The 166,111-nt window shown below is 65.2% G+C and carries 162 protein-coding genes, 4 tRNA genes and 2 pseudogenes (1 of these 168 cut by a window edge); 113 read left to right on the top strand and 55 right to left on the bottom strand.

Annotated features, from left to right (window positions below; genetic code table 11):
* A partial coding sequence (locus tag L1965_RS03330; RefSeq protein ID WP_235754967.1) for a transposase occupies positions 1 to 340 on the bottom strand: 340 nt, incomplete at its 3' end.
* 312 nt (positions 341 to 652) lie between these two features.
* Positions 653 to 728, bottom strand: a tRNA-Lys gene (locus L1965_RS03325).
* Positions 729 to 824: 96 nt separating this feature from the next.
* Here L1965_RS03325 and dapF point away from each other — a divergent pair.
* The 6 genes from dapF (at position 825) to dxs (ending at position 6,996) form a co-directional block, all read left to right on the top strand.
* Positions 825 to 1,655 carry a diaminopimelate epimerase gene (dapF, locus tag L1965_RS03320; RefSeq protein WP_235754966.1) on the top strand — a complete coding sequence of 277 codons (831 nt, stop codon included), beginning with the start codon at positions 825 to 827 and terminating at the stop codon, positions 1,653 to 1,655.
* Positions 1,652 to 2,905 carry a tRNA (N(6)-L-threonylcarbamoyladenosine(37)-C(2))-methylthiotransferase MtaB gene (gene mtaB / locus L1965_RS03315; protein WP_235754965.1) on the top strand — a complete coding sequence of 418 codons (1,254 nt, stop codon included), beginning with the start codon at positions 1,652 to 1,654 and terminating at the stop codon, positions 2,903 to 2,905. Before dapF ends, mtaB begins: the two co-directional genes overlap by 4 nt.
* A gap of 132 nt (positions 2,906 to 3,037) precedes the next feature.
* The gene (locus tag L1965_RS03310) at positions 3,038 to 3,958 is read left to right on the top strand and encodes a histone deacetylase family protein (protein ID WP_235754964.1); all 921 of its coding nucleotides are present in this window, start codon (positions 3,038 to 3,040) and stop codon (positions 3,956 to 3,958) included.
* A complete protein-coding gene (locus tag L1965_RS03305; RefSeq protein ID WP_235754963.1) occupies positions 3,955 to 4,191 on the top strand; it encodes an exodeoxyribonuclease VII small subunit in 237 nt (78 codons plus the stop codon). Before L1965_RS03310 ends, L1965_RS03305 begins: the two co-directional genes overlap by 4 nt.
* Positions 4,191 to 5,054 carry a polyprenyl synthetase family protein gene (locus L1965_RS03300; protein WP_235754962.1) on the top strand — a complete coding sequence of 288 codons (864 nt, stop codon included), beginning with the start codon at positions 4,191 to 4,193 and terminating at the stop codon, positions 5,052 to 5,054. The genes L1965_RS03305 and L1965_RS03300 overlap by 1 nt, the downstream gene beginning before the upstream one ends.
* Before the next feature lie 25 nt (positions 5,055 to 5,079).
* Positions 5,080 to 6,996, top strand: a complete 1,917-nt coding sequence (dxs, locus tag L1965_RS03295; protein ID WP_235754961.1) for a 1-deoxy-D-xylulose-5-phosphate synthase — start codon at positions 5,080 to 5,082, stop codon at positions 6,994 to 6,996.
* Between the two features lie 88 nt (positions 6,997 to 7,084).
* Here dxs and fliP read toward each other — a convergent pair whose 3' ends face one another.
* From fliP to fliF, 4 genes are read right to left on the bottom strand one after another with little or no spacing between them, the layout of a single operon-like run.
* A complete protein-coding gene (gene fliP, locus L1965_RS03290; RefSeq protein WP_439332037.1) occupies positions 7,085 to 7,801 on the bottom strand; it encodes a flagellar type III secretion system pore protein FliP in 717 nt (238 codons plus the stop codon).
* Complete coding sequence (locus tag L1965_RS03285; RefSeq protein ID WP_235754960.1) at positions 7,798 to 8,055, bottom strand: FliM/FliN family flagellar motor switch protein; 258 nt, start codon at positions 8,053 to 8,055, stop codon at positions 7,798 to 7,800. Before L1965_RS03285 ends, fliP begins: the two co-directional genes overlap by 4 nt.
* Positions 8,043 to 8,606: a hypothetical protein gene (locus L1965_RS03280; protein WP_235754959.1), complete on the bottom strand. Its 564-nt coding sequence runs from the start codon at positions 8,604 to 8,606 to the stop codon at positions 8,043 to 8,045. The genes L1965_RS03285 and L1965_RS03280 overlap by 13 nt, the downstream gene beginning before the upstream one ends.
* Before the next feature lie 8 nt (positions 8,607 to 8,614).
* The gene (gene fliF / locus L1965_RS03275; protein WP_235754958.1) at positions 8,615 to 10,195 is read right to left on the bottom strand and encodes a flagellar basal-body MS-ring/collar protein FliF; all 1,581 of its coding nucleotides are present in this window, start codon (positions 10,193 to 10,195) and stop codon (positions 8,615 to 8,617) included.
* A 116-nt stretch (positions 10,196 to 10,311) separates the two neighbouring features.
* On the opposite strand from fliF, the gene L1965_RS03270 reads away from it, so the two are divergent.
* The 13 genes from L1965_RS03270 to L1965_RS03210 all read left to right on the top strand — a co-directional run bounded on the left by L1965_RS03270 (position 10,312) and on the right by L1965_RS03210 (position 21,418).
* Positions 10,312 to 10,788, top strand: a complete 477-nt coding sequence (locus L1965_RS03270) for a flagellar basal body-associated FliL family protein (protein WP_235754957.1) — start codon at positions 10,312 to 10,314, stop codon at positions 10,786 to 10,788.
* Positions 10,785 to 11,135 carry a hypothetical protein gene (locus L1965_RS03265; protein WP_235754956.1) on the top strand — a complete coding sequence of 117 codons (351 nt, stop codon included), beginning with the start codon at positions 10,785 to 10,787 and terminating at the stop codon, positions 11,133 to 11,135. The genes L1965_RS03270 and L1965_RS03265 overlap by 4 nt, the downstream gene beginning before the upstream one ends.
* On the top strand, positions 11,128 to 11,670 hold the full coding sequence (locus L1965_RS03260) for a MotE family protein (RefSeq protein ID WP_235754955.1): 543 nt from the start codon (positions 11,128 to 11,130) through the stop codon (positions 11,668 to 11,670). The genes L1965_RS03265 and L1965_RS03260 overlap by 8 nt, the downstream gene beginning before the upstream one ends.
* A gap of 12 nt (positions 11,671 to 11,682) precedes the next feature.
* Positions 11,683 to 12,549 carry a flagellar motor stator protein MotA gene (gene motA / locus L1965_RS03255; protein WP_235754954.1) on the top strand — a complete coding sequence of 289 codons (867 nt, stop codon included), beginning with the start codon at positions 11,683 to 11,685 and terminating at the stop codon, positions 12,547 to 12,549.
* Complete coding sequence (locus L1965_RS03250) at positions 12,549 to 12,827, top strand: hypothetical protein (protein WP_235754953.1); 279 nt, start codon at positions 12,549 to 12,551, stop codon at positions 12,825 to 12,827. The genes motA and L1965_RS03250 overlap by 1 nt, the downstream gene beginning before the upstream one ends.
* Entirely contained in the window at positions 12,824 to 14,923 is a 2,100-nt protein-coding gene (locus L1965_RS03245) for a flagellar biosynthesis protein FlhA (RefSeq protein WP_235754952.1), read from the top strand. The genes L1965_RS03250 and L1965_RS03245 overlap by 4 nt, the downstream gene beginning before the upstream one ends.
* Positions 14,920 to 15,681, top strand: coding sequence for a flagellar biosynthetic protein FliR (locus L1965_RS03240; RefSeq protein WP_235754951.1), 762 nt, complete (start codon positions 14,920 to 14,922; stop codon positions 15,679 to 15,681). Before L1965_RS03245 ends, L1965_RS03240 begins: the two co-directional genes overlap by 4 nt.
* Positions 15,678 to 16,739, top strand: coding sequence for a flagellar type III secretion system protein FlhB (gene flhB, locus L1965_RS03235; protein WP_235754950.1), 1,062 nt, complete (start codon positions 15,678 to 15,680; stop codon positions 16,737 to 16,739). Before L1965_RS03240 ends, flhB begins: the two co-directional genes overlap by 4 nt.
* Positions 16,733 to 17,104 (top strand): hypothetical protein, encoded by a 372-nt coding sequence (locus tag L1965_RS03230; RefSeq protein WP_235754949.1) that lies wholly within the window; start codon positions 16,733 to 16,735, stop codon positions 17,102 to 17,104. The genes flhB and L1965_RS03230 overlap by 7 nt, the downstream gene beginning before the upstream one ends.
* A 159-nt stretch (positions 17,105 to 17,263) precedes the next feature.
* On the top strand, positions 17,264 to 18,283 hold the full coding sequence (gene bioB, locus L1965_RS03225; RefSeq protein WP_235755002.1) for a biotin synthase BioB: 1,020 nt from the start codon (positions 17,264 to 17,266) through the stop codon (positions 18,281 to 18,283).
* 65 nt (positions 18,284 to 18,348) lie between these two features.
* Entirely contained in the window at positions 18,349 to 19,482 is a 1,134-nt protein-coding gene (locus tag L1965_RS03220) for an 8-amino-7-oxononanoate synthase (RefSeq protein ID WP_235754948.1), read from the top strand.
* The gene (bioD, locus tag L1965_RS03215; RefSeq protein WP_235754947.1) at positions 19,467 to 20,183 is read left to right on the top strand and encodes an ATP-dependent dethiobiotin synthetase BioD; all 717 of its coding nucleotides are present in this window, start codon (positions 19,467 to 19,469) and stop codon (positions 20,181 to 20,183) included. Before L1965_RS03220 ends, bioD begins: the two co-directional genes overlap by 16 nt.
* The gene (locus L1965_RS03210) at positions 20,180 to 21,418 is read left to right on the top strand and encodes an adenosylmethionine--8-amino-7-oxononanoate transaminase (RefSeq protein WP_235754946.1); all 1,239 of its coding nucleotides are present in this window, start codon (positions 20,180 to 20,182) and stop codon (positions 21,416 to 21,418) included. Before bioD ends, L1965_RS03210 begins: the two co-directional genes overlap by 4 nt.
* Here the strand turns inward: L1965_RS03210 and L1965_RS03205 are convergent.
* Positions 21,355 to 22,446: an endonuclease/exonuclease/phosphatase family protein gene (locus tag L1965_RS03205; RefSeq protein ID WP_235754945.1), complete on the bottom strand. Its 1,092-nt coding sequence runs from the start codon at positions 22,444 to 22,446 to the stop codon at positions 21,355 to 21,357. The genes L1965_RS03210 and L1965_RS03205 overlap by 64 nt on opposite strands.
* Positions 22,437 to 23,042: a 3-isopropylmalate dehydratase small subunit gene (leuD, locus tag L1965_RS03200; RefSeq protein ID WP_235754944.1), complete on the bottom strand. Its 606-nt coding sequence runs from the start codon at positions 23,040 to 23,042 to the stop codon at positions 22,437 to 22,439. The genes L1965_RS03205 and leuD overlap by 10 nt, the downstream gene beginning before the upstream one ends.
* 82 nt (positions 23,043 to 23,124) lie before the next feature.
* On the opposite strand from leuD, the gene L1965_RS03195 reads away from it, so the two are divergent.
* Positions 23,125 to 23,679, top strand: a complete 555-nt coding sequence (locus L1965_RS03195) for a hypothetical protein (protein WP_235754943.1) — start codon at positions 23,125 to 23,127, stop codon at positions 23,677 to 23,679.
* A 51-nt stretch (positions 23,680 to 23,730) separates the two neighbouring features.
* Here L1965_RS03195 and leuC read toward each other — a convergent pair whose 3' ends face one another.
* Positions 23,731 to 25,161 carry a 3-isopropylmalate dehydratase large subunit gene (gene leuC, locus L1965_RS03190; protein ID WP_235754942.1) on the bottom strand — a complete coding sequence of 477 codons (1,431 nt, stop codon included), beginning with the start codon at positions 25,159 to 25,161 and terminating at the stop codon, positions 23,731 to 23,733.
* 258 nt (positions 25,162 to 25,419) lie between these two features.
* Here leuC and L1965_RS03185 point away from each other — a divergent pair, with 258 nt between their 5' ends.
* From L1965_RS03185 to L1965_RS03155, 7 genes are all read left to right on the top strand, one after another.
* Positions 25,420 to 26,787, top strand: a complete 1,368-nt coding sequence (locus tag L1965_RS03185; RefSeq protein WP_235754941.1) for a mechanosensitive ion channel family protein — start codon at positions 25,420 to 25,422, stop codon at positions 26,785 to 26,787.
* A 160-nt stretch (positions 26,788 to 26,947) separates the two neighbouring features.
* The gene (rsfS, locus tag L1965_RS03180) at positions 26,948 to 27,286 is read left to right on the top strand and encodes a ribosome silencing factor (RefSeq protein ID WP_235755001.1); all 339 of its coding nucleotides are present in this window, start codon (positions 26,948 to 26,950) and stop codon (positions 27,284 to 27,286) included.
* Between the two features lie 4 nt (positions 27,287 to 27,290).
* Positions 27,291 to 27,758, top strand: a complete 468-nt coding sequence (gene rlmH / locus L1965_RS03175) for a 23S rRNA (pseudouridine(1915)-N(3))-methyltransferase RlmH (protein ID WP_235754940.1) — start codon at positions 27,291 to 27,293, stop codon at positions 27,756 to 27,758.
* Between the two features lie 191 nt (positions 27,759 to 27,949).
* Positions 27,950 to 29,467, top strand: a complete 1,518-nt coding sequence (gene gpmI / locus L1965_RS03170; RefSeq protein WP_235754939.1) for a 2,3-bisphosphoglycerate-independent phosphoglycerate mutase — start codon at positions 27,950 to 27,952, stop codon at positions 29,465 to 29,467.
* On the top strand, positions 29,464 to 30,636 hold the full coding sequence (locus tag L1965_RS03165; RefSeq protein WP_235754938.1) for a murein hydrolase activator EnvC family protein: 1,173 nt from the start codon (positions 29,464 to 29,466) through the stop codon (positions 30,634 to 30,636). Before gpmI ends, L1965_RS03165 begins: the two co-directional genes overlap by 4 nt.
* Positions 30,637 to 30,661: 25 nt before the next feature.
* On the top strand, positions 30,662 to 32,092 hold the full coding sequence (locus L1965_RS03160; protein WP_235754937.1) for a S41 family peptidase: 1,431 nt from the start codon (positions 30,662 to 30,664) through the stop codon (positions 32,090 to 32,092).
* Entirely contained in the window at positions 32,085 to 32,573 is a 489-nt protein-coding gene (locus L1965_RS03155; protein ID WP_235754936.1) for an RNA pyrophosphohydrolase, read from the top strand. Before L1965_RS03160 ends, L1965_RS03155 begins: the two co-directional genes overlap by 8 nt.
* A gap of 89 nt (positions 32,574 to 32,662) precedes the next feature.
* On the opposite strand, the gene L1965_RS03150 is transcribed toward L1965_RS03155, so the two are convergent.
* Entirely contained in the window at positions 32,663 to 33,916 is a 1,254-nt protein-coding gene (locus L1965_RS03150; RefSeq protein WP_235754935.1) for a lytic murein transglycosylase, read from the bottom strand.
* Positions 33,917 to 34,030: 114 nt separating this feature from the next.
* Positions 34,031 to 34,360, bottom strand: coding sequence for a DUF8846 family protein (locus tag L1965_RS03145; RefSeq protein WP_235754934.1), 330 nt, complete (start codon positions 34,358 to 34,360; stop codon positions 34,031 to 34,033).
* Between the two features lie 150 nt (positions 34,361 to 34,510).
* Here L1965_RS03145 and L1965_RS03140 point away from each other — a divergent pair, with 150 nt between their 5' ends.
* A complete protein-coding gene (locus L1965_RS03140) occupies positions 34,511 to 34,981 on the top strand; it encodes a YbaK/EbsC family protein (protein WP_235754933.1) in 471 nt (156 codons plus the stop codon).
* Between the two features lie 67 nt (positions 34,982 to 35,048).
* Complete coding sequence (locus L1965_RS03135) at positions 35,049 to 35,873, top strand: aldo/keto reductase (protein ID WP_235754932.1); 825 nt, start codon at positions 35,049 to 35,051, stop codon at positions 35,871 to 35,873.
* Here the strand turns inward: L1965_RS03135 and L1965_RS03130 are convergent.
* Positions 35,863 to 36,654, bottom strand: a complete 792-nt coding sequence (locus L1965_RS03130) for a hormone-sensitive lipase (protein ID WP_235754931.1) — start codon at positions 36,652 to 36,654, stop codon at positions 35,863 to 35,865. The two genes, L1965_RS03135 and L1965_RS03130, sit on opposite strands and share 11 nt — an antisense overlap.
* Before the next feature lie 62 nt (positions 36,655 to 36,716).
* Between L1965_RS03130 and kynU the strand changes: the two genes are divergently transcribed.
* The 4 genes from kynU to L1965_RS03110 are packed head-to-tail and all read left to right on the top strand — an operon-like array spanning position 36,717 to position 43,189.
* Positions 36,717 to 37,904, top strand: coding sequence for a kynureninase (gene kynU / locus L1965_RS03125; protein WP_235754930.1), 1,188 nt, complete (start codon positions 36,717 to 36,719; stop codon positions 37,902 to 37,904).
* Between the two features lie 52 nt (positions 37,905 to 37,956).
* Positions 37,957 to 39,033, top strand: coding sequence for an efflux RND transporter periplasmic adaptor subunit (locus L1965_RS03120; protein ID WP_235754929.1), 1,077 nt, complete (start codon positions 37,957 to 37,959; stop codon positions 39,031 to 39,033).
* Entirely contained in the window at positions 39,030 to 40,142 is a 1,113-nt protein-coding gene (locus L1965_RS03115) for an efflux RND transporter periplasmic adaptor subunit (protein WP_235754928.1), read from the top strand. Before L1965_RS03120 ends, L1965_RS03115 begins: the two co-directional genes overlap by 4 nt.
* The gene (locus tag L1965_RS03110; protein WP_235754927.1) at positions 40,139 to 43,189 is read left to right on the top strand and encodes an efflux RND transporter permease subunit; all 3,051 of its coding nucleotides are present in this window, start codon (positions 40,139 to 40,141) and stop codon (positions 43,187 to 43,189) included. Before L1965_RS03115 ends, L1965_RS03110 begins: the two co-directional genes overlap by 4 nt.
* 211 nt (positions 43,190 to 43,400) lie before the next feature.
* On the opposite strand, the gene msrA is transcribed toward L1965_RS03110, so the two are convergent.
* The 4 genes from msrA to clpB all read right to left on the bottom strand — a co-directional run bounded on the left by msrA (position 43,401) and on the right by clpB (position 48,218).
* The gene (gene msrA / locus L1965_RS03105; protein ID WP_235754926.1) at positions 43,401 to 43,907 is read right to left on the bottom strand and encodes a peptide-methionine (S)-S-oxide reductase MsrA; all 507 of its coding nucleotides are present in this window, start codon (positions 43,905 to 43,907) and stop codon (positions 43,401 to 43,403) included.
* A 1-nt stretch (position 43,908) separates the two neighbouring features.
* Positions 43,909 to 44,349, bottom strand: coding sequence for a peptide-methionine (R)-S-oxide reductase MsrB (msrB, locus tag L1965_RS03100; protein ID WP_235754925.1), 441 nt, complete (start codon positions 44,347 to 44,349; stop codon positions 43,909 to 43,911).
* A 67-nt stretch (positions 44,350 to 44,416) separates the two neighbouring features.
* The gene (locus L1965_RS03095) at positions 44,417 to 45,385 is read right to left on the bottom strand and encodes an NAD(P)H-dependent flavin oxidoreductase (protein ID WP_235754924.1); all 969 of its coding nucleotides are present in this window, start codon (positions 45,383 to 45,385) and stop codon (positions 44,417 to 44,419) included.
* Between the two features lie 190 nt (positions 45,386 to 45,575).
* A complete protein-coding gene (clpB, locus tag L1965_RS03090; RefSeq protein WP_235754923.1) occupies positions 45,576 to 48,218 on the bottom strand; it encodes an ATP-dependent chaperone ClpB in 2,643 nt (880 codons plus the stop codon).
* A 158-nt stretch (positions 48,219 to 48,376) separates the two neighbouring features.
* Here clpB and pyrF point away from each other — a divergent pair, with 158 nt between their 5' ends.
* The gene (gene pyrF, locus L1965_RS03085; protein WP_235754922.1) at positions 48,377 to 49,084 is read left to right on the top strand and encodes an orotidine-5'-phosphate decarboxylase; all 708 of its coding nucleotides are present in this window, start codon (positions 48,377 to 48,379) and stop codon (positions 49,082 to 49,084) included.
* Between the two features lie 73 nt (positions 49,085 to 49,157).
* Entirely contained in the window at positions 49,158 to 49,874 is a 717-nt protein-coding gene (locus L1965_RS03080; protein WP_235754921.1) for a hypothetical protein, read from the top strand.
* On the opposite strand, the gene L1965_RS03075 is transcribed toward L1965_RS03080, so the two are convergent.
* The 4 genes from L1965_RS03075 to L1965_RS03060 are packed head-to-tail and all read right to left on the bottom strand — an operon-like array spanning position 49,871 to position 52,364.
* The gene (locus tag L1965_RS03075) at positions 49,871 to 50,281 is read right to left on the bottom strand and encodes an NUDIX hydrolase (RefSeq protein WP_235754920.1); all 411 of its coding nucleotides are present in this window, start codon (positions 50,279 to 50,281) and stop codon (positions 49,871 to 49,873) included. The two genes, L1965_RS03080 and L1965_RS03075, sit on opposite strands and share 4 nt — an antisense overlap.
* Positions 50,282 to 50,310: 29 nt before the next feature.
* A complete protein-coding gene (locus L1965_RS03070) occupies positions 50,311 to 50,580 on the bottom strand; it encodes an NfeD family protein (RefSeq protein WP_235754919.1) in 270 nt (89 codons plus the stop codon).
* The gene (locus L1965_RS03065; protein ID WP_235754918.1) at positions 50,577 to 51,476 is read right to left on the bottom strand and encodes an SPFH domain-containing protein; all 900 of its coding nucleotides are present in this window, start codon (positions 51,474 to 51,476) and stop codon (positions 50,577 to 50,579) included. Before L1965_RS03065 ends, L1965_RS03070 begins: the two co-directional genes overlap by 4 nt.
* 30 nt (positions 51,477 to 51,506) lie before the next feature.
* Positions 51,507 to 52,364, bottom strand: a complete 858-nt coding sequence (locus L1965_RS03060; protein WP_235754917.1) for an N-formylglutamate amidohydrolase — start codon at positions 52,362 to 52,364, stop codon at positions 51,507 to 51,509.
* Between the two features lie 164 nt (positions 52,365 to 52,528).
* Between L1965_RS03060 and L1965_RS03055 the strand changes: the two genes are divergently transcribed.
* The 6 genes from L1965_RS03055 (at position 52,529) to L1965_RS03030 (ending at position 58,337) form a co-directional block, all read left to right on the top strand.
* A tRNA-Val gene (locus L1965_RS03055) sits at positions 52,529 to 52,603 on the top strand.
* A gap of 83 nt (positions 52,604 to 52,686) precedes the next feature.
* On the top strand, positions 52,687 to 52,812 hold the full coding sequence (gene ykgO, locus L1965_RS03050) for a type B 50S ribosomal protein L36 (protein ID WP_119747228.1): 126 nt from the start codon (positions 52,687 to 52,689) through the stop codon (positions 52,810 to 52,812).
* A gap of 423 nt (positions 52,813 to 53,235) precedes the next feature.
* Complete coding sequence (locus tag L1965_RS03045) at positions 53,236 to 54,339, top strand: calcium-binding protein (RefSeq protein WP_235754916.1); 1,104 nt, start codon at positions 53,236 to 53,238, stop codon at positions 54,337 to 54,339.
* 153 nt (positions 54,340 to 54,492) lie between these two features.
* On the top strand, positions 54,493 to 54,762 hold the full coding sequence (gene rpsO / locus L1965_RS03040; protein ID WP_235754915.1) for a 30S ribosomal protein S15: 270 nt from the start codon (positions 54,493 to 54,495) through the stop codon (positions 54,760 to 54,762).
* A gap of 584 nt (positions 54,763 to 55,346) precedes the next feature.
* Positions 55,347 to 57,488 (top strand): polyribonucleotide nucleotidyltransferase, encoded by a 2,142-nt coding sequence (gene pnp / locus L1965_RS03035; protein ID WP_235754914.1) that lies wholly within the window; start codon positions 55,347 to 55,349, stop codon positions 57,486 to 57,488.
* Between the two features lie 87 nt (positions 57,489 to 57,575).
* Entirely contained in the window at positions 57,576 to 58,337 is a 762-nt protein-coding gene (locus L1965_RS03030; RefSeq protein WP_235754913.1) for a glycosyltransferase family 25 protein, read from the top strand.
* On the opposite strand, the gene L1965_RS03025 is transcribed toward L1965_RS03030, so the two are convergent.
* The 3 genes from L1965_RS03025 to L1965_RS03015 are packed head-to-tail and all read right to left on the bottom strand — an operon-like array spanning position 58,334 to position 60,897.
* Entirely contained in the window at positions 58,334 to 59,359 is a 1,026-nt protein-coding gene (locus L1965_RS03025) for a polysaccharide pyruvyl transferase family protein (RefSeq protein ID WP_235754912.1), read from the bottom strand. The two genes, L1965_RS03030 and L1965_RS03025, sit on opposite strands and share 4 nt — an antisense overlap.
* Entirely contained in the window at positions 59,341 to 60,231 is an 891-nt protein-coding gene (locus L1965_RS03020; protein WP_235754911.1) for a glycosyl transferase, read from the bottom strand. Before L1965_RS03020 ends, L1965_RS03025 begins: the two co-directional genes overlap by 19 nt.
* Before the next feature lie 9 nt (positions 60,232 to 60,240).
* Positions 60,241 to 60,897, bottom strand: coding sequence for a peroxiredoxin (locus L1965_RS03015; protein WP_235754910.1), 657 nt, complete (start codon positions 60,895 to 60,897; stop codon positions 60,241 to 60,243).
* 177 nt (positions 60,898 to 61,074) lie between these two features.
* On the opposite strand from L1965_RS03015, the gene L1965_RS03010 reads away from it, so the two are divergent.
* The 3 genes from L1965_RS03010 to L1965_RS03000 all read left to right on the top strand — a co-directional run bounded on the left by L1965_RS03010 (position 61,075) and on the right by L1965_RS03000 (position 64,789).
* A complete protein-coding gene (locus L1965_RS03010) occupies positions 61,075 to 62,526 on the top strand; it encodes an aldehyde dehydrogenase family protein (protein WP_235754909.1) in 1,452 nt (483 codons plus the stop codon).
* A gap of 178 nt (positions 62,527 to 62,704) precedes the next feature.
* Positions 62,705 to 63,193: a hypothetical protein gene (locus tag L1965_RS03005; protein ID WP_235754908.1), complete on the top strand. Its 489-nt coding sequence runs from the start codon at positions 62,705 to 62,707 to the stop codon at positions 63,191 to 63,193.
* Positions 63,194 to 63,223: 30 nt separating this feature from the next.
* Positions 63,224 to 64,789 carry a polysaccharide pyruvyl transferase family protein gene (locus L1965_RS03000; protein WP_235754907.1) on the top strand — a complete coding sequence of 522 codons (1,566 nt, stop codon included), beginning with the start codon at positions 63,224 to 63,226 and terminating at the stop codon, positions 64,787 to 64,789.
* A 40-nt stretch (positions 64,790 to 64,829) separates the two neighbouring features.
* On the opposite strand, the gene L1965_RS02995 is transcribed toward L1965_RS03000, so the two are convergent.
* The gene (locus tag L1965_RS02995; RefSeq protein WP_235754906.1) at positions 64,830 to 65,531 is read right to left on the bottom strand and encodes a response regulator transcription factor; all 702 of its coding nucleotides are present in this window, start codon (positions 65,529 to 65,531) and stop codon (positions 64,830 to 64,832) included.
* Complete coding sequence (locus tag L1965_RS02990) at positions 65,528 to 67,393, bottom strand: hybrid sensor histidine kinase/response regulator (protein WP_235754905.1); 1,866 nt, start codon at positions 67,391 to 67,393, stop codon at positions 65,528 to 65,530. Before L1965_RS02990 ends, L1965_RS02995 begins: the two co-directional genes overlap by 4 nt.
* Before the next feature lie 226 nt (positions 67,394 to 67,619).
* Between L1965_RS02990 and L1965_RS02985 the strand changes: the two genes are divergently transcribed.
* From L1965_RS02985 to L1965_RS16155, 16 genes are all read left to right on the top strand, one after another.
* On the top strand, positions 67,620 to 69,596 hold the full coding sequence (locus tag L1965_RS02985; RefSeq protein ID WP_235754904.1) for an AMP-binding protein: 1,977 nt from the start codon (positions 67,620 to 67,622) through the stop codon (positions 69,594 to 69,596).
* 152 nt (positions 69,597 to 69,748) lie between these two features.
* Entirely contained in the window at positions 69,749 to 70,552 is an 804-nt protein-coding gene (locus tag L1965_RS02980) for a class I SAM-dependent methyltransferase (RefSeq protein WP_235754903.1), read from the top strand.
* Positions 70,552 to 71,373, top strand: a complete 822-nt coding sequence (locus L1965_RS02975; RefSeq protein ID WP_235754902.1) for an ABC transporter ATP-binding protein — start codon at positions 70,552 to 70,554, stop codon at positions 71,371 to 71,373. The genes L1965_RS02980 and L1965_RS02975 overlap by 1 nt, the downstream gene beginning before the upstream one ends.
* Before the next feature lie 21 nt (positions 71,374 to 71,394).
* Positions 71,395 to 72,378: a branched-chain amino acid ABC transporter permease gene (locus tag L1965_RS02970; RefSeq protein WP_235754901.1), complete on the top strand. Its 984-nt coding sequence runs from the start codon at positions 71,395 to 71,397 to the stop codon at positions 72,376 to 72,378.
* Between the two features lie 148 nt (positions 72,379 to 72,526).
* Positions 72,527 to 73,603: a branched-chain amino acid ABC transporter permease gene (locus L1965_RS02965; protein ID WP_235754900.1), complete on the top strand. Its 1,077-nt coding sequence runs from the start codon at positions 72,527 to 72,529 to the stop codon at positions 73,601 to 73,603.
* Between the two features lie 52 nt (positions 73,604 to 73,655).
* Positions 73,656 to 74,939, top strand: coding sequence for an ABC transporter substrate-binding protein (locus L1965_RS02960; protein ID WP_235754899.1), 1,284 nt, complete (start codon positions 73,656 to 73,658; stop codon positions 74,937 to 74,939).
* Positions 74,940 to 74,995: 56 nt separating this feature from the next.
* The gene (locus L1965_RS02955; protein ID WP_235754898.1) at positions 74,996 to 75,817 is read left to right on the top strand and encodes an ABC transporter ATP-binding protein; all 822 of its coding nucleotides are present in this window, start codon (positions 74,996 to 74,998) and stop codon (positions 75,815 to 75,817) included.
* A 10-nt stretch (positions 75,818 to 75,827) separates the two neighbouring features.
* Positions 75,828 to 77,045 carry a phenylacetate--CoA ligase family protein gene (locus L1965_RS02950; protein WP_235754897.1) on the top strand — a complete coding sequence of 406 codons (1,218 nt, stop codon included), beginning with the start codon at positions 75,828 to 75,830 and terminating at the stop codon, positions 77,043 to 77,045.
* Between the two features lie 84 nt (positions 77,046 to 77,129).
* Entirely contained in the window at positions 77,130 to 77,894 is a 765-nt protein-coding gene (locus L1965_RS02945; RefSeq protein WP_235754896.1) for a flagellar motor protein MotB, read from the top strand.
* Positions 77,895 to 77,981: 87 nt separating this feature from the next.
* Positions 77,982 to 79,298 (top strand): flagellar hook protein FlgE, encoded by a 1,317-nt coding sequence (locus L1965_RS02940; RefSeq protein WP_235754895.1) that lies wholly within the window; start codon positions 77,982 to 77,984, stop codon positions 79,296 to 79,298.
* Positions 79,299 to 79,331: 33 nt separating this feature from the next.
* Positions 79,332 to 80,789, top strand: a complete 1,458-nt coding sequence (gene flgK / locus L1965_RS02935; protein ID WP_235754894.1) for a flagellar hook-associated protein FlgK — start codon at positions 79,332 to 79,334, stop codon at positions 80,787 to 80,789.
* Between the two features lie 2 nt (positions 80,790 to 80,791).
* The gene (locus L1965_RS02930; protein WP_235754893.1) at positions 80,792 to 81,808 is read left to right on the top strand and encodes a flagellin family protein; all 1,017 of its coding nucleotides are present in this window, start codon (positions 80,792 to 80,794) and stop codon (positions 81,806 to 81,808) included.
* Entirely contained in the window at positions 81,805 to 82,905 is a 1,101-nt protein-coding gene (locus L1965_RS02925) for a flagellar basal body P-ring protein FlgI (protein ID WP_439332036.1), read from the top strand. The genes L1965_RS02930 and L1965_RS02925 overlap by 4 nt, the downstream gene beginning before the upstream one ends.
* A 295-nt stretch (positions 82,906 to 83,200) precedes the next feature.
* Positions 83,201 to 83,659 (top strand): hypothetical protein, encoded by a 459-nt coding sequence (locus L1965_RS02920; RefSeq protein WP_235754892.1) that lies wholly within the window; start codon positions 83,201 to 83,203, stop codon positions 83,657 to 83,659.
* Between the two features lie 84 nt (positions 83,660 to 83,743).
* Positions 83,744 to 84,031 (top strand): hypothetical protein, encoded by a 288-nt coding sequence (locus L1965_RS02915; protein ID WP_235754891.1) that lies wholly within the window; start codon positions 83,744 to 83,746, stop codon positions 84,029 to 84,031.
* Between the two features lie 462 nt (positions 84,032 to 84,493).
* Complete coding sequence (locus L1965_RS16155) at positions 84,494 to 84,811, top strand: erythromycin esterase family protein (protein WP_369334676.1); 318 nt, start codon at positions 84,494 to 84,496, stop codon at positions 84,809 to 84,811.
* Positions 84,812 to 85,396: 585 nt separating this feature from the next.
* Here the strand turns inward: L1965_RS16155 and L1965_RS02910 are convergent.
* The 4 genes from L1965_RS02910 to L1965_RS02895 form a co-directional block, all read right to left on the bottom strand.
* Complete coding sequence (locus L1965_RS02910; protein WP_235754890.1) at positions 85,397 to 86,158, bottom strand: DUF6969 family protein; 762 nt, start codon at positions 86,156 to 86,158, stop codon at positions 85,397 to 85,399.
* 83 nt (positions 86,159 to 86,241) lie between these two features.
* Positions 86,242 to 87,006 (bottom strand): protein tyrosine phosphatase family protein, encoded by a 765-nt coding sequence (locus tag L1965_RS02905; RefSeq protein WP_235754889.1) that lies wholly within the window; start codon positions 87,004 to 87,006, stop codon positions 86,242 to 86,244.
* A gap of 45 nt (positions 87,007 to 87,051) precedes the next feature.
* The gene (locus L1965_RS02900) at positions 87,052 to 87,654 is read right to left on the bottom strand and encodes a DUF6691 family protein (RefSeq protein WP_235754888.1); all 603 of its coding nucleotides are present in this window, start codon (positions 87,652 to 87,654) and stop codon (positions 87,052 to 87,054) included.
* Entirely contained in the window at positions 87,651 to 88,166 is a 516-nt protein-coding gene (locus tag L1965_RS02895) for a YeeE/YedE thiosulfate transporter family protein (RefSeq protein WP_235754887.1), read from the bottom strand. Before L1965_RS02895 ends, L1965_RS02900 begins: the two co-directional genes overlap by 4 nt.
* 447 nt (positions 88,167 to 88,613) lie before the next feature.
* On the opposite strand from L1965_RS02895, the gene L1965_RS02890 reads away from it, so the two are divergent.
* Genes L1965_RS02890 through L1965_RS02870 form a run of 5 tightly spaced genes read left to right on the top strand, consistent with a single transcriptional unit; the run spans position 88,614 to position 93,409 of the window.
* Complete coding sequence (locus tag L1965_RS02890) at positions 88,614 to 89,759, top strand: TRAP transporter substrate-binding protein (RefSeq protein WP_235754886.1); 1,146 nt, start codon at positions 88,614 to 88,616, stop codon at positions 89,757 to 89,759.
* Between the two features lie 59 nt (positions 89,760 to 89,818).
* Entirely contained in the window at positions 89,819 to 90,403 is a 585-nt protein-coding gene (locus L1965_RS02885) for a TRAP transporter small permease subunit (RefSeq protein WP_235754885.1), read from the top strand.
* A 48-nt stretch (positions 90,404 to 90,451) separates the two neighbouring features.
* Positions 90,452 to 91,870, top strand: a complete 1,419-nt coding sequence (locus L1965_RS02880; protein ID WP_235754884.1) for a TRAP transporter large permease — start codon at positions 90,452 to 90,454, stop codon at positions 91,868 to 91,870.
* Positions 91,860 to 93,215: an amidase gene (locus L1965_RS02875; protein WP_235754883.1), complete on the top strand. Its 1,356-nt coding sequence runs from the start codon at positions 91,860 to 91,862 to the stop codon at positions 93,213 to 93,215. The genes L1965_RS02880 and L1965_RS02875 overlap by 11 nt, the downstream gene beginning before the upstream one ends.
* Entirely contained in the window at positions 93,212 to 93,409 is a 198-nt protein-coding gene (locus L1965_RS02870) for a hypothetical protein (RefSeq protein WP_235754882.1), read from the top strand. The genes L1965_RS02875 and L1965_RS02870 overlap by 4 nt, the downstream gene beginning before the upstream one ends.
* A 251-nt stretch (positions 93,410 to 93,660) precedes the next feature.
* On the opposite strand, the gene L1965_RS02865 is transcribed toward L1965_RS02870, so the two are convergent.
* The 3 genes from L1965_RS02865 to L1965_RS02855 form a co-directional block, all read right to left on the bottom strand.
* Positions 93,661 to 95,013 carry an ABC1 kinase family protein gene (locus L1965_RS02865; protein WP_439332035.1) on the bottom strand — a complete coding sequence of 451 codons (1,353 nt, stop codon included), beginning with the start codon at positions 95,011 to 95,013 and terminating at the stop codon, positions 93,661 to 93,663.
* Positions 95,013 to 95,405, bottom strand: coding sequence for a thiol-disulfide oxidoreductase DCC family protein (locus L1965_RS02860; protein ID WP_235754998.1), 393 nt, complete (start codon positions 95,403 to 95,405; stop codon positions 95,013 to 95,015). The genes L1965_RS02865 and L1965_RS02860 overlap by 1 nt, the downstream gene beginning before the upstream one ends.
* A gap of 107 nt (positions 95,406 to 95,512) precedes the next feature.
* Positions 95,513 to 96,472, bottom strand: a complete 960-nt coding sequence (locus L1965_RS02855; RefSeq protein WP_235754881.1) for a LysR family transcriptional regulator — start codon at positions 96,470 to 96,472, stop codon at positions 95,513 to 95,515.
* Positions 96,473 to 96,611: 139 nt separating this feature from the next.
* On the opposite strand from L1965_RS02855, the gene L1965_RS02850 reads away from it, so the two are divergent.
* The 10 genes from L1965_RS02850 to L1965_RS02805 all read left to right on the top strand — a co-directional run bounded on the left by L1965_RS02850 (position 96,612) and on the right by L1965_RS02805 (position 105,183).
* Positions 96,612 to 97,400, top strand: a complete 789-nt coding sequence (locus L1965_RS02850) for a transporter substrate-binding domain-containing protein (RefSeq protein ID WP_235754880.1) — start codon at positions 96,612 to 96,614, stop codon at positions 97,398 to 97,400.
* 54 nt (positions 97,401 to 97,454) lie between these two features.
* Positions 97,455 to 98,246, top strand: a complete 792-nt coding sequence (locus tag L1965_RS02845) for a creatininase family protein (protein ID WP_235754879.1) — start codon at positions 97,455 to 97,457, stop codon at positions 98,244 to 98,246.
* A 12-nt stretch (positions 98,247 to 98,258) separates the two neighbouring features.
* Entirely contained in the window at positions 98,259 to 98,906 is a 648-nt protein-coding gene (locus L1965_RS02840; RefSeq protein WP_235754878.1) for an amino acid ABC transporter permease, read from the top strand.
* Between the two features lie 30 nt (positions 98,907 to 98,936).
* A complete protein-coding gene (locus L1965_RS02835; protein WP_235754877.1) occupies positions 98,937 to 99,593 on the top strand; it encodes an amino acid ABC transporter permease in 657 nt (218 codons plus the stop codon).
* 14 nt (positions 99,594 to 99,607) lie between these two features.
* The gene (locus L1965_RS02830) at positions 99,608 to 100,369 is read left to right on the top strand and encodes an amino acid ABC transporter ATP-binding protein (protein ID WP_235754876.1); all 762 of its coding nucleotides are present in this window, start codon (positions 99,608 to 99,610) and stop codon (positions 100,367 to 100,369) included.
* Between the two features lie 13 nt (positions 100,370 to 100,382).
* Positions 100,383 to 101,720: an aminotransferase family protein gene (locus tag L1965_RS02825; protein ID WP_235754875.1), complete on the top strand. Its 1,338-nt coding sequence runs from the start codon at positions 100,383 to 100,385 to the stop codon at positions 101,718 to 101,720.
* Between the two features lie 9 nt (positions 101,721 to 101,729).
* A complete protein-coding gene (gene kce, locus L1965_RS02820; RefSeq protein WP_235754874.1) occupies positions 101,730 to 102,656 on the top strand; it encodes a 3,5-dioxohexanoate:acetyl-CoA acetone transferase in 927 nt (308 codons plus the stop codon).
* 65 nt (positions 102,657 to 102,721) lie between these two features.
* Positions 102,722 to 103,750, top strand: coding sequence for a histone deacetylase family protein (locus L1965_RS02815; protein WP_235754873.1), 1,029 nt, complete (start codon positions 102,722 to 102,724; stop codon positions 103,748 to 103,750).
* A gap of 194 nt (positions 103,751 to 103,944) precedes the next feature.
* Positions 103,945 to 104,577, top strand: a complete 633-nt coding sequence (locus L1965_RS02810; RefSeq protein ID WP_235754872.1) for a hypothetical protein — start codon at positions 103,945 to 103,947, stop codon at positions 104,575 to 104,577.
* A 9-nt stretch (positions 104,578 to 104,586) separates the two neighbouring features.
* Positions 104,587 to 105,183, top strand: a complete 597-nt coding sequence (locus L1965_RS02805) for a hypothetical protein (RefSeq protein ID WP_235754871.1) — start codon at positions 104,587 to 104,589, stop codon at positions 105,181 to 105,183.
* A gap of 12 nt (positions 105,184 to 105,195) precedes the next feature.
* Here the strand turns inward: L1965_RS02805 and L1965_RS02800 are convergent, their stop codons facing one another.
* Complete coding sequence (locus tag L1965_RS02800) at positions 105,196 to 106,275, bottom strand: hypothetical protein (protein WP_235754870.1); 1,080 nt, start codon at positions 106,273 to 106,275, stop codon at positions 105,196 to 105,198.
* Here L1965_RS02800 and L1965_RS02795 point away from each other — a divergent pair.
* From L1965_RS02795 to L1965_RS02780, 4 genes and pseudogenes are all read left to right on the top strand, one after another.
* A complete protein-coding gene (locus tag L1965_RS02795; protein WP_235754869.1) occupies positions 106,274 to 106,984 on the top strand; it encodes a hypothetical protein in 711 nt (236 codons plus the stop codon). The genes L1965_RS02800 and L1965_RS02795 overlap by 2 nt on opposite strands.
* A gap of 25 nt (positions 106,985 to 107,009) precedes the next feature.
* On the top strand, positions 107,010 to 108,014 hold the full coding sequence (locus tag L1965_RS02790) for a hypothetical protein (protein ID WP_235754868.1): 1,005 nt from the start codon (positions 107,010 to 107,012) through the stop codon (positions 108,012 to 108,014).
* A gap of 113 nt (positions 108,015 to 108,127) precedes the next feature.
* Positions 108,128 to 108,367 (top strand): annotated as a pseudogene (locus L1965_RS16230) (transposase); the annotation flags it as partial.
* Positions 108,368 to 108,474: 107 nt separating this feature from the next.
* Positions 108,475 to 108,840 (top strand): hypothetical protein, encoded by a 366-nt coding sequence (locus L1965_RS02780; protein ID WP_235754866.1) that lies wholly within the window; start codon positions 108,475 to 108,477, stop codon positions 108,838 to 108,840.
* 66 nt (positions 108,841 to 108,906) lie between these two features.
* Here L1965_RS02780 and L1965_RS02775 read toward each other — a convergent pair whose 3' ends face one another.
* From L1965_RS02775 to L1965_RS02760, 4 genes are all read right to left on the bottom strand, one after another.
* A complete protein-coding gene (locus L1965_RS02775; RefSeq protein WP_235754865.1) occupies positions 108,907 to 109,308 on the bottom strand; it encodes a TadE/TadG family type IV pilus assembly protein in 402 nt (133 codons plus the stop codon).
* Positions 109,305 to 109,754 carry a TadE/TadG family type IV pilus assembly protein gene (locus L1965_RS02770; RefSeq protein WP_235754864.1) on the bottom strand — a complete coding sequence of 150 codons (450 nt, stop codon included), beginning with the start codon at positions 109,752 to 109,754 and terminating at the stop codon, positions 109,305 to 109,307. Before L1965_RS02770 ends, L1965_RS02775 begins: the two co-directional genes overlap by 4 nt.
* A 639-nt stretch (positions 109,755 to 110,393) precedes the next feature.
* Entirely contained in the window at positions 110,394 to 111,776 is a 1,383-nt protein-coding gene (locus L1965_RS02765) for a type II and III secretion system protein family protein (RefSeq protein ID WP_235754863.1), read from the bottom strand.
* Positions 111,760 to 112,269: a tetratricopeptide repeat protein gene (locus L1965_RS02760; protein ID WP_235754862.1), complete on the bottom strand. Its 510-nt coding sequence runs from the start codon at positions 112,267 to 112,269 to the stop codon at positions 111,760 to 111,762. Before L1965_RS02760 ends, L1965_RS02765 begins: the two co-directional genes overlap by 17 nt.
* A 422-nt stretch (positions 112,270 to 112,691) precedes the next feature.
* Here L1965_RS02760 and L1965_RS02755 point away from each other — a divergent pair, with 422 nt between their 5' ends.
* The 8 genes from L1965_RS02755 (at position 112,692) to L1965_RS02720 (ending at position 120,426) form a co-directional block, all read left to right on the top strand.
* Entirely contained in the window at positions 112,692 to 112,859 is a 168-nt protein-coding gene (locus tag L1965_RS02755; protein ID WP_235754861.1) for a Flp family type IVb pilin, read from the top strand.
* A gap of 73 nt (positions 112,860 to 112,932) precedes the next feature.
* The gene (locus L1965_RS02750) at positions 112,933 to 113,436 is read left to right on the top strand and encodes an A24 family peptidase (RefSeq protein WP_235754860.1); all 504 of its coding nucleotides are present in this window, start codon (positions 112,933 to 112,935) and stop codon (positions 113,434 to 113,436) included.
* 58 nt (positions 113,437 to 113,494) lie between these two features.
* On the top strand, positions 113,495 to 114,286 hold the full coding sequence (cpaB, locus tag L1965_RS02745) for a Flp pilus assembly protein CpaB (protein WP_235754859.1): 792 nt from the start codon (positions 113,495 to 113,497) through the stop codon (positions 114,284 to 114,286).
* Positions 114,283 to 115,602: a CpaE/TadZ family protein gene (locus L1965_RS02740; RefSeq protein WP_235754858.1), complete on the top strand. Its 1,320-nt coding sequence runs from the start codon at positions 114,283 to 114,285 to the stop codon at positions 115,600 to 115,602. The genes cpaB and L1965_RS02740 overlap by 4 nt, the downstream gene beginning before the upstream one ends.
* A 72-nt stretch (positions 115,603 to 115,674) precedes the next feature.
* Entirely contained in the window at positions 115,675 to 117,099 is a 1,425-nt protein-coding gene (locus L1965_RS02735) for a TadA family conjugal transfer-associated ATPase (RefSeq protein ID WP_235754857.1), read from the top strand.
* A gap of 26 nt (positions 117,100 to 117,125) precedes the next feature.
* Positions 117,126 to 118,124, top strand: a complete 999-nt coding sequence (locus tag L1965_RS02730; protein WP_235754856.1) for a type II secretion system F family protein — start codon at positions 117,126 to 117,128, stop codon at positions 118,122 to 118,124.
* 9 nt (positions 118,125 to 118,133) lie between these two features.
* On the top strand, positions 118,134 to 119,099 hold the full coding sequence (locus L1965_RS02725; RefSeq protein ID WP_235754855.1) for a type II secretion system F family protein: 966 nt from the start codon (positions 118,134 to 118,136) through the stop codon (positions 119,097 to 119,099).
* Positions 119,100 to 119,121: 22 nt separating this feature from the next.
* A complete protein-coding gene (locus L1965_RS02720; RefSeq protein WP_235754854.1) occupies positions 119,122 to 120,426 on the top strand; it encodes a pilus assembly protein TadG-related protein in 1,305 nt (434 codons plus the stop codon).
* A 420-nt stretch (positions 120,427 to 120,846) separates the two neighbouring features.
* On the opposite strand, the pseudogene L1965_RS02715 reads toward L1965_RS02720, so the two are convergent.
* A pseudogene (locus L1965_RS02715) lies at positions 120,847 to 121,223 on the bottom strand (transposase); the annotation flags it as partial.
* Positions 121,224 to 121,361: 138 nt separating this feature from the next.
* A tRNA-Gln gene (locus tag L1965_RS02710) sits at positions 121,362 to 121,436 on the bottom strand.
* A 93-nt stretch (positions 121,437 to 121,529) separates the two neighbouring features.
* Between L1965_RS02710 and L1965_RS02705 the strand changes: the two genes are divergently transcribed.
* Positions 121,530 to 122,714, top strand: coding sequence for a BaiN/RdsA family NAD(P)/FAD-dependent oxidoreductase (locus L1965_RS02705; RefSeq protein ID WP_235754853.1), 1,185 nt, complete (start codon positions 121,530 to 121,532; stop codon positions 122,712 to 122,714).
* A 201-nt stretch (positions 122,715 to 122,915) separates the two neighbouring features.
* Here the strand turns inward: L1965_RS02705 and pyrG are convergent, their stop codons facing one another.
* Entirely contained in the window at positions 122,916 to 124,559 is a 1,644-nt protein-coding gene (gene pyrG / locus L1965_RS02700; protein WP_235754852.1) for a CTP synthase, read from the bottom strand.
* Between the two features lie 153 nt (positions 124,560 to 124,712).
* Positions 124,713 to 125,246, bottom strand: coding sequence for a preprotein translocase subunit SecG (secG, locus tag L1965_RS02695; RefSeq protein ID WP_235754851.1), 534 nt, complete (start codon positions 125,244 to 125,246; stop codon positions 124,713 to 124,715).
* 73 nt (positions 125,247 to 125,319) lie between these two features.
* On the opposite strand from secG, the gene L1965_RS02690 reads away from it, so the two are divergent.
* The 6 genes from L1965_RS02690 to L1965_RS02665 all read left to right on the top strand — a co-directional run bounded on the left by L1965_RS02690 (position 125,320) and on the right by L1965_RS02665 (position 130,055).
* Positions 125,320 to 126,750 (top strand): cobyric acid synthase, encoded by a 1,431-nt coding sequence (locus L1965_RS02690; RefSeq protein WP_235754997.1) that lies wholly within the window; start codon positions 125,320 to 125,322, stop codon positions 126,748 to 126,750.
* Between the two features lie 128 nt (positions 126,751 to 126,878).
* A complete protein-coding gene (gene ispH / locus L1965_RS02685) occupies positions 126,879 to 127,835 on the top strand; it encodes a 4-hydroxy-3-methylbut-2-enyl diphosphate reductase (RefSeq protein ID WP_235754850.1) in 957 nt (318 codons plus the stop codon).
* A 74-nt stretch (positions 127,836 to 127,909) separates the two neighbouring features.
* A complete protein-coding gene (locus L1965_RS02680; RefSeq protein ID WP_235754849.1) occupies positions 127,910 to 128,515 on the top strand; it encodes a glutathione S-transferase family protein in 606 nt (201 codons plus the stop codon).
* Between the two features lie 9 nt (positions 128,516 to 128,524).
* Positions 128,525 to 128,971 (top strand): DUF3429 domain-containing protein, encoded by a 447-nt coding sequence (locus tag L1965_RS02675; RefSeq protein ID WP_235754848.1) that lies wholly within the window; start codon positions 128,525 to 128,527, stop codon positions 128,969 to 128,971.
* Positions 128,971 to 129,420, top strand: coding sequence for a ribonuclease HI (gene rnhA / locus L1965_RS02670; protein WP_235754847.1), 450 nt, complete (start codon positions 128,971 to 128,973; stop codon positions 129,418 to 129,420). Before L1965_RS02675 ends, rnhA begins: the two co-directional genes overlap by 1 nt.
* Complete coding sequence (locus L1965_RS02665; protein ID WP_235754846.1) at positions 129,417 to 130,055, top strand: trimeric intracellular cation channel family protein; 639 nt, start codon at positions 129,417 to 129,419, stop codon at positions 130,053 to 130,055. Before rnhA ends, L1965_RS02665 begins: the two co-directional genes overlap by 4 nt.
* Here L1965_RS02665 and L1965_RS02660 read toward each other — a convergent pair.
* Positions 130,052 to 130,462: a group III truncated hemoglobin gene (locus L1965_RS02660; protein WP_235754996.1), complete on the bottom strand. Its 411-nt coding sequence runs from the start codon at positions 130,460 to 130,462 to the stop codon at positions 130,052 to 130,054. The genes L1965_RS02665 and L1965_RS02660 overlap by 4 nt on opposite strands.
* A gap of 238 nt (positions 130,463 to 130,700) precedes the next feature.
* Here L1965_RS02660 and ileS point away from each other — a divergent pair, with 238 nt between their 5' ends.
* Together ileS and mgrA are read left to right on the top strand one after the other, a co-directional pair.
* Entirely contained in the window at positions 130,701 to 133,664 is a 2,964-nt protein-coding gene (gene ileS / locus L1965_RS02655; RefSeq protein WP_235754845.1) for an isoleucine--tRNA ligase, read from the top strand.
* 4 nt (positions 133,665 to 133,668) lie between these two features.
* Positions 133,669 to 134,709: an L-glyceraldehyde 3-phosphate reductase gene (mgrA, locus tag L1965_RS02650; protein ID WP_277882931.1), complete on the top strand. Its 1,041-nt coding sequence runs from the start codon at positions 133,669 to 133,671 to the stop codon at positions 134,707 to 134,709.
* A gap of 3 nt (positions 134,710 to 134,712) precedes the next feature.
* Here the strand turns inward: mgrA and L1965_RS02645 are convergent, their stop codons facing one another.
* Both L1965_RS02645 and L1965_RS02640 read right to left on the bottom strand, forming a co-directional pair.
* Positions 134,713 to 135,753 (bottom strand): GT-B fold glycosyltransferase domain-containing protein, encoded by a 1,041-nt coding sequence (locus L1965_RS02645; RefSeq protein ID WP_235754843.1) that lies wholly within the window; start codon positions 135,751 to 135,753, stop codon positions 134,713 to 134,715.
* A gap of 98 nt (positions 135,754 to 135,851) precedes the next feature.
* A tRNA-Tyr gene (locus L1965_RS02640) sits at positions 135,852 to 135,935 on the bottom strand.
* Between the two features lie 121 nt (positions 135,936 to 136,056).
* Between L1965_RS02640 and L1965_RS02635 the strand changes: the two genes are divergently transcribed.
* From L1965_RS02635 to L1965_RS02625, 3 genes are all read left to right on the top strand, one after another.
* On the top strand, positions 136,057 to 136,860 hold the full coding sequence (locus tag L1965_RS02635; RefSeq protein ID WP_235754842.1) for a TrmH family RNA methyltransferase: 804 nt from the start codon (positions 136,057 to 136,059) through the stop codon (positions 136,858 to 136,860).
* Positions 136,861 to 136,946: 86 nt separating this feature from the next.
* A complete protein-coding gene (locus tag L1965_RS02630) occupies positions 136,947 to 137,357 on the top strand; it encodes a YHS domain-containing (seleno)protein (RefSeq protein ID WP_235754841.1) in 411 nt (136 codons plus the stop codon).
* A gap of 223 nt (positions 137,358 to 137,580) precedes the next feature.
* Complete coding sequence (locus L1965_RS02625; protein ID WP_235754840.1) at positions 137,581 to 138,012, top strand: CoA-binding protein; 432 nt, start codon at positions 137,581 to 137,583, stop codon at positions 138,010 to 138,012.
* A gap of 75 nt (positions 138,013 to 138,087) precedes the next feature.
* Here L1965_RS02625 and L1965_RS02620 read toward each other — a convergent pair whose 3' ends face one another.
* The 6 genes from L1965_RS02620 to L1965_RS02595 form a co-directional block, all read right to left on the bottom strand.
* On the bottom strand, positions 138,088 to 140,208 hold the full coding sequence (locus L1965_RS02620) for an OmpA family protein (protein WP_235754839.1): 2,121 nt from the start codon (positions 140,206 to 140,208) through the stop codon (positions 138,088 to 138,090).
* A gap of 228 nt (positions 140,209 to 140,436) precedes the next feature.
* Positions 140,437 to 141,276, bottom strand: coding sequence for a ferredoxin--NADP reductase (locus L1965_RS02615; RefSeq protein ID WP_235754838.1), 840 nt, complete (start codon positions 141,274 to 141,276; stop codon positions 140,437 to 140,439).
* 40 nt (positions 141,277 to 141,316) lie between these two features.
* Complete coding sequence (locus L1965_RS02610; protein ID WP_235754837.1) at positions 141,317 to 141,715, bottom strand: DUF934 domain-containing protein; 399 nt, start codon at positions 141,713 to 141,715, stop codon at positions 141,317 to 141,319.
* Positions 141,712 to 142,443 carry a phosphoadenylyl-sulfate reductase gene (locus L1965_RS02605; protein WP_235754836.1) on the bottom strand — a complete coding sequence of 244 codons (732 nt, stop codon included), beginning with the start codon at positions 142,441 to 142,443 and terminating at the stop codon, positions 141,712 to 141,714. The genes L1965_RS02610 and L1965_RS02605 overlap by 4 nt, the downstream gene beginning before the upstream one ends.
* Positions 142,436 to 144,094 carry a nitrite/sulfite reductase gene (locus L1965_RS02600; RefSeq protein ID WP_235754835.1) on the bottom strand — a complete coding sequence of 553 codons (1,659 nt, stop codon included), beginning with the start codon at positions 144,092 to 144,094 and terminating at the stop codon, positions 142,436 to 142,438. The genes L1965_RS02605 and L1965_RS02600 overlap by 8 nt, the downstream gene beginning before the upstream one ends.
* The gene (locus L1965_RS02595) at positions 144,087 to 144,416 is read right to left on the bottom strand and encodes a DUF2849 domain-containing protein (protein WP_235754834.1); all 330 of its coding nucleotides are present in this window, start codon (positions 144,414 to 144,416) and stop codon (positions 144,087 to 144,089) included. Before L1965_RS02595 ends, L1965_RS02600 begins: the two co-directional genes overlap by 8 nt.
* Before the next feature lie 99 nt (positions 144,417 to 144,515).
* On the opposite strand from L1965_RS02595, the gene L1965_RS02590 reads away from it, so the two are divergent.
* Positions 144,516 to 145,019, top strand: a complete 504-nt coding sequence (locus tag L1965_RS02590; RefSeq protein ID WP_235754833.1) for an Lrp/AsnC family transcriptional regulator — start codon at positions 144,516 to 144,518, stop codon at positions 145,017 to 145,019.
* Positions 145,020 to 145,053: 34 nt separating this feature from the next.
* Positions 145,054 to 145,275 carry a hypothetical protein gene (locus L1965_RS02585; RefSeq protein WP_235754832.1) on the top strand — a complete coding sequence of 74 codons (222 nt, stop codon included), beginning with the start codon at positions 145,054 to 145,056 and terminating at the stop codon, positions 145,273 to 145,275.
* A 338-nt stretch (positions 145,276 to 145,613) separates the two neighbouring features.
* Here L1965_RS02585 and iscR read toward each other — a convergent pair whose 3' ends face one another.
* Positions 145,614 to 146,072, bottom strand: a complete 459-nt coding sequence (gene iscR, locus L1965_RS02580; RefSeq protein WP_235754831.1) for a Fe-S cluster assembly transcriptional regulator IscR — start codon at positions 146,070 to 146,072, stop codon at positions 145,614 to 145,616.
* Positions 146,073 to 146,238: 166 nt separating this feature from the next.
* Between iscR and L1965_RS02575 the strand changes: the two genes are divergently transcribed.
* The 3 genes from L1965_RS02575 to L1965_RS02565 all read left to right on the top strand — a co-directional run bounded on the left by L1965_RS02575 (position 146,239) and on the right by L1965_RS02565 (position 148,570).
* Positions 146,239 to 146,901, top strand: coding sequence for an alpha/beta hydrolase (locus tag L1965_RS02575; protein ID WP_235754830.1), 663 nt, complete (start codon positions 146,239 to 146,241; stop codon positions 146,899 to 146,901).
* A gap of 3 nt (positions 146,902 to 146,904) precedes the next feature.
* Positions 146,905 to 148,029, top strand: a complete 1,125-nt coding sequence (locus L1965_RS02570) for an HD domain-containing protein (protein WP_235754829.1) — start codon at positions 146,905 to 146,907, stop codon at positions 148,027 to 148,029.
* A gap of 109 nt (positions 148,030 to 148,138) precedes the next feature.
* Positions 148,139 to 148,570, top strand: a complete 432-nt coding sequence (locus tag L1965_RS02565) for a hypothetical protein (RefSeq protein WP_235754828.1) — start codon at positions 148,139 to 148,141, stop codon at positions 148,568 to 148,570.
* A gap of 115 nt (positions 148,571 to 148,685) precedes the next feature.
* Here L1965_RS02565 and L1965_RS02560 read toward each other — a convergent pair whose 3' ends face one another.
* Positions 148,686 to 149,840 carry a Hint domain-containing protein gene (locus L1965_RS02560; protein WP_235754827.1) on the bottom strand — a complete coding sequence of 385 codons (1,155 nt, stop codon included), beginning with the start codon at positions 149,838 to 149,840 and terminating at the stop codon, positions 148,686 to 148,688.
* 224 nt (positions 149,841 to 150,064) lie between these two features.
* On the opposite strand from L1965_RS02560, the gene L1965_RS02555 reads away from it, so the two are divergent.
* The gene (locus L1965_RS02555; protein WP_235754826.1) at positions 150,065 to 151,276 is read left to right on the top strand and encodes an NADP-dependent isocitrate dehydrogenase; all 1,212 of its coding nucleotides are present in this window, start codon (positions 150,065 to 150,067) and stop codon (positions 151,274 to 151,276) included.
* A 61-nt stretch (positions 151,277 to 151,337) separates the two neighbouring features.
* On the opposite strand, the gene L1965_RS02550 is transcribed toward L1965_RS02555, so the two are convergent.
* Positions 151,338 to 152,204 carry a helix-turn-helix domain-containing protein gene (locus L1965_RS02550; RefSeq protein ID WP_235754825.1) on the bottom strand — a complete coding sequence of 289 codons (867 nt, stop codon included), beginning with the start codon at positions 152,202 to 152,204 and terminating at the stop codon, positions 151,338 to 151,340.
* A gap of 112 nt (positions 152,205 to 152,316) precedes the next feature.
* On the opposite strand from L1965_RS02550, the gene L1965_RS02545 reads away from it, so the two are divergent.
* The 4 genes from L1965_RS02545 to L1965_RS02530 all read left to right on the top strand — a co-directional run bounded on the left by L1965_RS02545 (position 152,317) and on the right by L1965_RS02530 (position 156,470).
* Positions 152,317 to 152,523, top strand: coding sequence for a DUF2061 domain-containing protein (locus tag L1965_RS02545; RefSeq protein ID WP_235754824.1), 207 nt, complete (start codon positions 152,317 to 152,319; stop codon positions 152,521 to 152,523).
* Positions 152,524 to 152,585: 62 nt separating this feature from the next.
* Complete coding sequence (gene purQ / locus L1965_RS02540) at positions 152,586 to 153,254, top strand: phosphoribosylformylglycinamidine synthase subunit PurQ (RefSeq protein ID WP_235754823.1); 669 nt, start codon at positions 152,586 to 152,588, stop codon at positions 153,252 to 153,254.
* 63 nt (positions 153,255 to 153,317) lie between these two features.
* Positions 153,318 to 155,123, top strand: coding sequence for a sensor histidine kinase (locus L1965_RS02535; RefSeq protein ID WP_439332034.1), 1,806 nt, complete (start codon positions 153,318 to 153,320; stop codon positions 155,121 to 155,123).
* Between the two features lie 21 nt (positions 155,124 to 155,144).
* A complete protein-coding gene (locus tag L1965_RS02530; protein WP_235754822.1) occupies positions 155,145 to 156,470 on the top strand; it encodes a sigma-54-dependent transcriptional regulator in 1,326 nt (441 codons plus the stop codon).
* A 79-nt stretch (positions 156,471 to 156,549) separates the two neighbouring features.
* On the opposite strand, the gene L1965_RS02525 is transcribed toward L1965_RS02530, so the two are convergent.
* Complete coding sequence (locus tag L1965_RS02525; protein WP_235754821.1) at positions 156,550 to 157,473, bottom strand: hypothetical protein; 924 nt, start codon at positions 157,471 to 157,473, stop codon at positions 156,550 to 156,552.
* Positions 157,474 to 158,310: 837 nt separating this feature from the next.
* Between L1965_RS02525 and metZ the strand changes: the two genes are divergently transcribed.
* The 4 genes from metZ (at position 158,311) to L1965_RS02505 (ending at position 164,167) form a co-directional block, all read left to right on the top strand.
* Positions 158,311 to 159,498: an O-succinylhomoserine sulfhydrylase gene (gene metZ, locus L1965_RS02520; protein WP_235754820.1), complete on the top strand. Its 1,188-nt coding sequence runs from the start codon at positions 158,311 to 158,313 to the stop codon at positions 159,496 to 159,498.
* Positions 159,499 to 159,619: 121 nt separating this feature from the next.
* A complete protein-coding gene (gene folE2 / locus L1965_RS02515; protein WP_235754819.1) occupies positions 159,620 to 160,597 on the top strand; it encodes a GTP cyclohydrolase FolE2 in 978 nt (325 codons plus the stop codon).
* Positions 160,598 to 160,735: 138 nt separating this feature from the next.
* Positions 160,736 to 163,114: an ATP-dependent helicase gene (locus tag L1965_RS02510; RefSeq protein ID WP_235754818.1), complete on the top strand. Its 2,379-nt coding sequence runs from the start codon at positions 160,736 to 160,738 to the stop codon at positions 163,112 to 163,114.
* Between the two features lie 33 nt (positions 163,115 to 163,147).
* Complete coding sequence (locus L1965_RS02505; RefSeq protein WP_235754817.1) at positions 163,148 to 164,167, top strand: SpoIIAA family protein; 1,020 nt, start codon at positions 163,148 to 163,150, stop codon at positions 164,165 to 164,167.
* Here the strand turns inward: L1965_RS02505 and L1965_RS02500 are convergent.
* A protein-coding gene (locus L1965_RS02500) for a hypothetical protein (RefSeq protein WP_235754816.1) crosses the window boundary here: on the bottom strand, positions 164,164 to 166,111 show its 3' portion. Its footprint extends 257 nt past the window's final position; 1,948 of the gene's 2,205 nt are visible here — the last part of the coding sequence; its start codon lies beyond the right edge, outside the window; the stop codon is at positions 164,164 to 164,166. The two genes, L1965_RS02505 and L1965_RS02500, sit on opposite strands and share 4 nt — an antisense overlap.

Here is a 166,111-nt window from a genome sequence, read left to right as displayed (position 1 = left end):
GGCGGGTGGAAACTCCGCTGATCCAGGCTTCCTGGATGACGGCGACGAGCGCCTGCTCCGAGGTCTTCCGGGCTTCGAGGAAGCCGGGAAAGTAGCTGCCCTGCCGCAGCTTCGGCACCCGCAGGTTCAGCGTGCCCAGACGGGTATCGAGCGAGCGATCCCGATACCCGTTGCGCCAGGTCGTGCGGTCGCCGTTGCGTTCATGGCGTCCGGCACCGATCAGGCCGTCAACATCGGCCTCCATGATCAGCTGAAGAACAGCCTCGGCGATGCTGCGAAGTAAATCACCCTGATCGTGCTTTGCCAGAAGCTCGGACAGGTCCATGTTGGTCTTGGTCATCGGGGTCTCCGTGTGGTCCGTGGTTGAAGTCGCCAAACTCCACCTCGACCATACACCTCGATGGCCACCTGAGATTACACCGAACGAGCCGGTGAAATTACACCACGTGCTCGGACATTACCGAACAGCGCCTTCGGTCGCGAAGGGGGGCGATCAGAACCGAATAATCGATTTTTCCGCGACGTCGCAGCGTTATCTTGCGCCGTTTGAAGGTCCTCGGGCTGGCCGCGCGAGAGTGCATAGCCGGCCCGCGCGCAATGCGATGGCGGAAGCCGCCATTCGCCGGGAGGCATTGTTTTCAGGGGATTTCAGTGGTGAGCCCGACAGGATTCGAACCTGTGACCCACTGATTAAAAGTCAGTTGCTCTACCAACTGAGCTACGGGCCCAACACCGGGCGTGTACTAGGTGGGCTGGTCCAGAGCGTCAAGCACAAAAAAGCACGCGACTGGCGGAATTCAAAGAAGCGGTCTATATGCGCCGGCATGAGTGAATTTCCTTTCGCCGGCCTGCGGTTCCTGAAGATGCACGGGCTTGGCAACGACTTCGTGGTGATTGACCTGCGCGCGGGCGGCGAGCCGCCATCCGCGGGCGTGATCGCACGCATCGCGGATCGTCATCGTGGCGTGGGCTTTGATCAGTTGGCAGCGATCCTGCATGACGATCAGGCGGATGTGCGGTTGCTCTTCTGGAACTCGGATGGCTCGACAAGCGCCGCTTGCGGCAACGCGACGCGTTGCATCGCGCGGTTCGTGATGGACGAGACCGGCTTGGACCGGCTGAGCCTGCGCACCGGGCACGGCGTCTTGCTGGCCGAGGATTCGGGTGCCGGATTGACACGCGTCAACATGGGTTGCCCGGTGCTGGACTGGCGTCGGATTCCGCTGGCTGCGGATGTCGACACCGATCACCTGCCGGTTCCCGGCGACCCGGTGGCGACGGGCATGGGCAATCCGCACATGACATTCTTCGTCGATGACGTGGCTGCGGTCGATCTGGCGCGCTTCGGACCAGAACACGAGCATCACGTCCTTTACCCGGAACGCACGAATGTCGAGGTGGTGCAGGTCCTGTCTCGCGACGAGATCGCGCTGAGGATCTGGGAGCGCGGCACCGGGGTCACGCTGGCGTCGGGATCCTGTTCCTGTGCTGCGGCGGTGGCGGCGGTGCGGCGCGGCCTGACCGAACGGCGCGTCACGGTGAACGTGCCGGGCGGAATCCTGCAGGTCGATTGGCGCGATGACGGCGTCTGGCTGGAGGGTCCGACCTCGCATGTCTTTTCGGGTGTCCTGACGCCGCAATGGCTGTTGGAATGAGCGCGCCGGTGTTCTCCACGCTTGGCTGTCGCCTGAACGCCTATGAAACCGAGGCGATGCGCGAGTTGGCCGAATCGGCGGGTCTTTCGGGGGCGGTCGTGGTCAACACATGCGCGGTCACCGCCGAGGCGGTGCGCAAGGCCCGGCAGGAAATCCGTCGTCTCTCGCGCGCGCATCCCGGCGCTCCGCTGATCGTGACGGGTTGCGCGGCGCAGACCGAGCCCGAGACCTTCGCCGCGATGCCCGAGGTCAGCAAGGTCATCGGAAACCATGAAAAGATGCAGCCCGCGACCTGGGCCTCGCTGCGCGCGCCCGACCTGATCGGCCAGACCGAGAAGGTTCGGGTCGATGACATCATGTCGGTCAGGGCTACGGCGGGCCATCTGATCGACGGCTTCGGCCGGCACCGGGCCTATGTGCAGGTACAGAACGGCTGCGATCATCGCTGCACCTTCTGCATCATACCCTTCGGACGGGGCAATTCGCGCAGCGTTCCCGCCGGTGTCGTGGTCGAGCAGATCAAGAGGCTGGTCGATCGCGGCTTCAACGAGGTGGTCCTGACAGGGGTCGATCTGACCTCCTGGGGCGACGACCTGCCGGGAGAGCCGCGGCTTGGCGATCTGGTGATGCGGATCCTGCGGCTGGTGCCCGATCTGCCCCGGCTGCGGATCAGCAGCATCGATTCGATCGAGGCGGACGACAACCTGATGCTGGCCATTGGGACCGAGCCCCGCCTGATGCCGCATCTGCATCTTTCGCTGCAGGCAGGCGACGACATGATCCTGAAACGCATGAAGCGGCGGCATCTTCGCGACGACGCCATCCGTTTCTGCGAAGAGGCGCGCCGGCTGCGCCCCGAGATCGTTTTCGGCGCCGATATCATCGCGGGCTTTCCGACCGAAACCGAGGCGATGTTTGCCAACAGCGTTGCGTTGGTCGCGGATTGCGGGCTGACCTTTCTTCATGTGTTCCCGTTCTCCGCGCGCAAGGGCACGCCTGCGGCGCGCATGCCTTGCGTCAAGGGCCAGGTCATCCGCGAGCGCGCGGCCCGACTGCGTGCCGCGGGCGATGCGGCGCTGGCGCGTCATCTTGATGCTCAGGTCGGACGGACCCACCGGGTGCTGACCGAAGGGCCGCGCGTCGGGCGAACCGAACAGTTCACCGAAGTCCGCTTCGGGGCCGACCAGCCCGAGGGGGCGTTGCTGGAGAGGCGGATCGAAGGTCAGGACGGGCAAAGGCTGCTGGCCTGATGCAGCCCACCGGCACGGGTCTGGCTGGCACATGAGTCGCGGTGCGGACCCTTGAAAACCCAGGTGAAACGGGTCCTTGCGGCCGCGGATTTGCTTGCCTAGCGTGGCGAAAAGCCAAAGGAGGTCGCGGCGATGGCCACGGTACTGTATTCCCATCCCGCCGCAGCGGCGCATCTGATGCCGTCGGGCCACCCGGAACAGGTGGCACGATACGGCGCGGTGATGTCGGCACTGGAGGGGCTGGACCTCGTTCGGCAAGAGGCCCCGCTGGCGGACGACGCCGAAATCCTGCGCTGTCACCCGCAATCCCATCTGGATCGTATCCGCGCCGCCGCGCCGGCCGAGGGGCTCCGGATGCTGGATGGTGACACCTACCTGTCGCCCGGCAGCCTCGAGGCCGCGCTGCGCGCCGTCGGCGGGGCCTGCGCGGCAGTCGACGCGGTCATCGCGGGTCAGGCCGACAGCGCCTTTGTCGCCATGCGACCCCCCGGGCACCATGCCGAGAAGGAAACGCCGATGGGTTTCTGCCTTTTCGGCACCGTGGCCATCGCGGCCATCCGCGCACTGGATCATCACGGTCTGGAACGGGTTGCGGCCCTGGATTTCGATGTCCATCACGGCAACGGCACACAAGACCTGCTGTGGCACGAGAAAAGAGCCTTCTTCGCGTCGAGCCACCAGATGCCGTTGTTTCCGGGCAGCGGAGCCGCCACCGAAACCGGCGCCCACGGCCAGGTCATGAACGTGCCTCTGGCGGCGGGCTCGGGGGGCGACGAGGCTCGTGCGGCCTGGCGGGCGATTCTGGACCGCTGCCGGGAATTCCATCCGCAGCTTGTGCTGATCTCGGCGGGCTTCGACGCGCATCGGGACGATCCCCTGGCGCAGCTTGACTGGCGCGAGGATGATTTTGCCGAGATCACGCGGATGATCCTTGACGCGGCGGGCAGCTGCGGCGCCCCGGTGGTATCCTGTCTTGAAGGTGGCTATGATCTGCCGGCTTTGGGGCGGTCAGTGCGCGCCCATGTCGAGGTGCTGATGGAGACCGGGAAATGAGCGAGATCGAGAGCCTGTCCTTCGAAGACGCAATGCGCGAACTGGAGGCGACGGTTGGCAAGCTGGAAACCGGCGAGGCGACGCTGGAAGAATCCATTGCGCTGTACGAGCGCGGCGCCAGGTTGCGCGCGCATTGTGAAAAGCGCCTGCGCGAAGCCGAGGAGCGGGTCGAGAAGATCACCCTGACGGCCAGTGGTCAGCCTGCGGGCACGGAACCGGCCGAGGGGCTGTGATGCAGGCGCGTCTGGATGATGTGAAGGCACAGCTCCGCATCGCGCTTGACGCCGCGATGGCCGGGTTTCCGAAGGGCGAGCTCGCTGACGCGATGGCTTATGCAACCGTTGGCGGCAAGCGCCTGCGTGCGTTTCTGGTGATGGAATCCGCCCGCCTGCATGGCGTCGCGGATCAGGCAGCGCTGCCCGTCGCGACGGCGGTCGAGGCGCTGCACGCCTATAGTCTCGTCCACGACGATTTGCCGGCGATGGACGACGACGACCTGCGACGCGGCATGCCCACCTGCCACCTGCAATGGTCCGAGGCGACCGCGATCCTCGCCGGCGACGCGCTTCAGACTTTGGCTTTCGGGCTGCTTGCCAGCGACCAGATCGGTGATGCCGAGGCGCGTCTGCGGCTGGTCCGCGCCTTTGCCGATGCGGTCGGCGCAGGCGGGATGGTCTGGGGGCAGGCGCTGGATATCGCCGCCGAAAACGCGGCAGAACCGCTGGACCTGAAAGCCATCAAGCGGTTGCAAGGTGCCAAGACCGGTGCGCTGATCCGCTTTTCGGCCATCTCGGGCCCCCTGATTTCGGGCGACGAGACCGGACCGCTGGAACGCTACGCTGCCGCTCTCGGTCTGGCCTTTCAGATTACGGACGACATCCTGGACGTCACCGGTGACGAGAACGTGACAGGCAAACGGGTCGGCAAGGACGATGCCGCGGGCAAGGCGACTTTCGTGTCGATTCTGGGCCTTGAGGGTGCGCGCGACGAGGCCGGTCGCCTTGCCGACGAGGCGCGATCGGCGCTGGACGGCTATGGTGACGCGGCAGAAAACTTGCGAGAGCTTGCACGTTTCGTTATCGAGCGCGATACTTGAACAAAGCCCGCCCGGAGGGCCAGCCATGACCGATCGCCCCAAGACGCCCGTGCTTGACAGGGTCAACCTGCCCTCGGACCTGAAAGCCCTCTCCGACCGCGAGTTGCGGCAGCTTGCCGACGATCTGCGGGCCGAGACGATCAGCGCGGTCAGCGTCACCGGCGGTCATCTGGGCGCGGGGCTGGGAGTCGTCGAACTGACCGTGGCACTTCACGCCGTTTTCGACACGCCACGCGACAAGATCATCTGGGATGTCGGCCACCAGTGCTATCCCCACAAGATCCTGACCGGACGCCGCGACCGCATCCGCACGCTGAGAACCGGCGGCGGGCTGGCCGGGTTCACCAAGCGTGCGGAAAGCGTGTACGACCCGTTCGGGGCGGGTCACTCGTCCACATCGATTTCGGCCGCGCTGGGGTTTGCGGTCGCGCGCGATCTGGGCGGCGATCCGGGCGATGCGATCGCCGTCATCGGCGATGGTGCCATGAGTGCCGGCATGGCCTACGAGGCGCTGAACAACGCGGGCCACCTCGGCAAGCGGCTCATTGTGATCCTGAACGACAACGAAATGTCGATCGCGCCGCCGGTTGGGGCGATGTCGTCGTATCTGACGCGGCTCTACGCCGGCGGTCCCTTCCAGGAACTCAAGGCGGCTGCCAAAGGCGCGGTCGGCATGCTGCCAGAGGCCCTGCAGGAGGGTGCCCGGCGCGCCAAGGAAATGCTGAAGGGCATGACCGTAGGCGGCACCATGTTCGAGGAGCTGGGTTTTTCCTATATCGGCCCGGTTGACGGGCACGACATCGACCAGTTGCTGCCGCTGTTGCGGACCGTCAAGGCACGGGCCTCGGGGCCGATCCTGATTCATGCGGTCACGCGCAAGGGCAAGGGATACGCCCCGGCCGAGAACGCCCTCGATCGTGGCCACGCCACCGGCAAGTTCGATGTGGTTACCGGCACACAGGCGAAGGCCAAGTCGAACGCGCCCAGCTATACCGCGATCTTCGCCCGGGCGCTGATCGACGAGGCGGAACGTGACGACCGCATCGTCGGGATCACCGCCGCCATGCCGGACGGAACCGGGCTCAAGCAGTTTGCCGAGCGGTTTCCCCGTCGCAGCTTCGATGTGGGGATCGCCGAACAGCATGCGGTGACCTTCGCCGCGGGTCTGGCGGCTGGCGGCATGAAGCCATTCTGCGCCATCTATTCAACGTTCTTGCAGCGCGGCTATGACCAGATCGTGCATGATGTCGCCGTTCAGGGCCTGCCAGTGCGGTTTGCCATCGATCGCGCCGGCCTTGTGGGGCAGGACGGCCCGACCCATGCCGGCGCCTTTGACATTGCGTTCCTCGCGAACCTGCCGGGGATGGTCGTGATGGCTGCCGCGGACGAGGCCGAACTGATGCATATGGTGGCAACTGCGGCCGGCCATGACGCGGGACCGATCGCATTCCGCTTTCCGCGCGGTGAGGGCGTCGGTGTCGAGTTGCCCCAGCGGGGGGAGATGCTCCCCATCGGCCGCGGCCGGATCGTTGCGCCCGGGTCTGGCGTCGCACTGCTGTCTTTCGGGACGCGGCTTGCCTCGGCGCTTGAGGCGCGCGAGGCCCTGGCCGCACGCGGCATCACACCCACCGTCGCGGATGCGCGCTTCGCCAAGCCGCTGGACCGCGAGCTGATCCTGCGCCTGGCGCGTGACCACGATGTGCTGATCACTTTGGAGGAAGGCTCGATCGGCGGCTTCGGCAGCCATGTCGCGCAACTTCTGGCCGAGGAAGGCGTGTTCGACAAGGGCCTGAAATACCGGTCCATGGTCCTGCCGGACCGGTTCGTCGATCATGATGCGCCCTACGCGATGTATGACAGCTCGGCCCTGAACGCCTGCCACATCGAGGCGAAGGTGCTTGACGTTCTCGGGATCGAACGGCTGGCCGACCGACGCGCCTGATCGTTGTCGCGGGATCGGCTTGAAATCTTCGCCTCGCGATCGCCCGGCGGATGGGGCCGGACGATCTAATGTCGGATGCTCACCTGCGCTACTGGTAGCTGCGCACAAGTGCACCGGCGATCATTGACCAGCCATCCACCACCACGAAGAACGCCAGCTTGAAAGGCAGGGATACGACGACTGGCGGCACCATCATCATGCCCATCGACATCAGCACGGCCGAGACCACCAGGTCGATGATCAGGAACGGCAACGCGATCAGGAAGCCGATTTCGAACGCGCGCTGGATCTCGGACAGCATGAACGCGGGCACCAGCACCGACAGCCGGTCCGCCGGACCGCCGGGGCCCGGGGCAATCTCGGCAAGTCCCTGCAGGGTGTCGGGGTCGGTGCGGGCGCTCATGAAACCCTGAAACGGAATGATTCCGCGCTGAAACGCCTCGGCGATTCCGATGGAGCCATCGCGAAGCGGCGCTCCGGCGGTCTGCCACGCCTCGCGCAGCACCGGGTCCATCACGAACCAGGTCAGGAACATGGCTAGGCTGACGATCAGCATGTTGGGCGGTGATTGCTGAAGGCCAATCGCCTGACGCAGGATGGACAGGACCGTCACGATGAACGGAAAGCAGGTCACCATGATCGCGATGCCCGGTGCCAGCGAAAGCGCTGTCAGGGCCAGAACGATCAGGACGGCGTTCTGCCCCAGACCGCCCGCAGCCTGATCCAGCGCGGACATGTCCTGGGCTGTCGCAGCGCCGGAGAAAAGCACCACAGCGATGCCGACGAAGGTCAGAAAACGGATCACACCGCCTCCGTCGCGCCGACGATCCGCACGCAGAGTCGTTCCTCGGTGGACCCGTCACCAGTCAGCTCTCCGCGTGCGATCACCTTGTCTCCCACGCAGATCTCGACGCCATCGTCGATCGTCTGGTCCAGCATCACGACGTCGCCCGCGCGCAAGGACGACAGCTGTGCGACCGTCTGCCGGGTCTTGCCCAGGCGAACAGTCACCTCGACCTGAATATTGTCGGTGTCGATCAGATGTTTCACTGCGTCCATGGTTTATCCTCCTCCTTGAGTTCGGCGATCAGTGCGCGGATGTCCTGTGCGGTCTTGTCGGGTGCGAACTCGATCCGCCCGCCCTGCAGCGACAGGCTGATCTTGTCCGAGTCCGAAATGGTCAGGTCGATGCCCTTGATGCCGCTTTCCGCCAGACAGCGCTCGACCAGCGCCTGCAACCGGTCGCTGCAGGCGATGCTGGCGCGCAGTGGCGTCGCCATTTGCGCAAGGCGTACAAGTTCGCCCCGCAGCGCCTCTTCAAGCCGCTGCGATTCGGCAGCCGGCGCAAGCCCTTCGATGATGGCATCGATGATCGGTGAGAGAGCCGCGACCGCTTCCTGGCGCAAGGCGTCGCGGCGTTGCGCGTCGTCGCTCAGGGCGCTGGCCAGGCGGGTCAGCCCGGCCTTCAGGTTGCGCATCTGCTCGTCCTCGCTACGGGCCTGGCCTTCTGCCACGCCATCGGCATAGGCCTGTTGCAGATCCCCCTCGTAATAGGTGACCTGTGCGCCATGCCTGGCCAGAGCCGATGTGAAGGATTCCAGTTTGAACATCGCCAATGTCACTGCGCGCTCTCCTTGTTGTCGATCCAGCCGGACAGGACTTTCACGCTTTCCTCGTGGCGATCGCGCATCATGCCGCGCAGCCGCGCAACGGGATCACCATGCGGAAGCGAAAGCTGTTCGGGTCGCTGCGGCTCGGCTGCCAGAAGCCGCGCTGCTGTGGCCGCTTCGGAGTCTCCGGTTTCGATCGTACCGGTGACTGCCGGAGCGGGCGGTGTGCTGTCGTCGAGCAGGGCGGGCGAGGCGGCCGACTGACCAGCGCGGGCGCGCAGAATGGGCCGCAGGACCGCAAAGACCACCGCCAGGGCGAAGAGGCCGATCAGAGCGATGCGGATCAGGCCATTAAGCTCCAGCCGGTCCAGCAGGGAAGGTTTCGCCAGGGTGCCATTCTCGACCAGGCTGGCGAATGGCAGGGACTTGACTGTCAGCAGGTCTCCCCGCGACTCGTCGAAACCGACCGCAGAGGCTACCAATTCGCGCAGTGCCTGCAGTTCGGCTTCCGTACGCGGAACAAGCTCGGCCTCGCCCTCGGCATCGGTGCCCGCCACGCCATTGACCAGCACGGCGACCGTCAGCCTTTTGGTCGCACCAGGCTGGCGCGAGACTTCTCGCGTCATTTGGCTGACTTCATAGTTGGCCTGCGATCGGTTCTCGGAGCGTGCGGCCTGCGTGCTGTCGCCTTCCGATTCCGAGGCGTCCGGCAGGTTCGAGGCAGCCGTGACCGCGCCCGAGCCGGTACTGTTGCTTTCGTCCGTCGTTTCCTCGGTGACCTGCGAGATGAGCGCGCGTTGTTCAGGGTCGAAGCGTCGCTCGGTCAAAAGCTCGGTTTCGGTGACAAGATCCAGATTCAACTCGACGATCGCGTTCCCGACGCCGACATGTGGTTCCAGGATGCGTTCGACATTCCGCTTCATGTCGGCGGCACGATCCTGTCCTCCGATGTCTTCGGTCGCAGAGACGACGCCCCGTTGCGAATCGATGACCGTGACGCTGTCGGGCTGCATCCCGGGAACGCCCGACGACACCAGATAGCGCAGTGCGGAGGCTTGTTCGCGACTGATCTGCGCGCCATTCGTGGTCAGCGTCACGGACGCGCTGCCGGTCAGGTCTCGCCTGTAGCCCCGGCCGTTTTCGACCGCCAGGTGCACGCGCGCGGCCTTGACGTTGGGCAGGGCGAGGATCGTGCGCGCCAGCTCGCCCTCTTTGGCGCGCCAGTAAGCCGCGTCGAACATCTGGGATGTGGTGCCAAAGCCGGACATGCCGTCCAGAAGCTCATAGCCAGCGCCTCCTGATGCGGGCAGGCCCTGGGCCGCCAGGTCCATCCGCAGCCGGTCGCGCTGGCCTGCATCGACCCAGATCGCATCGCCGCGTACCTCATAGGCAACACCGGCGCGTTCGATCCCAGAAATCACCTCGCCGGATTGCGCCGGATCAAGCCCGCCATAAAGCATCGACATGCTGGGCCGACTGGCCAGCACCGCGAAACCCGCGACGACCAGAAACGTGGCCATGAATGCCGCCGCGAGAATGATTTTCTGTTGTGAGCTTCGCTCGTTCCAATAGTCCTGCAGTTTTTGCAAAACCGGCCCTTTCGAATCAGCGTCAGTTGTTCGTCAGGCCCTTGATGACATGGGTCATGTTAAGAATTGGTTAGTCGCAAGGTGCTAAATCCGTTTCATCACGACGGAGAATCACCATGTCCGAAGCTGTCGAAGCGCTGCCCGAGGAAACCCCGAGGAAGAAAGGCTTTCTGATCCCGATCGTGGCGACGGCCCTTCTGGGCGGCGCCGGATTCGCATCGACTTATATGGGCGTCTGGTCGCCTGCCGCGCTGATCTCGAAATCAGTTGACGATCACGGCGCCGACTCGGTGCCGACGGCCGTTTTCGTGGACGTACCGAGGTTCCAGATGACCATCCCTGGCGGCCGGGGTCGCAGTCTTGTCCTGTCGGCATCGATCGAGACCGATACGGAGTTCCACGCCGAGGTGGAACATCTCATGCCGCGCGTGTCGGATGCGTTCAACAGCTTCCTTTCAGGTATCGATCCTGCCGCCTACGACAAGCGCGGCGTGCTGGAAATCATCCGCGCCGAACTTGTGACGCGGACCCGCTATGTGCTGGGCGAAAAGCCCGTGAAGGACCTGTTGATCACGGAGTTTCTCATCAAATGACCATTGAAGACATGCTTCAGGCAGCGCTCGTCGTAGCCTCTGTTGGGCTGGCCGCGTTCTGCCTGCTGCTCGCCCGCCGCTTGCGCAGGCTGAACGATCTGGAATCCGGGCTGGGCGGCGCCATCGCCGTCATGGCGGCAGAGGTCGACCGGCTTGAGAAGGCAATTCGTGCGGCCCGGGCCGAGGCGACGGAAGCCAGCGAAAGCCTGGCCGATGAGATTGCTCATGCCCGCAAGGAACGCGCCTTGTGGGACCTGCGTCAGCGCATCGGCGAGGCCGCGATGCCGGAACCTCGCCAGACAACGCCGCGTCGCCTGCGCAAGCGGCCGGAGGCGGCCGATGCGTAGATCGCTTCTTCCGCTTCTGGCCAGCGTATTCGCGATTCCCGCGGCCGCGGCCCTTTGGCAATCGCAGGACGCGACTCGGATATTCGCCGCATTCGCCGAACCCAGCGGATTGCTGCAAGGCTGTGGTGATGTGCCCGAGGCAGTTGCTCTCGCGGAGGAGCTGCGTGACCGCGCCTTGCGGATCGAACGCTACATGGAAAGCGTGGACGCGCGGAAGGCCGCGCTGGTCGAGGCCGAACTGACGCTGCGCCAGCGACTCGCCGAGTTGAAGGCCAGGAAAGGCGGAATGCAATCCCGGCGTGATCTGGCAACCGAAGCAGTGCGCGAAGACATTGATCGCTTGGTTGCCGTCTACGACCAGATGAAGCCGGCCGAGGCCGCGGCCGTCCTGACCAATCTTCCCGCCGATTTTGCGGCCGAAATACTGATGCGCGTCCGTCCCGAGACCGGCGCGCGGATCATCGCCTCGGTCGAGCCCCGTCAGGCGGCGCTTCTGACCGCTCAGATGGGCGCGCGCAGCGTCCGAAAACAGTAAGGATCGATCGCTATGTTCGGCTTTGTAGGGATGTTCGTGACGGTCGCGATGGTGTTCGGCGGCTACACCCTGGCGGGCGGCAAGATGGGTGTGATCACCCATGCGCTGCCTTTTGAGATGATGATGATCATGGGTGCGGCCATCGGGTCGTACCTGCTGTCGAATGACAGCCATGTGCTGAAGGCGACACCCGGCGGCCTGAAGCGCGCCTTCAAGGTGCCCCACTGGACCGCACAGGATCACCAGGACGTCCTGTGCCTGATGTTCCAGTTGCTGAAGGTTTCCCGCGAAAACCCGGTCGCGCTGGAGCAGCATATCGAGAATCCGACGGAATCGGCCATTTTTACCGCCTATCCGCGCCTGCTGGCGGACCACAACGTCGTTTCTCTGATCGCCGACACGCTGCGCTCTGCAAGCCTGAATTATGACGATCCCTATCAGGTAGAGGAAATGCTGTCGCGTCGCATCGCCATCCTGCGCGAAGAGGAGATGCATGTCCCCCATGCGTTGCAAACCGTGGCGGATGCACTGCCTGCGCTTGGCATCGTTGCGGCGGTGCTGGGCGTGATCAAGACCATGAGTTCGATCGACCAGCCGCCCGAGGTCCTTGGAAAGATGATCGGCGGCGCACTGGTCGGAACCTTCCTTGGCGTGTTCCTTGCGTATGGGTTCGTGGCGCCCCTGGCGCACCGTCTTGGAAGCGTCATCAAGCATGATCTGGGCTTTTACGATGTGATCAAGTCGGTTCTGGTCGCGGGGCTGCACCAGCATGCCACCAATCTGTGCGTCGAGGTCGGTCGGCAATCCGTGCCCGAACATGTACGCCCCAGCTTCGACATGCTCGAGACCGCATTGCGCGATCTGAAGAAGGTGGCGTGATGCTGACGCCTGCTTTGTTCGCCCTGGCGGCAGGGGTGGGCGAGGCGGTGACGCCGTTGCCCGCCGACATCGCCGCATATGCCGAAGAGGCTACGGGCTGGCTTCTGGAGGGCGAAACGCTGCCTCGCGACTATCGCATCCGCCTGTTGCGGATGCAGCCCTCGGCACGGCTGCAAGCGATCGTGTTTCTCAGGCGGATCGGACTTCTCACCGCCGATCCCTGGACCCTTGAAGACATCCTGAAGCCCGCGGCAGACACACAGGAGCAGGACAAATGAAAGCTGTTGGCGCCGTCAGTTCCAAGTCCCACCGGCTTCTTGACGCGCCGCTTCTGGTCACCGGCGTACTTGTCCTGATCGTCATTTCGCTGGTCATCCCGCTGCCGCCCGGACTGCTGGATTTCGGTTTCGCGCTGTCGATCGCCACGGCGACGCTGGTCCTGGTGATGGCGTCGCTGGTCGAGAAGCCCACCGACTTTCAGGCTTTCCCTGTGCTGCTGCTGGTCAGCCTCGTCATCCGGCTTTCGCTCAACGTGTCCTCGACACGGTTGATACTGACCGAGGGGCACACCGGCCCTGACGCAGCCGGGCAGGTCATCAACGGCTTTGCGGCCTTCGTCGCCGGTGGCTCGCTGCTGGTCGGGCTGACGGTCTTCGCCGTCATCTCGGTCGTGAACTTCATGGTCATCACCAAGGGGTCAGGCCGTATGGCCGAGGTCGCCGCGCGCTTTGCGCTGGACTCGCTGCCCGGCAAGCAACTGGCCATCGATGGTGACCTGAACGCAGGCGCGATCGATCACCAGGAGGCCAAGCGCCGCCGTATCCAGGAGCAGCGCGAGATCAGCTTCTTTGGCTCGCTGGATGGCGCGGCGAAATTCGTCAAGGGCGACGCTGTCGCTGGCATTGTCATCACGCTGATCAACCTGACCATCGGCCTGACCGTCGGAATCGTCGTCCATGGCATGAGCGCGTCGGCGGCGATCGGGACTTATTCGCACCTGACCATCGGCGACGGGCTGGTAAGCCAGATCCCGGCGCTGATCACCTCGATGGCTGCGGCGTTGTTGCTGTCGCGGGGCGGCGCCACGGACACGACCGCGCAGCTGATCTCGCATCAGTTCGTGAAAAGCTGGCAGCCCGCCGCGGTCGTTGCGGCAACGATGTTGCTGATGTCCTTTGTGCCCGGCATGCCACGGCTGTTGTTCGTCGCGCTGGCGGCGGCGATGGCCGGTGGCGCGCTTTACCTCGGCAGGCGCCAGGCGCGCGAAGCGGATATGCACGAACTGCCGGAGGTGGACGAGGCCGCCGCCCGTCCAGCGAGCCGGATCGGCGACGTCCTGGACACCGACGATATCAACGTCGAGATCGGTTCGGACCTGATCGTGATCGCGCTTGATCAGGCCCGCGGACTTGGCAGCAGGATCACCAATCTGCGCGTTCACATTGCCCGCGGCTATGGGCTGATCCTGCCGGATGTGCGGATCACGGATACCGACGATCTGCAGCCCGGCGACTACCAGATCAGGGTTCATGGCGTCGTACGAGGCAGGGGAAGCCTGCGGCCGGGCGAGGTTCTGGCGCTTGGCCCCGATCGCCTGCTGGAACAGTTGAACGGGTCCAGCGTGAACGAGCCGGTCTATTCAAGCCCGGCGCGCTGGATCTCGCGCGACGATCAGGACGACGCCGCCACGATGGGCGCCACGGTTGTCACCCCTATGGAGGTGCTCTCGACACATCTGATGGAGGTCGTGAAATCAAACCTCTCATCGCTGTTGACCCTTGGGGCGATGCAGCGCCAGATCGAGGAACTCAAGACATTGTCCGATCCCGCGCGCGCGGAACGAAACCGCCGCTACCTGGACAGCATGATCCCCGAGAAGGTCAGCCCCGAGACATTGCTTGCCATCTTGCGTGCCTTGCTGGACGAGCGTCTTTCGATCCGCAACATGCCGCTGATCATCGATGCGATCTTCGAATTCCGATCGGTCGAATCGATCGAGACCATCTACGAGCTTGTTCGCAAGAGACTGCGCGGGCAGATCACGCAGCAATATTCCGACGAGTCCGGCCGGGTTGCCGCATTGCAATTGCATCCCGCATGGGAGGCGGAATTCGTTCGCGCCGATGCCGAAACTGGCCGCAGCGGCAGTGGCGCCATGACGCCAGCGCTGTCGCAAAAGCTGCTGACTGCCACGCGCAGCGCCCTTGCGACCTCTCGCGCGGGGGCGCAGACGGTCATTGTCGCGCCGGACCATCGGCGCCGGATGATTCGTGCCGTGCTTGGTTCGAACGGCATGTCCGTGCCGGTGCTCGGTCTGGAAGAGGTCGACCCGGCCGCCGATCTGCAACTTGTCGGCACGATCGAGGCCGCATGACGATCTGGCAGCAGATCGCACAATGGATCCCCGGTCTCGATTGGGGACTGGTGCTGGTCTATGTGCGGGTGCAGGCGTGTCTGATGATCCTGCCGGGGCTGGGCGAACGGCTGATCCCGGTCCGCGTCCGCGTCGGCGCCGCCATGGTCGTTTCGCCTCTGCTGGCGGGGCTTGTCGCCCGCGTCCCCGAGCCTGACGGGCCGCTGACGCTGTTGGCGCAGGTCGCGACAGAGATGATCATCGGCCTTGTCGCCGGCGGCCTGCTGAGGTTGCTGGCGCTCGCGCTGGATATCGCGACCACCGCCATCGCCGCCACCGCCTCGCTGTCCCAGATCATCGGGGTCCAGAACGAGGCCGCACCCCACCCGGTAGGCAACCTTCTGCATCTGGGCGGCATGGCCGTGTTGATGGCACTGGGCTTGCCAATCATGCTGGTGCGCCTGCTGGCCGACAGTTTCACGATCTGGCCGCCTGCCGCATGGCCCTCGATCGATGCGCTGGCGCCCGTCGCGATCGGTGTGGTTGCCCACAGCTTTGCCCTCGCGATGATGCTTGCCGCGCCATTCACCCTGGGCGGGTTTCTGTTCCAGGCCCTCTCGGGCGTCATCAATCGGGTCATGCCGGCATTGCCGGTGGTCTTCATCGGGGCGCCCGCTTCGATTCTTCTGGCTCTTGTGGCGCTGGCATTCCTTAGCCCGCTGCTGATCGGCATCTGGGCGGACGCCGTTCTCAGCTTTACGTTGCCGAGGTCGGAATGAGCGAAGAGAATGACGAAAAGCCCTTCGAGCCGACCGAACAGAAGCTGAGAAAGGCGCGCGACAAGGGCGATGTTCCCCGATCGACCGAGTTGAACGTGGCGGCCATGTATATCGGGGCCTGGCTGGCGTTCGCCATCGGCGCGGGCTTCGCAGTCAGGCAATGGCTGTCGATGGCCAGCCGCGCGATCGGCTCGGACGGGTGGCCTCTGGGCGGTACCTATGCGTTGGCATCTTCGATCGGGCACCATGCCAGCATCGCGTTGGTCATCCTGGCGATCGTTCCCTGCGTGACCATCCTGGTGGGACTGATTGTGCAGCGTGGACTTGTCTTCGCGCCGCAGAAACTGGCCTTCGATTTCAAACGCATCAATCCCCTGAAGAATGCCGGGCAGAAATTCGGCATATCGGGGCTGATGACGTTCGCGATCTCGTTCGGCAAGGCGGCGCTGGTATGCGTGGGCGGCTGGTATCTTTTCGCGGCGTTCCTGGACAGGCTGGCCAGCAGCGCGATGACCGGCAATCGCTGGGTGACCGGACTGCCACTCTTGCTGGGGCAGGTGATGCTGATGGCCATCGCGATTTCGCTGATCTTCGCAGGGCTCGACATCTTGTGGAAATGGCATGACCATCGCCGCAAGAACCGGATGACCCGCAAGGAGATGGAGGACGAGCACAAGGACGCCGAGGGTGACCCACATCTGAAGGCCGCGCGCCGGCAGCGGGCTGTCGACATCGCGATGAAGCAGATGCTGGCGGAGGTTGCAAAGGCGGATGTCGTGATCGTCAACCCGACCCATTACGCGGTGGCGCTGGAGTGGAAACGCGGCAGCGGGCGCGCACCTGTCTGCCTGGCAAAGGGAACCGACGAAGTCGCTGCCAGAATTCGTCAGAGGGCGCGCGACAACAAGGTGCCGATCTGGTCCGATCCGCCCTGCGCCCGCGCCATTCACGCAAGCGTCGATATAGGGCAGGAAATCAGGCGCGACCAATTCGCAGCCGTGGCCGCCGCCATCCGCTTTGCCGAAAAGATGCGCGAGAAGGCGCGCGCGGGATGGTAGATCAGATCGCGAAACTGGCCGCGCTGGAACGGATCGCCCGTCTGAAGGCCGAACTGGAACTGAAAAAGCTCGCCGCCTTCAATACCCATATGGCAGCCGCCCGCCAGCGCCGTCTGGCGATGCAGGCGGCGCTGGATCAAAGCTATCGCTGCGTCGCGCCGCTGAGCGTGTCCGAGGCGCGGATCGCCAACGCGCAAGCTGGCCGGGCAGCGCGCGAGTTGCGCCGTGCCGATCAGGACCTGGTGCGGATGACCCCGCGCTATGAGGCTGCGCGTCAGGAAGCGGCACGCGAATTCGGCCGGGCCCAAGCCTTGCTGGGCCTTGTGGACCGCCAGCGTCGCGCGTCCGAAAAGATCAGGTTCTGAATCGACGGCCGGAATGCCGTCTCGATGCCGGTGGATGCGCGAGGCTTTGCGTTCGCGGATTAGACAGCGCCCGCACAAGCTGATACTGAACGCCGCAGCCAGCCGAGGAGGACGCAGATGCACGAGACCAGCCAGGGCATCAACGCAAGTGAAAGCCGGATGATCTGGGACGGGCCGGCAGCACGCGCGATCTTCGACCTGCCGTTCATGGACCTGTTGTATCGGGCGCAGACGGTCCACCGTCGCCATTTCGATCCGAACCGCGTCCAGATGAGTCGTTTGCTGTCGATCAAGACCGGGGGCTGTCCCGAGGATTGTACCTATTGCAGCCAGTCGGCCCGCTACGATTCCGGCCTGTCAGCGTCGAAGTTGATGGAGGTCGAGAGGGTAATCGCAGAGGCGAAGCGGGCTCGCGATGCGGGCGCGACCCGCTATTGCATGGGCGCCGCATGGCGCAGCCCCAAGCCGCGCGACATGCCGCAGATCGTGGCCATGATCGAAGGCGTGAAAGCCTTGGGGCTGGAAACCTGCATGACGCTGGGGATGCTTGACGGCGATCAGGCCCGGACGCTGAAAAAAGCTGGACTGGATTACTATAATCACAACATCGACACATCCGAGGCGCATTATTCGAATGTGATCACGACGCGGAGCTTCGCGGACCGGCTCGACACTCTGGCGCATGTGCGTGACAGCGGGATCAAGGTGTGTTCGGGCGGCATACTGGGTCTGGGCGAAGGGTCGCAGGACCGGATCGACATGCTGGTGACGCTGGCGAACCTGCCCCAGCCGCCCGAAAGCGTGCCGATCAACATGCTGATCCCGGTCGAGGGAACGCCCCTGGAAGATGCCGCGCCGATCGACCCGATCGAGTTCGTGAGAGTCGTCGCGACTGCCCGGATCATGATGCCGGAAAGCCATGTCCGACTGTCCGCCGGTCGCACCGGAATGTCGGACGAGATGCAGGCGCTGTGCTTCTTTGCCGGTGCGAATTCGATCTTCGTGGGCGATACGCTGCTGACGAAGGAAAACCCCGACGAAGATCAGGACATGCGGCTGTTCGCCAGGCTGGGCCTGTCACCGATGGTGGCGCACGAGCATGCGCGAGAACCGGATCCGGACGAGGCGCGTCGCGCGATGGTGCTGGCTGCGGACCCCGCGATTCCGGTGCTTCGCTGACGCAAGCCGGGGATGGCGCGCCCCGGCCCTCGAGGATGTTTTCGCGCGAAGGAAGGGGTCGCGGCTTGGATCGGCTGGCCATCTATCGACGGCAACTGGGCGATCTGGCGCGACATTCGCGGCTTCGAACGCTGGTCCCGCGCGCCGGGGTCGATTTTTCATCGAATGATTACATCGGGCTGGCGGGCTGCCATAGACTGGCCGACGCGGTCCGGTCGGCCCTCGACGCAGGCGTGCCGACCGGGGCGGCGGGTTCCAGATTGCTGCGCGGGCATTGCGAGGCGCAGGCGGCGTTCGAGACGAAGGCGGCGCGATTTTTCGGGGCAGAGACCGCACTGGGATTCGGCGGCGGATATGTCGCGAACTTCGCTGTGATCACAACGCTGCCTCAGCACGGCGATCTGCTGCTGATGGACGAATTGTCCCATGCCAGCACCCATGAAGGTGCGCGCGCAGGGCGGGCCGAGATGCAGCGGTTCCGGCATGGCGATGTGGGCCATGCGGCCGACCTGATCGCGTCATGGCGGCGCGCCGGCCACACCGGCGCGGTGTGGATCGCGATCGAGAGTCTTTACAGCATGGACGGCGACCTCGCGCCGCTGGATGAACTGGCGACGCTGGCGGACGAGCACGGTTTCCTGATCGTGGATGAAGCCCACGCCACGGGTGTCCACGGTCCAGAGGGCCGCGGGCTTGCTCATCGGCTGGAAGGCCGTGAAAACGTGCTGACACTGCACACGCTGGGGAAGGCGCTGGGGGGATCCGGGGCGCTGGTCTGCGCCGCCGCCTGTCTGACCGAGTTCATGATAAATCGTTGCCGCCCTTTCATTTTCGCCACCGCGCCCTCGCCCCTGATGGCGGCGGCGGGCAGCGAGGCGCTTGATATCCTGCGCGACGAGCCGTGGCGGCGTGATCAACTACGGTCCCATGTCGAGATATTCGGGGCCGAGTTGGCGCGGCGCTTGCCGCGCCTGTCCACAAGCGGCAGCCAGATCGTGCCACTGATCGTCGGACCGGATGCTGAAACCATGGAACTGGCCGCGCGCATCCAGGGCAGGGGCTTCGATGTCAGGGGAATACGGCCTCCGACCGTGCCAGAAGGAACCTCGCGGCTGCGGGTTTCGCTGACGCTGAATGCCTCCCGTGAGGATGTGGTGCGCCTGGCCGAAACGCTGGAGGAGTTGTGGCCAGATTTGTGATTACAGGAACGGGAACCGATATCGGCAAGACGGTCTTCGCGGCCGGCCTGTGTGGGCTTGTCGGGGCCGATTACTGGAAGCCGGTGCAGTCAGGCCTGGCGGGAAACACTCCGAATCCGGGGCGCACCGGGCATCTACCGGACGTGCACAACGCGGATACGGGGCGTCCACACGCTGCGCGCGTTGCGCCGCAACACCTGCCCCGGCCCGATACGGATGCGGCGGAAATCGCGCGTCTGTCCGGGGCGCGGCTCCACCCCGAGGCGTGGCTGCTGCGCGAACCGCTGTCGCCGCATCGCGCCGCCGAACTTGAGGGAATCGAGATCGATCCCGGCGCGCTGACGCCGCCCGATGCCGATCGCCTGGTGATCGAGGGCGCGGGCGGCGTTCTGGTGCCGGTCACCCGACATGTGCTGTTTGCGGATCTCTTTGCCGAATGGCAGATACCGGTGGTTCTGGTCGCCTCGACCGGGCTGGGCACGATCAGTCACAGCCTGACCGCGCTGGAGAGCCTGCGGGCGCGCAGCGTGCCGGTCCACGGTGTCGCCTTCGTCGGCGAAGAAAACGAGGATAACATGGCCACCATCGGCCAGCTTGGCGCGGTCAAGGTTCTGGGCAGGCTGCCGCGGCTGGCACCGCTGGAGCGCGCGACGCTGGCCGCCGCGATGCGGGACAATTTCGACCCCGAGGATTTCCGATGAGCGCCGTCTGGCATCCATTCACGCAGCACGCCATCGAACCGGCGCCGCCGGTGATCGCAAGAACCGAAGGGGCGTATCTGGAAACGGCCGACGGTCGGCGCATCCTGGACGGGATATCAAGCTGGTGGGTGGTCACGCATGGCCACCGTCGGCCCGAGATCCTGTCCGCCATCGAGGAGACGGCAGGGCGGCTGGATCAGGTCATCTTCGCCGGCTTGACCCATGCGCCGGGCGAGGAACTGGCCGAGGCGCTGGTCGACATGGCGCCTCATGGGCTGACCCGGGTCTTCTACAGCGACAGCGGGTCGACCGCAGTCGAGGTCGCGCTGAAGATGGCGTTGGGATACTGGCGGCACGAGGGCGACGGGCGGCACCGGATCGCGGTGATCGAGGACAGCTATCACGGCGACACCATCGGCACGATGAGCATGGGCGAGCGGGGCGTCTTCAACGCAGCCTATGATCCGCTGATGTTTGCAGTGGACCGACTGCCGTTTCCGCACGGCGACGGGGCGGCCACGTTGACCGCGTTCGAGGATCTGGCGGCAAGCGGGCAGATGGCGGCGCTGATCCTCGAACCCCTGGTTCTGGGTGCGGGCGGAATGCGGATCTATTCGCCGCAGGTGCTGACCGGGCTGCGCCGCATCTGCGACCGGCATGACGTGCTGATGATCGCCGACGAGGTGATGACGGGCTGGGGTCGGACGGGTCGGCTGTGGGCCTGTGATCATGCCGGGATCGCGCCCGATATCCTGTGCACCAGCAAGGGGTTGACCGGCGGGGTGGTGCCGCTGGCGGCGACACTGGCGAGCGAGAGGATCTTCCGGGCCCACTATTCGGAGGACCGCCGGCGCACATTCTACCATTCCTCGAGCTACACGGCGAATCCGATCGCCTGCGCGGCGGCACTGGCCCAGGTCAGGCTTTGGCGGGCAAGCCCGATGCAGACGCGGCTGGACGCGCTGTCGGCCATGCAGGCCGAACGCCTGGCGGGGTTCGCGGACGATCCGCGGTTCGAGAACCTGCGCCAGTGCGGCACCATCGCTGCAATGGATCTGAAGGTCCGCGATGCGGGCTATCTGGCCGAGACCGGGCCGAGGATGCGGGCGCATTTTCTGGCCAGCGGGGTGCTGCTGCGGCCCTTGGGGAACACCGTGTATGTGCTGCCGCCTTATTGCGTGACCGCCGATGATCTGGATCTGGCCTGGTCCGCCATTGCCGCGTTCGACGGCTGAAGCTCGAGATCGACCCAGACGAGGCGATGGTCCGACGCCGCCTGAACCGCCGGTGCCAGCGGATCGTCGGGCGAGGGCCAGATGACGCCGCCGGCGGTGACCGTCAGCGCCCTTGCCGGGAGGATATAGTCGACGCGCAGATTGCCGGGCCCGTCATCGTCGAAATCGGCGGTATCCAGCGCAGGGTCGCCCTTGTGGCGGGAATTCGCACCGGCTTGCGGTGGTTGCCACGCGCCGCGCGGCTCCGGGTCCTGGGCCATGCCAAGCAGGGCGTGCAGGGCCTCGGGCCGACCCTCGCCGTCGATCAGGTCGAGGTTGAAATTGCCGATCAGGACAAAGGGTGCGTCGGGCAGGTGGCCCAGCCAGAAGGCGGCCTCGTCATGGTTGCGGCGGCCGTTGCGGTCTTCGGGTCCGTCAAAGACCGGCGGCGTGGCGGCCCAGGCCAGCAGATGCAGCGTTCCGTCGGGCGTCTCGACCGGGACGTCCCAATGCGCCGTCGAGGACAGGCGCTGGATCGCCGCGAGCTCGGGCGCGGTGTCGGGGGGCATCAGAGTGCCCGGCAGGTCGCGCCACAGCGCGCCGGTATGGTCGGTGACGGCGCCAAGCGGCAGCCGCGACAGCACCGCCATGGCGTTCTGGCCGGTGAACTGGCCCCAGCCCTGGGCGTCGTCGGCCGTGCCCAGACGGCCGTCGCCGTTCAGGTCGAGCCCGGTCGCCATGCCGCTGTTGGGGCGGGACGTGAAGCTGTGGGACAGGTCGAGGCCGGCTTTGCGCAGCGTTCCGGAAAAGCTTTCCAAGGCTCGGCCGTCATGATCCCAGTCGATTCCGGTCAGCAGGATCACATCCGGCCGGGCGGCGGCGATGACCTGCGCGGCGGCCAGAACCTGCGGGTCCTCGCGACCGATGTCACGCAACAGGAGGCCCGGTCCGTTGCGCGTCAGGCCGGGGTCCCATGTGGCGATACGGATCGGATCGGCCGCCGCCGGCGCGGCCAGAAGGCAGAAGAGCGCGGTGGTCCTCAGACCCAAGGCCGGGCCTGCGCCATCTGATCCTCGTAGGCGTCGATCGCCGGCGCCTTTTCCATTGTCAGGCCGATATCGTCCAGCCCGTTCAGCAGGCAATGCTTGCGGAACGAGTCGATCTGGAAGCGGAATTCGTGCCCGTCGGCGCTGCTGACGGTCTGGTTTTCCAGATCGACGGTCATGCGGGCATTGGCGCCTTTGCGCGCGTCTTCCATCAGCATGTCGACGGCGTCCTGCGGCAGGGTGATCGGCAGGATGCCGTTCTTGAAGCAGTTGTTGAAGAAGATATCGGCGAAACTGGTCGAGATCACGCAGCGGATGCCGAAATCCAGCAGCGCCCACGGCGCATGCTCGCGCGAGGAGCCGCAGCCGAAATTGTCGCCCGCGATCAGGATCTGCGCGTCGCGGTAGGCGGGCTGGTTCAGGACGAAATCCGCAATCTCGTTGCCTTCGCGATCGTAGCGCATCTCGTCGAACAGGCTCACGCCCAGCCCCGACCGCTTGATCGTCTTCAGGAACTGCTTGGGGATGATCATGTCGGTGTCGATATTGACCAGCGGCATGGGCGCCGCGATGCCGGTGAGTGTGGTGAACTTGTCCATGTTTGTCCTTGGTTGATCGGGGCTGGCCTGCCGCGCGGGCTGGCTGCTAGGGTGACGCTGTTGCGGGTAATCGGATATGTGCATGAGTTTGCTGAGTTGTGTATCCGGGATGTGGCAGCCCGGCATCGGCGATCCGGGCGCGACCGGCTGGCTGACGGTGCTGGCCTATCTTCTGTGCTGCGTGCTGGCCGTGCAGGTCTGGCGCAGGCTGAAAGGGCAGCGCGGCCGGGTATTCTGGGGGCTGGTCGCGCTGTTGATGCTGTTCCTGGCGGTCAACAAGCAACTGGACCTGCAAAGCGCGATCACGGCGCTGGGGCGCTGCATGGCGCAGGCGCAGGGTTGGTACGACAATCGATTCGCCGTTCAGCTGGCCTTCATTGCGATTCTGCTGATGGTCATGCTGGCGGGATTGGCGATCGGGCTGAATTCGCTTGGCGGGCGTCTGCGGCACAGCGGTGTCGCACTGGCCGGGCTGTCGATCCTGTGCGCCTTCGTTGCGGTCCGCGCGGTCGGGTTCCACGGAATGGACGCGCTGATCGGCCTCCGGCATCTTGGCGTCAGCACCAACTACCTGTTCGAAAACGCGGGCCTGTTGCTGATCGCGCTGAACGCGATCTGGCTGCTGCGACGCCGCTGAGGCTGCGCCGCGATCACCGGTCATCACTGGCCAGAAGGCGGGCATCGCGCCCTACACCGCTTCGGTCGTCAATTCGCGCACATCGGTCAGTCGGCCCGTCACCCCAGCCGCCGCCGCCATCGCGGGCGACATCAGATGGGTCCGGCCCTTGTAGCCCTGGCGGCCCTCGAAATTGCGGTTCGAGGTTGCGGCGCAACGCTCGCCCGGCGCCAACTGGTCGGGGTTCATGCCCAGACACATCGAGCAGCCGGCCAGACGCCATTCAAAGCCTGCATCGATGAAGATCTGGTCCAGACCCTCTTCCTCGGCTTGCGCGCGGACCAGGCCCGAGCCGGGCACGACCATGCCGCGCACGCCCTCGGCCAGCCTGCGGCCCCTGACCACCTCGGCTGCGGCCCGCAGATCCTCGATCCGGCCGTTGGTGCACGAGCCGATGAACACCGCATCGATGGCGATGTCGGTCAGCTTGGTGCCGGCGGTCAGGCCCATATAGTCGAGTGACCGGCGCGCGGCATCCACCTTGCCGCCGCTGAAATCCTCGGGCGCGGGGACGGAAGCGGTGATCGGCAGCGCGTCTTCGGGGCTGGTGCCCCACGTGACGGTCGGCGCGATATCCTCGGCCCGGATGGTGACGATCTTGTCCCACTGCGCGTCGGGATCGCTGAACAGGGTCCTCCACCAGGAGACCGCGGCCTCCCACTGGGCGCCCTTGGGCGCATGGGCGCGGCCCTTGACATAGTTGAAGGTCGTTTCGTCCGGCGCGATCAGGCCCGCGCGGGCGCCGCCCTCGATCGCCATGTTGCAGATCGTCATCCGGCCTTCCATCGAGAGGTTGCGGATCGCCTCGCCGCAATATTCGATGACATGGCCGGTGCCGCCCGCCGTGCCGGTTTCCGCGATGATCCGCAGGACGACGTCCTTTGCGGTCACGCCGGGCGCGAGGCGGCCGGTGATCTCCACCTTCATGTTCCTGGATTTCGACTGGATCAGCGTCTGCGTGGCCAGCACATGTTCGACCTCGGACGTGCCGATGCCGTGGGCCAGCGCGCCGAAGGCGCCATGCGTCGCGGTGTGGCTGTCCCCGCAGACGACGGTCATGCCCGGCAGCGTCCAGCCCTGTTCCGGACCCACGATATGGACGATCCCCTGGCGGATGTCGTTGACCGGATAGTAGTTGACCCCGAATTCGCGGGCATTGCGGTCCAGCGCATCGACCTGGATGCGCGATTCCTCGTTCTTGATGCCCGTTGCGCGGTCCAGCGTGGTGGGCACGTTGTGATCGGGCACGGCGATCGTGCGTTCGGGGGCGCGGACCTTGCGACCGGTCATCCTCAGCCCCTCGAAAGCCTGCGGGCTGGTCACCTCGTGGACCAGATGCCGGTCGATATAGATAAGGCACGTGCCGTCGTCCTGACGATCGACGACATGGGTGTCCCAGATCTTGTCATAGAGGGTCCGCGGCGCGGGAGCGGGATCGGTCATGGCTGTGGCTTTCGGCTGTGATGCGGTCAGTATGGGGGCTGCGGGCGCGGTGGATCAACCGCCCATCGGTCAGCCGCGCGCCGTCACGCAGAGCGTCTCGCCGAAAAAGCGCGAGGGCAGCCGCGCACGGTCATGGATGTCGAAATAGATGAACCCGGACATGGCGCTCTTTTAAGGGCGTTTTGGCCCTGACGCAACATCGCCGGGGCTTGCCCGGCCGACTGCGTCGGTTATGTAGTCCCGCGAGGAGGAGCCCGCATGGAAGCACTGAATCCCGAGGTTGTCGATGCCGCGCAGACGCTGTGGTATCGCATCTCGCTGTTCGTGGACATGCTGCTGATCCCGTCGAGGATGTATCAGGTGCCCGCCATTGCCGGGCTTGTCCTGCTGGCATGGCTGATCGCGCGGCTGGTGTCGCCGCGTCTGACACATTGGCTGCGGACGCGCGCGAACTGGCCGAAATGGCGGCTGCGGCTTGGGCTTCTGGTCGACCGGCGGCTGACGCTGATCGTGTTCACGATCCTGGCATGGGCGGTGGTGCTGGTAATGCGTGAGGTTACCTATTCCTTCCGCAGCCAGCTGATCGAGCTGTCGGCCACCATCGCAAGCGCCTGGCTCGGCATCTTCTTCCTGATGCGGGTCATCGCGAACCGTTTTCTGCGCCGGATCGCCAGTTGGGCAGCGTGGATCTGGGTTACGCTGCATCTTCTGTCGCTGACCAAGCCCGCCGCGGCTTTCCTTGACAGCCTCGCCATCGTTCTTGGCGAGTTCCGGCTGTCGGCACTGACCGTCATCAAGGCGCTGGCGATCACCGGGCTGATGATCGCCGGCGCGCGTGCTCTGTCACGGGTGATCTCTGGCCGGCTGGCCATGAACAACGACATCTCGCCCAGCATGCGGGTCCTGACGGCGAAACTGCTGCAGGTCCTGCTGTTCAGCCTGGCCATCATCGTCGGGATGAAGGCCGTGGGTTTCGATCTGACCGGTCTGGCGGTGTTCTCTGGCGCGGTCGGCGTGGGGCTGGGATTCGGCTTGCAGAAGGTTGTGTCGAACCTGGTCTCAGGGGTCATCATCCTGCTGGACAAGTCCATCAAGCCGGGCGACGTGATAAGCCTCGGCGAAACCTTCGGCTGGATCGACGAACTGGGCGCGCGCTATGTCAGCGTGGTCACCCGCGATGGCAAGAATTACCTGATCCCGAACGAGGACCTGGTGACTGGCCAGGTGGTGAACTGGTCGCATACCAACAACTTCGTGCGGCTGGACGTGAAATTCGGCGCCTCTTATGCCGACGAGCCGCACGAGGTCAGCCGCATCGCCATCAACGCCACCCTGTCGGTCAAGCGCGTTCTTGCCCATCGCACGCCGGTGTGCTGGGTGACCGGCTTCGGCGACAGTTCGGTCGATTACGTGCTGCGCTTCTGGATCGGCGATTCTGAGGGTGGGCTGACCAATGTCCGTGGACAAGTCTATCTGGCGCTTTGGGATGCGTTCAAGGAACATGGTGTCACGATCCCCTTCCCGCAGCGCGAGGTTCGGGTCCTGAACGAAGCGATCACGCTGGCTCAGGGCGCGGTCCGGTCCGGTCCTCGCCGGCCCGGTCCCGAAGTCGTGAGCGATGATTGAGATGGGCCGAAAAGATGCTATCTTGGGAATACCCCTGCGCCGGGGGCGATCGGCGCACTGACCGGAGGATATAACCCTGTCACAAGACGCTTCTTCGGCCGGACGGCCGGCTGCGACCGCCGCGGGCGATCAGGAAGGCGCCGAACAGCGTCTCGCCCGCATCCTGTCCTCGCTGGAAGACGACAAGGCCGAGGACATCGTGACGATCGACCTTCGCGGGCGCTCGGCCATGGCCGATCACATGGTGATCGCATCGGGCCGCAGCGCGCGCCAGGTGAGCTCCATCGCCGAAAAGCTGGCCGAACGGGTCAAGCAGGCGACCGGCCGCACCCCTCGGATCGAAGGCAAGGAGACCGGAGACTGGGTGCTGGTCGATACCGACGACGTGATCGTTCACGTCTTCCGCCCCGAGGTCCGCGATTTCTACCAGCTGGAAAAGATGTGGATGCCCGCCGACGCGCTGAGCCGCACGCGCGAGGCTGTCCGGCCCCTCCACTGACCGGATGCGGATCGACATTGCCGCCGTGGGGCGGCTGAAGAAGGGCCCCGAGGCGGCGATGGTCGCCGGCTATCTCGAGCGTTTCGCCCGGACCGGCCGTCGCCTGGGACTTCCCCCGGTCGGCATGGTCGAGGTCGAGGACCGTCGCGCCAGCGGAATGGTCGCCGAGGCCGAGATGCTGGCGCGCGCGATTCCCGCAGCCTCGGCGGTGGTGATGCTGGACGAGCGTGGCGAACAGCCATGCTCGGCCGAATTCGCCGCCCGGCTGGCCGGGTTTCGCGATTCGGCCCGCGACCTGTGCTTCGTGATCGGCGGCGCTGACGGCCTGGAACCGGCATTTCGTGCGCGCGCGGACTGGCAGATCAGCTTTGGGCGCATGGTCTGGCCCCATATGCTGGTCCGGGTCATGCTGGCCGAACAGCTATATCGCGCGGCAACGATTCTGGCAGGCAGCCCCTATCACCGCGCCTGAAAGACAGCCGAGGCCACGCGAAGGGCGGCTGTCCGCCCCGGCCTTGCGCCGGGGTAGCGGCGGGCGAGGACCACGATGTCCGCGCAGGCATTCGGCACATGCCCAGGGGATTCGGGGGGTGGTTCCCGGCTTCCGCGGTTGTCGCATCGCGCGTCGCGGCGTAACAAGGCGCAAATCAAGGCGAGGCCCAGATGACAAGACCCGTGATCCTTTGCATTCTCGACGGCTGGGGCATTTCGGACCGGCCCGAGCAAAGTGCGCCCGATCAGGCCGCAACGCCCAATTTTGACCGGCTGATGCGGGATTGCCCGCATGCCACGCTGACCACGTTCGGTCCGGATGTCGGTCTGCCATCGGGGCAGATGGGCAACTCCGAGGTCGGGCATACCAATATCGGCGCCGGACGGGTCGTGGCGATGGATCTTGGGCAGATCGACCTGGCCATCGAGGATGGCAGCTTCTTTCGCAACGAGGCGCTGGCGGCATTCGTCGCCCGGCTGAAGGACAGCGGCGGCACCGCGCATCTGATGGGCGTTGTGTCCGGTGGCGGGGTGCATGGTCATGTCCGTCATGTGCTGGCCGCCGCGAAGGCCGTGTCGGACGCCGGCGTGCCGGTGGTCGTTCACGCGATCACCGACGGCCGCGACGTGCCGCCGCAATCGGCCAAGGGGTTCGTCGCCGAACTGCAAGGCAGCCTGCCCGAGGGGTGCCGGATCGGAACCGTGATCGGGCGTTATTTCGCGATGGATCGTGACCGGCGCTGGGACCGGGTGGAACGTGCGTTCGGCGCGATCGTCGCCGGGCGGGGCGAAGCCGCCCCCAGCGCCGAGGAGGCGGTCGCCACGGCCTATGCGCGCGGCGAGACGGACGAGTTCATCCAGCCCTTCGTGATCGACGGCTACAACGGCGCGCTGGACGGCGATGCCGTGTTCTGCCTGAATTTCCGCGCCGATCGCGCGCGCGAGATACTGTCGGCGCTGGCCGATCCCGACTTTGCAGAATTCGACGTCGGCGACCGACCCGAATGGGCCGCGATGCTGGGCATGGTGGACTACAGCGAGCGTCACAATGATTTCATGACCAGCGCCTATCCCAAGAAACAGGTGGTCAACACGTTGGGGGCGTGGGTCGCGGCCAAGGGACTGCGGCAGTTCCGGCTGGCCGAGACCGAAAAATACCCGCATGTGACGTTCTTTCTCAACGGCGGCAAGGAAACGCCAGAGCCGGGCGAGGACCGCCACATGCCCCAAAGCCCCAAGGTCGCGACCTATGATCTGGCGCCCGAGATGGCTGCCGGCGAGGTGACCGATGCGCTGGTCGATGCGATCGGCAAGCGCTATGACCTGATCGTGGTCAACTACGCCAATCCCGACATGGTCGGCCATACCGGCAGTCTCGAGGCCGCCAAGCGCGCCTGTGCCGTGGTCGATGCAGGGCTTGGCCGCATGCTTGAGGCGCTGGACCGGGTCGGCGGCGCCGCCGTCGTCATCGCCGATCACGGCAATTGCGAGACGATGATCGACCCGGACAGCGGCGGGCCGCATACCGCGCACACCACCAATCCGGTCCCGGTGATCGTCTATAACGGCCCGTCCGACGCCAGGCTGCGCGACGGTCGTCTGGCCGATATCGCGCCGACCGTGCTGGACCTGATGGGCCTCGACAAACCCGCCGAGATGACCGGCGAAAGCCTGATCGAGGCCGCATGAAACACGCCTCTGTGCTTGCTGCCGCCACCTTCGTGGCCCTGCTGGGCTGGTGCTCGGCTTCGGCTGCGGTCACCCCGGCGAACCAGGCGGTGGCCGAGGCTCAGGACGCCGCCGCGCAGTTGCGCAGGTCGATGGAAAAGCTGGCCGAGGCTGTCAGCGCGGACGATCAGGTGACGGCCTTGACCGAGGTGATCCGCGGTTATGAGCAGGGCCTGGCCGCTCTGCGCGAGGGGCTGCGGCAGGCCAGCGCGCGCGAGGCCGAGCTGCACGATCGTTTCGAGGCCGAAAGAGCGCGGCTGGCCGGCGTGCTGGGCGCGATGAGCGCGTTGCGGCAATCGCCCGAGACCACGCTGCTTCTGCATCCCGCGGGTGCGCTGGCCAACACGCGGACCGGGATGATCCTTTCGGACGTGACGCCGGGCCTGCGCGCCGAGGCAGAACGGCTGCAGGACGATCTGGACGAGATCTCGACCGTGCGTGCGCTGCAGTCGGCGGCCGCCGACATGCTGGGGTCTGGACTGGCCTCGGTGCAAGAGGCGCGACGCCTGCTGGCCAGCGCCGTGACCGACCGCTCGACCATGCCGGTGCGGTTCGGCGAGGCACCCGAGGAATTGCAGGCACTACGCGACGCCGCCCAGAGCCTGGAAGACTTCGCCGGCGGCATCGACCGGATGGAAACCGATATCGGACCGCCGATGGATGATTTCGAGGGCGCGCAGGGAAGTCTTCCCTTGCCCGTGGTGGGCACGGTGCTGCGGCCCTATGACGAACAAGATGCCGCGGGTGTCAGGCGGCCGGGCTGGGTGATCGCGACCGCGCCTGCCGCGCTGGTCACGATCCCGTGGCCCGCCACCATCCGCTATCGCGGCCCGCTGCTTGATTACGGCAATGTGATGATCGCCGAGCCCGCGCGCGGCTATCTTCTGATATTCGCGGGCATGGCGCAGCTGTTCGGTGAAGTCGGCGATGTGTTGCAGGCGGGGGACCCGGTCGGGCTGATGGGCGGCTCGGAGGCGCCTGCGCAGGAATTCGGGGCGCAGTTTGTCGCCCACGCCGCGCGTGGCGGGGATGCAGGTCGCACCGAGACACTGTATCTGGAGCTGCGCAAGGACAAGGAAACGCTGGACCCGGCCGATTGGTTCGTGCTGAATCCGATCGTCGAGCCCTAACAGGACTGAGGCAGGAGAGGCCGTCATGAAACATTATCTGATCGCAGGGTTTGGTGGCGTGCTGGCTGGCGCGCTGTTCACCACCCAGATCGCCGGCCCGCTGGTCGCGCAGGAGGCGGGAAAGAACGCCTCGGTCTACGAGCAACTCGAGCTGTTTGGAAACGTGTTCGAGCGGGTCCGCTCGGACTATGTCGAGGCGCCCGAGGACAAGAAGCTGATCGAGGCCGCGATCAACGGCATGCTGACCTCGCTTGACCCGCACAGCTCTTTCCTGGCGGCCAGCGACTATGAGGACATGCAGACCCAGACCCGCGGCAGCTTTGGCGGGCTGGGGATCGAGGTCAGCCAGGAAGATGGGCTGGTCAAGGTCGTCTCGCCCATAGACGAGACGCCAGCCGCGCTGGCGGGGGTCGAATCGGGCGATTTCATCACCCATGTGAACGGCGAATCGTTGATGGGGCTGACGCTGGACGACGCGGTCGAGATGATGCGTGGGCCGGTCGGGTCCGAAATCACCGTGACGATCCTGCGCGTCGGCGAGAAGGAGCCGTTCGATCTGACCATGACCCGCGACACGATCAAGCTGACGGTGGTCAAGACCCGGATCGAGGGACGATCGGTCGTGCTGCGCGTCTCGACCTTCAACGACGAGACCTATGACACGCTGAAGGCCGAACTGAACAAGGCGGTGAAGCAGGCGGGCGGCATCGACAAGGTGACCGGCTTCGTGCTGGACCTGCGCAACAATCCCGGCGGGCTGCTGAACCAGGCGATCAGCGTCAGCGATGCCTTCCTCGACGCCGGCGAGATCGTCAGCACGCGCGGCCGCAAGGCCGAGGAAAGCGAGCGCTGGAATGCCGAACCAGGCGATCTGGCGCAAGGCAAGCCGATGGTCGTGCTGATCAATGGCGGTTCGGCCAGCGCGTCCGAAATCGTCACCGGCGCCTTGCAGGACCACCGCCGCGCCATCGTCGTGGGCGAGAAATCCTTTGGCAAGGGCAGCGTCCAGACCGTGATGCCGGTCACCTCGGACAGCGCGATCCGGCTGACCACAGCGCGCTACTACACGCCCTCGGGCCGCTCGATCCAGTCGCTGGGGATCCAGCCCGATATCCTTGTCGCGCAACCGCCGCGGCCCGCCGCGACCGAAGAGGACGGGGACGAACCCCGCAGCCAGTCGAATTTCGGCCGGTCCGAGGCGGATCTGCGCGGCGCGCTGAACAATGATTCGGTCAGTGAGGACGAGAAGGATCAGATGCGGCAAGAGGCTGACGAGGTCGAGGCCACGGCGAAGCTGCGCGAAGAGGATTATCAGCTGGCCTACGCGGTCGATATCCTCAAGGGGCTGGCCGCTGTCGATTTCGAGGCGGACCAGGTGCGCAAGTCAGCAAAGCCGGCCAACACCGGAGAAGGCTCTGGTGGCCAGGACGCCGGCGCCGCGAACGGGAATGGCTGAGAATAGGCGCGGCCCGGCGGGCCTGCCTTACCGACCCTGCGCGGGCGTCGTGCTGATCAATCACGAGGGGCTGGTCTTTGCGGGCCAGCGCCTGGACCGGCCTGATGCGTGGCAGATGCCGCAGGGCGGGATCGACGAGGGCGAGTCGCCGCGACAGGCGGCGCTGCGCGAGCTGGTCGAGGAAACCGGGGTGGGCACCGACAAGGTCGAGGTGCTGGAGGAAGCTCAGGACTGGGTCTTCTACGACCTGCCGCCCGATCTGCTGGGCAAGGTCTGGAAGGGCCGCTATGGCGGCCAGCGGCAGAAATGGGTGCTGATGCGGTTCACCGGACAGGACGACGATGTCTGCATCCAGACCGACCATCCGGAGTTCGACCGCTGGTGCTGGATGCGCGCCGACCAGTTGCTGGACAGCATCGTGCCGTTCAAGCGCGATGTCTATAAGCAGGTCATCGACGCATTTCGCCACCGCCTGGCGTGACCGGCGCAACGGGCTGGCGGTTTTCCAAGCGACGGGACATGCATGAAAAAGGCGGCCGATGGGCCGCCTTTCGCGTCTTTCGGGGCGGTTCAGCGCCGCAACTGGCCCAGCAGGATCGAGGTGGGGTAGCCGTCGGGCGTGGTGCCGATCGAACGCTGATAGGCGGCCACGGCCTCCATAGTGCCCGATCCGAACAGGCCGTCGATCTCTCCGTCATAGTAACCCTTGGCGCGCAGGCGTTGCTGGATCTCTTGCCGTTCCGAGGTGGACAGCGGCCGGTCGTTACGCGGCCACGCGCCCTGTATCCCGGCGCGGCCCGCGATCCGTTCGGCCAGGAAGGCGACGCCAAGTGCGTAATTGTCCGAGTTGTTGTAGCGGAGCAGCGAGCGGAAATTGTCGAGGATCAGGAAGGCCGGGCCGCGTGCGCCGGCCGGCATGATGATCGAGCCCGAGCCGCCCGGCAGCGCGCCGCCGCCGAAGCTTCTCACGCCCATCGAACCCCAATCGGACCGGCGTGTGCCCTTGCCGATCAGCCCCATGTTGAAGTTCGCGGGCAGCTGGACCTCGGCTCCCCAGGGCTGACCCCGCTGCCAGCCGTTGCGCGCCAGATAGGCCCCGGTCGATGCCAGCGCGTCGGTCGGATCCTCGGACCAGATATCGCGGCGACCGTCGCCGGTGAAATCGACCGCATATTGCAGATACGAGGTCGGCATGAACTGCGTATGCCCCATCGCCCCCGCCCACGATCCCAGCATGCCTTCGGGGGCGACATCGCCCGCCTGAATGATCTTCAGCGCCGCGATCAGCTGGTTCTGGAACATCTCGCCGCGGCGACCGTCATAGGCCAGCGTCGCCAGCGACGGGATGATCTGCATCTTGCCGCGATTGGCGCCGAAATTCGATTCCATGCCCCACACGGCCAGCACGATCTCGCGCGGGACGCCATAGCGCCCCTCGATGGCCGACAGCGTGCGCGAAAGCTGCGCAGATTTCTCGCGGCCGGTGCCGATGCGGGCGTCCGACACGGCGCTGTCCAGATACAGCCAGACCGGGCGCGAGAATTCCGCCTGCTTGCGGTCCAGCCGGATCACGTCGGGGTTGTAGCGCGCGATCCGCATGGCGCGGTCATAGGTGTCGGACGAAATGCCTGACGACAGGGCGCGCGGTCGGAAGGATTGCACGAAGCGTTGAAGCCCGGCCTCGTCGCCGGGTGACGCTGCGGGGATCGCGGCCGGAGTGACGGCGGCTGCGCCGGCCGCGCCTGGTGTGCGGTTCATCGGCGTGGCGCAGGATGCCAGCGCGCCGATCAGCGCGGTGGACAGAATGATGCGGGTTGGATTCATCGTGTGTTCGCCTGTTCGTGACTGCTGCTCTTCTTGTTGTGAGGCAGTCTAGCAGCGGCGATTCTGCTTGAACAGGGAGGGCCGCGATCATTCTGAGGCGATCTCAGGGGCCGGTCAGTCTTCGCCGACGGCATCCGCGTCATCGGAGAAGAAAGGCTGCATATGCGCGATGATGACGGAATCCTCGGCCAGGGCGCGGTCCATCAGCGCGCGTTCGTCGTCGTCGATCTGCTGACCCTCTTCCGAGCGTTCGGACGCTGTGCCGTAGCTGGTCACGTCCAGCGGCGCCATGTCGGCCTTTTTCAGGATTGCGACGGTTTCGCGCACCGCCTCGGCCTCGTTTCGACCGGCGGCATAGCAGATCAGCGCCGCCCCGGTGGCGCCCTCGGGCAGGCCATCACCGGATTTTCGGCCAAGTTCGACCACGAGGGTATAGACATCCATGGCAGGCGCTCCTTTCTGCAGGAAGGCACAGCACGGCGACGTGTCGCGCGCAAGTCCCCGATCCCGATCTCGGGCGCGCGACTCAGGTTCCCATACCCGTGCCGGAGCCTTATCCGGGGCAGACGGAACAATCCGGCGAGGGAGGACGGGATGAGCAAGAGCCTTTCGCGGGTCAGGGCGGCTTTGAAGGCTTCGGGTGAGACGGTCCAGTTGCTTGAAATGCCGGGCTCGACCCGCACGGCGGCCGAGGCCGCGGCGGCAGCGGGTTGCGCGATGGACCAGATCGCCAAGTCGATCATCTTTCGGGGCGAGACGACCGGCCATGCCGTGCTGTTCCTGACTGCTGGCGGCAACCGGGTCGATCCTGCGAAGGCGGCGGCACTGGCCGGCCAACCGCTTGGCAAGGCCGACGCCGCGCTGATCCGTGCCGAGACCGGCTTCGCGATCGGCGGCGTGGCTCCGATCGGACATCTGAAGCCCGTGGACGCCTGGTTCGACCCGCGCCTGTCGCAGTTCGACACGGTCTGGGCCGCAGCGGGCACCCCCCGTCACATCTTCGCCATCGCGCCCGACCGGCTGCTTGCGATCACCGCCGCCGTGGTCGCGGATTTCACATTCTAGATCGAACCGGGCCGCGCCGGGTATCGTTGGGTCAGCGAACCCGCCACGGCCATGCAAGGAGACCTTTATGACCCAGCCGATGCTGACGCTGAACGATCACCACACGATGCCGCAACTTGGACTGGGTATCTGGCAGATCCCGCCCGACCGGACCGCCGCGACAATCCGCACGGCCCTGAGCATCGGCTATCGCCTGATCGATGGGGCCGCGATGTATGGCAACGAGGCGGGGATGGGGCAGGCGGTCCGCGAGTCGGGCCTGCCGCGCGAAGAGGTCTTCGTGACCTCCAAGCTGTGGAACGATCAGCAGGGCCGTGACCGGACCCTGAAGGCGTTCGACGCGACGATGGGGCGGATCGGACTGGATCAGCTGGACCTGTATCTGATTCACTGGCCCGCGCCACAGCAGGATCTGTATGTCGAAACCTGGAAGACCCTGATCGAGCTGCGGGATCAGGGCCGGGTCCGGTCCATCGGGGTCGCGAATTTCCAACTGTCGCATCTGGATCGTCTGATCGCCGAAACCGGGGTCGCGCCCGCGTTGAACCAGATCGAGCTGCATCCGACCTTTGCCCAGCCCGCGTTGCGGTCCGCCAACAGGCGTCTGGGGATCGTCACGCAAAGCTGGGCGCCGTTGGGCCGGACGTCGGATTTCGACGCGGCACCGGTCAGGGACGTGGCGAAACGACACGGCGCCAGCCCCGCTCAGGTCATCATCGCGTGGCATCTGGCGCATGGGCTGTCGGTCATCCCCAAATCGCAGGACCCCAAGCGGTTGCAGCAGAATTTCGACGCGCTGACGCTGCATCTGAGCGATGCGGACATCGCCTCGATCGACGCGCTGGACAGCGCCGGCCGCAACGGGCCTGACCCCGACAGCTTTATCGGCTGAGCAGGGTGCGGGTCAGCGGCGTGTCCATATCGGTCAGCGCCTCGATCACGTCGAAATGGTGGCGGCCGGGGTCGATGACAAGATCGGTCGCGGCGCCCAGACCGGCCCAGATATCGGCCAGCAGCCGCGACTGCCGAATGAATTCGGGCCGCTCCATGCTGCCGACCCACGCGGTGACCGGGACCCCCCGTCGCGGGTGCAGCAGCGCCGGGCTTTCAAGGGCGGCCTCGTCGGCGTCGATGGACAGTGTGGCGTTCATGGTGGTCCGCATCAGCGGCCGCAGATCGGACAGCGCCGAGATCGGCACGCAGGCGCTGATCCGATCGGCGACGCTATCCGGCAGGGTGCCGTCGCGGCAGACCATCCGCGCGGCCAGATGACCGCCCGCCGAATGGCCGGTGATGGCGATCGGACCGCGGACGCGCGCCGCGGCCTCGACGATGGCGGCGGCGATTTCCGCGGTCATTCGCGCGATCCTTGCCTGGGGCGCCAGCGTATAGGCCGGAATGGCGACCGCCCAGCCCGCCGCCAGCGGGCCGGCGGCCAGATGCGACCAGACCGAAGGATCGAACTTCATCCAGTAGCCGCCGTGGATGAACACGGCCAGCCCGTGCGCTTCGCCTGCCGGGTGGAACAGATGGCCGACCCCAAGAGCCTGCGGCAAATGTGTCGCCCGAAAATCGGCTGCCTGCTGCATCCAGCGCGGCGGATAACCGTCGCCATCCGGGATATGCGGGCCGTTCGCATAGGCGTCGTCCCAGTCGGTGACCTGATACAGCATGAAGACCTCCTCTTCCGCGCAATAGGGCCGGCTGTTAGCCTGCGGTCAAGAGGGAGAGACAGATGACGGATTTCGCAGCCACGCGCCGGGCCTTTCACCTGCCCGAGGGCGTCACCTATCTGGACGGCAATTCGCTTGGGCCGATGCCGCTGGCCGCGACGGCTCGGGCGGTCAGGGTGCTGGACGAGGAGTGGTCGCAGATGCTGATCACCGGCTGGAACCGCGCAGGCTGGTATGTCCAGCCGCGCAAGGTCGGCGACCGGATCGCGCGGCTGATCGGTGCCGGGCCGGGCGAGGTCGTGATGGGCGATACGCTTTCGATCAAGGTGTTCCAGGCGGTCAGCGCGGCGCGGGCGATGCGGCCCGATCGTCGGGTGATCCTGTCGGACAGCGGCAATTTTCCATCGGACCTGTATGTCGCGCAGGGCCTGGCGCGGGCCGTGGATGCCGAGTTGCGGGTCGTTGCGCCCGATGAGGTCGACGATGCGATCGGCGATGATCTGGCGGTCCTGATGCTTACCGAGGTCGACTACCGCACCGGCCGCCGACACGACATGCAGGCGCTGACCGCGAAGGCCCATGTTTCCGGCGCGCTGACGGTCTGGGATCTGGCCCATTCGGCCGGGGCGGTCGATGTGGACCTGACCGGGGCGGACGCCGATTTCGCGGTCGGCTGCACTTACAAGTATCTGAATGGCGGTCCCGGCTCGCCCGCCTTCATCTGGACCCATCCGCGCCACGCCGATGCCGCCCAGCCGATCCTGCAAGGCTGGATGGGGCACGAAACACCTTTTGCCTTCGATCCGAATTATCGGCCCGCGGCGGGGATCGAACGGATGCGCGTGGGCACGCCGCCGGTCATCGCGCTGACCGTCCTGGACGCGGCCCTGGATGTCTGGGAGGGTGTCGCGCTTGCCGATCTGCGGGCCCGGTCGATCGAGCTGACGCAGGCCTTCATCGCCGGGGTGGAGGCGGATTGCCCCGATGTCACGCTGAACTCGCCGCGCGATCCCGCGATGCGCGGGTCGCAGGTCGGCTTCCGGCATCCGCACGGCTATGCGGTCATGCAGGCGCTGATCTCCGAGGGCGTGATCGGGGATTTTCGCGCTCCGGACGTGCTGCGATTTGGTTTCGCGCCGCTATACAATGATGCGGCTGACGTCGACAGGGCCGTCGCGACACTTGCGCGCATCCTGCGTGACGAAAGCTGGAATCGCGAGCAATTTCATCAACAAGCATCGGTGACGTAAGGGCAGGGGGCTTCCCAAACGCTCATTTCTGGACCACAAGTGGTGCATACATATGGTGCTTTTTTTCATGGTCTTGCTGCGCCTTTCCTCGCTCCTTCCTGTCGTGCTGATCGCGTCCGCTGTGGCGGCGCAGGATGGTGATATTCGCGTGGAATTCGCCACCGCGACACAACAGCCCTATGATCTTGAGCTGCAGTTGTCCGGCACGATCGAGGCTATGGACAGTCTTGACCTGGGCTTCCGTCAAAGTGGCCGTGTGGTCGAGGTGCTGGCGGAGGAAGGCGATCAGGTAAGCGCCGGTCAGGCAATGGCGCGACTGGCTTCGGTCCAGCAGGATCAGGCGCTCAACGTCGCGCGGGCAAGTCTTGCCGCGGCGCGCGCGGCCCAGGCACAGGCGCGCCAGGCCAGCGATCGCGCCCGCGCGATGCTGGAGCGCGGCGTGGGAACGCGCGCGGCCCGCGACGCGGCCATGCAGGCGTTGTCCGGGGCCGAGGGCGCGGTCGAGCGCGCGGAAAGCCAGGTCGAACAGGCCCGTCGCGCCGTTGACGAAACCGTCCTGCGCGCGCCGGAAGCGGCGGTGGTCACCGCCCGCAACGTCGCGCCCGGCCAGATCGTCGGGGCGGCGCAGCCGGTGCTGTCGCTGGCGACGACGCACGGGCTGGATGCGGTCTTTCAGGCGCCCGACCACCCGCTTTTGCGCGAGGCGATGGGACGCCGGGTGAAGCTGGACACCATCGACATCGATCGCCCCACGATGGTCGGGACGGTCAGCGAGATCGCACCGCTGGTCGATCCCCGGACCGGCACGGTCACGCTGCGCGCGCAGATCGCAGCGGTCGAGGACAGCATCGCCCTGCTGGGCGCCGCGGTTCGCGGCTCGCTGCGGATTTCGACCGGCGCCGGGGTGCAGCTGCCCTGGACGGTGCTGATGCGCCAGGGCGATGCGCCCGCGGTGTGGCTCATAGACGACGATGACCGCGTCCGGCTGGTTCCGGTCCGGATCGGCCAGTTCGCGGATGGAGCCGTGTTCCTGTCTGCGGGCGTGGAACCCGGGGACCGGGTGGTGGGCGCGGGATCGCAGTTGATGTATCCCGGCCGCAAGGTCCGGCCCGCCGAGGCGCGACCGTGATCCGCCGGCTTGGCATCGGGCGCGCGTTGCTTGCGCTGGCGCTTGGGGCGGCCGCGCCGGCCGCGGCGCTGGAATTGCCCGAATGGCTGGATTTCAGCGCCCCGACCCAGGTCAGCACCGCCCCGCGCCCCGTGGTGACGGAAATCATCGAGGACAGCGGCATGGCCTCGCGCTGGGTGCCCGGCACGGTGGCCTCGCAGACCCAGGTCACCATGGCGTTTCAGATCATCGGCCGGATGGTCATCCGTCATGTCGATCTGGGTCATCGCGTGCAGGAGGGCGAGGTGCTGGCCGAACTGGCGACCGAGGACATGGCGGCCACCACCCGCGCCGCGAAGGCGGCGGTCGATGCCGCCGAGGTGCAGTTGAACACGGCCCGCACCGCGCTGGAACGAACCCAGGCGCTGGCCGGGCGCGGCGTCGCCTCGGACGCGCAGCTTGAGGAGGCGTTGCGGGGCGCGGCTGCCGCCGAGGCTGCGGCGGAACGGGCGCGGTCGGAACTGTTGCAGGCGCAGGACGCCGAGGGATATGCCCGCATGACTGCACCTTTCGCGGGCGTTGTCAGCGCCGTTTACGAGGCGCCGGGCTCGGTTGTCAGCGCCGGCGCGCCGATCCTTCAGCTGTCGGCCGAGGATCGTCGCGAAGCGGTCATCGACCTGCCCGAATCGGCGTTGGCGGGGCTGCCGGAGAATGCCGCCTTCACGGTCTGGCAGCGAATCGCGCCCGAAGACGAGGTGCCCGCCATGCTGGACCGGATCGAGCCGCTGGCCGATACCGCGACACGCACAAGGCGGCTGTATCTGAGGCTGCCCGAGAGCGCCCCGTTCAGGCTGGGTGCGCTGATCCGCGCGCGGCTTGGGACGGCGAGCGAGCCTGCCCTGACCGTGCCGGCCGGGGCGATCTTTCGGCGCGAAGGCAAGGACTGGGTCTGGCGTGTGACGCGCAACGGCGAGACAGCGCATGCCAATGCGGTGCCGGTCGAGACCGGGCCCGAGTTGCAGGGGCGGGTTCTGATAGCGTCCGGGATCGCGGCCGGGGACGAAGTGATCACCCGCGGCATCCATTCGCTGAAAGAGGGACAGGCCGTGGGCCGGAGGGTCGATCCGTGAAGCGTTTCAACCTTTCGGACTGGGCCCTGAAACATCGCAGCTTCGTCTGGTTCCTGCTCGTCGTCTCGATGATCGCGGGTGCCATCAGCTATGAGAATCTGGGCCGTGAGGAGGATCCGGACTTCACCATCAAGACCATGCTGATCGCGGCTGCGTTGCCCGGCGCCAGCATCGACGAGACGCTGAAACAGGTCACCACGAGGATCGAGACCAAGCTGGAAGAACTGGACGAGCTTGACTTCACTAGATCGATCACGATGCCCGGGCAGGCGGTCGTCTATCTCGAATTGCAGCCCACCACGCGCGGTCCGGCCGTGCCCGAGATCTGGAACCGGGTCCGCCAGATGATGGCTGACATCCGGCCCGATTTTCCGCAGGAATTCGCGGGCTTCCAGTTCAACGACAATTTCGGCGATGTCTTCGGAAACATCTATGCCTTCACCGCGGACGGGTTCAGCCAGCGCGAATTGCGCGACCGCGTCGAGTTGATCCGAAAGCGCGTCGCGTCGCTGGACGCGGCAGGCAAGACCGAGCTTCTGGGCGAACAGGACGAGGTCATCCACCTGGAATTCTCGACCGCCCGGCTGGCGGCGCTGGGGCTGAGCGAGCAACAGGTTATGGCAACGCTTGCGACGCAGAATGCGATCGTCCCTGCGGGCGTCATCCAGGCCGGACCCGAACGGGTGATGGTCAGGGTCGGCGGACAGTTCGACGATGCCTCCGCCATCGCCGATGTCAATCTGCGCGTGGGCGAGCGGTTCTTCAACCTGGCCGACGTGGCCAGCGTCACGCGCGCCTATCAAGACCCGCCCCAGACGCTTTTTCGCTATCGCGGCCAGCCCGCCATCGGCTTGCAGATCGGCATGCGCGAGGGCAACAACATTCTCGAATTCGGTGCCGAACTCGACACGCTGATGCGGCAGGTCGCGGCCGACCTGCCGATCGGCATCGAGATGGCCCAGGTCGCCGACCAGCCCGACGTCGTCAACAATGCCGTCGGCCACTTCGTCAAAGCCCTGGCGGAGGCGGTCCTGATCGTGCTGGTCGTCAGCTTCATCAGCCTGGGCTTTCGCGCCGGCTTCGTGGTGACGCTGACGATCCCGCTTGTTCTGGCGATCACCTTCGTGATCCTGGATGTGTACGGCATCACCCTGCAACGCATCTCGCTGGGGGCGCTGATCATCGCGCTGGGGCTGCTGGTCGACGACGCCATGATTGCCATCGAGACCATGATCTCGCGCCTGGAGATCGGAGAGTCGCTGGCTGACGCGGCAAGCTATGCCTGGACGTCGATCGCGTTCCCGATGCTGACAGGCACGCTGGTGACCGTGGCCGGTTTCATTCCGATCGGGCTGAACAACTCGGCTGCCGGCGAGTTCACATTCTCGCTGTTTGTCGTGATTGCCGTGTCGCTGGTGATCTCGTGGGTCGTCGCCGTGCTGTTCGCGCCGATCCTGGGCGTGACATTCCTGACCACCCGGATCGCCCATCATGCACGCGGCCCGGGCCCGCTGCGGCGCAGCTTTCATCGCCTCCTGCTGCTTGCCATGCGATTCAAGTGGACCACGGTTGCGATCACCTTGCTGATATTCGGACTCTCGGTCTTCGGGATGCGCCTTGTCGAGCAGCAGTTCTTTCCGACCTCGGACCGAACCGAGGTGCTGGTCGATATCTCGGAACGCCAGAATGCCTCCATCCTGCGGACGCGTGACGACATGGACCGGCTGGAAAAGACCCTGGCGGATGATCCGGACGTGCTTTTCTGGACATCCCATGTCGGCCGCAGCGCCCCACGCTTCGTGCTGTCGATGGACGTGCCGACGCCCGGGCCGCATATGGGACAGATCGTCATCCAGACGCCGGATCTGGCGGCCCGCGACAGGGTCAAGGCCCGGCTGCGCGACGTCGCCGCGCGTGACTTCGCGGGCCTCGATGTCTATGTCAAGAACCTCGAGATCGGCCCCCCGGTGGGCAAGCCGGTGCAGTACAGGGTGAGCGCCGTGGACAGCGACGCAGCGCGCGATGCCGCGCGGGGCCTGGCCTCGGCTCTGGCTGCCGAGCCTCGCCTGCGTGACATCACGCTGGACTGGAACGAACCTGCGCGGGTGGTGCTGCTGAAAGTGGATCAGGATCAGGCGCGGCAGCTTGGCGTCACCAGTCAGGACATCTCCGGCATGCTTTCCGCCCTGTTCTCGGGGGTCGTGGTCACTCGGATGCGTGACGACATCTTCCTGATCGATGTCCTTGCCCGGGGTGATGCCGCCGACCGTGAGTCGCTCGATTCGATCCGCAACGTACAGCTGACGACCGGCGATGGGCGGCGCATTCCGCTGACGGCGCTGGTCGGTCTGGAGTATGGGACCGAACAGCCGCTGATCGCGCAGCGCAACGGCCTGCCGACCGTGACGGTGAAGGCCAGCATAGCCAGCGATGACCAGCCAGCGACGCTGGTGGCGGCGCTGGCCGGGCAGGTTGCCGCCTATCGGGCGACGCTGCCGCCCTCGGTCGCCGTGGAGGTCGGCGGAACGGTCGAAAGCTCGGGCGACAGTCAGGCACCGATTGCCGCGGTGGTGCCGATCATGCTGTTGATCATGGCCGTGCTGGTGATGGCACAGATGCAAGGTTTCAGGCTGTCATTGATCGTCTTCGCCGCGGCACCGCTGGGTCTGATCGGCGTGGTGGCGGTGCTGGTGCCGTTCGGTGTCCCGATGGGGTTCGTGGCCATCCTGGGGATATTGGCGCTGATCGGCATCCTGATCCGAAATTCGGTGATCCTGGTACACGAGATCCAGGAATTGCTGCGAAAGGGCCGGTCGCGCTGGCAGGCGGTATTCGAGGCCTCGGACAGCCGGGCGCGGCCCATCCTGCTGACCGCCGCGGCGGCATCGCTGGCACTGATCCCGATTTCGCGGCAGGTCTTCTGGGGGCCGATGGCGTTCGCGATGATGGGCGGGATCATCGCGGGCACTCTGGTCACGCTGGTCTTCGTGCCGGCGCTTTATTGCGTCGTATTCGGGGTCCGGCCGCCGGCGACCGAGCGGAACTGACGCCCGGCTTCAAATCGACATCCGGCGATCGTCTGTCTTGCCGCGGTCTCGCCTGCCACGCCGCCTCGCGCGGGGCCGGCCGATCAGACATCTGTCCGCTGGCGGCGCCATCGCGGGACGCAAAAACCTCGCGACGCCTGGGCCTGGGTGCTTGCTGGCCTACCCGAATGAAACGCCCCTGCCGGGGCGTTGCCTCCTTGGGTCGCGCCGCCTATTCGGCGGCGCTCCGCCTGGGCAGGACCCAGTTCGGGCGCGGGAAATGGCAGGTATAGCCGTTGGGAAAACGCTCAAGGTAATTCTGATGCTCGGGCTCGGCTTCCCAGAAATCGCCTGCCGGCTCGACCTGCGTGACGACCTGTCCGGGCCACAGGCCCGACGCATTCACATCCGCGATCGTATCCAGCGCCACCTGTCTTTGCTGTTCGTCGGTGTGGTAGATCGCCGAACGATAGCTCGGCCCGACATCGTTTCCCTGCCGGTTGGGGGTGGTCGGATCATGGATCTGGAAAAAGAATTCCAGCAGGCTGCGATAGCTGAGGATCGTCGGATCGAAGATGATCTCGATGGCTTCGGCGTGGTTGCCGTGATTGCGGTAGGTGGCATTCGGCACGTCGCCACCGGTATAGCCCACCCGCGTCGAGATCACGCCGGGCAGTCGCCGGAGCAGATCCTCGACGCCCCAGAAGCAACCTCCCGCCAGTATTGCCCGATCGCTCATCTCACGCCTCCTCGACCTGATCCAGCCATTCGCCATAACCTTCGGCTTCCATCCGGTCCTTCGGCACGAAGCGAAGTGCGGCAGAGTTGATGCAATAGCGAAGGCCTCCGGCTTCGGCCGGGCCGTCGGGGAAGACATGCCCCAGATGGCAGTCACCATGCCGCGACCGCACCTCGGTCCGGACCATGCCGAACGTGACGTCACGATGTTCCGTCACATTCCCCGAGATCGGCTTCGTGAAGGCCGGCCAGCCACAGCCGGACTTGTATTTCGCCGCACTGGCGAAAAGCGGTTCGCCCGACACCACATCCACATAGATGCCGGCTTCGAAATGGTGATCGTATTCGCCGGTGAAAGCACGCTCCGTGCCGTTTTCCTGGGTCACGCGATACTGTTCCGGCGTCAGCCGGTCGATCGCCTCCCGAGATCTCTGATAAGCCAAATCATCCTCCACGCAAGCAGTCCCGTTCGCAGCCCTATATGGGTATCGGCAAGCCGTTTCGCAAAGGTCAGAGACGTGCGGTTTCCTGCCGCGCCTCGGCATATTCGCGGGCCAGCCGATCGATCCGCTCGCCTGCCGGCACGATCTCGCGCACCGCGCCGATGCCCTGGCCCGAGCCCCAGACCTGGCTCCACGCCTTGGCCTTGGAGGCGGAATTGTCGAAGTTCATCGACGCGGCATCGGCCGCGGCCAGATTGTCAGGATCCAGCCCGGCCTTGCGGATCGAGGGCGCCAGATAGTTCCCCGAGACACCCGTGAACAGCGACGAGGTGACGATGTCCATCGCGCCGCTGTCGCAGATCATCTGCTTGTATTCCGGCTGGGCATTCGCTTCGGTCGTGGCGATGAACGGGCTGCCGATATAGGCTAGATCCGCGCCCATGACCTGTGCGGCCAGCACCGCGCGCCCGGTCGCGATGGCACCTGACAAGAGCAGCGGGCCGTCGAACCAGTCGCGGATTTCCTGCACCAGCGCGAAGGGCGATTGCAGCCCCGCATGGCCGCCAGCGCCGGCTGCGACCGCGATCAGGCCGTCGGCGCCCTTCTCGATGGCCTTGCGGGCGAAGACATTGTTGATGATGTCGTGCAGAGCGATGCCCCCGCAATCATGGGCGGCCGCGTTCACCTCGACCCGCGCGCCAAGCGAGGTGATCCAGATCGGCACCTTGTGGCGGTGGCAGATCTCGATGTCCCGCTCCAGCCGCGCATTGCTGCGATGGACGATCTGGTTGACTGCGAACGGCGCGGCGGGCCGGTCCGGATGGGCCTGGTTGTGGCGGTCCAGCTCCTCGTTGATGCGGGTGAGCCAGGCCTCGAGCAGCGGCGGCTCTCCATCGGGCTCGCGCGCATTCAGCGCCGGAAAACTGCCGACGATCCCGGCCTTGCATTGCGCGATGACCAGTTCGGGCCCCGAAACGATGAACATCGGCGAGCCGACAACGGGGATTCGCAGCTTCTGCAGGATCGGTGGCAGCATCGGGTTCTCCCTTGGTGGTTTGCGGCAGTCTGGTCGCGGCGCGACGTGCGGGCAAGTGTGACGCGGCGGCCCGATCCGCGGCGACCGTGGACAGCATGACGATTCGGGTGACGATACCGGTCCGGGCCTTACAATGGAAAGATCCCGCCAGGGGGCCTGGCGGGATCACAGAGTCGGACATCGAGGCTGCTCAGTGCAGCGTGGCGTCCGGTTTCGGCCCTTCGCCGATCGCGCCCAGCCGGGGACCTGCCTTGCCGACGCGGTCGCCGACGAGAAGACCTGCCTCAGTCGCGCCGACATGGACCGTCTGACCGTCCAGCACCTCGCCAGACAGAAGCAGTTCTGCCAGCGGATCCTGGAGGGCGCGCTGGATCACGCGCTTGAGCGGACGGGCACCGAAGACCGGGTCATAGCCCTGGTCGGCCAGCCATTTGCGGGCGTCATCGTCCAGTTCCAGCACGATCTTGCGGCTGCTCAGGCGATTCTTCAGCCGTTCAAGCTGGACCGTCACGATGCCGTCCATGTTCTCGCGCGACAGGCGGCGGAAGATGATGATCTCGTCCAGACGGTTCAGGAACTCGGGCCGGAAATGCGCCCTGACCGCCTCCATCACCTGGTGACGGGCATCGGAGGAATCGGCGTCTTCGGGCAGAAGCGAAAGCGCCTGCGATCCCAGATTTGAGGTCAGGATGATCAGCGTCTGCTTGAAGTCCACCGTCCGGCCCTGACCATCCGTCAGCACGCCGTCGTCCAGCACCTGCAAAAGCACGTTGAAGACGTCGGGATGCGCCTTTTCGACCTCGTCGAAGAGGATCACCTGATACGGCCTGCGCCGCACCGCCTCGGTCAGCACCCCGCCCTCGTCATAGCCGACATAGCCCGGCGGAGCGCCGATCAGCCGGGCCACGGAATGTTTTTCCATGAACTCGGACATGTCGATCCGCACCATCGCCTGATCGTCGTCGAACATGTATTCGGCCAGGGCCTTGGTCAGTTCGGTCTTGCCGACACCCGTCGGACCAAGGAACAGGAACGACCCCAGCGGGCGGTTCTCGTCATTCAGGCCGGCACGGGCGCGACGAACCGCGTTCGAAACGGCGGTGACCGCCTCTTGCTGACCGATGACACGCCGGCCGATCTGCTCTTCCATCTTCAGCAGCTTGTCGCGCTCGCCCTGCAGCATCTTGCTGCTGGGGATGCCGGTCCAGCGTTCCACAACCTCGGCGATCTGCTCGGGGCGCACGGCCTCTTCGACCATCCGCCCGTTCGCGTCGGCCTCGTCGGTGCCCACCAGCTGCTTCTCGAGGCCGGGGATGATGCCGTAGGACAGCTCTCCTGCGCGGGCCAGATTGCCCTCGCGCTTGGCCTGATCCAGTTCGGCGCGGGCGCGGTCCAGCTGTTCCTTGAGATTGCGCGAGCCTTCCATCCGTTCGCGTTCGGCCTGCCAGCGCGCGGTCATCTCGGCGCTGCGTTCCTGCAGGTCCGAAAGGTCCTTCTCCAGCCGTTCCAGCCGGTCCCGGGACGCCGTGTCATCCTCTTTCTTCAGGGCCTCGGCCTCGATCTGCATCTGCAGGATCTGGCGGTCCAGCTGGTCAAGCTCCTCCGGCTTGCTGTCCACTTCCATCCGCAGGCGGCTGGCGGCCTCGTCCATCAGGTCGATCGCCTTGTCGGGCAGGAAGCGGTCGGTGATGTAGCGGTGCGAAAGCTGCGCCGCCGCGACCAGTGCCGCGTCCGAGATGCGGACCCCGTGGTGAAGTTCGTATTTCTCCTTGATGCCGCGCAGGATCGAGATCGTGTCCTCGACGGTCGGTTCCTCGATCAGGACCGGCTGGAATCGGCGGGCAAGCGCCGCATCCTTTTCGATATATTTGCGGTATTCATCCAGGGTCGTCGCACCGATGCAATGCAGTTCACCCCGCGCCAGCGCCGGCTTGATCAGGTTGGCGGCATCCATCGCGCCGTCGGTCTTGCCGGCGCCGACCAGGGTATGCAACTCGTCGATGAACAGCACGATCTCACCCGAAGCGTCCTCGATCTCCTTCAGGATCGCCTTCAGCCGTTCCTCGAATTCGCCGCGGTACTTGGACCCCGCGACCAGAGCGCCCATGTCCAGAGCCATCAGCCGCTTGTCACGCAGGGATTCCGGCACATCGCCGTCGATGATCCGCAGCGCAAGGCCCTCGGCGATGGCCGTCTTGCCGACGCCGGGTTCGCCGATCAGCACAGGGTTGTTCTTGGTCCGGCGCGACAGCACCTGCATGGCGCGGCGGATTTCCTCGTCCCGGCCGATGATCGGGTCGATCTTGCCCTGTTCGGCGGCCTCGGTCAGGTCGCGCGCATATTTCTTAAGCGCCTCGTAGCTGTCTTCGGCGCTTGCGCTGTCTGCGGTGCGTCCCTTGCGGATGTCGTTGATCGCGGCATTCAGGTTCTGCGCATTGACCGCACCCGCCTCCATCGCGTCCTTGGCGTTGGTGTTGACCATCGCCAGCGCCATGAGGATCCGCTCGGCAGGGACGAAGCTGTCGCCGGCCTTCTTGGCGACCTTCTCGGCCTCGTCCAGAACCCGGACCATCGAGGGATCGACATAGACCTGCCCGCTGCCCGAGCCCTTGACCTTGGGAAGCTTGGCCACGGCCTGATCGACGGCCTGCTGGACGCGCTTGGCATCCCCGCCGGCGCGGTTGATCAGATTGGCCGCCAGGCCCTGATCGTCATCCAGCATCGCCTTCAACAGATGCTCTGGCACGACACGCTGGTTTTCCTCGCGGATCGCGATGGTCTGTGCGGCCTGCAGGAAACCGCGAGACCGCTCCGTGAACTTCTCCATGTTCATCGGCAATTCTCCTTTTCACTAGCCCCCGTTTCGCGGACGCCCTCGCGCGGCACGCCCCTGTCCGGGTCCTCGTCGATCATTTGGGGTGTTTCACGGCGCTTTCAAGCGGCTTCCGCTTGTGCCATAACGCCGCGATTTCGCGGCTGACGGGGGCGAAGATGGATGACCGGCTGATCGTGGCGCTTGATGTGCCGAATGCGCTGGCGGGGCTGGAGCTGGCCGACAGGTTGGGCGATGCCGTCGGCTTCTACAAGATCGGCCTTGGCATGCTGACCGGCGGCGGCCTGGCGCTGGCGAACGAACTGAAGCAGGAACGCGGAAAGCGCGTCTTCCTGGACATGAAGCTGTTCGACATCGGCGCCACGATCGAGGCCGCGGTGCGCGGACTCGCGCAGTTCGATCTGGATTTCCTGACCGTGCATGGCGATCCGCATGTGGTCCGCGCCGCCAAGGAGGGCGCAGGGGGGTCAGGCCTGAAGATCCTGGGCGTGACGATCCTGACCTCGCTCGAGCGCGAGGATCTTGATGCGGGAATGATCCGGCCGGGCGATCTGCACCAGATCACGGTCGAACGTGCCGCGCGTGCCTTCGAGGCCGGCGCGGACGGCGTCATCTGCTCGCCGCGCGAGGCGGCCGCGATCCGCGCGCTGCCGGGATCGGGGCTGATCGTAACGCCGGGCGTGCGGCCCGCTGGCGCCGACCGGGGGGATCAGAAGCGGGTCGAAACCCCGGCCAGCGCGATTGCCGCCGGCGCGGATCACATCGTCGTCGGACGGCCGGTCTGGAAATCCGCTGATCCCCGGGCGGCGGCGCAGGCAATCCTGTCCGAGATCGACGTGCCACAGCGGCAACGCCCGGACCAATGACGGTTCACGCAACGCGTTGACCTGACGGCGTTGTCGCGCCACCCTGCCACTACCGATCCGATGGGGGCACGACATGACCGATGATCGCGGCAGCAGCCAGAAGGCACATAACGATCTGGTTCTGTCTTTCCTCGCGGTGCGCCGCGCGATCGGGGCGCTGGGGTATTTCCTTCCTGCCGCGCTGATCGTCTACGGCCTGTTCACGGGCGGTATCCTGACCAGCATCTCGGCCGCCTATTACAGCCCGATGCGCGAGATCTTCGTCGGCACGCTGATCGCGCAGGCGGTGTTCCTGTGGAGCTACGAGGGGTTCCGCCCGGATGCGGGTGACCTGATAACCGACAAGACCACCGCGCGCGTGGCGGCTGTCGCCGTGGCTTTGGTGGCGTTGTCACCGACAAGCCCGGCCAAGGCCCCCGAGGCATCCTCTGCCGACTGCACCCTTCTGCAATGCGTGCTGGGGCCGAATCTTTCGGCGACGCTCCACCTGACTGCCGCGACGGTGTTCTTTGCGGCGCTGGCGGTCTATTGCCTGGTGCTGTTCGTCAAGGGCGACGTGGACGGGCCGGAAAAGCGCGCCTCCAACCGGATCTACCGGATCTGCGGTTGGCTGATCGTGGGCAGTATCGGTCTGATCGGGGTGCTGTTTCTGACCGGTCTGGACGACGCGCTGGACGGGTTGCGCCCGGTCTTCTGGCTTGAAACCGTCGCGACCCTGGCCTTTGCCACAAGCTGGATGGTCAAGGGTGACGCGCTGCGGCCGCTGGTCCGCAGCGTTGCAGGGAATTAGAGCGACGCGATCCAGCGCTTGAAGTGCGGCACCGCGCGGGGATGGGCCATGAATTCGGCCAGCGCCATCATGCGCCATTCCTGTCCCTCGTCGCCAAACCGGATCGCCGCAATCTCGTCGCGCCGCAATTCGCCGCTGAAAAGCCACGAGATCATGTCCGGCCGCTCGTGCGAGGGAAAGCAGACCCCGCGCAGGCGGTCGGCTGACAGGCGCAGCCCGAACTCCTCTTGCAGTTCGCGCAAGGCGCATTCCACCGGTGCCTCGCCGCCCTCGCGTCCGCCGCCGGGAAGGTCCCAATAGGCCGGAAACGGAATATGGCCAAGATCGTCACGCAGACAGGTCAGCAGCCGCCCGTCCCGTGTCAGGTACAGCTTCGCGCCGTGAAATGCAGCCGTGCCGTCGTCCACTGACCCAAACCTCGCTGCCCGCTGATGCGTCAGTCGTTGATGTCGCGGTCCCAGATGCGGGCCTTGCCCTTGCTGCCCTTTGCGACCCGCCGCAGGATCAGCCAGACCAGACCGGACATGACTGCGGTCACGACCAGCGTGACCGGCAGTCCGGCCGTCCACAGCCCGGTCAGCAACAGAGTCCCCATCAATCCGATCGAGGCCGCAAGCCCCATGAAGACCCATCCCGGCGCCAGCAGCTCGAACACCGCCAGAACAAGCGCCGCCACGATCCAGAGCCAGCCGTTCAGCCACATCATGAGGATCTGCCCTTCAGCAGCTTGAAGGCATCGGCAAAGGCATCCAGGGCCGCGGCCGGAACGACCACCGTTTGCGTTCCCTGACCTTGCGCCACCTGCGCAAGCGCCTCGACCTGCTTCATCGCCACCTGGTATTGCGCGGCCTCCAGGCCGTTTCTGGAGATGGCTTCCGCGATCGCCGATGTCGCAAAGGCTTCGGCTTCGGCCAGAATCCGCTTGGCCTTGGCGTGTTGCTGGGCGGCGTAAAGGTCTCCATCGGCGGCCAGTTCGACGGCGCGGCGCTTGCCCTCGGCCTCGGTGACCTGCGCGCGCCGGGCGCGTTCGGCGTTGAGTTGCTGCAGCATCGCGGCGCGGGTCGCGTCGTCCAGATTGACATCCAGAATCTCGGCGCGCGTCACCTCGATTCCCCAGTCATCGACCACATTGGCCAGTGATTCGCGGATGCGGGCGATCAGTTGCGCGCGGTTCGACTGCACCTGGTCCAACTCCATCGTGCCGATCTCGGACCGCACGATGCCCGCGACGGTCGTGGCGATGGCCGCGTCGATGTCGCGGATCCGGTAGACCGTCTTTTCGGGCTCGATGATGCGGTAGAAGACCGAAGTCTCGACCTGGACCAGCACGTTGTCCGCGGTGATCGCGTCCTGGCTGCTGGTCGGCAGCTGACGCTCCAGGACCGAGATCCTGTGGGCCACACGGTCAAGGAAGGGCATGATCAGGTTGATGCCCGGACCCAGCACCGCCCGCAAACGCCCAAAACGCTCGACCACGTATTTCTGCGACTGCGGTACGATCCGCACGGCCGAGGCGACCGCCAGGAAGACCACGATGGCCAGCGCGACCAGCGCAAGGTTCTGGCCCAGAATATCACCCAGTTCCACGGTTGCACCCTGCATGAGACAAGCCTTTCAGCACCCCTTTGTCGGTTATTCGGCGGCGATGCGTTCGGCGGGGCCGTCCGCCTCGAGCACGGCCAGCCGCGCGATGACGCGCGACATCCGCACGGCGAACGCGTCAAATCCCGCATGCGGCTTGATCGCGGCCTCGTCCATGTAGAGCGAACGGTCGATTTCCAGCTGAACGACATGGATGTTCTGGCCCGGCCGGCCATAGGCCGAGCAGATATACGCACCGGAGAAGGGCGAATTGCGCCGGATGCGCCATCCCTCGGCCTCGACCGCCTGGGTCACCGCGTCGGACACGCGCGCGGCTGCCGACAGCCCGTGACGATTGCCCAGAACCATGTCGGGACGCGGCCCGTGCAGGTGATTGAGGGCATCGTGCGGCATGGAGTGCATGTCGATCAGGATCGCCTGCCCGAATCGTGCGCGCGCCTCGGCGATCAGCGCGCCAAGGGTCTGATGATAGGGGCGCCAGTAGGCGGCGATCCTGCGCTCGGCCTCGGCCCGGTCGATGGGACGCTCGTGGATGGCGCGCCCCTGCGAGACGACACGAGGAATCACCCCCAGTCCGGCCAGGGTCCGCTGGTTCAGCGGATGCCGGGGAACGCCACGCACCACCAGCGGGTCGATCTCGTCCGCGCCGCGATTCAGGTCGACGATGCAGCGTGGAACCTGCGCCGACAGGGTCACGGCGCCAAAACCGGGGGCGCAGGCAGTCAGGCGATCCACGAACGCGTCTTCCGAAGACCGAAGCGCGGTCATGGGCAGGCGGGTATCCCTGACGAACCAGTCCGGATAGACGCACCCGGAATGCGGCGACGCAAAGATCACCCCGCTGACCCAATGCTCGGGGCGCACAAGCGAAACGGACAAGTCAGACATGGACAAGGTCAGACCCCGACAAAGAGGACATAGGTTCATTTATGACCTAAAGATTGCCTTGCCGATAGGTCTTGAATACCTCGCATGCGGTCTATATAGGAACGCGGACCGAGGCGGTTCGGCCCTGATTTGCAACGGAATCAGGACAGAATCACCGACGTGACGGGCGGTTAGCTCAGCGGTAGAGCACTACGTTGACATCGTAGTGGCCACTGGTTCGATCCCAGTACCGCCCACCATTGTTTCGCCGCCCCCGGCTACGGCGTCGGGGGCATTTCGTTTTCCAAGCGGCTGCGACGCGCCGCGACGATGGAGAAGACCGATGAAGGTTCGCAACTCGCTCCGCTCGCTCAAGAGCCGGCACCGCGACTGCCAGGTCGTGCGCCGCAAGGGCCGCGTTTACGTGATCAACAAGACCAACCGCCGCTTCAAGGCCCGCCAGGGCTGATCCGCGCGCGATCACGGAAGAAGACGAAACAACCCGCCCGTGAAGGCGGGTTTTTTCTTGCTTTTCGTCCGGGGGACAGATCAGCGCGTGCTGACGGCGGCAGCCCATCCGGTGGTCCTTGCCGGGAAGGTCGGCATCCTGTCCCAGGCTGCCCAACGGACGAAGGCGGTTGCGGGCGCATCAGCGACCCATGGCGGGAGAATTCTCAAGGTTGAAAATGCCGTGAGTAATATGGTATCAAAGTTGTGGTATTCTGGTGTCACTGGTGCCGGCGTGCCACGGTGCCCGATTTACACATGCCATTCGATCATGCCATCTGAATGGCGTTAACCGTCTCTTAAGAAAGAATTTCGTCAACTTGGCGCTGAAGCGTATTCTGGTGCTCGGTCGGACCGCCCGGTCCCTTTTCGAAGGTTGCATGTGATGTTGATGCTTGCGGGGCTCATGGGGCTTCTTGTCGCGGGAATGGCCGTGGACATGACCAGCCTGACATCCAACACGCCCGAGAGCGATCCCGACGACGACATGCCAGTGAACACTGGCGATGACGATGTCCTGCCCCCTGTCATGCCGGATCCCGACGACTATCCCGATCCGCGTTCCGGCGATGGCGCGACAACGGACTCTCCGGCGTCTCCGCCACCCGCCGACAAGCCGGATACTTCGGTGGAAGGCCCGACCGGCCTTCCTGGGGCGGGCGGGGCCGGTATCGCGGATCATGACGGTCTGACTGGCGGGAACCCCGCAAGCACCGGGTTTTTCGACGGAACGCGGATCGTGGGCAGCGACCTGGTCGACCTGCTGAAAGGCGGTGCCGGCAACGACCTCATCATGGGCTACGGCGGCGACGACGATCTGCGCGGCGGGCTGGGCGCGGATACCATTTACGGCGGCGACGGCGATGACTGGGTGCAGGGCGACGGCGATTACGGCCCGGGCGGCAACGACGTCCTTCTGGGTGGCCACGGCAACGACCTGCTGATGGGGCAGGGCGGAGACGACCTCATTTTCGGCGAGGCCGGCAATGACACGATATTCGGCGGTGAAGGCAACGATACGCTGCATGGTGGAGAGGGCGACGACTGGCTTTCCGGCAATGATGGCGACGACGTGCTGATCTCGGGCGGCGGTTCGGACGATCTGGATGGCGGTCGGGGCGACGACGTGCTGATCGGGGCGAACGATCCCGCGACGGTCTGGATGCACGGCGGCGAGGGCAATGACACGCTGATGCCGGGATCGGGCGATTTCGCCGAGGGGGGGGCGGGCGAGGACAGATTCGTGCTGCAACCCGACGGGGGCGTTGTGCCCATCATCGCCGATTTCAGTGCTGCCGAGGATGTGATTCACCTGCATCTTCCCGCCGACATGGCCGGGGACGCGGTGGTGGACCTGCGCGAGGACCTGGACGGCACCACGCTGATCACGCTGAATGGCGAAGCTGTCGCGCGTTTGTTGCATCTGAGCGGTCTGAGGGCCGAGGACATCTTGATTGTCCGCGCCGGTGACGGACCTGCAACACCCTGAAGCGACAGGCCGTGCGCGGGGGCTTTCCATTCGGGACGGCATGCCCTATAGGCGCCTATCCGCGCGGCCATGGTCGTGCGGCAGACTCCACGGGCCAGTTCTGGACGACATCCCGGACTGCGCCATAGCTCATTGATCCGAAAGGAGCCCCCGATGTCGATTACTGTCGAGCAAAAGGCCAAGGTCATCAAGGAATTCGGCGCCAAGGAAGGCGACACGGGTTCTCCCGACGTGCAGGTCGCGATCCTGACCTCGCGCATCTCCACGCTGACCGAGCACTTCAAGACCCACAAGAAAGACAACCACTCGCGCCGTGGTCTTCTGAAGCTGGTCGCGCAGCGCCGCAAGTTGCTGGATTATCTGAGGAAGAAGGACGAGGGCCGCTATCAGGACCTGATCAAGCGCCTCGGCATCCGCCGCTGAATTTTCCGCCTTGCGGACAGGAAACGCCCGGCGCGATTGCGGCGGGCGTCTTGCGTTGTGCGCAACGGCTGCGTGCATCGCGTGATGCCGGATGGCTCAGGCCTTGCGCAACCGATCAGTGCGGCATCGGCGCGGCCGCGATCCGCTTGGCCGGATCGTCGCGGAGCCTGTCACGGTCCTACCCGCCATCAAACCTGTCCGAATGGCGCAAGCCGCGCCGGTCCCCGACGATCACGCGAAAGCCCGCCGCTGTCCTCGACATGGCGTTTCACATTGCGGCCTGCCATTCATCCTGTGCTTTCCGGCGCCTCTGGACGCCAGTCTTCACGCGACCTTGCGGCCCGACGCGCGGCGGGGTCAGAGGCCGTTCATGCGCCGTCCGCCGCCGCCGCCCAGGGGCCATTGGGAGGCCGTCTCAGGGCGGTCGCGGGCCACTTTCCAACAGCCATCTTTTCCTGTAAACGCACACAATCTGTGACGTGACGCCCGGCCCCGGGGCGACGCTTAAGGATCGGGGCGGCGGCAATGGGGCCGCCACGTGACCAGGCGCGGCCAGAGGGCTGGCGCGCCTATGAGGAAATCAGATGTTTGATGAAGTGAGAAAATCGATCCAGTGGGGGCAGGAAACGCTGACACTGGAAACGGGCAAGGTTGCCCGTCAGGCGGATGGCAGCGTCATCGCCACGCTGGGCGAGACCAGCGTCATGGCGAACGTGACCTTCGCCAAGGAACCGAAGCCGGGATTGGATTTTTTCCCGCTGACGGTCCACTATCAGGAAAAGTACTATGCCGCCGGCAAGGTGCCGGGCGGCTTCTTCAAGCGTGAGGCGCGACCGTCGGAAAAAGAGACGCTGACCGCGCGTCTGATCGACCGTCCGATCCGCCCGCTTTTCGCCCCCGGCTTCAGGCATGAGACGCTGGTGATGTGCACGGTGCTGAGCCACGATCTGGTCAACGATCCGGACATGGTGGCGATGATCGCGACAAGCGCGGCGCTGACCATCTCGGGCGTGCCGTTCATGGGCCCGATCGCGGGTGCGCGCATCGGCTTCGCCAACGGCGAATATGTGCTGAACCCCGAGGTTCAGGACATGGACAAGCTGCGCGACAACCCCGAACAGCGTCTGGATCTGGTCGTTGCCGGCACGAAAGATGCCGTGATGATGGTCGAGTCCGAGGCCTATGAGCTGTCCGAGGAGGAAATGCTGGGTGCGGTGAAATTCGGCCACGAGGCGATCAAGCCGGTGATCGATCTGATCATCGAACTGGCCGAGACCGCCGCGAAAGAGCCGTTCGACTTCAGCTCGCCCGATTACAGCGACCTGTATGCAAGGGTGAAATCGCTGGGCGAGGCCGACATGCGCGCCGCCTATGCCATCAAGGACAAGGCCGACCGTCAGGACGCCGTCGGCGCCGCGAAGGCGAAGGTCAAGGAAAGCCTGTCCGAGGAAGATCTGGCCGACACCAATCTGGGTTCGGCCCTGAAAAAGCTGGAATCGGATATCCTGCGCGGCGACATCATCAATGGTGGCGCCCGGATCGACGGCCGCGACACGAAGACGGTGCGTGCCATCGACAGCGAAGTGGGTATCCTGCCGCGCACGCACGGGTCGGCACTGTTCACGCGTGGCGAGACGCAGGCGCTGGTCGTCACGACGCTGGGCACCGGCGACGACGAACAGATCGTCGATGCGCTGCACGGCAATTCGCGGTCGAATTTCCTGCTGCACTACAACTTCCCGCCCTATTCGGTCGGTGAAGCGGGTCGCGTCGGACCTCCGGGCCGTCGCGAGATCGGCCACGGCAAGCTTGCCTGGCGTGCGCTTCAGGCGGTCTTGCCGGCGGCGACCGATTTTCCCTACACCATCCGGGTCGTCAGCGAGATCACCGAATCCAACGGATCCAGCTCGATGGCGTCGGTCTGCGGCGGTTCGTTGTCGATGATGGATGCGGGCGTTCCGTTGAAGTCGCCAGTCGCGGGTGTGGCGATGGGCCTGATCCTCGAGAATGACGGCCGCTATGCGGTGCTGACCGACATCCTGGGCGACGAGGACCATCTGGGCGACATGGACTTCAAGGTCGCCGGTACGGAAAACGGCATCACCTCGCTGCAGATGGACATCAAGGTCGCGGGCATCACGCCCGAGATCATGAAACAGGCCCTGGCGCAGGCCAGGGATGGCCGGATGCATATCCTGGGCGAGATGTCGAAAGCCCTGGCCGAAGGCCGGCGCGAGTTCAGCGCCCATGCCCCGCGCATCGAGACCATGCAGATCCCGACCGACAAGATCCGTGAAGTGATCGGCTCGGGCGGCAAGGTGATCCGCGAGATCGTCGAGGTCTCGGGCGCCAAGGTCGACATCAACGATGACGGCGTGATCAAGATCGCCTCGGCCAATGCCGATTCGATCAAGAAGGCCCATGACATGATCTATTCGATCGTGGCCGAGCCGGAAGAGGGCAAGGTCTATACCGGCAAGGTCGTGAAGCTGGTCGATTTCGGCGCCTTCGTGAACTTCTTCGGCAAGCGCGACGGGCTGGTGCATGTCAGCCAGATCGCCAATCGCCGCCTGAGCCACCCCAGCGAATTGCTGCAGGAAGGCCAGGAAGTGAAGGTCAAGCTGCTGGGCTTCGACGATCGCGGCAAGGTTCGCCTTGGCATGAAGATGGTCGACCAGGAGACCGGCGAAGAAGTCGTGGAAAAGAAGGAAGAAACCGCCGAGTGATCGGTTAGACGGTTTCGAAAATTCCTGTAAGAAGCAAGGCAGCCCCGGAAGCTCGGGGCTGCCTTTCTGTGACGGGGGTGTTTTCCGGTGCGAAACGATCCAGATGCGGTGCTGTCGGTCTTTGACCGGATCTACATCATCAACCTCGCCCATCGCGAGGATCGCCGCCGCGAGATGCAGGCAGAACTCAATCGCGTCGGGTTGAGCCTGGACCACCCGGCGGTCACGCTGTTTCCCGCCAGTTTCCCGCCAGACCAGGGCGATTTTCCGACCCGCGGCGCGCGCGGCTGCTTCGAGAGCCAGTTGGGTGTGCATCGCGCGATCCTGAAGGACGGCGTGGCGCACGCACTGATGCTGGAGGATGACGCCGATTTCGCGCCCGATTTCGGGCCGCTGATGCAGGCGATCCGCGACGAGCTGAAAGGGATCGACTGGGACCTGCTGTATTCGGTATCGCCCTTGCAGCCCCGGCCCGGCGACGAGGCGATCGGCCGCCATCTGCTGCGCCTTTCGCCCGACCATACGTTCCCGCTGGCGCATTTCGTGGGGTTCAGCGCACGGTTTTCGGAACGCGCGGTGCCGTATCTCGAGGCAATGAAGGCCCGCCGCCCCGGCGATCCCGAGGGCGGGCCGATGCATGTCGATGGCGCCTATTGCTGGATGCGGGCGGCCTTTTCGGACCTGACGGTGCTGGGCAGCCGGCAGCCGCTGGCCGTCCAGCGATCCTCGCGCAGCGACATTGCCGAATTGCGGTTCTGGGACCGGCTGCCCGTGCTGCGCCAGATCACGGCGGCGGCGCGGCGGTCCCGGATTGCCTTGCGGCTGCTGAAGCGTCTGCGTGGGGGCTAGACGGGACCAACCCGGCGGGCCAGCCGCGCCAGATCGTCCAGCAAATGCCCGCTTTCCCTGACCGCGCAATCCAGAAAGCGGTGCAGCGCCGCGCGCTCGGCCTGAGTATAGTCCAGCGCCGCGGCCCCTCGGGCGATCAGGGGATCAAGCTGATCTGGTGAGCAAATCCGCCATGGCGCCAGACCGGCATCCTCGATCAGCGCGGCGATCTTCCAGCTGTTGGATGCCAGCGCCAGAAAGGGGCGTCCTGCCGCCATCGAGTAGCAGACGCCGTGAAAGCGGCCTGTGACATGCAGTCGCGCAGCGGCGATCCGGCGGCTGTAAGCGGCCTCGTCGGGCGCAAGGGTCAGTGTCGGATGGCGACGACGACAGGCGCTGGCGTGGCGCCGGATCCAGATGTCGCGCAATGCCCGTCCCAGCATGGTTCGGCCCTTGGGGCGCTTCAGGCTTGACAGGCTGGGCAGTAGCGGCTCGGTTCGGGCGGTCGCATGGGCGGCGAGGATTTCGGCGATCTCTGGCTTTACGCTGTCGCCCCAGAGGATGTCGTTCGCTTCACCCGCTTCACCCGCTTCCTCGATCGGCTCGGCCAGTGTCAGGTCCGGCACCCATCTGACAGCGCCGGCTCCCATCGCCTGACCCATCTGCGCGGCACTGCGTGAGTCACGCGCCGCGACCAGTGCCATGCGCGACAGCAAGCCGCCCCATCCTGGCGGGTTGTCCTGATACAGGGCGTTGACCAGCGCGACGGGCCTGCCCCTGGCCGCAGGGTGATCGACCACCGACAGCAGGGTTTCGCCGTGGCGCGCGCCGTGATGCAATGTGCCTTCGCCATTGATGACGATCAGGTCAGCCTTGGCAATCGCCGACAGGACTCTGTCATCGCTTGCCCAGTCGTGGCGCAGGGGGCTGCGTGCCGAAACCGTCAGCCCGCGCGCTGTCAGGCCCTGCTCCAGAACGCGCATGACCCGGCTGCAGCCATGATGCAGGTCAGGGCGTGTGTCGTTCAGGATGACGACTTGCATGCCAGGCTTTCATCGAGCGGATAGCCGATCGTCAGAAGCGCCGAGACCGGAGAGGCGCAGGTCAGGCCGAAGCCCCGTTTGGCGGCGAAATGCCTTGCCAGCACGAACCCCGACAGGATCCGGTCCAGACCTGATGCAAGCCCCGATGGGGCGATGGTGTCGCCGCCCTCGTAGAAGCGCGGCTGGCTGTCATTGGTCAGGTCGATGCCGGCCAGCAGGATGCGGTCGGGCTGGGCGCGCAGCGCGAATTGCAGGGCCGAGAAGGCGACGGTGCCGGTGATCACCACGCCCTCATCGGGCGCCAGTGACAGCGCGCCTTTCTGCCCGCGCAGCACGATCCTGCGCAGCGCAGGGTCGGAAAGGCCGCGGCGCGGCGCGCCGACCGGCCTTTCCAGATTGTCGATCAGCGCGACCGTGCGGTCTTGCAGAGGGGCGGTGCCGCGTTCGGCCCAGGCGCGCAACGCCGCGGGCGACAGCAGCAGCGGGATGTCGCGGGGCAGGGTGGCCAGCATGGCATGGTGGCGAAAGACGAAGCGCTCATCCTCTACCGCGACGGCCAGCGGGCGGATGCGTCGGGCCAGCGACGCGGCCCCGTTGCACAGGATCGCGATATGGTCGCCCAGGTCCTCGATGCGCTGTCCCTTCAGCGAGGGTCCCGAGCCGACCACCGCGATCATCGGCACGCCGCGTGGGATGAAGCGCGCCGATGGGCAAAGGGTCAACAGGAAGCGGCCGCGCCATGTGACGCGGCCGCTGGATCGGTCGATGGCCAGCCCGGGCCAGATGTCCTGTCGATGCGCACGCGACCGGCCCAGCACCCGGAAGCCGAGGCGGATCAGCTTGCGCGTCAGCGGCCGGTCCGAGCGGGCCATGCCGCGGTGTTACGCCGGGTCCTTGGCGTAGCGCAGATAGGGCAGGCGGATGTCGAGGGGGCCGAACTTCTCTGCGGCGGCCTTGTCGTCCAGCGACAGCGCCACGATCACGTCCTCGCCCGGCACCCAGTTGGCCGGGGTGGCCAGCGGCACGCCGTCGGTCTTGCGGACCGCGTCGAGCGCACGCAGGATTTCGGCGAAGTTGCGGCCGATCGACATCGGATAGGTCATGGTCAGCCGGACCTTCTTGTCCGGGCCGATGATGAAGACGGCACGGACGGTGGCGGAATCCGCCGGACTGCGCCCCTCGCCGGGCAGGTAGTATTCGGCCGGCAGCATGTCATACGCCTTGGCTACGGTCAGCGAGGTGTCGTCGATGATCGCGAAATTAGCCGGAACGCCCGCGACCTGCGCGATGTCGTTCTTCCATTTCCTGTGATCCTCGACCGAGTCGACCGAGACCCCGATGACCTTGGTGTTGCGCTTCTCGAATTCCGCGGCCAGCTGGGCCACGGCGCCGAACTCGGTCGTGCAGACCGGCGTGAAGTCGCGCGGATGGCTGAAAATGATTGCATAGCTGTCGCCCAGCCATTCATGGAAGCGGATCTCGCCTTCGGTCGAATCGGCGGTGAAATCGGGGGCGATGTCGTTGATGCGCAGGGACATGGGCTGTCCTTTCGGATTGGTTGCGTTTCCCGCAAGATAAGCGGGCCGACGCGGATTACCAGAGGAAGCGGCCCGGCGAAATGACCGGTGCATGGGCAGAGTGCCGCGACTCCCGGCCTTGCAGGTGGCAAGAGGCGGTGTCACCTTCGTCCCGACAAGCCAAAAAAGGAGGATGCGATGGGCTCGCTTCTGGACAAGCGCAAATTCTATGTTGACGGCCAGTGGACGGACCCGGTCGAGGGCCGCGACATGGAGGTGATCGACCCCTCGACCGAAGAGCCTGTCGCAGTGATATCCCTCGGCGGTCAGGGCGATACCGATGCGGCTGTCGCCGCCGCCAAGCGCGCCTTTCCGGCCTGGTCACGGACCGCGCCGGCCGAGCGACTGGCCCATGTCGAACGCATCCTCGCGATCTATGAACGGCGCGCCGACGACATGGCCTGGGCCATCAGCCACGAAATGGGCGCGCCGCAGGACATGTCGCGGGAAGACCAGGTCGGGGCAGGCAGCTCGCATATCCGGAACTTCATCACCGCGTTCAAGGGGTTCGAGTTCGTCCGTCCGCTTGGCGATCATGCGCCCTCCTGCGTGACCACCTGGGAGCCGGTGGGCGTGGTCGGGCTGATCACGCCCTGGAACTGGCCGATGAACCAGGTCACGCTGAAGGTCATTCCGGCGATTCTGGCGGGCGATACCTGCATTCTGAAACCGTCCGAGATCGCGCCGCTGTCCTCGATGCTGTTTGCCGAGATCATCGACGAGGCCGGTCTGCCAAAGGGTGTATTCAACCTGGTCAACGGCGACGGCACCGGCGTCGGCACGCAGTTGTCCACCCATCCCGATGTCGCGATGATCAGCTTTACCGGATCGACGCGAGCCGGCATCGCGATCACCAAAGCGGCGGCGGACAGCCTGAAGAAGGTGGTCCTGGAACTGGGCGGGAAGGGCGCGAACATCGTCTTCGCGGATGCCGACGAGAAGGCGGTGACACGCGGGGCGCGGCATTGTTTCTACAACACCGGCCAGTCCTGCAACGCCCCCACCCGGATGCTGGTCGAGCGGTCCATCTATGATCGCGCCGTCGAGACAGCAGCCAGGGTGGCCAGCGAGACGGCGGTCGCCGCCGCGCATCAGCCGGGCGCGCATATCGGGCCGGTGGTCTCGAAACAGCAATGGGAAAAGATCCAGGATCTGATCCAGGCCGGGATCGACGAGGGCGCGCGGCTTGTCGCCGGCGGCACCGGCCTGCCCGAAGGCGTGAATCGCGGCTATTTCGTGCGGCCGACGGTGTTTGCCGATGTCAGCAACGACATGACCATCGCCCGGCAAGAGATCTTCGGCCCGGTCCTGTCGATCATTCCCTTCGACAGCGAGGACGAGGCGGTGCGGATCGCCAACGACACGCCTTACGGGCTGACCAACTATGTCCAGAGCCAGGACGGCGCCAGGCGCAACCGCGTGGCGCGGCAGCTGCAATCCGGCATGGTCGAGATGAACGGGGTGTCGCGCGGGGCCGGTTCGGCCTTTGGCGGGGTCAAGATGTCGGGACGTGCGCGCGAGGGCGGCGTGATGGGCCTCGAGGAGTTCATGGACAGCAAGGCCATCAGCGGCTGGGACCCTGACCGCTGATGGCCGCTGGCCGCACCCGGGCCTGACAGGCGGCGGCTTCGGTCGCCGCATCCGGTCTGTTTACCCGGCTTCGCGGCGATGGCTGCATCTTGGCATCGCACATGTGACAACCGGCAGATGTGGTGTCGCTTTCGACAAGCTGTCAGGGACGGCAGGAAACGTCGTCGCAGGGATCAAGATGGGGCTTTTCGACAGGGTTCGCCGGATGCGTGGCGATCGGGCGGACCGCGCGCTGGTTGAACGCCTGTCCGCCAAGGGGCTTGTCCCGCAGCGACTTGGCCATTGCCTCGGGTCGCCGCAAGGCCGGAGGATCTTTCTGATCTCGAACGGGCCGTTGGACTGCGCCGACAGGATCGCGCGCGACGCGGCCGCCGACGACGTGATGATCCAGTTCAACAGTTGCAGGCATTCCGAGGCGCTGGAGGGCGCGAAGGCGCATCATGTCTACCTGCTTCACATGCGCCCGGTCGGCGGCAAGGTGATCGGCGGCGAGGCGCTCGCCGCCCGTCTGGGCAGCGATCTGCCTGCGGATGATGATCCTGTCGCCGTGGCCTGCTATGGCGGGCGATTCCTGACCCGGGATGCCGTCGAGCGCGCAAATCACCGGGGATTCGCCCTGCTCGATTATGATGCGCTTCTGAAGGCTGCGGCGGCCGATATTCCGTAGCGGATCATCCCCTCGATCGGGTTCACCGCGGTGCTGCTTCTGCTGCATGTCAACCGCATCCGCCAGGAATGCGGGCTGCCGCCGCACCGGATCATCCTTGCGGGCTATACCGGCGCCTATCCTCATGCGGTGTTCGTTCGCCATGACTTTGCGTTCGAACAGCGTTTCTACGAACAGTGCCCGGATCTTTTCTGCGTCGATGAGGCAGGCGGGGTGATGCCCTACCGCCCCTCGTCGCAGCGGCTGAAGTCGAACCTGCGCAACATGATCCCGGAGGACTTCGATTTCCTTCAGGCGGATCGATCGTCGCTGCTGGCCCTGCTTTCGAAATCGGCGTTCCAGGAGGGCGATGTCGAGCTTTCGGTCGAGCTGGCCAGAATGTCGCTGTGGTTCAGGCCGCGCAACATCGGCAAGAGTCTGCGGCTGCTGCTGGACGGCGAGATCGCTGCCGGCGAGCGGCAGGACTATCAGGACGCAGGCGTGCGGGTGATCGTGCCGAAGCCCGGCAAGGGGCACCGGCTTGTGCCCTTGCAGGCTGCAAGCCGCGTGCTCGACCCCGTCGACTTCACCAGGGGAATGGCAGAATTCGACCACCGCTTCGGCGCGCATGGCGCCTACACGATGCAGGCGGATGGCGGCGCGCGGCGGGCGCTGATCGTCAACCATACGGTCTGGCTTGCGCCCAACGGTCAGCATCTGGGCTGCCGGGTCGTGTCCGAGCAGATCGAAAAGGAGCTTGCGTCGAGGGGCATCGAGATCGCCGGGTGGGCCAACAGTCTTGAAGGGCTGAACAGGATCATCGCGATGGATCCGGGGCTGGGGTTCGATGCGGTGGTTATCAATGGCGAAGGAACGCTGCATCACGGAAGGCCAAGGGCCTTCGAGATCCTGGTGATGGGCAGGACGCTGGCCGGCATGGGCAAGGACGTGCATCTGATCAACGCGGTCTGGGAACAGAACCCCGATCACTTCCTGGAACCGCTGCAGCATTTCAGGTCGGTCGCGGTGCGGGATCAGGATTCCGCCCGAACCCTGTCGGCTGCGGGCGTGTCGGCAATCTATGCGCCGGACCTGTCCTGGAGCCATGACCTGCCGACCGCAGGCAAGGCCTGCGACGAGGGCCTGATCGGGGTTCAGGACAACGTCCTTCGCGACGCCTCGCGATGCCTTGCCGCGGTGGCGCGCCGGACCTCGCTGCCATATTTCGTCATGGCGCGGCATTCTTACGAGATCCAGCAGGAAATCCTTGAGGGCAAGGACCCGCTGCGGCTGCCGAAGGTTCTGGAGCTGGACGATTTCAAGGGGATGTCGGCCTGGATCAGCGGCAGGTATCACGGAACGATCCTGGCGTTGCGTCATCGCCAGAAGGTGGTGGCGACGGCCTCGAACACATCGAAGATCTCGCGGCTTCTGGACGAATTGCGGATGGGCGGGGCCTTCATCGAGGACGCGCAGTTCGGGTCGGACGCGGAATTCTGGGACCAGGCGCGCAGGCAGCTGGACGCCTATCCGGCCGGTTGGGCCGAGCGGGTCGAGGCGTTCGAAGCGCTGGCCCGCCGCAGCTCGGCCGAGATGTTCGACCGGATCGCCGGCTAGGGCGGCGCGGCGCGGCGGGGCAAGCCGCGCGCCGGCGCCGTCATCCGATCTCGGCCAGGAAGATATAGCCCGCGCCGTAGATGGTCTTGATCAGGCGGGGGTTCCTGGGGTCCTCGCCAAGCTTGGTGCGAAGCCGCGAAATCCGCACATCCATGGCCCGGTCAAAGCTTTCGCCGGCCGCCCCCCCCAGCGTCTCCAGCATCTGGGTGCGGGTAATCAGGCGGCGCGGCATGTCGGTAAACATGCGCAGCACCTCGGCCTCGGCATGGCTGAGCGGGGTGGCGGCGCCGTCCGGCGCGATCAGCATGTACCGGTCGAAATCGGCGGTCCAGCCGGCAAAGCGTACGGTCGACCCGGCCCGCCCGGCGGGCTGGGCCGGGCGCCGCAGCCTTGCACGGATCCGGGCAACGACCTCGGCCGGTTCGAAGGGCTTGATGATGTAATCGTCGGCCCCCAGTTCCAGGCCGGTCACGCGATCCTGGACCTGCGCGCGGCCCGATATGATGATGATCGCAGCACCCGATTCGGTCGCCAGCCGGTGCACGAGCGCCAGCCCGTCGCGGTCGGGCAGGCCGAGGTCGATCAGGCAGGCATCCGGGGTGATTCGCCGCAGCGCGGCCTCGAACTCGGTGGCGCGGGCAAAGGCCACGCTGCGGAAACCCGCATCCTCCATGGCCTGCGACAGCAGCCGGCGGATTTCCGGCTCGTCGTCGAGGATCGCGATCAGCGGGGCGTCGGTCATGTCCTCTTTCCGGCTTCGGCCAGCGCCGCGGCAAGGCGGGCCTGTGTGAACGGTTTCGTCAGCACCGGCCCCTGCGCCCGTGCGCGCAGCGGATCGCCCGGCGGCAGCGAGGTCATCAGCACCATCGGCAAGGACGCGTCCAGATCGACGCCCAGCCCGTCGCCAAGCTGGATGTCGGACAGCATCATGGTCAGGCCGGGCAGGTCGGTCATGGCGCACGCCTCGGCGAGGCTGCCGGCCTCGAGCACGGCGTGACCCAGATCGGTCAACTGGCCGCGAACCTGCATGCGGACGCTGTCGTCGTCCTCGACGAGCAGGATCATCTGGCGGGCGATGGGGCGCAGCGGCAGGCGCAGCCTCACGCGACCGCCACGCGGGGTATTGTCGAGCCGCATCGTGCCGCCGACCAGCTTGGTCTGGTCATAGACCATCGACAGGCCAAGACCGGAGCCCTGTCCCTTCTTGGTCGTGAAGAACGGTTCGGCTGCCCGCGCCAGCGCCTCGGGCGTGAAGCCGGGGCCGGTGTCGGTGACGGTCAGTTCGATCCACTCTCCGCTGAAGCGCGCCTCCAGCGCGATGACACCGGGCCCGGCAATGGCGGCGTTGGCGTTCAGGATCAGGTTCAGAAGCGAATCCTGCAAGGCGCCGGCGTCCAGCAGCACCTGGCCATCGGGCAGGTCGATGGCAAGGTCGAGCACCGTCCCTTCGGCCAGCGAGGGGCGGGCCAGCGTTGCGACGTCGCGCAGCAGTCTGGCCAGATCGACCGGTTGCAACGCCATCTCGCGCGGGCCGCTGATCCTGGCCAGACGGTCCAGCAGGGTGGCGCCGCGCCGGGCCGCGGCCAGCGTCGCCTGCACATCCTGCGCGGCATGGCCGGGCAGGTCCAGCGCCGCGAGCCGGCCCTGAAGCCCGAGAATGATGGTGAGAAGATTGCCGAAATCATGGGCCATGCCCGAGGTCAGCTGTGCCGCGAGGCTGCGCTTGGAGGCGTGCGACAGCGCCTCGCGGGCCTGCACCTCGGCACTGACATCGGTGGACAGGATATAGACCCCGTGGCTCGCGCTATCAGGAGTCAACGCGATGCGGATGCGCCGGCCCGAAGTCGGGTGGGTGATTTCGAACACCTGCGCTTCGCCTGACAGGGCGCATTCCAGCCACGGCCTGATCGCGTCGAAGGTCGGCGCGCCCAGGGCTTGTTCCACGGTCATGCCGATGACGTTGCCCGCCGCGCCCGGAAAGATCGATGGCAGCCGGCGATTTGAAAACGTGTAGCGGTATTCGCCATCGACATGGGCGATATGGGCCGGGACCATCTCGGTCACCTGCCGGGTGCGGGCCTCGGTCCGGGTCAGGATGCGCTGCGCCTCTTGCAGGGCGGCGTTGGTGGCGGCAAGTTCCCGGTTCGCCGCCGCCAGCCTCTCGGCATGATCCAGGACCTGTCCGGACAGTTCCTCGGACCGCGCGCGCAGCAGCGATTCCTGGCGCTTGATGTCGGTGATGTCGGTATAGACGGTGATCCAGCCGCCCTGCGCCAGCGGCGCGCCCTCGACCGCGATGCAGCAGCCATTGGCGCGCTCGCGCTCGAAGTAATGCGGCTGGAACGTGCGCGCCTGTTCGACGCGAAAGGCGACCGCCGCCTCGGGATCGTCCTGGGGTCCGTATTCGCCGCGCATGACCAGGAAACGGATCGTGTCCTCGAAACGGGTTCCGGGGTGGGTCAACTCCGCGGGAAGGTCGAACATCGCCTGATACTGGCGGTTGGCGACGGCAAGCCGCAGGTCGGCGTCAAAGATCGACAAGGCCTGGCCGATGAGATTCAGGCCCGAGCGGGTGAGGTCGGCGTAAAGTTCGTGCGGGGTCATCGATCTTGCCCTGTCATGTCGCGCGGGCGGCGGCTGGCCGGGTGTCGTGGCGCGCCTGGCTCGCCCGATCTTCGATAGCATTGCGCCGCCATGGGCGGAAGTGTTGTAACATTTTGTTGGATTCTCGAAAAACTGCGGCAAAGATTGGCGGCAACAGTATCGGCCATGCGGGGTGCGGAGGGGCGCGCCGCAGCGCGCTGCAAGAAAGCGCGACAGGGGAGGAAACATGCCGGACCAGCAGGCGCCGTCAGGCGAATTGCATTCACTTCCCGCGCTCTTGGCGCGGAATGCGGCCCGTTACGCCAACCGGCCCGCCTATCGCGAAAAGGAATTCGGGATATGGCAAAGCTGGACCTGGGCCGAGGCCGCCGAAGAGATCCGTGCCATGGCGCTGGGTCTGCTGGCACTGGGGCTGAAGCCCGGCGAACACGTCGCGATCATCGGACGCAACCGGCCGGCTCATTACTGGGGCATGATCGCCGCGCAGATGTGCGGAGCCGTCCCGGTGCCGCTGTATCAGGACGCGGTGGCCGAAGAGATGGCCTACGTGCTGGAACATTGCGGCGCCCGTTTCGTGCTGTGCGGCGACCAGGAGCAGGTGGACAAGGTTCTTGAGGTCGAGGAGACCGTCAAGGGGATTGAGCAGATCATCTATACCGACCGGCGCGGCATGCGGAAATACGATCATACCCGCATGAACGCGCTGGCCGATGTCCAGGCCGAGGGGCGTGCCGGCAGCACGCGGCTGGCGCCTGAACTGGACGCCCGCATCGCGCGGCTGGATTACGACAGCATCTGCGTGATGCTGTATACCAGCGGGACGACCGGCAAGCCCAAGGGCGTCGTGCTGTCCAACCGAAACATCATCGAGACCGCGAAGAATTCGGCCGATTTCGACCGGCTGACGCACCGCGAAGAGATCGTGGCCTATCTTCCGATGGCCTGGGTTGGCGATTTCATCTTCTCGGTCGGGCAGGCGCTGTGGGCGGGGTTCACCGTCAACTGCCCCGAGGGCGCGCACACGATGATGACCGACATGCGCGAGATCGGGCCGACCTATTTCTTCGCCCCGCCGCGCGTATTCGAGGGCCAGCTGACCACCGTGATGATCCGGATGGAGGACGCCAGCTCGCTCAAGCGCTGGATGTTCCGGCGTTTCATGGCGATCGCGCAGCGCGTCGGGCCGTCACTTCTGGACGACAAGCCGGTGGGTTTTGGGGACAGGCTGGCCTATGGGCTGGGCAATCTTCTGATTTACGGGCCGCTGAAGAACACGCTTGGCCTGTCGCGGGTTCGCGTCGGCTATACCGCAGGCGAGGCGATCGGCCCCGAGATCTTCGATTTCTATCGCAGCCTCGGCATCAACCTGAAGCAGCTTTACGGCCAGACAGAGGCCTCGGTGTTCATCACCCAGCAGCCCGACGGACAGGTGCGGTCCGACACGGTGGGCGTGGCCAGCCCCGGGGTGGAACTGAAGATCGCCGAGAATGGCGAGGTGTTCTATCGCGGCCCCGGCACCTTCGTCGAATACTTCAAGAACCCCGAAAGCACCGCGTCCACCAAGGACTCCGAGGGCTGGGTGGCCACCGGCGATGCGGGTTTCTTTGAGGAGGCCACCGGTCATCTGCGGATCATCGATCGCGCCAAGGATGTCGGCAAGATGGCCGATGGCAGCATGTTCGCGCCCAAATATGTCGAGAACAAGCTGAAATTCTACCCCAACATCCTCGAGGCCGTGGTGCTGGGCAACGGGCGCGATTTCTGCACGGCGATGATCAATATCGACCTGAACGCGGTCGGCAACTGGGCCGAACGCAACAATATCTCCTACGGCAGCTATCAGGAGCTGGCCGGGCATCCACAGGTCTACGCCACGATCAAGGACCATGTCGAAACGGTCAACAAATCGGTTGCCGACGATCCGATGCTGTCGGGCTGCCAGATCCACCGCTTCCTGGTGCTGCACAAGGAACTGGACCCCGACGACGGCGAGATGACCCGCACCCGCAAGGTCCGCCGTGCCGTGATCAGCGACAAGTTCGCCGATCTGGTGGCGGCGCTGTATGACGGGTCGGACAGCATCTATACCGAAACCGAGGTCACCTACGAGGACGGCCGCAAGGGCAAGATCACCGCGACGCTGAGGATCGAGGATGCGCAGGTCTTCGGCGACGCGCAGGGGCACAAGGTGGCGGCACAATGACTCAGCCCGTGGCAAAGACCTCTCGGGATGCGCAGGAAGCGGCGCTTTGTGATGGCCTTCTGGCCTGCCCTGATTGTCGCGCCGCGCTGAGCGCGGCGGCGGAATGTCAGGGATGCGGTGCGCGCTTTGAAGCCGAAGAGGATGGGACGCCCATGCTGTTTCCGACGGGTTCGCGGCGGGTCAGCTTTGATCTGCCCGCTGGTGCCTGCGATCCGTCACGGCTGGATGTGGACGCATTCTACCGCTATCCGAAAAGGCACGGCCAGCCGCGTGGCGGCACATATCACCTCGACCGCGCCCATGCCGATGTCATGGCGGACATGCGCAAGGACAGCCTTGTCATCGATCTGGGTTGCGGAGGGGCGCAGATGCGCGAATGGGTCGAGGGGCAGGGTCTGCGCTATCTGGGCACGGATGTGTCAAAGAGGCGGGTTCACGACTGGCTGCAACGCCATGGCGGGGCCGATATCCTCTGTGACAGCCACGCGCTTCCGTTTCGTGACGGGGTGGCGGATGTACTCTACAGCGCGGCGGTCTGGGAGCATCTGGCCTTTCCTCAGCTGGCAGCCCAAGAGGCCGCGCGCGTTCTGCGTCCGGGCGGGTATCACCTTGGCTCGGCCTCTTTTCTCGAACCCTGGCACGATTCCAGTTATTTCCACATGACCCCGTTCGGCATTCACATGTCGCTGATCCTCGCCGGCCTGAAGCCGCTCTATATCTGGCCAGAAACCGCATGGTCCGGCTTCGTTGCGATCATGCAGATGGGCAACAAGGCGACGAAGCCATTAAGCTTTCTCGGGCGGATCATGAATGCGTGGTATCTTGCGCCGAAAGCCGCTCAGGCGGCACTGCGCAATCGTCGCCTTCCGCAGCCATCCGACCTGATCCTGCCGCGAGGCATCGTCTCGGGCGCTATCGCTTGGATCGCACAGAAACCCAATGAGGAGCCGGCGTAATGGCGAGTGTTCCAGAAGAGGGCGTCGTGACGCCCGATGGCCGCCAGATCGGTGGTGTGCTGATGGAGATGAAGAACATCACGCTGCGCTTTGGCGGGGTGGTCGCGGTCAAGGATATCAGCTTTGACATCCGCAAGGGCGAGATCCGCGCGATCATCGGCCCGAACGGCGCGGGCAAGTCCTCGATGCTGAACGTCATCTCGGGCTTCTACAACCCGCAAGAGGGCGAGGTCTGGTTCAAGGGTTATCGCCGAGGGCCGATGAAGCCCTACGAGGTGGCCCGGCTGGGGATCGCGCGGACATTCCAGAACATCGCTCTGTTCGACGGAATGACGGTGCTCGACAACATCATGACCGGCCGGCTGAACAAGATGCGGTCCGGCTTTCTCGCGCAGGCGCTGTGGTGGGGTGCGGCCGAACGCGAAGAGATCGAGAACCGCGCCCAGGTCGAGAAGATCATCGACTTCCTGGAAATCCAGAACATCCGCAAGACTCCTGTGGGCCGGCTGCCCTACGGGCTGAAGAAGCGCGTCGAACTGGCCCGCGCGCTGGCCGCCGAGCCCCAGCTTCTGCTGCTGGACGAGCCGATGGCCGGCATGAATGTCGAGGAGAAGGAGGACATGTCCCGCTTCATCCTGGATGTGAATGACGAATTCGGGACAACCATCGCCCTGATCGAACACGACATGGGCGTGGTGATGGACATCAGCGACCGGGTGGTCGTGATGGATTACGGTCGCAAGATCGGTGACGGGACCCCCGCCGAGGTGCGTGGAAATCAGGAAGTCATCGACGCCTATCTGGGTGTCGCCCATGACTGACCGGTACAAGGAGAGCGCGAAATGGACCAGCTGATCTATGCCACCGAGGTCCTTCTGAACGGTCTGATGACCGGGGTGATGTATGCGCTGGTCGCCCTTGGATTCGTGCTGATCTTCAAGGCTTCGGGCGTCTTCAACTATGCACAGGGCGTGCTGGCGCTGTTTGCCGCGCTGACGCTGGTCGGCATCCAGCAGGGGCAGATCCCCTTCGCGCACATGATCAACGCGATGTTCGGAACCCACCTTGAAACCTTTGGCTGGACCGTGCCGTCGCTGGTGGCGATCCTGCTGACGGCGATGGTGATGGTCGTGCTGGCCTTCCTGATCGAGAAACTTGTCTTGCAGCATCTGGTCGGGCAGGAGCCGATCATCCTGTTCATGGCGACGATCGGCCTGGCCTATTTCCTGGAAGGCCTGGGCGATGTGATGTGGGGGGCCGATATCAAGACGCTGGATGTCGGGCTGCCGCAAGGCATCTCGGAGACGATCGAAGGGGTGACGGCCGACTGGTTCGGCTATGGGTTCTTCATCGATCGGCTGGATCTCTGGGCCACCGCGATCGCCGCGGCACTGGTCGCGGCGCTGGTCGCCTTCGCGCAATACACCAAGCAGGGCCGGGCGATGCGGGCGGTGGCCGACGACCATCAGGCGGCGCTGTCGGTCGGCATCAGCCTGCGCTTCATCTGGGTGATGGTCTGGTCGATCGCCGGCTTCGTGGCGCTGGTGGCGGGCATCATGTGGGGCACCAAATCGGGCGTGCAGTTCAGCCTGTCGCTGATCGCGCTGAAGGCGCTGCCGGTGCTGATGCTGGGAGGGTTCACCTCGATCCCCGGCGCGATTGTCGGCGGGCTGATCATCGGCGTGGGTGAGAAGCTGTTTGAATTCCTCATCGGCCCGATGATCGGCGGGGCCACCGAGAACTGGTTCGCCTATGTCCTGGCGCTGATCTTCCTCGTCTTCCGCCCCCAGGGGCTGTTCGGCGAGCGCATCATCGAGCGGGTGTGACCATGAACGATTTCAATGCCTCCGTTCGGGATGTCCGGGCACCGACGACGTGCGACGGGTCGCCCTGTCTTCGGTGCGGGACCGACACGCAGACTGAGGGCGACGGGGGCTGGACCCCCTCTGTGACGGCGATGCTGGGAGAGATTCAATGATCTATCGTGAGGCGGGCGACTTCAAGACCGGATACCGCGAAGACGGACAGACCTTTCCGATCAAGCTGGATCGCTGGGCCTATTATGGTGTGCTGGCCGTGGCGTTCGGGATCATCCCCTTCGTCATCAACGACTACTGGGCCAGCGCGGTGCTGGTGCCGTTCCTGATCTATGCGATCGCAGCGATGGGTCTGAACATCCTGACCGGTTATGCGGGTCAGGTCAGCCTGGGCACCGGTGGCTTCATGGCGGTGGGCGCTTATGCGGTCTACAAGCTGATGACCGCGTTCCCTGATGTCAATATCGTCATCCACATACTTCTGGCCGGTTTCGTGACCGCCTTCGTGGGCATGCTGTTCGGCCTGCCCAGCCTGCGGATCAAGGGGTTCTACCTCGCCGTGGCAACGCTGGCCGCGCAGTTCTTTCTGGTCTGGCTGTTCAACAAGGTGCCATGGTTCTACAACTATTCGGCGTCCGGTCAGATCACTGCCCCCGAGCGCACCTTTCTGGGCGAGGCGGTTACCGGACCGGCCAGCAGTGCCCCTGCGAAATATCTGATCTGCCTTGGCTTTGCCTTCGTGCTGGCCTGGTTGGCGCGGAACCTGACGCGCGGCATGCTGGGGCGCAAATGGATGGCAATCCGCGACATGGACATCGCCGCCGAGATCATCGGGGTGAACCCGCTTGGCGCGAAACTGTCCGCCTTCGCGATCAGCAGCTTCTTTATCGGAGTAGCCGGTGCGCTGCTCTTCGCCGTCTATCTGGGCGCGGCCGAGGTCGGCGAGGCATTCGGCATCAACAAGAGCTTCCTGGTGCTGTTCATGATCATCATCGGCGGGCTGGGCAGCATCTTCGGCAGCTTTGCGGGCGCGGCCTTCCTGGTCCTGCTGCCGGTGCTGTTGAAGAACCTGCTGGTCGGCAGCCTCGGATGGCCCACGGATCTGGCCGCGCATCTGGAGTTGATGATCGTCGGCGCACTGATCGTGTTCTTCCTGATCGTCGAGCCGCACGGACTGGCCCGGCTGTGGGCGCTGGCCAAGGACAAGCTGCGCTTGTGGCCGTTCCCGCACTGATACCATGAAAGACCGGGCAACCGGCAAAGTTCACCTTGGGGAGGAGACCCGAATGACACTGAAATTCACTGCACTTGTCGCCGCCGGACTGATGGCGGCCGCGCCCGCGATGGCCGATCTTGTCGTGCCCAATCTCAGCTACCGCACCGGACCCTATGCTGCCAACGGCATCCCTTATGCCGATGGGTTCAATGACTATTTCACCCTGCTGAACGAGCGCGACGGCGGCATCGGTGGCGAGAGGATCCAGGTTCCCGAATGCGAGACCGCCTACAACACCGAGAAGGGTGTGGAATGCTATGAATCGCTGAAGGGTCAGAACCCGCTGGTGATGAACCCGCTGTCCACCGGCATCACCTATCAGCTGATCCCGAAGGTCGGCTTCGACGGCATCCCGCTGTACACGCCGGGCTATGGCCGGACCTCGGCCAAGAATGGCAAGGTGTTCGAGTGGGTGTTCAACGCGCCCGCGAACTACTGGGATGGCGCGTCGGTCGCAGTGAAGCATATCCTGGATCAGGAAGGCGGCGATCTGAACGGCAAGAAGATCGCGCTGGTCTATCACAACAGCGCCTACGGCAAGGAGCCGATCCGGACCTTGCAGGAACTGTCGGAGAAACATGGTTTCGAGTTGCTGGAACTGCCCGTCGACGCGCCGGGGCAGGAGCAGAAAAGCCAGTGGCTGCAGATCCGCCGCGACAAGCCGGACTATGTCATCATGTATGCTTGGGGTGTGATGAACCAGGTCGCCATCCAGGAGGCGGTGAACATCCGTTTTCCGATGGACCACATGATCGGCATCTGGTGGTCGGGGTCCGAAAACGACGTGAAGCCCGCAGGCGCAGGCGCCGATGGCTACAAGGCGCTGACCTTCCACGGTGTCGGCCAGGATTACCCGCTCTATGACGACATGAAGACGCATGTCCTTGACGCCGGCAAGGCGTCCGGGGCCGGCGATCAGGTCGGCACGGTGCTGTATTCGCGCGGCGCCTACGCAGCTCTCGTGATCGCCGAGGCGATCCGCAAGGGGCAAGAAGTTGCCGGCACCTCGCAGATCAGCGCCGCGCAGCTGCGCGACGGTTTTGAAGCGCTGGACATCACCGCCGAGCGGATGGACGAGCTGGGCCTTCCGGATTTCGGTCAGCCGGTCAAGCTGTCCTGCGAGAACCACGGCGGCGACGGGCTGGCCCGGCTGCAGCAGTGGAGCGCGTCGGAGGAAAAATGGACCCTGATCACCGATTTCATCGAACCCGATGAAGAGGTGCTGGCGCCACTGATCGCCGAGGACAGCGCGGCCTACGCCGCCGAGGCCGGCGTCACCGAACGCTGCAACTGATCCCTGGCCCCGGCGGTGAGGTTTCCGCCGGGGTCCTTGACGCCACGGAGGTTGCCATGCTCGACGATGCGAACAGTGAGAAATTGTTGGAAGTCAACAATATAGAGGTGATCTACAATCACGTCATCCTGGTGCTTAAAGGTGTCAGCCTGTCGGTCCCGAAAGGTGGCATCACCGCTTTGCTGGGCGGCAATGGTGCCGGCAAGACGACGACGCTGAAGGCCATCTCGAACCTGCTGGCCAGCGAGCGCGGCGAGGTGACGAAAGGCAGCATCATCTATCGTGGCGAGCGTGTGGCCGGACAGAACCCGGCGGCACTGGTCAAGCGCGGCGTGATCCAGGTCATGGAAGGTCGGCATTGCTTCGAGCATCTGACCGTCGAGGAGAACCTGCTGACCGGCGCCTATACCCGCAGCGACGGCGCGGCCGCGGTCAAGCGCGATCTGGAAATGGTCTACGACTATTTCCCTCGCCTGCGCGAGCGGCGGAAATCTCAGGCCGGCTATACCTCGGGCGGAGAGCAGCAGATGGTGGCGATGGGGCGCGCGTTGATGTCGCGGCCCGAGACGATCCTTCTGGACGAGCCTTCGATGGGCCTGGCGCCGCAGCTGGTCGAGCAGATCTTCCAGATCGTCAAGGCCGTGAACGAGGGCGAAGGCGTCACCTTCCTGCTGGCCGAGCAGAACACCAATGTCGCCCTGCGATATGCCCATTACGGCTATATCCTCGAGAATGGCCGGGTGGTCATGGATGGCCCGGCCGCTCAGCTGCGCGAGAACCCGGATGTAAAGGAATTCTATCTGGGCATGTCGGACGAGGGGCGCAAGTCGTTCCGCGACGTGCGCAGCTATCGCCGGCGCAAGCGCTGGCTGGCCTGAGGGAGCCATCATGGGACATTATGACGATCTTGAAGTCCGCAGTCAGGACGAGCGTGGCGAGTCACTTGCGACAGCGCTGCCTCGGGCCGTGCGACGGGCGAAGACGGCACCGTTTCTGGCCCGGCTTCTGCGTCAGGTCGAACCGGAACAGATCATCGACCGCGCCGCGCTGGCCCATCTGCCGGTGATCCGCAAGGCCGAACTGTCCGAGGCGCAGCGCATCCGGCCCCCGTTCGGCGGGCTCACGACGCTGAAGGCGCACGAGTTCGACCATGTCTTTCAAAGCCCCGGTCCCATTTACGAACCGGGCCGCCGCGAGAATGACTGGTGGCGGTTGGGTCGGTTCCTGCACGCGTCCGGCGTCGGAAGAGGCGATATCGTCCAGAATTGCTTCGGCTATCACCTGACGCCCGCAGGCATGATGTTTGAATCGGGGGCAAGGGCGGTCGACGCCGCGGTGCTGCCTGCCGGCACCGGCCAGACCGACCTGCAGGTCCGTGCCGCCGCCGATATCGGCACAACCTGCTATGCCGGAACCCCGGATTTCCTGAAGGTGATCCTGGATCGGGCGGCCGAGATGGGCGAGACCCTGTCCTTCACCAAGGCCGTCGTCGGGGGCGGTGCGCTGTTCCCATCGCTTCGCCAGGCCTATGCGGACCAGGGCATCGTGACGCGGCAATGCTACGCGACCGCCGATCTGGGCAATATCGCCTATGAAAGCGAGGCGCTGGAAGGCATGATCGTCGATGAGGGGGTGATCGTCGAGATCGTCCGCCCAGGCACCGGCGATCCGGTCGGCGACGGCGAGGTGGGCGAAGTTCTGGTTACCACCCTGAACCCCGATTACCCGCTGATCCGCTTTGCCACTGGCGATCTGTCTGCCGTCCTGCCCGGCACCAGTCCTTGCGGTCGTACCAACATGCGCATCAAGGGCTGGATGGGACGGGCGGACCAGACCACCAAGATCAAAGGCATGTTCGTGCGTCCCGAACAGGTTGCCGCGCTGGTTGCGCGTCATCCGGAAATTGCCCGCGCCCGGGTCATAGCGGATCGCGATGGAGAGATGGATGTGATGACCGTCCAGCTGGAATCGCCCGCCGATTCAGTGGACGCCTACGTCACATCGGTCGCGGATACGCTGAAGCTCAGAGGCGTTATCCAGATCGTCGCGCCAGGCAGTCTGCCCAATGACGGCAAGGTCATCGAGGATCGGCGCAGCTATGACTGAATAGCGCCAATTTGATCCGTTAACTTGTTTGAAAGCCTGTTCGCGGCGACATTCGGAAAAGATGTTGCAAGGGCGGATATCACCATGGCTGCGGACAAGGGCTCCACCGGAGCAACGATCATTATCAAGCGTGGCCCGGAAGTGGTTGAAGAGGGTCACCACGGCGGTGCCTGGAAGGTCGCCTATGCAGACTTCGTGACCGCCATGATGGCGTTCTTCCTGTTGATGTGGTTGCTGAATGCGACCACAGAAAAGCAGCGGACAGGTCTGGCCGATTATTTCAACCCGACGATCGTGCACACACCGGGCGCCGCTGGCGACGGAATCGAGGCCGGCGTTCGCCATGCCGTACTCCAGGACGTTCCCGACAGCGAGATGGCGGCCGATTTCGAACAGCTTGCCGCGCATGTCCAGCAACAGCTTACCGGCACCGGCGCCGAATCGATGCAGATGACGAATATTCTGCGCCATGTGGTGACCCGGGTCACCGATGAAGGGCTGGTGATCGAATTGACCGATCTGACCGGCGAGCCACTGTTCGTTGACGATACCGCGCAGCCGCAACCGGCCCTCACAGAGCTGGCGCGGATCCTGTCCCGGGTTCTGGCGCGTGTGAAGAACGAACTGGCGATTTCGGGCCATGTCCGCGCCTATCCCGAGATGCTGGTGTCGTCGCCCGTCTGGGCCTTGTCCGATGCCCGCGCCCATGCGGTCCGCAACCTGCTGGAACGCGCGGAACTGGATCCGAAGCGGATCCAGCGGGTCACGGGCTATGCCGACCGCAAGAACCGCTCGGACAATCCGATGGATCCGGCGAACAACCGGATCGAGGTGATTTTACTCAGATGACCGGACAGGCGGCACGACGGTTAGGCGAATCTTAAGCTGTCTGCCGCATGGTCGGTCCCAACGCTGATCTGAAAAGGGTATCCGTCCATGTCCATGTCCTCCGCGCTGAATGCCGGCGTCGTCGGCCTTGTCGCGAATGCAACGCGTCTGGCGACGATTTCCGACAACATCGCCAATTCGGGAACCTATGGCTACAAGCGCATGGAAACCGAATTCGATGCATTCGTGCTCAATCAGAATCGTTCTGCGGGGCTTTATTCCGCCGGCGGTGTGCGCGCATCGACCTATCGGGCGATCGAGGAATACGGGGCGCTTGTTCCGACGGCGAACCCCCTGGACATCGCGATCGCCGGACGCGGGATGTTGCCGGTCACGTCGGCGGTTGATCTTGACAACGGTTTCCAGCAACTGCCCATGATGATGACCCGCACCGGATCGTTCCGCACCGATGCGGAAGGGGTGCTTCGCACGGAATCCGGGCTGGTGCTTCTGGGGTGGCCTGCCCAGGCGGACGGGTCGGTGCCGGTGATGCCGCGTGACACGATGGGCACGCTCCAGCCGGTGCGCATCTCGGCCAACCAGACTGCGGGCGATCCCACCACCCGGGTGAGTCTGGGCGTCAACCTTCCCGCGACACAGACGCTGCCGACCGCACCGGGAGACCCGCTGGCACTGAAGGTCGAGTATTTCGGCAACCTTGGAACCTCGGAGTCGCTGGATATCACCTTCATCCCCGACACGACGGATCCGACCGGGATGTCCAACACCTGGGTTATGGAAATCCGCGATTCCGCTTCCGACCCGGCGGCGAACCTGATCGGATCTTACCGCGTCGTATTCGACGACACGCAGGCGAATGGCGGCAGCATACAATCTGTCACCACTCTGACCGGCGGGGCGTATGATCCCGCGACGGGGGCGCTCTCGCTGACCGTCGCCGGCGGGCCGATGAGCCTGATGATCGGCACGCCGGCCGGTGCGACCGGTCTGCGGCAGCTTTCCGCCAGCTTCTCGCCGACAAATATTTCCAAGAACGGTTCGCCCGTCGGCAATCTGACAACGGTCGAAATCGACCAGGATGGCTTTCTGAAGGCGACGTATGACACCGGTTTCGTCAGGACACTCTACCAGATTCCTCTGGTTGACGTGCCCAATCCTAACGGACTGCTCTCAACCGACTCCCAAGCATTCAAGATATCGCCGACTTCGGGCAACTTCTTTCTATGGGATGCGGGCGACGGTCCTACCGGTTCCGTTCAGGGCTATGCTCGCGAGGCTTCAACCACCGATGTCGCCGAGGAACTGACGCACCTGATCCAGACGCAGCGCGCCTATTCCTCGAACGCCAAGATCATTCAGACGGTCGACGAGATGCTTCAGGAAACCACGAACATCAAGCGATGACGAGATCGCCTTGGCCTAAGTCGGAGAGTTGAAATGAGTATCACACGGGCGCTGACCAATGCCGTCTCGGGGCTGACCGCAAACGCGCGCGGTACCGAGACGGTCGCCTCGAACCTCGCCAATATCATGACGCCAGGCTATGCGCGGCGCGAGGTCGCACAGACGGCGCAGACCCTGGGCGGGAACACTGGGGGCGTGCGTATCGATGGCATCACGCGCATCGTCAACGCCAGTCTCGTCGCCGAGTCGCGCTTGGCGTCTTCGGCAAGTGCTGAGGCCTCCACGCGGCTCGAGTTTCTGACGCGGATGGGAGAACTGATCGGCCTGCCCGGAGAGTCCGGCTCTCTCGGCCGAGCATTGGATGATTTCTCGAACACCCTGCAGTCGTCCGCGACACGCCCCGACGACGAATTGCGGCTGTCGGCCGTGGTGGATACTGCCGCACGTCTGGCGACCCGGCTTAACTCCGCGTCGCAAGCCATACAGGAGGCGCGTGGCGCCGCAGATCGCGCCATCGCGGCCGACGTCGCGACGCTGAACGCAAGCCTCGAGAGGGTGGCTTATCTGAACCGGCGCATCTCGATCATCGAAAGCGACGGAACCGATGCCTCATCGCTGGTGGACGAACGCCAGTCCGTGATCGATCGCATCGCGCAGATCGTTCCCTTGCAGGAGGTCGCGCGGGAACATGGCAAGGTCGCGCTGTTCACCGCAGAAGGCGCCGTGCTGCTTGACGGAAGTCGGCCCAGCAGCTTCGAATTCAGCGCCGTGGGGCAGATGACCCACGATCTTGCCGTCGGCACACCGCCGGTCATGCGGCTTGTCCAGAACGGCGCGGAACTGACTGCTGGCCAGATGAGACTGTTTGCGGGCGGCACGCTCGCGGCGAATTTCGCGATCCGAGACGAACTGGCCCCGCAGCTGCAACGCGAACTGGATGTTCTGGCCCTGGATCTGCACGATCGGCTGGCCGCTCCTTCGGTGGACACCACCATCGGGGCTGCGGACCCGGGCTTGCTCACGGATTCTGGTCTGCGGGCGGACATTGCATCGCTCTCTGGTCTTTCGGGGCGTATCGGCGTCAACCAGCTTGTCCAACCAGAGGCCGGCGGCGCGCTGTGGCGGCTTCGCAGCGGCCTTGGCGCGCTTGCGCAGGGACCGGTCGGAGATTCGGGCTTGCTGCTGTCTCTGGCAGATGCGCTCAGCGAAGTGCGTCCCGCCACTGCAGCTGGCGGTTTCGAGGGCAATGGCTCGCTGGTGAGTCGTTTTGCCGAGATCGAGGCCCGCGTGGCGACGCGCCGCGTCAGCGCCGAAGCGGACAGCTCAGTTCGAAACAGTCGGTCGGGCACGATCGCGTCCCGTCTGATGTCGGATGGCGTGGATAGCGACGCCGAGATGCAGCGGCTTCTGCAATATGAACAGGCCTACGCCGCGAATGCCCGGGTGATACAGGCGATCGAAGAGATGATGGATCAGATATTGAGGCTTTGAAGATGACCGTTCATTCCATTGGCGACCAAGCGCGCGCCTTCGCACTTCAGGCCGCATCCTATCGACTCAAGACCACGCTGGCTACGCTGACCCAGGAAATGGCCAGCGGAGAGGTGGCTGATATCGGGCAGCGCCTCGGCGGCAACACGCAGATCCTCAGCCGCATCGAAACGCGCATCTTGTTCATGGAACAGTTGGGCCGGAACACGGCAGAGGCGGCCACACTGACCCAAGGCATGCAGGACGTCCTTGAGTCCGTGCGCTCCGAGGTCGGTGCATTGGGGCTGTCGCTGTTGGCCGAACCCTTCAACGAGACAGAGTCGCTGCTGTCGATGCGTGCCGGCGAGGTCGCGGATGCATTCGAGACGACAGTTGCCCGCTTCAACCGCGCGGTCGGGGATCGCTTTCTCTTCTCGGGGTTGAACAGCGATGCGCCCGCCCTGGCGCCGGCGAATGAGATTCTGGACGCGCTCGTGGTGATTGTCGCGGGTCTGACCACGGCCGCGGATGTTACACAAGCTGTCTCGGACTGGTTCGACGCTGCTCCCGGCATGGGCGGCTTCCTGGACGTGGCCTATCGCGGCACGATCGGCCAGGCCCAGCACGTCACGATCGGGGAAGATCAGACGCTGGCCCTGGTCACGACCGCTGCGACACCCGCCCTACGCGATGTCCTGAAAGGCCTTGCGACCGCGGCGCTGGTCGACAGGAACGTACTCGCCGGCCAACATGGCCAGAGAAGGGACCTCATGCAGACTGGCGGACGGGTTCTGGTGGACAACGCCCCGGAACTGCTTAGCGAGATGGGTAGGATCGGTATGGGCCAGCAACTGATCGAGCGGGCTCGATCCGAAAGCGCGGCCACGCTCTCGACCATGAAGATCGTCCGGAACGAACTGCGCGCGGCCGATCCCTATGAAACCGCAGGCGCGCTCAAGCAAGTCGAGGCGCAACTGGAATCCCTTTATGCGGTCACAGCGCGCCTGTCGTCCCTCAAACTGGTGGATTACCTGCGGTGAAGAACATACTGGCACTTCTGCTTCTGACGCTTCTGCCTGTCGCGCTGGAAGCAGCACCGGTGAGGATCAAGGATCTGGCCGATTTCGATGGTGTTCGTGGGAATGACCTGGTCGGTTACGGTCTGGTCGTCGGCCTGGACGGCACTGGCGACGGTTTTCGCAATGCGCCCTTTACCGAGGAGATGCTGGCAGGCCTGCTCGAGCGTCTGGGCGTGAATGTCACCGATGACGCATTGCGGTCGAAGAACGTCGCCGCTGTCGTCGTAACCGCGACCTTGCCACCTTTTGCAAGGTCCGGCAGCCGCATCAATGTTGGCGTCTCGACGATCGGCGACGCGAAAAGCCTTCTCGGCGGGACGCTGGTCATGACGCCGCTGAAAGCAGCGGATGGCAATATCTATGCGGTTGCGCAGGGATCGATCATCGCGGGTGGCGTTTCGGTTGCCGGTGAGGCCTCGCGTGTGGTCGAAGGTGTGCCGACAGCCGGCATGATCCCGGTCGGCGCGCGCGTGGAGCGCGAGGTCGAGTTCGATTTTGCGGAGGTTCAAAATATTCGCATAGCGCTGCGCAACGCCGATTTCACGACGGCGACACGCATTGAGGATGCCATCAATCGCGACTTCAGCAAGCGCCTGGCCGTGACGCAGGATAGTGGCACGGTTCTCGTCGAGTTCCGTGACCTCGGTGATGTAAATCCTGCGCGCGTCGTTGGTCGTATCGAAAACCTGATGATAGAGCCTGAAGACCGTGCAAAAGTCGTCATTGACCACAAGGCCGGGACGATCGTGATGGGTGAGACGGTGCGCATATCGCGCGTTGCGGTCTCGCAGGGCGGCCTGACTTTGCGGGTCAGTGAGGCTCCTGTGGTCTCGCAGCCAAATCCGTTCGCGCAAGGCGAGACCGTCACCGTTCCGCGCACCTTTGCGGAGGTGCGCCAGGAACCCGGCATCGGCTTCGCCGAGGTTGCAGGCAACACATCGCTAAGTGATCTGGTCGAAGGACTGAACGCTCTGGGCGTGCGCCCGCGTGACATGATCGATATTCTGAAGTCCATCCACGCCGCAGGCGCGCTTCATGCAGAATTGATCGTTCAATAGCACGAGGCGGCTTCGACGGCACCGCCATATTCCGCTCGAAGGAAGGTTTCGGCCCCAGATGTTTGATCCTCCGCTTTGCCGGTGCGATCGTTTCGCAGGAATGGACGGAGGCACGATGGGGCACGTTCGTCCTGGCAAGCCCCTCTCGATGAGCAGGTCCGCCGCCAGTCCGAAGCCGACGACGCCGGGCTCGAACGCGCCCGCGCCGCGGAGCGGACGGAATTGAAGCGCCGCCGGACGAGATATCTCGGCGAGTGGTTCAAAGGTAGACCCGCGCGGGCGCACCGCCATCGTCGTGGATGACGGCTTCGCGACCGGAGTGACGATGACGGCGGTGTGGATCGCGATCCGCCGGCCGGGCTCAGCGAATGCAGTCAAAGCCTTCCCGATGGCAGCTGCCGAGGCGCCGGCGCAACTCGAAGGCGTGGCCGATATGGTCGTCTCCTTCCGCTCGGAGCGCCGATATCGCAGGGTGCGCAGCTTTTGGGACGATTTTCATCAGTTGATCGACGCGGAGACCATCGGAATCCTCAGGGAGATCTGGATGGAAACCGCGAATTGCCCACCAGCAGCCTTGGCAACGCGCGCGTCCGATATGCCTCTGCAGGGATTCGTGGGCGACTTGCGCGTACCACCAGACCCGTGCGCCACCATATTTTTTCCCCCGTCGCATCGGCGCGAGTCGGTCCAGCCCCCGCAATGTCGCCGTCGCGGAGGCGCTGATCGCCAAGGGCTTCGCCACGCTCTTGCCTGATCTTCTGAAGCCAGCCGCGGCCCGCGACGGCCGCAAGGACTTCGACATTCCCGTGCTCGCGGAAGGCGTCAGGCAGGCAAGGCTGTGGCGAGGCGGCAGGCCGAGATGGCGGAGTTGCCGCTGGGCCTCTTCGGCGCAGGCGTCGCGCTGCTCGCCGCAGCCGAGTTGCGCGGCCGGGTTTCGGCGGTAGCCTCGCGCGGCGGGCGTCCCGATCGCAGTGGACCATGGCTCGCGGAGGTCAAGGCCCCTACGCTGCTGATCGTCGGCGGTGAGGGCTGCGACGTCATCGAAATCAGCCATCAGGGACTTTCCGCCGTGACCTGCGAGAAGCCGCTGCGGATCGTCCCAGACGCCACGCATCTTCTGGCATAACCCGCAGCGCTCGAAACGGTGTCCGAGGTGGCGGGCGCCTGGTTCCATCATGATCTCTCGCCGGCTGCACCGCGCCGCGCCGCGCCAAGCTCCGGTGTCCGACGGCGGCTCTGCCCCTCGTCCCTGGTCGCGCGTCTGCGGGACGCTGTGGAGCCGCTTCCCGAGATGGGCGTTTCAGGGCTCGCCCGGGCTTTCGACCGTTTGCCTCTGCCCGGTTCCTACGGCCGGGCAAGCCCTCTCACGGCACGTCGGGGATTTCTGTTGCGCTCGCGCCGCGATCCCCCGCCGCCTGATCGCGCGGCACAGCCTCTCCATCGTCGCGGTGGAGGCCGACTGGCCTGAAGCGGCGTCAATAGACCGCTCTGTTCGGCTGGGCGCTCATGAGCGTCGCGCGGCGTGCCATCAAACGGGTTTCCGACCTAGAGGTGGCGCAATCGCGATGCCGATGATTTCGTGTGATTCCTGCGCCGCCAAAAAGGCGGAAAAGCGTCACGTGAAGATCGGGCCGGCTTCTGCGGGCTCGATCCGTGCAGCATCAACGCCTCGATTGTGGCCCGTCTCGAACATCTTGACCGGGCCGATCCGGAGGCGGCGAAGGTGGCGCCCGCGCGATACGCCTGTCTTGCGCCCTTGTCGCGCGAACTCTCGGCCGCTGGTCGGGCGTCCCTGTCCAGGGCCTGTGCGCTTTGCGCTGTGCGAGGGGCCACTGGTCCGTACTCGCGTCGATCCTGTCAGAGAACAACCGAGGCAAGCGCATCGGGACGGCGATCCTTTCCGTGACGAGGCTCGGAACGCAGGCCGCGTCGACCAAGCCGCGCGCTGTTGCCGACATGGCTCCGGACGCGGCGAAACGAACATCCGGCAGCTTTGCCGGCAGGACCCTTCCAATTCTGGACTCGCGCTACAGCGAGGTCATCGACCAGCCCGAGGCCAGGCGCTGGAGTCACGACAGCCGGACGTCGCTTCCTGTTGAATGCGACGCTTTCCTCTGGTTTGACCAACCCCATTCCGACCCCACCCTGCCGGCACGCAGACCGGTGGACGAGCACCCGACTTGTCCGTTCGGTCGCTGAAGAAGCCCATATGAGGAAAGCATCCGAGCTGCGATCGCGTACCCATGCCGAAAGCCGGTTCAGGCATCCCCACGGTCGAACGAGGCCAAAGCCTTCGAGAACAGCGCCCCCAAATCGGCCCGCGCTGACGCTGATCGACGGCGAGCGGCTTGCGGAGCTGGTGCGGGAAGCCATGCCAGACTTGCGCCGCGTTATCGGACGATGACCCGCTCAAGCCAATCGGCCTGCCCGATCCGCGTCAGACACAGGCAAGCGTCATGCAGGACAGCGCGATTCCCCCGCGCCTGACGAACTAATCCGCGCTTCCGGGGTTCGCGTCGGGCGAGATCTCCAGCGCCTCCTCCAGATCGACGACCTCTTGCAGAAGGTCGATTTCGCAGACCGACACGCGGTAGAGGTCGCGATCCTCGAAGACGTCGCCGCCGCGGGCCGCGCGCCACGCCGCGATGCCGACATCGCGTTCCGCAATCAGTCGCTCGATCCGGGGCCGGAAGAGTCCGATCATTCCCGCCAGCCAGTCGCGCGTGTGTCGATAGGGGGACTCGGGTGCGAGGTCGAAGGAGCGGATCATCGCCGTCACCTCGTCGGCGTTGCGCCAGTCTTCGCCGGTCACCCAGCGGTTGGTCGTGAACAGCGCGACAGGCCGGCTCAGCGCGTCCATCGAGATGCCGATCAGGTGGCAAGGTCGCCGGCCGAGCGCGTCCTCGGGCGCGTGCGAACAGCCGTGCCCGCCGCCTTGCGCCGTCGTCGTCCCGGGCGTGGCCGGGTAGGCGAAGACGTGGAAATGTCCATGCTCGCCGTTGCCTCGGTGCTCTTCGGGATGGGCGTGATAGTAGAACTGCACGCGGTGCTGCCGGTCCCGGATGTCATGTTCGGGGTAGTGCGCCCAGGCCTCGATGCTGTCGGCACCGGGCATCAGCGCTGAAACCACGGTTTCCCCTGCCGCGCTCAGGGCCTGCGCCGCAAGCAGCGCGCGCTCGGCGGAGGCATGCATGGCCTCCAACTCGTCGCGCGGTCGCTTGGCGAGGGGTGGCATATCGGCGTCGCGTGTCATCGTGGCCCTCCTGTCACAAAGGCGGAAACGGCGCATCCATCAGGCGCGCCGCCTCCGCGATTGGCACGATCTGGTGATGCCCTTCACTGCTGTTCGGGCAGCGGGTCCATGCCGAGGATCTCGCGCACCTTCCATTCGCGGCTTGGCGCGAGGCCGACGGTACGCCCCTCCTGCACGGCAATCTTCTCGGGCACGCCGGCGTCGGCGCGGTAGAGCGCCCAGGCCGCACCGACCCGGTTCGAGGACTGGCAGTTCATCAGGATCGGATAGTTCGCCGGGTCGTTCACGATCTCGGCGATGCGGGCGACCTGATCGGCCACCGGCGCCTCTTCGGAGACCGGCACGTTGAGATAGGTCAGCCCGGCGGCCTCGGCCTGCTCGCGCTCGTCGGCGACACCCTCTTCGGCGGTGTTCAGGCTCAGCACCGTCTTGAAGCCGACGGCCTTCACCATGGCATAGCCTCCGTCGGCCACCACGCCGCCAGTGCCGACATAGGGCGCGGCGCGCAGGTAGTTCTCGACCACGTCCGGCATGGTGTCCCCATAGGCCGCCTGGGTATAGCCGGCTGGCACGTCGAACGGGTTGTCGGCGGGCGTCTCGGCGGTCGGGCTGTATTTCGGCGCGTCCGTTTCGCCCTTGTCGCCCGCGTCGGCGGCCACTCCGCAGGGGTTGGCCACGGCGCAGGGGTTGGCCACGCCGCATGGGTTGGCGATTCCGCACGGGTTGCTCTGGGCGTGGGCGGCCGGGATGACGTGCGGCAGGTAGCCGGTGGTCGCGGCGCCCCCCGCCGCCACGGCGGCCACGGCGGCCGCTGGCAGCAGGGCGAGCAGGGATCTGCGTTTGCTCATGGTGTTTCCTTTCGGTTTGAATTCACTGATGGTTCTCGAGGCGTATCAGGCACTGTCTTCGGCGCCAGCCGGGCCGAGCGGCCCGCCTAGACGGCGCTCCAGCCGACTGCCGATCCGGAAACCCGCGACGGCGATGGCCAGAAGGGCGAGAAGGATCACCCAGGTCGGCACGCCGAAAAGCTGCGACAGGCTCTGGCCCTGGGGACCTTCGGCGGCGAAGTAGATCCACTCCAACGGCTCGTAGGCCCAGGCGAAGACCCAGACGCCAAGAACCATGCCGACCATGAAGACCAGCGCGTCCAGCCGACCCGAGGCCAACCCTGCGACCGAGGTGCCCGGACAATAGCCGCCGATTGCGAAGCCCGCGCCGATCAGAAGCCCGCCCAGGGCGATGGCCCAGAAGAAGCTCGTCGGCACATAGATCTTGTCGGGGCCGAACACGCCGAACACGTCCAGCAGCCACAGTCCCGTTGCCGCCACGATGACGGCGGTAAACATCACCTTGAACACCGCCCAGTCCTGCAGCCGGAACTGCGCTGTCAACTTGCGCGGGCTGCCGAAACCCGCAGCCTCGAGGAAATAACCGAACAGCACCCCGGCAAGCAGCCCCGCAGCGACGCCAGAATCGTAAAGTGGTTGTTCCATCATTCCCAGACCTTTCGTGTCAGCTTGGAGAACAGGAAGCCCCCGATGAAGAAGGCGATCAGGAAGACGAATCCCGCCACTGCCAGTGTCGCACCGCCCGACAGCCCCAGCCCGGACGTGCAGCCCCTGGCCAGACGCGCGCCAAACCCCGTGACCACGCCGCCGCCCAGCGCCAGAGCCAGCCGCAGGCCCGCGCCGGTTCCGGGGCCGCGCTCGATCGAGGGGCGAAAGCGTCCGGCGGCGTAGCTGCCCAGCAGCGCGCCGACGAACAGGCCGACCACCTCCCATGTTATCCAGGCCAGAAGCGGTGCGCCGGCGCCGAGATAACGGCTAAGATACGCGTTGTCCGCTGTCGCCTCGGGCATGAGCCAGCCGCCCGCCGCTGCCGCGGCACGCGTGAAGAAGCCGCTTGAGCCAAGCCCGTGGCCGGTGATCACGAATGTCATCAGAAGGGTGAGGCCGAGACCCAACCCGGCGAGAAGCGGCGGCCAGTACGGCTTGGGTTGACCCTGCATCCGGTTTTCCTTTCGTCAGGTTTCTGTGTGGCGCCCCAGGACCGATGCCGTGCACGCTGCGCCATTTTCAGTCCCTATACGATATTCGCAATCGGGAATATGTCAAGGATTCACGGCCATCCTGTGATCTCGCAGCCCGTTGAGGGGCAGGCTGCGTGGCCGATCGCCGTCCTTTGCCGACAGCGAAAGGCTGGCTTGCGATCGTTGACGTTCCGGAAAGGAAATGTCTCATCCGATCGCGTCAGGATCGGCGTCGGCAGGCTCGGAATCGAGACGAGGTCCGCTGCTGCCGTCGCCCATCTGGCGCAGGCGCTGCGTCGCGCGCATCATCCGAAAGTAAGTGCCTGTAGTATGGGGCTTGTCAGATCGGACTTTACGAAGGCAGGATGGAACCTGCGGCCGGGAAGCGTCAGGAAAAGGCTGTGGCCGCATTGGGAGGAGAACAGAATGACCAAAGACATCGACAGCCCCACGGCTGTATCACGCCGTTCGTTCCTGCGTCGGACCGGGACCGTAGCCGGCGGCGCGGCTGCGACCACGCTGCTGGCGGCACCTGCTGTTCTGGCGCAATCGCCCATGGTTCTGAAGATGCAGACCAGCTGGCCCGCATCCGACATCTGGCAGACCATGGCGCAACAATATGTCGAACGGGTCGAGGCCATGTCGGGCGGCCGCATCAAGATCGACCTGCTGCCGGCGGGCGCGGTTGTCAGCGCGTTTCAGGTCATGGACGGCGTCAGCGACGGGTTGATCGACATCGCCCATTCGGTCTCGGCCTACTGGTATGGCAAGAACAAGGCCGCGTCGCTGTTCGGGACAGGCCCGGTGTTCGGCGGCGATCCGACCAACATGCTGAGCTGGTTCTACCAGGGCGGCGGTCGCGAACTGTATCGCGAGCTGACCCAGGACACCATGGGGCTGAATGTGGTCGGGCTGCTGGCGTTCCCGATGCCCGCACAACCGTTCGGCTGGTTCAAGAATCCGATCGACGGCGTCGAGGACATCAGCGGCATGAAATACCGGACCGTCGGGCTTGCAGCGGATCTGCTGCAATCGATGGGCATGTCCGTCGCGCAGCTGCCGGGCGGCGAGATCGTCCCGGCCATGGAGCGTGGCGTGATCGACGCGTTCGAGTTCAACAACCCGTCCTCGGACCGGCGTTTCGGCGCGCAGGACGTCGCCAAGAACTATTACCTGGGTTCCTATCACCAGGCGTCGGAGGCGTTCGAGTTCCTGTTCAACCGCGCGATCATGGAAGATATCGAGCCGGACCTGCGGGCGATCCTCGAACACGCGGTCGAGGCCGTTTCGACCTACAATACGGCCTATGCGCTGGACAACTATTCCGCCGACCTGATCAAGCTTCGCGATGAAAGCGGCGTCACGATCCACAAGACGCCCGACAGCATCCTTGCGGCGCAACTCGAGGCATGGTCCGAGATGATCGGCACGCTGGAAAGCGATCCCTTCATCAAGAAGGTGCTGGACAGCCAGCGCGAATGGGTCCGGCGCACGACGTATTACGAGCTGATGAACAAGCCCGATTACGCACTGGCCTACGAACATTTCTTCCCGGGCGAACTGAAAGCGTAGGAAGGTTTGCCCGCCCCCCCCATTCGGGGGGGGGGCGGGCTCCGATCGCGGAGACAACGATGCTGTCCTTCATTCGATTTGCCGACAGCCTGTCGAGCTGGTTCGGCAAGACTTTTGGCTGGCTGATCATGCTGATGACCATCGGCGTCAGCTACGAGGTCTTCGTGCGCTACGTGTTGCGCAGTCCGACCTCGTGGTCTCTCGATGTGTCGTTCATCATGTACGGGACCTTGTTCATGATGGGCGGCGCCTACACGCTGTCGCGCGGTGGCCATGTCCGCGGCGACTTTCTCTATCGGCTCTGGCCGGTGCGCGTGCAGGGCGCGGTCGATTTCGTGCTTTATCTGCTGTTCTTCTTTCCGGGCGTCACCGCGCTGGTGCTGTCGGGATGGAAATATGCAAGCCGGTCTTGGCAATATGGCGAGGTCAGCGTGAACAGCCCTGCGGGCATCCCCATCTACCAGTTCAAGTCGGTCGTGGTCGTCGCCGGCATCCTGCTGTTCATTCAGGGCATCGCCCAGTTGCTGCGCAGCGTCATTGCGATCCGTGACGGCGTCTGGATCCCTGCCGACGAGGATGTCGAGGAAACCGAGGCACTTTTGCTGCGTGAGCAGGCATCAAAGGCGGGCGTGCATGTCGATTGATGTGACAGGCCCCGACAGCCCATCAGCCAGCATGGCGGAGAAAACAAAGTGACCGATCCGCAGACTGCGCTGATGATGCTGGGCATCTTCATCCTTCTGGTGTTCCTGGGGTTTCCCATCGCCTTCACACTGATGGCTTTGGGTATCGCCTTCGGCTATTACGCCTATTTCGATGCCAGTCGCATGTGGCGTTCCTATGACCGGCTGCCTGAGGATACCGGGTGGCTGACCCAGAAATGGACCTGGCTCGAGGGGCTGTACAACAACCGGATCTTCGACCTGTTCATCAACCAGACCTACACGGTGATGTCGAACGAGGTTCTGACGGCCGTGCCGCTGTTCCTGTTCATGGGCTATGTGGTCGAGCGGGCGAACATCGTCGACAGGCTGTTTTCCACGCTGGCGGTCGCCTCGCGCCGGATGCCCGGCTCGATGGGGGTCGCGGCATTGATCACCTGTGCGCTGTTCGCGACCGCGACCGGCATCGTCGGTGCGGTTGTCACGCTGATGGGGCTTCTGGCCCTGCCGGCGATGCTGAAGGCGCGCTACGACCCGCGCTTTGCCAGCGGAATCATCTGCGCGGGCGGTACGCTTGGCATCCTTATCCCGCCGTCGATCATGTTGATCGTCTATGCTGCCGCCTCGGGGGTTTCGATCGTCCGGCTCTATGCCGGGGCCATGCTGCCCGGGCTTGTGCTTGTCGGACTTTATCTTGTCTATGTCGTCGGGCGGTCGATCCTGCAACCTTCCGTGGCGCCGCGCCCCACCGAGGACGAGGTGCCATCCGTCCCGACCGTCAAGCTGTTGCTGATGCTTGCGACGTCGTTCTTTCCGCTGGCGTTCCTGATCATGGCGGTGCTGGGCTCGATCCTGTTCGGTCTGGCGACGCCGACCGAGGCCGCCGCCATCGGCGCCCTTGGCGGCATGGTTCTGGCGATCGTGTACCGCGCCATGACCTTCCAGCGGTTGCGAGAATCCGTGTATCTGACGGTGCGGACCACGGCGATGGTCTGCTGGCTGTTCGTCGGGTCCTACACCTTTTCGTCGGTCTTCTCGTATCTGGGTGGCGAGCAGGTCATCTCGGAATTCGTGGCGGGGATGAACCTGACGCCCTTGCAGTTCCTGCTGCTGGCGCAGTTGATCATCTTCCTGCTCGGCTGGCCGCTGGAATGGTCCGAGATCATCATCATCTTCGTGCCGATCTTCCTGCCGCTGCTGCCGATGTTCGGGGTCGACCCGCTGTTTTTCGGCATTCTCGTGGCGCTGAACCTGCAGACCTCGTTCCTGACACCGCCGATGGCGATGTCGGCCTATTATCTGAAGGGCATCGCGCCACCCGAGGTCAAGCTGACCGACATCTTCGCCGGGGTCCTGCCGTTTCTGCTGATGGTCTTCATCGCCATGGCGATCCTGTATATCTATCCCGACATCGTCTATTGGCTGCCGAACATGATCTATGGCTCGTGATCCCGCATCCCTCGGCGCCGTGGCGCTGCGAGACCTGATCTCCTCGGGCGCGCTTTCAGCCGAGGCGGCGACCGCCGCCTGCCTGAAACGCATCGCGGAGTCGGAGCCGCAGCTTCACGCCTGGGCCTATGTCGATGGCGAGAACGCCATGGCGCAGGCGCGGGCGCTGGATTCCCGCCGGAAATCCGGGGCGGCGATCGGTGCGTTGCACGGCGTTCCGGTGGGGATCAAGGACGTGATCGACACCGCGCGCATGCCGACCGAATACGGGACACCGATCGCCCAAGGCCGCGTGCCGACCCGGGATGCCCATCTGGTCGCCCGCCTGCGCGCCGCCGGGGCGGTCATCGTCGGAAAGACCGTGACAACGGAACTGGCCTTCATGGATCCGTCCGGGACGCTAAACCCGCATGACCTGTCGCGCAGCCCTGGCGGTTCGTCTTCCGGTTCGGCGGTCGCTGTCGCCTCCGGGCAGGTGCCGCTGGCCGTGGGCACGCAGACCGGAGGATCGGTGATCCGCCCCGCCTCGTATTGCGGCGTGGTCGGGTTCAAGCCCAGCTACGGCCTGGTCGGTCGCACCGGCGTCCTGCCGCAATCGCCATTCCTCGATACCGTCGGTGCGTTCGCCCGGTCGGTCGAGGATGCCGCCCTGCTGGTCGAAGCGATGGCCGGACATGATCCGCTTGACCATGCGACCGAGTTGGCACCGGTCCCGCGACTTGCCGAGGCGGCGATGCAGGCACCGCCTCTGCCGCCCTTGCTGGCGGTCGCCTCGCTGCCTGGCGCCCAACCGGTCATGGATCATGCGCTGGCGGAACTGACGCGCGAACTGGCCGACCGCGCCCATCGCGTCGATCTGCCGCCCGGGTTCGCCGAGGCCGACGCGATCCGCCGCCGCATCAACCTGGCCGAGCTTGCCAGATGCTACTACCCGTTCGAAAGGCGGGGCAGGGAGCTGATGTCGCCGTGCGTGCGCGATGCCCTGGACGAGGGCAAGGCCATCCTCGCGCGTGATTACCTTGCCGCGCTCGACTGGCGCCAGGTGCTGAACGCCGGGCTCGAGGAATTGCTGACCCGCTGTGATGCGATCCTTTGCCCCGCCGCGACCGGGCCCGCGCCCGAACGCGCCGCTGGCAGCACCGGATCTCCTGCCATGAACGGCCCGTGGACGCTGTGTGGGGTGCCGGCGATCACGCTGCCGCTGCTGGCAGACGAGACCGGCCTGCCGATGGGGGTGCAGCTGGTCGGGCGGCGGGGCGAGGATGCACGCCTGCTGCGTATTGCGGGCTGGCTGATGCAGCGACTTGGAACCGATCCGGCGAATGACGAAAGGAAAGGCCAGTGACCGACAAGATCATGGCGATCGTCGCCTATCTGGTATTGCTTTGTTTCCTCGGGATACTGCTCTGGCACGTGCCACGGCTGGATCTTGGCGGCGTGCTGCTGTTCACGCTGGTGCTTGCGGGCGTGGACACCGCGCAGGTTCTTCGCAGCCATGTCTCAAGGGATCAGGCGCAGCAAGAGGGCCGGCAGCGCTGAAGCCGGCCGGCGACGCAGCCGCGTGTCCTGTTGTGGCAGATGGGGTCCGGGGTCGCGCGGGACCAGGCCTGCCACGACAGCGATCTTGCGAAGAGCGTCTTGCGGGGTGCCGCAGACCTGCTCGTTCGACATTTCATCGCGCAGGATGGCTTTGAACGGCGCGATGAAGGCCCTGGGCGCGGGGTGCGATCCGGTGTCACCGGTCCGATCAAGTGGCCGGCAGGGCAAGGGTTCCAGGGTCCGCCGAAATCTCAGGGCATATCTGGTTCGCGGCAATGGGATTCGACCATCGGGCGCAGGGCGACACGCGCCCGCAGCCTGGCCGCCATCAGATACATGCCACCGATCTTGCGGTGCAGGAACAGCGTTGCGGCGGGAGGGACATGGCCAAGCTCGCGGTCATTGCCGATCGCAAGGCCCATGTCGCGCAGACGTTCCAGCAGATCGCTGCGGCCGAAATCGAATGGCGTGTCCTGCCGCAGCGGGCCCATCGCGGTGTTGAACATGGACTGGATCAGATCGCGATGGTGCGGCGCCGTGGACGGGCCGAAATAGCCGATCCGCAGCATGGCAGCGCGCGTTTCATCCCCCCCTCCATCCAGCGCCACCCGTGCAAGCGCGCGAAAGTCGGCCGCAAGCTCCGTGGCGATGGATTGCACCGCGCCGAAATCCAGCAGCACGACGCGGCCTGTCCTGGGATCATAGCGATAATTGGCAAGGTTCGGGTCGGTCTGCATGGCGCCGAACACGAACAGTTCGCGCAGCACCAGGCCGATCAGGGCCTCTGCAACCCGGTCGCGCAGCGCTTGCGGGGCATCGATCAGACTGTCAAGCGGGGCGCCTTCCACATAGGTCATCGCCAGGACGTGCGGGGTGCAAAGCTCACCGTGCAGCGTGGGCAGCACGAACAGGTCGGACCCGTTCAGCAACGCGCCGAAGCGGGCCAGATGCTGCGCTTCGGCCTGATAGTCGGCCTCGGCATGCAGTTGGCGCTTGGCCTCGGCCAAAAGCGGCGACAGGTCCATCCCGCGCGGCAACAGCCCCGGCAGGCGCAAGAGCGTGGCCACATTGTCCACATCGCTGTCGATGCTGGCGCGCACGCCGGGATACTGAACCTTGATCGCCAGGTCGCGACCGTCATGCGTCACCGCGCGGTGGACCTGCCCGATCGAGGCGGCCGCAAAGGGGCGCACGTCGAACCGGGCAAAGCGGCCATACCAGCCCGGACCCCATTCGGCATTCAGCACGGCTTGCAACTGTTTCGGGGGCATGTGGCGAGCATCGTCGCGCATCCGGGCCAGAATCGCGGTCAGCTCATCGGGCAGCACAAGCCCGGTATCCATCGACAGCATCTGCCCCAGCTTCAACGCCGCCCCGCGCAGATGCGACAGCCCGTCTGTCAGCCGCAAGGTGTTCGCAGGTGTCATCAGCAGTTGCGCCAGACCGGGCCGCTTGCCGCCCGCCAGCGCGCGCAGGCCACCGGCCGCCACGCTGCCCGCAATGCCCGACGCCATGCCGCCAAAGCGCAACAGCCGCGCCGTTCGTCCCGTAGGCACATTCGCGCCGCTGTCGTCGTTGTCGTTCGGCAAGGCTGGCTCCGTCATCAGTTGGCCGCGCGGGCGGCCTGCTTGCGTATCCGGCGCCGGTGCCAGCGGTAGATGGCGGGGGCCAGGGCGAAATCATAGGCCACCGAGGCGAACTGCCTGATCCCCGGCAGCCCAACGACCCGCGCCAGCCATCGATAGCGTGGCATTTGCGTCCAGAGGACCAGAAAGGCCGGTATTCCCGATGTCAGCGTGCCGTCATGCAGAACATACAGCCGCCGGGCCGCAGTATCGGCATCCAGACCCCACTTCGCGCGCGCGTCCGAGTTCAGATCGTCGAACCGGATCGGCAGGTCCGCCTCGGCCGCATGGCGCGCATAATGCTGGATCTCGAAATTGCAGACAGGGCAGCTGGCGTTGTAAAGAACCGAGGTCTTGGGACTTTTTTCCATCTTCGGCAGGTAGGTCTGACCGGGCTGAAGTTCAACGGGCGACGCGCCGAGAACATGCATCCCCGCAAGCCATCCTGTTCTGGCCCGCCAGGTCCCTGAGCGACGATCTAGGCGCTGTAGGTTCGCGTTGCCAATGGAACGCTGTCCAACTCGGCATTGAGCATCCCGAGCAAGGCCTTCTCGGCGCGATTCATGCTGCGCCTCGGGTTTGTCAGCATCTGGATGTCCACCGCCGGAAGGGATCTGTAAGGTGGCACCTGCCACAACAGACCCGACTGCATGTCCTTGCGCGCGACATGCATCGGCAGGGCTCCGATGCCGATATTCGCGACGATCATGCGACGGATCTCGGGCAGATTGGACGACAATCCCTTGGGCTCGGCCCGCATGCCGAACTGCCGGCGAAGACGTGCCACGCCGGACAGGGGGCCGTCGATCTCGTCGGTCTGGAACGAAACCGTATCCTCGTCCCTCAACTCGGCGGGGTCGATGCCTTCACGGCGGTACAACCGATGCGAGGGTCCGCAGAAGAACCCGAAGAACTCGCGGTAGAGGACACGTGCGGTCAGTTCGGCGGGCCGGTGATGCACCAGGCAGACGCCCAGAGTGACCCGGTTCTGCAACAGATGCGTGATGACCTCGGCGCTGTCCATCGTCGATATCGTGTAGGTCACGGCGGGATACGCCGCGTTGAATCGTTCCAGAACCGCATCGAAATGAGCCGAGACGACGTGACTGGCCACCGCGATGCTGATCTGGCCAGTCACCTGGTCTTCCAGACCGCTCAACAGATCGGGCAACTGCGCCACTGCGCCGAAGATCGCGCTGGCTTCACCGTAAAGAAGCTTTCCTCTTGAAGTGACGCTGAAATGCTTTGGCGAGCGATTGATCAGCCGATGACCGGTGATGTCCTCAAGCCGTTTCAGCGCGGCACTGATCGTCGGCTGCTTCAGGCCAAGGAAATGCGCAGCCGGTGTGATGCCGCCCTGGTCCACGATGACCATGAAGCTGCGCAAGAGGTTCCAGTCCAGATTCCAGGGAAAGCGCTGTTCATACGGTTTAAGCATAGGCCAGAACTATTTTAAGAATTCTTATTATCTATTTGCCCTATGGCATGTCGCGATGCAATCCTGATTTTGCTGTGTCTTTGGGCTGCGCCTTGGCATGCGCACATGAACAAGAACCGATAACGACAGGGAAAACGACATGATGAAATCAATGATTCTCGGGCGCCGCGGTGTCCTGTTGGGTGCCGTGGCGCTGATGGGAATCGGCTTTGCACCGATGACCGCCGCAGCCGACGAACTCGCGGACATCAAGGAGCGCGGCGTGCTGCGCATCGCGATGAGCGGGCAGTATCCGCCCTTCAACTTCGTGAACGAGCAGAACGAGGTCGTGGGATTCGATCCGGCCATCGGCACCGAGCTGGCCAGTCGGATGGGACTCGAGGTCGAAATCATCACGACCGCGTGGGACGGGATCATCGGCGGTCTGCTGGCCAACAAATACGACGCCGTGGTGGGCTCCATGTCGATCACCGAAGAGCGTGACAAGGTGATCGATTTCGTCGGGCCCTATTACAACACCAAGCGGGCGGTCTTCACCAAGTCCGGTTCCGACATCACCAGCATCGCGCAACTGGACGATGCGAAGGTCGGCGTGACCCTGGGCGAAACGCATGAGGAATGGGCAAGGGCTCAGGGATACAGGATCAACACCTACAAGGGCCTGCCCGAGTTGCTGCTGGAACTCGACAGCGGTCGCGTCGACGCCATCGTGAACGATTCGATCCCGGTGATGGTGGCCATGAAATCCGGCCAGTACGATCTGGCGATGATCGACGACCCGGAGGCCGAACAGATCGGTGCCGGCATCGCGATCCGGGAAGGCAACCCGGAACTGGCCGCCGCCATGCAAGAGGCGCTGGACGCGATGATGGACGATGGCACTTATCTCGAGATCGCCGAAGAATGGGTTGGTGGCGATATCCGCTGATCACCGTCGCCTGCCGGGAAACCCCCGGCAGGCTCGCTTGCCGCGGGAAGCCACATGACAACGAATTACGGCCACCTGACATGGGAAGAGGTGCGCGACGCAGACAAGGACAGGGTCGTGATCCTGAACGTGTCCGCGACCGAGGATCACGGCCCGCACATGCCGCTGGACACCGATACCGTGCTGGGCATGGCCGTGGCGATCGGTGTGGCCAAGGCTGTTCCGGACGCGGTTTTCGTGATGCCCCCGCTGCCTTACGGGTTCAACGAACATCACAAGGATTTCCCGGGTGTCATCTGGATCCAGCCGGAAACCCTGATCGCCTTTGTCACCGACATCACCAGGTCGCTCGCGCATCACGGCTTCCGCCGCATCCTGCTGCTGAATTCGCACGGGTCGAACCATCCCTGTCTGGACCTCGCCGCGCGCAAGACGGTGATCGAGACCGGCATCATCTGCGTGTCGGCCTCTTACTGGAACCTGATGCCGGCGCGCATCAACGAACTGCGGAAGTCCGGGATCGGCGGTATTGCCCATGCCGGAGAGTTCGAGGCGGCGATGTACATGCATCTGCATCCCGAGCGCGTGAATATCGAACGGTCGTCGCCCCGGAACCTCCACGATCCCGACAGCAGGTTCTTCAATCTTGACCTCGCGGGCGGCGGTGGCGGCGCCATGCTGATGCAATGGTGGTCCGCGGTTTCACCGGACGGCACGATGGGGGACCCGACCGTCGCCGACGCTGAAACGGGTCGACGGTTCCTTGAGGCGGCGATCGAGGAAACCACCGCCCTGGTCCGTGAAATCCGGGCTCTGCCCATCCTGCCTCGTCGCGATCACCACTGAAAGGCGGCCCTCTTGGACACGGAACTGATCTTGCGCGTCGCGCCGTTCTTCCTGGAGGCGGCCTGGGTGACAATCCAGCTTTCGGTGCTGACGGCGCTGCTGGGCCTGGGCTGCGGTGCGCTGGGCGCTGCCGCACGGCTCTCGCGTCTGGCCGTGTTTCGCTGGATCGGCGCGGTCTATGTCAGCCTGTGGCGCGGCACGCCGGCGCTGATCCAGGTTTTCATCCTGTATTTCGGCGGTCCGCAGATCGGCATCCAGCTGGACAGCTTTGCCGCCGGGACAATCGCGCTGGGCGTGAATATCGGCGCCTACATGACCGAAACCATCCGCGGTGCCATCGTGTCCGTGGACCGGGGTCAGGCCGAGGCGGCGCGCACGCTGGGCCTGAGCCGCTGGCAGACGATGCGCAAGGTGGTTCTGCCGCAGGCGGCGCGTCTCATGATCCGGCCTCTGGGGGTCAACATCAACGCGCTCATCAAGGGCACTGCCCTGGTCGCGCCGATTTCCGTGGTCGAGCTGACCTATACCGCGCAGCGGTTCATCGGCTCGACCTACAAGCCGTTCGAAATGTTCCTGGTCGCCGGGGTCCTCTACATGGCGATCATCTACGCCGTGGGGCATGGCATAAACTGGCTCGACCGCAGGGCGCGCATCGTATGAGCGGCGGCATCCGAATGACAGGAGGTCGGCATGGGGCTTGATTTCACCGTGGTGCCAAGCTATTTCGGCGTGCTTCTGATGGGCGCGGGCTGGACCATCGCGATCACCATCTGCGCCGGGCTTCTCAGCTTCTTCGGCGGCATCGTCTTCGCGGTCATCGCGCTTTACGGTCATTGGTCGCTGCGCCTGCCTTTTCGCGGATTTGCGTTTCTCTTCATGGGGACGCCGCTGCTGTTGCAGTTGTTCCTGATCTATTTCGGGCTGATCCAGATCGGCATCGATCTGCCTGCGTTCGTCGCCGGGGTGATCGGGCTGGGGCTGCATTTCGCGGTCTATAATTCCGAGCTGATCCAGGCGTCGATCCTTGCCGTGGACAAGGGCCAGTATGAGGGCGCCCGCACCCTCGGGCTGTCACGCGGTCAGACGCTGCGCAAGGTCGTCATCCCGCAGGCGGTTCGCGCGGTGGTCCCGCCGATGGGCAACAACATGATCGCGCTGCTCAAGGATTCCGCGCTGGTTTCCGTCATCGGCGTGATGGAACTGACACTGGCTGCGCAGCAGGCCATCAGCCGCACCTACCGCCCGTTCGAGTTCTACCTGGCGGCAGCCTTTTGCTACTACATCGTCAACCTCGCGCTGGAAGCGGGCCTGCGCCGGCTGGAACGCCGCATCGCCGCGTCGCGCTGAGAAGGAAGCTGTCCATGACCGATCAGGCCTTTGTCACCATCAGGAATGCGGCCAAGAGCTATGGCGCGCTCGAAGTCCTCAAGGACATCAACCTGACCGTCAACCGCGGTCAGATCGTCGCGATCATCGGCCCTTCCGGGTCTGGAAAGTCCACGCTGTTGCGGGCCATCAACGAGCTGGACCCGCTGACGTCAGGCGAGGTCTGGCTGGAGGACGTGCAGATCAACAAGAAGCTGCCGCATCGCCAGTACGAGGCGCATGTGAACCAGGTGCGTCAGGACATCGGCATGGTGTTCCAGCATTTCAACCTGTTTCCGCATCTGACCGTGCGCGGCAACATCACCCTGGCGCCGCGGATGCTCAAGGGCCTGTCCGAGGCCGATGCCGACAAGCTTGCAGAAGAGCAGTTGGCCAAGGTCGGTCTTTCGGAAAAGATCGACGAATATCCCTCGCGGCTTTCCGGTGGGCAGAAACAGCGCGTGGCGATCGCGCGGGCCCTGGCGATGAAGCCCAAGGTGATGCTGTTCGACGAGGCGACGTCCGCGCTGGACCCCGAACTGGTCGAAGAGGTGAACCTGGTGATGAAGCAGCTCGCCGAAGAGCACATGACCATGATCATCGTGACGCATGAAATGGATTTCGCGGCGTCTGTCTGCGACCGGGTGCTGTTCATGGATCAGGGCGTGGTGGTCGAAGAGGGGCCACCCTCGGTGATCTTTCATGACCCGAAGGAAGAACGCACGCGCAATTTCCTGCGCAAGCATCTCAGCCGCTGAAGGTGTAATCCGGATGAGCAATCTTTTCTATCAGACCAAGTCGCCCCGCCCGATGCTCGAGCGCGCCGAGGGGATCTACATGTGGGACACGAACGGCAGGCGCTATATCGACGGCTCCAGCGGTGCGATGGTCAGCAATATCGGCCATTCCAATCCGGCCGTGCTTGCGGCGATGCGCGCCCAGATGGACCGGTCGACCTTCGGCTACCGGCTGCATTTCCAGACCGAAAGCTCCGAGATGCTGGCGGCAAGGACGGCGGCACTGGCACCGGACGGTCTCAACAAGGTCTTCTTCGTTTCTGGCGGCTCGGAAGCGGTCGAAAGCACGCTGAAAATGGCGCGCCAGTATGCGCTGACCCAGGGCCAGTCGCAGCGTTTCAAGGTGATCTCGCGCCATCCAAGCTATCACGGATGCACGTTGGGCGCGCTGGCGATCACCGGCTACACACCGATGACGGCACCCTTTGACCCGATGATGCAGAGGATGCCCAGGATCCCGGCGCCACGCGCGTATCTGGACGGGCTGGATGCGGATGACCCTGCATCGGGGCTGCACTACGCCGACATGCTTGAGGCCAGGATCCTCGAAGAGGGTCCCGACACCGTCCTGGCCTTCATCGTCGAGCCTGTGGGCGGGGCCTCGACCGGGGCGCTGGTTCCCCCTTCCGGCTACATGCAGCGCATCCGCGAGATCTGCACCCGGTACGGTGTGCTGTTGATCCATGACGAGGTCATGACCGGCGGCGGTCGCACCGGACGCTTCTTCGGCGCCGAGCATTGGGACGTGACGCCCGACCTCATCGCCATCTCGAAAGGGTTTGGCGGCGGCTATGTCCCGCTGGGGGCGATGATTGCCCGAGACGACATCGTCGATGCGGTGATGACGGCGGGAGGGTTCATCCACGGTTTCACCTATGCCGGCAATCCGCTGGCCTGCGCGGCGGGCTGCGCGGTGCTGGAGCAGATCGAAGAGCACGACCTTGTCGGCAACGCCGCGCGGATGGGAGACATGCTGGCTTCACGTCTGGATGGTCTGATGCAGCGCTATCCGCTGATCGGGGATGTCCGGGGCAAGGGTCTGCTGATGGCGTTCGAGTTGATGGCGGACAGGCAGACCAAGTCCCCGCTTCCGGCGAATCTCAACGCGCATGCCAGGCTGGTCGACATCGCTTATGACAATGGTCTCATCATCTATTCCCGCCGCACCCGGGGCGGGATGTCGGGCGACCACTTCCTTGTTTGTCCTCCGATGATCGTGGACGAGACGCAGATCGACGACATCGTGGAAAGGCTGGACCAGTCGCTTGCACGCTATATGGCCGAAATTCCGCAGCTTTCCGGCGCGGCGTAAGGGGCAGGCATGTCAAAGATCATCATCACCTGTGCCATCACCGGCTCGATCCACACCCCGTCCATGTCGCCCAATCTGCCAGTGACAGCCCAGCAGATCACCGAAAATGCGATCGGAGCCGCAGAGGCAGGGGCTGCGATCCTGCACCTGCATGCGCGCGATCCCGCAAACGGCCGGCCCTCGGCCGACCCGGCGCATTTCATGGCGTTCCTTCCGCAGATCAAGCAGCGTTGCGACGCGGTTCTGAACATCTCGACCGGCGGCAGCGCAACGATGACGCTGGACGACCGTCTCGCCGCGCCGAAACATGCCCAGCCCGAGATGTGCTCTCTCAACATGGGCTCGATGAACTTTGCGCTCTATCCGGCCGCCGCGCGCATCGCAGAGTGGAAATTCGACTGGGAAAAGCCGTTTCTGGAAGGCTCGGACGAACTCGTCTTCAAGAACACGCCACGCGACATCGCGATGATCCTGCATGAGCTGGGCGAAAAGCGCGGCGCGCGGTTCGAGTTCGAGTGCTACGATGTCGGCCATCTCTACATGCTGAAGCATTTCGTCGACCGTGGGCTGGTGCAGGGCCCGTTGTTCATCCAGTTCGTGTTCGGCGTGCTGGGCGGCATTGGTCCCGACCCCGAGAACCTCACCCACATGAAAATGATCGCCGACAGGCTGTTTGGCGATGGCTACAGCTTTTCGGTCCTGGCGGCCGGGCGGCACCAGATGCCGCTGGTCACCATGTCGGCGATCCTGGGTGGCCATGTCCGGGTCGGCCTCGAGGACAGCCTGATGATCTCGCAAGGCGTGCTGGCGCGCGACAACGCCGAACAGGTCGCCAAGATCCGCCGGATCGTCGAGGAGCTCGGCCGCTCGATCGCCTCTGCGGACGACGCGCGCGCGATGCTGCACCTGAAGGGCGCCGACCGGACTGCGATCTGAGACATGCACTGTATCGCCCTGGCGCCGGCTTGCCCCGTCGCCCCAGACATCACGGGAAGAACGACATGAAAGCCATCTTCGACGACCGGCAGTGGTTGCATCAACCGCGTCACTTCATGGCCAACGGCGCCCTGCTGCCCAACCCGGAACAGGCAGAGCGGATCGACCGGCTGCTGACAGGTGCCCGCGCCGCGGGGTGCAGTGTCGAAGCGCCGCATGATGAAGGCATGGGGCCCATCGCCGCGCTGCATTCCCCCGAATATCTGACCTTTCTCGAGAACATCCATACCCGCTGGCAACGCATCGAAGGGGCCGGCGAAGAGGTCATTCCCAATATCCACCCGGCCACGCGCAGCGACAGCTATCCGAAATCCGCGGTCGGTCAGGCAGGCTACCATCAGGCCGACACCGCCTGCCCGATCGCCAAGGGTACCTGGGAAGCCGCATACTGGTCCGCCCAGACCGCGATCGCGGCTGCTGACCTGATCCTTGCGGGCGAGGCATCGGGCTATGCGCTGTCGCGACCGCCGGGGCACCACGCATTCGGCGACCTGGCCGGCGGCTTCTGTTTTCTGAACAATTCGGGCATCGCTGCCGAGCGGTTGCGAAATCACGGCTTGCGCCCGGCAATCCTGGATGTCGACGTGCATCACGGAAACGGAACGCAAGGCATCTTCTATCATCGCAGCGATGTGCTGACGGTTTCGATCCATGCGGACCCCGAACGCTTCTATCCGTTCTTCTGGGGGCAGGCGCATGAAAGGGGGGCGGGTGAGGGGTTGGGCTACAACCTGAACCTGCCGCTTGCGCGCGGCACAGAAGACGACGCCTACCTGGCCACGCTGGACGTGGCGCTGCAAAGGATCAGGGCCTTTGGCGCGGATGTGATTGTCGTCGCGCTGGGGCTGGATGCCTTCGTCGACGATCCGTTCAGGGGTCTTGCGGTCAGCACCGCCGGGTTTGGCAGGATAGGCTCAGCGATCGCCGGGCTGGGCCTGCCATCGGTTTTCGTTCAGGAGGGGGGCTATCTCTGCGACGCGCTTGGCGACAATCTTGCATCGTTTCTGATCGGCTACCAGGAAAGCCGCGGCTGAACGGGACCGCGCGTCATGCGGGTCCCGCTGCGGGCAGCGCGGCTGCGTCCGCGGGCCTTGCAGCCAAGGCCGGACTTGCAATTCGCATGCCACCTGAAGGACAGTGAGGGATAGGCGCGGCACCGCAAGGGCGGTCGGCGGGCAGGCGGACTGACGGGGCAACCCGGCCCGGGTCGAACAGCAGGGGGGACTGGATGGCATTTCGAACTCTGGCGATGCTGCTCTTCTGTCTCGTCGGCGCGATGGCGACGGCTCAGACCGTCGATATCGAAGCGCTGAAGGCAAGGATCGGGGACCGCGCCGGGACCTACGGCGAACTGGTCGAAATCCTCGAGGGCGCCGACGGCAATGCGTCTCTGGCGGCTTTCGACGTGATGATGGAAAGCGGCGACAAGACGCTGGCCGAAATCGCCCTCGGCAGCGCCCTGGCCGCGGCGGATATGCGCCTGCGCAGCCGCGCATTGTGGGAGGTTCTGTCCCGGCGCGACAGCATCGTGATCGAGATCGACACCGAGGCGATCGGCGACAACGAAGATGCGATCGCCCACATGAACGCGTGGCTTGGCCCGATGCAGACATGGCCGCTGGTGCAAGCGCATCCCGAAACCCAATGCATCAGCCTCGTCGCGTCAAGCGGCAGCTGCGATCCAGACCGGCACATCTCGGTCTCGGGCTTGAAGATGGATATCCGGAACACGTACACCGGTGGTCCGCATATGGGCCTGAAGGGCGCCTTCGTGCTGGGCGCCGATGGGGTGCTGCACGGCAAGATCGCGTCCCTCGAGGGCCTTCCGTTCGATTACCCCGCCACGATAACCCTTCGCTGAGGACGACCGATGCTGCGTTCCCTGATCTTTCTGCTGGCCCTCGCCGTCCCCGCTGCGGCGCAGGTAACCCTTGATGACCTGAAAGCCGAGGTCGATGCGCGGGTCAGTACGCTTTCGACATTCGAGGATGCCCTGGCCGACCCGGATCCGCGCCGGGCGCTGGCCGCGATGCAGATCATGATCGAGAAGGGCGACCCGGACCAGCGGCGGCTGGCCATCCGCTCGGGGCTGTATTCGACCGATCTGGCGATCCGGTCCACGGTGCTGCGGGCGATCCTGAACAGCGAGCCCAACCTGATCGTGAACATCGAACCGGTCGGCGAAGAGGTGAACCAGTATTACGGCCGCACGGTCGCCCAATTGAACGGCACGCTCAAGCCCGACATGACGGCCAGCATCGTCCGCAAGATCGGGAAATGGGACGCCGACCGGCAATGCTGGCTCAACAGCCGGAACAAGGATTGCTGGGTCACGCTGAACGCCGACGTGGTCAGCTTCTACGTCGACAGCTGGGCGCAGCTGACGCTTGACAAGGAGGGCAACCTCGCAGGTCCCGCGAATTTCTCGCAGACCGCGGTGATGATGACGGTTCCGCTGGCCGAATAGCGCCCGCGACGCCTATTCGATGGCCACGCTGTCCAGCCGCACCGGCCCGTCGCCCCAGCCTGAGCGGATCTCTATCCTCAGGCGCCGCGCGTGGGTCGCGCCGCGCCTGAGGTCCAGCGCCTCGCCCGGCACCATGTCCTGCGGGCTGCGGAAATCCCGCCAGCGCTCGACCCCGTCCGATGACGTATCCACCCGGACCATCACCAGCTTGGGCGAGACGCTTGTTTCGTTGTCCGCGTCCGATCTGAGGACCACGCGCGAAACCTCGCGGATCGTGTCGGCCTCGAATGTCAGGATGACGGGTTCGGTCCGCGAGATCGGCGCGACATAGGGGCCCAGCCCGGCCACCATCGCCTCGGCCCCGTGCTCGCCGCTGATCCCATGCGGCTTCCAGCTGGCAAGCCGAAAACCCGACAGCGTGGCGGGGGCAGGGTCCGGGACCGGGTTGTCGCAACCGGCGGGGTCGGTGCAGCCGTCCTCTTCGTACCAGTCCTCGACGACGCGGCGCAGGCGGTCGTATATCTCGTCCCAACGCAGCACATAGCCGCTCTGGCGGTCTTCGGCCTCGACAATCATGCCCAAGGGCCGCGTGCCATCCAGCACGAACGCGCCCGATGTGCGGGCGGCGAAGAACCGGGTCTCGTCGGGCAGCGGGGCGATTTCCAGATGCGTGAAGGTCACCGTGGTGATCATCGAGCGGATCGTCTCGACCGACCCCTGCTCATAGCGCACCGCGGTCACCGTCTGCCCCACCACCGGAGCGACGCGTTGCGGAAGATCGGCCCAGTCCTGCCCGCAATCCTTCTCGAGCGTGCCCGATACCACGCCAAGCGACAGATCCAGCGCGGCATCGGCCTTGTGAATGATCCGCCCTGTCCCCAGCCCCGAAGGGTTCCGCGCCGACAGGCGAAAGGCGCCGCGGCCATGCACATGCGTGGGCAGGATCACGTAGCAGACGCCACGGTTCCGGAACAGGAACCCGTTTCCCGAACCGTCCTCGACCCATACCGGACGTGCATCGGTCAGTGCCGGAAAGACAGCTACCGGTAGCGCGAGGGCCAGACTCTGGATAAGCTTCGAAAGGAGACGCATGGATTTCCGGGGTCCCGAAATGAAAAAGGTCATCTTCGCAACTGCGGTCGCGCTGTTCGCGGGACCCAGTCTGGCACAGGAACCGCTTTCGCCAAACATACCATTTGACGAACAGCGCCATGAACGCGCGAAGGTATCGGGCGGCCTTGTCGTCGGCGCGATGTTCACGGCTGACGATGTCCCAAGGGCCAGCCCCCTGCTGACGGCCACCCTTCCGGCCGGCGACGATGCGGTCGACACCGTGTGCGTGCGGGTGACCAGCCGTGATGGCACCTACGAATCCGTCAACACATACAGCATCGGCGATGCTGCCCGGCGCGAAACGCTGACATTCGACTACCCGACGCGATACCCGGATGTGCTTGGCAGCGCGCCCACCGTCGCGCGCATGAATCTGGGCGGTTGCGACCGGGAAGGTCCCGTCATCCCGGTCGTCTGGAGCGATGCCGGCCAGCCAGGGCAGCCGGGCCTGGTAATCTATGTCAACACGGCCGGCGCGGATACCATCGTGGCCTATGACACCGCGGATGGCGAGGTCGTCGCCCGCTGCGCCCAGGTCGAGGAAACCGGCGGGATCAAGTATTCGGCCGCCTGCCCGGTCGATCCGGCCGGCCTGCCGCGAGAACAGCCTGTCACCATCCACCTCGACGTCACCCGCAACCGCGTCGTCGAGACCTACGAAGTCGAGGTCGTCCTTGCCGGCGACTGACCCAAGTCCGAGGCCGCAGGTCATCGTGCGGCTTGTCCTCATCCTCGTCGTGCTGCCGGCGGCCGCGATGCTTCTGTCTTTGCTGTTCTCGTGGCTGGTCGAGACGCGGCAGACGCGCACCGTGTTCGCCAGCGCCCAGACCACGCGCCTTGCCACGACCATCCTGGAGGAGCAGGCCCCGCTGAGCCTTGGCGACGTGCTTCTTTGCCTGCCTCGGGACATGCCGCGACGGCCCCGCGACTACCCGTCGATCATGACCTGCGAGCAGGGCGGGTGGATTGCGGTGGCGGGTGGCGAGGCATTGCCCCCCGCGGCCGAGGTGGTGGACGCGGACTGGCCGGAAGGGGCAGGCTGGCCCGCCGCCTTCGTGCTGGACCCGCCACCCGGCACCAGGATGGAATTCGAGATCGTCGGCGACCATGTCGAGATCCGCATCGCGGGGCTGCCCGAGCGTGCCGAATTGGGCCCGGGCCTGGTCAGGGACGCTCGTCTGATCATGAAGACGGCGGATTTCGCGGGGCGGGGGCGCTATCTTGTGCGGGCCGAACTGGAACTTGGCACACCGCCCGGCATATCGCAGCGCGGCTACGTCCAGTCCGGCGAGATCGCGTTCCGTGCCCGTGCGATGCTGACCAACTGGTTCGGCAACCCGCCGAACCTGCTTCTGCGCGAGGACCGGATTCCGGTTGGCGGATTTGTCACCTTCCGCGACCTGAAAGAGGATGAGCCCAGCCCGATGAACGTCCAGATCATCGCGGACGCTGCGAGGCGTCATTTCGATGTGCAGGCGGTGAACGTGCCGGGGCCGACGGGCGCGATCCTGCAATATGTCGGAACAGAGCCCCTGCGGCTGGTGCCGCTCTGGACCGACCTCATCGTCAAGGATCCGTTCGTCTCGCTTCTGTCGGTGCTGGGCGGGCTGACCGGGCTGGGCGCTGTCGTGAGGCTCGGCCGTTCGCGACAGCCGCATCGCGACCAACGACCCGGAACGGCGCACGCGCCGCGCCGGTCACGACCTGATCCGGATTAGGCGGCGGCGCGAAATGCGCGTGCCGGCGGGGTTCTTGCCGCCCGGGAGTATCGTCGAGCCGGTTCGGATTTCCGATGGCAGCTTGCCGCCTGTTCGGTCCGTTCAACGCGAACCCGTTCTTTGCCTTCGGTGCCCTGATCGGGAGGATCATCTGCACCACGAATGCCGTGGAATCGCTGAACCGGGTGCTGCGGAATACGCTGAAAACCAGGGGCCCGTTCCCGACCGCGAGGGCCGCGACGACGCCAATCCACCTCGCCATCGGCAATCGCAAGCAGGGCGGACGCGCCGTCCGCGAACGGGTTGCGGCCCGTCATCAGCGGGCCATAATGGTCAACGGGCGTTTCGACGCCCGAGAGCCATTTCGCCTTGGGCGCCGCGCCATGATGTCGTATCGAGACACAGGATCCCGCGCCGTCGCGATGGCGCTTGGACAGGTCGAACGAGGAGAATCCCAAACGTGAGCCGCATCACCCGCATCGCCTTCTGCGCGCTGCTTCTGGTCGCAGGGGCGGCCCAGGCTCAGCCCGAGCCCGGTGACTTCGAGGATGAACTGGATATCGTCGACGAGTCGTATTTCCTGGACAAGCCTTCCGTCATCGAACCTCCGGGCCCTCGGACGATCATCCGGGGCCAGGCCAACTGGACTCCTTTCAACATCAGGCGAGGCTTCTCGACGGTGCATCTGTTGAACGAGCGGGCGTGCCGGTTGTTTCTCGAAAGCCTGCGCGACAATGCAGAGACCGGCTGCATGAACGTGCATACGGGCAGGATCCTTTATCCGCCGGATCTGATAGGACCACCAATGCCCGCAGGACCACGCTGAGCGCGCCGGCCTTGCTCATGCGTCTGAAGCCGAAGCGACCGGCCAGGGTGGGGATGGCGATGGCTGTCACGGCACCTGAATACGGCGCTGCACGCGCAGCACGAAGCTTCCCTGGTTCACGCCGGGAACCAGCAGCGTCAGCGGGTGGCTGAGCGTGATCGGCATGGCGCCGTCCGCGGCGGGAAGGCCAAGTTCGACACGGAACGCATCTCGGTCGAACGTCACCGCATCGAGGATCGCCTCCTCGAGATCTTCAAGGTCGCCGACCGTTTCCGGCGGGTCGATCAGGACGCGGCGCGTTGCGATATCCGCAGCGAATGCGAGTTGGTTAAGAAGATAGAGGGCGCGCCCGAACTCGGAAATGCCGAGGATGAGACCAACAACGAGAAGGCCCACCATGGCAAATTCGACGGCCGCCGCTCCGGACCTGCAGCTGGCCAGCCGACGGAACGGAGCGCGGATGCTCACCGGACCTGAACCTGAAGCGACCGGGACAGTGACAGGCTTGGAAGAAGGAGTCCCGAGAAGACCTTGTTGGCGCTGAGGATGTAGTAGATGTCCGTCGGCGCGGACCCGGCGCAGGTCGCCGAGCAATCCAACCGGACTTGCGGATTCTCGGGGCAGGAGCAGATGCGGGCGACAGCGACCGCCAGGGCCTCGTCAGCCGTGGAGCCATTCAGGCTTAGGCCGATGGTTGCTGCGTCGCCGCCGGCAATTGCGCTTTGCGCGCCGGTCCGCAGCACAGAGCCTATCGTCATCTGTTCCGTCAGGGCACGCCCCACATCCACCGTCAACAGAAGCGCGAGCGTGAGGACCGGAGCCAGAAGCGCGAACTCGACGGCAGAGGCGCCGCGTTGCGCCGGGACGATCGCGGCCAGCCTTCGAAATGCGGGTTTGCGGAGAAATGCCATCATGTCGCAGAGCCTCATGCTCGTGGCGGAGGGTCTTTGAAAACAGATAACGGTCATGTGCGGGCCGATCAACGCGCAATGCGGTCAAGCTGGGCGGAGATTATGTAAAGATTTAAAGGGTTTCCGCATATCGTTCTGGCATCCCCTTCGGCACGACTGTCTTCCCGGGCACGGGGAATCCTCGCGCGCCTTGAACGAGCGGGTTCCCTGTTCTGCCAAACGGACTGATGAGGAAGCCAGTTGTCACGGACCGGGGTCGTGTCAGGGGACGGGGTGCAAATCCTCGCCTTGTTGGCGCTGTGTCGTGACCGCGAGCCGGGGACGCGGATGGGGGCGTTGAACCTGAGAGTGCCGAAGCTGCGGCCTGGCATCCGGGTCGCCAACACCCGCGGCTAGTCCGGAGATGCGGCCCCCGGCGCGATGGCTTGACCTGGGCTGGTCTGGTAATCCTGCAGAACCCGGGCAGCACGCGGGCCGGAACCGCCCGGGCTGGCGCGCCAGTCATGGATCGGGGTCGTGCCGGTCGTCTGATTGTTCAAGTTGGTCGCCTGTGCTACTCCCGCCGCAGGCCAGATGCCGTCCGAGGAGGACATGGGGTCCGTGCAGCCCGAGACGAGCATCAGGGACAGGGCCGGCAGGAACTTAACCATTCGAACTGCCCAGGATATGTCCGAACGGGCCGTCGATGGCGCGCTGGCGCAACCGGCGTTCAAGTTCGCCTCTGGTGATCTCCTGCTTGCCGCGCAGGAAGAACTCCTGTTCCGTCGTGAGGATGGAACTGTCGAGCGGTGTCGCGACGGTTGCCGACATGCCTTCGGGCCTGTTGAGGTAGGGCGTCACGATGATGACCAGGTCCGTCTCATCCTTCTGCCAGGACGCAGACCGGAACAGTGTCCCAAGGATCGGGACGCTGCCCAGCCAGGGTACTTGCGACTGACGTCGTGCGTTGTTGCGCTGAAGCAGGCCCGCGATGACAAAGCTCTGACCGGCGCGGAGTTCGATGGTGGTGCTGGCTCGGCGTGTCGAGAAGCTTGGCAGTTCGATGGTCCCGGTGTTGTAGGTCCTGTTCAGATCGAGCTGGCTGACCTCGGGCTCCAGTTTCAGGTTGATCAGCCCGTTGCCAAGCACAACCGGCGTGAAGGTGAGACGGACGCCGAACTCCTTGTATTGGACCGTCACCTCGCTGTCGTTCTGCGCGACGGGAATGGGGACTTCGCCGCCGGCAAGAAAGCTGGCGGTTTCTCCCGACAGGGCCGCAAGGGTCGGTTCGGCAAGGTTGCGGACGAGCCCCCGTTCCTCCAGCGCCTCGATCAGAAGCGATACCGACACGCCGTTCTCGACCATGGTGGCAAGAAAGCTGCCGAAGGGGACAGGGTTGGCGATCCGTCCGGTGCCAAGCCGGATGGTGCCCGAGTTGCCGCTGCCGCTGACGCCCAGGCCGATGGCCCGACCGGCTTCCCGCGACGCCTCGATCATCCGGACCTTCAGGAATACCTGCTGCGGGTCCGTGATCTGGATCGCGTTGATCACCTCGTCCGACCCATATTGCTCGGCAACATCAAGAATGCGCGTCATCGTCACCGCATCCTGCACTGTTCCCGAAAGCCGCAGCCTGCCGTTCACCGACGCGACCCGGACACTCGCCCCCGGAGCGACACTGCGGATCACGGAGGCCAGATCGCCCGTGTCCACGGTCACTTCAAGATCCACGAGGCCGACAAGCGCCTCCCCTCCGGCAAAGATCTGCAGGTTCGTCTGTCCGAGGCTTTGCCCGAGAATGTAGAAGGATCGCGGCGAAATCACGACCACATCGGCGACCGCGGGGTTTCCGATCACCAGCTGGTCGATGTCCTGGGTGGTCGTGAACACCTGCGACTCGCCGACCGGAACCTGCACCTGTGCCGCGCGACGGGTGCTGAGCGTGAGGCCCACGCTGTCCTGCGCCGCGGCCGGGAGCGCGACCGGCCATATCAGCAACAATACAAGGGCGAGACGCGCCAGAACGGCTTCAACCAGAGGAGGCATCGCGAAGGATCCTGAGATTTGTCTCGATCACCGGGTGGCCGGGCTGCAACCGTCGTGCCTGAGCCAGGCTGACTGCCGCCAGCCCGTAGTCGCCCCGAAGGTAATACGAGAAGCCGATATTGTTGTGATAGGCGAAGGTTTCGCCACCGATCCGGCGGCATTTGGCATAGGTGCGGTCCGCAAGGTCGAAGCGGTGCAGCCAGTCGTAGGATCCCGCAAGGCCGAGGCAAGCCTCCATGTCGGCCGGCGAAGCCTTCAGCGCCATCTCGAAATAGCGTGCGGCGAAGCCGAAATTGCCGGCATCATAGCTGGTTCGGGCTGTTGCCAGCTCACTTCCCTTGGGCACGCTTGGCACGGTTGCGGGAATCGATTGGCGCGGACTGGCAACATTGCCCTCGGTGCAGCCCGTGGCCGCAACGATGCCCACCATCAAAACAAGCGCCCGGCTGCGCGAGGCGCGACGGGAATCCCGCGGCCGCGGTGTCAGTGCCATGTTCAGACCTGCCCCTTCTATTGGTCGATAGTAGTGGCATGAGGGGCAAGTCCTGTCCAGATCGATCTGAAAGCATATTCCCCTCGTGGTTGCATTATTCCTTCGGAATGGCCATGCGGCAAGACAATCTGAGGCTGTAGGCTCCAGCCAGAATCGCCACGGCGCGAGGCCAGGGTGAAACCATGAGGACCATTCATTAACATATTTATAATAAAGTTTTAGACACAGTTCGATTTGCGCGCTCGGGCCTATGGCGTATCAATAAGGAACTACGGTGCGCTGTAGCCCAGTCGCACATACAGCCTGAAGATGATCGCCGTGAAAGCTTTCGACAACATGCTTTACGCGTCCCGGTCGTCTGACCTCACCCAGCGGCGCCGGCGTCGGCCGGTGCTTGCACAGCAAAAGACAGGAGCCTTGTCATGAAAAATCGCCTTCGCCGCCTCGTAAAGGACGATTCTGGTGCCACCGCCATCGAGTATGGGCTGATCGCCGCGCTCGTCGCCGTTGTGGTTGTCGGATCGCTGACGTTGATGCGCCCGCAGCTGCAGGCAACCTTCGCCGCAATTACGACCGCTCTCACCCCCTGATCCTCCTCCGCGATCGCCGGCAGGGAACCGCCTGCCGGCAACCTCGGACACGGCCAGCGACGGTCCGGCTGACATGAGTTTTTCCACGCTTCTGCTGCTGTTCTTTCCTGTCATGCTGATCCACGCAGGGGTCGGTGACCTGAGGACCATGAGGATCCCCAACCACCTGATCCTGATCTTGTTCGCTGGCTACTTCGTGGCCATCCCCCTGGTCGGCCTGACGCTGCAGGACATCATCTGGTCGATTGCAGCGGCCTCGGTCGCCTTCGCCGCAGGTTTCTGGGGCTTTTGTCATCGCTGGATGGGTGGGGGCGACGTGAAGCTGCTGACCGTCGCCGCGCTCTGGCTTGGTGCGGACAACCTCGCCCCGTTCATCCTCTACACGTCGCTCTTCGGCGCCATGCTGACGATCCTGCTGATGGTCTTTCGGCGGGGCCGCCTGCCGGAATCGTGGCGGCGGCGGGACTGGATCGCCCGGCTTCACCAGCGCGATGCGGGGGTTCCCTACGGGGTCGCAATCGCGGCCGCAGGCATCACGATCTACATGGACATGCCGGGGGTTGCCGCATGGCTGTAAAAACGGCGGGCCTGCGTTGCCGTCGCCCGGGCCGACACTGCGAAAGGAGAAACCCTCGATGCTGCGAAAGGCGATTTTCATCCTGGCGCTGATGAGCGGCGGGGCCGCAGCCTGGATTTCCGGGCTTCCCCGGGCCGAGGGCAGCAATCAGGTGCCGCAAGCCGCCGCTCCGCTGGAGCAAGTCCTTGTGGCCGCGGCGGACATCGTGCCCGGCAGCCGGATCGAGGCAGCTGAACTGCGCTGGCAGCCTTGGCCGAAGGACGCGTTGAATGACAGTTACATCACGCAGGCTGCGAAACCCGCAGCGGCGGACGAGATCGCAGGGATGGCGGTGCGAAGCCCGATCATGAACGGCGAGCCGGTTCATCTGGGCAAGCTGGCACCAAGTGGGTCCGGCCTGCTGTCGGTGATGCTGTCGCGGGGAAGCCGCGCGGTCGCCGTGAGGATCAGCGCCGACACGAGCGCAGGCGGCTTCATCCTGCCGAACGATCGGGTCGATGTGCTTCACACACAGCTGCGCCAGGGTGCGGACGGTCAGAGTGACGCGAGCAGTCGGGCGATCCTGCGCAAGGTCAGGGTGCTGGCGATCGATCAGATGATCGACGCGGACACGGGGTCGGTTGTCGGCAAGACGGCGACGCTGGAGCTGCGCCCCGAAGACGTTGAAACCGTGGTTTCGGCTGAGGCCGACGGAATCATCTCGCTTGCCCTGCGCTCCGTCGGCGATGCCGACGAGGCGGACGATCCCGAACCGGCTGCCGCAGAGGCGACGCTGGCGCAGGCGGACGAGATGAAGGCGATCCGCGTGTTCCGTGGCATCCAGCAGGAAATGGTTCAGGTGCGCAGATGATGAACGCAACCGAACGGGAAGGCCCGAGCAGAGTTTCGCCCGGCTCGCGCCATGAGCCGGGCGCCGGTCGCCTGGACGATGCCGCGCAGGGCGCGCTGGCAGACCGGGCGGGTCCGAGCGAAGATGGCGGTCAGCCTCTGGGACGGATCCCTTACATCACCCTGAGAGCCTTCTGCGAAACGCCCGAGTTCATTGCCACGCTGAAGCAAGCCGCCGGGGACAGGCGGCTGTCCCGCGCAGAGTTCGATGCAAGCCCCGGCGGGCTGCGCGGCGCGGTGCAGTTCTTCGCAACGCAACCGACACCCGATCTTCTGGTGATCGAGGCCGACGCGCAAAGCGACGATTTCTTCCAGGAACTCGAAACCTTGGCCGAGGTATGTGACGCCAAGACACGCGTCGTCGTCGTCGGCAGCGTCAACGACGTCCTGCTCTACCGCCGTCTGGTGGAACGCGGCATCACCGAGTATCTGGTCGCGCCGGTTGATCCCTCGCGGCTCATCTCGGTCTTCGTGAACCTGTTTCCGCAGCACGAAGCTGCACAGTTCGGCAAGGTCGTGGCGTTCATTGGCGGCAAGGGCGGCGCAGGGTCATCCACGGTCGCGCAGAACACCGCATGGGCGCTGGCGCGAAACCGAACCAAGGTCTTGCTCGCGGATCTGGACCTGCAGTTCGGCACGGCGGCACTGAACTACAACATCAATGCTCCGATAGGGTTCGCCGACCAGCTCGACGGCGCAGACCGGCTGGACGATGCCTCCTTCGAGCGACTTCTGCACAAGCCGGCGCCGAACCTGAGCGTGCTTGCCGGCGCCACTGCGTCCCGCAGCGTGGTTGCCCCGTCACTCGAGGCCCTGGATCGGCTTCTTGATCGCGCAAGAAGCACCTTTCCGCTGGTCCTGCTCGATCTTCCGCATGAGTGGTCGCCCTGGGTGCGCCAGGCGCTTCTCTCGGTCGATGAGGTGATCGTCACGGCGGAACCGGACCTCGCCAATCTGCGGAATGCACGGATGCTGTTCGATCTTCTGAAAGAGGCCCGGCCGAATGACGTCGAACCGGTGCTGGTTCTCAACAAGGTTCGCGTGCCAAGGCGCGAGGAGATCAGGCCGGTTGACTTCGCCGCGGCGCTTGGCGTGCCTCTGGATGTGCAGGTCGGGTATGCGCCAAGGCTGTTCAGCAAGTCAGCGAACGGCGGCCAGATGCTGGCCGAGTTGTCTGCGGCAGCTGGCCGCCCGTTCCTCCAGATCGCGCAGTCGCTTGGTGGCACGGCGCCGGCTCGACCGGCGCGGTCGTTCCTGAAGTGGCGCAGCGCAAGGTGAGGTCGCGGGGCGTCGTGATGACCGACAGACACGGGGCAACCGGGGCGAGGCAGGGACAGGGAGGATCGTGGCGTGTTCGGCAAGAGAGACCGGCTGAAGTTTGACATAACGGCGCCTGTCGAGCCTGTCAGCCAGGCCACGCAGCCTCCGGTCGCGCCCGCCAAGCCGGAGGTGGCGTCGCCCGAGGAGCGGCGCAAGCCGCTGCCACAGGGATCCGCCGTCTTCTACGACCTGAAGAATGAAATATTCGCGGCCCTTCTCGAGGCGATCGACGTCACCCAGCTTGCGCTGATGCAGCCCGAAGAGGCACGGCAGGAAATCCGCAGCATCGCCGTGGACATCATCGCGGCCAAGCCGACGGCGGTCTCTGCCAGCGCTCAGAACAAGATCGTCGAGCAGATCTGCAACGACGTGCTGGGTTACGGGCCGCTCGAGCCGCTGCTGGCACGCGATGACATCGCCGACATCATGGTGAATGGCAAAGATCCGATCTACATCGAGGTCGGTGGCAGGATGATCCAGACCGACATCCGGTTCCGGGACAACACGCATCTTCTCAATGTCTGCCAGCGTATCGTCAGCCAGGTCGGGCGCCGCGTCGACGAATCCAGCCCCATGTGCGATGCGCGCCTGCCGGACGGCAGCCGGGTCAACGTCATCGTGCCGCCGCTTGCGCTGAACGGGCCGACACTGACGATCCGCAGGTTCAAGAAGGACAAGCTGACACTGGACCAGCTCGTGCAGTTTGGCTCGATCACGCCAGAAGGGGCGGAGCTGCTCAAGATAATCGGGCGCGTGCGCTGCAATGTGCTCATCTCGGGCGGGACAGGGTCGGGCAAGACGACACTTCTCAATTGCCTGACCGGCTACGTCGATCCCGAGGAACGCATCATCACCTGCGAGGACTCGGCGGAACTTCAGCTTCAGCAACCGCATGTCGTTCGCCTCGAGACTCGTCCTCCGAACATCGAGGGCATTGGCGAGATCACGATGCGGCAACTGGTCAAGAACTGCCTCCGGATGCGGCCCGAGCGGATCATCGTCGGCGAGGTGCGCGGTCCCGAGGCTTTCGATCTTCTTCAGGCCATGAACACGGGCCATGACGGGTCGATGGGAACGCTGCACGCGAACACCCCGCGCGAGGCCCTGTCACGCCTGGAAGCCATGGTGACGATGGGGGGCTTCACCCTGCCGTCCAAGACGATCCGCGAGATGGCCGTGTCGTCGATCGACATCATCGTGCAGGCCGCACGGTTGCGCGACGGCTCGCGCCGGATCACCCATATCACCGAGGTGGTCGGGCTGGAGGGCGAGGTTCCAATCCTGCAGGACCTGTTCGTCTTCGAAATGAGCGGCGAAGACGACAAGGGCAAGATTATCGGTCGGCATCGATCCACCGGTGTCATGCGCCCGGTCTTCTCGGACCGTGCCAGGTATTATGGAGAGGAGAAGCGCCTGATGGCCGCCCTCGAAGCAGCGAACGGTCGAGCCACATGACCCCTGCATGGATCCCAGCAGCCGCGATGACCCCTGCCAGCGTCCTCGTTCTGATATTCCTGCTCGCGGGCTTCAGCGCCGGGGGCCTGCTCTACAGCCTGCTCGAGCCGCGTTTCAACCACGAGGCGCGAGTGAAGCAGCGGATGCGTTCCGTGGCTGGCGGGCGGAGAAAGGAATCAGGCGATGCAGCCAGCGCCGCCAGCTCCAGAAAGAGATCGATCGACGAAACCCTCAAGGAGATGGCCGACAAGCAGAAGCAACGCTCGCGGCGCGGCGCGAATCCCTCGCTGAGCGAGCGGCTTCGGCAGAGCGGGCTTGGCTGGAGCCGCTCCCACTACCTCATCATGTGTGCGGCTGCAGGATTGCTGAGCTACGTCCTGATCGCATTCGCGGCCGGCGTTCATCTGCTGGCCGCCGCTGGCCTCAGCCTCATCAGCGGCTTGCTCGTGCCGCGTCTCTACGTCGGCTTCAAGAGAAGCCGTCGCTTCATTGCCTTTGTCGACGAGTTCCCCAATGCGGTTGACGTGATCGTGCGCGGCGTCCGGTCCGGCCTTCCTCTTGGCGACTGTCTGAGGATCATCGCAGCCGAGGGGCAGGACCCGGTGCGCAGCGAATTCAGGGTGATCGTCGATCATCAGACATTGGGTGTGCCTTTGCAGGACGCCATGCTTCGCCTTGCTGATCGCGTCCCCGTTCCCGAGGTCAACTTCCTCGCGACCGTCGTCGCCGTGCAAAGCCAGTCGGGGGGAAACCTGACAGAGGCCCTCGCCAACCTTTCGAATGTTCTTCGCGAGCGAAAGAAGATGCGTTCCAAGATCAAGGCGATGAGTGCAGAGGCAAAGGCCTCAGCCGCGATTATCGCGGCGCTGCCGCCCGTCGTGGCGGGGGGGCTGTATCTGACCAGCCCGCAATACATCTCGCTTCTGTTCACCGAGCCGCTGGGGCAAGCCGTTCTTGCTGGTTGCGCCGTGTGGATGTCCATGGGCGTGCTGGCCATGCGCGCCATGATCAACTTCGATTTCTGAGGGGCCGTCATGTACGAAACCGTCCAGACCCACCGAGATCTGATCATGATGGTCATGACGGGCCTTGCCGTGTTCTGCGGGATGATCGGCCTTGCATGGCCTCACCTGGTCCCGGACGTGCTGGGTGCACGGATGCGTCATCTGGATCGGGCATGGCAGTCGCAGCGGCAGAGCGGCCTTGTCCAGCCGGCAGAGCGGCCGAAGCGCTCGCTGCTGACAAGCAAGCCGAAGCGCTTGTATGCGGTCATCGTCCGGCGGCTCAATCTGGCGCGTCATCTCAAGAACGGGGCGACGCTGCAGATCCTGCAGATGGCCGGGTTCCGGGGGCGGGCGCCGGTCATCACCTTCCTGGCGATGCGGGTGCTCATGCCGCTGACGATGCTCGGGTTCAGCGCCTTCTACATCTTCGCCGTGATCAAGCCCGAGATCCAGTTTCTGCTGAAAGCCGCGATCTGCGTCGCCAGCGCCGGCTTGGGCTATTACCTGCCCGCCCTCTTCGTGAGGAACCGGATCGCGAAGCGTCAGAAAAGCGTTGTCAGGGCCTGGCCCAATGCGCTTGACCTGCTGATGATCTGCGTCGAGTCCGGGGTGAGCATCGAGCACGCGTTCCGCAAGGTCGCCGATGAGATCAGCGGCCAGTCCAGGGAGCTGGCCGAAGAGCTTGCCTTGACGACTGCCGAACTCTCCTACCTGCCGGACCGCCGCACAGCCTACGAGAATCTTGGCCGCCGGACCGATCTGGATGGGGTGAAATCGGTTGTCACCGGCCTGATGCAGTCCGAGCAGCATGGCACGTCCCTCGGCACGACCCTTCGCGTGCTGGCGCAGGAGAGCCGGAACATGCGGATGAGCCTGGCCGAGAAGAAGGCGGCGTCCCTGTCACCGAAACTGACGGTGCCGATGATCGTCTTTTTCCTGCCGGTCCTTTTCGCCGTCATCATCACGCCGGCGGTCATACAGATCCTTGGCAATTGAAACCCGGAGGGAGGAGGCCATCATGACGTCTGGCAGGGTAAGGCGGATACTCGACCTGTTGCCGATCATCGAAGATCAGCGGGGCGCCACCGCCGTGATCGTGGCATTGTGCCTGCCACTGATCGCGGGCGGGATGGGCTTCGGGGCCGAGGCCGGATTCCATTTCCTGTTGCAGCGCAACATGCAGCAGGCGGCCGACATGGCCGCCCATGCCGGCGCGGTCCGCGTCCGTGCCGGAGACGCGGCCGATGCGGTGACGGCGGCTGCGAGGCGCGCGGCCGTCCAGTCCGGTTTCGATGCCTCGGATGAGACGTTCTTCGCCTTCACGCCGCCTGTCAGCGGCGCCTTCCAGGGCAGCACAAGCAGCGTCGAGGTGCAGCTTCGTCTTGCTCAGCCCCGGTTCTTTTCCGCGATCTTCACGGATGAACCCGTCCGCATCAGCGCCCGCGCCGTCGCAAATGTGCGGCGGTCAACGACCCGCGCCTGCGTGCTTGCACTGGCACCGACAGCCCCGCAGGCGGTCACCGTCACCGGCTCTACCACCGTCGAGATCGAGAATTGCGACGTCGTCACGAACTCGAACGCCAGCGATGCGTTCTACATGCAGAACAAGGCGGCCAAGCTGACCGTCGGCTGCGTGCGATCGGTTGGCGGGGCCGTCACCGGCGCGGGACTCACGATGCGCAACTGTGCCCAGGCCGAGGAGCTGGCTCCGGTGGTTCGCGATCCCTATGCCGATGTCGTCGAGCCCGCCATCGAGGGCACCTGCCTTTCCCAGAAGGGCAAGAAGACCACCAGCTTTGCACCGAACTTCATCCATTCCAGCGGGGTGCCGGCGCTGCGGATCTGCGGCGGTCTGGACATCAAGAGCCATGCAAGTTTCGCTCCGGGCCTGTATATCATCGACGGCGGAGAGCTGTCGCTGAACGCCAACGGCGATGTGGCGCTGGATGAAGCATCGATGTCCGGTGAGGGCGTGACCTTCTATCTCGCAGGTGACGCGGCTCTCAGTCTCAGCGGCAACGGGAAATTCAGCATGCGGGCACCGTCATCCGGACCTTATGCGGGCATCCTGTTCTTCGGCAGCCGGACTCAGACGGGCCTCACGCACAAGGTGCTGGGAAACTCGGGTTCCACCACGCAAGGGGCGATCTACTTTCCCAGTTCGGACGTCCGGTTCACCGGAAACTCGAACACCTCGAACGGTTGCACGCAGATCATCGGCTACACGGTCGAGTTCACGGGCAACTCCACCCTGCGGTCAAGCTGCCTCGAGGACAACATCCGGGAAATAGAAACAAGTGTCGTCGTCGCTCTGGTCGAATAGCTGACGGCCGTCGCGCGGGTCCACGTCCTGGCGGACGCGGCGCGGGCGCGGTGGACGCCTGCCGGTCGTGCCTTGGCAACCCGGGCCAGGGGCAACCGAAGCAGGTCATCGTCAACGACTTCGCGCGAGACTCGGCGCTGGCAGTGTGCCGCCCGCCAGCCGGCGATCCCTGCTACCGCCTGTTCCGGTCCCTGTTCCGCCGAATTTTGTTCCCTGAAGACGCCCGCTTCAATCCGCGATCCGCAGGAACGACGGGAATGTGAACCATGCCGCCACGACTGGAAGGCGCTGCTCTGCGGCATCGGCGGCGGACGCCGGGTGTGGGGTGCCCTGTTTGTCAAGCTGCCAGGCGTTTCGGTAGCCTGGCCAGAGTGCAGGCCGCGATTGTCATCGTGAACTGCGCGCAGGCCCTGTCGTGGCCGCGGTGAGCAGCGTGCCGTCCACCGAGACGTGCGCGTCCGAGAGCCGCGGTCGGACATCGGGATGTGCCAGGATCGCGGCCATCACCTTGCGCGACATGTCGGTCGTCAGCCGCCGGTCGCGGTTCTGCGTGAACGCCGTGGGGACCCAGACCGGATCGAAAACAAGACTTGCAGCAGGCCCGCCCGGATCAGCCGCTCCGGCGCGATGGAAGGGCGACCGAAAGCGGTGTGGAGCGCGTCGAACTCGGCCTCGAGGCTCGCAAGCGCGTCGTTGACGATCGGGCGGATCAAACGCAGCGGATGCCGCGCCGGAACGCGCTCCTCAAGATCGACATCGCTGAACAGCGATCCCGCTGCCTCGTCCGTCCCGCGCATTGTCACCCTGACCGCCGCTGCCGTGCCGATGGTGAATCATCGTGTCGAAACCGCGTCGAGACCGGCCTCTTTCGGCAGCCCGTCAAACGGCTGCATCGGTTCCAATTCGCGCTGGAGACCGCAAATGTGACGCGTGACTGGCTGGGGCGGTAGGATTCGAACCTACGGTACACGGTACCAAAAACCGACGCCTTACCACTTGGCTACGCCCCAACTTGCGGGGGTGAATAGCCATTCGCTCCGGGGGGTTCAAGTCGAAAATTGGCGAAACTTGCCCTGCCTGTGACCTCACGTTAAGGCGGGCGCATGGAGCATGTCGATCTTGCCATACTGGGTGCCGGGGCGGCCGGCCTGTTCTGCGCGGGTTCGGCGCTCGCCCAGGGGCGCCGCGTCGTCGTGATCGATCATGCCGCCAGGCCGGCCGAAAAGATCCGCATCTCGGGCGGGGGGCGCTGCAATTTCACCAACCTCGCCGCGGCCCGCGATCGCTTCCTGTCCGGCAACCCGCGATTCGCCGCCAGCGCCCTGTCGCGCTACCCCGCGCAGGCCTTCGTGGAACTGGTCGATCATGCGGGCATCGCCTGGCATGAAAAGACGCAGGGGCAGTTGTTCTGCGACGGCAAGGCCACGCAGATCACCGACATGCTGCTGGCCCGGATGCGCGGTGCGGAATTGTGGCTGGACACGACGCTTGGCGCGTTGCGTCATCGCGGCGACCGCTTCGAGTTGCAGACCGGACGCGGCGCGGTCTCGGCGGCGCGGGTGGTGGTCGCGACCGGGGGCAAGTCGATCCCCAAGATGGGCGCGACGGGTTTTGGTTACGACGTGGCGCGAGATTTCGGGCTGCGCTGTGTCGAACAGCGGCCGGGTCTGGTCCCCCTGACCTTCGCCGACCAGGATCTGGCCCTGTGCCGACCCCTGGCCGGCGTGTCGGTCGAGGCGCGGATCCGCCACAACGGGGGCGATTTCCGCGATGCGCTGCTGTTCACACATCGCGGTCTCAGCGGTCCGGTCATCCTGCAGATTTCCAGTTTCTGGCATCCCGGAGAGATGCTCGAGATCGACCTTGCGCCGGGCATCGACGCGGCTGCGGAACTCAAGCGGCTGCGCGGTCAGGCAGGTCGTGTCCTGCTGGGCACCGCGCTGGGGCACTGGCTGCCGCAGCGGCTGGCCGATGCGGTTGTCACCGAGGCCGGGCTTGCCGGGAAGCGGCTTGCCGATCAGGCCAACCCGGCCCTCGAGCGTCTTGGCGCCCGGATCAACCGCTGGCAGTTGCGGCCCGTCGGGACCGAGGGCTACCGCACGGCCGAGGTCACGCTTGGCGGCATCGATACCCGCGACCTGGACGCGCGCACGATGCAGGCCCGCAACGTGCCGGGGCTGTATTTCATCGGCGAGTGCGTCGATGTCACGGGCTGGCTTGGCGGTTACAACTTCCAGTGGGCCTGGGCGTCGGCGCACGCGGCGGGCACGGCACTGGGCAGCGCCTAGCGGCCCTGGCCGCGCCGGTCGCGGGGCCGCTTGTTGCCCGAATTCCGCAAGGACCGGGCGGTCGATCACGACGGCGTCGCCGGGATTGGCGCGCGCCACGCTGCCCGGCGGGCATCAGGCAGAGCCGTGCCGCCGCTGTGGCCAGTCAGCCTCCGCAGGCCCGGCGGATCGCGTCCGGGCCTCGTCCTTGCCGGTGGCTGCTCAGACCAGCCGCCCTTCATCCATCGCCGCGCGGACAAAGCCCGCGAACAGCGGCGCCGGCGCGAAGGGCTTCGATTTCAGCTCGGGATGCGACTGGACGCCGATGAACCAGGGATGCCCGGGGTATTCGATGACCTCGGGCAGCTTGCCGTCCGGCGACATGCCCGAGAACACAAGCCCGGCCTTCTCCAGCGCCTCGCGGTATTTCGCATCCACCTCGTAGCGGTGGCGGTGGCGGTCCTCCATCTCCAGCGCGCCGCCATAGATGTCGCTGATCCGCGACCCTGCGGCCAGAACCGCCGTATAGGCGCCCAGCCGCATCGTGCCGCCCTTGTCGTCGCCGACCTTGCGCTGCACGGTGTAGTTGCCCTGCACCCATTCCTTCAGGTGATAGACGACCGGGGTAAAGCGCGTCTTGCCGGCCTCGTGGTCGAATTCCTCTGATCCCGCATCCGGCATGCCGGCGAGGTTCCGCGCCGCCTCGATCACCGCCATCTGCATGCCCAGACAGATGCCCAGATAGGGCACGTCCTTTTCGCGCGCGTATTTTGCCGCCGCGATCATGCCCTCGGTGCCGCGCTCTCCGAAACCGCCGGGCACGATGATGCCGTGATAGCCGTCCAGCAGATGCGCGCCCTCGCCCTCCAGCTTCTCGCTGTCCACCCAGTCGGCCCTGACGCGCACGCGATTGGCCATGCCGCCATGCGTCAGCGCCTCGGCGATGGATTTGTAGGCATCCTCAAGCTGGGTGTATTTTCCGACCACCGCGATGTTGACCTGGCCCTCGGCATTGTCCAGCCGGTCCATCACGTCCTCCCATTTCGACAGATCCGGGCGCGGCGCGGGGCTGATCGCGAACGCATCCAGAACCGCCCGGTCGAGGCCGGCCCGGTGATAGGCCAGCGGCGCCTCGTAGATTGTCTGCAGGTCATAGGCGGGGATGACGGCATCGGGGCGGACATTGCAGAACAGCGCGATCTTGGCGCGTTCCTTTTCCGGGATCGGGTGTTCCGAGCGGCAGACCAGCACATCCGGGGCCAGACCGATGGACTGCAGTTCCTTGACGCTGTGCTGGGTGGGCTTGGTCTTCAACTCGCCACTGGCCGCCAGATAGGGCAGCAGCGTCAGATGCATCAGGATGCACTGGCCGCGCGGGCGTTCATGGATGAATTGCCGGATCGCCTCGAAGAAGGGCAGGCCCTCGATATCGCCAACCGTGCCGCCGATCTCGCACAGCATGAAATCGACCTCATCGTCGCCTATGGCCAGGAAGTCCTTGATTTCGTTCGTGACATGCGGAATCACCTGGATCGTCTTGCCCAGATATTCGCCGCGCCGTTCCTTTTCCAGCACGTTGGAATAGATCCGCCCCGAGGACACGCTGTCGGTCCGGCGGGCGCTGACGCCGGTGAAGCGTTCGTAATGCCCCAGATCCAGATCGGTCTCGGCGCCATCATCGGTCACAAAGACCTCGCCATGCTCGAACGGGCTCATCGTGCCCGGATCGACGTTCAGATAAGGGTCCAGCTTGCGCAGCCTGACGGTGAAGCCGCGTGCCTGCAAAAGCGCCCCCAGCGCCGCCGAGGCCAACCCCTTGCCAAGGGACGAAACGACGCCGCCGGTGATGAAGATGTAACGCGCCATGAGGCCCCCGTGATGTGCAAGAATTCGATGTTTTGCGGGCCGCGGAACGGCCAGCATCACGGGACTAAAGATATAGACGATTCGCCCCAGGGTCGCAACGGACCGCAAGTTCATGTAGAGCGGTTTTTTCCCGCCCCTATCTGTTGTGTTGCCTCAGTTCGACGGTTCCGGCTCCGTTGCAGGCTGCGGCTCTGCGGCGGGCGCTTGCGTCGCGGGCGCCTCGGCGGCCGGCGGGGTCACGGGCTCGGCCGCCGGCGACTCGGCGGCGGGCGTGACGGCACGGGCTGCGGGCGCCTGAGGCGCGACGCTGCCGGTCGCGGGCGCGTCGGGTGAAGGCGGGGTCAGCGGGTCGCCGCCGCTGGACGGGGGCGGCGTGTAGGCCGGCAGCTGCGGCAGGCTGGATTCGGGCTGCTGCCGCTGCTCGGGCACACCCATCTGATCCATGATCGACGCATTCGAACTTTCGCGCGCCGCAATCACGGTCAGCGCCAGCGAGGTGCAGAAGATCGCGATCCCGAAGATCCATGTCAGCCGGGTCATCGCATTGGCCGCCTGACGCCCGCTCATGACGCCGCCTCCGCCGCCGCCGCCCATGCCAAGGCCGCCGCCCTCGGACCGTTGCAGCAGCACGACCCCGGTCAGAAGGACCGCCAGGATCAGGTGGATGGTCAGCACGACGTTCTGCACGGATTTCGGCCTTTCATTTGCGGACGCGCCTATCTAGTCACGCAGGCAGGTGATGGCAAGCAGAGTGTCCGTGATGCCGGCAGTGATGATTCAGGGCACCGGTTCGAATGTCGGAAAATCGATGCTGGTCGCCGGGCTGTGCCGCGCCGCCTTGCGCCGCGGCATCGCGGTCGCCCCGTTCAAGCCGCAGAACATGTCCAACAACGCCGCCGTCGCCGCAGGCGGGGGCGAGATCGGGCGCGCACAGGCCTTGCAGGCGCGCGCCTGCGGACTTCATCCGGTCACGGACATGAACCCGGTCCTGCTGAAACCCGAAACCGACACCGGCGCGCAGGTGGTGTTGCAGGGGCGCGTCATCGGCCGGGCCGAGGCGCGCGATTATGCGGCGCTCGGGACGCGCCTTCTGGCCGGGGTGCTGGACAGTTTCCAGCGCCTCGGCGCCGCCCATGACCTTGTCATTGTCGAGGGCGCCGGCAGTCCGGCCGAGGTGAACCTGCGGCCCCGCGACATCGCCAACATGGGTTTTGCGCGCGCGGCGGGCGTGCCGGTCGTGCTGGCCGGGGACATCGACCGCGGCGGGGTGATCGCCCAGATCGTCGGCACGCAGGCGGTGATCGATGCGGCCGACGCCGCGATGATCCGGGGCTTTCTGGTCAACAAGTTCCGTGGCGATCCGCGCCTGTTCGACGATGGTTACGCCTTCATCCGGGACCGCACCGGCTGGCAAGGCTTTGGCGTGGTGCCGTGGTTCGCGGACGCCCACCGCCTGCCGGCCGAGGATGCGGTCGATCTGCGCGCCTCGACCGGGCAGGGGCTGCATGTCGTCTGCCTGACCCTGTCGCGGATCGCCAATTTCGACGATCTCGATCCGCTGGCGGCAGAGCCCGGCGTGCGCCTGACCATGCTTGGACCGGGACGGCCGGTGCCCGGCGACGCCGATCTGGTGGTGATCCCGGGCACGAAATCGACGCTTGGCGATCTGGCCTTTCTGCGCGCGCAGGGCTGGGACATCGACATCGCGGCGCATGTCCGCCGCGGCGGGCATGTGCTGGGGGTCTGCGGCGGCTATCAGATGCTGGGCCGGGTCATCCGCGACCCGATGGGTCATGACGGGCCGGCGGGCGAGACGCCCGGCCTCGGCCTTCTGGACATCGCGACCGAGATGGCCGCCGACAAGCGGCTGGAACGGGTATCGGGCACCGCCCTGGGCCATCCGGTCAGCGGATACGAGATTCACATGGGCCGAAGCCACGGTCCCGACTGCGCGCGCCCCTTCGCGCATGTGCCGGCACCCGACGGCGCGACCAGCGCCGATGGCCGGATCGCGGGCACCTATCTGCACGGGTTGTTCTCGGATGACGGTTTTCGCGCGGCATGGCTGGCCCGGCTGGGCGCGTCCTCGCGACCCGGCTACGAGGCCGGGGTGGACCGGGCGCTGGACGATCTGGCCGACCATCTCGAGGCGCATCTGGACGTGACCGGCCTGCTGGCCGTTGCGCGCTAGGCCCATGCAACGCCCGCAAGCGGTGTCCATCCTGTGCACGCCCTGTGCACGCCCTGTGCGCCCCCGGTGGACGTTTCGTGACCGGGCTTTCGCTGGACGAGGCGGGCGTGCCACGCTAGGTCATCGGCATGGAACAGAGAAAGCCGCCTTTGACCCTCTATCTGGCCGCGCCGCGTGGATTCTGCGCCGGCGTGGACCGCGCGATCAAGATCGTCGAGATGGCGCTGCAGAAATGGGGCGCCCCGGTCTATGTCCGGCACGAGATCGTGCACAACAAGTATGTCGTTGATTCTCTGCGCGAAAAAGGCGCGATCTTTGTCGAGGAGCTGGATGAGTGCCCCGATGACAGGCCGGTGATCTTCTCGGCCCATGGCGTCCCCAAATCGGTCCCCGCCGAAGCGCGGCGGCGCGAGATGGTCTTCGTCGACGCGACCTGCCCGCTGGTCAGCAAGGTCCATGTCGAGGCCGAGCGGCACCATGCCGGCGGCTTGCAGATGGTCATGATCGGCCACGAGGGACACCCGGAAGTCCTTGGAACCATGGGACAATTACCCGAGGGAGAGGTCATCCTGGTGGAAACGGTCGCGGACGTGTCCAAGATCCGCCCGCGCGACGCCGACCGTCTTGCCTTCATCACCCAGACGACGCTGTCGGTGGACGATACCGCAGGCATCGTCGCGGCGCTGAAGGCCCGGTTCCCGTCCATCGTCGGCCCGGCCAAGGAAGACATCTGCTATGCCACCACCAACCGCCAGGCGGCCGTCAAGGCGGTGGCGCCCAGCATCGACGCATTGTTGGTGATCGGCGCGGAAAATTCAAGTAACTCCAAGCGATTGGTCGAGGTCGGCCGGGCGGCGGGCTGCCGCTATTCGCAGCTTGTCCTGCGCGCAGACCAGATCGACTGGCGGGCGATCGAGGGGGCGCGGGCCGTCGGGCTCACCGCCGGGGCCAGCGCCCCCGAGGTGCTGGTGGACGAAGTGATCGAGGCGTTCCGCGCCCGCTACGCCGTGACGCTTGACGTGGTCGAGACCGCGCAGGAAAACGTGGAATTCAAGGTGCCGCGCGTGCTGCGCGGACCCGCCTGAGGCCGGGGGCGCCGCCTCCATCGCCGTGCCGGCGAACCGCCCGGGATATCTGGACCAAGGCCAAGGTGCTGAAGATGCGGCTTTATTCGATGCCTTCCTCGGGCAACAGCTACAAGGTCAGGCTGATCCTTGCCATGACCGGGCAAGCTGCCCGCATCGTGGATTGCGAATACGGTTCCCGGGCCTTGTCGCAGGCCAGGCAACAAGGCGCACTGCCTTATGGCAAGGTGCCGACGCTGGTTCTGGATGACGGTCGCGTGCTGGCCGAATCGAACGCGATCCTGTGGTATCTGGGTGAGGGGACGCGGTTCGTTCCCGAGGATCCGGTTGAACGCGCGCAGATGCTGGGCTGGATGTTCTGGGAACAATACAACCACGAGCCCGTGATCGCCGTGCGGCAGGCCCTGATCAGTTATCCGCATCGCGCGGCCGAGGCCACGCCGCAGCGACTTGCGGAGTTGCTGGAGCGCGGACATGCGCTGTTGCAGGTGATAGAGGAGGCGCTGTCGGGCCGCGACTGGCTGGTGGGCGATCAGCCCAGCCTCGCCGATCTGTGCCTTTACGCCTATACCCACAGCGCAGGGCCGCGTGGCGGCTTCGAGATGGGCCACTTTGACGCAATCAATTCCTGGCTGGCGCGGGTCGAAACCCTGCCTGGCCATGTCCCGCTGTCAGGTTGAGGGGGCGGCATGCGCGAGTCCGGATCATCGGTTCCTGTCGCCGCGGCCCTTTTGGGGGCGGCCGGCCTGCTGCCCTTCCTGTGGGCGGTGATCGTGTTGCAGACCGGGCAATTCGCGCTGCCCGGCGCACCGCCCCGGGCGGCGGCCATGGGGTATGGGCTGATGATCTTCAGCTACATGGCGGGCTGTTTCTGGCCCTTTGCCGCGCGATCCGGGCGGGCGCTGGATTATGGGGTGGCGGTCGCGCCGGTGCTGGTGCTGATCGCGCTGGTGGTGCCGGGGGTCATGTCGCTGAACATGGCCCTGATCCTGGGTTTCGCCGGGCTGCTGCCGATCGACTGGCTGTTCTGGCGGCGCGGTGTGGCGCCCGGCTGGTGGATGCGGCTGCGGCTGCCCCTGTCGGCGGTGGTGATCGCCTGCCTGGTCGCGATCATGCTGACGGGCGGGGCATCCTGATGGTCGCCCTGATGGCCTGGACCGATGGCGCCTGCAGCGGCAACCCCGGCCCCGGAGGCTGGGGCGTGCTGATGCGCGCCATCGACGGCGAGACGGTCCTTCGGGAACGGGAACTGCATGGCGGCGAGGCGGCGACGACCAACAACCGCATGGAGCTGATGGCCGCGATCTCGGCGCTTGAGGCGCTGACCCGGCCCAGTGAGATCGTCATCGTCACCGACAGCGCCTATGTGAAGAACGGTGTCAGCCAGTGGATCCATGGCTGGAAGAAGAACGGCTGGCGGACCGCGGACAGGAAGCCGGTCAAGAATGTCGAATTGTGGCAGCGGCTGGATGAGGCCCAGGCACGCCACAAGGTCGAGTGGCGCTGGATCAAGGGCCATGCCGGTCACGCCGAAAACGAGCGTGCCGACGAACTGGCGCGCGCGGGCATGGCGCCGTTCAAATGAGCTTCGAGACACTGATCGCGATGCTGGATTACGGCGCGGTTCTGGTGTTTGCGCTGACCGGGGCGCTGGTCGCCAGCCGCGCGCAGCTGGACCCGGTGGGGTTCATCTTCATGGCGACGCTGACGGCGGTGGGCGGGGGGACGTTGCGCGACCTTATCCTGGGCCGGGATGCGGTGTTCTGGGTTGCCCAGCCTGCCTATGTCCTGATCGCCGCCGCCGCTGCGCTGCTGGTGTTCTGGACGGCCCATCTGTTCGAAAGCCGCTACGGGCTGTTGCTGTGGCTTGACAGCGTCGCCCTGGCGGTCGCGGCCGCGGCCGGCGCCGGCGTGGCGATGGACGCCGGCTTCGGCCCGGTGATCGTGGTCATCATGGGGGTGGTGACCGGCACGTTCGGCGGGCTGATGCGCGACGTGGTTGGCAACGAGGTTCCGCTTGGCCTGAAGCAGGGCCAGCTCTACCTGACCGCGGCGTTCGGCGGCGCGGTGACTGCGGTGCTGCTGGAGTGGCTGGGTTTCCAGAGGGGCGTCTCGTTGATCGCCTGTGCCGCCGTCGTGTGGGTCCTGCGCGCCGGCAGTCTGGCATGGGGCTGGAAACTGCCGGTCTACAGGCCGCGCCCGCCCCGGACGCGGGGCTAGCGCAGCCGCGGCGGCCCCGCGTCCGGGGCGGGCGCGCCCTCGCGCAGGTCCTCGACCCCCAACCGCAAGCCGCGCCCGATCCGGTGGGCCAGACCCGACCAGCCGGCTGCGGTCTCGGGCGGCAGGGTGCGCCGCAAGGTCTCGTCAAACAGCGCCAGCCACAGCGGAAAATGCTCGGCACGGACATCTCCGGCCGCCATGTGCACCCGCATCGGGTTGCCGTCATAGACGGGCCGATAGAGGATCGCCTTCTTCCAGAACCTGGCGATCTTTTCCTCGTGCGCGGGCCAGTCCGTGACATGGTTGCCGAAGACCGGTCCCAGGACCTCGTGCCGGCGGATGGCCGCGTAGAAGACCGTGACGACCTGGTCGATCTGTTCCGGTGTGATGTCGAATCTGGCCAGCATGGTGCCGACAGGTTCGCGCGATCCGCCGCCGCCCACAAGGCGTCGCGGTGACGCCGGCACGACTTCGGGGATATTTGCGCCCTGAACACCGGGCGGGCGCTTGCAGGCGCTGTGACGCCTTCCTATAGAGACAGCCATGGAATTTCCGGCGTTCGGACATCGAATTAGCGGCCCGGTGGCGTGAGGTCTTGCGCTGCCGGGCCCGTCTTGTCCGAATGATTGACGAAGGAACGCCCCGATGAGCGCCGATACCCGCGCCGACAGCCCCGACTACCGCGACTCCGTTTTCCTGCCGCAGACCGATTTCCCGATGCGTGCCGGCCTGCCCGCGCGCGAGCCGGAATGGCTGGCCCGGTGGGCGCGGATCGGCATCTATGACACGCTGCGCGAGCGCGCCGGGGGGCGGACGCCGTTCATCCTGCATGACGGCCCGCCCTATGCGAACGGCAATCTGCATATCGGCCACGCGCTGAACAAGGTCCTGAAGGACTTCATCGTCCGCAGCCAGCAGATGATGGGTCGCGATGCGCGCTACGTGCCGGGCTGGGACTGCCACGGCCTGCCGATCGAATGGAAGATCGAGGAACAGTATCGCCAGAAGGGCCTGGACAAGGACGCGGTCGATCTCGTCGAGTTCCGGCAGGAATGCCGCCGCTTCGCCGATCACTGGATCGACGTGCAGCGCGAGGAGTTCAAGCGCCTGGGCGTCACCGGCAAGTGGGACGATCCCTACCTGACCATGAATTATCACGCCGAGGCGGTGATCGCGGCCGAATTCATGAAGCTGTTGATGAATGGCAGCCTGTATCAGGGCAGCAAGCCGGTGATGTGGTCGCCGGTCGAGAAAACCGCGCTGGCCGAGGCCGAGGTCGAATATCACGACCACACCAGCCACACGATCTGGGTGCGGTTTAGGCCGGTTTCGGCGCTAATCAACGACCAGGATGTTACGAGCCTTCTGAACCCCGAAGCGATGCGAGCTGACCTACTTGAGGCTTCGGTCGTGATCTGGACCACGACCCCTTGGACGATCCCGCAGAACCGTGCCGTCGCCTACAGCCCCGACATTGCCTATGGCCTCTATGAGGTCGGCGAGGTTGCCGAAAACGCAACCGCGCAGCCCGGCGAGAAGCTGGTGCTGGCGGACGCGCTGGCAGAGAACGTGATGCAGGCCGCGAAGGTCGCAAGCCATGGCCGGCTGCGCGATGTGACGGCCGACGAGTTGTCCGGCCTGACGCTCGCCCACCCCCTTCGCGGTGTCGAGGGTGCTGATGGCGAGTGGGATTATGACGTTCCCATGCTGCCCGGCGATCACGTCACCGACGAGGCGGGCACCGGTTTCGTCCACACCGCGCCCAGCCATGGCGATGACGATTATCAGCTTGGGCTGAAGCACGGCCTGACGATGACCTATAACGTCGAACCCGACGGCACCTATCGCAAGGATCTGCCGATCTTTGGCGGCGAGGCGATCATTCAGCCCGACGGCAAGGATGGTCCCGCGAATGTCAGCGTCATCAAGAACCTGGCATGGGCCGGCGCGCTGCTGGCCAAGGGCAAGGTCAAGCATTCCTACCCGCATAGCTGGCGGTCCAAGGCGCCGCTGATCTATCGCAATACGCCGCAATGGTTCGCCGCGATCGACAGGCCCCTGGACGACGGCATGGGCGAATATGGCGACACGATCCGGTCCCGCGCGCTGACCTCGATCGACAAGCTGGTCACGTGGACGCCGCAGACCGGCCGCAACCGCATCCGTTCGATGGTCGAGAACCGGCCCGACTGGGTGTTGTCGCGCCAGCGGGCCTGGGGCGTGCCGCTGACCTGCTTCGTGCGCAAGGGCGCCAAGCCCGATGACGCCGATTTCCTGCTGCGCGACGCGCGCGTGAACGACCGTATCATCGCCGCGTTCGAGGGTGACGGCGCCGATGCCTGGTATCGCGACGGCTTCAAGGCGCAGATGCTGGACGGCGTCGCGGACCCCGACGACTACGATCAGATCATGGACGTGCTGGATGTGTGGTTCGACAGCGGCTCGACCCATGCCTTCGTGATCCGCGACCGCGCGGATGGCAACCCGGACGGGATCGCGGACCTGTATCTGGAAGGCACCGACCAGCATCGCGGCTGGTTTCAGTCCTCGCTGCTGCAGGCCAGTGCCACAAAGGGCCGCGCGCCCTACAAGGGCGTGCTGACGCATGGTTTCACGCTGGACGAGAAGGGCATGAAGATGTCCAAGTCGCTTGGCAATACCGTGCTGCCGGCCGAGGTGGTGGAACAATACGGCGCCGACATCCTGCGGCTGTGGGTGGCGCAGGTCGATTACACGGCCGATTCGCGGATCGGCAAGGAGATCCTCAAGGGCACCGCCGACAGCTATCGCCGGCTGCGCAACACGTTGCGCTTCCTGCTGGGCGCACTGGCCGGCTTCTCGGACGCCGAGAAGGTCGAACCCGCCCGGATGCCCGAACTGGAGCAATGGGTCCTGCACCGGCTGGCGCAGCTGGATCATGTCGTCCGCAAGGGCTATGACGCCTATGACTTCCAGGGCGTCTTCCAGACGCTGTTCCAGTTCTGCACCGTCGATCTGTCGGCCTTCTACTTCGACATCCGCAAGGACGCACTGTATTGCGACGCGCCCGACAGCCTGCGCCGCCGCGCCGTCAGGACGGTGCTGGACGTCCTCTATCACCGGCTGGTGACGTGGCTTGCCCCGATCCTGCCCTTCACGATGGAAGATGTCTGGCTGTCGCGTTTTCCGTCAGACGCGGAAAGCGTGCATCTGCACGACTTCCCGGTGACGCCGGCAGACTGGCTGAACGCGCCGCTGGCGGCAAAATGGGACCATGTCCGCCGCGCCCGCCGGGTCGTGACGGCGGCGCTGGAGGTCAAGCGGGCCGACAAGACGATCGGCGCCAGCCTCGAGGCCGCCCCGGTCGTGCATGTCGAGGATACCGAAATGCTGGCGGCGCTGAAATCGGTGAACTTCACCGATATGTGCATCGTTTCGGACCTGTCGCTGACCGGAGATCCGGCTCCGAACGAGGCGTTCCGGATGGCCGAGGCGCCCGGAATCGGGGTCGTCTTCGAACTGGCCGAGGGGCAGAAATGTCAGCGCTGCTGGAAGATCCTGCCCGATGTGGGCAGCCATGACCACCAGGGCGTCTGCGCCCGCTGTGACAAGGTATTGAGCCATGGTTGAGGAATTGCGCTACCAGCCGGCGGGTGACCGCTATGACCGCATGACCTATCGCCGCTGCGGGCGGTCGGGGCTGAAGCTGCCGGCGATCAGCCTGGGGCTTTGGCACAATTTCGGTCACGACACGCCGCATCAGACCGGGCGCGACATCTGTCGCAAGGCCTTCGACCTGGGCATCACCCATTTCGACCTGGCCAACAATTACGGCCCGCCCCCGGGCAGCGCTGAAGAGGCCCTCGGGCAGATCCTGAAGAACGATTTTGCAGGCTATCGCGATCAGCTGATCATCAGCAGCAAGGCCGGCTACGACATGTGGGTCGGCCCCTATGGCGAATGGGGCAGCCGGAAATACCTGATCGCGTCATGCGACCAGTCGTTGAAACGGATGGGTGTCGACTATGTCGATATCTTCTATTCGCACCGCTTCGATCCCGACACGCCATTGGAAGAGACGATGGGCGCACTGGATCAGATCGTCCGTTCGGGCCGCGCGCTCTATGCGGGGATCAGCAGCTATAACAGCCAGCGCACCGCCGAGGCGGTGGCGATCCTCAAGGATCTGGGCACTCCGTGCGTCATCCACCAGCCCAGCTACAACATGCTGAACCGCTGGGTCGAGAATGACGGGCTGCTGGACGTCCTCGACGAGCTGGGCATCGGCAGCATCGTGTTCACCCCTCTGGCCCAGGGCATGCTGACCGGGAAATACCTCAACGGCATCCCGCAGGACAGCCGCGCGGCGCAGGGCAAGTCGCTGGCCGCCGAGTGGCTGAGCGAGGACATGATCGCGCGGCTGAACGGGCTGAACGACCTTGCGGCGGAACGCGGACAGACGCTGGCGCAGATGGCGGTGGCGTGGACGCTGCGCGGCGGCCGCGTCACCAGCGCGCTGATCGGGGCCTCGCACCCCGGGCAGGTCGAGGATTGCGTCGGTGCGCTGGCCAACACCGATTTCACGACAGACGAGCTTGCCCGGATCGACGAGCTTTCGGCGTCCGGCGACGTGAATATCTGGGCTCGGTCGTCGGAAGGCGCGGGCGAGGACTGACGGCTAGACCAGCCACCAGCCCCGGTTCTTCAGGAGGTTGCGGATCGGCTGTTCCTTCGAGGGCAGGTTGTCGCGGTCGAAGAGCGGGCGCACCTTGTCGCGGCCCTTTCCCTGATAGATCAGTTTTTTCGCCGGCTGCCATTCGCGCAGCCTGCGCTTGATCCGGTTCGGCGCGGCAGCCTGTTCCAGAGCGCTGACCACCGCCTCGTCCTCGCGCGCGTAAAGCAGCGGCAGGTTGCGATAATGGCAGCTGACCGCGCCGTCCAGCCCGGCCAGTTCCGGGCCGGGACGCCCGCCTCCGAAAGAATGGATGACCAGCGGCAGGACGATCTGATCCAGCCACGGGTCGAGGCTTTGACAGGCCAGTTCGTCGCCCGGTTCGTCGCGCAACGCGACGGCCCAGTCCAGAAAGCGCCGTCCGAACGCGGCGGGGTCCGCGCCAAGAAACCATCCGGCGTTGAAGTAAAGATAGCGTTCCCAGTGTTCGTCGGGTTGGCTGCGGTCCAGCGAACCTTCGAAATCCAGCCCGAAGCGCGCGTAAAGCGAGTGCCAGATCCCGCCATAGCCGGGACCGTAAAGCGGCGGTATCGGCCAGGTGCCCTCGCGCCGCATCGATGCGGCGGGACGTGAAAAGTCGAATGCGATGTCGTGCAGCGGCCCCAGGATCAACGTGTCGGTATCGAAGAACAGGAACGGCTGGCCCGCAGGCAGCGCAGACAGCGCCTCGATCTTGTTGCCGTAGGGATAGGACGCTCCGAAATGCCGGGCCGTGAAGGGCACGATCCTTGCACCCAGCTGCTCCAGCGCCTCGCGCGTCTCGGCGGCGATACGCGTGTCGTGGCCGTCCCAGGCAGCTTCGGGCTGCGGCTCTGCCACGAACAGCGTGCCCTGCCAGTCGCCGGCATGCTGGCGCAGGCTGGACGCAAAGATCAGGGCTTCGAACTCAAGCCGCCCGGCCTGCGCGACGATCAGCACGTTCGCGCCTGCGTTTCCATTCTTGGCGTCGGGATGGTTGCCAGGTGTGCCGTGTCTCTTGCCTGTCATCTCGCAGGTCCCTTGATCGTTCCGGATCTTGGTTGGCGCGGCGGGAACGGAAAAGCCCGCCACTTTGCTTCGGATCGGTGATCTGAGGAGCAGGTGAATGGTGGGCGACCCTGGAATCGAACCAGGCGTGGGTCTCCCCGGCGGAGTTACAGTCCGCTGCCGCACCTTGCAGCACGTCGCCCGCCGATCGCCTTCGGCGTGGGGCGTGATTAGCCGTCTCTCCAGGGGTCGTCAAGCGGATTTCCGGGGCTTGCACGAAAGCGCCGCGGCGCGCAGAGAGGTGATCGAAAGAAGGATATGCAGATGGCAGAAAATCCCGGAAAGCCCAAGAAGCCCACCTGGGTCATCGACAAGGAAAGGGCGCGTCGCGCGGCTGCCGCAGAAACCGTGTGGTTGTTCGGCCTGCACGCCGTGCGCGACGCGCTGGCAAATCCGGCGCGCGAGAAGTTGCGCCTGATCGTCACCCGGAACGCGCTGGACAGGCTGGGTGATCTGCATGGTGTGACGCCCGAGATCACCGATCCCCGGGTTTTCGGCAAGACCGTCCCGCTGGCGCCCGACAGCGTCCATCAGGGCGCGGCGCTTGAGGTGAAGCCACTGAAATGGGGCAGCCTCAGCGAGGTGGCGCTGCGTCAGGCCCCGGGCGAGAAACGCCCCGTGATGATCGCGCTGGACCGGGTGACCGACCCGCATAATATCGGAGCGGTGCTGCGTTCGGCCGAGGTCTTTGGTGCGCGTGCGGTCATCGCCCCCGCACGCCATTCCGCGCCCGAGACCGGCGCGCTGGCCAAGACGGCGTCGGGCGCGCTGGAGCGGCAGCCCTATCTGCGGGTCCCCAACCTGGCCGACGCGCTGATCCAGCTGAAGGGCATGGGCTTCATCCTGATCGGCCTTGACGGCACAAGCGACGCGGTGCTGCCCGATCTGCTGGCCGACCTCGGCGACCGCGCGATCTGCCTGGTGATGGGGGCCGAGGGGCCGGGGATGCGCGATCTGACGATGAAAAGCTGCGATCATGTCGCGCGGATACCCTTTGCCGCGGATTTCGGATCGCTGAACGTGTCGAACGCGGCTGCGGTCGCGCTCTACGCCGCCTCGCGCCCATGAAGTCACATCCTTGCGACACGGTCATCGCTGCATTGAGAATCGGCGCTCTGCCTGCTTAGTAGGGACAGACCCTGATGTGATCGACCATGAAATCTGTGCTGCTGTCCCTGATGATCCTTGCTGCGCCCGCCTTTCCGGCGGCGGCGCAGGATTGGGCCTTGGGCGGTTACGACGCCGTGGCCTATGAGCGAAGCGGCAGGCCCGTGCCTGGCCGCAGCGAGATCGTGACCATGTGGAAGGGCAAGCTCTGGCATTTTGCCAGCGAGGAGAACCGTGCCCGCTTCGAGTCGGATCCACGCATCTTTGCACCCGGCTTCAACGGTTTTTGTCCGGTGTCCCTGTCCGAGGGGAAGCGCGTGCAGGGCGATCCGCGGCATTTCGTCATCATCGGCAAGCGGCTTTACGTCGTAAGATCCGCGGCGGCCGAGCGTCAGTTCATGCAGGCACCGCGCGAGATCCTGATGAAGGCAAAGCAGAGTTGGGCCAGATTGCGCTAGTGCGCGCAGCATCCGCCAGATCGCGCCGTCAGGCATCACGACTTCGCGAATGGGGTGGAACTTTACATGGCTGATGCACATTTACCTTTCAGAACATGACCCCGGAACGGTCATGTTCGGATCACTGTCCCTCGTTCCGCGACTTGCGCCCGGCCATATTCTGGACCGGGCGCCTTTTCTATGGCAGGGTACTAAGACCTATGGATGAGGTAGGAGGCCCACCATGGAACTTGACCTTCAGGACGACGAGGACATCGCGCGCATCGCCCGTGAAACAAGGGTGATCGCCGTCGTCGGCCTGTCGCCCAACGAGGATCGACCAAGCTGGGGGGTGGCGCGCTATCTGCAGGCCCAGGGCTATCGCGTGATTCCCGTGAATCCCGGGCATGCGGGAGGCGAAATCCTTGGCGAACATGTCTATGCCGAACTGGCGCAGATACCGGATGACGCGGGCGTGCAGATGGTCGACATCTTCCGCCGGTCGGATGCGGTCGGGATGATCGTCGACAATGCCCTGGCCCATCTTCCGGAACTGCGGGTGATTTGGACACAGTTGGGCGTCCGTGACGATGCTGCCGCCGCCAAGGCACGGGCGCGGGGTGTCACCGTGATCCAGGATCGCTGCCCCAAGATCGAATTCCCACGCCATCTCTAGCGCGACGCGGCGCGTGTCGTCGAAAAAGGCCCCGGAGCGCTCCGGGGCCTTTTCCTCTTGCGGCAGCAGAAGGGATCAGTTCGCCTCTGCGGTTTGCAGCAGCTCGGTAATCCTGCGCACCGAGGCACGGCGATTCTGCCGGATGTCGCCTTCGCCACGGATCTTCAGAAACTGCTCGCCATAGCCCTGCACGACCAGGTTTTCGGGCGGAACGTCGAAATACTCGGTCAGCGCCAGTGCCACCGATTCAGCCCGGCGGTCGGACAGCGCAAGGTTCATCGCGTCCGCACCTACGGTGTCCGTGTGGCCCTCGATCAGAAAGATCTCGCGCGGGTTTCGGGTGATCGCCTCGCTGATCACCTGGCCAAGCGACGACAATTGCCGCGCCTGGTCGGGGCTGATCGCCGCAGATCCGGTGTCGAATGTGATGGCGTCGATATTGACCGGTGCCACCAGCGCCCGAACCTCGGGGATGTTGCGGATTTGTCCCAGGGTGAAGCGGCGGTCGATATTGCTTTCCCTCTGCAAGGCCGCGCGCAGTGCGCCCTCGTCAAGCGAGGTGCCCTCATTGGTCACCGGTGCGGGTGCCGGCAGGCTGGCGATGTCGACGGGCTCGACCTGTTCCGTGTCGTCGATCAGTCGGGTCGTGGTTCCATCGGCCGAAACCAGAGTCCGCCGCAGCACCCTCAGATTGGCGTCGCGAATGGTCACGACCTTGCTGCCGTCGGCGCGGGTCACGATGGACCGCGACGAGCCGTCGTCAAAGTTCTCGGTGGTCACGGTCGAACCCGGCTGGCGCAGAAGCGCGACCTCGTCCTTGACGACCTCCTGGCTGCCATCCGGCCGCGTCAGGACGACCCGATCCGGGGCGCTCAGCGCAACCTGGCGGTTGTTGCTCAGCATCGATCCGACCGCGACCGCGCCCAGCCCCAGCGCAAGCGCCTTGAGCAGATCGCTGCTGTCGCCGTCGTCCGCGGCCCGTGCTTCTGCCTGCTGCGGATCGGTTTGCGTCAGCGCATCGCGCAGACTGGTCGCGAAATCCTCGGATGACGAGCGGCGGTTGGCCTCGGTTACCCGCTGTTCGCGAACGTCGCCACGCGTGGACGTGTCATCCAAGGCGGCTGCGCCGCTTGTCCCGGTTTCGCGCGCCGCCTCTTCGGATGCAGCGGTCTTGACGGTATCTTCCTCGGCGGCTCGGGCGACAAGGTCGCCAGACTCGGTCACCCGGTACATCTGTGCATTGCCCGGTGCGAGAAGGAATCGCCCGGCAGGGTTCCGTTCCAGCACGACGCCGCGCGGCGTGATGAGACGCTCGCTGTCTCCACAGGGGAACGCTGCGCCGGAGAGGCAGGAAAGATCGCGTTCGGTCAGGCCGGATGCGACCTCCTGCTTCAGGACGGCGTGCAGGCGGCTCATGTTGCCCGCGCGGGTCGTGGCTGTCTCGCCCTCGGCCAGTCTGAGGGTCGCGTCCGCGGCGGCGCCTTGCGCGTCCGCGCTGTCGGCCTCGGCGGCTTGCTGCTGCTGGTCTTCCTGTTCCTGCGGCTTCTCGGCCTGCTGCTGTTCGATTTTCTTCTGCCGCTTCTCGGCCTTCCGTTCCGCTTTCTGCTTCGCCGCCTCGGCGTCTTGCTGGCGGTCTTTCTGCTTGCGCTCGGCCCGCTCGTCCTGCTTCTGGCGCCGTTTTCCGTCACCATCGGCTGCCTGATCCGGCTTGTCATCCGCCTGCTGAGCGTTGGCGGGCTTCTGCTTGGGCTTCTTGCCGTCTCTGTCCTTGGCGCGCTTGCCCTCGCCTTTCGGCGTCTTGCCGGGCTTTGCGGCTTCGTCTTGCGGCTGTTCGTCGGCCTGCTGAGCGTCGTCTACGGTCTCCGGATCCGCTTCACCGGCCTCTTGCGCCACGCTCTCGGCTTCCTCCACTGTCTCGGCGTCGACCGGGGCTTCGTCAGCCTCCTGCTGCGCCCCCTCCGCGCCGGCCGGCTCGGGATCGCCTGCCGCCTCGGCCTCGTCCCTGGCTGCCTGCTCGGCCTCTTCCAGCTTCCGGCGCAGCTCGTCCTCGATCTGCTGTTGCGGATCCTGGGTTTCGGCCTGGGCAAGACGCAGCGAGGGGTCAACCTGGCCGACCGACTGGGCCGCCGCGAGATGGGGCGCCAGCAGCGACAGGCAGGCGGCGATGGCCGTGGAGTTGTGGATGATGCGGCGCATGGCTGCTCCTTCTATGTGGTCAATCCGATTTCTGCTGCTCTTCTAACAGGCCAGAACGCGGGGGGTTCCAAACAAGCGCGTGAGCGGGACGTGAGTGACGCGCCGGCATGACCACGGACACGACGGCGGATATGGTCGCGCAAGGATGCGCGGGCTTCGATCTCGCGCCCGCGTTCCTGTCTGAGCCGTCGAATCGGGACCGCGCGATCCGGCGCGCGGCGAGGCGGCTCAGATCCCTTCGCCGACGAAGGCTTTCTCGACGACGAATTCCCTGGGATCGGAATTCGCGCCCTCGCGCAGTCCGAAACCTTCCAGCACGGCCTTCACATCGATGTTGAACGCCAGGCTGCCGCAGATCATGGCGCGGTCGGTTTCGGCCGAGATGGGCGCAAGTCCCAGATCCTCGAACACCTTGCCCGATGTCATGTTGTCGGTGATCCGGCCGGTCAGCGGGGAATCCTCGCGTGTGGTGGTCGGGTAGTACAAAAGGCGGCTGGCGAAATCTTCGCCGTACAGTTCACCCAGAAGCGGATCATGCCCGAGATTCCCGACCAGCTCGCGACCATAGGCCAGTTCGTCGGCGGTGCGGCAGGTATGCATCATCACGACCTGCTCGTAGCGTTCATAGGTCTCGGGATCGCGCATCAGCGACGCGAAGGGCGCGATGCCGGTGCCGGTGGCCAGAAACCACAGCCGCTTGCCGGGCAGCAAGGCGTCGAGGACCAGCGTTCCGACGGGCTTGGGCCGCAGGATGACCTGATCGCCCGGCTGTATGTGCTGCAGCCGCGAGGTCAGCGGGCCGTTCTGGACCTTGATCGAATAGAACTCCAGTTCGTCGTCCCAGTTCGGCGAGGCGATCGAATAGGCGCGCAGGATCGGCTTGCCCTTGTCGTCCGGCAAGCCGATCATCACGAACTCGCCCGACCGGAAGCGCAAGCTGGCCGGCCGCGTGACGCGGAACGAGAACAGCGTGTCGGTCCAGTGACGAACCGACGTCACGGTCTGCGCGTCCGGCAGGGTCTTGGCAGGTTTTGCAGCGGCGTCGGCCACGGTAAGGTCCAGCGTCATGTCTTGATTCCCGAATGTCTTAGGCGATCTGGCGAAGCGTTTAAAGCCCCGCCTGTCCGGCAAGCCGCGACCGATGGTCCCAATCGCGCCAGTCGGCACGGGCCAGCCATTGCTCAGCGGGTTGCCTTGCGGCGATGTCGGGCGTGATCGCGACCTCGTCAAAGCCCACGCGTCGGGCCATCGCGTATTGATCGGCAATCAGCCGGCCCGTCGCGCGAAGCCGACCCTTGTAGCCCAGTTCGCGCAGGCGGCGGGCCAGGCTGAAGCCGCGTCCGTCGGTGAAGGCCGGAAAGTCGATGGCGACCAGATCGCGGTCCAGATGATCGGCCAAGGTGGCGGGATCGGTGTCGGGCGCCAGCGTGATGCGCGCCTCGCCGTCCATCGCGTGAAATCCGTCGTCGCGGACGATGATCTGTTCGCTGTTCAACTGCGGGCTCATGCCGGGACCTTTCCGCGGACGATGCGTCCGCCAATGAAGTGGATTCCGCATTCGGTCTTGTCGCTGCCCCGCCAGCGGCCGGCGCGCGGGTCCTCGCCCGGCTTGACCGGCGAGGTGCAGGGCGCGCAGCCGATCGACGGATAGCCCATGGCGACCAGCGGATGGCGGGGCAGGCGGTTCTCGATCATGTAGTCCTGCACGTCCTCGGCCCGCCAGTGCGCCAGCGGATTCACGCGCAGCCGCGCGGGCGGTTCCGGCTCGAAGAAGTCGAGGCTCAGGCGCTGGCCGCCCTGGAAACGCTTGCGTCCCGTGATCCATGCGTCAAAACCGGACAGCGCGGCCTCCAGCGGGACCGTCTTGCGCAGGTCGCAGCAGGCGTCGGGACTGAACTTGTGCAGCGTGCCGTCGGGATCGTGGCGCGCGACCGAATCGTCGCCGGCGCCGATGACCCGCACATCCGTCAGGCCAAGCCTGGCCGAGACCTCGCGCTGATACCGCAGCGTTTCGGGAAACAGCATCTGCGTGTCGATGAACAGCACGGGCAGGCCGGGCGCCACGACGCTGACCATGTGCAGCAGCACCACCGATTCCGCTCCGAAGGACGACACCAGCGCGACGCGGCCCAGATCCGGGTCGCTGACCGCCCGGCGCAGCACGTCGATCGCCGCATGGTGGCGATAGCGGTCGTTCAGCCGGTCGGCGCGGCTGTCCAGATTGCCGTCAAGCATTGACGACCTCGGGATACAGCGCGGCCTTGAACGGCGCGGGACCAAGCCGGCGATAGGCGTCGATGAACCGCTCTGAAGCGTCTTCGCGCAGATCCAGATAGGCGCGCAACAGCCGGTCGATCGCCGGCACCACGTCTTCGGCGGGGAACCCTGCACCGGCGCGCTGGCCGATCGCGGGGATGTCGTAGCCATCGCCCCCCAGCGTGATCTGGTAGTTCTCGACCCCTGCGCGATCCAGGCCCAGAATGCCGATATGGCCCAGATGATGGTGGCCGCAGGCGTTGATGCAGCCTGAAATGCGGATGTTCAGCTTGCCGATTTCCTCTTCCAGCCCCTGGGCCCGGAAATGTTCGGCGATCTCCTGTGCGATCGGGATCGACCGCGCGGTGGCCAGCGTGCAGTAATCCATGCCCGGGCAGGCGATGATGTCGCTGGTCAGCCCGGCATTGGCGGTGGCCAGCCCGGCCCCGCGCAGCGCCAGATACAGCGCCGGCAGGTCCGACTTGTGCACATGCGGCAGCGCCACGTTCTGATCGTGGATGATGCGCAGATCGCTGTGGCCGTATTTCTCGGCCAGATCCGCCAGCAGGCGCATCTGGTCCGCGCTGGCATCGCCGGGCGTGGCGCCGGGCGCCTTGAAGGTCACGATCACGCTGGCATAGCCGTCGACGCGATGCGGGTGCAGGTTCGTGTCGGTCCAACTGCGGAAGGCCGGATTGGCCTGACGTTCGGCCTCGTAGCCCGCGACCGGGGCCTTGCGGAACTCAGGGGCGGCGAAACGGTCGCGGAACTGCGCCAGAGCGTCGCGGTCGGCGCCGTGGAAGTGGCCGCGGCGACGCAGGAACTCCTCCTCGGTATCGGCCCTGAAGGCATCCAGGCCCCGCTCGGACACGGTGATCTTGATGCGGGCCTTGTACTTGTTGTCGCGACGGCCCGACAGGTTGTAGGTCTCGATGATCGCCTCGATATAGGGCAGCAGGTCCTCTTCGGGCAGGAAGTCGCGGATCACCTGGCCCAGCATCGGTGTCCGGCCCAACCCGCCGCCGACCCAGACCTCGAAGCCGGTCCGGCCCTCGTGCCGGATCAGTCGCAGCCCGATGTCATGGGCGGCCACCAGCGCCCGGTCGCGCGCCGCGCCGGTGATCGCGATCTTGAACTTGCGCGGCAGGAACTGGAATTCCGCATGGTCGGTGGACCAGCTGCGCAGCAATTCCGCATAGGGGCGCGGATCTGCGAATTCGTCGGCCGCGGCGCCCGCGAAGGCATCGGTGGTGACGTTGCGGATCGTGTTGCCCGAGGTCTGGATCGCGTGCATTCCGACCGAGGCCAGCAAGTCCAGCATGTCGGGGATGTCCACCAGCCTGGGCCAGTTGAACTGGATGTTCTGGCGGGTGGTCCAGTGGCCGTAGCCCTTGTCGTAATGCTGCGCCAGATGGGCCAGCATCCGCATCTGGTCGGGGCTGATCGTGCCATACGGAATGGCCACGCGCAGCATGTAGGCGTGCAGTTGCAGATAGACGCCGTTCATCAGGCGCAGGGGCCGGAATTCGTCTTCCGTCAGGCTGCCGTCCAGCCGCCGGGCGACCTGTGCGCGGAATTGGGCCGCACGGTGGCGGACATAGTCGGTATCGACAGGGCGGACGTCAAACATGGGTCGCCTCGGATTTCTGCGTCTGGATGCCGTGGAAATAGTTTGAAGGACCGGTCTGGCGGAACGCCTCGCGGAAATGCACGGGCTCGGGGCCGTTGGGGCCGCGCCGCGCCTCGACCAGGTAGGGGCCGACGACGATGTTCGACTGGCCGATGGCCTTCAGCAACGCCAGGTCTGCAATCGCCTCGTCCTCGAACAGCGTCGCGCGCCCGGGATCGGGGGTCCAGCCGCCCTCGCACATCCAGACGTTATGGCCTTCGCGCAGATCGTTCGCGGTGATGACGCCCGGCTTCGCGGCGCTCGGGGTGAAGGCTTTGCTCATGGATTCGGACCTTTTCGTTATTGCCTCAATATAGAATTTTGTTCTGGTAATTTGCGATACGGTCAGGAAAATAAGGACGAACAGGCAGTGAGGAGCACCATGTCGGAACCAGGTTCCAATGAAGTGGGCGGGGCGCAAACGCCCGTCCGTCTGGATGAGGTGGACCGCAAAATCCTGTCCCTGCTACAGCTGGATGCCAGCCTGTCGCTGGACCAGATCGCCGAGCGAGTCGGGGCCTCGAAGACCCCGGTCTGGAACCGGATCCGAAAACTGCGCGAGGCCGGCGTCATCCGCCGTCAGGTGGCCATTCTCGACCCCGAGGCGCTGGGGCTTGAGGCCTGTTTCTTCGTGCTCATCCGCACCAGCGAGCATGACAAGGACTGGGCGCACCGGTTCCTGAAGGCGTTGCGCGACCGGCCCGAGGTGGTCGAGGCGCACCGGCTGGCGGGCGATATCGACTATATCCTGAAGGTGCATGTCAGGAACGCGCGGGCGTATGATCGTTTCTACCAGTCGCTGATCGGGGAGGTCAGGATCCACAACGTCACCGCGCTGCTGTCGATGGAGGAGATCAAGGCCACCAGCGCGCTGCCCATACCCTGACCCGCCGCATCGCAGCGCCCCATGCCAGATCGACGTGAACAGATCGGCGCGTTCCGGCGAGGCCGACCGCCGCGCGAAGAGGATCGACGCGGCGGCGGTCACCATGAACATGCCCGCCGGCAGCAGGAGGCCGGGTGAGGACGAAAAGACGAACGCGCCCGAGATCATCCGCGCCGAGATGATGAAACCGCTCAGCGAAATCATGATGGTGTCCTTGGTCGCCGCCAGCGCGATGGTATCCCGTTCCGCCTGGTAGGCCTTGCGGAACATGGTCTCGACAGCCTTCGATACGCCCGGCTTCCCGGGCCTCTCATCCTTGGCCTTCTTCATGGTCAGGCGCGTTGCCACCGCCTGTCTCTGGCAAGCGCCGGTGGCGGTCGGTCCCGTCACGAAAGTGTCATGTGCCGGGTTGCGCCTGTCAGCAGGAGATATTCCTGACGGGTGCGCTGCGCGCGTAAGCCCCTGGCCATGTCGCCCGGCAGGACCAGGGTTTTCCGGCGCGCGATGCGTGCACCGGGCAGGCACCGGATGTGCACGGCGCGTACACCGCTTGCGGGCGTTGCGCCTCGTGTCGGCGCAACGGCAGCGCGACGTCTACTCGTCCACGACGTTCAGGATCTTCGGCAGCGCGGGGCAGGGCAGAAGCTGGTTGCGGGCCACGTCCGCCAGCGTGTGGTTGTGCAGGAAGACATAGACATGGGCCGACAGGCTTTCCCATAGCCGGTTCGACAGGGTCTGAGCGCGTGAACCCGACACGCCGCCGGATGCGCCGGCACCCACATGCATGGCGCTGACGGTCTCGTCCACGGCCTCCAGGATCTCGGCGATGCGGATCGTCTCGGGCGTGCGGGCCAGTCGATAGCCGCCGCCGGGGCCGCGCACCGATGCCACCAGCCCGGCGCGGCGCAGACGCACGAACAGTTGTTCCAGATAGGGCAGCGAGATGTCCTGGCGTTTCGATATCTCGGCCAGCGAGGTCAACTCGTGCTGATCGGCAACCGCCAGGTCGGTCAGTGCGATGATCGCGTAACGTCCCTTTGTGGACAGTTTCATCGCGTGGCCCCCCTTGCGTGGCTGGCGCCGCATTGACGGGTGGCGCGCGGCTGCGTTATGCCCCGAAAGCCCGTTTCTTGCGCCAGAGGCGCCGACTTCCCAGATGATATCGTCTAGAAGCCGGGCGCGAAAGCGTCAAGGAACCAACACGCCGCAAAGGACGATGATGCCAGAGCTTATTTTTCCCGGTCCCGAAGGCCGTCTTGAAGGCCGTTACCATCCCCAGCCCGGCAAGCCCGCTGCCCCCATCGCGATCGTCCTGCATCCGCACCCGCAATACGGCGGCACGATGAACAACCGGGTCGTCTATAACCTGCACTACGCCTTTCACAGGATGGGGTTCACGGTGATGCGGTTCAATTTCCGCGGCGTCGGGCGCAGCCAGGGCGAGTTCGACCAGGGCATCGGCGAATTGTCCGACGCGGCCTCGGCGCTGGACTATCTGCAGGCGATGAACCCCAACAGCAAGCATTGCTGGGTCGCGGGGTTCAGCTTTGGCGCCTGGATCGGCATGCAGCTGCTGATGCGCCGCCCCGAGATCACCGGATTCATCAGCGTGGCGCCTCCGGCGAACATGTATGATTTCAGCTTCCTGGCGCCGTGCCCGTCGTCCGGGCTGATCGTGAACGGCACCGCCGATCGGGTTGCGCCGCCCAAGGACACCCACACGCTGGTCGGCAAGCTGCGCGAGCAGAAGGGCATCACGATCACCCACGAGGAAATCGAGGGCGCGGATCATTTCTTCCGCGACGATGAGGCCCATATGAAGCCGATGATCGACATGGTGCAGGCTTATGTGCGGCGGCGGCTGACCGAAAACACCCGCTAGGCGATGGCCGACCGCATCGGGCGCCAGATCGCGTTTCTGTGTGAGGTTGACCGGCTGAAATCGGTCCTCCGGGCGAATGTGCTGATGGATCTGTCGCGGCCCGAGAACAGCGCCGAGCATAGCTGGCACGTGGCGCTGTGGGCGATGGTATTCGGAGCCTCGGACAGCGCGATCGCCATGCTGCTGGTCCACGATCTGGTCGAGATCGATGTGGGCGACCACCCGATCCACCTGCCGCATGACGCCAAGGCGCTGGCGCTTGACGAGGGGCGGGCAGCGGCGCGCATCTTCGGGCTTGCACCCGATGGGAACGCGCTGCTGGCAACATGGCTTGAATTCGAGGCCGCGCGCACGGACGACGCGGTGATGGCCAAGCGGATGGATCACTGCCAGCCGCTGTTTCAGGTCCTGATGGCACCCGCCCCCCTGGACGCGCATCTGCGGATCGTCCGCGACAACCTGTCGGCGGGGCGGGCCGCCCGGCTGCGCGTCGAATGGGCCGAGGCAATGGACGCGGCGCAGCGCTTGCTGGATGGCGGATCGCTGTCGGGCGACCTCGCGGCGCAGCTGCGGTTTCTGGCCGAGGCGGATGCGCTGAAATCGGTCTGCCGGGCGAACAGCCTGATTGACGGGTCGCGGCGGGAAAACAGCGCCGAGCATAGCTGGCATCTGGCGGTCTATGCGCTTGCGCTGGCCGATCTGGCCGCGCCCGGGGTCGATATCGGCCGGGTGATCCGGATGCTGCTGATCCATGATCTTGTCGAGATCGACGTGGGCGACGTGCCGCTGCACTCGGCGCAGGGTCAGGCGCATGGTTCGGTCGTGGTCCAGGCTGCCGAAGCGGCCGCGGCGCGACGGATCTTCGGCCTGCTGCCCGAGCGGCAGGCGGCGGATTTTCTGGCGCTGTGGCTTGAGTTCGAGGCGGCCCGGTCGGCGGACGCGATCTTCGCCAAGGCGCTGGATCGCTGTCAGCCTGCGATCCAGAACCTGAAATCCGGCGGGGCCGTGTGGCGCGAATACGGTGTCGGCTACGACGACATCGTGACCCGGGTGGGCGCACGCATCGTGCCGGGCGCCCCGACGCTGTGGGCGTGGCTGGATCGGGAACTGCAACGGTTCTTCCACTGACCCGAATTCCCGGGCACGGTGCGATCAACCATCCGTGAGCGGGGAACGATGCGGTGGCGGAGTGGGTTGGGCGGTACCTTCGATCTGACAATCTAGGGAAGGAGAGATCATGAAATTCAGGTTTTTTGCCGCAACGACCGCAACCGCACTCGTTCTGGGTGGCGCCGCTTTCGGTCAGACGATGATCGGTGATCAGGAAGTGTCGGCGGGCGATCTGGCGGCCGTCACGGCCCATTGCGCCATGCTGGCGCAGGGCAGCGCCACGGCCGATGTCGAGCCGGGCAACACCGGCAATCCGGGTACGACCGGGCTGGAAGAGAGCCCCGAGGCCACGGAATTCGGCAGCGACGAGAACGAGGACGTCGTGCCGGGCAATACCGGGAACGCCGACGCGGCCGATAACATGAACGCCGCAGCAGCGCCGGCCACGGACGAATTGGCCCCGGACGCAAACGCCGGCAACCCCGAAGCAGAAACCACTACGCTGTCGGTGAATCTGCAACAGATCACCTTGGCCGAATGCGAGGCTGCCGGATTCTGATCGCGCCGCACGCTGACCAGCGGTCGCGACGCGTTTTGCGGTCGCGATGAAATGCAGAAGTGCCGGGCGGCCCCGCCCGGCACTTTTCGTCCGGCGCAGGCCTCGGTGGCCGCCGTCAGGACACCAGCGGCTGGCCATTGGCCGCGTGGCGCTGCGCAAGGTGGCGCGCCCGCTTGCCTGCCGCGAACAGCCGCGCGCCCTGGAAAGCGTCGCCATCGTCGCGCAGTTGCGGAAACAGGGCACGGATTTCTTCGGCGGCGTCACCGAGGGCCGCCAGAGCCTGCACGCCGGGAAACAGGGACTCGGTTTCGGCGCCATTCGACATCAGCACCTCGTGCCGGTCGAACAGCAGATGGACATAGGTGACGCTTGCGCAATCGTACAGTTCCTCGACCCCTGCGATCCCCACGAGCTGTTTTGCCGCGACCAGCAATTCGGGGGCGCCGAACATCCGCTGTGCGATGCGCGACCGGACCAGAACGCGGTGCTGGGGCGACACGATGAGGTCGGTATCGGGCCGCGACGGGCCAAGCGCGCCAGCGCGGATGCGGATCGGACGCAGGCGTGGATTGGCGCCAAGCTCGGCCGGCGACAGCGAGCGCTGACCGCTCCAGCGGATCGGCTGGAAGCCGTTGTCGCGTGTCCAGACCAGATCACCGGGCGCCAGATCCTCGACCGGCCGGCCCCCCCGATCCGTCAGGATCAGCGTGCCGGCGGTAAAGCAGGGCGCGGTGGGTTTGACGAACCCCTTGAGATTGTACCGGTCCGCGCTGGCGATGCCGAGATTCGTGGTGAAGTGGGACGCCGACGGAAAGCTGAGTCCGACGAGAGGATAGGTCGTGACCGCGTCGACCTCGCCCGGGGCGCCGCCGTTCACGGGCGGCGGAATCATGAAGGCGTTGCCGGACGTGTCCTGGAAAACCCGGACCGTTGTCAGGACGGTATCGGTGCTGCCATCGGGAAGCAGTCGCGTCACCTCGACATTCGAGGCGACAAAGGCGCCGTCCAGCTGATGGTGATGTGTGACCGGGGGATCGCCAAGCTGGTAGCTGATGGTTTCCTGCGTGCCACAATAGTTGTCGTGATAGATCCGCCCGTCATTATTCGAATCATTCAGCGAGACATCAAGCACACGCGCGTAAAGCGGGGTTCCGCTGTCGCCGATGCTGCCGTTCGCGGCGAATGTGGTTGCCAGTTCGGAATTGATCGACGACTCATCGGGGTCCATATCCGGGAAATTGCCGAGATAGATCATGGTGTAGCTGGGCATGACGCAAACTCCGCCAGACGGGTTGTCGCCTGTCCGTAGCCCGAAATGACCTTCGATTTCCAACCCAATGCCCTTAAACAAAAGCATAAACTTTAGTCGGATGGCCGCGCCTCTGCCCATGCCTACGGCGGAGGAAAAACGGCATACAATCGCATACCGTCTTTTCAAGCGCAGGTTTTCAGTCTATGAGGCGGTCGAGCGTGACGCCAACAAGGGGACCAACCATGTCGAAGATAAAGGTAGAGAACCCCGTCGTCGAACTTGACGGCGACGAGATGACCCGGATCATCTGGGACTTCATCAAGCAGAAACTGATCCTGCCCTATCTGGACATCGACCTGAAATATTACGACCTGGGCATCGAGGAACGCGATCGCACCGACGACCAGATCACGGTGGATGCCGCCGAGGCGATCAAGCAATACGGGGTCGGCGTGAAATGCGCGACCATCACCCCCGACGAGGCCCGCGTCGAGGAATTCGGCCTGAAGAAGATGTGGCGCTCGCCCAACGGCACGATCCGCAACATCCTGGGCGGGGTGATCTTCCGCGAACCGATCATCTGCAAGAACGTGCCGCGGCTGGTGCCGGGCTGGACCCGGCCCATCATCGTCGGCCGCCATGCGTTCGGTGACCAGTATCGGGCAACCGATTTCAGGTTCCCCGGCAAGGGCAAGGTGACGATCAAGTTCGTGGGCGAGGACGGCGAGACGATCGAGCACGAGGTGTTCCAGTCGCCCGGTCCCGGCGTCGCGATGGCGATGTACAACCTGGATGATTCCATCCGCGATTTCGCCCGGGCCAGCCTGAATTATGGCCTCAACCGCGGCGTGCCGGTCTATCTGTCCACCAAGAACACGATCCTCAAGGCCTATGACGGCCGCTTCAAGGACCTGTTCCAGGAGGTCTTCGACGAGGAGTTCGCGGACCAGTTCAAGAAGGCCGGGATCACCTACGAACATCGCCTGATCGACGACATGGTGGCCAGCGCGATGAAATGGTCGGGCGGTTATGTCTGGGCCTGCAAGAACTATGACGGCGACGTTCAGTCCGACACCGTCGCCCAGGGCTTTGGCTCGCTTGGCCTGATGACCAGCGTGCTGATGACGCCGGATGGACAGATCGTGGAATCCGAGGCCGCCCACGGCACCGTGACGCGCCATTACCGCGAGCACCAGAAGGGCAACGCGACCTCGACCAACTCGATCGCCTCGATCTTTGCCTGGACCGGGGGGCTCAAGCACCGCGCCAAGCTGGACGGCAACGACGCGCTGATGACCTTTGCCACGACGCTGGAGCGGGTCACCGTCGAGGCGGTCGAGGACGGGTTCATGACCAAGGACCTGGCGCTGCTGGTCGGGCCTGACCAGAAATGGCTGACGACAATGGGTTACCTGGAAAAGGTCGATGAATACCTGAACAAGGCACTGGCCTGAGGCAGGCCGGACCGAATCCTTTCCGGTCCGGATATCCCGACGAAGACAAAGCCGCGCGGCATCAGCGCGGCTTTTTTTCGTTCCGCAGGCTGGCCAGCAGCGCAGGAAGGTCGCGGGCTCCGGTTTCGGCGTTCCGAACCAGCTGGTCGAAATGCGCGGTCAGGATCCGGACGCGGTTGCTGTCGCGGAACACCAGGTAATTCTGGCCGATATAGATTGCCGCCATCAGTGGGCCAAAGACCGTCAAAGGCGCCGAGAACAGTTCCCGCGCGTCGTAGAGGCAGACCCGCAGCGCCGGATAAAGCTGCTCGGTCACGCGGCCGAAATGGTCCAGCTGCGCGTGGCGCAGCGTTTGCGGCAGATCGCGGTAATAGCCCTCGCCCCGCGCCAGAAGCTCGATCTCTTGCCGGGGCAGGGCGATTTCCAGGTCCGAACTGGTCTGGCGCATCCAGTCCAGCCGGCGTTCGGACGCGTCGATCGCCTGGGTGGTGCTGCGGGTGCGGTGGCGGGCATACTCCCAGCGCAGCACCTGATGGGTCTTCAGCATGTCGGGCAGGCCGGTCGGCACATGGCGGATCTTGTAGCCGGCCGCCTGCTGGTGCCATTCGAAAAGCTGGTCGTCTATCAGTGCGCGCGTGGCCGCCGTGACCTGCAGCGAGGCGTCCACGAGGTCGCTGGCCATCTGCTGGTGTTCGCTGAGGCCCAGAAGCCAGTCGGCGCTGATCCCGAAATGCCGCGCCGCAGCCGCCACCACATGCGCGCCCGGCACGCGGCCGCCCGAATCGGTCAGGACCTGCGAGATGGTGGAACGGTCCACGCCAATGGCGCGGGCCAGCCCCGACTGGGTTTCGCCGCTTTCGGCCATGATCCGGACCAGCCGCGCGCGCAGCACCGCGGCCAGATCGCGCTTGTCGCATATCGTCTCCATCTGTTGTTGAATATCACCAAATGCCTCTAAATGCTAACGATGTTCTGAATTCTGCACGACCCGGGACCGTGCTAGTTTCGGTCTGTCGCCGCCGCACAGAGAGAAACCCTCGATGGAAACCCGCGCCAGATCACTGACCAAGGCCGTGTTGTGGCAGTTGCTGGGGCTGGTGGTCATGACCCTGGTGGGGCTTGCCCTGACCGGGTCGGCGCGGCTGGGTGGCGGGCTGGCGCTGGTCAATGCCGGGCTGGGGCTTGTCCTCTATCTGGGATATGAACGGCTGTGGCAGCGCATCGGCTGGGGACGGATCGTGCCGTGAACGCTTTCGCGCGGGCGCGGGCTGGGCTATCAGTCGCGCAGCAAGCTGAGCAGGAGTCGTCGATGAAGGCCGCCGTCATCACCTTTCCCGGATCCAACTGCGATCGCGACCTGGCGGTCGCGCTGGAACAGGCAGGCGCCCGGGTCGCCCGCGTCTGGCACAAGGATCAGGCGCTGCCCTCGGGCACCGACCTTGTGGCGGTGCCGGGCGGGTTCTCGTATGGCGATTATCTTCGCTGCGGTGCCATCGCGGCGCATTCTCCGATCGCCGCCGCGCTGCGCGATCACGCCGCGCGGGGCGGATATATGCTGGGGATCTGCAACGGATTCCAGGTCCTGACCGAGCTGGGCCTGCTGCCCGGCGCGCTGATGCGCAATCAGGGGCTGACCTTCATCTGCCGGCCTGCCGTCCTTAAAGTCGCGACCGCCGACAGCGACTTCACGCGCGGCTACGAGGCCGGCCAGCGAATCTCGATTCCCGTGGCCCATCACGAAGGCAACTACCAGATCGGCGCCGAAGGACTGGCCGCGTTGCGCGACCAGGATCGCATCGCCTTCACCTATGCGCCCGCGATCAACGGCTCGGTCGCCGATATCGCCGGAATCCTCTCGGCCAATCGCCGGGTTCTGGGGATGATGCCCCACCCCGAACGGGCCGCCGACGCGGTGCTTGGCGGCACCGACGGCCGGGCCCTGTTTTCCGCGCTGGTCAAGGGGCTTCAGCACGCCTGACTTGAGCCGACGGTCTTCTGGGCATAGATTGCCTCAGTTAGCGATTTTCGTCGGAATGACGCGGTGAGTGAACAGCAAGCAAGTCAAGGCACGGCCCGAAGGCCGGGCGGTCAGGCCGAGCCGGAAGGCCCGCAGCCTGCCAATCCCTGGTGGCTCAGATCCGCCATCGCGCTGATCTTTCTGGCCGCGCTGGTCGCAATCTGGGCCACAAACGCCTGGCTGACCGAGCGATTCGCAGAGAACACCCGCATGCGCGCGGAACTGCGGCTGGAACTTTATACCGGCAACCTGATGTCGGAATTGAATCGCAACGAGTTCGTTCCTCTGCTGCTGGCCCGCGATCCGTCATTGATCACTGCGCTGAGCAGCAATGATTTCTCGGGCACCTCGGCCCGACTGATCGCGGCGCAGAAGGAAATCCGCGCGGCCTCGATCCGGCTGCTGGATGCCTCGGGTCGCACCGTGGGCTCGACCGATCGCTATCAGATCGGGGCGAACAGCAGCACGACACCCTATTACGTCGAGGCGCTGCGGTCGCGCGATACCGTCTTCACCGTCTCGACGACCGAAAGCGGCGCCTATGAATTCAACCATTCCCGCGCCATCGTCGCGGACGGAAAGACGCTGGGGGTGATCGTCGTCGGCGCCGATCTGAGCGCGCTGGAAAGGTCATGGGCAGGCATCGCGGATGCGGTCGCGGTGATCGACAGCGAAGGGTCGATCATCCTGGCCACCGAGCCGCGCTGGCGCGGCCGCAGCCTGTCCGAGGCGCTGCAAGTGCGTTCCGCCCCTTCGGCCATCCAGCGCGCCTTCCAGGTGACCGCGGACTGGGCCGCGCCGCCGGCCGACGCGTATCTGCAGGGGCGTGCGGTGATGCGCAGCGAACAGCGCATCGCCTTTCGCGGCTGGCGGATGATCAGCTTCACCACCTATGCATCCACGCGCGAGCGGGTGAATGCGGTCCTGGCGCTGGAGATCATGGGCTTTGCCATCCTGCTGGCGGTGACCTTCTGGCTGCTGTCGCGCCGCGCCCGGATGCAGTCGGCGGCCTATATGCGCGAATCAGCCGATCTGCGGGCGCTGAACGCCCGGCTGACCCGCGAGATCGCCGAGCGCGAGCGCGTCCAGAAAGAGCTGCGGGTGGCCGAGCAGACCGTGCAGCAATCCTCGAAACTGGCGGCACTGGGCGAGATGTCGGCCGGTGTCAGCCACGAACTGAACCAGCCGCTGGCAGCGATGAAGACCTATCTTGCCGGCGCGAGGCTGCTGTTGCAGCGCGGCCGAAGCGAAGAGGCGTTGTCCAGCTTTCAGCGCATCGACGATCTGATCGAACGCATGGGCGCGATAACCCGGCAACTGAAATCCTATGCCCGCAAGGGCGGTGACGCGGTCGAGCCCGTCGATCTGCGCGCCGCGGTCAGTTCCGCCCTGACCATGATGGAGCCGCAACTGCGGACCGGCACGATCCTGGTGACCCGCCACGCGCCGCGTGGCAAGGTCATGGTGATGGCCGACCGCATCCGGCTGGAGCAGGTCATCATCAACCTGCTGCGCAATGCGGTCGATGCGGTGAAGGGGCGGCGCGACGCGGCAATCGAGATCACGGTCGAGGCGGGCGCTCACGCCCATGTGTCCGTCAGGGACAACGGGCCGGGTGTCTCGGACCTGGAAAAACTGTTTGAACCCTTCTGGACAACCAAGAAGCCGGGTGAGGGCACCGGGCTGGGTCTGGCCATCTCGTCCACCATCGTGGCGGATTTCGGGGGGCGTCTGACCGCACATAACGCAACCGAGGGAGGGGCCGTCTTCGAGGTGGCCCTGCCGCTGTACCGGCCGGGCGAACCCCGCGACGCGCTGGCCGCAGAATGACGCATCGAGAGAGGTAATGCGATGTCCCGCAAATTGAAGATTGCGATCGTTGACGACGAACCGGACATGCGGGAATCAATCAGCCAGTGGCTGGTGCTGTCCGGGTTCGAGACCGAAACCTTTGCCAGTGCCGAAGATGCGCTGAAGGTGATCGGCGCCGACTGGCCGGGAGTAGTGGTGTCGGATATCCGCATGCCCGGCATGGATGGCATCGCCTTTCTCAAGCGGCTGATGGGCATCGATTCGGGTCTGCCGGTGATCCTCATCACCGGTCATGGCGACGTGCCGATGGCGGTCGAGGCCATGCGGCTGGGCGCGATGGACTTCATGGAAAAGCCGTTCAACCCCGACAAGATGACCGCGCTTGCCAAGAAGGCCACGCAGGCGCGGCGGATGACGCTGGACAACCGCGCGCTGCGCCGCGACCTGTCCGAGGGCCAGCAGGTCATGTCCAAGCTGATCGGCGCCAGCCCGGTCATGGACCGGCTGCGCGAGGATATCCTGGACCTGGGACAGGCCGACGGCCATGTGCTGATCGACGGCGAGACCGGCACCGGCAAGACACTCGTCGCCCATGCGCTGCATGCGGTGGGTCCGCGCGCCTCCAAGAGATTCGTGCCGGTGTCCTGCGCGGCCTATAATGACGAGGCGCTGTCCGCGCGGCTTTTCGGGCCGATCGAGGACGGTCTGCCGGCGGTCGAGCAGGCGCGCGGCGGGACGCTGTGCCTTGAGGATGTCGAGGCCCTGTCCGAGGCGTTGCAGGCCCGGCTGCTGGCCTTCATCAGCGACCAGGGCAGCCCGGCCGAGACCCGGATCATTGCCATCTCGAATGCCCGGGGCGAAGGCCGCAAGGCCGAGGATTCGCTGCGCCCGGACCTGTTCTACCGGCTGTCCGCGCTGAAGATCACGCTGCCGCCCCTGCGCGCCCGCGGCGAGGACATCCTGTTGCTGTTCACCCGCCATATCGAACAGTTTTCAGAGGAATACGGCTGCGAGCCGCCGCAGGTCAGCGCGCAGGAGGCCGCGCAGCTTCTGCAGGCGCCTTGGCCCGGCAACATCCGCCAGCTTATCAACGTGGCGGAACGCGCGGTTCTGCAGAACCGTCGCGGGTCGGGCAGCATCGCATCGCTGCTGATGGCCGATGGCGACGATAACCAGCAGGCCACCACCACCGAGGGAAAGCCGCTCAAGGAATATGTCGAGAGCTTCGAGAAGATGCTGATCGACAACACCATGCGCCGCCACAAGGGCAGCATCGCCGGCGTCATGGAAGAGCTGTGCCTGCCGCGCCGGACGCTGAACGAGAAGATGGCGAAATACCAGTTGTCGCGCAGCGATTATCTGTAAGCCCGGCATCGGCGCCGGCCATGCAAATGGGCGCGGAAATCCCCGCGCCCACTTCCTGCTTCCGAATGGTGACGTGGTGTCAGACGATCAGGTCTGATGTCAGTTCGGTGAACTCGAAGCTATCGGCGGCGATGCCGAGGTCATAGCTGATCTCGATCAGTTCGGGCGGCGACAGTTTGCCCGTCTCGGGATCCAGGGTGAAGTCGCCAGGGAAGTCGTCGGGCAGTTCGCCATTCGCGTTGTAATGCGAGGCATAGAAATCGGTCACGCCATCGGCGGTCTCGATGAAGACGCCCTTCAGTATCGATTCCGGCGTGATGTTCGGGTTGATCTCGCTGAGTTCGGACAGCAGCTTGTCGATATAGGTATCGAGGTCGGTTGGCAGCTCGCATCCGGCATTCAGTTCGATCGCATAGAGCCAGTCGTCATTGGCATCGCCATGCGGCGGAAGCCAGCCTTCGTCCTGATCAAAGTAGGCGGCGAACACGACGGTCAGGGTCGCGGCGCCACCCTCGGTCGTCGGATAATGCAGGTTGATCTCGCCGCCGGGCAACGTCCCGCAGCCACTGTCGTCGTCTTCATCGTCCTCGCAAAGCTCGCCGGTCGCGGCCAGCTTGAGGCTGTCTTCGCGGTCCTCGCCCACGCTGGTCGCACGGAAGCCGACCTCGCTTTCGGCCAGTTCGGCCAGCGAGCTGATGCCAAGATCGGCCAGCGACACGGTGATGCTGCCCGACGTGTGGTCGGCGTCGTTGCCGCCGACCGAGCCCAGTTCCGTGGCGTAATCGAAGCCGTCAAGCTTGTCGCCGTCGCTGTCCGAGCCTTTCATGTTGTTGCCGCCGTCAAGCCGGCTGATGTCGCCGCCGTCATTCGCTATGTCGAGATAGAACCCGTTCAGATCGGCCACGCCGCTGACAAGATTGTATTCGAAGGTCACGTTTCCATTGCCATCAAGCCTGGCAGAAACACTGATGACCACATCCCCTGATGTCAGGGTCCAAGTCACGCACTCGCCAAGGTTCGTTTCCGTTACCATCGTCTTTCACTCCGTCAGCACAAAAAAGGCAGGTGTTCACAAGGTTGAGAGTAGTCCGTGAGCCGTCGGCAGGAACATGGATTCTTCGGCGGGTTTTCGCCTGCACCGGGCAATATATTGTATTATCTTGCAAATTTATTTCGCATCGTCTGGATTTGTGGCTGGCAAGGGGACGTTCCGGTTCAGAAATACATCCTTAAAGTGTATAAGGCTTTATTTTTTATACCCAAAGGTTGCGGAGGGCGCCGGGCCGACCATGCTGATTCGCATCCGATCCCGGCGGCTGTTCGTGTGCGGGGTGACGCCAGGACCACTGCAGGCGACCGCGGGCTGAACGCGGTCCAGGGGTCACCCCGGCGGCCGGGTCGCCACGCCGGCTGGCTGCGCGAGGCGCTGGCGAAGATGCAACCCTTGCGTGGAGACTGTCCGCAGGCGTCGCAGCACGATGGCACGCCAAGAGAGGACCGCAAATGGGGGGAAGTTTCCCATCGTTTTCAGTGCCGGTCGCGTGGCGCTCAGTCACATGAAGACGAAATGATCGACCCGCCTCGGCCTCGGCCTGCCGGATGAAAGCGCGCGCCAGGACGGACATGGGCGGACCCGATTCAGGGAGGTCGAGAAGCATCGAGGCCGGGCCTCATGGCCGTCATTCCGGTCCCCGGCATCGCTTTCAGACCGTGTCCGGTGAACCTGACTGGCCACGCTTGCCCGTGGCGGCGGCGAACTGGCGTGGCTGACCCGTGCTCATGGTCTTGCCTGCGCGACGCCGCGGCGTTAACCCGGCGCGACAGCACAAAGGCACTGGTCATGAGCAAGACGCCCCGAAAGGATCTTCATCCGCGCACGCAGGCCGTGCATCATGGCATCCGCCGCAGCCAGTATGGCGAGATGGCCGAGGCCATCTTCCTGACCCAGGGTTTCGTCTATGACAGTGCCGAACAGGCCGAGGCGCGGTTCCAGGCCAGCGGGCCGGACGAGTTCATCTATGCCCGCTATGGCAATCCGACCAGCCGGATGTTCGAGGATCGCATCGCCGCGCTGGAAGGAACCGAGGACGCATTCGCGACCGCCAGCGGCATGGCGGCCGTCAACGGTGCGATGTTCTCGATGTGCGCTCCAGGCGATCACGTCGTCGCAGCGCGCGCGCTGTTCGGATCATGTCTTTATGTGCTGGACCTGCTGGCCCGGTTCGGGGTCGAGGTCAGCTATGTCGATGGCACCGATCTGGACCAGTGGAGGGATGCGATCCGCCCGGGCACCCGGGCGGTGTTCTTCGAGACGATCTCGAATCCCGGCCTCGAGGTGATCGACATGAAGGCCGTCGCCGATCTGGCCCACGCGGCCGGCGCCGTGGTGGTGGCCGACAACGTCTTCGCCACCCCGGTCTTTTCGCGCGCGGTCGAACTGGGCGCGGATGTCGTGGTCTATTCCGCGACCAAGCATATCGATGGCGGCGGACGGGCGCTGGCCGGCGTGATCTGTGGCAGCCGCGACTATATCCGCAACACCGTCGAGCCCTATCTGAAACATACCGGTGGCGCGATCAGCCCGTTCCACAGCTGGATCATGCTGAATGGCCTCGCGACGATGGATCTGCGCGTGCGCGCCCAGGCCGACAGCGCGGCCGCCATCGCCACGGCCCTGCAGGGCCATGCGGGATTGACGCGGGTGATCTATCCGGGCCTGCCCGACCACCCCCAGCATGATCTGGCGATGGCGCAGATGGGATCGGGCGGCACGATGATCGCCGTCGAGGTCGCCGGTGGCAGGGACGCGGCCTTCGCGGCGCTCAACCGGCTGCGGATCATCCGCATCTCGAACAATCTGGGCGATGCCAAGTCGATCGCGACGCATCCCGCCACGACCACCCATCAGCGCCTGTCCGACGATGCCAAGGCGCATCTGGGCATCACGCCCGGACTGCTGCGGATATCGGTCGGACTTGAGCACGCGCAGGATCTGATCGAGGATCTTCGACAGGCTCTTGAGGGTTAGCAGGCCGCGAAACGGGAACATTCTGCCGGTTTCAGGGGTGATTTGTGAGGCGTTCGCCTTTAGAAACCGGCCCGATGCCCCCATATTGGCGGCCACAGTCGTTTTTGGAGGATGACCGCTGATGACCGACGCCCGTCCGATTGTGCCGGCCTATCCCGCGCTGATTCGCGACTATGACGCGACATTCCGGGCCGACGAGAGCTACCGGTCCGCGCTGCCCGACCTGCAGAATGGACCGGCCAGCCTGATCGTCGGCGCGCGGGCGCCGATCCAGCATGTCGGGATCTCGAATTTCAGGTTGCCGATCCGCTACCAGACGCGCCCGGCTTGCGCGACGGGCGGCGGAGAGATCACGCTGGAGACGAGCGTGACCGGGACGGTCAGCCTGGACGCCGACCGCAAGGGCATCAACATGAGCCGGATCATGCGGTCGTTCTATGCCCATTCCGACCATCTGTTCAGCCTGAATGTGCTGGAGGCCGCGCTGGACGACTACAAGGCGGATCTGGACGCGTTCGATGCGCGCATCCAGATGCGGTTTTCCTATCCGATTCGGGTCGATTCGCTGCGTTCGGGACTGTCGGGCTGGCAGTATTACGACGTCGCGCAGGAGGTCGTGGAACATCGCGGCCAGAGGCTGCGGATCATGCATTTCGATTATGTCTATTCCTCGACCTGCCCCTGTTCGCTGGAACTGGCGGAACATGCCCGCGAGAGCCGGTCGCGGCTGGCGACCCCGCATTCGCAGCGGTCGGTGGCGCGGATCTCGGCGGTGATGGGCGGCCCCGAGAAGATCTGGTTCGAGGACATGGTCGAGCTGTGCCGACGGGCCGTCCCGACCGAGACGCAGGTCATGGTCAAGCGCGAGGACGAGCAGGCCTTTGCAGAGCTGAACGCCTCGAATCCGATCTTTGTGGAGGATGCGGTGCGGGCCTTCGCCAAGGAATTGCAGGCCGATGCCCGGATCGGCGACTTTCGCGTCTTGGCCAGCCATCAGGAATCGCTGCATTCGCATGATGCGGTCAGCCTGCTGGTCGATGGTCCGACCTTCGCGCAGGCGTCGCTGGATCCGATGACGTTCGCCGGTTTGCAGGCCTGAGCCCTGCGTCCCGCGACGGCCGGGGGCGCTTCGCCCCCCGGACCCCCCGAGGATATTTCCGGACCAAAGCAGCGCGAGGACGGAACGAAGCGGGAACGCGGGCTTCCCTTGTCGCCCCGCGCTGCGTATGCTGCAGCGATGGAAATTCTGGACGATTCCGATGATTTCGACGGCGTTCCGCTATCGCGGCGCGCGATGGCGGCACGGCCGTCGCCCTATCTGGACGGGCTGAACCCCGCGCAGCGCGCTGCCGTCGAGGCTCTGGCCGGGCCGGTCCTGCTGCTGGCGGGCGCCGGGACCGGCAAGACCCGCGCGCTGACCACGCGGATCGCGCATCTGCTGATGCTGGGGCATGCCCGCCCGGGGCAGATCCTGGCGGTGACCTTCACGAACAAGGCAGCGCGCGAGATGAAGGCGCGGATCGTGCGGCTGCTGGGCGAGACGGTCGAGGGCATGCCCTGGCTGGGGACGTTTCATTCCATCAGCGTCAAGATCCTGCGCCGCCACGCCGAGCTGATCGGCAATGGCGAACGGCATCTGAAGCCCAGCTTCACGATCCTCGATACCGACGACCAGATCCGGCTGATGAAGCAGCTGATCCAGGCCGAGAATCTGGACGAGAAGCGCTGGCCCGCACGGCAGCTGGCGCATCTGATCGACGGCTGGAAGAACCGCTGCCTGACCCCGGCGAATCTTCCCAAGGGCGAGGCGACCGCGTTCGACGGGTTGGGCGGGCGGCTGTACCAAGCCTATCAGAACCGTCTGCTGACCTTGAACGCGGTCGATTTCGGCGATCTGCTGATGCATTGCGTCACCCTGTTCCAGGCCCATCCCGACGTGCTGCGTCAGTGGCAGGATCGTTTTCGCTATATTCTTGTGGACGAGTATCAGGACACCAACGTCGCGCAGTATATGTGGCTGCGGCTGCTGGCTCAGGGGCATCGCAACATCTGCTGCGTGGGCGACGACGATCAGTCGATCTATGGCTGGCGGGGCGCCGAGGTCGGCAACATCCTGCGTTTCGAGAAGGAGTTCCCCGGTGCGCAGGTCATCCGTCTGGAGCAGAACTACCGGTCCACGCCGCAGATCCTGGCGGCGGCGTCGGGCCTGATCTCGGCCAACCAGGGCCGGCTGGGCAAGACGCTGTGGACCGACGCGGAGGAGGGCGAGAGGGTCCGGCTGATCGGCCATTGGGACAGCGAGGCCGAGGCGCGCTGGATCGGCGAAGAGATCGAGGCGTTGCAGGGCGGGCATCGCGCCGCGCTTGGCCGGGTGGGGCTGAACGACATCGCCATCCTGGTGCGGGCATCCCACCAGATGCGGGCCTTCGAGGATCGTTTCATGACCATCGGCTTGCCCTACCGGGTGATCGGCGGGCCGCGGTTTTACGAGCGGCAGGAGATCCGGGACGCGATGGCCTATTTCCGGCTTGTGGTCAGCCCCGAGGACGACCTGGCGTTCGAACGGATTGTGAACACGCCCAAGCGCGGCCTCGGCGACAAGGCGGTGCAGACGATCCAGACCGTGGCGCGACAGAATGGCGTCCCGCTGCTGGAAGGGGCGCGGATCGCGGTCGAGGACGGCAATCTGGGCGGCAAGGGACTCGCCAATCTGCGCGACCTCGTCCAGGGCGTGGGACGCTGGCACGCAGATGCCATCGACAGCACCGTCAGCCATGTCGAGCTGGCCGAACGGCTGCTCGACGAATCCGGCTATACCGCGATGTGGCAGAACGAGAAGACGCCGGATGCGCCGGGGCGCCTGGACAACCTGAAGGAGCTGGTCAAGGCACTGGAGGAGTTCGACAATCTGCAGGGTTTCCTTGAACATGTCGCGCTGGTCATGGACCGTGACGAGGGCGAGACGGTCGATCAGGTCAGCATCATGACGCTGCATGCCGCCAAGGGGCTGGAATTCCCGGTCGTCTTCCTGCCCGGCTGGGAGGACGGGCTGTTTCCCAACCAGCGCGCGATGGACGAGCAGGGCACCAAGGGGCTGGAGGAGGAACGCCGGCTGGCCTATGTCGGCATCACCCGGGCCGAGCGCCTGGCGACGATCAGCTTTGCCGGCAACCGGCGGCTTTACGGCCAGTGGCAGTCCAGCATGCCCTCGCGCTTTGTCGATGAACTGCCCGAGCAGCATGTCGAGGTGCTGACGCCGCCCGGACTGTATGGCGGCGGGTATGGGGCTGCGATGGCCTTTGCCGGCGCCAATGCCGGGACTGACATGCATGACCGGGCCTCGAAGGCCGATGTCTACAATTCCCCCGGATGGAAGCGGATGCAGGCGCGCGCATCCGAGCGCAAACCGCCGGTCCACCGTGCGCCCGTGACCATCGACGCCGCGCCGTCCACGACGTTCACGGTCGGCGACAGGATCGTGCACGCGAAGTTCGGCGAGGGTCAGATCATGGGCATCGCCGAGGACACGCTGACCGTGCAGTTCGCAACCGGGTTCAGGACCATCAAGGCCGGCTATGTCAGGCCGGCAGGCGAGGATCACGACGTGCCGTTCTGACAGTCGGGGCGTCCGCAGCAACGGAGACAGCAGATGCTGAACATCGAGGTCGACAGCGCCAGCAACGTGATCACGGCGCGGCCCGATGGGCCGCTCCCGGCCGCGGATTTCGAGGCGATGGGCCGCGCCATCGACGATTACATCAACGCGCATGACCGGATGCCGGGTCTGGTGGTCCATCTGAAGGGACTGCCCCACTGGCAGGGCCTGTCCGCGATGAGGGCTCATTTCGAGGTGGTTCGCAAGCATGGCCTGGTGCTGCCGCGCGTGGCGATCGTCACCGATGCAAGGGGCTTGTGGATGCTGCCCAACCTGGCGGACATCTTCGTACGGGCACGGGTTCGGCATTTCGATGTCCGGCAGGAAGACGCGGCGGTCGCCTGGGCCGGTTCTCCGGAGAAGGAGCCCGAAGGTTACGTGCTGCTGGACGGGTTTCCGGATGCCGTGATCGCGATCCGCGCGATCGGCGAGGTGACGTCGCGCGATTACGAGGACCGGCTGATTCCGCTGGTCCGCAAGATGGAAAGCCGACATGGACGGGTGCGGCTTCTGATGCAGGTGGGGCCGGATTTCGAACGCTATACCGCAGGCGCGATGTGGGATGACGCGCGGCTTGGCCTGACCCATTGGCGCAGCTTCGAGCGCGTCGCGGTTGTCAGCGATATCGGCTGGATCGCGCGCGGGGTGAAGATGTTCGCGCCGCTGATGCCGGGCGAGGTGGCGGTGTTCCCCAGCGACGCCATGGACGCGGCAAGATCGTGGATTGCCGAGGGCCTGTCCACTGCGACGCCCGACCCGGGAACCGACGCTGCGCCAGACCCGGTTCCAGACCCGACTCCAGACCCGACGCCCGCACAGGCGGCCTCGGCGGATGCCGAGCCGTTGACCGAGGCCGAGCCCCGGCCCGCCGCAAGGACCGACACCAGACCCGCGGCGCGAAAGCAGGCAACCCGGACCGACAAGCCGGCGAAACCGGCGGCTGCGACGCGAAATCCCAGGGCCCGCAAAGCGGCGACGAAGCCGGACGCCGCAGGCCCCGTCAAGGACGATTAGGACATCCGCCCCGCCAGCACGTCGCGCACGGCCTGCCATACATGGCGGTCCGTCCAGTAGCCGGTATGCCCGCCCGGCGCGACGCGGTGATTCATGACCGCGCCGCCCTCCAGCGTGACGTCGGTGCCGACGAAATCGTCGCAGCGATAGATGTTGATCCAGCGTTCCAGCTGTGGCGGCAGATCGGCCATGTCAAAGCCCCTGGCGAAATACTGGCCATAGATATGGGTCAGCGGGCTGCCCATGGTGACGAGGAAGATCGGCGTGTCGCCGGGACCGGCCTCTTGAAGACATTGTGCGGCGATGACGGTGCCCTGCGAATGGGCGATCACGATCAGCCGGTCATGGGGATATTGCCGCGCCAGATGGTCGCGCACGGACCGGAAGCGCGCCTTGATGCGTTCCCGCACGGCATAGGCGCTGCGCCCGCCTGGGGTATCGGGGCTGTAGGCCAGCGTGCGCGCCGAATAGATCGAGATGTCGCGCGCCACCCCCAGCGCCGCCGAGACGAAATCCGCCGCACGATAGGCGGCGATGCCAGCCATGCCGACCAGGGCGATGGCCATGGGGTTGTAGGCGGCGACCTGGTCGTGAAAACGGATCAGCCCGCCGATCAGCGTGTCGCTGTTCCATGGCCGGTAGTTGACCCCCAGCACGTCGAACGCCGTGCGGACCGCCTGCAGCGCGCCGCCGAAGGCGATCCACAGGACCAGCAGCATCAACAGCAGGTTCAGCACCGGGTTCAGGATCACCCGCCCGCACCAGACGTCCAGCCAGCTTTCGGGATCCAGCGCCAGCGCCTCTTTCCGGCGCTGCCGGATCAGCAGCGGAACGACGCCCGCCACGATCAGCCCGGCCAGTCCGAAGACGATGTAGGACATGGTGCTGGTCGCGAGGCCGGAATAGTCGCTGTAAAGCTGGCCCAGCAGGGTCTGCCCGCCTTTGGGGCTGTCGATCTTCTTGATCAGCTCGGCAAAGATCGACCAGATCGCCGCCGAGATCAGCATCCACAGGAACAGCATCGCGTTGCAGATCGGCAGATAGATCCGGGCGCGGCGGCCGAACAGCCGGGTCATCCGGCCAAGCGCCTCGCCGCCCTGCCGCGCCACCCAGCGCGCGAAGGCGGCCCCGGCCACGGCCAGCAGGGCCAGCAGCAGAACCAGCTTCGGCAGGTCGGAGGCAAGCTGGATCGCAAGAATGACGACCAGCGGCACCCCGGCCAGCGCGGCGGTCCGCCAAAGGCCGACATCGGTGATCGCGGACATCATGAATATGGCCAGAAGCACCGCGACCGCGACCAGCCAGGTCAGCGCCATCAGCATCGTGAACGCCCACAGCAGCGCCGCGATGTCCTGATAGGCCGGGTCCCAGCAGGCGCTGAGTTCGACCGAGTTGCAGGATGCCCGGCGCAGCCATTCCAGCCAGAAGGGCGGTTCGCGCGGCAGCGCCGGGACATAGGCCTGCGGATTGTTCATGTCGATCACCGCCAGTTCGGGAACGTCGGGCAGCGACATCCGCACGACAAGGCCTGCGACCAGCGTCGCCGCCCCCAGCGCGCCGAAGCCCGACATGAAGCAGCGTTCCAGATACGAGCTTTCGGGGCGCCGCAGCCGGGACCTCCAGGCAAGATGGCCAACCACCGCGACCGCGCCCAGAATCGCCATGAGGGTCGCGCCATGCAGCGTCTCGGGACCAAGCGGGATGATGAAACTGTCGGTCAGCATCAGGATCGAGCCCATCAGCAACAGCGCGTTCATGGGGGCGATGAGGGCGTAGAAGATCCACACGAACACATGCACAAGCGCGCGGATCCAGCGATGCGCGGGTTCGTGGCTTTGCGAGACATTGTCCAGCGCCAGGTATCCAAGCGTCAGAACCGTGCGCAGCAGGTCAAAGCCGGTGGCGATCGCGCCGCGCGGGGCCGGCGAGAGGTCGGACCAGCAC

It is taken from the genome of Paracoccus salsus (assembly GCF_021556615.1).
GTDB classification, from domain to species: Bacteria; Pseudomonadota; Alphaproteobacteria; order Rhodobacterales; family Rhodobacteraceae; genus Paracoccus; species Paracoccus salsus.
Note: the sequence above shows the minus strand (reverse complement) of the source record. Positions and strands in the feature narration are given on the sequence as shown.

Bases quoted from the DNA above. Each gene is read 5' to 3' on its own strand.
- dapF (WP_235754966.1), top strand. From the start codon at position 825: ATGAGTGAATTTCCTTTCGCCGGCCTGCGGTTCCTGAAGATGCACGGG.
- mtaB (WP_235754965.1), top strand. From the start codon at position 1,652: ATGAGCGCGCCGGTGTTCTCCACGCTTGGCTGTCGCCTGAACGCCTAT.
- L1965_RS03310 (WP_235754964.1), top strand. From the start codon at position 3,038: ATGGCCACGGTACTGTATTCCCATCCCGCCGCAGCGGCGCATCTGATG.
- L1965_RS03305 (WP_235754963.1), top strand. From the start codon at position 3,955: ATGAGCGAGATCGAGAGCCTGTCCTTCGAAGACGCAATGCGCGAACTG.
- L1965_RS03300 (WP_235754962.1), top strand. From the start codon at position 4,191: ATGCAGGCGCGTCTGGATGATGTGAAGGCACAGCTCCGCATCGCGCTT.
- dxs (WP_235754961.1), top strand. From the start codon at position 5,080: ATGACCGATCGCCCCAAGACGCCCGTGCTTGACAGGGTCAACCTGCCC.
- L1965_RS03285 (WP_235754960.1), bottom strand. From the start codon at position 8,055: ATGGACGCAGTGAAACATCTGATCGACACCGACAATATTCAGGTCGAG.
- L1965_RS03280 (WP_235754959.1), bottom strand. From the start codon at position 8,606: ATGTTCAAACTGGAATCCTTCACATCGGCTCTGGCCAGGCATGGCGCA.
- L1965_RS03270 (WP_235754957.1), top strand. From the start codon at position 10,312: ATGTCCGAAGCTGTCGAAGCGCTGCCCGAGGAAACCCCGAGGAAGAAA.
- L1965_RS03265 (WP_235754956.1), top strand. From the start codon at position 10,785: ATGACCATTGAAGACATGCTTCAGGCAGCGCTCGTCGTAGCCTCTGTT.
- L1965_RS03260 (WP_235754955.1), top strand. From the start codon at position 11,128: ATGCGTAGATCGCTTCTTCCGCTTCTGGCCAGCGTATTCGCGATTCCC.
- motA (WP_235754954.1), top strand. From the start codon at position 11,683: ATGTTCGGCTTTGTAGGGATGTTCGTGACGGTCGCGATGGTGTTCGGC.
- L1965_RS03250 (WP_235754953.1), top strand. From the start codon at position 12,549: ATGCTGACGCCTGCTTTGTTCGCCCTGGCGGCAGGGGTGGGCGAGGCG.
- L1965_RS03245 (WP_235754952.1), top strand. From the start codon at position 12,824: ATGAAAGCTGTTGGCGCCGTCAGTTCCAAGTCCCACCGGCTTCTTGAC.
- L1965_RS03240 (WP_235754951.1), top strand. From the start codon at position 14,920: ATGACGATCTGGCAGCAGATCGCACAATGGATCCCCGGTCTCGATTGG.
- flhB (WP_235754950.1), top strand. From the start codon at position 15,678: ATGAGCGAAGAGAATGACGAAAAGCCCTTCGAGCCGACCGAACAGAAG.
- L1965_RS03230 (WP_235754949.1), top strand. From the start codon at position 16,733: ATGGTAGATCAGATCGCGAAACTGGCCGCGCTGGAACGGATCGCCCGT.
- bioB (WP_235755002.1), top strand. From the start codon at position 17,264: ATGATCTGGGACGGGCCGGCAGCACGCGCGATCTTCGACCTGCCGTTC.
- L1965_RS03210 (WP_235754946.1), top strand. From the start codon at position 20,180: ATGAGCGCCGTCTGGCATCCATTCACGCAGCACGCCATCGAACCGGCG.
- leuD (WP_235754944.1), bottom strand. From the start codon at position 23,042: ATGGACAAGTTCACCACACTCACCGGCATCGCGGCGCCCATGCCGCTG.
- L1965_RS03195 (WP_235754943.1), top strand. From the start codon at position 23,125: ATGAGTTTGCTGAGTTGTGTATCCGGGATGTGGCAGCCCGGCATCGGC.
- leuC (WP_235754942.1), bottom strand. From the start codon at position 25,161: ATGACCGATCCCGCTCCCGCGCCGCGGACCCTCTATGACAAGATCTGG.
- L1965_RS03185 (WP_235754941.1), top strand. From the start codon at position 25,420: ATGGAAGCACTGAATCCCGAGGTTGTCGATGCCGCGCAGACGCTGTGG.
- rlmH (WP_235754940.1), top strand. From the start codon at position 27,291: ATGCGGATCGACATTGCCGCCGTGGGGCGGCTGAAGAAGGGCCCCGAG.
- gpmI (WP_235754939.1), top strand. From the start codon at position 27,950: ATGACAAGACCCGTGATCCTTTGCATTCTCGACGGCTGGGGCATTTCG.
- L1965_RS03165 (WP_235754938.1), top strand. From the start codon at position 29,464: ATGAAACACGCCTCTGTGCTTGCTGCCGCCACCTTCGTGGCCCTGCTG.
- L1965_RS03160 (WP_235754937.1), top strand. From the start codon at position 30,662: ATGAAACATTATCTGATCGCAGGGTTTGGTGGCGTGCTGGCTGGCGCG.
- L1965_RS03155 (WP_235754936.1), top strand. From the start codon at position 32,085: ATGGCTGAGAATAGGCGCGGCCCGGCGGGCCTGCCTTACCGACCCTGC.
- L1965_RS03150 (WP_235754935.1), bottom strand. From the start codon at position 33,916: ATGAATCCAACCCGCATCATTCTGTCCACCGCGCTGATCGGCGCGCTG.
- L1965_RS03145 (WP_235754934.1), bottom strand. From the start codon at position 34,360: ATGGATGTCTATACCCTCGTGGTCGAACTTGGCCGAAAATCCGGTGAT.
- L1965_RS03140 (WP_235754933.1), top strand. From the start codon at position 34,511: ATGAGCAAGAGCCTTTCGCGGGTCAGGGCGGCTTTGAAGGCTTCGGGT.
- L1965_RS03135 (WP_235754932.1), top strand. From the start codon at position 35,049: ATGACCCAGCCGATGCTGACGCTGAACGATCACCACACGATGCCGCAA.
- L1965_RS03130 (WP_235754931.1), bottom strand. From the start codon at position 36,654: ATGCTGTATCAGGTCACCGACTGGGACGACGCCTATGCGAACGGCCCG.
- kynU (WP_235754930.1), top strand. From the start codon at position 36,717: ATGACGGATTTCGCAGCCACGCGCCGGGCCTTTCACCTGCCCGAGGGC.
- L1965_RS03120 (WP_235754929.1), top strand. From the start codon at position 37,957: ATGGTGCTTTTTTTCATGGTCTTGCTGCGCCTTTCCTCGCTCCTTCCT.
- msrA (WP_235754926.1), bottom strand. From the start codon at position 43,907: ATGAGCGATCGGGCAATACTGGCGGGAGGTTGCTTCTGGGGCGTCGAG.
- L1965_RS03095 (WP_235754924.1), bottom strand. From the start codon at position 45,385: ATGCTGCCACCGATCCTGCAGAAGCTGCGAATCCCCGTTGTCGGCTCG.
- clpB (WP_235754923.1), bottom strand. From the start codon at position 48,218: ATGAACATGGAGAAGTTCACGGAGCGGTCTCGCGGTTTCCTGCAGGCC.
- pyrF (WP_235754922.1), top strand. From the start codon at position 48,377: ATGGATGACCGGCTGATCGTGGCGCTTGATGTGCCGAATGCGCTGGCG.
- L1965_RS03080 (WP_235754921.1), top strand. From the start codon at position 49,158: ATGACCGATGATCGCGGCAGCAGCCAGAAGGCACATAACGATCTGGTT.
- L1965_RS03070 (WP_235754919.1), bottom strand. From the start codon at position 50,580: ATGATGTGGCTGAACGGCTGGCTCTGGATCGTGGCGGCGCTTGTTCTG.
- L1965_RS03065 (WP_235754918.1), bottom strand. From the start codon at position 51,476: ATGCAGGGTGCAACCGTGGAACTGGGTGATATTCTGGGCCAGAACCTT.
- L1965_RS03060 (WP_235754917.1), bottom strand. From the start codon at position 52,364: ATGTCTGACTTGTCCGTTTCGCTTGTGCGCCCCGAGCATTGGGTCAGC.
- ykgO (WP_119747228.1), top strand. From the start codon at position 52,687: ATGAAGGTTCGCAACTCGCTCCGCTCGCTCAAGAGCCGGCACCGCGAC.
- L1965_RS03045 (WP_235754916.1), top strand. From the start codon at position 53,236: ATGTTGATGCTTGCGGGGCTCATGGGGCTTCTTGTCGCGGGAATGGCC.
- rpsO (WP_235754915.1), top strand. From the start codon at position 54,493: ATGTCGATTACTGTCGAGCAAAAGGCCAAGGTCATCAAGGAATTCGGC.
- pnp (WP_235754914.1), top strand. From the start codon at position 55,347: ATGTTTGATGAAGTGAGAAAATCGATCCAGTGGGGGCAGGAAACGCTG.
- L1965_RS03025 (WP_235754912.1), bottom strand. From the start codon at position 59,359: ATGCAAGTCGTCATCCTGAACGACACACGCCCTGACCTGCATCATGGC.
- L1965_RS03020 (WP_235754911.1), bottom strand. From the start codon at position 60,231: ATGGCCCGCTCGGACCGGCCGCTGACGCGCAAGCTGATCCGCCTCGGC.
- L1965_RS03015 (WP_235754910.1), bottom strand. From the start codon at position 60,897: ATGTCCCTGCGCATCAACGACATCGCCCCCGATTTCACCGCCGATTCG.
- L1965_RS03010 (WP_235754909.1), top strand. From the start codon at position 61,075: ATGGGCTCGCTTCTGGACAAGCGCAAATTCTATGTTGACGGCCAGTGG.
- L1965_RS03005 (WP_235754908.1), top strand. From the start codon at position 62,705: ATGGGGCTTTTCGACAGGGTTCGCCGGATGCGTGGCGATCGGGCGGAC.
- L1965_RS02995 (WP_235754906.1), bottom strand. From the start codon at position 65,531: ATGACCGACGCCCCGCTGATCGCGATCCTCGACGACGAGCCGGAAATC.
- L1965_RS02990 (WP_235754905.1), bottom strand. From the start codon at position 67,393: ATGACCCCGCACGAACTTTACGCCGACCTCACCCGCTCGGGCCTGAAT.
- L1965_RS02985 (WP_235754904.1), top strand. From the start codon at position 67,620: ATGCCGGACCAGCAGGCGCCGTCAGGCGAATTGCATTCACTTCCCGCG.
- L1965_RS02980 (WP_235754903.1), top strand. From the start codon at position 69,749: ATGCTGTTTCCGACGGGTTCGCGGCGGGTCAGCTTTGATCTGCCCGCT.
- L1965_RS02975 (WP_235754902.1), top strand. From the start codon at position 70,552: ATGGCGAGTGTTCCAGAAGAGGGCGTCGTGACGCCCGATGGCCGCCAG.
- L1965_RS02970 (WP_235754901.1), top strand. From the start codon at position 71,395: ATGGACCAGCTGATCTATGCCACCGAGGTCCTTCTGAACGGTCTGATG.
- L1965_RS02965 (WP_235754900.1), top strand. From the start codon at position 72,527: ATGATCTATCGTGAGGCGGGCGACTTCAAGACCGGATACCGCGAAGAC.
- L1965_RS02960 (WP_235754899.1), top strand. From the start codon at position 73,656: ATGACACTGAAATTCACTGCACTTGTCGCCGCCGGACTGATGGCGGCC.
- L1965_RS02955 (WP_235754898.1), top strand. From the start codon at position 74,996: ATGCTCGACGATGCGAACAGTGAGAAATTGTTGGAAGTCAACAATATA.
- L1965_RS02950 (WP_235754897.1), top strand. From the start codon at position 75,828: ATGGGACATTATGACGATCTTGAAGTCCGCAGTCAGGACGAGCGTGGC.
- L1965_RS02945 (WP_235754896.1), top strand. From the start codon at position 77,130: ATGGCTGCGGACAAGGGCTCCACCGGAGCAACGATCATTATCAAGCGT.
- L1965_RS02940 (WP_235754895.1), top strand. From the start codon at position 77,982: ATGTCCATGTCCTCCGCGCTGAATGCCGGCGTCGTCGGCCTTGTCGCG.
- flgK (WP_235754894.1), top strand. From the start codon at position 79,332: ATGAGTATCACACGGGCGCTGACCAATGCCGTCTCGGGGCTGACCGCA.
- L1965_RS02930 (WP_235754893.1), top strand. From the start codon at position 80,792: ATGACCGTTCATTCCATTGGCGACCAAGCGCGCGCCTTCGCACTTCAG.
- L1965_RS02910 (WP_235754890.1), bottom strand. From the start codon at position 86,158: ATGACACGCGACGCCGATATGCCACCCCTCGCCAAGCGACCGCGCGAC.
- L1965_RS02905 (WP_235754889.1), bottom strand. From the start codon at position 87,006: ATGAGCAAACGCAGATCCCTGCTCGCCCTGCTGCCAGCGGCCGCCGTG.
- L1965_RS02900 (WP_235754888.1), bottom strand. From the start codon at position 87,654: ATGATGGAACAACCACTTTACGATTCTGGCGTCGCTGCGGGGCTGCTT.
- L1965_RS02895 (WP_235754887.1), bottom strand. From the start codon at position 88,166: ATGCAGGGTCAACCCAAGCCGTACTGGCCGCCGCTTCTCGCCGGGTTG.
- L1965_RS02890 (WP_235754886.1), top strand. From the start codon at position 88,614: ATGACCAAAGACATCGACAGCCCCACGGCTGTATCACGCCGTTCGTTC.
- L1965_RS02885 (WP_235754885.1), top strand. From the start codon at position 89,819: ATGCTGTCCTTCATTCGATTTGCCGACAGCCTGTCGAGCTGGTTCGGC.
- L1965_RS02875 (WP_235754883.1), top strand. From the start codon at position 91,860: ATGGCTCGTGATCCCGCATCCCTCGGCGCCGTGGCGCTGCGAGACCTG.
- L1965_RS02865 (WP_439332035.1), bottom strand. From the start codon at position 95,013: ATGACGGAGCCAGCCTTGCCGAACGACAACGACGACAGCGGCGCGAAT.
- L1965_RS02860 (WP_235754998.1), bottom strand. From the start codon at position 95,405: ATGGAAAAAAGTCCCAAGACCTCGGTTCTTTACAACGCCAGCTGCCCT.
- L1965_RS02855 (WP_235754881.1), bottom strand. From the start codon at position 96,472: ATGCTTAAACCGTATGAACAGCGCTTTCCCTGGAATCTGGACTGGAAC.
- L1965_RS02850 (WP_235754880.1), top strand. From the start codon at position 96,612: ATGATGAAATCAATGATTCTCGGGCGCCGCGGTGTCCTGTTGGGTGCC.
- L1965_RS02845 (WP_235754879.1), top strand. From the start codon at position 97,455: ATGACAACGAATTACGGCCACCTGACATGGGAAGAGGTGCGCGACGCA.
- L1965_RS02835 (WP_235754877.1), top strand. From the start codon at position 98,937: ATGGGGCTTGATTTCACCGTGGTGCCAAGCTATTTCGGCGTGCTTCTG.
- L1965_RS02830 (WP_235754876.1), top strand. From the start codon at position 99,608: ATGACCGATCAGGCCTTTGTCACCATCAGGAATGCGGCCAAGAGCTAT.
- L1965_RS02825 (WP_235754875.1), top strand. From the start codon at position 100,383: ATGAGCAATCTTTTCTATCAGACCAAGTCGCCCCGCCCGATGCTCGAG.
- kce (WP_235754874.1), top strand. From the start codon at position 101,730: ATGTCAAAGATCATCATCACCTGTGCCATCACCGGCTCGATCCACACC.
- L1965_RS02815 (WP_235754873.1), top strand. From the start codon at position 102,722: ATGAAAGCCATCTTCGACGACCGGCAGTGGTTGCATCAACCGCGTCAC.
- L1965_RS02810 (WP_235754872.1), top strand. From the start codon at position 103,945: ATGGCATTTCGAACTCTGGCGATGCTGCTCTTCTGTCTCGTCGGCGCG.
- L1965_RS02805 (WP_235754871.1), top strand. From the start codon at position 104,587: ATGCTGCGTTCCCTGATCTTTCTGCTGGCCCTCGCCGTCCCCGCTGCG.
- L1965_RS02795 (WP_235754869.1), top strand. From the start codon at position 106,274: ATGGATTTCCGGGGTCCCGAAATGAAAAAGGTCATCTTCGCAACTGCG.
- L1965_RS02800 (WP_235754870.1), bottom strand. From the start codon at position 106,275: ATGCGTCTCCTTTCGAAGCTTATCCAGAGTCTGGCCCTCGCGCTACCG.
- L1965_RS02770 (WP_235754864.1), bottom strand. From the start codon at position 109,754: ATGATGGCATTTCTCCGCAAACCCGCATTTCGAAGGCTGGCCGCGATC.
- L1965_RS02765 (WP_235754863.1), bottom strand. From the start codon at position 111,776: ATGCCTCCTCTGGTTGAAGCCGTTCTGGCGCGTCTCGCCCTTGTATTG.
- L1965_RS02760 (WP_235754862.1), bottom strand. From the start codon at position 112,269: ATGGCACTGACACCGCGGCCGCGGGATTCCCGTCGCGCCTCGCGCAGC.
- L1965_RS02755 (WP_235754861.1), top strand. From the start codon at position 112,692: ATGAAAAATCGCCTTCGCCGCCTCGTAAAGGACGATTCTGGTGCCACC.
- L1965_RS02750 (WP_235754860.1), top strand. From the start codon at position 112,933: ATGAGTTTTTCCACGCTTCTGCTGCTGTTCTTTCCTGTCATGCTGATC.
- cpaB (WP_235754859.1), top strand. From the start codon at position 113,495: ATGCTGCGAAAGGCGATTTTCATCCTGGCGCTGATGAGCGGCGGGGCC.
- L1965_RS02740 (WP_235754858.1), top strand. From the start codon at position 114,283: ATGATGAACGCAACCGAACGGGAAGGCCCGAGCAGAGTTTCGCCCGGC.
- L1965_RS02730 (WP_235754856.1), top strand. From the start codon at position 117,126: ATGACCCCTGCCAGCGTCCTCGTTCTGATATTCCTGCTCGCGGGCTTC.
- L1965_RS02725 (WP_235754855.1), top strand. From the start codon at position 118,134: ATGTACGAAACCGTCCAGACCCACCGAGATCTGATCATGATGGTCATG.
- L1965_RS02720 (WP_235754854.1), top strand. From the start codon at position 119,122: ATGACGTCTGGCAGGGTAAGGCGGATACTCGACCTGTTGCCGATCATC.
- L1965_RS02705 (WP_235754853.1), top strand. From the start codon at position 121,530: ATGGAGCATGTCGATCTTGCCATACTGGGTGCCGGGGCGGCCGGCCTG.
- pyrG (WP_235754852.1), bottom strand. From the start codon at position 124,559: ATGGCGCGTTACATCTTCATCACCGGCGGCGTCGTTTCGTCCCTTGGC.
- L1965_RS02690 (WP_235754997.1), top strand. From the start codon at position 125,320: ATGCCGGCAGTGATGATTCAGGGCACCGGTTCGAATGTCGGAAAATCG.
- ispH (WP_235754850.1), top strand. From the start codon at position 126,879: ATGGAACAGAGAAAGCCGCCTTTGACCCTCTATCTGGCCGCGCCGCGT.
- L1965_RS02680 (WP_235754849.1), top strand. From the start codon at position 127,910: ATGCGGCTTTATTCGATGCCTTCCTCGGGCAACAGCTACAAGGTCAGG.
- L1965_RS02675 (WP_235754848.1), top strand. From the start codon at position 128,525: ATGCGCGAGTCCGGATCATCGGTTCCTGTCGCCGCGGCCCTTTTGGGG.
- rnhA (WP_235754847.1), top strand. From the start codon at position 128,971: ATGGTCGCCCTGATGGCCTGGACCGATGGCGCCTGCAGCGGCAACCCC.
- L1965_RS02665 (WP_235754846.1), top strand. From the start codon at position 129,417: ATGAGCTTCGAGACACTGATCGCGATGCTGGATTACGGCGCGGTTCTG.
- L1965_RS02660 (WP_235754996.1), bottom strand. From the start codon at position 130,462: ATGCTGGCCAGATTCGACATCACACCGGAACAGATCGACCAGGTCGTC.
- ileS (WP_235754845.1), top strand. From the start codon at position 130,701: ATGAGCGCCGATACCCGCGCCGACAGCCCCGACTACCGCGACTCCGTT.
- L1965_RS02645 (WP_235754843.1), bottom strand. From the start codon at position 135,753: ATGACAGGCAAGAGACACGGCACACCTGGCAACCATCCCGACGCCAAG.
- L1965_RS02635 (WP_235754842.1), top strand. From the start codon at position 136,057: ATGGCAGAAAATCCCGGAAAGCCCAAGAAGCCCACCTGGGTCATCGAC.
- L1965_RS02630 (WP_235754841.1), top strand. From the start codon at position 136,947: ATGAAATCTGTGCTGCTGTCCCTGATGATCCTTGCTGCGCCCGCCTTT.
- L1965_RS02625 (WP_235754840.1), top strand. From the start codon at position 137,581: ATGGAACTTGACCTTCAGGACGACGAGGACATCGCGCGCATCGCCCGT.
- L1965_RS02620 (WP_235754839.1), bottom strand. From the start codon at position 140,208: ATGCGCCGCATCATCCACAACTCCACGGCCATCGCCGCCTGCCTGTCG.
- L1965_RS02615 (WP_235754838.1), bottom strand. From the start codon at position 141,276: ATGACGCTGGACCTTACCGTGGCCGACGCCGCTGCAAAACCTGCCAAG.
- L1965_RS02610 (WP_235754837.1), bottom strand. From the start codon at position 141,715: ATGAGCCCGCAGTTGAACAGCGAACAGATCATCGTCCGCGACGACGGA.
- L1965_RS02605 (WP_235754836.1), bottom strand. From the start codon at position 142,443: ATGCTTGACGGCAATCTGGACAGCCGCGCCGACCGGCTGAACGACCGC.
- L1965_RS02600 (WP_235754835.1), bottom strand. From the start codon at position 144,094: ATGTTTGACGTCCGCCCTGTCGATACCGACTATGTCCGCCACCGTGCG.
- L1965_RS02595 (WP_235754834.1), bottom strand. From the start codon at position 144,416: ATGAGCAAAGCCTTCACCCCGAGCGCCGCGAAGCCGGGCGTCATCACC.
- L1965_RS02590 (WP_235754833.1), top strand. From the start codon at position 144,516: ATGTCGGAACCAGGTTCCAATGAAGTGGGCGGGGCGCAAACGCCCGTC.
- iscR (WP_235754831.1), bottom strand. From the start codon at position 146,072: ATGAAACTGTCCACAAAGGGACGTTACGCGATCATCGCACTGACCGAC.
- L1965_RS02575 (WP_235754830.1), top strand. From the start codon at position 146,239: ATGCCAGAGCTTATTTTTCCCGGTCCCGAAGGCCGTCTTGAAGGCCGT.
- L1965_RS02570 (WP_235754829.1), top strand. From the start codon at position 146,905: ATGGCCGACCGCATCGGGCGCCAGATCGCGTTTCTGTGTGAGGTTGAC.
- L1965_RS02565 (WP_235754828.1), top strand. From the start codon at position 148,139: ATGAAATTCAGGTTTTTTGCCGCAACGACCGCAACCGCACTCGTTCTG.
- L1965_RS02560 (WP_235754827.1), bottom strand. From the start codon at position 149,840: ATGCCCAGCTACACCATGATCTATCTCGGCAATTTCCCGGATATGGAC.
- L1965_RS02555 (WP_235754826.1), top strand. From the start codon at position 150,065: ATGTCGAAGATAAAGGTAGAGAACCCCGTCGTCGAACTTGACGGCGAC.
- L1965_RS02550 (WP_235754825.1), bottom strand. From the start codon at position 152,204: ATGGAGACGATATGCGACAAGCGCGATCTGGCCGCGGTGCTGCGCGCG.
- L1965_RS02545 (WP_235754824.1), top strand. From the start codon at position 152,317: ATGGAAACCCGCGCCAGATCACTGACCAAGGCCGTGTTGTGGCAGTTG.
- purQ (WP_235754823.1), top strand. From the start codon at position 152,586: ATGAAGGCCGCCGTCATCACCTTTCCCGGATCCAACTGCGATCGCGAC.
- L1965_RS02530 (WP_235754822.1), top strand. From the start codon at position 155,145: ATGTCCCGCAAATTGAAGATTGCGATCGTTGACGACGAACCGGACATG.
- metZ (WP_235754820.1), top strand. From the start codon at position 158,311: ATGAGCAAGACGCCCCGAAAGGATCTTCATCCGCGCACGCAGGCCGTG.
- folE2 (WP_235754819.1), top strand. From the start codon at position 159,620: ATGACCGACGCCCGTCCGATTGTGCCGGCCTATCCCGCGCTGATTCGC.
- L1965_RS02510 (WP_235754818.1), top strand. From the start codon at position 160,736: ATGGAAATTCTGGACGATTCCGATGATTTCGACGGCGTTCCGCTATCG.
- L1965_RS02505 (WP_235754817.1), top strand. From the start codon at position 163,148: ATGCTGAACATCGAGGTCGACAGCGCCAGCAACGTGATCACGGCGCGG.